Source organism: Aquabacterium sp. NJ1 (assembly GCF_000768065.1).
In the GTDB taxonomy this organism is placed as follows: Bacteria; Pseudomonadota; Gammaproteobacteria; order Burkholderiales; family Burkholderiaceae_C; genus Aquabacterium.
In genome coordinates, this window is record NZ_JRKM01000001.1 from 2,582,813 (window position 1) to 2,813,498 (window position 230,686).

General features: G+C 63.0%; 198 protein-coding genes and 1 pseudogene (2 of these 199 cut by a window edge). 109 read left to right on the forward strand and 90 right to left on the reverse strand.

Annotated features, from left to right (window positions below; genetic code table 11):
- Both JY96_RS11060 and mnmE read right to left on the reverse strand, forming a co-directional pair.
- On the reverse strand, positions 1-56 hold the start of the coding sequence (locus JY96_RS11060; protein ID WP_035037393.1) for a cyclic nucleotide-binding domain-containing protein. Its footprint begins 412 nt before the window's first position; the window shows 56 of its 468 coding nt (coding positions 1-56); it begins with the start codon at positions 54-56; the stop codon falls past the left edge of the window.
- 197 nt (positions 57-253) lie between these two features.
- Positions 254-1,684: a tRNA uridine-5-carboxymethylaminomethyl(34) synthesis GTPase MnmE gene (gene mnmE, locus JY96_RS11065; RefSeq protein ID WP_035037395.1), complete on the reverse strand. Its 1,431-nt coding sequence runs from the start codon at positions 1,682-1,684 to the stop codon at positions 254-256.
- 200 nt (positions 1,685-1,884) lie between these two features.
- Here mnmE and JY96_RS11070 point away from each other — a divergent pair, with 200 nt between their 5' ends.
- Together JY96_RS11070 and JY96_RS24125 are read left to right on the forward strand one after the other, a co-directional pair.
- Positions 1,885-2,883: a sterol desaturase family protein gene (locus JY96_RS11070; RefSeq protein ID WP_052162414.1), complete on the forward strand. Its 999-nt coding sequence runs from the start codon at positions 1,885-1,887 to the stop codon at positions 2,881-2,883.
- A gap of 186 nt (positions 2,884-3,069) precedes the next feature.
- Positions 3,070-3,201 (forward strand): hypothetical protein, encoded by a 132-nt coding sequence (locus JY96_RS24125; protein WP_255352682.1) that lies wholly within the window; start codon positions 3,070-3,072, stop codon positions 3,199-3,201.
- A 189-nt stretch (positions 3,202-3,390) separates the two neighbouring features.
- Here JY96_RS24125 and yidC read toward each other — a convergent pair whose 3' ends face one another.
- The 4 genes from yidC to rpmH form a co-directional block, all read right to left on the reverse strand.
- Positions 3,391-5,109, reverse strand: coding sequence for a membrane protein insertase YidC (yidC, locus tag JY96_RS11075; RefSeq protein WP_035037397.1), 1,719 nt, complete (start codon positions 5,107-5,109; stop codon positions 3,391-3,393).
- Positions 5,106-5,402, reverse strand: a complete 297-nt coding sequence (yidD, locus tag JY96_RS11080; protein WP_235333903.1) for a membrane protein insertion efficiency factor YidD — start codon at positions 5,400-5,402, stop codon at positions 5,106-5,108. Before yidD ends, yidC begins: the two co-directional genes overlap by 4 nt.
- Positions 5,399-5,992, reverse strand: a complete 594-nt coding sequence (locus tag JY96_RS22245) for a ribonuclease P protein component (RefSeq protein WP_052162415.1) — start codon at positions 5,990-5,992, stop codon at positions 5,399-5,401. The genes yidD and JY96_RS22245 overlap by 4 nt, the downstream gene beginning before the upstream one ends.
- 218 nt (positions 5,993-6,210) lie before the next feature.
- Positions 6,211-6,345 (reverse strand): 50S ribosomal protein L34, encoded by a 135-nt coding sequence (gene rpmH / locus JY96_RS11090; protein ID WP_035037398.1) that lies wholly within the window; start codon positions 6,343-6,345, stop codon positions 6,211-6,213.
- A 445-nt stretch (positions 6,346-6,790) separates the two neighbouring features.
- On the opposite strand from rpmH, the gene dnaA reads away from it, so the two are divergent.
- Entirely contained in the window at positions 6,791-8,257 is a 1,467-nt protein-coding gene (dnaA, locus tag JY96_RS11095; RefSeq protein ID WP_052162935.1) for a chromosomal replication initiator protein DnaA, read from the forward strand.
- A 60-nt stretch (positions 8,258-8,317) separates the two neighbouring features.
- Here the strand turns inward: dnaA and JY96_RS23590 are convergent, their stop codons facing one another.
- Entirely contained in the window at positions 8,318-8,455 is a 138-nt protein-coding gene (locus JY96_RS23590; RefSeq protein ID WP_161784308.1) for a hypothetical protein, read from the reverse strand.
- A gap of 419 nt (positions 8,456-8,874) precedes the next feature.
- Between JY96_RS23590 and dnaN the strand changes: the two genes are divergently transcribed.
- Complete coding sequence (dnaN, locus tag JY96_RS11100; protein WP_035037400.1) at positions 8,875-10,005, forward strand: DNA polymerase III subunit beta; 1,131 nt, start codon at positions 8,875-8,877, stop codon at positions 10,003-10,005.
- A gap of 26 nt (positions 10,006-10,031) precedes the next feature.
- The gene (locus JY96_RS11105) at positions 10,032-11,054 is read left to right on the forward strand and encodes a PEP-CTERM sorting domain-containing protein (protein ID WP_152606458.1); all 1,023 of its coding nucleotides are present in this window, start codon (positions 10,032-10,034) and stop codon (positions 11,052-11,054) included.
- Between the two features lie 26 nt (positions 11,055-11,080).
- On the opposite strand, the gene JY96_RS11110 is transcribed toward JY96_RS11105, so the two are convergent.
- The gene (locus JY96_RS11110) at positions 11,081-11,713 is read right to left on the reverse strand and encodes a GGDEF domain-containing protein (RefSeq protein WP_052162416.1); all 633 of its coding nucleotides are present in this window, start codon (positions 11,711-11,713) and stop codon (positions 11,081-11,083) included.
- A gap of 229 nt (positions 11,714-11,942) precedes the next feature.
- On the opposite strand from JY96_RS11110, the pseudogene JY96_RS11115 reads away from it, so the two are divergent.
- The 4 genes and pseudogenes from JY96_RS11115 to gyrB form a co-directional block, all read left to right on the forward strand.
- A pseudogene (locus JY96_RS11115) lies at positions 11,943-12,134 on the forward strand (hypothetical protein); the annotation flags it as partial.
- A gap of 87 nt (positions 12,135-12,221) precedes the next feature.
- Positions 12,222-12,485 (forward strand): hypothetical protein, encoded by a 264-nt coding sequence (locus JY96_RS11120; RefSeq protein ID WP_035037407.1) that lies wholly within the window; start codon positions 12,222-12,224, stop codon positions 12,483-12,485.
- Complete coding sequence (locus tag JY96_RS11125) at positions 12,482-13,435, forward strand: PEP-CTERM sorting domain-containing protein (RefSeq protein ID WP_035037409.1); 954 nt, start codon at positions 12,482-12,484, stop codon at positions 13,433-13,435. Before JY96_RS11120 ends, JY96_RS11125 begins: the two co-directional genes overlap by 4 nt.
- A gap of 89 nt (positions 13,436-13,524) precedes the next feature.
- Positions 13,525-16,056, forward strand: coding sequence for a DNA topoisomerase (ATP-hydrolyzing) subunit B (gene gyrB / locus JY96_RS11130; RefSeq protein ID WP_035037412.1), 2,532 nt, complete (start codon positions 13,525-13,527; stop codon positions 16,054-16,056).
- Here the strand turns inward: gyrB and JY96_RS11135 are convergent.
- Positions 16,053-17,264: a Fic family protein gene (locus JY96_RS11135; protein WP_035037414.1), complete on the reverse strand. Its 1,212-nt coding sequence runs from the start codon at positions 17,262-17,264 to the stop codon at positions 16,053-16,055. The two genes, gyrB and JY96_RS11135, sit on opposite strands and share 4 nt — an antisense overlap.
- A gap of 361 nt (positions 17,265-17,625) precedes the next feature.
- Between JY96_RS11135 and JY96_RS11140 the strand changes: the two genes are divergently transcribed.
- The 3 genes from JY96_RS11140 (at position 17,626) to JY96_RS11150 (ending at position 22,165) form a co-directional block, all read left to right on the forward strand.
- On the forward strand, positions 17,626-20,094 hold the full coding sequence (locus tag JY96_RS11140; RefSeq protein WP_035037417.1) for a DNA/RNA helicase domain-containing protein: 2,469 nt from the start codon (positions 17,626-17,628) through the stop codon (positions 20,092-20,094).
- Positions 20,095-20,100: 6 nt separating this feature from the next.
- The gene (locus JY96_RS11145; RefSeq protein ID WP_235333904.1) at positions 20,101-21,252 is read left to right on the forward strand and encodes a DUF3883 domain-containing protein; all 1,152 of its coding nucleotides are present in this window, start codon (positions 20,101-20,103) and stop codon (positions 21,250-21,252) included.
- Positions 21,253-21,334: 82 nt separating this feature from the next.
- A complete protein-coding gene (locus JY96_RS11150; RefSeq protein WP_052162417.1) occupies positions 21,335-22,165 on the forward strand; it encodes a restriction endonuclease in 831 nt (276 codons plus the stop codon).
- A 108-nt stretch (positions 22,166-22,273) separates the two neighbouring features.
- On the opposite strand, the gene JY96_RS23175 is transcribed toward JY96_RS11150, so the two are convergent.
- The gene (locus tag JY96_RS23175) at positions 22,274-22,456 is read right to left on the reverse strand and encodes a hypothetical protein (protein WP_152606459.1); all 183 of its coding nucleotides are present in this window, start codon (positions 22,454-22,456) and stop codon (positions 22,274-22,276) included.
- Positions 22,457-22,520: 64 nt separating this feature from the next.
- On the opposite strand from JY96_RS23175, the gene JY96_RS11155 reads away from it, so the two are divergent.
- Positions 22,521-24,041: a Fic family protein gene (locus JY96_RS11155; RefSeq protein WP_035037423.1), complete on the forward strand. Its 1,521-nt coding sequence runs from the start codon at positions 22,521-22,523 to the stop codon at positions 24,039-24,041.
- Positions 24,042-24,055: 14 nt separating this feature from the next.
- Here the strand turns inward: JY96_RS11155 and JY96_RS11160 are convergent, their stop codons facing one another.
- Positions 24,056-24,790 carry a hypothetical protein gene (locus tag JY96_RS11160; protein WP_035037425.1) on the reverse strand — a complete coding sequence of 245 codons (735 nt, stop codon included), beginning with the start codon at positions 24,788-24,790 and terminating at the stop codon, positions 24,056-24,058.
- A gap of 196 nt (positions 24,791-24,986) precedes the next feature.
- Here JY96_RS11160 and lldD point away from each other — a divergent pair, with 196 nt between their 5' ends.
- Entirely contained in the window at positions 24,987-26,141 is a 1,155-nt protein-coding gene (lldD, locus tag JY96_RS11165; RefSeq protein WP_035037426.1) for an FMN-dependent L-lactate dehydrogenase LldD, read from the forward strand.
- On the opposite strand, the gene map is transcribed toward lldD, so the two are convergent.
- The 3 genes from map to JY96_RS11180 are packed head-to-tail and all read right to left on the reverse strand — an operon-like array spanning position 26,138 to position 28,112.
- Positions 26,138-26,926, reverse strand: coding sequence for a type I methionyl aminopeptidase (gene map / locus JY96_RS11170; RefSeq protein WP_035037429.1), 789 nt, complete (start codon positions 26,924-26,926; stop codon positions 26,138-26,140). The genes lldD and map overlap by 4 nt on opposite strands.
- Positions 26,926-27,186: a ParD-like family protein gene (locus JY96_RS11175; RefSeq protein ID WP_035037432.1), complete on the reverse strand. Its 261-nt coding sequence runs from the start codon at positions 27,184-27,186 to the stop codon at positions 26,926-26,928. The genes map and JY96_RS11175 overlap by 1 nt, the downstream gene beginning before the upstream one ends.
- A 50-nt stretch (positions 27,187-27,236) precedes the next feature.
- The gene (locus JY96_RS11180) at positions 27,237-28,112 is read right to left on the reverse strand and encodes a Sir2 family NAD-dependent protein deacetylase (protein ID WP_052162418.1); all 876 of its coding nucleotides are present in this window, start codon (positions 28,110-28,112) and stop codon (positions 27,237-27,239) included.
- A 252-nt stretch (positions 28,113-28,364) separates the two neighbouring features.
- On the opposite strand from JY96_RS11180, the gene JY96_RS11185 reads away from it, so the two are divergent.
- Together JY96_RS11185 and JY96_RS11190 are read left to right on the forward strand one after the other, a co-directional pair.
- Positions 28,365-29,432: a PEP-CTERM sorting domain-containing protein gene (locus JY96_RS11185; protein ID WP_035037434.1), complete on the forward strand. Its 1,068-nt coding sequence runs from the start codon at positions 28,365-28,367 to the stop codon at positions 29,430-29,432.
- Positions 29,433-29,457: 25 nt separating this feature from the next.
- Complete coding sequence (locus tag JY96_RS11190) at positions 29,458-30,531, forward strand: PEP-CTERM sorting domain-containing protein (protein ID WP_035037436.1); 1,074 nt, start codon at positions 29,458-29,460, stop codon at positions 30,529-30,531.
- A 20-nt stretch (positions 30,532-30,551) separates the two neighbouring features.
- Here JY96_RS11190 and JY96_RS11195 read toward each other — a convergent pair whose 3' ends face one another.
- The 3 genes from JY96_RS11195 to JY96_RS24270 form a co-directional block, all read right to left on the reverse strand.
- Positions 30,552-31,445 carry an SPFH domain-containing protein gene (locus JY96_RS11195; RefSeq protein ID WP_035037439.1) on the reverse strand — a complete coding sequence of 298 codons (894 nt, stop codon included), beginning with the start codon at positions 31,443-31,445 and terminating at the stop codon, positions 30,552-30,554.
- 48 nt (positions 31,446-31,493) lie between these two features.
- Entirely contained in the window at positions 31,494-31,982 is a 489-nt protein-coding gene (locus tag JY96_RS11200; RefSeq protein WP_081961199.1) for an aminotransferase class I/II-fold pyridoxal phosphate-dependent enzyme, read from the reverse strand.
- A 270-nt stretch (positions 31,983-32,252) separates the two neighbouring features.
- Positions 32,253-32,564 carry a helix-turn-helix domain-containing protein gene (locus tag JY96_RS24270; RefSeq protein WP_369796141.1) on the reverse strand — a complete coding sequence of 104 codons (312 nt, stop codon included), beginning with the start codon at positions 32,562-32,564 and terminating at the stop codon, positions 32,253-32,255.
- A 48-nt stretch (positions 32,565-32,612) separates the two neighbouring features.
- Here JY96_RS24270 and JY96_RS11205 point away from each other — a divergent pair, with 48 nt between their 5' ends.
- Entirely contained in the window at positions 32,613-33,029 is a 417-nt protein-coding gene (locus JY96_RS11205; RefSeq protein WP_035037443.1) for a hypothetical protein, read from the forward strand.
- Between the two features lie 661 nt (positions 33,030-33,690).
- On the opposite strand, the gene JY96_RS11210 is transcribed toward JY96_RS11205, so the two are convergent.
- From JY96_RS11210 to JY96_RS11225, 4 genes are all read right to left on the reverse strand, one after another.
- Positions 33,691-34,431, reverse strand: a complete 741-nt coding sequence (locus JY96_RS11210; RefSeq protein ID WP_152606460.1) for a nitrilase-related carbon-nitrogen hydrolase — start codon at positions 34,429-34,431, stop codon at positions 33,691-33,693.
- A gap of 10 nt (positions 34,432-34,441) precedes the next feature.
- Positions 34,442-34,990: a hypothetical protein gene (locus JY96_RS11215; protein WP_035037448.1), complete on the reverse strand. Its 549-nt coding sequence runs from the start codon at positions 34,988-34,990 to the stop codon at positions 34,442-34,444.
- Between the two features lie 346 nt (positions 34,991-35,336).
- Positions 35,337-36,386, reverse strand: a complete 1,050-nt coding sequence (locus JY96_RS11220; protein WP_035037450.1) for a hypothetical protein — start codon at positions 36,384-36,386, stop codon at positions 35,337-35,339.
- Positions 36,387-36,532: 146 nt separating this feature from the next.
- Complete coding sequence (locus JY96_RS11225; protein ID WP_152606461.1) at positions 36,533-37,336, reverse strand: NYN domain-containing protein; 804 nt, start codon at positions 37,334-37,336, stop codon at positions 36,533-36,535.
- A gap of 484 nt (positions 37,337-37,820) precedes the next feature.
- On the opposite strand from JY96_RS11225, the gene JY96_RS11230 reads away from it, so the two are divergent.
- The 3 genes from JY96_RS11230 (at position 37,821) to JY96_RS11240 (ending at position 40,914) form a co-directional block, all read left to right on the forward strand.
- Positions 37,821-39,518: a hypothetical protein gene (locus tag JY96_RS11230; protein ID WP_035037454.1), complete on the forward strand. Its 1,698-nt coding sequence runs from the start codon at positions 37,821-37,823 to the stop codon at positions 39,516-39,518.
- Positions 39,519-39,706: 188 nt separating this feature from the next.
- Positions 39,707-40,429 carry a hypothetical protein gene (locus JY96_RS11235; RefSeq protein ID WP_035037457.1) on the forward strand — a complete coding sequence of 241 codons (723 nt, stop codon included), beginning with the start codon at positions 39,707-39,709 and terminating at the stop codon, positions 40,427-40,429.
- Positions 40,426-40,914, forward strand: a complete 489-nt coding sequence (locus JY96_RS11240) for a hypothetical protein (RefSeq protein ID WP_052162419.1) — start codon at positions 40,426-40,428, stop codon at positions 40,912-40,914. The genes JY96_RS11235 and JY96_RS11240 overlap by 4 nt, the downstream gene beginning before the upstream one ends.
- 1,370 nt (positions 40,915-42,284) lie before the next feature.
- Here the strand turns inward: JY96_RS11240 and JY96_RS11250 are convergent.
- Positions 42,285-42,980, reverse strand: a complete 696-nt coding sequence (locus JY96_RS11250) for an NUDIX domain-containing protein (protein ID WP_035037461.1) — start codon at positions 42,978-42,980, stop codon at positions 42,285-42,287.
- 161 nt (positions 42,981-43,141) lie between these two features.
- On the opposite strand from JY96_RS11250, the gene JY96_RS11255 reads away from it, so the two are divergent.
- The 5 genes from JY96_RS11255 to fusA all read left to right on the forward strand — a co-directional run bounded on the left by JY96_RS11255 (position 43,142) and on the right by fusA (position 50,448).
- A complete protein-coding gene (locus JY96_RS11255) occupies positions 43,142-44,005 on the forward strand; it encodes a cysteine hydrolase (RefSeq protein WP_035037463.1) in 864 nt (287 codons plus the stop codon).
- A 62-nt stretch (positions 44,006-44,067) separates the two neighbouring features.
- On the forward strand, positions 44,068-45,258 hold the full coding sequence (gene pncB, locus JY96_RS11260; protein ID WP_035037465.1) for a nicotinate phosphoribosyltransferase: 1,191 nt from the start codon (positions 44,068-44,070) through the stop codon (positions 45,256-45,258).
- Positions 45,258-46,958, forward strand: coding sequence for an NAD+ synthase (locus JY96_RS11265; protein WP_035042359.1), 1,701 nt, complete (start codon positions 45,258-45,260; stop codon positions 46,956-46,958). Before pncB ends, JY96_RS11265 begins: the two co-directional genes overlap by 1 nt.
- Before the next feature lie 14 nt (positions 46,959-46,972).
- The gene (locus JY96_RS11270; protein WP_035037466.1) at positions 46,973-48,034 is read left to right on the forward strand and encodes a bifunctional nicotinamide-nucleotide adenylyltransferase/Nudix hydroxylase; all 1,062 of its coding nucleotides are present in this window, start codon (positions 46,973-46,975) and stop codon (positions 48,032-48,034) included.
- A 383-nt stretch (positions 48,035-48,417) separates the two neighbouring features.
- Positions 48,418-50,448, forward strand: coding sequence for an elongation factor G (gene fusA, locus JY96_RS11275; RefSeq protein ID WP_035037467.1), 2,031 nt, complete (start codon positions 48,418-48,420; stop codon positions 50,446-50,448).
- A gap of 53 nt (positions 50,449-50,501) precedes the next feature.
- Here fusA and JY96_RS11280 read toward each other — a convergent pair whose 3' ends face one another.
- The 5 genes from JY96_RS11280 to JY96_RS11300 are packed head-to-tail and all read right to left on the reverse strand — an operon-like array spanning position 50,502 to position 54,040.
- A complete protein-coding gene (locus JY96_RS11280; protein WP_035037469.1) occupies positions 50,502-51,110 on the reverse strand; it encodes a DUF4291 domain-containing protein in 609 nt (202 codons plus the stop codon).
- The gene (locus JY96_RS11285) at positions 51,094-51,453 is read right to left on the reverse strand and encodes a hypothetical protein (RefSeq protein ID WP_035037471.1); all 360 of its coding nucleotides are present in this window, start codon (positions 51,451-51,453) and stop codon (positions 51,094-51,096) included. The genes JY96_RS11280 and JY96_RS11285 overlap by 17 nt, the downstream gene beginning before the upstream one ends.
- A gap of 13 nt (positions 51,454-51,466) precedes the next feature.
- Positions 51,467-52,024 carry an RNA 2'-phosphotransferase gene (locus tag JY96_RS11290; protein ID WP_035037473.1) on the reverse strand — a complete coding sequence of 186 codons (558 nt, stop codon included), beginning with the start codon at positions 52,022-52,024 and terminating at the stop codon, positions 51,467-51,469.
- A 44-nt stretch (positions 52,025-52,068) separates the two neighbouring features.
- A complete protein-coding gene (locus JY96_RS11295; RefSeq protein ID WP_035037475.1) occupies positions 52,069-53,004 on the reverse strand; it encodes a sugar kinase in 936 nt (311 codons plus the stop codon).
- On the reverse strand, positions 52,988-54,040 hold the full coding sequence (locus tag JY96_RS11300; RefSeq protein WP_035037478.1) for an SPFH domain-containing protein: 1,053 nt from the start codon (positions 54,038-54,040) through the stop codon (positions 52,988-52,990). The genes JY96_RS11295 and JY96_RS11300 overlap by 17 nt, the downstream gene beginning before the upstream one ends.
- 104 nt (positions 54,041-54,144) lie before the next feature.
- On the opposite strand from JY96_RS11300, the gene JY96_RS11305 reads away from it, so the two are divergent.
- The 11 genes from JY96_RS11305 (at position 54,145) to JY96_RS11360 (ending at position 69,952) form a co-directional block, all read left to right on the forward strand.
- A complete protein-coding gene (locus JY96_RS11305; RefSeq protein WP_035037481.1) occupies positions 54,145-54,642 on the forward strand; it encodes an O-acetyl-ADP-ribose deacetylase in 498 nt (165 codons plus the stop codon).
- Positions 54,643-54,664: 22 nt separating this feature from the next.
- Positions 54,665-55,225: an NADAR family protein gene (locus JY96_RS11310; RefSeq protein WP_035037485.1), complete on the forward strand. Its 561-nt coding sequence runs from the start codon at positions 54,665-54,667 to the stop codon at positions 55,223-55,225.
- A gap of 42 nt (positions 55,226-55,267) precedes the next feature.
- Entirely contained in the window at positions 55,268-56,185 is a 918-nt protein-coding gene (locus JY96_RS11315; RefSeq protein ID WP_035037488.1) for an ADP-ribosylglycohydrolase family protein, read from the forward strand.
- Between the two features lie 957 nt (positions 56,186-57,142).
- Positions 57,143-60,622 carry a type I restriction-modification system endonuclease gene (gene hsdR / locus JY96_RS11325; protein WP_035037490.1) on the forward strand — a complete coding sequence of 1,160 codons (3,480 nt, stop codon included), beginning with the start codon at positions 57,143-57,145 and terminating at the stop codon, positions 60,620-60,622.
- Between the two features lie 50 nt (positions 60,623-60,672).
- Positions 60,673-62,127, forward strand: a complete 1,455-nt coding sequence (locus JY96_RS11330; protein ID WP_035037492.1) for an N-6 DNA methylase — start codon at positions 60,673-60,675, stop codon at positions 62,125-62,127.
- Positions 62,124-63,455, forward strand: a complete 1,332-nt coding sequence (locus JY96_RS23595) for a restriction endonuclease subunit S (RefSeq protein ID WP_161784309.1) — start codon at positions 62,124-62,126, stop codon at positions 63,453-63,455. Before JY96_RS11330 ends, JY96_RS23595 begins: the two co-directional genes overlap by 4 nt.
- 21 nt (positions 63,456-63,476) lie before the next feature.
- Positions 63,477-64,430, forward strand: coding sequence for a DUF4268 domain-containing protein (locus JY96_RS11340; RefSeq protein ID WP_035037498.1), 954 nt, complete (start codon positions 63,477-63,479; stop codon positions 64,428-64,430).
- Between the two features lie 272 nt (positions 64,431-64,702).
- Positions 64,703-65,434: a DUF1837 domain-containing protein gene (locus JY96_RS11345; RefSeq protein WP_152606462.1), complete on the forward strand. Its 732-nt coding sequence runs from the start codon at positions 64,703-64,705 to the stop codon at positions 65,432-65,434.
- Complete coding sequence (locus JY96_RS11350; RefSeq protein WP_035037502.1) at positions 65,431-67,512, forward strand: DEAD/DEAH box helicase; 2,082 nt, start codon at positions 65,431-65,433, stop codon at positions 67,510-67,512. Before JY96_RS11345 ends, JY96_RS11350 begins: the two co-directional genes overlap by 4 nt.
- Before the next feature lie 611 nt (positions 67,513-68,123).
- On the forward strand, positions 68,124-68,702 hold the full coding sequence (locus JY96_RS11355; RefSeq protein ID WP_152606463.1) for a hypothetical protein: 579 nt from the start codon (positions 68,124-68,126) through the stop codon (positions 68,700-68,702).
- Between the two features lie 221 nt (positions 68,703-68,923).
- Positions 68,924-69,952 carry a hypothetical protein gene (locus JY96_RS11360; RefSeq protein WP_035037506.1) on the forward strand — a complete coding sequence of 343 codons (1,029 nt, stop codon included), beginning with the start codon at positions 68,924-68,926 and terminating at the stop codon, positions 69,950-69,952.
- A gap of 289 nt (positions 69,953-70,241) precedes the next feature.
- Here JY96_RS11360 and JY96_RS11365 read toward each other — a convergent pair.
- From JY96_RS11365 to JY96_RS22250, 7 genes are all read right to left on the reverse strand, one after another.
- Positions 70,242-71,329 (reverse strand): IS3 family transposase gene (locus JY96_RS11365; RefSeq protein WP_152606646.1). Its coding sequence is split into 2 segments (ribosomal slippage): positions 70,242-71,068 and positions 71,068-71,329, totalling 1,089 coding nucleotides; the frame shifts between segments, so codons are not numbered across the junction.
- Between the two features lie 241 nt (positions 71,330-71,570).
- Positions 71,571-71,945 carry a hypothetical protein gene (locus tag JY96_RS11375; RefSeq protein ID WP_035037513.1) on the reverse strand — a complete coding sequence of 125 codons (375 nt, stop codon included), beginning with the start codon at positions 71,943-71,945 and terminating at the stop codon, positions 71,571-71,573.
- Positions 71,942-73,891, reverse strand: coding sequence for a hypothetical protein (locus tag JY96_RS11380; RefSeq protein ID WP_235333905.1), 1,950 nt, complete (start codon positions 73,889-73,891; stop codon positions 71,942-71,944). Before JY96_RS11380 ends, JY96_RS11375 begins: the two co-directional genes overlap by 4 nt.
- 21 nt (positions 73,892-73,912) lie before the next feature.
- The gene (locus tag JY96_RS23185; protein WP_152606464.1) at positions 73,913-75,688 is read right to left on the reverse strand and encodes a hypothetical protein; all 1,776 of its coding nucleotides are present in this window, start codon (positions 75,686-75,688) and stop codon (positions 73,913-73,915) included.
- Between the two features lie 46 nt (positions 75,689-75,734).
- Entirely contained in the window at positions 75,735-77,153 is a 1,419-nt protein-coding gene (locus JY96_RS11385) for a site-specific integrase (protein ID WP_035037515.1), read from the reverse strand.
- Positions 77,154-77,252: 99 nt separating this feature from the next.
- Positions 77,253-77,981: an aminotransferase class I/II-fold pyridoxal phosphate-dependent enzyme gene (locus JY96_RS11390; RefSeq protein ID WP_081961201.1), complete on the reverse strand. Its 729-nt coding sequence runs from the start codon at positions 77,979-77,981 to the stop codon at positions 77,253-77,255.
- Between the two features lie 24 nt (positions 77,982-78,005).
- A complete protein-coding gene (locus tag JY96_RS22250; RefSeq protein WP_052162421.1) occupies positions 78,006-80,012 on the reverse strand; it encodes an ATP-binding protein in 2,007 nt (668 codons plus the stop codon).
- Positions 80,013-80,196: 184 nt separating this feature from the next.
- On the opposite strand from JY96_RS22250, the gene JY96_RS11400 reads away from it, so the two are divergent.
- On the forward strand, positions 80,197-82,182 hold the full coding sequence (locus tag JY96_RS11400; RefSeq protein WP_161784310.1) for an ATP-binding protein: 1,986 nt from the start codon (positions 80,197-80,199) through the stop codon (positions 82,180-82,182).
- Between the two features lie 7 nt (positions 82,183-82,189).
- Here JY96_RS11400 and JY96_RS11405 read toward each other — a convergent pair whose 3' ends face one another.
- Positions 82,190-83,431, reverse strand: coding sequence for an MFS transporter (locus JY96_RS11405; protein WP_035037517.1), 1,242 nt, complete (start codon positions 83,429-83,431; stop codon positions 82,190-82,192).
- Between the two features lie 97 nt (positions 83,432-83,528).
- On the opposite strand from JY96_RS11405, the gene JY96_RS11410 reads away from it, so the two are divergent.
- Entirely contained in the window at positions 83,529-84,464 is a 936-nt protein-coding gene (locus JY96_RS11410; RefSeq protein ID WP_052162423.1) for a LysR family transcriptional regulator, read from the forward strand.
- A gap of 28 nt (positions 84,465-84,492) precedes the next feature.
- On the opposite strand, the gene JY96_RS11415 is transcribed toward JY96_RS11410, so the two are convergent.
- Together JY96_RS11415 and JY96_RS11420 are read right to left on the reverse strand one after the other, a co-directional pair.
- A complete protein-coding gene (locus JY96_RS11415) occupies positions 84,493-87,183 on the reverse strand; it encodes a bifunctional acetate--CoA ligase family protein/GNAT family N-acetyltransferase (protein ID WP_035037520.1) in 2,691 nt (896 codons plus the stop codon).
- Positions 87,184-87,300: 117 nt separating this feature from the next.
- Positions 87,301-87,810 carry a hypothetical protein gene (locus tag JY96_RS11420; RefSeq protein WP_035037522.1) on the reverse strand — a complete coding sequence of 170 codons (510 nt, stop codon included), beginning with the start codon at positions 87,808-87,810 and terminating at the stop codon, positions 87,301-87,303.
- A 217-nt stretch (positions 87,811-88,027) separates the two neighbouring features.
- Here JY96_RS11420 and JY96_RS11425 point away from each other — a divergent pair, with 217 nt between their 5' ends.
- Positions 88,028-88,798: a DUF4239 domain-containing protein gene (locus JY96_RS11425; RefSeq protein ID WP_035037524.1), complete on the forward strand. Its 771-nt coding sequence runs from the start codon at positions 88,028-88,030 to the stop codon at positions 88,796-88,798.
- Positions 88,799-88,816: 18 nt separating this feature from the next.
- Here JY96_RS11425 and JY96_RS11430 read toward each other — a convergent pair whose 3' ends face one another.
- The gene (locus tag JY96_RS11430; protein WP_035037526.1) at positions 88,817-89,422 is read right to left on the reverse strand and encodes a DNA-3-methyladenine glycosylase I; all 606 of its coding nucleotides are present in this window, start codon (positions 89,420-89,422) and stop codon (positions 88,817-88,819) included.
- Positions 89,423-89,468: 46 nt separating this feature from the next.
- On the opposite strand from JY96_RS11430, the gene JY96_RS11435 reads away from it, so the two are divergent.
- The 4 genes from JY96_RS11435 to JY96_RS11450 all read left to right on the forward strand — a co-directional run bounded on the left by JY96_RS11435 (position 89,469) and on the right by JY96_RS11450 (position 91,786).
- A complete protein-coding gene (locus JY96_RS11435) occupies positions 89,469-89,708 on the forward strand; it encodes an ATP-binding protein (protein ID WP_035037529.1) in 240 nt (79 codons plus the stop codon).
- 78 nt (positions 89,709-89,786) lie between these two features.
- Entirely contained in the window at positions 89,787-90,290 is a 504-nt protein-coding gene (locus JY96_RS11440; RefSeq protein WP_035037531.1) for a hypothetical protein, read from the forward strand.
- The gene (locus tag JY96_RS11445; protein ID WP_152606465.1) at positions 90,251-91,276 is read left to right on the forward strand and encodes a DUF2145 domain-containing protein; all 1,026 of its coding nucleotides are present in this window, start codon (positions 90,251-90,253) and stop codon (positions 91,274-91,276) included. The genes JY96_RS11440 and JY96_RS11445 overlap by 40 nt, the downstream gene beginning before the upstream one ends.
- A gap of 63 nt (positions 91,277-91,339) precedes the next feature.
- Positions 91,340-91,786: a hypothetical protein gene (locus JY96_RS11450; protein ID WP_052162425.1), complete on the forward strand. Its 447-nt coding sequence runs from the start codon at positions 91,340-91,342 to the stop codon at positions 91,784-91,786.
- A 29-nt stretch (positions 91,787-91,815) separates the two neighbouring features.
- Here JY96_RS11450 and JY96_RS11455 read toward each other — a convergent pair whose 3' ends face one another.
- On the reverse strand, positions 91,816-92,094 hold the full coding sequence (locus JY96_RS11455) for a hypothetical protein (RefSeq protein ID WP_035037537.1): 279 nt from the start codon (positions 92,092-92,094) through the stop codon (positions 91,816-91,818).
- A 193-nt stretch (positions 92,095-92,287) separates the two neighbouring features.
- Between JY96_RS11455 and JY96_RS11460 the strand changes: the two genes are divergently transcribed.
- Positions 92,288-92,551, forward strand: coding sequence for a hypothetical protein (locus JY96_RS11460; RefSeq protein WP_152606466.1), 264 nt, complete (start codon positions 92,288-92,290; stop codon positions 92,549-92,551).
- Here JY96_RS11460 and JY96_RS11465 read toward each other — a convergent pair.
- A complete protein-coding gene (locus JY96_RS11465) occupies positions 92,517-93,164 on the reverse strand; it encodes a hypothetical protein (RefSeq protein WP_035037541.1) in 648 nt (215 codons plus the stop codon). The genes JY96_RS11460 and JY96_RS11465 overlap by 35 nt on opposite strands.
- A 64-nt stretch (positions 93,165-93,228) precedes the next feature.
- Here JY96_RS11465 and JY96_RS11470 point away from each other — a divergent pair, with 64 nt between their 5' ends.
- Together JY96_RS11470 and JY96_RS11475 are read left to right on the forward strand one after the other, a co-directional pair.
- Positions 93,229-93,585, forward strand: a complete 357-nt coding sequence (locus tag JY96_RS11470; protein ID WP_035042381.1) for a nucleotide pyrophosphohydrolase — start codon at positions 93,229-93,231, stop codon at positions 93,583-93,585.
- Positions 93,586-93,706: 121 nt separating this feature from the next.
- Positions 93,707-95,614: an ATP-binding protein gene (locus tag JY96_RS11475; RefSeq protein ID WP_035042384.1), complete on the forward strand. Its 1,908-nt coding sequence runs from the start codon at positions 93,707-93,709 to the stop codon at positions 95,612-95,614.
- Positions 95,615-95,678: 64 nt separating this feature from the next.
- On the opposite strand, the gene JY96_RS11480 is transcribed toward JY96_RS11475, so the two are convergent.
- Positions 95,679-96,344 carry a protein-L-isoaspartate(D-aspartate) O-methyltransferase gene (locus JY96_RS11480; RefSeq protein WP_052162426.1) on the reverse strand — a complete coding sequence of 222 codons (666 nt, stop codon included), beginning with the start codon at positions 96,342-96,344 and terminating at the stop codon, positions 95,679-95,681.
- An 86-nt stretch (positions 96,345-96,430) separates the two neighbouring features.
- Between JY96_RS11480 and JY96_RS11485 the strand changes: the two genes are divergently transcribed.
- A complete protein-coding gene (locus JY96_RS11485) occupies positions 96,431-96,766 on the forward strand; it encodes a hypothetical protein (RefSeq protein ID WP_035037542.1) in 336 nt (111 codons plus the stop codon).
- Between the two features lie 13 nt (positions 96,767-96,779).
- Here the strand turns inward: JY96_RS11485 and JY96_RS24130 are convergent, their stop codons facing one another.
- On the reverse strand, positions 96,780-96,914 hold the full coding sequence (locus tag JY96_RS24130) for a hypothetical protein (RefSeq protein ID WP_255352685.1): 135 nt from the start codon (positions 96,912-96,914) through the stop codon (positions 96,780-96,782).
- A 364-nt stretch (positions 96,915-97,278) separates the two neighbouring features.
- Between JY96_RS24130 and JY96_RS11490 the strand changes: the two genes are divergently transcribed.
- The 19 genes from JY96_RS11490 (at position 97,279) to JY96_RS11575 (ending at position 124,216) form a co-directional block, all read left to right on the forward strand.
- Entirely contained in the window at positions 97,279-97,851 is a 573-nt protein-coding gene (locus JY96_RS11490; RefSeq protein WP_035037544.1) for a DUF4255 domain-containing protein, read from the forward strand.
- Positions 97,848-98,855, forward strand: coding sequence for a hypothetical protein (locus tag JY96_RS11495; RefSeq protein WP_035037546.1), 1,008 nt, complete (start codon positions 97,848-97,850; stop codon positions 98,853-98,855). Before JY96_RS11490 ends, JY96_RS11495 begins: the two co-directional genes overlap by 4 nt.
- A gap of 15 nt (positions 98,856-98,870) precedes the next feature.
- The gene (locus JY96_RS11500) at positions 98,871-100,832 is read left to right on the forward strand and encodes a phage tail sheath C-terminal domain-containing protein (RefSeq protein WP_035037550.1); all 1,962 of its coding nucleotides are present in this window, start codon (positions 98,871-98,873) and stop codon (positions 100,830-100,832) included.
- A 32-nt stretch (positions 100,833-100,864) separates the two neighbouring features.
- Positions 100,865-101,299 (forward strand): phage tail protein, encoded by a 435-nt coding sequence (locus JY96_RS11505; RefSeq protein WP_035037552.1) that lies wholly within the window; start codon positions 100,865-100,867, stop codon positions 101,297-101,299.
- A 9-nt stretch (positions 101,300-101,308) separates the two neighbouring features.
- Complete coding sequence (locus JY96_RS11510) at positions 101,309-101,752, forward strand: phage tail protein (RefSeq protein ID WP_035037554.1); 444 nt, start codon at positions 101,309-101,311, stop codon at positions 101,750-101,752.
- Between the two features lie 31 nt (positions 101,753-101,783).
- Complete coding sequence (locus JY96_RS23740; RefSeq protein ID WP_200883493.1) at positions 101,784-101,945, forward strand: DUF5908 family protein; 162 nt, start codon at positions 101,784-101,786, stop codon at positions 101,943-101,945.
- Positions 101,945-102,616 (forward strand): hypothetical protein, encoded by a 672-nt coding sequence (locus tag JY96_RS11515; RefSeq protein ID WP_035037556.1) that lies wholly within the window; start codon positions 101,945-101,947, stop codon positions 102,614-102,616. Before JY96_RS23740 ends, JY96_RS11515 begins: the two co-directional genes overlap by 1 nt.
- Positions 102,613-104,382: a type VI secretion system tip protein VgrG gene (gene vgrG / locus JY96_RS11520; protein ID WP_035037559.1), complete on the forward strand. Its 1,770-nt coding sequence runs from the start codon at positions 102,613-102,615 to the stop codon at positions 104,380-104,382. The genes JY96_RS11515 and vgrG overlap by 4 nt, the downstream gene beginning before the upstream one ends.
- 58 nt (positions 104,383-104,440) lie before the next feature.
- Positions 104,441-104,716 carry a PAAR domain-containing protein gene (locus JY96_RS11525; RefSeq protein ID WP_035037561.1) on the forward strand — a complete coding sequence of 92 codons (276 nt, stop codon included), beginning with the start codon at positions 104,441-104,443 and terminating at the stop codon, positions 104,714-104,716.
- 67 nt (positions 104,717-104,783) lie between these two features.
- Positions 104,784-105,218, forward strand: coding sequence for a GPW/gp25 family protein (locus JY96_RS11530; protein ID WP_035042390.1), 435 nt, complete (start codon positions 104,784-104,786; stop codon positions 105,216-105,218).
- 5 nt (positions 105,219-105,223) lie between these two features.
- On the forward strand, positions 105,224-108,412 hold the full coding sequence (locus tag JY96_RS11535; protein WP_152606467.1) for a baseplate J/gp47 family protein: 3,189 nt from the start codon (positions 105,224-105,226) through the stop codon (positions 108,410-108,412).
- A complete protein-coding gene (locus JY96_RS11540) occupies positions 108,412-111,171 on the forward strand; it encodes a hypothetical protein (RefSeq protein ID WP_052162427.1) in 2,760 nt (919 codons plus the stop codon). The genes JY96_RS11535 and JY96_RS11540 overlap by 1 nt, the downstream gene beginning before the upstream one ends.
- Positions 111,164-113,953: a hypothetical protein gene (locus JY96_RS11545; protein ID WP_035037566.1), complete on the forward strand. Its 2,790-nt coding sequence runs from the start codon at positions 111,164-111,166 to the stop codon at positions 113,951-113,953. Before JY96_RS11540 ends, JY96_RS11545 begins: the two co-directional genes overlap by 8 nt.
- A gap of 29 nt (positions 113,954-113,982) precedes the next feature.
- Complete coding sequence (locus JY96_RS11550) at positions 113,983-116,046, forward strand: contractile injection system tape measure protein (RefSeq protein ID WP_035037569.1); 2,064 nt, start codon at positions 113,983-113,985, stop codon at positions 116,044-116,046.
- On the forward strand, positions 116,043-117,446 hold the full coding sequence (locus JY96_RS11555; protein ID WP_052162940.1) for an ATP-binding protein: 1,404 nt from the start codon (positions 116,043-116,045) through the stop codon (positions 117,444-117,446). Before JY96_RS11550 ends, JY96_RS11555 begins: the two co-directional genes overlap by 4 nt.
- 13 nt (positions 117,447-117,459) lie before the next feature.
- The gene (locus JY96_RS11560; RefSeq protein WP_052162428.1) at positions 117,460-121,032 is read left to right on the forward strand and encodes a DUF4157 domain-containing protein; all 3,573 of its coding nucleotides are present in this window, start codon (positions 117,460-117,462) and stop codon (positions 121,030-121,032) included.
- Positions 121,033-121,048: 16 nt separating this feature from the next.
- Positions 121,049-121,522, forward strand: a complete 474-nt coding sequence (locus JY96_RS11565) for a hypothetical protein (RefSeq protein ID WP_152606468.1) — start codon at positions 121,049-121,051, stop codon at positions 121,520-121,522.
- A gap of 123 nt (positions 121,523-121,645) precedes the next feature.
- On the forward strand, positions 121,646-123,655 hold the full coding sequence (locus JY96_RS11570; protein ID WP_052162429.1) for a tetratricopeptide repeat protein: 2,010 nt from the start codon (positions 121,646-121,648) through the stop codon (positions 123,653-123,655).
- 6 nt (positions 123,656-123,661) lie between these two features.
- A complete protein-coding gene (locus JY96_RS11575) occupies positions 123,662-124,216 on the forward strand; it encodes a DUF4442 domain-containing protein (RefSeq protein ID WP_052162430.1) in 555 nt (184 codons plus the stop codon).
- A gap of 818 nt (positions 124,217-125,034) precedes the next feature.
- On the opposite strand, the gene mmsB is transcribed toward JY96_RS11575, so the two are convergent.
- From mmsB to JY96_RS11595, 4 genes are read right to left on the reverse strand one after another with little or no spacing between them, the layout of a single operon-like run.
- Entirely contained in the window at positions 125,035-125,934 is a 900-nt protein-coding gene (mmsB, locus tag JY96_RS11580) for a 3-hydroxyisobutyrate dehydrogenase (RefSeq protein WP_035042408.1), read from the reverse strand.
- Positions 125,935-125,972: 38 nt separating this feature from the next.
- Positions 125,973-127,505 carry a CoA-acylating methylmalonate-semialdehyde dehydrogenase gene (locus tag JY96_RS11585; RefSeq protein ID WP_052162431.1) on the reverse strand — a complete coding sequence of 511 codons (1,533 nt, stop codon included), beginning with the start codon at positions 127,503-127,505 and terminating at the stop codon, positions 125,973-125,975.
- 15 nt (positions 127,506-127,520) lie between these two features.
- Complete coding sequence (locus JY96_RS11590) at positions 127,521-128,654, reverse strand: acyl-CoA dehydrogenase family protein (RefSeq protein WP_035042414.1); 1,134 nt, start codon at positions 128,652-128,654, stop codon at positions 127,521-127,523.
- A 13-nt stretch (positions 128,655-128,667) separates the two neighbouring features.
- A complete protein-coding gene (locus JY96_RS11595) occupies positions 128,668-129,444 on the reverse strand; it encodes an SDR family NAD(P)-dependent oxidoreductase (RefSeq protein ID WP_035037575.1) in 777 nt (258 codons plus the stop codon).
- 177 nt (positions 129,445-129,621) lie between these two features.
- On the opposite strand from JY96_RS11595, the gene JY96_RS11600 reads away from it, so the two are divergent.
- A complete protein-coding gene (locus JY96_RS11600; protein ID WP_035037578.1) occupies positions 129,622-130,650 on the forward strand; it encodes an AraC family transcriptional regulator in 1,029 nt (342 codons plus the stop codon).
- 5 nt (positions 130,651-130,655) lie between these two features.
- On the opposite strand, the gene JY96_RS11605 is transcribed toward JY96_RS11600, so the two are convergent.
- On the reverse strand, positions 130,656-131,750 hold the full coding sequence (locus tag JY96_RS11605; RefSeq protein WP_035037581.1) for an AraC family transcriptional regulator: 1,095 nt from the start codon (positions 131,748-131,750) through the stop codon (positions 130,656-130,658).
- Positions 131,751-132,206: 456 nt separating this feature from the next.
- On the opposite strand from JY96_RS11605, the gene JY96_RS11610 reads away from it, so the two are divergent.
- The 4 genes from JY96_RS11610 (at position 132,207) to JY96_RS11625 (ending at position 137,480) form a co-directional block, all read left to right on the forward strand.
- The gene (locus JY96_RS11610) at positions 132,207-132,386 is read left to right on the forward strand and encodes a hypothetical protein (protein ID WP_035037583.1); all 180 of its coding nucleotides are present in this window, start codon (positions 132,207-132,209) and stop codon (positions 132,384-132,386) included.
- 196 nt (positions 132,387-132,582) lie between these two features.
- A complete protein-coding gene (locus JY96_RS11615) occupies positions 132,583-134,085 on the forward strand; it encodes a TolC family protein (protein WP_161784311.1) in 1,503 nt (500 codons plus the stop codon).
- The gene (locus JY96_RS11620; RefSeq protein ID WP_035037588.1) at positions 134,082-135,335 is read left to right on the forward strand and encodes an HlyD family secretion protein; all 1,254 of its coding nucleotides are present in this window, start codon (positions 134,082-134,084) and stop codon (positions 135,333-135,335) included. The genes JY96_RS11615 and JY96_RS11620 overlap by 4 nt, the downstream gene beginning before the upstream one ends.
- Positions 135,336-135,341: 6 nt before the next feature.
- On the forward strand, positions 135,342-137,480 hold the full coding sequence (locus tag JY96_RS11625) for a peptidase domain-containing ABC transporter (RefSeq protein WP_035042418.1): 2,139 nt from the start codon (positions 135,342-135,344) through the stop codon (positions 137,478-137,480).
- Between the two features lie 24 nt (positions 137,481-137,504).
- Here JY96_RS11625 and JY96_RS11630 read toward each other — a convergent pair whose 3' ends face one another.
- Positions 137,505-139,652, reverse strand: a complete 2,148-nt coding sequence (locus JY96_RS11630) for a phosphocholine-specific phospholipase C (RefSeq protein ID WP_035037591.1) — start codon at positions 139,650-139,652, stop codon at positions 137,505-137,507.
- A gap of 140 nt (positions 139,653-139,792) precedes the next feature.
- On the opposite strand from JY96_RS11630, the gene JY96_RS11635 reads away from it, so the two are divergent.
- A complete protein-coding gene (locus tag JY96_RS11635) occupies positions 139,793-140,092 on the forward strand; it encodes a DUF1289 domain-containing protein (RefSeq protein ID WP_081961632.1) in 300 nt (99 codons plus the stop codon).
- 22 nt (positions 140,093-140,114) lie between these two features.
- Here JY96_RS11635 and JY96_RS11640 read toward each other — a convergent pair whose 3' ends face one another.
- From JY96_RS11640 to JY96_RS11655, 4 genes are all read right to left on the reverse strand, one after another.
- Positions 140,115-141,338, reverse strand: coding sequence for a lipocalin-like domain-containing protein (locus JY96_RS11640; protein ID WP_035037593.1), 1,224 nt, complete (start codon positions 141,336-141,338; stop codon positions 140,115-140,117).
- Positions 141,339-141,362: 24 nt separating this feature from the next.
- Positions 141,363-143,987, reverse strand: coding sequence for an ABC transporter permease (locus tag JY96_RS11645; protein WP_235333906.1), 2,625 nt, complete (start codon positions 143,985-143,987; stop codon positions 141,363-141,365).
- 7 nt (positions 143,988-143,994) lie between these two features.
- Positions 143,995-144,645, reverse strand: coding sequence for an ABC transporter ATP-binding protein (locus JY96_RS11650; RefSeq protein WP_035037595.1), 651 nt, complete (start codon positions 144,643-144,645; stop codon positions 143,995-143,997).
- Positions 144,646-145,355: 710 nt separating this feature from the next.
- Positions 145,356-146,705 (reverse strand): dicarboxylate/amino acid:cation symporter, encoded by a 1,350-nt coding sequence (locus JY96_RS11655; protein WP_081961206.1) that lies wholly within the window; start codon positions 146,703-146,705, stop codon positions 145,356-145,358.
- Between the two features lie 182 nt (positions 146,706-146,887).
- Between JY96_RS11655 and JY96_RS11660 the strand changes: the two genes are divergently transcribed.
- The gene (locus tag JY96_RS11660) at positions 146,888-147,871 is read left to right on the forward strand and encodes an MDR family oxidoreductase (RefSeq protein WP_035037597.1); all 984 of its coding nucleotides are present in this window, start codon (positions 146,888-146,890) and stop codon (positions 147,869-147,871) included.
- Positions 147,872-148,000: 129 nt separating this feature from the next.
- Positions 148,001-149,071: a hypothetical protein gene (locus tag JY96_RS23950; protein ID WP_052162435.1), complete on the forward strand. Its 1,071-nt coding sequence runs from the start codon at positions 148,001-148,003 to the stop codon at positions 149,069-149,071.
- A 26-nt stretch (positions 149,072-149,097) separates the two neighbouring features.
- Here JY96_RS23950 and JY96_RS11670 read toward each other — a convergent pair whose 3' ends face one another.
- Entirely contained in the window at positions 149,098-151,053 is a 1,956-nt protein-coding gene (locus JY96_RS11670) for an SPFH domain-containing protein (protein ID WP_081961207.1), read from the reverse strand.
- Between the two features lie 441 nt (positions 151,054-151,494).
- On the opposite strand from JY96_RS11670, the gene JY96_RS11675 reads away from it, so the two are divergent.
- On the forward strand, positions 151,495-151,749 hold the full coding sequence (locus JY96_RS11675) for a hypothetical protein (protein WP_035037598.1): 255 nt from the start codon (positions 151,495-151,497) through the stop codon (positions 151,747-151,749).
- Between the two features lie 20 nt (positions 151,750-151,769).
- Here JY96_RS11675 and JY96_RS11680 read toward each other — a convergent pair whose 3' ends face one another.
- The 3 genes from JY96_RS11680 to JY96_RS11690 form a co-directional block, all read right to left on the reverse strand.
- Positions 151,770-152,354 carry a chalcone isomerase family protein gene (locus JY96_RS11680; protein ID WP_035037600.1) on the reverse strand — a complete coding sequence of 195 codons (585 nt, stop codon included), beginning with the start codon at positions 152,352-152,354 and terminating at the stop codon, positions 151,770-151,772.
- Between the two features lie 57 nt (positions 152,355-152,411).
- Positions 152,412-153,968, reverse strand: a complete 1,557-nt coding sequence (locus JY96_RS24230) for a methyl-accepting chemotaxis protein (RefSeq protein WP_052162436.1) — start codon at positions 153,966-153,968, stop codon at positions 152,412-152,414.
- Positions 153,969-154,125: 157 nt separating this feature from the next.
- On the reverse strand, positions 154,126-154,389 hold the full coding sequence (locus tag JY96_RS11690) for a hypothetical protein (protein ID WP_035037602.1): 264 nt from the start codon (positions 154,387-154,389) through the stop codon (positions 154,126-154,128).
- A 295-nt stretch (positions 154,390-154,684) separates the two neighbouring features.
- Between JY96_RS11690 and JY96_RS11695 the strand changes: the two genes are divergently transcribed.
- Positions 154,685-155,047, forward strand: coding sequence for a PilZ domain-containing protein (locus tag JY96_RS11695; protein ID WP_081961208.1), 363 nt, complete (start codon positions 154,685-154,687; stop codon positions 155,045-155,047).
- A gap of 29 nt (positions 155,048-155,076) precedes the next feature.
- Here JY96_RS11695 and JY96_RS11700 read toward each other — a convergent pair whose 3' ends face one another.
- The 3 genes from JY96_RS11700 to flhD all read right to left on the reverse strand — a co-directional run bounded on the left by JY96_RS11700 (position 155,077) and on the right by flhD (position 157,343).
- Positions 155,077-156,210: a hypothetical protein gene (locus tag JY96_RS11700; RefSeq protein WP_035037607.1), complete on the reverse strand. Its 1,134-nt coding sequence runs from the start codon at positions 156,208-156,210 to the stop codon at positions 155,077-155,079.
- A 217-nt stretch (positions 156,211-156,427) separates the two neighbouring features.
- Positions 156,428-156,964, reverse strand: coding sequence for a flagellar transcriptional regulator FlhC (flhC, locus tag JY96_RS11705; protein ID WP_035037610.1), 537 nt, complete (start codon positions 156,962-156,964; stop codon positions 156,428-156,430).
- Between the two features lie 55 nt (positions 156,965-157,019).
- Positions 157,020-157,343, reverse strand: coding sequence for a flagellar transcriptional regulator FlhD (gene flhD, locus JY96_RS11710; RefSeq protein WP_035037613.1), 324 nt, complete (start codon positions 157,341-157,343; stop codon positions 157,020-157,022).
- A gap of 302 nt (positions 157,344-157,645) precedes the next feature.
- Between flhD and JY96_RS11715 the strand changes: the two genes are divergently transcribed.
- From JY96_RS11715 to ahpF, 3 genes are all read left to right on the forward strand, one after another.
- Positions 157,646-159,577 (forward strand): reprolysin-like metallopeptidase, encoded by a 1,932-nt coding sequence (locus JY96_RS11715; protein ID WP_035037616.1) that lies wholly within the window; start codon positions 157,646-157,648, stop codon positions 159,575-159,577.
- Positions 159,578-159,763: 186 nt separating this feature from the next.
- Positions 159,764-160,339 carry an alkyl hydroperoxide reductase subunit C gene (ahpC, locus tag JY96_RS11720; RefSeq protein ID WP_035037617.1) on the forward strand — a complete coding sequence of 192 codons (576 nt, stop codon included), beginning with the start codon at positions 159,764-159,766 and terminating at the stop codon, positions 160,337-160,339.
- A 225-nt stretch (positions 160,340-160,564) separates the two neighbouring features.
- Complete coding sequence (ahpF, locus tag JY96_RS11725) at positions 160,565-162,133, forward strand: alkyl hydroperoxide reductase subunit F (RefSeq protein ID WP_035042449.1); 1,569 nt, start codon at positions 160,565-160,567, stop codon at positions 162,131-162,133.
- 18 nt (positions 162,134-162,151) lie between these two features.
- Here the strand turns inward: ahpF and JY96_RS11730 are convergent, their stop codons facing one another.
- Together JY96_RS11730 and JY96_RS11735 are read right to left on the reverse strand one after the other, a co-directional pair.
- Positions 162,152-163,306, reverse strand: a complete 1,155-nt coding sequence (locus tag JY96_RS11730; protein WP_152606469.1) for a hypothetical protein — start codon at positions 163,304-163,306, stop codon at positions 162,152-162,154.
- Between the two features lie 110 nt (positions 163,307-163,416).
- A complete protein-coding gene (locus tag JY96_RS11735; RefSeq protein ID WP_035037621.1) occupies positions 163,417-164,421 on the reverse strand; it encodes a GlxA family transcriptional regulator in 1,005 nt (334 codons plus the stop codon).
- 120 nt (positions 164,422-164,541) lie between these two features.
- Here JY96_RS11735 and JY96_RS11740 point away from each other — a divergent pair, with 120 nt between their 5' ends.
- From JY96_RS11740 to JY96_RS11750, 3 genes are all read left to right on the forward strand, one after another.
- A complete protein-coding gene (locus JY96_RS11740) occupies positions 164,542-165,234 on the forward strand; it encodes a DJ-1/PfpI family protein (protein WP_035042451.1) in 693 nt (230 codons plus the stop codon).
- Between the two features lie 109 nt (positions 165,235-165,343).
- Positions 165,344-167,662 (forward strand): hypothetical protein, encoded by a 2,319-nt coding sequence (locus tag JY96_RS11745; RefSeq protein ID WP_035037625.1) that lies wholly within the window; start codon positions 165,344-165,346, stop codon positions 167,660-167,662.
- A 66-nt stretch (positions 167,663-167,728) separates the two neighbouring features.
- Positions 167,729-168,352 (forward strand): cytochrome c oxidase assembly factor Coa1 family protein, encoded by a 624-nt coding sequence (locus tag JY96_RS11750; RefSeq protein ID WP_035037628.1) that lies wholly within the window; start codon positions 167,729-167,731, stop codon positions 168,350-168,352.
- Positions 168,353-168,387: 35 nt separating this feature from the next.
- On the opposite strand, the gene JY96_RS11755 is transcribed toward JY96_RS11750, so the two are convergent.
- The 4 genes from JY96_RS11755 to JY96_RS11770 form a co-directional block, all read right to left on the reverse strand.
- A complete protein-coding gene (locus tag JY96_RS11755; protein ID WP_035042453.1) occupies positions 168,388-168,867 on the reverse strand; it encodes a VOC family protein in 480 nt (159 codons plus the stop codon).
- A gap of 64 nt (positions 168,868-168,931) precedes the next feature.
- Positions 168,932-169,642, reverse strand: a complete 711-nt coding sequence (locus JY96_RS11760) for a helix-turn-helix transcriptional regulator (RefSeq protein WP_035042457.1) — start codon at positions 169,640-169,642, stop codon at positions 168,932-168,934.
- A gap of 4 nt (positions 169,643-169,646) precedes the next feature.
- Positions 169,647-169,991, reverse strand: a complete 345-nt coding sequence (locus JY96_RS11765; RefSeq protein WP_035037630.1) for an antibiotic biosynthesis monooxygenase — start codon at positions 169,989-169,991, stop codon at positions 169,647-169,649.
- Entirely contained in the window at positions 169,988-170,326 is a 339-nt protein-coding gene (locus tag JY96_RS11770; protein WP_035037633.1) for an NIPSNAP family protein, read from the reverse strand. Before JY96_RS11770 ends, JY96_RS11765 begins: the two co-directional genes overlap by 4 nt.
- Positions 170,327-171,003: 677 nt before the next feature.
- On the opposite strand from JY96_RS11770, the gene JY96_RS11775 reads away from it, so the two are divergent.
- The 4 genes from JY96_RS11775 to JY96_RS11790 all read left to right on the forward strand — a co-directional run bounded on the left by JY96_RS11775 (position 171,004) and on the right by JY96_RS11790 (position 177,152).
- Positions 171,004-172,086, forward strand: a complete 1,083-nt coding sequence (locus JY96_RS11775; protein WP_035037644.1) for an SIR2 family protein — start codon at positions 171,004-171,006, stop codon at positions 172,084-172,086.
- 9 nt (positions 172,087-172,095) lie between these two features.
- Positions 172,096-173,883, forward strand: coding sequence for an ATP-binding protein (locus JY96_RS11780; RefSeq protein ID WP_035037647.1), 1,788 nt, complete (start codon positions 172,096-172,098; stop codon positions 173,881-173,883).
- 121 nt (positions 173,884-174,004) lie between these two features.
- Positions 174,005-175,249 carry a hypothetical protein gene (locus JY96_RS11785; RefSeq protein ID WP_052162437.1) on the forward strand — a complete coding sequence of 415 codons (1,245 nt, stop codon included), beginning with the start codon at positions 174,005-174,007 and terminating at the stop codon, positions 175,247-175,249.
- 313 nt (positions 175,250-175,562) lie between these two features.
- A complete protein-coding gene (locus tag JY96_RS11790) occupies positions 175,563-177,152 on the forward strand; it encodes a hypothetical protein (protein ID WP_035037650.1) in 1,590 nt (529 codons plus the stop codon).
- Positions 177,153-177,216: 64 nt separating this feature from the next.
- Here JY96_RS11790 and JY96_RS11795 read toward each other — a convergent pair whose 3' ends face one another.
- The gene (locus JY96_RS11795) at positions 177,217-177,450 is read right to left on the reverse strand and encodes a hypothetical protein (protein ID WP_035037653.1); all 234 of its coding nucleotides are present in this window, start codon (positions 177,448-177,450) and stop codon (positions 177,217-177,219) included.
- 126 nt (positions 177,451-177,576) lie between these two features.
- On the opposite strand from JY96_RS11795, the gene JY96_RS11800 reads away from it, so the two are divergent.
- Positions 177,577-178,626: a DMT family transporter gene (locus JY96_RS11800; RefSeq protein ID WP_035037655.1), complete on the forward strand. Its 1,050-nt coding sequence runs from the start codon at positions 177,577-177,579 to the stop codon at positions 178,624-178,626.
- A 147-nt stretch (positions 178,627-178,773) separates the two neighbouring features.
- The gene (locus JY96_RS11805; protein ID WP_035042463.1) at positions 178,774-178,968 is read left to right on the forward strand and encodes an oxidoreductase-like domain-containing protein; all 195 of its coding nucleotides are present in this window, start codon (positions 178,774-178,776) and stop codon (positions 178,966-178,968) included.
- Positions 178,969-179,134: 166 nt separating this feature from the next.
- On the opposite strand, the gene JY96_RS11810 is transcribed toward JY96_RS11805, so the two are convergent.
- From JY96_RS11810 to JY96_RS11835, 6 genes are all read right to left on the reverse strand, one after another.
- Positions 179,135-180,214, reverse strand: coding sequence for a sel1 repeat family protein (locus JY96_RS11810; protein ID WP_035037658.1), 1,080 nt, complete (start codon positions 180,212-180,214; stop codon positions 179,135-179,137).
- Between the two features lie 166 nt (positions 180,215-180,380).
- A complete protein-coding gene (locus JY96_RS11815) occupies positions 180,381-181,364 on the reverse strand; it encodes a sel1 repeat family protein (protein WP_161784312.1) in 984 nt (327 codons plus the stop codon).
- Positions 181,365-181,469: 105 nt separating this feature from the next.
- Complete coding sequence (locus JY96_RS11820) at positions 181,470-182,507, reverse strand: sel1 repeat family protein (RefSeq protein WP_161784313.1); 1,038 nt, start codon at positions 182,505-182,507, stop codon at positions 181,470-181,472.
- Positions 182,508-182,561: 54 nt separating this feature from the next.
- Positions 182,562-183,545, reverse strand: coding sequence for a sel1 repeat family protein (locus tag JY96_RS11825; RefSeq protein WP_052162440.1), 984 nt, complete (start codon positions 183,543-183,545; stop codon positions 182,562-182,564).
- A 138-nt stretch (positions 183,546-183,683) separates the two neighbouring features.
- The gene (locus tag JY96_RS11830) at positions 183,684-185,744 is read right to left on the reverse strand and encodes a phosphatidylserine/phosphatidylglycerophosphate/cardiolipin synthase family protein (RefSeq protein WP_081961211.1); all 2,061 of its coding nucleotides are present in this window, start codon (positions 185,742-185,744) and stop codon (positions 183,684-183,686) included.
- 18 nt (positions 185,745-185,762) lie between these two features.
- A complete protein-coding gene (locus JY96_RS11835) occupies positions 185,763-189,113 on the reverse strand; it encodes a type VI secretion system Vgr family protein (protein ID WP_052162442.1) in 3,351 nt (1,116 codons plus the stop codon).
- 263 nt (positions 189,114-189,376) lie between these two features.
- Between JY96_RS11835 and JY96_RS11840 the strand changes: the two genes are divergently transcribed.
- Complete coding sequence (locus JY96_RS11840; RefSeq protein WP_035037661.1) at positions 189,377-189,685, forward strand: hypothetical protein; 309 nt, start codon at positions 189,377-189,379, stop codon at positions 189,683-189,685.
- Between the two features lie 98 nt (positions 189,686-189,783).
- Complete coding sequence (locus tag JY96_RS11845) at positions 189,784-190,698, forward strand: MBL fold metallo-hydrolase (protein ID WP_035037662.1); 915 nt, start codon at positions 189,784-189,786, stop codon at positions 190,696-190,698.
- Positions 190,699-190,725: 27 nt separating this feature from the next.
- On the opposite strand, the gene JY96_RS11850 is transcribed toward JY96_RS11845, so the two are convergent.
- From JY96_RS11850 to JY96_RS11875, 6 genes are all read right to left on the reverse strand, one after another.
- The gene (locus tag JY96_RS11850) at positions 190,726-192,750 is read right to left on the reverse strand and encodes a neutral/alkaline ceramidase (RefSeq protein WP_035037665.1); all 2,025 of its coding nucleotides are present in this window, start codon (positions 192,748-192,750) and stop codon (positions 190,726-190,728) included.
- A gap of 41 nt (positions 192,751-192,791) precedes the next feature.
- A complete protein-coding gene (locus JY96_RS11855; protein ID WP_052162443.1) occupies positions 192,792-193,724 on the reverse strand; it encodes a hypothetical protein in 933 nt (310 codons plus the stop codon).
- A gap of 68 nt (positions 193,725-193,792) precedes the next feature.
- The gene (locus JY96_RS11860; RefSeq protein WP_035042485.1) at positions 193,793-194,233 is read right to left on the reverse strand and encodes a DUF2147 domain-containing protein; all 441 of its coding nucleotides are present in this window, start codon (positions 194,231-194,233) and stop codon (positions 193,793-193,795) included.
- Positions 194,234-194,312: 79 nt separating this feature from the next.
- Positions 194,313-195,593 (reverse strand): alanine racemase, encoded by a 1,281-nt coding sequence (locus tag JY96_RS11865; RefSeq protein WP_052162444.1) that lies wholly within the window; start codon positions 195,591-195,593, stop codon positions 194,313-194,315.
- A 15-nt stretch (positions 195,594-195,608) separates the two neighbouring features.
- Positions 195,609-197,027 (reverse strand): D-arabinono-1,4-lactone oxidase, encoded by a 1,419-nt coding sequence (locus tag JY96_RS11870; protein ID WP_052162445.1) that lies wholly within the window; start codon positions 197,025-197,027, stop codon positions 195,609-195,611.
- Positions 197,024-197,395 (reverse strand): cytochrome c5 family protein, encoded by a 372-nt coding sequence (locus JY96_RS11875; protein ID WP_052162446.1) that lies wholly within the window; start codon positions 197,393-197,395, stop codon positions 197,024-197,026. Before JY96_RS11875 ends, JY96_RS11870 begins: the two co-directional genes overlap by 4 nt.
- A 146-nt stretch (positions 197,396-197,541) precedes the next feature.
- Between JY96_RS11875 and JY96_RS11880 the strand changes: the two genes are divergently transcribed.
- The 5 genes from JY96_RS11880 to JY96_RS23195 all read left to right on the forward strand — a co-directional run bounded on the left by JY96_RS11880 (position 197,542) and on the right by JY96_RS23195 (position 203,036).
- Positions 197,542-198,231 (forward strand): TetR/AcrR family transcriptional regulator, encoded by a 690-nt coding sequence (locus tag JY96_RS11880; protein ID WP_235333908.1) that lies wholly within the window; start codon positions 197,542-197,544, stop codon positions 198,229-198,231.
- An 86-nt stretch (positions 198,232-198,317) separates the two neighbouring features.
- On the forward strand, positions 198,318-198,881 hold the full coding sequence (locus JY96_RS11885; protein ID WP_035037669.1) for an ECF-type sigma factor: 564 nt from the start codon (positions 198,318-198,320) through the stop codon (positions 198,879-198,881).
- A gap of 34 nt (positions 198,882-198,915) precedes the next feature.
- Positions 198,916-202,026, forward strand: coding sequence for a serine/threonine-protein kinase (locus JY96_RS11890; RefSeq protein ID WP_035037671.1), 3,111 nt, complete (start codon positions 198,916-198,918; stop codon positions 202,024-202,026).
- Positions 202,027-202,080: 54 nt separating this feature from the next.
- Positions 202,081-202,431: a hypothetical protein gene (locus tag JY96_RS23190; RefSeq protein WP_152606475.1), complete on the forward strand. Its 351-nt coding sequence runs from the start codon at positions 202,081-202,083 to the stop codon at positions 202,429-202,431.
- Between the two features lie 104 nt (positions 202,432-202,535).
- Entirely contained in the window at positions 202,536-203,036 is a 501-nt protein-coding gene (locus JY96_RS23195; protein WP_152606476.1) for a hypothetical protein, read from the forward strand.
- 210 nt (positions 203,037-203,246) lie between these two features.
- Here JY96_RS23195 and JY96_RS11895 read toward each other — a convergent pair whose 3' ends face one another.
- Positions 203,247-203,816: a TetR/AcrR family transcriptional regulator gene (locus JY96_RS11895; RefSeq protein WP_052162447.1), complete on the reverse strand. Its 570-nt coding sequence runs from the start codon at positions 203,814-203,816 to the stop codon at positions 203,247-203,249.
- An 89-nt stretch (positions 203,817-203,905) separates the two neighbouring features.
- On the opposite strand from JY96_RS11895, the gene JY96_RS11900 reads away from it, so the two are divergent.
- From JY96_RS11900 to JY96_RS11910, 3 genes are all read left to right on the forward strand, one after another.
- Entirely contained in the window at positions 203,906-204,373 is a 468-nt protein-coding gene (locus tag JY96_RS11900) for a nuclear transport factor 2 family protein (protein ID WP_035037674.1), read from the forward strand.
- Between the two features lie 75 nt (positions 204,374-204,448).
- Positions 204,449-205,159, forward strand: coding sequence for a YebC/PmpR family DNA-binding transcriptional regulator (locus JY96_RS11905; RefSeq protein WP_035037676.1), 711 nt, complete (start codon positions 204,449-204,451; stop codon positions 205,157-205,159).
- Between the two features lie 2 nt (positions 205,160-205,161).
- The gene (locus JY96_RS11910) at positions 205,162-205,671 is read left to right on the forward strand and encodes a hypothetical protein (RefSeq protein WP_035037678.1); all 510 of its coding nucleotides are present in this window, start codon (positions 205,162-205,164) and stop codon (positions 205,669-205,671) included.
- A gap of 34 nt (positions 205,672-205,705) precedes the next feature.
- On the opposite strand, the gene JY96_RS11915 is transcribed toward JY96_RS11910, so the two are convergent.
- The 4 genes from JY96_RS11915 to JY96_RS11930 form a co-directional block, all read right to left on the reverse strand.
- The gene (locus JY96_RS11915; RefSeq protein ID WP_035037680.1) at positions 205,706-206,971 is read right to left on the reverse strand and encodes a hypothetical protein; all 1,266 of its coding nucleotides are present in this window, start codon (positions 206,969-206,971) and stop codon (positions 205,706-205,708) included.
- 31 nt (positions 206,972-207,002) lie between these two features.
- Complete coding sequence (locus JY96_RS11920; RefSeq protein ID WP_035037682.1) at positions 207,003-207,746, reverse strand: hypothetical protein; 744 nt, start codon at positions 207,744-207,746, stop codon at positions 207,003-207,005.
- A 2-nt stretch (positions 207,747-207,748) separates the two neighbouring features.
- Entirely contained in the window at positions 207,749-208,285 is a 537-nt protein-coding gene (locus tag JY96_RS11925) for a hypothetical protein (protein ID WP_035037690.1), read from the reverse strand.
- A 79-nt stretch (positions 208,286-208,364) separates the two neighbouring features.
- Complete coding sequence (locus JY96_RS11930) at positions 208,365-208,640, reverse strand: DnaJ domain-containing protein (RefSeq protein ID WP_035037692.1); 276 nt, start codon at positions 208,638-208,640, stop codon at positions 208,365-208,367.
- Positions 208,641-208,768: 128 nt separating this feature from the next.
- Between JY96_RS11930 and JY96_RS11935 the strand changes: the two genes are divergently transcribed.
- Positions 208,769-209,242, forward strand: a complete 474-nt coding sequence (locus JY96_RS11935) for a hypothetical protein (protein ID WP_152606477.1) — start codon at positions 208,769-208,771, stop codon at positions 209,240-209,242.
- Between the two features lie 18 nt (positions 209,243-209,260).
- Here the strand turns inward: JY96_RS11935 and JY96_RS11940 are convergent, their stop codons facing one another.
- Positions 209,261-209,620, reverse strand: coding sequence for an HPF/RaiA family ribosome-associated protein (locus JY96_RS11940; protein ID WP_035037695.1), 360 nt, complete (start codon positions 209,618-209,620; stop codon positions 209,261-209,263).
- 241 nt (positions 209,621-209,861) lie between these two features.
- On the opposite strand from JY96_RS11940, the gene JY96_RS11945 reads away from it, so the two are divergent.
- Positions 209,862-213,038, forward strand: a complete 3,177-nt coding sequence (locus JY96_RS11945; protein ID WP_152606478.1) for a hypothetical protein — start codon at positions 209,862-209,864, stop codon at positions 213,036-213,038.
- Positions 213,039-213,236: 198 nt separating this feature from the next.
- Positions 213,237-215,027 (forward strand): S8 family peptidase, encoded by a 1,791-nt coding sequence (locus JY96_RS11950; RefSeq protein ID WP_200883495.1) that lies wholly within the window; start codon positions 213,237-213,239, stop codon positions 215,025-215,027.
- A gap of 11 nt (positions 215,028-215,038) precedes the next feature.
- On the opposite strand, the gene JY96_RS11955 is transcribed toward JY96_RS11950, so the two are convergent.
- Positions 215,039-215,287 (reverse strand): hypothetical protein, encoded by a 249-nt coding sequence (locus JY96_RS11955; RefSeq protein WP_035037697.1) that lies wholly within the window; start codon positions 215,285-215,287, stop codon positions 215,039-215,041.
- A 290-nt stretch (positions 215,288-215,577) separates the two neighbouring features.
- Between JY96_RS11955 and JY96_RS11960 the strand changes: the two genes are divergently transcribed.
- The 5 genes from JY96_RS11960 to JY96_RS11980 all read left to right on the forward strand — a co-directional run bounded on the left by JY96_RS11960 (position 215,578) and on the right by JY96_RS11980 (position 220,732).
- Positions 215,578-216,249: a hypothetical protein gene (locus JY96_RS11960; RefSeq protein WP_035037698.1), complete on the forward strand. Its 672-nt coding sequence runs from the start codon at positions 215,578-215,580 to the stop codon at positions 216,247-216,249.
- A gap of 23 nt (positions 216,250-216,272) precedes the next feature.
- The gene (locus JY96_RS11965; RefSeq protein WP_035037699.1) at positions 216,273-216,905 is read left to right on the forward strand and encodes a bifunctional 2-polyprenyl-6-hydroxyphenol methylase/3-demethylubiquinol 3-O-methyltransferase UbiG; all 633 of its coding nucleotides are present in this window, start codon (positions 216,273-216,275) and stop codon (positions 216,903-216,905) included.
- 9 nt (positions 216,906-216,914) lie between these two features.
- Complete coding sequence (locus tag JY96_RS11970) at positions 216,915-218,444, forward strand: bifunctional aminoglycoside phosphotransferase/ATP-binding protein (protein WP_035037700.1); 1,530 nt, start codon at positions 216,915-216,917, stop codon at positions 218,442-218,444.
- 18 nt (positions 218,445-218,462) lie between these two features.
- Positions 218,463-219,434: a hypothetical protein gene (locus tag JY96_RS11975; protein WP_035037703.1), complete on the forward strand. Its 972-nt coding sequence runs from the start codon at positions 218,463-218,465 to the stop codon at positions 219,432-219,434.
- A 119-nt stretch (positions 219,435-219,553) separates the two neighbouring features.
- Positions 219,554-220,732: an acyl-CoA dehydrogenase family protein gene (locus JY96_RS11980; RefSeq protein WP_052162448.1), complete on the forward strand. Its 1,179-nt coding sequence runs from the start codon at positions 219,554-219,556 to the stop codon at positions 220,730-220,732.
- On the opposite strand, the gene JY96_RS11985 is transcribed toward JY96_RS11980, so the two are convergent.
- Positions 220,711-221,949, reverse strand: coding sequence for an MFS transporter (locus JY96_RS11985; RefSeq protein WP_035037705.1), 1,239 nt, complete (start codon positions 221,947-221,949; stop codon positions 220,711-220,713). The genes JY96_RS11980 and JY96_RS11985 overlap by 22 nt on opposite strands.
- A gap of 44 nt (positions 221,950-221,993) precedes the next feature.
- Here JY96_RS11985 and JY96_RS11990 point away from each other — a divergent pair, with 44 nt between their 5' ends.
- Positions 221,994-222,212 carry a SlyX family protein gene (locus JY96_RS11990; protein ID WP_035037707.1) on the forward strand — a complete coding sequence of 73 codons (219 nt, stop codon included), beginning with the start codon at positions 221,994-221,996 and terminating at the stop codon, positions 222,210-222,212.
- 17 nt (positions 222,213-222,229) lie between these two features.
- On the opposite strand, the gene JY96_RS22255 is transcribed toward JY96_RS11990, so the two are convergent.
- The 4 genes from JY96_RS22255 to JY96_RS12010 form a co-directional block, all read right to left on the reverse strand.
- Entirely contained in the window at positions 222,230-224,467 is a 2,238-nt protein-coding gene (locus tag JY96_RS22255; RefSeq protein WP_081961213.1) for an ATP-binding protein, read from the reverse strand.
- Between the two features lie 199 nt (positions 224,468-224,666).
- Entirely contained in the window at positions 224,667-226,523 is a 1,857-nt protein-coding gene (locus JY96_RS22260) for a sensor histidine kinase (protein WP_052162450.1), read from the reverse strand.
- Positions 226,524-226,691: 168 nt separating this feature from the next.
- Complete coding sequence (locus JY96_RS12005; RefSeq protein WP_081961214.1) at positions 226,692-227,327, reverse strand: tRNA-uridine aminocarboxypropyltransferase; 636 nt, start codon at positions 227,325-227,327, stop codon at positions 226,692-226,694.
- Complete coding sequence (locus JY96_RS12010) at positions 227,324-228,796, reverse strand: aminoacyl-histidine dipeptidase (RefSeq protein ID WP_035042510.1); 1,473 nt, start codon at positions 228,794-228,796, stop codon at positions 227,324-227,326. The genes JY96_RS12005 and JY96_RS12010 overlap by 4 nt, the downstream gene beginning before the upstream one ends.
- A gap of 179 nt (positions 228,797-228,975) precedes the next feature.
- On the opposite strand from JY96_RS12010, the gene yegQ reads away from it, so the two are divergent.
- Both yegQ and JY96_RS24135 read left to right on the forward strand, forming a co-directional pair.
- On the forward strand, positions 228,976-230,358 hold the full coding sequence (gene yegQ / locus JY96_RS12015) for a tRNA 5-hydroxyuridine modification protein YegQ (RefSeq protein ID WP_035037709.1): 1,383 nt from the start codon (positions 228,976-228,978) through the stop codon (positions 230,356-230,358).
- Between the two features lie 138 nt (positions 230,359-230,496).
- Positions 230,497-230,686: the 5' portion of a TonB-dependent siderophore receptor gene (locus tag JY96_RS24135; RefSeq protein WP_035037712.1), read on the forward strand. Its footprint extends 2,660 nt past the window's final position; only the first 190 of its 2,850 coding nucleotides appear in the window; the start codon lies at positions 230,497-230,499; the stop codon falls past the right edge of the window.

The window sequence follows — 230,686 nt, forward strand, 5'->3', positions numbered from 1 at the left end:
AATGCATCTTCCGTATTGAGCGTCTGAATCGCCTGAATCAGTGCTGTGGAATCCATCGGTGCCTCAAGTTCGCTCGCTGTATCGGCGCCCTGCAGCGCGAGCTTATGAATTTAATCCATCACGGCCTGGCAGTGGGCGCCTTTTCAAACGAAGCGCCCTTTTTGTTGCCTGGCCATGACGCATCCGGCCGGTTCATGGCCCGAATATGGGCCCGCCAGTGATACCACGCCCTGTTTCTGCCAAGCGCTTAAACCTATTTGCCAATGCAGAAACGCGTGAATATTTCACCTAAAAGGTCGTCTGCCGAAAATGCCCCGGTGATGGTGCCCAGCGCGTTGTGCGCCAGGCGCAGCTCTTCGGCCAGCAAATCCAGCGCGCCATCGTTCAAGGCGGCGTGCGCCTGCGCACCTTGCAGATGCTCACGGGCCACGCGCAGCGCCTGCACATGGCGTTGACGGGCGATGAACACGCCCTCTTGCGCGGCCTGCCAGCCGGCGATCTCCAGCAGCTTGTGGCGCAAGGCCTGCAGCCCCTCGCCCGTGCGCGCTGACAGCGCCAGCACCGGCCCGACTGGCAGCACACCGGCCTGCACCGCGGGCGACAGGCTGCCCGCATCGGCCTTGTTGAACACGTGCACCACCGGCACGCCCTCGGGCAGGCGCGTGGCGATCTGGGCATCGGCCTGGGCATAAGCCAGGTTGTCCACCCGTGTCAGGTCGTGCAGAAAGAGCACGGCATCGGCTTGCCAGATGGCCTCCCAGCTGCGCGCCATGCCGATGCGCTCGACCTCGTCGGACGCTTCATGCTCGGCGCGCAAGCCGGCGGTGTCCACCACATGCAAGGGCACGCCTTCGATCTGGATGGTCTCGCTGACCTTGTCGCGCGTGGTGCCCGCAATGGGCGTGACGATGGCCAGCTCGGCACCGGCCAGCGCATTGAGCAGCGAACTCTTGCCCGCATTGGGCTGGCCGGCCAGCACCACCTGAAGGCCTTCGCGCAGCAGGGCGCCCTGACGCGCCTGGCCCAGGACCTTGTCCAGCGTGGCCGCCACCCGGTCGAGCTTGCCGCGGGCATCGGCCTTTTCCAGGAAGTCGATTTCTTCCTCGGGGAAGTCCAGCGTGGCCTCGACCAGCATGCGCAGGTTGATCAGCTGGTCACGCAGGGCCTCGATCTCCTTGGAGAAGGCCCCGCCCAGCGAGCGGCTGGCCGAACGCGCCGCGGCTTCGGTGCTGGCATCGATCAGGTCGGCAATGGCTTCGGCCTGGGCCAGGTCGATCTTGTCGTTGAGGAAGGCGCGTTGGGTGAACTCACCGGGCTCGGCCAGACGCAAGCCTGGCAAGCGGGCCCGGCCGGTGGTGGGGTCCAGTTCGGTGGCGGCCTCCAGGCAACGCGCGAGCAACAGCTGCATCACCACGGGGCCACCATGGCCCTGCAGCTCCAGCACATCCTCGCCGGTGTAGCTGTGCGGCCCCGGAAAATACAGCGCCAGGCCGTGGTCCAGCGCCTCGCCGTGGGCATCCTTGAACGGCCCGTACGTGGCCACACGCGGCTGCAGTTCGCGCCCGCACAGCGCCTGCGCCAGTGGCATCAAGCCCTTGCCCGACACCCGCACGATGCCCACCGCACCGCGGCCGGACGCCGTGGCCACCGCCACGATGGGGACATTGCGCTCACGCCATGACATGCAAACAACCCTTTTCCCGCTTCAAAAACCGATCAAACTGGACGCCAACGTCCAGGCACCTTGCCCGGACATTGCCTTGAATCAACAACTTGCCCCGATTGTCTCTTGCCAACACCCTCACCTGCGGGAGTTTGGGCACAAACCCCGTAGACGGGCTTGACGCGCGGCCATAACCTCGCTGCGCATTACGGGGTTCATTTATGTTGAAGCGTTTTTCAAGCTGGTCGTTTCTGTTTGGCTCGCTGGCACTGGGCATCTACACCGTGCTGCACTTCGGTTTCGACCCGAACAAGATCTTCACCTACTTCCTGGCGCCCTACTACATCATCGCCACGGTGATGCAGTACATCTGGCCGGAGCAGCCCAATGACTTCGAAAAGGGCGAGGTGCTCAACGACTGGCTGCACAACGGTGTGCTGATGGCCATCACCGCCTTCCAGAACTTCTTCGTGCACACCCTGGTCGCGCTGACGGGCTCGGGCCTGCTGTTCAAGTACGGCGTGTTGCCCGAGAGCGCCGCCGCCCACAACCTGCCCTTCTGGGGCCAGGTCGCCATCGCCTACCTGACGTTCGACTTCATGTTCTACGTCACCCACCGCATGGGCCACGAGATCGACTTCTTCTGGCGCCTGCACAGCGTGCACCACTGCGCCCACCGCCTGAGCGTGCTTAACGCCAGCCGCGCCCATCCCGCCGACCTGATCTGGCGCCGCCTGCTGCCCATCTTCGTGACCTTCCAGACCGGCGTCAGCCAGGAAGCTTTCATCCTCAGCGGCGTGATCGGCAGCGTGCTGGCCACCATCACCCACATGAACGTGGCCTTCAGCTTCGGCCCGCTCAACTACATCATCGGCACCAACGAGCAGCACCGCTGGCACCACTCCAACAAGATCGAAGAGGCCAAGAACTACAGCGTCTTCATGCTGTGGGACCACCTGTTCGGCACCTTTGTCTACCACCCACAAGGCCAGGTCCGGCCCGCGAAGATGGGCCTGTTCAACGAGCACTTCTACCCCGTGCACGCCTACCTGGGCCAGTTCTTCATCCCCTGGAAGTGGAAGCAGATGAAGGCCCGCCAGGCGGCACTCGAAGCCCAGCAAGCGGGCGGTGCCACACACACGCCCCATGCCGGCGTGGCCCAGGGGGGCACGGGCAACCAGCCGGCAGCCGCATCCAGCACCATCGCTCGCACGGCCTGAGCCTCAGCCTGTACCAAAGAAGCCACTCAGGCCATCGCGCTCACAACGGTGCCCCAAGTTGGCGCCCGGCGTGACATCACAAAACGGTGCATACCCGGTTTCACAGCCTTGTCACCGGGCAATCGGACACTGGCACCAATGTTGCATCGCACAATTGACCGATGACGACATTGGAAAGATTGCACCATGCTGGACCTGATCAACGATTACCTCCAACTCGGCGTCGACAACGCCGGGGGCACTTTGTCCGTCTGGCCGCTGGCCGTGGCCACCGCCTTGGTGGCGGCCATGATCCTCAAGCGTCAGTCTGACGACTGAGTGCCTGCAAGACAGGAGCGCTGGGTGAACAGCGCAGCGAAGTAAAGGAGGAGAGGCGGGCGCAGCCCGAACCGGGGGACATGAGCGGAGGTGATCACCCAGCGCTCCTGGCCCGCACCTCACAAGAACCCAAGAAAAAAGCCGCCTGGCGTACTGCGCAGGCGGCTTTTGTTTTGACTGAGGGCTTGTTTACTTCGCCACACCCAGCTGCTTGTTGATCATCCATTGCTGGGCGATCGACAGCAGGTTGTTGGTCAGCCAGTACAGCACCAGGCCAGCCGGGAAGAAGAAGAACATCACGCTGAACAGCAGCGGCATGATCCACATCATCTTGGCCTGGACAGGGTCCGGTGGCGTGGGGTTCAGCCAGGTCTGCAGCAGGGTCGAAGCCGTCATCAAGGCGGGCAACACGAAGAACGGGTCCTTGACCGACAGGTCGGTGATCCAGCCAATCCAAGGCGCGTTGCGGATCTCCACCGAGGACGACAGCACCGAGTACAGCGCGATGAACACCGGGATCTGGATCAGGATGGGCAGGCAACCACCAATCGGGTTGACCTTCTCTTCGCGGTAGATCTTCAGCATCTCCTGCTGCATCTTCTGCGGGTCGTCCTTGAGGTTCTCGCGCATGGTCTGGATGCGCGGGTTCAGCGCCTTCATCTTGGCCATCGAGCGGTAGGCACTGGCATTCAACCAGTAGAAGGCGGCCTTGAGCAGCACCACCAGCGCCACGATCGCCCAGCCCCAGTTGCCGATCAGGCCGTGGATCTTGTCGAGCAGCCAGAACAGGGGCGCGGCCATGATGTGGGTCCAGCCGTAGTCCTTGGTGTACTCCAGGCCAGGGGCCAGTGCCCTGAGCTTGTTTTCTTCCTGGGGGCCCACAAACAACTTGGCGTCGAGCGACTTGCTCTGGCCCGGCGCGATCTCGCCCAGCGGGAACAGCATGCCGGTGGCATACAGATTGGTGGCCACCTTCTGCACGAAGAACTCGCGCGTGATCTTGTCGTTTTGCAACCAGGCCGAGGCGAAGTGGTGCTGCACCATCGCCACCCAACCGTTGTCGTCCACCTTCTCCAGCTCCAGCTTGCCTTCTTCAATGTGCTTGAAATCGGCCTTCTGGTACTTGCCCTTCTGGTTGAAGATGGCCATGCCGGTATAAGCCTGCGGGCCGCCCATGAAGGCCGGGCCGGCCGGTGCCTTTGCAGGCGAGCCGTCACGCTCCAGCTGCACATACAGCTGGGGCTTGATCGTGGCGGCCGACGCATTGATCACGTCCTGCTTCACGTCGATGGCGTAGTCGCCCCGCTTGAAGGTGTAGGTCTTGACCAGCTTGACGCCGTTGACTGGCGCCGATTCCAGCTTGACCAGCAGCTCGTTGGCACCATCGGCCAGCTTGCGCTCGCTGCTCAGCAGCGTGAACGGTGTCTTGTGCGTGGGCAGCGTGCCATCAGCCGCACTCGAGCCGATCAGGCCGGACTGCGCCACATAGGTGTGCGTGGGCGACTGGTCCAGCAGCACCATGTGGTGATCAGGGTGGTCCTGGTCTTCATGCTTGAGCAGCTCGACCTTGACCAGGCTGCCGCCCAGCGTGTCGATGGTGGCCTTGACCACATCGGTGGTGATGGTGACCTGCTCGCTGGGTGCAGGCACCGCCGCCCCGGCCACACCACTGGCCGCAGGCTGGGCGGCCGCTGGTGCCCCGTTGCCCACGCCATTGCCGGACAACTGGGTGCTGGCTTGCGGCACGGTGCCATCAACAGCGGAAGCACCCGAAGCAGCTGCCACCGTGGTGGCAGGCGCAGGCGCGAACAGGGAGGGTTGGCCGGTATGACGCAGCCAGCCATCCCACAACATCAGCAGCGAGACGGCAAACACCGACCACAGCAGGGTGCGACGCAGATCATTCATGAGCGAGTTGAATCCGACGAAGGGTTGCAATAACGGGACAAAAGACCCGGCGCCACATCGGGCACCGGATCATGGCCACCCGGACAACCCGGGTGACAACGCAGCAGGCGCCTGGCCGCCAGGTAAGAACCGGCAGCCGGGCCATGACGCTCAAGCGCCTGCAGGGCATATTGGGAACAGGTGGGCGTGAACCGGCAGGCCGAACCCAGCCAGGGGCTCAGAAAGAAACGGTAGCCACGCACCAGGCCGATCAGCACCGCATTGACGGCACGGCACAGCACAGCGCGCATCATGCCGCACCTCCGGTGCTGTCTGCCACAGAGGGGGACGATTCCTTTGTAAAGCGCGCCCCCGCAGATGCGGGCACCGTCAGTCGCAGCCACAACTCGTCCAGCTCCTGGCGAACCAGGGCCTTCAGGGCGTCAGAAGCAGCACTGGGGAATCGGGTGCGGTCAAACGGCGCGCGCAGGCGCAGCACCCAGCCATCGACATCTTCACCATGGCGCCCCTGAGCCAGGACGGCAGGGGCGTGGCGACGCAAGGCCTCGCGGGCCTGATGGCGGATCAGGGAACGGGTCACCGAGCGCTTGGCCTGCTTTTTGGGCAGCACCAGACCCAGGCGCCAGGCCAGGCGGCCCGCCTCGGGGATCTCGGTGACAAAGTCATCCACAAGCACGTCTGCCTCGGCACCCTCGCCTGTTGACAACTTGACCAGACCGGTCAGTGAAGCGGGCTGCCCCAACGCCTTCAAAGGCGCCTCGGCATCAACACGCTCGGCGGCGCGTTCACCCGCGTGTTCGCCCGAGCGCGCAGGCGCCTGCACCTGACGGGGCAGCACATGCAGCACAAAATGGGCGGTACGCGAGACCGGGCGCGAGCCCAAAGCCCTCTGAAAATCAGCAGCTTTCAGACTCGGTGGACGCACGGTAGGAGGGGGGTCAAGTCGCAACAAAGCCGGGCACGCAAACGCTTCGCCCGGCTTCGTTCATGCCAGCACCGGATGGATCAAGCGGATGCACACCCGAAGCTGGACCACAGCCGGTTTTCATGCACACCAGGCCAGGGCCTTGGGCGCACGCAACCAGCTACAGCTGGCCTGGATTACAGGGCCAGACGCTTGCGGCCCTTGGCGCGGCGTGCGTTGATGACCTTGCGGCCACCCTTGGTCTTCATGCGCACCAGGAAACCATGGGTACGGGCGCGGCGGGTCTTGGAAGGTTGATAAGTGCGTTTCATGATGATCCTTCATGAGGCCCGCAACCCCAGTGCTGTGCACAAAGCTTGCCGCGGCTCATTCTTCTGTTTGTCTACCTGCTGATGCAATTGCCAGCAGGGCTCCGGTCTTTCAAAACCAGGCGAACATCCGGCACACAACCGGACGAACCCGCGATTACAACAGCTTTTGAGGCATCGGTCAATGCCCCTTGAATCAAGGGGCCCCGGCAAACCCACTCCAGGTGCTGGAACGGCGGCTTTCCTACACCAATTCACGCTGGGCAGAAATCTGTGGATAACCTGTCAATTCCTGGCCCCAACGCGCTTAGAATTCGCGTCCCAAGGAAGGACTTGTCCACACATGAGCGCCGCCGAATTGCCTGCATCCAGCCGTCCACTGGCCGCAGACGCCGCTTCCCCGCTTGACACCACCAGCCTGTGGCAACGCGCCTGCGAGCGCCTGGCCATGGAGCTGCCCGAACAGCAGTTCAACACCTGGATCCGCCCCCTGCCGCCGGCAGACGTCGGCCTGGCCGATGGCGTGACCTCGGTCTGCGTGCGTGTGCCCAACCGCTTCATGCTGGACTGGATCCGCACGCAGTACAGCACCCGCCTGGAAAGCATCCTCACCGAACTGCAAGGCGGCGAGGTGCGCATGGACATCGCCCTGGCCCCCCGCGCGGCCATGCCCGCACCGGCTCAAGCGCTGCGCCCGCCTGGCATGGTCATGCCCGGCCGCGCCCTGCCACCCAATGCCCAGGCAGCCCAGCCCCATCAGGCCGCACAAACTGCTGCACAGCCCATGTATGCCCCCAACGGTGGCCACAGCATCGTCACCGGTGGCCCCGGCGTGGTCAGCCTGCCGCAGCACCAGGCCAGCGAAGCGCCGCACCGCACCCGCAGCCAGCCTCAGGTCATGGGCCTGAACCCGGCGCTCACGTTCGACAACCTCGTGCCCGGCCGTGCCAACCAGATGGCCCGCACCGCCGCCCTGCACGTGGCCGGCGCCCCCGGCCAGATGTACAACCCGCTGTTCATCTACGGCGGCGTCGGCCTGGGTAAAACGCACTTGATGAACGCCGTGGGCAACGCCCTGCTGGCCGACAAGCCCGATGCGCGCATCCTCTACCTGCACGCCGAGCAGTTCATCTCCGACGTGGTCAAGAACTACCAGCGCAAGACCTTTGACGAGCTCAAGGCCAAGTACCACCAACTTGACCTGCTGCTGATCGACGACGTGCAGTTCTTCGCCGGCAAGGACCGCACGCAGGAAGAATTCTTCAACGCGTTCGAGGCCCTGCTGGCCAAGAAGGCGCACATCATCATGACCAGCGACACCTACCCCAAGGGCCTGGCCAACATCGATGAACGCCTGACCTCGCGTTTCGACTCCGGCCTCACGGTGGCCATCGAGCCGCCCGAGCTGGAAATGCGCGTGGCCATCCTGATCAAGAAGGCCGCCCTCGAAGCCATCGACATGCCCGAAGACGTCGCCTTCTTCGTGGCCAAGAACGTGCGCGCCAACGTGCGTGAACTCGAAGGTGCGCTGCGCAAGGTGCTGGCCTTTGCCAAGTTCAGCCACAAGGAGATCACCATCGCCCTGGCGCGCGAGGCCTTGAAGGACCTGCTGTCCATCCAGAACCGCCAGATCAGCGTCGAGAACATCCAGAAGACGGTGGCCGACTTCTACAAGATCAAGGTCGCCGACATGTACAGCAAGAAGCGCCCGGCCTCGATCGCCAAACCGCGCCAGATCGCCATGTACCTGGCCAAGGAACTGACCCAAAAGAGCCTGCCCGAGATCGGCGAGCTGTTTGGCGGGCGCGACCACACCACGGTGCTGCACGCGGTGCGCAAGATCATGGGCGAGCGCGGCAAGGACACCGAGCTCAACCAGCAGCTGCACGTGCTGGAACAGACGCTCAAGGGTTGAGTGGCGCGGATGCGGCATCCGCCGGCTCATCAACAGATCAATCAAACCAAAGAGGAGGCTTCAGGCCTCCTTTTTTTTCGCCTGTCCTTGCCCAGGCTGCGCCGGTTTCTCTTCACATACCTGTATTCCTTTTAAAAGGTCGTAGTCGTAGTAGAGGGCGCCTTTTGCTGTGGACAAGTGCTTTTCTTTCAATGCCATCAAGCATTTGCATCAAGGACAAGCCTGTGGATGGCGGGCCTGTTGCGCCTGGGGACAACCGACAACAACTTTCCCAAACCGGTCTGCCTTGTGGACAAGAGGCCGGTTGTTCTTTTTTTGTACACAGGCTTGTTCGAGGGCTTCTGAGCGCTTTCTGGTGCTTTGGCGGCCCTGTTGACCGGCCTGCCAGGGGCTCCCAGCCTTGTCAAGGAACAAGCTTGTGGACAAAAAAAGGACAAGTACTGGCTTGTCCACAGGCCCTCGGGACTTTCCAAAGTTGTTGTCTGTTGTCCCCATGGCGAACCGCGGTACGATCCACAGGCTTGTACGAGGGCTAAATCCTTGATGGATCAGGACAAAATAGCGTTGTTCACAGAAAAAGTCGTCCTCTACTACAACGACTAATTTGAAAGACTAAGATGATTGTGTTGAAAGCAGCCCAAGAAAAAGTTCTTGCCGCCCTGCAATCCGTGGCCGGTATCGTCGAGAGACGCCACACCTTGCCCATCTTGGCCAACGTGCTGTTGAAGAAGTCCGGCAGCCAGCTCGAGCTCATCACCAGCGACCTGGAAATCCAGATCCGCACCACTGCCCAACTGGACGGCGACGAAGGCGACTACGCCACCACCGTCGGCGCCAAAAAGCTCGGCGACATCCTCAAGAGCCTGCCTTCCGACCAGATCGTCTCGCTCACCGCCAACCAGAACAAGCTGACCCTGCAAGGTGGCAAGAGCCGCTTCACCCTGCAGACCCTGCCCGCTGAAGACTTCCCCCTGGTGCAGGAAGCCGCCGACTTCGGCCCGGCTTTCAGCGTGCCCCAGAAGACCTTGAAGATGCTGATCGGCCAGGTGCACTTCGCCATGGCCGTGCACGACATCCGCTACTACCTCAACGGCATCCTGTTCGTGGCCGAAGGCAACAGCCTGACCCTGGTGGCCACCGACGGCCACCGCCTGGCCCTGGCGCAGGCCACGCTGGACGTGGACATGCCCAAGCAGGAAGTCATCCTGCCGCGCAAGACCGTGCTGGAGCTGCAACGCCTGCTCAAGGACGACAGCAAGGGCAAGGAAGGTGAGCCCGAGCAGATGATCGAGATGCGCTTTGCCGGCAACCAGGCCAAGTTCACTTTCGGTGGTCTCGAGTTCGTGACCAAGCTGGTCGAGGGCAAGTTCCCCGACTACAACCGCGTCATCCCCAAGAACCACAAGAACCACATCACCCTGGGCCGCACCACCTTGCTGGCCTCGCTGCAACGCGCCGCCATCCTCACGTCCGAGAAGTTCAAGGGCGTGCGCATGAACTTCGCGCCCGGCGTGCTGGGCATTGCCTCGAGCAACGCCGAGCAGGAAGAGGCCAAGGAAGAGCTCGAAATCGACTACGGTGGCGACAGCTTCGAGATCGGTTTCAACGTGGGTTACCTGATGGACGTGCTGGCCAACATGAGCCAGGACATGGTGACCGTGTCCCTGCAGGACGCCAACAGCTCTGCGCTGATCACCAACCCCGAGTTCGAAGGCTTCAAGTACGTGGTGATGCCGATGCGTATCTGAGTTACGACTCGACGTCCAAACAGGGGGTGTCAAACACGGGATGTTTGACTATCCTCCGTGCTCATCACATAAACACGGAGGGGATCCCCATGATCCAGCGCTTTGTATTGCCTGTTCTTCTGGCATCGCTTGTAAGCACGGCTTCGGCCGCAGATGGCATCGTCGCATCGGGTGCCGCATCAGTCACCGGCCTGTCCTATCACCTGATCGACCTGGATCCCACAGACGGCATCGCACCGTCGATCACCTTCAACGACAGCTACGTGGGCATTGGCGTCGTGACCAGTACGTGGACCCCCCAGTCCCAGGCAACGGGTGAATCGACACGCACGCCGGGCGATCTGTTCACGGCGACCCCGGCCGATTTTGTTTCTTCGAGTGGCAACGTCACGGGCAGCTACAACACCAATAGCGCGACCATCAACTCGAGCTTGCGCGCATCTGATCTCAACGCCATGGCTTCAAGCTATGGCACAGATGGTTACACCGTCAGCGTGACCGCGGCATCGGGCATGTTCTTCGGCAGGGATGAGACTCCGGACGTTCCGGGCGTGTGGTTTCCCTTTAATCCCGGGCAGTCGGCATTCACCTTGTCGGCCAATACGGCCCTGGTCATCGATGGCCAGTGGCATGTCAACACAGGCCTGGATCTGACCCAGGTGCAGCCCGGCGCGTTCATCGACAGCATCCAGGCCAATGGTTGGAGCGCCAACTTCGACAGCCATTCGTCAGCAGTCGTTGCCTTGCAACTTGACGATGGCAACGAAGGGGGGGTGTTCGCCTGGAACTCACATGATTTGACGCAGAGCCTGGACGGCAATGGCCTGGGTGAGTTGTTCACCAACAATGTGAACGATCAGGCAGATTCGCCTTTCAGCGTTCAGATCAACAACACGGGTACAAGCTCGGTCAATGGCTTTCTGGCTCTTGGCGCTACGGCGGATTACAAAGTCACAGTGGCCGTGCCAGAACCTGGCACCTGGGCCTTGATGGGCCTGGGCCTGGTGGGTGTGCTGGTTACCGCTGGCAAGCGTCGCCGCGCTGCTTGAGCGGCAAGAGGCCTGATCAGTGGTGCTCAGGCCTCTTGAAGTGCGGGCTCGTCCACCAGGGGCAGTGAAGCGATCCGGTTTGCGCCTTCAGCCCGCGCCAGGACAAGTTCGATGGTGTCACCCTGGCAGAAGGTGGTGACCCCGATGGACGTGCGGACCTCGATGGGCTTTGCGTCCCTGCCTTTCGCTGCCAAATCCTTTTCCGCCAACTGCGCGATCTGTTCCTGCATGCGCCCAGCCTTGACCAGGGCGCCTTCCAGTGGCGTTTTGGGCATGATCAGCATGAAGGCCTCTTCGCCGTAACGCCCCAGCACGTCCATGGCGCGCAATCTGCCGCCGAACGCCGTGGCGATGGCACGCAAGACGGCGTCACCCGCCTCGTAGCCGTGTTGCCGGTTGATCTGCCTGAACTGGTCGATGTCCAGCAAGGCGAGGCTGAACACGCCCTTGGCTCGGGCCTGGCGGTCGATTTCCCGCGACAAGGTTTCGATCAACTGCGGCCGGCTGAACAAGCCCGTGAGTGGATCGCGGTTGACCACGCCGCTGCTGGCCAGGTAGGCCACGAAAGACAAGCCGATGCGTTGCTTGCGTAAGGCCATGGCCTGGCTGAGGGCTGGGTTGGGTGCGTCTTCACCAGCGGGGTTGCTCGCTTGGGCCATCGCAACGGGTCTGGTTGGTCTTGCTGCCGTTATAGGCCAGGCCCGGCGCGCCCGGCACGACGGCCCAGCCCAAAACGTGGATTGCTACGCAGGGTTGCCCCTAGCGTGGCCCTCCCAGGGCCCTCTTGTTGCGAGGGGTAGAACAAGGGTCCCGTATTGTCAAATGCCCGGGGTCTTTTCCATTTTTGGAACCACATCGCTGGTCCAACCTGACCAAGCGCTTGTACTCATGACCGACGCCACCTCTCGCGATCAGCAGCCCGACCAGCAGCCTGCCCCAGCCGCACCGCAAACCGAGGCCCAGATCGCGGCCGGTTACGGTGAAGGCTGCATCCAGATCCTCGAAGGCCAGGAAGCCGTGCGCAAGCGCCCGGGCATGTACATCGGCGACACGTCGGACGGCACCGTTCCGCACCACCTCGCTGACAAGCAAGTGACAGTTGAACCAGTAGTTCAGCTCGTCCTCGCCTAGCTGTTCTATTGCGCTTACGACGCCAGTGGTGTCCAGATGACTGAAGGCTCGGCCCACGCCGCGCTGGAGCAGGATGCCTGGCTCGGTGGCACGGGCCCGGTGTCGAGCGACATCGCCATGCCAGGCGCATTCAGCTTCGGCCTGACGAACGATGGCGCGACAACGCTGACGGCCAGTTCAGCTGGGGCGCCGCAAGGCCCGGGTTTGAAGGGATGCCGCCGCCGCGAGATTCGTCTAAGGTTCGTCCCACGGCTATTGCACGAGGCAAGCCGATTAATATTTAAAGGGATGAATCAATGAAGAAGATTGCGGTTTCCGCCATTTGTTTGTTTGTCGGTTCGTATGCGGCTGCGGCCGATCCAACCGTATCGTCAAGTTCCGCCAAGATTTCCAATCTGAGTTATTCACTCATCGACGAGAACGTGTCCGATGGCATCAAGGCCAGCGTCAGCTTTTTGCCCAGTGACAATGCCTTTCTGGTTTCAGATTCGGATATTTACTCGCCTGTCAATGTTAAGGTCACAGATCTGACCGGTGGGTTTCTGGGATCAAAGAATGACGGCGTGGTCAATGTGCCGATCAACGACATGGTCCTGAAAAAGGCCAATACGTCCGCGAGCGTTGATGCTTCATACAAAGCGAGCCGGATCACGAACGCTTTCACGAGTCTGTCGCCGGAACAGCTGAACAGCGCGATAACCACTTCGTACTTTACACGCGCGGACAGCCCCGGCGAGATGGTCTTCAACCTGGCGCCGCATACAACCATCGTCTTCAAGGGCAATGTCGATGTGAACGCGACGATGGATGCTTCGTCCATGAAATCGGCATTGCAGCCTTTGCTCGGAAGCACCGGCAAGCTGGAGATGTTCTCCGCAGCCTCGGTGGACGTGAGGGCGTCGATTCCTCCCGGCATGGTGGGTGGGCAGTATTACAACGGCTCTTATGCCGAATATGAAAACTATATTTTTGCTTTTCAAACCATGACGGCCAGCAGTCTGAGCGCAGTTTCTTTCATGAAGGCCGATACGGATCCACATGCATTTTCGATTTACGCGACCAACAATACGGATGTTTTTCAGGAAGGGCGGCTCGAAATCAATCTGGAGGGTAGTCACAACTTCTTGCTGAATCCCCAACTGGCCACACCCGAGCCTGGCACCTACGCGATGTTCGGCCTGGGGCTGCTGGGCGTCATCGGCGCGAAACGTCGCCAGCGACGCAAGCTTGCCACTGCCCTGGCTGCTTGAGGTCCGGGTCTGGAAAGGGGGCTCGGTCTGGTGTCATTCACAGGCTAAAATCAAGAACTTAATTTGTGCAAAGTGGGCCTTGATCCGCCATGACCGACATCAACCAGACCCCCGATCCGCAGCCTGAAAAAACCAGTGCGGCACCCAGTGATGCCGGCGGCTACGGTGAAGGCAGCATCCAGATCCTCGAAGGTCTGGAAGCCGTGCGCAAGCGCCCGGGCATGTACATCGGCGACACGTCGGACGGCACCGGCCTGCACCACCTCGTGTTCGAAGTGGTGGACAACTCCATCGACGAAGCCCTGGCGGGCCATTGCGATGACATCGTTGTCACCATCCACACCGACAACTCGATCTCGGTGACCGACAACGGCCGCGGCATCCCCACCGGCGTGAAGATGGACGACAAGCACGAGCCCAAGCGCTCGGCCGCTGAAATCGCCCTGACCGAACTGCACGCGGGCGGCAAGTTCAACCAGAACAGCTACAAGGTGTCCGGCGGCCTGCACGGCGTGGGCGTGTCCTGCGTGAACGGCCTGAGCAAGTGGCTGCGCCTGACGGTGCGCCGCGAAGGCAAGGTCCACCAGATCGACTTCAAGCAGGGCGTGCCGCAAGACCGCGTGATTGAGATGCGTGACGGTGTGGCAACCAGCCCGATGCGCATCACCGGTGACACCGACAAGCGCGGTACCGAAGTGCACTTCCTGCCCGATACCGAGATCTTCAAAGAGAACAACGAGTACCACTACGACATCCTGGCCAAGCGCCTGCGCGAGCTGAGCTTCCTGAACAACGGCGTCAAGATCCGCCTGATCGACGAGCGCAACAACAAGGAAGACAACTTCGCCTACGCCGGTGGTGTCAAGGGCTTCGTGGAGTTCATCAACAAGGGCAAGACGACCCTGAACCCCAACATCTTCCATGCGCAGGGTGACAAGGTGTCCGAACAGGGCACCAACGTCGGCGTGGAAGTGGCCATGCAGTGGAACGAGAGCTACAACGAAAACGTGCTCTGCTTCACCAACAACATCCCCCAGCGGGATGGCGGCACCCACCTGACCGGCCTGCGCGCCGCGATGACCCGCGTCATCAACAAGTACATCGAAGACAACGAGCTGGCCAAGAAGGCCAAGGTCGAAGTGGCCGGTGACGACATGCGCGAAGGCCTGGCCTGCGTGGTGAGCGTGAAGGTGCCCGAGCCCAAGTTCTCCAGCCAGACCAAGGACAAGCTGGTGTCCAGCGAAGTGCGTGCGCCGGTGGAAGACATCGTCTCCCGCCTGCTGACCGACTGGCTGCTGGAGAACCCGACCGACGCCAAGATCATCTGCGGCAAGATCGTGGAAGCCGCGCGTGCCCGTGAAGCCGCCCGCAAGGCCCGCGAAATGACGCGCCGCAAAGGCGTGCTCGACGGCCTGGGCCTGCCCGGCAAGCTGGCCGACTGCCAGGAAAAAGACCCCGCCCTGTGCGAGATCTACATCGTGGAGGGTGACTCCGCCGGTGGTTCAGCCAAGCAGGGCCGCGACCGCAAGTTCCAGGCGATCCTGCCCCTGCGCGGCAAGATCCTGAACGTTGAAAAAGCCCGCTACGAAAAGCTGCTGACCAGCAATGAAATCCTCACGCTGATCACGGCCCTGGGCACCGGCATCGGCCGTGGCGCCGGTGGTGACGACTTCAACCCGGACAAGCTGCGCTACCACCGCATCATCATCATGACCGACGCCGACGTGGACGGCGCGCACATCCGCACCCTGTTGCTGACCTTTTTCTTCCGCCAGATGCCCGAGCTGTGCGAGCGCGGCCACATCTACATCGCGCAGCCACCGCTGTACAAGGTCAAACACGGCAAGCACGAGCAATACCTCAAGGACTCGCACGCGCTGGACGAGTACCTGATGAAGGTGGCCCTGGACGGCGCCGTGGTTGAACCCGGCCAAGGCAAGCCTGCCATCAGCGGCGAAGCCCTGACCGAGCTGGCCCGTGCCTACGTGACCGCCAACAGCGTGGTCGAACGCCTGGGCAACTGGATGGACATCGAAGCTCTGCGCGCGATTGCCAACGGCCTGACCCTGAACCTCGACACCCTGGGCGACGCCGAAACCAGCGCTGCCGCATTGAAGGCCGCACTGCACAACGCCGAAGTCACCGCCGAGTTCGATGCCCGCACGGACAAGCACATCCTGCGCATCAGCCGCATCTTCCACGGCAACACCAAGTACAGCATCATCAATGCCGACTTCGTGCACGGTGCCGACTACGAAGCCCTGGCCAAGGCCGGCACCACCTTCAAGGGCCTGCTGACCGACGAAGCCGTGGTGCGCCGCGGTGAAGGCGACAAGGCCAAGGACTGCAAGGTGGCCGACTTCCGCGCCGCCATGGCCTGGTTGATCCAGCAAGCCGAAAACGCCGTGGGCCGCCAGCGCTACAAGGGGCTGGGCGAGATGAACCCCGAGCAGCTGTGGGAAACCACGATGGACCCCAATGTGCGCCGCCTGCTGCGTGTGCAGATTGAAGATGCGATCGAGGCGGACCGTGTGTTCACCATGCTGATGGGTGATGAGGTGGAACCGCGTCGTGACTTCATCGAGACGAATGCGCTCAGAGCGGCGAACATCGACGTCTAATAATCCAGCGTCGAGGACGCTGCCTCCGGGTACAGATTCGGAAACAACACCCCCAAGGTGTCCAGTGGAAAGCCAATTTTCACGGGGCCCTTGGGGGTGTTGCTTTGCAGGAGGCCATCGGCCAGCAACTGGGCCAGCACCTTGCGGCCCGTGCGTTCACCCAGGCCCGTCATCTGCACAAACTCGCCACGTGTGACCGGGCCCAGCGCCATCACGTGTTGCAGCGGCAAGATGGCTTCGCTGCGGTAATCCGTCTTGCCATGCTGATGCGCCCGGATCGTGATGAGCGCTGCCATGCGGGCCTTCAACTCATCCAGATCCAGCATGCGGGTCATGAAGTCGACCTGGTCCTTGCAGACGCTGATGAAGAACTCGCACCAGGCAATCAACATGCGCTCGCTGAGGTTGCCGCGCCCGTCGTAGTCCCCATGGCGTGGCATGTCGGCCTCTGACAAGTGTCGATAGTAGTCGTCACGCTGGCGGGCCAGACCTCGGTTGACTGACCAAAGGCTCGCCGTAAGGCCTCGCAACACAGCATGTGTATGCAGGCGGCAAGCACGCCCGTTGCCATCCAGGAAGGGGTGAACCCAGGCCAGGCGGTGATGGGCACAGGCTGCCACCACAAACAGCTGATCCAGGCCCCAGGGCTTGGCGTAGCGTTCATCCGCCCGCGCCAGAAACAGCGGCAAGCTGGCATGGCTGGGGGGCTGGTGCCTGTACACAGCCACATCCTGTGTGCGCAGTTGACCGGGCAGCACCTCTACACCCTGTTCGGTGCGGCGGTCTTCGGGTGAAAGCTGCTCGTACAAGGTCTGGTGGGCCAGCACCAGGCTGCTGCTGCGCAGGGCCTGCACTTCGTCGGTGATGCTGGCCTCCAGGGCCTGTTCAGCCTGGATGTGGGCAAGGGCCAGCCGCTGCCTTCTGGCGATATCGGGCTGCCCGGAGAAATCAGCCTTGAGCGCCCGCGCAATGTGAACCGGATGGGTGCTTTGGCCCTCGATGCGGTTCGAGTAGTAGGAGTTCATGGCCCGAACCAGATGACGCAACTCACTCAGCGCAGAGGCGTGCGCTGCAGATTGCAGCCGCAGCGAGGCTTCGATCACCGGCCTGGATTGACGGGCGAGTTCATCCAGTTGCCTGGCGGGCAACAAGGGCTCGAACTGGTGGGGCTGATCGTAGGCCGTGACAAGGGTGGGTTGAACAGACATTTTGCCGATTTATTTGCAGATCAATAATCGACAAAAAACCTTTTATTGTCAACAAGTTAATGTCATGAAAGAAGCTACAAATTGATTTGTATTGCCGATCAATTTGCCGGCCATCATGCCCATGACGCCTACCCGCTATCGTTTCGGGTAGCAAGCGCGGCTCCAAGGCTTGATGACGGCCACAACCGAAGCCGCCTGGCACTCATAAATCACCAGTGTCAGCATGTGCTGTCCGCCAACCTGTATCCAGGCGCCTGAAGACTTCCTGAAACGGATCATTTTGTCGATCGGCATCCAACTGATGTCGTGATGCCGCGCTACCCTATAAAAAAATTTGTACGGTAGCGGGGAGCATGGTCGGGTGATCATCTATCAGGCGACGAAGCGCGAGTTTCTGCATCACGCGTTGAGAGACGACATCGAGGATGTTGTCTCGCGTCATTACGTGCATGCCACTGGCCACCGTGTGGGCCCGGCCGAGGTGCGCGCCTGGACGTCTTCGCTCATGCACATGGCCAAGGTCTTGCATGACGACGAGATCCCCGACGATGCGGGCGTGGCCATCGAATACCAGGTGCCCCAAACGGCCAAGCGCATCGATTTCCTGATCACCGGCCTGGATGCCGAGCGCCAGCCCAAGGTGGTGATCGTCGAGCTCAAGCAATGGTCTGAAGCGCGTGTGAGCGAGAAGGACGGCATCATCTGGGCGCGCCGTGGTGGCCGTGCTGGCGAAACCGAAGGTGCGCACCCTTCTTACCAGGCCTGGTCTTACGCAGCCTTGCTGGCCGATTTCAACGCCACCGTGCAGGACGAAGCCCTGGCCCTGCAGCCTTGCGCCTACCTGCACAACTACCCGCGCCGCGATGGCGTGATCGACCACCCGAACTACGAACGCCATCTGGAGCGTGCCCCGCTGTTCGTCAAGTCTGAACGTTCGCGTCTGCAGGCCTTCATTCGCCAGCATGTGCGCCACGGTGATGAGCGCCAGCTGCTCTACCGCATCGAACATGGCCGCATCCGGCCTTCGAAGATGCTGGCTGATGCGGTGGTGGGCTTGCTGCAAGGGCAGAGCGAGTTCGTGCTGGTGGACGACCAGAAGCTGGTGTTCGAAAGCGTGCTGGCCGCCGAGGCGAGCACACCCGCAGGCCGCAAGCAGGTGGTGATCATTCAAGGTGGCCCGGGCACTGGCAAATCCGTGGTGGCCATCAACCTGCTTGCAGCGCTGCTGGGCAAGGAAAAGAACGTGCGTTATGTGTCCAAGAACGCGGCCCCGCGCGCCGTGTTCGAAGCCAAGCTCACGGGCACGTTCAAGAAGTCTCGCATCAGCAACCTGTTCAGTGGCTCGGGCGCCTTCACGGGCACGGAACGAGACAGCTTTGATGTGCTGATCGTGGACGAGGCGCACCGGCTCAACGAGAAGTCCGGCCTGTATGGCAACCTGGGTGCCAACCAGGTCAAGGAGCTGATCAACGCGGCCCGCTGCACCGTGTTTTTCGTGGACGACGACCAGCGCGTGACCCTGGCTGACATCGGCCACACAGGTGAGCTGCGCCGCTGGGCTGCCGAGCTGGGTGCCGATGTGATCGAGATGGAACTGGCCTCGCAGTTCCGGTGCAGCGGCAGCGATGGCTACCTCGCCTGGCTGGATGACACCCTGGCCATACGCCCTACGGCCAATACCGAGCTGGATGGCCTGGGGTATGACTTCCGCGTTGTCGACACACCATCGGAACTGCACAAGCTGATCGAAGCCCGTAATCAAGGCAACGACAAGCAGGCCAACAACAAGGCCCGTGTGGTGGCTGGCTACTGCTGGGGCTGGCCCAGCAAGGACGACCCACAGGCCGATGACATCGTCATCACGCAGCCAGATGGCCAACGCTACAGCCGCCAATGGAACCTCACCAAGGACGGCAGCCTGTGGATCATGGCGCCGGAGTCTGTGCAGCAAGTGGGCTGCATCCACACCTGCCAGGGCCTGGAGGTGGACTACGTGGGCGTGATCATCGGGCCGGACCTCATCTACCGCGATGGCCAGATCCAGACCAGGCCTGAAGCCCGCGCCCGATCAGACAAGAGCATCAAAGGCCTCAAGGCCATGATGAAGGCAGACAGGCAAGGTGCACAGGCCCTGGCCGACCGCATCATCAAGAACACCTACCGCACCTTGATGACGCGGGGCATGAAGGGCTGTTATGTGCATTGCTGTGACCCGGCCTTGGCCGAGTACCTGCGTTCACGGTTGGTGCAGCCTCAAGCCCATGCGGCGGATGAAGTCATTGCGGAAACAGTTGTACCCAAGGCCGAGCAGGCACCGAAGCCCACCGCCAAGGTGCTGCCATTGCGGCGCGTGAGCGAGCAGGAACGTGCGCAAGGCGTACCTGCGGTGCCGTTGATTGATTTGAAGTTTGCAGCCGGGCACTTCTCTGAATCACAGGCACTGGAAGAAGGCGCCAGCGAATGGCTTGAACTGCCAGACTGGATTGCGCCGCAGCCAGGTTTGTTTGTGGCCCAGGTGCTGGGTGAATCCATGAACAAGCGCATCCCCAATGGGGCGTGGTGCTTGTTCCGTGCCAACTCGCAAGGCACCCGCAACGGCAAGATCGTGGTGGTGCAGCACCGCAGCATCAGCGACCCGGAGACGGGGGGCAGTTACACCATCAAGCGGTATCGCAGCGAGAAGGTGGTGGATGCGGATGGTGGTTGGCAGCACACGCGCATTGAGTTGATGCCGGAGAGCGATCAGCCGCAGTTTGAATCGATCGCGATTGAAGACGGTGATGCCGATGACCTGGCCGTGGTGGCTGAGTGGTTGATGGTGCTGGAGTAAGCAAGCATGGCTGTCGCGCTGAACAAATTGAGCCGTTGGGCTGTTGAGGCCGCAATGGACGAGTTCGTTCGAGTTGGACGAGAAGCGTTCCTGCAGAAGTACCACTTTGGCCCCGCGAGAGAGTTCTTTGTCATTCACCCTAGCACCGGGCTGCCATGCGATTCAAAAGCGGTTGTGGGTGCGGCTTACGGCCTTCAATTTACCGAGCATGGCCCTTTGCGCCCTCAAGACTTTTCGGGTGGGCAGGCCACGGTGGTCAAAGTCTTGAAGGGCTTGGGGTTTGAGTTGTCGGACGCCGAAACCACCAACGCGTCCAACAAAGAGCGAGCCTGGACACGCCATGAAAACGAACTCATCGTGGCGGACTATCTGGAGATGTTGCTCAAGGAGCTCGCTGGCCAGAAGTACAACAAGGCTGACAGAGCGCGTGCCTTGATGCCCTTGCTCAATGATCGAAGCAAAGGCTCTATCGAGTTCAAGCGGGCCAACATCAGTGCGGTGATGATCGAGTTGGGCTTTCCCTCATTGCAAGGCTATAAGCCCAGAGCGAACTTTCAGCGAGATGGCCTGGTGAACGTGGTGGCTGAGCAAGTGGAACACCTGCCCATGCTGGACAAGGCCGCAGAGCTGGCTGTGGACCGGCCTGCTGACGTGCCTGAATCCGTGGCTTACCAGGGTGTTCGTTCAGAACCGCCAAGGCGTGAGCACCGCGCAGATGAGCCTCGACCAACGTATGTCAGACGCGGCATCAAGCGAGACTACTTTGAACGCGAGGCCCGCAATCGCTCGCTCGGCTCGGCAGGCGAACGGTTCATCGTCCAGTACGAGCAATGGCGATTGGCTCAGCTTGGTGTGGGGCAACTTGCCGACCGGGTGGAGCATGTTGCAGCAACTAAGGGCGATGGCTTGGGGTATGACGTGTTGTCTTTTGAGACTGATGGGCGTGAGCGTTTCATCGAGGTCAAGACCACCGCCCATGATGCAGCTACGCCCTTCTTTGTTTCTGTGAACGAAGTGGAGTTTGCTCGGGAACGTGCGGAACAGTTCCGGCTATGCAGGCTCTATCACTTCCGCACTGCCCCTAAGTTTTTTGAGTTGAGCGGGGCCATCGAACAACATTGCCATTTGGATCCATCGACCTTCAAAGCCAGTTTTTGAAGCCCTCACAGATGGGACGCAAAGGCAAGACGAAAGGACTGCAGCAATGGGACGCAAAAGACGCGGCACTGCATTGGACGACATGTTGGACATTGCGTCGCGTCTACCTTGGTGGTTGGGTGTCGTCTTGGCGCTTGTCAGCTACGCGGCCTTGAGTTGGGTCGCCGGGCAACCTGCTGCTGCGCAAGACGCCTCTCCTGGGCATGTGCACACGCTCGTTGTGGCGACGTTGGTCAAGACCTTCGCTCAAATTGGTCAGTATCTTTTGCCGGCCGTTTTCCTGATTGGCGCGTTTGTCTCGCTGATTCGCAGCAAGAAAAATGAGCACTTGATCACCACTGCGACGGGGCATGATGGGGCTCGGGCCATTGCGGGCATGAGCTGGCGAGAGTTTGAATTGCTGATCGCCGAGGCGTTTCGTCGCCGTGGCTTCAATGTGCAGGACCGGGGAGGACAAGGGCCGGACGGCGGCGTTGATCTTGTGCTGGCCAAAGGCTCTGAACGGCATCTGGTGCAATGCAAACAATGGCGTGCCACGAAAGTCGGTGTGGCGGTCGTGCGTGAGCTCTATGGCGTCATGTCAGCAGAAGGTGCAGCAGGTGGTTTTGTGGTGACCAGTGGCGCCTTCACACCAGACGCTGTTGAATTTGCGCGGGGGCGCAACATTCAACTGCTGGATGGCACTCAGCTTATCCAGTTGTTGGAAACGGGGAAACAAGCGCCTGCATCAACAAGACCAGCGCCAGCCCCGATCAAGCGAGATGAGCAAAACCGCCTCGTGCCCACCTGCCCCAAGTGTCACGCGGAGATGAAACTGAGACAAGCGCGCAAAGGGCCCCAAGCTGGCAATCAATTCTGGGGATGTACGCGCTTTCCAGATTGCCGTGGCACCTTGCCGTTTGAGCAGCATTAACGGCGTGTGCCTGGCCGCGTCTCCAGCCTCCCCTCACGGACTGCTGATCAACTCCGTGGTGTTGCGATTGTTCCCCTGCCCCCCAAACGCCAGGCAACAGGCGCGTGGTCATGCATGAAGTCCATCGACCAGACCTGATTTTTCTTTCGCCCATTCAGCTGAAGAAAAAATGGCCAACTTGTAGCCTTCTGAAGAAAAGGTGGCTCTGCTGAAGATTTTTCCGCTGAAGGCGGCTTGAATCGCTGTGACTGAAGGTCTTGTTTGCCCTGTTCTGAAGAAAAAGTCGTCCAAACAGGTAAAACTGAAGATAATTCCTGTTCGCTGAGGATTTTTCTGCCAAAAGGGCCTTTCTGAAATGAATGTGATTGGCTACGCCTGGATCCAGCATCACGTGGGCGCCCCCGACTTCCTGGGGCCCCAACAGGCGCGTCTGGCCCCAGTCAGCCGCATGGAGCGCCTGCCAGAAGGCGCGCTGCTGGTGCCACACAAGCTGGTACCAGCGCCAGACCTGCTGCAGCACGCCTTGTTTGCCATCAAGCACGAAGGCGTCCGCCTGAACCTGCTGACTGCTGCCTTGCGGCGCATCGCGCCTGCGCAGTTGGTCGAGGCCTTCAGGGCGGCGCCCAACGGCGTGTACGTGCGCAAGCTGTGCCACCTGTGGGAGGCTCTGCACCAGCAGCGTTTGCCTCAGTTGGGTGATCCGGGCGTCACGGCCCGCTATGTGCCCTTGTTCGACCCTGCCGATCACGTCGTGGGCGAGGGGCATCGTGATGCCCGATGGCGCGTGATCTTCAACGGCCTGGGCGACATGACTTTCTGCCCCGAGGTGCGCAGGACACCCGCGCTGATGGCGCTGATCGAGCGAGACATCCTGGGGCAGGCTCAGGCGTTTGCGGCTTCGGTGGGTGACGCCATGCTGGAGCGTGCCTTGAACTGGGCATACCTGAGCGAAACCGAAGGCTCGTTCGCCATCGAAGGCGAGGCGCCGACTCACGACAAGGCCACCTTGTTTGCTGCGCTGCTGCGCCGCGCCCATGAGCCGCGCCCGCTGACCGAAGAGCTGTTGGTGGAGCTGCAGAACGCGGCCATCTCCAACCCGTTTGACAAGGCCGTCCAGTTCCGCACCGAACAAAACCGATTGCAGCGGGACGTGCCTGGCCCGACGGGGGTGACCTACGTGCCCCCGGCACCTGAGCTGGCCGTTCAGCTGATGAACGGCCTCATGAGGCTGGCCAACCAGCGATCAGACCATGTGGATGCCCTGGTGCATGCCGCCGTGGTGTCGTTTGCGTTCGTGTTCATCCACCCTTTCATGGATGGCAACGGGCGCTTGTCGCGCTACCTGATCCACCATTGCCTGGGGCAATCGGGCCGCTTGCCGCCGCAGTTCTTGTTGCCCATCTCGGTGGCCATGAAGCGCCACGAGGCCGAGTACCTCAAGGCGCTGACGGCCTTCAGCAAACCCGCAAGGCAGCTGTGCCATGTGACCTGGGCTGGCGACGAGCACTACCGCTACGACTGGGCGGCAGAGGCCGACACCTGGTTCCGCCACATGGACCTGACCGAGGCGGCGACTTTCACCCTGGCCATGGCCCAAGCCTCACTGGACACGCACATGCGCCAGGAGGTCGCCTTCCTGGGTTTGTTCGACCGGGTCAAGCGCCACATCAACGAGCGCCATGATTTGCGCGGCAGTGACCTTGCCAACCTGATCGTGACCATTTTCCAGAACGGCGGCACGTTGTCCAACAACCGGCGCAAGCGCTATGCCGACCGCGTGCAGGCGCATGTGCTGGATGCGATTGAAGAGGCCGTCAGCCGGGCCATGCAAGGCCAGCCGCTGGACGACGCGAACGACGAACCCGAAGAACATTGAGCGATCAGTGCCCCTCACTGATCCGTGATCAACTCCGTCACGTTCCGATAGTTCCCCTGCCCCCCAAACGCCAGCCCGCTGACCTTGGTCTTGCCAAACAACCTGGCCAGCAGGCTGCCTGGTGCAAAGGTCGCGGTGCCAATCGAGAAGCCGCCTTCTGTGGAGCCATCGATCACGTTGACCGTGTGCACGGTGCCTGCTGGCGTCTCGACGTATTGGTCGGTCACTTTCTTGCCAATGTTGATCTTGAGCGTGAGGTCGTCGCCACTCATGCTGTAGCCGCCGTCATAGTCCACTTGCGCGCGTTGCTTGCGGATGAGGCCGGTGGTGGGCGGGTCGAACGCGATGTTCACCACGCCACCGGGGTAGCCTGCCGCGACCTTGGGGGCAGACTGCTGGGCGTCGTTGTCCAGCAGCCAGAGCATGTACAGGTTGGGGCCGCCCAGCGGGAAGGCGGCTTTGCCTTTGGCCGTGGGCAGCATGATCCCCACTTCGGCGATCTTGAAGGCGCCGGTGCTCACCTCGCCAACCGTGCCGCTTTCGCACGTGGCCAGCTCCACCAGACCGTAGACGGTCTTGGGCAGCGTGTACTTGGCTGGCACCAGGCTGCGCGCCACTGCGGCGTCCACCGGTGCGACCACGGCGAAGTCACGGCAGTTGGTGCCCGTGCTTTCAAACAAGGTGGTGGTGCCGGCCATGGCACCCATGTGCGCCGCAGCCAGCAGGCCAAGGCCGATCGTGTTCTTCATCAGGGTTCTCCAATCAAAACGCAGCGTCTTTAAAAAACACTGTTATTTGATGAGGAATGAACGCCCTGCGGTTTGGGCACTTACCCTGGTGCACCCGCGCTTGTGGGGGGATGACGTGGGTGGGCGCTGCCATGTCGATCAGTGCTATCGTCAAACGCCATTCAGGCGCCACGAGCGCAGACGCGATGGGAGCATCATGATCATTTCATCCTCGGCCGATTACCGGGAAGCCGCACGCAGGCGTCTGCCGCCTTTCCTGTTCCATTACATCGATGGCGGTGCCTACGCCGAGCAGACGCTGCGTCGCAATGTCGAGGACTTGGCCGGTGTGGCGCTGCGCCAGCGCGTGCTCAAGGACATGAGCCAGCTGGACACCAGCATCGAGTTGTTCGGCGAGAAGCTGGCCCTGCCCGTGGCCTTGTCGCCTGTCGGGCTCACCGGCATGTACGCGCGCCGTGGCGAGGTGCAGGCCGCACGTGCCGCTGACGCGCGGGGCATCCCATTCACGATGTCGAGCGTGTCGGTCTGCCCCATTGAGGAAGTGGCGCCCAAGCTGAGCCGCCCGATGTGGTTCCAGCTGTATGTGCTCAAGGACCGTGGCTTCATGCAGAACGCGCTGGAGCGCGCGCAGGCGGCCTGTTGTTCCACGCTGGTCTTCACGGTGGACATGCCGGTGCCGGGTGCACGCTACCGTGATGCGCACTCGGGCATGAGCGGCCCTTATGCCGAGCTGCGCCGCTACGCGCAGGCCGTGACGCACCCGCGCTGGGCCTGGGATGTGGGCCTGTGGGGGCGCCCGCATGACCTGGGCAATGTCTCGACCTATCTGGGCAAGGCCACCGGCCTGGCGGACTACATGGGCTACCTCGGGGCCAACTTCGACCCGTCCATTTCCTGGAAGGACCTGGAGTGGATCCGGGCCTTCTGGAAGGGGCCGATGGTCATCAAGGGCATCCTGGATCCGGAGGACGCAAAGGACGCCGTGCGCTTTGGTGCCGATGGCATCGTGGTGTCCAACCATGGTGGTCGCCAGCTCGATGGCGTGCTGTCGTCGGCCCGTGCGCTGCCGCCGATCGCCGATGCTGTGAAGGGCCAGATCAAGATTCTGGTCGACTCGGGCATCCGCAATGGGCTGGATGTGGTGCGTGCCATCGCACTGGGCGCCGACGCGGCCATGATCGGCCGAGCCTACATCTATGCCCTGGCCGCCGCCGGTGAGGCCGGTGTGTCGCACCTGCTGGAGCTGCTGGAAAAGGAGATGCGCGTGGCCATGACCTTGACCAGCGTGGCCCGTGTGGCGGACATCACGGGTGACTTGCTGGTGCGTGAACGGGGCAACGGGGCCGATTAAGCGCGGCTCGCCGCAGGCCCCTCAGGCCAGGCCGTCAACACCTCACAGCCTTGCGCCGTCACCGCGACCATGTGCTCCCATTGCGCTGACAGCGAGTTGTCCTTCGTCACCACGGTCCAGCCGTCGGCCAGTTGCCGGGTCTCAGGCCGGCCCGCATTGAGCATGGGCTCGATGGTGAAGACCATGCCCTCTTCCAGCCTGAGCCCTTGTCCGCGCCGGCCGTAGTGCAGCACCTGCGGCTCGTCGTGGTAGACCTGCCCGATGCCGTGGCCGCAGTATTCACGCACGACACTGAACTGCGCGCGCTGTGCAACCGACTGGATGGCATGGCCCACGTCGCCCAGCGTGGCGCCCGGCCGGACTTGCGCGATGCCGGCCATCAGCGCTTCGTAGGTGGTCTCCACCAGGCGCCGCGCCAGGGGCTTGGGCTCGCCGACAAAGTACATGCGGCTGGTGTCGCCATACCAGCCATCCTTGATGACGGCCACGTCGATGTTGACGATGTCGCCGTGCTTCAAGATCGTGCTGCGTGAAGGGATGCCGTGGCACACCACCTGGTTGACCGAGGTGAGGATGGTCTTGGGGTAGCCGAGGTAGCCCACATTGGCCGGCGTGGCGCCCTGGATGTGGACGATGTGCTCGTGGCAAAGCTGGTCCAGCGTGTCGGTGCTGACGCTGGGCACCACATGGGGCGCGATCATGCGCAGCACCTCGGCGGCCAGCTGGCCGGCCTGGCGCGCCATGGCGAGGCCTTCGGCGCCATGGATGGGCACACCGTGCGCCATCAGTGTTTGCCTTTGGGCGCAGACGCTGCGCGTGGCTTGCCTTGCGGGGCGTTGATTGCACCCACAAGATCCAGGCCGCCGGCCAGCTCGGCCTGGACCAGCAACCGGCAGATCTCCCGGTGATCCAGATCCGGGTGCATCTCGGCCAGCATGCCGACTTTCATCCAGTGTTCTGCTTGCGCGTTGATGGAGCGGCCCAGCGCGTTGCCCGCCACGCGGAGGTTCTCGTGCATGGACTCTGAGATTTTGACGATGCCCATCGGCTGGCTCCAGTTGAATATATGAAGTATATACACTTCATATATCCCCATCAAACCAGGGTCTGCAGCGCCGCGTCGATGCGTTGCAAGGCCTGCAATCCGCCCAAGGCCAATCCCACGTCATCGCGGCTCGGCACCTGTGCCTCATCCACATTGATGCGCACCAGCCTGGCGCCCGCATAGATCAGCATCTGGTGGCTGAAGTTGCGCACCGAAGGCACGGCCGTGCCCGCGCCGATTTCGATCACCACGGGCTTGCGCACCAGGGCCAGCCAGCGCTCCAGCTTGAGGGATTGCGCCTCGCTGCGCGCGGGCAGCCACAAGGGGTCACCGAACATGAGGATGTTGGGCCGCGCCAGGCCGCCGCAATGCGGGCAGGTCGGCATGGCATTGCGCAGCACGCCTTGGGCCTCATCCACATCGGGCACGAAGTCGTCTGCCGGCCAGATGTCCTGCGTGCAGGTGTTGAAGCATTGCAGGTGTTGGATGGAGCCGTGGCATTCGTACACGCGCTCGGGATCGAAGCCGGCTTTCTGGAACTGGCCGTCCACATTGCTGGTGAACACGGTGGCGCCGGCGTTCATGCCTTTGGCCCAGCGTTGCAGGATGCCGAAACCGGCATGCGGCTGGGTGGCGCGGTAGAGCGCCATGCGGTGGCCGTAGAAGCCCCAGGCCAGCTCGGGCGTGCGGCCGAAGGCGCGTGGGTTGGCCACGTCCATGAAGCCCAGGCCGGCACGGCCTAGCGCGGGGTAGGCCTGCCAGAAGCCCTCCGGGCCGCGGAAATCGGGCAGGCCGGAATCGACGCCCATGCCGGCACCCGCGGCGACGATCAGGCCATCGGCCTGGTCGATGATCTCGGCGGCGTGGTGCAGTTGGGCGCGCAGCGTGTCAGGCAGGCTTTCTGGCGTGTCGTTGTGGGAGGGCATGTCAGCGTGGGCAGCAAACCGGATGTCGAAAGTCTGACACGGGCGTGCCAAAAATACTCGGCATCCTTGTTTCCGGGCTTGATGCGTTCCGCGCCTGACCGGATATCTCTGTCACACAGAGGCGACATCCACCCTGTTTGAGTGAAAGCGAGGTGGGCGCCGTTGACTTCAAGCGCGGTTTTGGGGAGCATCGAGCCCTCGTTTTTACCAATAAACCCGATCTGTTCGGGGCAACTATTCAAGGGAGTCGTCATGGCATTCGCCCGTCGCGCCACTGCGCTTGTTTTTCTGATCGGCATTGGCCAGGCTCAGGCCAGCGTCATCAACCTGAACCCTTATTACGCGAACGACAACAGCATCAGTGCGCCCAGTGGCGTGTCGCAGCTGATCTCTGCGTCGAATGGCAGCAACCTGATTGCCATGACGAGCAACAACATCAGCGTCACGAATGTCGCTGGTGGCTCGGTGTTGGACGAAGCGGCTTTCAAGCGTTTCACGAGCATGTCCCTGTCGCCCAGCGGCAACTACCTGTACGCAGCGGATTTTGGTGGCGAGGTCATCGGCTATGGCTCGCCTTCGTCGCAAAGCTATGTGCATCAGTACAACCTCACCACGGGTCAATGGAACGCGGAGTTGTCACCCATTGCCTATCAGATTCAGGCGACCGGCGACAGCAACTTCATCCTGAGCACATCTGATCAATGGATCACCTTGTCCACCAATACGTGGACGAATGCACTGGGCACGTCCCAGCAAGGCAGCGTGTCCTGGAGCGTGTACGCGGGCAACATCGTCTATGACGCCAACACCCAGCGGCTGATTCATGGCAACTCGGGCATCTCTTCCCAGGAGTTGACGGCCTTCCACCTGGTCAATGGCAAGCTGGTGCAACAGGAGACCTCGGGCACTTACGGCACCGCACAGGGCTATGGCGGCACCTTGGCCTTGTCCAACGATGGCAGCAGCATCTATTACGGCAACCTGAAGGTGGATGCGCTGGATGTGTCGCACAACCTGATGGTGTTCCCTGAGCAGATCTACGCTGCGAACGCCAAGTATGCGTTTGGCAATGGCTCGTATTACGACGCCAAGACGGGGGTGCTGCTGGGCAAGCTGGGCTTCAACTCCACCGTGTACGCCATGGATGGCAGCGGCGACAGCTTCTGGGCTTACGACGGTACAGCGGGCTTGTTTCGCCACTTCGTCTCCAGCGTGCCGGAGACATCGACCTACGCCATGATGGGCCTGGGTTTGATCGCCATGGGGCTGGTGCGTCGCAAGGCCTCACGGCCTCAGCAGGCTGACAGCACGAGCGTCTGAATCAAGTAATACCAGGGAGATATCCATGCGTCCATTCATCCATGTGGCGACCGCCACGGCATGGGCTTGCGCCGCCGTGGCCGGTTCGGCTCAAGCCTCGACCATCAACCTGAACCCGTTCTATGTGAACGATCAGGCGATCGATGCGCCGACCAAGGCCGTGCAACTGATCTATGCGCCCAATACCAACACGCTCATCGAGCGCAACAGCGGCAGCGCCATTGCGACCATCGATGTGGGGTCGGGGCAGGTCACCAAGACCTTTTCCACGACGAGGTACACGGACATCTCGTTGAGCCCCAGCGGCAACTACGTGTTCGCGTCGGACTACGGCGGTGAAAACATCGGCTATGGCACGGCCTCGACGCAGAGCTACGTGACCAGGCTGGACCTGCAGGCCCGCACGGCCGCGACAGAGGCCACGCCCATTGCAGGCAATGTGGAGGCCATCTCCGACAGCACTTTTGCCTTGAAGTCATCCGATCAATGGGTGACCTTCACGCTCAATGCGTGGTCGGGTACGCAGCAGTCCACCCAGCTCAATGTTTCGAATGGCTATTTCAGCGGCTATTACGCGTCGGTTTATTACGGCGACTTTGTCTACGACGCCAGGACGCAGCGCCTGATCCATGGCAACTCGGGCCTGTCGTCGCAAGAGTTGCAGGCCTTCTCGGTCCAGAACAATAACTTTGTGAGGCAAGAGGGCTCGGGCATGTACGGCTCGGCTTCAGGTTATGGCGGCACCGTGGCGCTGGCAACCGATGGGCAGACGCTCTACTACGGCAGCCTGCAAGTCGATGCCTTGAACGTGTCGCACAACCTGTTGGTGTTTCCCGAACTGATCTATGCCGCCAACAGCAAGTACGCGTTCGGCAACGGCGCCTACTACGATGCCAAGACCGGTGTGCTGTTGGGCAAATTGGGGTTCGATACGACCGTCTATGCCCTGGATCCCAATAGCGACAGCTTCTGGGCTTACGACGGGTCGAGCAACCAGTTTCTGCACTTCAGTTCGGCGGTGCCCGAGGCCTCGACCTTCAGCTTGATGGCGCTGGGGCTGTTTGGCCTGGTGTGGGCGCATCGCCGTCGTCAACAGTGAGATCGAGCGGGCGCTGAATCTCACTTGCCCAGCGGCAGCACCGGCTGGGTTTCCGATTCAGACACCAGCACCGTCAGCAGGTTGGTCACCAGGGTCACGCGGGCTTCGTCCTTGAAGGGGCCGATGCCCGCGTGCTCGATCTCGTCCAGCGCGTCCTTGACCATGCCCACGGCGCCCGCGACGATGAGCTTGCGGGCCGCGACCACCGCGGCGGCTTGTTGCTTGCGCAGCATGGCCATGGCGATCTCGGGCGCGTAGGCCAGGTGCGTGATCTTGGCGGAGTGGATGTCGATGCCGGCCACGGCCACGTGTTCTTCCACCTTGAGCATCAGCTCCTGCGCCACGCCTTCGAGGTCACCCCGCAGCGTCTTGGCGCTGTCGCCATCGTCGGTGGAGTGGTCGTACACGCGGCCGGACACCACTTCGCGGATGGCGGATTCGCAGGCCATCTGGATGAAGGTGGCGTAGTCATTGACCGAGAACACGGCCTTGGCGGTGTCCCGGATGAGCCAGGAGATCACCGCCCCCACTTCAACCGGGTTGCCGTTCTTGTCGTTGACCTTGATGGTCTCGGTGGTGAAGTTGTTGATGCGCAGGGACACTTCGCGGCGCGAGGCCAGCGGGTTGCACCAGTAGAAGCCATCGTCGGTGATGCTGCCGGCGTACTTGCCGAAGAAGGTGAGCACCGTGGCCATGTTGGGCGCGATGATCACGAAGCCTTTGGTCACGAGCAGCAGCGCCCCGATCACGAAGAAGCTGGTCAAGGGCGGGTGACCCTCGTGCAGCCCGTCCAGCACCTGTGAGCCGGTGAAGGCCGCCACGGCCAGCCAGATCAGCAAGGCCAGCCAGCCGTTGAGTTGAAAGGCAGAAAACTGCTCGAGCGGGTTGCTCTCGCGTGGTGTGGGCTTGGCCATGGTGCGGCTCCCTTCAGGGGTGATGCACCATTCTCGCTCGACAGCGGGTCAAAGGCGTGTGACAAAGGCTTTGAGCCGCTGCAGGCCTTCTTCCAGATCCGCCTTGGAGGCCGCGTACGACAACCTCACATGGGTCGTGGCGCTGCACACGCCGAAGTCATGCCCTGGTGTCAAGGCCACATGGGCTTCTTGCAAGGCCCGCTCGCAAAAGCGCATCGCATCCAGCCCGGTGGTGCTGACGTCGATGTAGACGTAGAAGGCGCCGTCGGGCGGCACCGGCACGCGCAGGCCGATGTCGGCCAGGCCTTGCAGCACGAGCGCGCGACGCTCGGCAAACTCTTGCTTGCGGGCTTCACACACGGCGATGGATTCGGGCGTGAAGCAGGCCAGCGCGGCCATCTGTGCCGGGGTAGAGGCGCAGATGTAGTAGTTCTGCGCGAGGCGCTCCATCACGGGCACCAGGTCTTGCGGCACCACGGCCCAGCCCAGGCGCCAGCCGGTGATCGGTATTGGCGGGTTGCCTATGTATGGACACATGTTTACCTGGGAGCGGCATCGTACGGACAACGTTCATTTGTCCAGGCCACTCCTACCCAAACTGGACAGTTCATCGTGCTTGTGTCCAGTCATCTAAAAGGCGGATCTGATCTGCCGCGGACATCGTTGGTGGCACATGGTGGTGCTATTGCGCCTTCACGATCAAAAGTTCTCAACATGTTTCAGCAACAGCGAACCTCTATGTAGATGCATTAAGACGATGTCAATGAACGCATAACAAGTGGACAGTTGGGGCGGTGGAGTTGAGCGCTACTTAACCCGTTTCTGCATTCGCCGATTGCGTTCAGCATCCGCATCAAATGCCGCTTCAAGCTTAAGCAGGAACTCAACGGGGGAGACACCCAGGCCTTTAAGCCAAGCGCGAAGTTCCAATAGGTCCAACCGACGGACCCCACGCTCAACCTTGCTTATGTCGCTTTGAGGCAAGCCAATTCGTTCCGATAGTTCCACTTGGGTGACTTGTTGGTCCCTGCGTGTCTGTCGCAACAAGGTTAGAAAGCGCGCAAATTGTTCTGGAGTGTGGAGAGACTTTTGCATAGAGCACCAAAGTGCTCGCAGCATTAATTCGAACTTAGAATATGCGAAATTGAACTATTTTTGAGTTGTTGCATGTTCATGACGTACCCCGAGATGGAGCATCCCATACCGCTGTCACTGCTTCCGCCTGGAGCCAAGGTTTGGAGGGCTGTAGAGCTCTCACTGAGGTTGCCCTGGTTTCTTGCTGTTGTAGAAGACCCTGTGGAAGAGGTGTTTCGAGACCTGCTGCTATCAAGCGAGATGGACGTGGCTCAGTTGATTGAAGAGAGCCCCGAAGCAATCAAACAACTCGAGGTTGTTTCGCCAGAGTACGCGGACTCCCGATGGAGCATGCGCAGGGTGAAGAGCATCTGGAAAATTGTGGAGCCATCAGGCTTCACGCAATGGATCTATGGTCATGACGATGGCACAAAGAGCTATTGCCCGCCGTGCTCGGAAGAGTTCAAGCAGTCCTTCGGCTCAGCGAAGCACGTGCTTGATCTTGAATAGGTGCATCCCATGGCAGTTGCTGGGCACCGATATAGTCGTGACAACAACAACAGAACAGAGCGCGCATCCGTAAGCGTTCGGGATGCGTCTCGTGTGGATTGCCGTATTTCAAGCGGTCGAAGTTGCGGCTGCGTGTGGACAGGCGTGAATGTAGATTCACGTTAGCAGATCACACTATGAGCATCGTCTGGGAAAAAGCCATACGGCACATTGATCGCGCTGTAAGGCCAACACTGCTACGTCGGATACGGTCGGTGTTGCTGAAAGCTGAGGTGAAACGAAAGCGCAACAAGCCAAGTGGGAGTCTGCCGGCCAGCTTGGTCTTTTCTAAGCTACGACTTCGGATTCAATCACGATCAGGACAGAACGTAGATCCGCTCGCAATACAACGGCTTGATATGCAGCAGCGCCGCTATCGGCTCAATGAGTGCAAGCGAGAGCGACAAGCCTCCGCTTCTCGTCGCCCCAGATCGGCAAGAGCTAAAGCCAAGATTTACCTGTGGCGCACTCGCCAACAATGGCTTGAGAGATCTCCGGATTGGCCAATCCGTTCCGAATGCACAGTCTGCATTGACTCGTGCATCACTCGACAAAAACGAACGGCCGCATACAAGGCGAGTCAGTATCTCTACGTCTTTGAATTAAACCAAACATGCGATAGCTAGGGCAATTTCTGAAAGGCAAGCGTAGCCGATACGGTGTCGACAACACAGATGCCTCGGTGAACTCGTTGTAACGGCTTGGTGTTCAAGCCAGGCCTGAATAAGCCGCTGCCGCCTCCCCCAAAGTGGCCCAAGCTTTCGTCATCGTCCGTGTACTCATTTCCTTTGCCGGAAACAGCACAGACCAACACGTTGGCATCGCATCCTGTGGCCCATGTCTGCAGGGGTAACTGCCAATACTCTTCGAAGAAGCGGGCCCCATACGTGCAAACAACGATGGGAACATCTGGACCCGCCCCAGCCTTAATCGCCTCGTACATCATCCTGGTCCCCGTTGGAGACGGATTGTCAGATGCATCAGCGCAGATAAGCGGCACGCAGCGGCCCCGGCTCCATACGAACAGTTTGGTCTGGGTGCCTGGGACATACTCCTCCTCGTGCCAGAGAATCCTCTTGTAATAGTGATCAACGACTTTGCCCTGCTCACATAAGAACACGGCGTTCCTGAGCTTGCCATCTACAACTACCGAGCCGCCAGCGATGAAAGGTACATCGGGGCACGATGCACTGATCATCTCCAGTTCGCGTACTGCTAACTTGTTTGGCGTCTTCTCATCGAAAGGCAAATATTCGGGGAAGACGACCAGATCAATGTCGGACGCACTCATTAGTACTTTCTGGATCCCCGATAGAGACCACAATGGATCGTGTACGTTGAGTTGAACCAGAGCTACTCGCATGGAGAAATTCTCACTTCCTAGGGACTACACCGCTCACTAGCGAACGATGCAGGCGGAACACCGTTCGTCGATAGACAGCAAGGTCTTCAATCGCAACCTTGTGATTGCTTGGGCGCTTCCACCGAGGTGAGTTGAATTCTCGATAGTCGGCCCCGCACTCCAGCAAACGGGCGGAGCACGCGACCCATGCGTGCTTCTCGTCCGCTTCGACGATCGCAAACCAATGCTCCGGATTGCACATCGCCAAGACAGTGTCACCGTCCGCAATCTGGGACAGTCTCCGGCGGTCTACGCCCGAAACGATCTCTACGCTCACGTCTCGGCAAATGGCCGAGACAAACGATTCCGCAACGGGAAGCAGTGTGCTGAAATCATCCTCGAATGCCGCGGTGCCAACATCGAATCGCAGAAAGACCTCTGGCTTGGGCACCTGTTGAATAGCACCGGGCCAGCGGTCCTTGAGGTTGGCTCCTGTCAAAGCGACAACCGCATTCGCCAAGGTGTAAAGAAAGCAGGCTCCGTCAAGGTCTCCTTGGCTGAACAACTTACGCTGAGTCATATCTCATTGGTTAATTTGGATTTGATGCACCATCACCTGAAGCGCTTCAAGTGCATTTTCCAGTCACTCGTGACCAGCCGGAATCGACCCACAGCAGTCGGTAGCAGCACCGAATAGGTTGAGCGAAACCTGACATTCGATGCACGCACTTGCAGACAGTTGCTCAAGGAAGCAGGCCGTCATGGAGCGACATTGGATTCGAATCCTGGGCATTAGCCGCGTGTAGGGCCGGGTCCTAGAACGACGCATCAGTCAAAAAGCGCCGAAACAGCTTGCGCCACCTTCGCATAGAGCCCCCGCCCACGCGACCAGAGGTTGAAGCTCCCATTCGTCTTGGGGTACGGCCTTATGAAGCGGGCATTTCGATATTGAAGACTAGTCGGTCAGCTCGGGGCTCGCCGCTTTCTGCATCAAAGGAGATTTTAAAGATCAGCTGACTTTTTTGATCTGATAAAAGGTGCAGAACAACAGGTTCGAACTTCGAGTGTGTCCATTGAAGCGGTTTTCCGACTTCATATTGAAGATCGGCAAGTGCACCGCAGAGCAAGTCCGGTACGCGCAAAGCGTCGTCGTACCAGAGGCTACCGCTCTCCTCAGGAACCGCAAAATCGAGGCGAGACGCACTAGAATCCAGCCCCCCTTGCACGCACAGCACATGATGGAGGGTGTGCGCAAAATGATGAAATAGAGAGCCTGAAGACTTCCCTGTAAGAAATCCAAGCATTGAGTCTCGATCGGTTGCCCAGACCAGTGACGACCCAGTAAGCTGTCGATGAAAAGAGTATGCTAGGTACGCCACGAGGTTCGAGACAATGACAAGATCTCGCACCACTCGCATGTTCGCGCGACGCTCTTTCAAAGCTTCCAGGAGGACTTTAAAGTCTTGTGAAAGGGCAGCGTAATCTTGTTCGCCGTCGCGCGGTTGCCACCTATCCACCATCTGATGGATCATCCCAAGATCCGACACGAGACCTCCGCGCTCGGACGCTGATAGCCGCCTGTTGCGCCCGAGGAGTACCGATACGCTAAACGTTGGGTAGCTCTTTATCAAGTCAATAAATTCGGGCCGAACCTGCTTGACTTTCTTGATGTCCTTTGGGGCGACAGATTTGAATCTCTCAAACAATTTCTGGATGTCTTCTTTAACGGGAATGAACGAAAAACTCGCGACGTCGGAGTTTTTCGTTCGATCGTTGAAGGCATAGTCAGATAACAGAAGCCAATTTCTCGCTTGCGTGTTGCTCTTCAAGAACTGCTCAAAAATGGATGCGCCGCTTTGAGCAAATGAGGCATCAAAGTGCCGAAGGAACGGGTGCAGAGCGATACCACCAGTACATTCCGTCCCTGGTTGAAATGTATCCGACTGGAAGTGGAACCCTAGTGTTTGTGTTTGCATACGCAATGATCAGCTTTGCGAGCCCCGTTTTCGACGGTTTCACGCAATGAATAGTCGCTAAAACGAAGAGCGCTAAGCAACTAAGCCAGCTACTTAGATGTGGCAGATCGATACGTCAAAGCGGTCGAGCGAACATAGTGGCTGTATTACTCGCCGCCAGCTGGCCTCCACTCGATGTCGCCGAACTCATACGCGTACACCTTCTTTGCGAATTCAAGGTTGCCCTGGACGCGGTAGTTGCTGTGATAGACACCGGAAAAAACGACAGCGGAGTTGATGTGGTCAAAGGTAGCGTCTCGCCGAATCCTGGCAACTAACTGATCGCCTCTAAAGCCGTTTTCTATCAGTCGTCCATGCGGTTGAAACTCACCCATTGATCCACTACGCTGAGGCATTGGACATGACTTCTGCGTATCGCCGTCAAGGAAGTGGTGCAGGGAAAAGACGTCCATGCACATTGATGAGTCCGCAGTGTTTTTCAGGTCCTCTGAAACGGAGCCACTGCCATACCAAAGGTTGACGTTCATGCCCTCTCTAACGACTGCATCAATGAGCGGTCTGAAATCCTGATCGCCAGCAATGAAGGTCAACTCCTCCATGTTCTTGCGATGAGTGTGCGTAAGCATGTCCACAGCAATCAAAACGTCTACCTCTTTTTGCCTAGCAATGCCCCCTCTGGCTCGCTTTGATATTCCTTCGTAGACATGCCACCGGCTTAGGCCGCGCAGGTAATTGAAGAAGTCATGCTTGGCTTTAAGTCGTGCCCCAAATTCCTCATCTGACTCGTTGTCTTTCTTCGATGGCAATGCGTCGTAATAGAAGATTTTCTTGTGATGAGCCGAAAGCTGAGGATAGGAAAAACGACCTTTGCCGTCAAACCAAAAGCTGTTGAATTTCTCCCAAGCTTGTTGAAAGTAGTTGCCATCGATGAAGAGGTAGCTGCCAGACATAGTGCTCACTAGATTTCTACTGTGGCAACTATTCTGCACCTACATCAAGGGCCGGTAGATCTGGTCCTTATCGTTGTACTTGGGGGATCGTCGCCTTACTGTTGGCGGCACATGATTCGGTCTGGGGGTGGGCTTGCCACGAATCTCTTATGGCCGCGTACATACAATACAAAGCAGATCAGCTACGCAGCAGCGAGCGGTTGGGCAAATACGCAAGGCTTGCAGTGATGGCGCTTGTACTAACGGAAAGCTGCCACTGGCGACCGGCTGCTCTTGGCAGGGTGCGGGTGCCCCTTCGCCCAACTTCGTCGCCCGAAAGCAGTCTCTTAGGGGGCACGTCCTGACTGGCCGGTTGTGGGCGGGCAATTCCGAAAGCTGGCGGGCTCGAGTCGGCCAGGAAGCGACACCGAGGCGCGACCGCTTCTCGACCTGGTCAGCGAGGACCGATAATGAACTCTTGCATCAGTCTGCAAAGAGGGGCCAGATGAAGCTAGAAGAACTGCTGGGGGACAAGAACCGTAGCGAGGAAAAAGACGCCGTCCGCGAGTTCAGCACGTATTTGACGCATGACCTTGGTTACCCGGCAAGTTCCATAAGAGCTGAAGTTTTTGTCGCGCCGGGTGCGGTTGTGGACCTTGCGGTTCTAGACCCACAGAGTTCTGCAATTCGGGCTTTGATCGAGTTCAAGCGGGACAATGGGCCAAACAGACAAAGCCTACAGCAAGGCATTAGGACGGTTGAGCGGTACCTAAAGTCCCTTCCACCAATCAAGCAAGTACGCGCTTTTGTTGTCCTCTACGGCAGAGACCGGCGGAGAATTTACGAAATTAAAGCGACTGCGACAGATCTCGATGCGGACGAAATTGCCAGCTTTCCGCGATGGAAACGGCTGCGCGTCGAGGGAGGGAGTTCCTCCGAGTCGTTAGCCAAGTTTGTGAAGTTCACCGGGGCGCTGGCCGAGGAGAGACAGCTTCTCGACCGCAGTCTCACCGAGTCTCGTAAGCACCTAATCTCGTTGCTCGACGCATCTACCGATGAGTTGGCAGAGTCAGTTCTCTCAGAGGTCATTTCGCAGATCGATCTCCGCTTCTCAGACATTGCGTCAGTCGACGATCCGAAGCAGGAGACTGAAGTATTCCAGTCCGTTCTAACGTTTTCCGACTTTCTTGACAGCTCACGCATTCGGCTCGGTGCCTTCGGTGAAACGAAAGAAACTATCGGAGCCGAGTTGCAGCTCGCGCTTAACAACTTGGGGCAGGAGCTTCGCGGTGTATTAAACCGGCAGGGAGTTCAGAGACTTCTTCCGTCACACGAACATAGCGCAGAGGGGAGCAGCCCACCTGCTGAACCACGAACGCGGCTCGACATCCTGATTGTCACCGCGATGGACGATCCGGAGTATCGCGAAGTGCTCAAGATCCTCCAGGATCCAAAGAACGTAACGCCCTTTGTGAACGCTAACCACGCCGTTTGCTTTGAAGGGACGCTTGTCGGCGGCACCGCATCGGTCGTGGCTGCAACGCAAAATGACATGGGTATGGCCAATGCCGCTGTGCTCACCACGAAGCTCGTGAACCACTACCGTCCCCGTCTGGTTGTGATGCTCGGGATCGCGGCTGGAGTCGATCCGAAAAACCAGGCGGTAGGTGACGTCATTGTGCCGACTCACACCTACGATCTTGCACTTGGGAAGTTAGAACGAGAAGGTAGCTGGTCAGTTTTTAAGCCGAAGATCTACCAGAAAGACGCTCGGGATCACTTCACCTTCTTCCCGTATCTCCTGGAGGCCAAGGAGGATCTGGCTCTCCGGGAAGCCATCCAAGAGAGCTGGAACGTGAACAACCCGGCAAACAAACTGAAGTCACCACCCAGCATTCGACTCGGGTCCTTTGGGTCAGGAGGAACAGTCATTGCCGATCCAGAAGAGGTGAAGGTTTACAAGTCCACCAACACAGCGATCATTGGCTTCGATATGGAGGCGCACGCCGTTGTCGTTGGGGCCGTTGAGTCGGGTGTCAGTGAGCGCGTGCAGGTACTTGTTGCAAAAAGCATCTGCGACTTCGCCGGCAAGGACAAGAAGGTAAAGAAAGGCGTGAAGCAACAGCTTGCCGCTTTCACAAGCGCGCAGTTCTTCAGGTCGTTCTATCTCAAATACATCTCAGAGAGGCTTGCGCGAGTCTAACTACGCCTCTGTGAAGTTCAGCCGAATGGCAGGGGCTGTTGTCGGCCAGGACCAGCCCGTCGCGACGGTCAGCTTTAAGACGGTCCGCTTTAAGATAGGCTGGCTCGCTGAATAGGAAGTGCGATTCGGCTCGTGCTGGCTGCCGGGCTGGCCAAGCTGCAATACGGCGTGCGGAGGCAAGCATAGGAATGAAGCCCATCTACCCCGATATCCCTTGGTACGTGAAGGTCAGCGACCGCAAAAAGGTGACCAACCGCTGCCCGTTTACCTCGGTACAGCACTGCCCGCGACATTTCGAGACGACGGCACTACTATCCGACGCGGGAACGACCACCAGGATGCCCGTCGAGCTACACGACCGGCTCATGGCCAAGTGGCAGGCGCATCATGCCTGGCCTGCGACGGCCGAGACAGCGACCGCCATCAGCGGCGCCGACGGAGCCGCTCACAGCTACTCGAATTTCTGCCCGGAGGTGGCTTACGACACGTTCCGGCTCTTCGCGACAACGCTGATTCGATTCAGCGACGAGATCGACCGGGCGCAAGCGGAACGGGTCATTGCAGCAGATGGCCCCGGCGAAGGCAACGACTGGCGCTGGAACTGGCAGCATGTCGAGCCGATGCACTACACCGAATGTCCGATCTACGCAAAGCTCTATGAGGAGAAGCCTATGGCCCAGATCAATTTCAACGCACCGATCAGCGGTCAGGTGAACGTCGCCGGTACATCGATCAGTAACTCGGTCATGCAGCTGTCGGTCGGCGACCTGCTGGCGAGGATCGATGCTTCAGATGCACCGCCGGAGGAGAAGGAGGCCGCGAGGTCCAAGCTGGTTGGATTTCTTTCACATCCGCTGGTCACTTCGATCGTCGGTGGCATCGCCGGCGGAGCTGTTGGCCTCGTCAAGTGACGTCGGCCGAAGTTCTTGCCGGCGTGCGGGATGCGTTGCAGAGCATCACCGCACCGCGCCTGTTCGAGACCGAGCGCGGCTACCAGGGCGCCTTGCTCGGCCAGCTCGACCGGCGCCTGCAGCTTCCGGCGCGCGTTATCGTGGAGCAGGAGTACCAAAAGCAAGCCGGGCGACATGGCTTGACCATTCGCCCGGACATAATCATTCACGAGCCGTTCGACCCGGAACGCTTTGCCGACCGAACGCAGGGCAATGTCGCTGTGATCGAGCTGAAACTGCGATCCACAGCTGCAGAAGCCGCGGACGATTTCATGAGCCTCGGCCTGATGCTTGATGTGCTTCGCTATCCGCTTGGCATCTTCATCAATATCGGAGCCGAGCGCACGTGGGCAGAGTTGCTGCCACAGGCGCTGCACGGGCGAGTAGCCTGCTTTGCCGTGCGTCTGCAAGACACAGCCGTCACCGTCGTAGAGGCCTATCGTTGAGGCTGTTCGTTAACCACAGATGGTGTGGCGAGAATGTCCGATCTAGAGCACCTCAGCCGCTCGTAGCTACTTCCGCCATGGGTCGATCTCGGGCCCTGGTGAATGACCGCTGATGGGCATCCGGCCTAGCGCTTGTCTCGCGAGGAGGTCGACGAGTGGTAACCGGCTGCTCCCAGCCTAAGGCCGACTTAGGTCTCCAGAAGCTCAATAGAACAAATGGGGCCGCAAGTGGCTAGAACAAATCAAACAGCAGGGGACTCACTTTGCGAAGCGCTTGATTTGTTAGACGCGTCAGGAGGGACTTGTCGGATCTCTGCACACTAATTAGGCGTAAGGCGCCTTTGTAGGACAAATCTACCTCTCTCAGCTACGCGTGGTGAACTATCCGACGCCAATCGGCGCGCCAGCGACGTAGCCGCGCCACCGAGCGCATCCATCTCTCTAACGAGCGCTTCCGCGGCGACCGCTCTGACAATGCAAGATCGGTCCGATGCTGCCAGATCCATCGTTTCGAGGAGTGGGGGGGCTTCCTGGAGTGGTCTTTCGCCAAGAACGTTCTGGAGTTTGCCTTTACAGGTTCGCACATCTGTCCACTGCCACTTCCGGCACTGCACCCAAGCAAAACGCCCAGTCAACTGCGCACGAAAGGCCGTTGCACGCACAGCCGGTTGAACTGCATACTTTGCAATGTCAGCAAGATCACTGTCCAGTACCGCCGTTCGCGCAGCCTGAGACAAGACCACCGACATTGGCCCCACAGCCATCGTGATTAGCCTCAGCTTCAAGGCTTCGATCACACCCCTGATAGCGAGCAACTCCGCGACGACCTGCTGGTCCACCTCTTCCATCCGCCCCCACGACGCCCAGCTTGGAAGCATTGCGCACAAAGCATCAACAACATGTTCTGGGTTTGATTGCTTAGCAAGCAAGGGTAGCTTTTCCCTTGCAGCCAGTCTCACCTCTGGTACCCAGTCATTGATGCGGCGAGCAGCTAGCGAGAAAAAGAAGCTATTCGGAGCCGGACCGGAGAGCGTTCGCAATGTGCGCTCCCGGACATATCCGTCCCAACTACAGAGGTCAACCCAGGTCAAGAATCGATTAGGCTTTGCCCATGCGATGATCCAAGGCGTAGCTGATGAGCGCAGAGCAAGAGAAAACTCGCCTCGGATGAGTCGTTCCCAATGCGCCAGGCTCGATAGTGGCAGAGACGACGTCACATCGATGATGGACGACATGTCGGTCGAACGTCTGAACGTCGAGTTGATCGAAATGGCAAATTCGCGGACGGCTGTCCTTAGCTCTTCCTCACTGCGCCCTTTGGCTTGTGACTTGCCCAATGCACTCCCCTTTTTGTCGCACCATCTTAGCCATCAAGAATTGATGCCCCGCGTGACAAGCGAGAGCTCTCGCTTGAACTCTTTTCGTAGCCGGTACACCTGAGCCGGGCGATGGGCTGCTCCAGACTCCATTTCACCCTCGATGGGTTCGAGTATTCCCATCTCGTCCATCTTGCGGCGGAAACTCACCTTGTTGATGGGCTCACCCAGCACGGCCTCGTAGACGGCCTGCAAACGCGGCAAGGTCACATGCTCTCCGCACAAATAGACAGGCAACGAGGAGTATTGGCTCTTGGATCTCACCCGGGAAACTGCAAGTTCAATGATCCCCTTGTGATCAAACGGCAGCTTGGGGAGCCGAGCAACGGGCGCCAGAACCAGCCCGTCATGGTCAACCTCCAGCAACTCAGTTGGCACCAGCGCGTAGTAGACGATCGACACCGACCAACCCCGTGGATCCCGATCCACCCCTGAATACGTCGCCAGTTGCTCCAGGTAGGGGCTGACGATACCTGTCTTGTCCTTCAAGACCCTGGCTGCGGCATCCCAGGCGGTCTTATCCTCCTGCGAGTGGATGTAACCACCAGGCAGCGCAGGCATCCCCGCAAATGGCTCGTTCTTGCGCTTGAGCAGAACCACATGCAGCGCTTCATCCTTGAGCGTCAGCAACACCACGTCTACGGTGCAAATGACGGGTGGATAGTCGGATTCGATTGCACTTTTAGCCATAGGTTTGCCCACTCGCTTGTCTTTGTTCAATCCAGCAACGAAGTAGCTTACCAATTCGGTCCCCCCTAAACAGGGATACCCGACAAATTTTCACATTTAGTTAGTTGCACTAGTAATCTAAGTGATGTACAGTGCAACCACTGACTCAAGTGGAGGCTCAAATGAAACAACAGATTCAACTGCTGATCATCGACCCGCAGAACGACTTCTGCGATCTGCCAGAGAACTGGCAGGGTTCTGATCCACTTACCGGGCGGCGTGTCGGGCCAGCTTTGCCAGTTGCCGGCGCCCACGCCGACATGCAAAGGCTGGCCAGCTTGATCCGCGCAGGAAAAAACGGCATCTCGGACATTATCGTGACGCTGGACTCTCACCACAGGGTTGATGTGGCGCACCCCCCGTTTTGGGTGAAAGCGGACGGTTCAGACGTCAGCCCTTTCACCACGATCTCGGCCCAACAGGTTCGCGAAGGCGTGTACCGCCCCCGTAATGAAGGTGCACTGACCCGAGTCCTGAGCTACCTGGATGAACTGGAGGCTCAAGCAAGGTATACGTTGATGGTCTGGCCTATTCACTGTGAGATTGGTACCTGGGGCCACAACGTCCACGCCGATGTGCAAGCCGCGTGCAACACCTGGGAAGAAGAGCGACTCAGTACCGTCAAGCAGGTCTACAAAGGTGCCAATCCCTGGACCGAGCACTACAGTGCCATGCAGGCAGAGGTACCCGATGCAGAAGATCCAGACACCTTGCTGAACAAGAAGCTGATTGCGCAGTTGGACCAAGCCGACGTGCTCTTGATTGCTGGTGAAGCGAGCAGCCACTGTGTGAAGGCCACCACCGAGCACATCGTGGACAACTTGCCCAGCAAGCAGTTGGGCAAGATCATCCTGCTCACTGACTGCATGAGTCCCGTAGGCGGCTTCGAGCAACAGGCTGAAGGCTTCCTGTCTGCCATGCGCGCAAGAGGCGTGCAGCTGGCAACCAGCCAGGATGTCCTGCCCAGTTTGCTGGCCAACGCCTGAAGCTGCAGAGAGAACTTGAACTGGGAGGCCGATTCAACCGGCCTCCCTTCAGAAAGACCAACATGAACGCTGTCATCACCAGTCTCCTGGAAACCGATCTCTACAAGTTCACCATGTGGCAGGCTATGCTGCACAGGCACCCGGAAACCCAGGCCGAGTACACCTTCGTATGCCGCAATGAGAGCGCCTTCCCGCTGGCAGAGTTGGCTGACGAAGTCAGCCGCGAGCTCGACCACCTTTGCACCCTCAGCTTCAAGGCAGATGAGCTCACCTACCTGAGAAGCCTGCGGTACATGAAGTCGGACTTCGTGGATTTCCTGCGCATCTTCCGCTTCCAGCGCGACTTCATCGAGGTCAGGACCAACGGCCCCAAGCTGGAGATCGTAGCCCGGGGCCCGCAAGTCCACGTCATGGGTTTCGAGATCTACGTGCTGGCCATCGTCAACGAGTTGTACTTCCGCCGGTTCGATGCCAGTGCGGCTCAAGCCGAAGGACGCCGCCGACTGGCCGACAAGATTGCCTTGCTCAAACAATTTGGCTCGGAGCCAGCACGCGCCAATCCTTTTGAGTTCTTTGACTTCGGCGTGCGACGTCGTTTCAGTGGCGACTGGCAGCGCGAAGTGGTCACCACATTAAAGGAAAGCGTGCCCGAGTACTTCAAAGGCACGTCCAATGTGTTGCTGGCCAAGGAGTTGGGGCTTGTTGCCATCGGGACCATGGCGCACGAGTACCTGCAGACCTATCAGGCCCTGGGCGTGCGCCTGCGCGACTTCCAACGTGCTGCTCTGGAAGACTGGGTGCAGGAATATCGCGGCGATCTGGGTGTAGCACTGACCGACGTCGTGGGCATGGATGCCTTCCTGGCTGACTTCGATCTTTACTTCACCAAGCTCTTTGATGGCCTGCGTCACGACTCAGGGGACCCCATTGAGTGGGGAGAAAAGGCCCTGGCTCACTATGCCAAGCTGCGCATCGATCCGCGCTCCAAGCGCCTGGTCTTCTCTGATGGCCTGGATGTACCCACGGCCTTGTCCATCTACCGGCACTTCGCTGACCGCACCCAGTTAGGCTTCGGCATCGGCACCAACCTCAGCAACGATGTGGGCATCAAGCCCTTGAACATCGTGATGAAGCTGACCGAGGCCAACGGCCAGTCCGTGGCCAAGCTGTCAGATACACCGGGCAAGACCTTGTGCCATAACGAGACCTTCCTCGCCTACCTGCGACAGGTCTTTCAGATCAAGGAGGCATGATGCTGAAGATCACTGCCGCACAGTTGAACTACACCGTGGGTGACATCGAGGGCAATGTTGCCAAGATGGTTCAAGCGGCTCAGAAGGCCTGGGCAGACGGCTCCGAAATCATCGTGTTTTCGGAGTTATCCCTCACTGGCTACTACCCTGGTGATCTGCTGGACGATCCAGCCTTTCTTGAGCGCGTGGCACATGGCCTGGATGCGCTGCGCCAGGCATCGCGGCAGCTGCGCCAATTGGTCTGGGTCGTGGGGGCGCCCATTGCCCACGAAGGCCCGGGTAAGCGCCTCAGCAATGCCCTGCTCGCCATCAAGGGTGGCGAGGTGCTGCTGACCTACGCCAAACAATTGCTCCCGACCTACAACATCTTCGACGAACGCCGCCACTTTGAGCCGGGGCCCGACGTGGCGCCTGTGCTGCGTGTAGGCGACACGCGCATCGGCTTCATGGTGTGCGAAGACGGCTGGAACGATGCGGGCCAGGACTACGAGGTCAACCCCTTCCAGCGCATGCGCGATGCCGCACCGGATCTGATCGTCTCGATCAACGCAAGCCCATCCGACATCGGCAAGCGGGACTTGCGCCAACGCGTATTCGCTCAAGCCAGCAAGCGCCATGGCTTGCCGCTGTTGTACGTGAATCAGGTTGGTGGCCAGGACCAGATCGTGTTCGATGGCGCCTCGTTCGCCGTCGAGCCTCAAGCCGGTGTCGTGTATGAAGCCCAACGCTTCACGGAAGACATCACCACCTTGTGTTTCGACAATGGCCGCTTCCTGACCTTACAAGGGCAACTGCCTGCCAAGGTACCGGCTGATGGCTTGTCCACCATGGCGTTCTACAAGGCGCAGATCCTTCTGGGCTTGCGTGACTACGCCAGGCGCTGTGGATTCAAGCAGGCTGTGGTGGGATCGTCCGGTGGCATTGACAGTGCACTCACGCTCGCACTGGCAGCTGAAGCACTCGGCGCAGACAACGTGGCTGGCGTGACGATGCCCTCGCGCTACTCGTCCGCGGGATCGGTCGACGACTCCGTCACCTTGTGCAGCAACCTCGGCATCGAGCTGTTCACCTATCCGATCTCGGATACGGTGCAGGCCTACAGCAAACAATTCGACGGCACCTATGGTCAGCCCTTGCAAGGCCTCGCCCTGGAAAACCTGCAGGCGCGCATTCGAGGTACTGTGCTGATGGCGCACTCCAATACCTTCGGCCACCTCTTGCTGACCACAGGCAACAAGTCCGAGATAGCTGTGGGCTACTGCACCCTGTACGGCGATACCAATGGCGGCCTGGGCCTCATTGGCGATCTGTACAAGACAGAAGTGTTCGCGCTGTCACGCTACGTCAATGAAGCGGCCGGCAAGGAGTTGATCCCGATGGCCATCATCGACAAGGAGCCCTCCGCCGAACTGGCCCCTGATCAAAAGGATACCGACAGCCTGCCGCCTTATCCCGTACTGGACGAGATCCTCAAGTACGTGGTCGAGGGTGGGCGGCTATCGAGGCACGAATACGAACAAGCAAAAGCTTTCGTCGAATCGCTGAGGCTTCAACCTGAGGGTCAGGCCTTGATTGAGCGTGTGCGCCAGATGGTGGCACGCAATGAGTACAAGCGCCGGCAAGCACCCCCCATCATCCGAGTGAGATCACGCGCATTCGGCTCTGGTCGCCAGATGCCCATCGCCGCCAAACACCTTTGAACGGACACATCGCCATGCCAACTTATGACAAGCCGGAACTGGCGGTCCTGATCGGCCGATTCCAGCCGTTCCACAAAGGCCATGCGGCACTGCTTCAACAGGCCTTGGACGCCGCGCCGCACGTGGTTGTGGTCATCGGTTCTGCGTTTCAGGCGAGCACGCCAAAGAACCCGTTTACGTGGCAAGAGCGTGCTGACGTGATTCGACAGACACTTTCGGCCGCAGATCAGGCGCGCACCACCTTCCTGCCCATTCGGGACTACTACGACGAAGAGAAGTGGCTGCAAGCTGTGCGCAGTGGTGTCGAGAGGCTCGCTGCGCAGCGTACAAGTGTCTGTGTGATCGGCCACTTCAAAGATGCCACCAGCGAGTACCTGGCGCACTTCGACGGATGGCAGCTGATTTCGGTCGATCGGAACAGCCCGTTTGACGCAACCCATATTCGGGATGCCTATCTGGGCAGTCAACCCGAAGAACTGGCAGCCAATCTCGCTGCGCTGGCAGAGTCCGTTCCCCCAGCTACGCTGGACTTCCTGCGAACTTGGGCAAAGTCTCCCCTCTACCCAGCACTGTGTCAGGAGTGGCGCATGCTGAGGAAGTACAAGGAAGCTTGGTCGGCAGCGCCCTATCCACCTGTATTCGTGACCGTGGACGCCGTAGTGCGGTGCGCAGACAAGGTCCTGCTCATCAAGCGCGGTCAGCCGCCAGGCGTCGGGCTGCATGCCGTACCTGGTGGCTTCATCGAGCAAAGAGAAACGGCTTACCAGTCTGCGATTCGGGAGTTGCGGGAAGAAACGCGACTGGATCTGCCGCTTGCTACCTTGAAGGCTGCACTCAAAGGAAGCGCCGTTTTCGACCATCCAGACAGAAGCCAAAGAGGGCGCACCATCACGCATGCGTTCTACTTTGATCTCGGGGATGGCCCTCCGCCAAACGTGCAAGCTGATGACGACGCACAGTCAGCTGATTGGATCGACATCGACTTGATCCCCACGATGGAAGATCAATTTCACGACGATCACTTTCACATGCTCGATCATTTCCTTGGCCTCACAAAGGGCTTGCCTTCCGTTTGAGAAGCGCAGCATAATTACGCAATCGGCGCACATGTGTGCGTACTTCCTACTTTCCAAAACCATGACTTCCAAAGTGTTCATTGCCAACGACATGCGTGATCTCGCGATCACCGCTGCATTGCTATAGCCTTTCGAATCTGGTTCGGAGGGCTGTGGGCCTTCCGGAAACAAACCCCGGTCGGTTCACACCACCGGGGTTTTTTCTTGCCTGAGATTTTCATCATGCGCACCTACGACAAGCTCATCGCCACGATTTGGTCTGCCAAAGCATGCAGTTGCTTGCGCGCGTGCTTTGGTCCGTCCATGCAAGTTCGGCGCTAGCCTTTCAATGCGGATCTCTCGCTTGAAGGCTGGCCTCAGTCTTCAAGATTCGAAAGATCCATATGAACAACAAACAAACACCCCGTAGAAACATCGGCATCATTGCGCACGTCGATGCGGGCAAGACCACCACGACTGAACGCGTTCTCTTTTACACGGGAGCGAGCCATCGCATGGGTGAAGTGCATGAAGGCACCACCACCATGGACTTTGACCCGCAAGAGCGTCAGCGTGGCATCACGATCAACAGCGCCGCCACCACCGTCTTCTGGCGTGGCGTGCAGATCAACCTGATCGACACACCGGGTCACATCGACTTCAACATCGAAGTCAATCGATCACTGCGCGTGCTGGACGGCGCCGTCGTGGTCTTTGACGGCGTTGCTGGCGTCGAGCCGCAGACGGAAACCAACTGGCGACTGGCTGACAAGTACCAGGTGCCTCGGCTGTGCTTCATCAACAAGCTCGACCGGGTTGGTGCCGACTTCGCTCGTGTGCACAACATGATCGAAGAACGCCTGGGTGTGCGCACGGTTGTGCTGCAGCTGCCGATCGGCATCGAAGCAGGCTTCAAAGGGATCATTGACCTGATCGACATGAAGGCCCTGATCTGGACGAGTGACCAGGCAGGCCATCCATTCGAAACAGGCCCGATCCCGGCGGACATGCTGGATGACGCCCAGGCCTGGCGGGCACGCCTGATCGAGACTGTCGTGGAGCGGGACGAGCACGCTATGGAATCCTACGTGCAAGGGCTGCCCATAGATGCAGATGTGCTGCGAGCCTGTATCCGCACCGGCACGATCGCAGGCGACTTTGTGCCCGTACTGGCTGGGTCTGCGTTCAAGAACAAGGGCGTGGAGCCTTTGCTCGACGCGGTCGTGGCCTACCTGCCTTCTCCGGAAGACAGGCTTGCCGCTGTGGCCGGTGAACAGCCTGTCAGCGAACAGCCCTTGTCGGCCCTGGCCTTCAAGCTGGTCGCCGACGAGCACGGTTCGATGGTGTTCGTGCGTGTCTACAGTGGACGCATACGCGTGGGCGATACAGTTCTCAATGCCAACACCGGCAAGAAGGAACGGATCGCTCGCATCTATGAGGTCCATGCAGACCAACGGCAAGAGCGTCAGGAGATCGTGGCAGGTGACATCGCTGCGATCGTAGGCCTCAAGGACACCTTGACGGGCAACACCTTGTGCGCCCCAACACACCCAGTGGTGTTGGAGCACATTGTGGTGCCTGAGCCGGTGATCGATGTGGCGATTGAACCCAAGAGCCGAGTTGATCAGCAAAGTCTGGGTAAGGCGCTGCATCTCCTCTCCAGGGAGGATCCCAGCCTGCGTGTGCAACAGGACGCCGAGTCTGGTCAGATCATTCTGTCAGGCATGGGTGAGCTGCAACTGGAGGTCTCACTGGAGAAGCTGCGTAGCCGATTTGGCGTCGAGGTCTCGGTAGGACAACCAGAGGTTGCTTATCGGGAAACCATTTCACAGGAAGCGAAGGTGCAATATGTACATAAGAAACAATCCGGCGGTCCCGGTCAGTTCGCCGACATCACCTTGAAGGTATCGCTGCTTCCCCGCGGCGAAGGCATGCAGTTCGAAAGCCAGATCACGGGCGGCGCCATCCCGCGCGAGTTCATACCTGCCGTTGAGGCGGGTGTGAAACGTGCGGCGGCGTCCGGCGTCCTGGGTGGCTATCCCTGCGTGGATTTCAAGGCGACCTTGGTGGATGGCAGCTTCCATGAGCGCGACTCTTCGGCCATGGCCTTTGAGCACGCGGCAGGAGCGGCCTTCCGAGAGGCCGCACGGAAAGCTGGGCCGGTTGTACTGGAGCCCGTGATGTGTGTCGAAGTCATCACCCCGGCAGAACATCTGGGTGACTGTCTGGGCGACCTGCTACGCCGACGGGGACAGGTGCGTTCTCAGGACGTTCGCGGCAATGCCACGGTCGTCACTGCGGATGTACCCCTCAAGGCGATGTTTGGCTACATCGGTCATCTGCGTGCGTTAACGTCAGGACGTGCGCAGTATTCGATGCAGTTCGACCACTATGAACAGGTACCGGCACACCTACAAGCCGGTCTCATCGCGTAAGCGATCACTAAGATGCCAGGCCTCGTGCCTGGCATTTTCTCTTCCTGATCAGATCAGGCGAACATGGGCGTGTAAACCGCCTCGGTCGGCGTGCGCAACATGCGGTCACCAGCCAACGCCAACGAACGCTGCGCCCCCACAAATGGGCTCATGTCGATCACCTCCATGAGTTCGCGGCCAGCAAACGCTTCCAGCGTCTTCCCGCGCAATCCAAGCTGAACCGCACGACGTGCGAGCTTGCCACCTTGTGGGTCATGATCGGGATCCCACTGCAAGCGAACTTCCGATGCATCAACGGCAGCCTTCCAAGCCTCTCGACTTGCATATCGTTCTGGCTGATAGGTGGATGCCACGGCTTGGGCCAGCACGCCATCGAAGAAGGCCCGGCGAACTCGCAGCCCCAGGATCACCTCTTGCCCCTCCTTGGCTCCCCATCCGGATCGATACATCATCCATAGGAAGTTGGGTTTGATCCAACTCATTCGGTTCAAGCTGAAGTCTGGGCCGCCAAATCGGCCGTGCTTGATGGCGTAGTGCCCGATAGAAGGCCGATACGCTTGATAAACGACGATGCTCTCATCGTCATAGTGGGCCAGGATATGTTCACCGGCACTTGGCCAGCGAGCACATTGGCTTGAATAGAGTTCAGTTGGTAGCTTCATTTCCAAATTGACGGATGACTTCGATCACACCCACGATGTGATCATTCAATGTTTCGAGCTCCTCGGCGGGCACCCACCACTCTGTGTGGTGCGCTGCGCCAACTTGCTGCACGGGGTAGCGGCTCATGAAGTCAGCATCGACTTCAAAGCGGGTTACGAAGCCCGCGCCGCTGGCGGGCACGTTCCAATCCCGAGCGATCTCAACAGCGTATTGCTCGTTGGTGACCGGATAGAAGATGGGCTGCTCAGGCAACCTTGGAGGCCAGCGCTTGAAGTTGCTGGCTGCAACGAGTTCCAGTTCTTGCGGCCCAGTTGGCCTGTAGAGCGTGATGGTGTTTGTCATGACTGGTCCCTGACTATTCCTGAGGCAAAAGCCGCATGTAGTGGACAGCGACTGCACCTACAAGCCAAACGCCGTTGTCTGACTGGAAGAACTTGTGCCCATCCAGATGCATCTGCAATGAATCGACTTCGAGGATGACGGGTTGACCATGCCGTTGACCCACAGACATCGCGACATCCAACTTTGCCGTCAGATGAACATGGTGCCGCTCTCGCCTCGTCAGGCCTTCTACCCAGATGGCATCGAGAAAACGCGACGCCGTGCCGTGATACAGCTTGTCCGGCGGCGTAGTGGGACTGAGCCCCAAATCCACTGCGACTGAATGCCCCTGGTTGGCGCGTATGAGTGCACCGTCTTCACTCAATGCGAATCGCTTCTTGTCGCTGGTCTCCACCACTTCCTTGAGCAACTCATACGAGATTGGCTTGTTCGCTTGCGCGCAGCGAGTCAACAGTTCGTCTACCCGAACCCATCCGCCATCACCCAATGTCAGCCCGACAAGCTGCGGCTCATGTCGCAAGATCAGGCTCAAGAACTTGCTGGTGGACTCCACCTTTTTATTCGTTCCCATTTTTCTCTTTCAATTGTTCGTTTTCTTATTGATTTGACGGTTGATCACATGATCAACTGCCCCTTGTTAGCCGAGACATTCACCGTTGCCTCGATACCTGCCGTGAACGACAGAAAATCGGCCTCAATACCATCCGAGAAGATCACACCGTTCTCAGGCATACGAGACCGCACCTTCAGCGATCGGCCGGGCGCAACATCGCCATAGACCAAGCTTGCCTGCGAAGAGCGACTTGGGAAGGGCTCCCGCACAGCAAAGCTAAGCTTGTCCGCATCCCAAGCCATTGGCGTGTAGTTGCGCTGCCCACTTGCCATGCCACTGGCCTTTGCCAATGCCATAGAGCCAGTCATCACGCTTTTCATCCAGGCCGTCGAGCCCAGCCCAGTCGAAATGATCAACCCAGAAGACGACTGAAACTCCTTCGTCTTGCCCTGCTCAAGTTCATACAAGGCCGAGGTATGTGTGCGTGGCCCGATGAATAGATCGTTAACGGCTCTCAGACGCTGCCCGTCCGACAACACCACCTCAGCCATGGTGATCTGCTTGGTCGACCTGCTGTCCTGCGACACAGAAGGAAGCAATCCCCGGAGTTGCTCTGGCTCGAAGGGCAGCAGCACACCATCCCAGCGCTGAGGCTCCGGGTTCAGCCCGATCAATGGCTGCCCCTCTAGATACTTCATGGTGTTGGCCACCAAGCCATCTTGTCCAAGCGCCACGACGATGTCGTCAGGCGCAAAGACAAAGTTGGGCAAGTAGCTGCGATCAATGATCTGATAGCGCCCCCAGGCTTGCAAGACCTCTATGGTGACCCGCAGGCTCCTCGCATAGGCTTCGTTCTCCCGCAGGTAGTCCGACAGGTCTGCTCCCAAGTGCTCGATGTAAAACCGCGCTTGAGCCAGCGTGTGATAGCGGGTAACCAGATCCTCCAGCCGGGTTCGTCTGGTCACCAGCACCACTTTTCGCTCAGTTGGCGCGACCACGATTGGCTCCTTGCGACCCGCCTCCGTTATCTCGGATCAAGGACTGCAGCAATTCCGGCGACATATTGAGTTGCCCGATGTGTTGCGCCTTCTCGGCGATGCCGCCAAAGGCCTGCGCAATCAGTTGGCCCGGCTGCATGCCGGAAGCCGCCAGAGCCTGAACGATCCGGGGATCGGACTTTTCCATGGTCTGCATGATGGCGCCCAATCTGTAAGCCTCCGCGTCAGCCATGGTTCGACTGTTCTCTGCCTGGAGATCGACAAACGATTTGCGCCGGTCTTCCAGGGCAACGTCTGACTCCATCTGCTCGGTACGCAGTTCGTTCTCACGGCGCGCGACAGCAGCCTTGGCATCCATTTGAGCTTCACCAATCTGACGCTTCTTTTGCTCCACTGCCACCTCGGTATCGAGTTCGGTCTCTCGAACAGCACGCTCGTTTTCAACGGCAGACATCCTTCGACCAAAGACGGCATCGTCCGCTGCCTTGAGATTGGACTCTCTGGCTTCCGCCTCCAGTGCGCGCGACATCTCGGGCGTAGGTTTGATGGCCAATACCGACACACCCAGAACCTCAAGCCCGAGCGCCGCGATCTCTGTCTGTGAGGCGAGGCGCTTGTGAGTTTCCTGCGCGATCGTGGCTGAGGCTCGCAATGCCTGCTTCAAGTCCATTTGCTGGACGGCTTGGCGCACGATGACCTCGGCTTGCATGGCCACCCGCTCACCAAGGCGTTTCGGGTCCTCTGATGCGTGAGCCTTTCCATCTGCCGACAAGGAGAAGTCCATCAGCCCGGCAATGCGCCCGGGCTCGGCAACGCGATAGGTCACCTGTCCTTGCACAGTGATGCTTTGAAAGTCGGACGTCACCAGTTCCAGAATGAATGGCCGGTCCTGGCTGCCAATCGGTACAGCCACCAGGGTGGATGTTGGCCCATAGTAGAAGAATGACAGACCTGCGCCTTCACGCACGACACGCCCCCGCCGAAACTGCATGAGATGTGTTGTCGGTTGCGACTTGATGAAGCGAATTCCCAGCATACGATTTCCCCTTTCAGTCTTGCGTGGTTGACTTCGTGTTGTTGTGCAACTATCATAAGTTCATCTTTTAAACTAAGTCAACAAGAATTTCAGGAGCACGTCACATGGCGACCTTCCAGGCGATCAAAGGCGACATCACGAAGTTGGCGGTAGACGCCATCGTCAATGCAGCCAACAGCTCTCTACTTGGTGGTGGAGGGGTTGATGGCGCGATTCATCGCGCGGCGGGCCCTGAGTTGCTGGAAACTTGTCGCAAGCTGAATGGCTGCAAGGTGGGGCAGGCCAAATTGACAAAGGGCTTCAAGCTGCCTGCCAGCTATGTGATTCATACCGTCGGACCTGTCTGGCAAGGCGGCACCAAAGACGAGGCAAAGTTGCTTGCTGCTTGCTATCGCGAGTGCATTGCACTGGCCGTCCAGCAAGGCATCCAATCCTTGGCGTTTTCCTGCATCAGTACTGGCTCATACAACTTCCCAGCTCAAGAGGCAGCGGAGATCGCAGTGGCTACAGCCAAGGAGCATGCCGGACACACCAATCTCGACATCACATTCTGTTGCTTCAGCGAACGCGATCTTGCGCTCTACACGACGCTGTTGAGGTGATATCTACAACACAGGAGGATTCATGCAGACCGAAGATCTAATCGAACAGTTGATTCAGAGGACCCACCAAGACGAAAGACTGAAGTACGTCTTCTTCTGGGGACATCAACCGAAGAAGGACGGCTCTATCGGCAAGACTTGTTTCAGCCAATGGTTCGAGGCCTCGTTTTCCTTGAATGGGATCAGCTACTTGACAGCTGAGCACTACATGATGGCGGAGAAGGCCCGACTCTTTGACGATCAGGACGTGTTGAACCAGATCATCGCCTCGAAGACCCCCGCTCTCGCCAAGAAGTTGGGGCGCGAAATTCGAGGATTCGATGAAGCGCGCTGGAACGAACGGCGCTTTGACGCTGTTGTGGAAGGCAATCTGGCACAGTTCTCGCAGCATGCGCCTCTGAAAGCCTTCTTGCTGAGTACCGGTGACCGCATCCTGGTTGAGGCCAGTCCTGTAGACAAAATTTGGGGAGTCGGCATGGCCGAAGACCATCCCGACATCGAGAATCCTGCGAAGTGGCAGGGGCTCAATCTTCTTGGCTTTGCGCTGATGGACGTGCGCCGACAGTTACTAGCCACTCAGTAAACGCCAGTTCGCCTCAAGTCACTACAGGGATGCAGCACGCTCATGGATCTAGAGAGTCGTTATAGAGGATGTTTGCTTGGCCTGGCCTGTGGCGACGCTGTCGGTACCACCGTGGAGTTCTGTCCGCGAGGAAGTTTTGATCCCATCACCGACATGGTGGGCGGTGGCCCGTTCAACTTGAAGCCCGGGCAATGGACCGACGACACTGCCATGGCCATTTGCCTTGCTCAAAGCCTGCTGCATCGCAGCGGCTTTGACGCAACGGATCAGATGAACCGGTACCTGAACTGGTGGCGCTGGGGCTACCCAAGCCCCACGGGTGAATGCTTCGACATCGGTATGACGGTTCAAGATGCGCTGCTGAGATTCACGGCGACGGGCGAACCGATTGCGGGATCAACGAGTCCCAATACAGCAGGAAATGGCTCACTGATGCGACTCGCGCCAGTGGTGCTGAGGTTCTACCCAGACCTTTCGGATGTATTGCAGTACGCAAGGCTCAGCTCCCAAACTACGCACGGCGCAGCGGAAGCTGTCGAGTGCTGCTCAGTGTTGGCTGAAGTCATTGCCAATGCGCTTAGTGGGATGGATTCGAAGTCCAACGTGCTCAGCGTAGCTCAGGGCGGCTTGACAAGCTCTGCGGTCATATCCATTGCTCAAGCCGACTACCTGAGCAAGTCTCGTGATCAGATACAAGGAAGCGGCTATTGCGTCGCCTCTCTGGAAGCCGCCCTTTGGAGCTTTGCAACGACTGAGTCATTTGAAGCTGCCATCTTGGCCGCGGCAAACTTGGGAGACGATGCCGACACCACAGCGGCCATAGCGGGGCAAATTGCCGGTGCGTTTTATGGCGTTGACAATATTCCGCTTCACTGGCGCGGGCAGTTGTACATGAGCGAGGACATTGACGCCATGGCTAGAGGACTCCTACATCGAGATGGAAGGCCAGTACCGTTCTGACAGGCCCTAAGCCAAAAGGAATTGTCGGCTTGGCGTACTATCAAAGCGCCAATAGACGGAGAGCAAGATCATGAGCGAGTCATCGGCTTTGAAGCGTGGGAAAGTTGGCACTGTGCCAACTGAGTACGCTGTGCAGATCGGAACTGACTGGCTGCTTGTCAGGCAAGCTGGAGCGAAGACGCGCAAGTCCGTGCCAAAAAAGGACCGCGCATCGGAGTTGCTACCCAAGGCGGGCAGGGCGTTGAATAAGCCGGGAATTGCTCGTTCGAAGGTGTTTGGTGAGTCAGGCAACGCCGGGGTCTACGCATACTCGGCGTGCGTTGATGAGCCGGGGAAGATCGTGCGAGAGTCTGCAGACGGCACAAAAACGGTTGGGACATTGGTTGGGGGCAAATTCAAGGCCCTGACTCGCGGCGATTAGGTTCAATTATTCATAGCGAATAATTGTCTGCATCAAATAATTCGATGCGCCGCAAAGGTGGCGTAGCGTGCAACCGCCAGTTGGCACCATGACCAAGACGCGTCCGCATACCTCGCAGATGAGGCCTTGGCAGCGGGTACGCCGCCCAAATGGTTGTAGCAAACGTTTGCATGGACGCTCGAGATCTCTCCCCGCATGTGGTCATATCAATTCGTCCAGGCTTATTGGCGACAAGGTGGCCCGAAAGATCGGGCAGCCTTGTGGCAAGCCATCCGCGTGGCTGGATGACGAGAGGGAAATTGACCACTACGGCCTGCGTGATTTGCTCAAGCCGCTAACAGGCAACCGCTGCTGATGCAGATGGGACCAAAAATACAGATTCGCTTCAGGAATTCTTAAGCCCCGCTCATTTGTGCTCGCCAAGCTCGGCCCTGTGTCCGACTTTCCGCTGTGCCCCCGAAATACGGCATGCCCAGCCGCATTCGGTCGTAGACACTGCCCTATAAAATTCCCCCAATACAAACGGGGCCTTGGGGATGAGCAATTTCAGCTTTCTTGCCGAACACTCGCCACTGCTAGCGGACTTGGGCGCTACTGCAGAGAAGCTCTACCCGTTTGATCCTTCCAGCGCTGTCTTGAAACTGCGCCTGCTGGCAGAGGCTCTCACGCAAGACGTGGCAGCGCGTGTTGGCGTTCGGTTGGTCCAACCTACTCAGGCCGAGTTGATTCGCGCGGTCGATCAACGCCTTGGCCTTGATCCACAGGTCCGCCAGATGTTTCATCTGCTTCGCCAGCGAGGCAACGAAGCGGCTCACCAAGTGCATCACAGCATCGGCTATCGCGAAGGCCTTGAGGCGTTGAAGGTCGCCAGGGAAGTCGCGCTTTGGTTTCATCGCACCTTTGGCTCCAACCCGAACTTCAAGCCCGGACCATTTCTTCTGCCGGATGATCCGAGCCAAAAGCTCGCCGGCCTCCAACAACAAATCGCCAAGCTGCAGGGCACCCTGCAGGAAGCACAAACAGCTCAGGCTGCGCACGCCGAGCTGGCCTCCCTGCAAGCAGCGCAACTCGCTCAAGAGCGTGAGCTGAGCGAGCGCGCCCAACAAGAGCGAAGCATCTACGAAAGCCTTGCAGCGGAAGCCAGTGCGCGCTACGCAGACCTCAAGGCTGAGTTCGATGCCAAACTGAAGCAGGCCAATGCTGAAGCGGACACAGCCAGCGCCAAGGACATCAAGGCCTTCGCCGAGCGTGCATCCGTAGCCGCACAGAAGGTCGCCTTAGATGAAGCTGCCACAAGGCTCATCATTGACCAGATGCTTGAAGACGCCGGCTGGGAAGCTCATACGACTGAACTCACCTACGCCAAGGGTGCAAGACCGGAGCGCCACAAAAGCAAGGCCATTGCGGAATGGCCAGCACAAGGCAAGCAAAGTGCTGATTACGTGCTGTTCGCGGGCCTGACGCCGATCGCCACCGTTGAAGCCAAACGCCAAAATGTCAACGTCCCGGGCAAGATCCCGCAAGCTGAGCGCTATGCGGCTGGTATCAAGCTTGAGGCAGACCACGAAGCCGCCTGGGAAGTAGAGGGCCGCCACGGACCTTGGCCGGATGGCAAAGGGGGCGTCTTTCACGTGCCGTTTGTTTACTCATGCAATGGCCGCCCCTTCATCAAGCAGAACGCGGAAGCAAGCGGCACCTGGCATCGTGATGTGCGCCATCCTTCCAACCTGGCCAAACCGCTTCAAGGCTTCCATTCGCCAGAAGGCCTGCTCGATCAACTCAAGCGAAGCAAAGCCGAAGCTGAAGCCAAGCTCCAGCAAGAGGGTTTTGGCTATCTGCGCGTTCGGGACTACCAGCAAAAAGCGATCACGTCCGTAGAGGCCGCGCTCGCATCAGGCCAGCGCAACTGCTTGCTGGCGATGGCCACGGGTACAGGCAAGACACGCACAATCATCGGCCTGATGTACCGCTTCCTCAAGGCCGAACGCTTCCGCCGCATCCTCTTCCTGGTGGATCGAACGGCATTGGGCGATCAAGCCATGGAAGCCTTCCACGAGGCCCCGCTGGAACAGAACCAGCCGCTGAGCAAGATCTACAACATCGCAGATCTGGGTGACATGGCGGCTGAGGCTGAGACCCGTGTGCAAGTGGCTACTGTGCAGGCCATGGTCAAGCGCATATTTGGCAGTGACAACCCACCGCCGCTAGATGCCTTCGATTGCATCATCGTCGACGAAGCACACCGGGGCTATACGCTCGATCAGGACATGACCGAGGGCGAGATGGCCCTGCGTGATCAGGCGCAATACCTGTCGACCTACCGGCGCGTGTTGGACTACTTTGATGCCGTCAAGATTGGTCTGACGGCGACACCGGCTCGGCACACCACCGACATTTTCGGCAAGCCCGTTTACACCTACTCCTACCGCGAGGCTGTGGCGGACGACTGGCTGATCGACCACGAACCGCCTATTCGCTATCAGACGCTGCTGAGCCAGAAGGGTATCCACTTCGACAAGGGTGAGAAGGTCGATGCCATCAACATGGGCACCGGCGAGATCGAAACAGCTGAGCTCGAAGATGAGCTGAACTTCGAGCTGGAGAGCTTCAACAAGCGGGTCATCAACGAAGACTTCAACCGCGTCATCTGCGAAGAGCTGGCCAAGGAGCTCGACCCGATGGGGGAAGAGAAGACCATGATCTTTTGCGCCACCGACGCGCATGCCGACATGGTCAAGCGCTTGCTCAATAACGCGTTCAAAGACATCTATGGCGATGCCTACAACCAGGCTGCTGTTGAGAAAATCACGGGTGCGTCGGACAAGGTTGATCAGCTCATCCGTCGCTACAAAAACGAGCCTATGCCTAATATCGCCATCACGGTCGATTTGCTGACCACAGGTATCGACGTACCCAAGATCTGCAACCTGGTGTTCATGCGGCGGGTTCGCTCTCGCATCCTGTACGAGCAGATGATCGGCCGAGCCACCCGGCGCTGCGACGAGATCGGCAAGACGGTATTCCGTATATATGACCCGGTGGATTTATATGCCTCGCTGCTGGCCGTCAACACCATGCAGCCACTGGTGAAAGACCCGAAGGTCACCATCGAGCAATTGATTGACGAGCTCAACAACCCCAAGAGCTACGAATCGCCCGGCAGCCGTGCTGGCCAGAGCCACGCACATGATGTACTCGATCAGCTCAACCAGAAGCTGATGCGCGTGCTGCGTGATGCACAGCATAAGGCCGAGAAGCGCCCGGCACTGAAAGCGCGCCTGGCTGAGCTGGAGCAGCAGTGGGGCGTGCCGCCCCACGAACTACATCGCCACCTGCACAAGATCGGGCAGGAACAAGGCCCCAAGGCGGCAGCCGAATACCTGCACCACCACACCCGCTTGCTCGTACAACTGGCTGAGGTTCAGCAGCTTCTGGGCACGGCGTACATGCCCGTCATTTCGAACCATACCGACGCTCTGGTGGCGCGCGAGCAAAGCTGGGGGCAATACGCCAAGCCGGAAGACTATCTGGACAGCTTCACCCAGTTTGTGCGCCAGCAAGTCAACCAGTCTGCGGCCATGGCCGTGGTAGTCAAGCGTCCGAAAGACCTGACCCGCGCCCAGCTCAAAGAGGTCCGCATGCTGCTCGATGAAGCTGGCTACACCGAAGCCCGCCTCAAAGCCGCGTGGCGCAGCAAGAGTAACCAGGACATCGCCGCAGGCATCATCGCCTACATTCGCCAGGCTGCTTTAGGCGAAGCCTTGCTGCCCTTCGAGCAGCGCGTGGCCCAGGCCATGCAGAAGATCTACGCCCAGCACCGGTGGACGCCTGCCCAGCGCAAATGGCTGGAGCGCCTGGCCAAGCAACTGAAGCACGAGATGGTACTGGATGAGACCTTCGTGAACGACAACTTCACGGACACGGGAGGCGCCAAAGGCCTGGACAAGATCCTGGGAGGAGAATTGGCGCCCGTCATCACCAACCTGGCTGCCGCACTTTGGCCAGATGCCGCTTGATACCTACCCGTAGCCCGACAGACGAACATACCGCATAGCAGTACCCCTAAATGAGCACTTCCGACATCGTCCAGAAACTCTGGAACCTTTGCGACGTCCTGCGCGACGACGGCATCAACTACAGCGACTATGTGACCGAGCTGGTGCTGCTGCTCTTCATCAAGATGGAGCACGAGAGCACTCAGTCAGGGTTGCTGCAAAAGCACAAGCTGCCCGACTACGCCCGCTGGCAAGAGTTCACCAGCCGCAGTGGCCTGAACCTGCTCACTCACTACAAGAGCTCGTTGCTGCAACTTTCACAGAGCGATGACCCGCTGATTGCTGCCATCTATGCTGATGCGCAGACCAGCCTGAAAGAGCCACGCCACCTGGAGCAGCTCATCAAGAGCCTGGACGGCATCGATTGGTTCAGTGCCGAGCAAGATGGCCTGGGCGACCTGTACGAAGGTCTGCTTGAGAAGAACGCCAACGAGACCAAGAGTGGCGCGGGCCAGTACTTCACGCCGCGCCCACTGATCGACGCCATCATCGACGTGGTTCAACCCAAAGCGGGCGAAACCATCCAGGATCCGGCAGCGGGCACAGCCGGCTTCCTCATCGCCGCCGACCGCTACATCAAGCAGAAGACAGATGAGCTGTATGACCTGAGCGAAAAAGAGCGCAAGTTCCAGCGCAACAAAGCCTTCTTGGGCATGGAGCTGGTGACCAGCACGCGCCGCCTGGCCTTGATGAACTGCCTGCTACACGGCATGGAAGGCGACGACGAAGGCGTAGTTCACCTGGGCAACACGCTGGGTAGCGCGGGCAGCGCCTTGCCAAAAAGCGACATCATCCTGAGCAACCCGCCATTTGGCACGGCCAAGGGCGGCGGCGGCCCAACCCGTGATGACCTAACCTTTTCGACCAGCAACAAGCAACTGGCTTTCATGCAGCACATCGTGCGGCACCTGAAGGATGGGGGACGTGCTGCCGTTGTACTTCCCGACAACGTGCTGTTTGAAGCGGGCGTGGGCGCCGATATTCGCCGCAGCCTGATGGACAAGTGCCGCCTGCACACCATCCTGCGTTTGCCCACAGGCATCTTCTACGCCCAGGGTGTGAAGACCAATGTGCTGTTCTTTCAGAAGATCAGAGAAACGGCCACGGGCAGCACCGACGCCGTGTGGGTATACGACATGCGTGCCAATGCACCAAAGTTTGGCAAACGCACGCCCCTTCTGCACAAGCACTTTGACGAATTCAAAGCTGCGTTTGGCAAGGACGTCAATGGCTTGAGCGCGCGTGCGGACCAGGGTGAGCAAGGGCGCTGGCGTTGCTTTAGCCGAGATTGGATCGCGAAGGAAAAGGGCGACAGCCTGGACATTGCATGGCTAAAGGACGAAGGCGCCGAAGATTCAGCTGATTTGCCCGAGCCCGCGGTACTGGCACGGGAGATCGTGGATGAGCTGAATGGTGCAATTGAGGAGCTGGAAGGCATTCTGGCTGAATTGGGAGAAGCTGCATGAGCGGCTGGCAAAAAGCTCCGCTTAGTAGCGTCTGCAGTTTGGTAACCGATGGCACACACCATTCACCGCCAAATCACAGCATCGGTGCCTATCGCTACGTCACTGCCAAAAACATCCGCCCATGGGGGTTGGATTTGTCAGACATGTCGTTTGTGGACGAAGCGACACATCGAGACATATACAGTCGCTGCCCGGTTGAGTTCGGGGATGTTCTCTACATAAAGGATGGCGTGACAACGGGTCTAGCGGCTATCAACACGCTCCATGAACCGTTTTCGCTGTTATCAAGTGTCGCACTTCTCAAACCCATTCGAGAAGTTCTTCACCCGAGTTATTTGAAACACTGGCTCAACAGCCCAGAAACCAAGCGCGAGATGACCAGCGGCATGACGGGCACAGCCATTAAGCGTCTAGTGCTCAAACAGATTCGGGCGGCAGAGATCCCAATCGCGCCTCTATCCGAGCAACAACGCATCGCCGACAAACTCGACACCGTGCTGGCCCGGGTCGATGCGGTAAATGACCGCCTGGCCCGTGTCGCTCCCATGCTCAAGCGCTTCCGTCAGTCTGTGCTGGCTGCAGCTACGTCGGGACGCTTGACCGCTGATTGGCGAGCTGCGCAAACGCAAGCCTCTTGGCAGTCTACCGAAGTTCAAAACATCGCCTCAGTCGGCACAGGATCAACGCCTCTGCGCTCTAACCCGAGCTACTTTTGCAAAAATGGCACACCGTGGGTGACCAGTGCTGCCACATGCGAGGACGTTGTTCGCCATGCTGTAGAGCATGTGACCGATGCAGCAATTGCAGCACATCGCTTGAAGATCTACCCAAGTGGAACATTGCTTGTAGCAATGTACGGCGAAGGCAAAACACGGGGCCAGGTAACCGAGCTGGGCATCCCCGCCGCCATCAATCAGGCATGTGCCGCCGTGGTTGTCGACGAGACGAAGATGGTACGGTCGTTCGTGAAGCTCGCGTTGCAAGCCAATTACCTTGAAATGCGTGTGCTGGCTGAGGGGGGCAATCAACCTAACCTGAATCTGGCGAAGGTTAAAGGCTTTTCTCTACCAATGCCACCCCTAGATGAGCAAACCGAAATTGTCCGCCGAGTCGACCTGCTCTTTGCCTTCGCCGACCGCCTGGAGGCTCGCCTGCAGGCCGCGCAAGCTGCTGCGTCACGCCACACGCCAGCGCTGCTTGCAAAGGCCTTCCGAGGCGAGTTGGTGCCACAAGATCCCAACGACGAACCCGCCTCGGAGCTATTGCGGCGGCTAACGCAGGCCAAATCTGCCACACCAACCAAGGGCCGGAAACGACAGGCCGCCTAAATACAAACCGAAGGAGCCCTCATGAACGCTACCCGTCCGATCGGCAAGTTGGAGCGAGTACCCCTACGTCAGGTCTGGGAACATGAAGCCTACGATTTCACGCAATGGTTGCAAGACCACATCGAGGTGCTCAACGAGGCTTTGGGACTGAATCTGGTCAACGTCGATCGCGAGCAAGCAGCCGGCTCCTTCAGCATCGACCTGGTCGCCGAGGACGAGGGTGGCGGCAAGGTCATCATCGAGAACCAGCTGGAGAAGAGCAACCACGACCATTTAGGTAAGGTCATCACCTACCTGGTTTCCATGGGTGCTAAGGCTGCCATCTGGATCGTGTCCGAACCTCGCCCGGAGCACGTCGCCGCCATCACTTGGCTCAATGAAAACAATAGTGCCCAGTTCTACATGCTCAAGGTCGAGGCGGTGCGCATTGGCGAGTCCTTGCCTGCGCCCCTGTTCACTTTGATCGTTGGGCCATCGGAAGAATCAACCAGCGTCGGCAAGGCCAAGAAGGAGTTTGCCGAGCGCTACGAGATTCGCCATCGCTGGTGGACGCAACTAATCGAGCGATCAACCCAGTTCACCAAGCTGCATGCACACATCACGCCAGGCGAGTACACCTGGATAGGCACAAGCGCAGGCGTCCGGGGCCTCAATCTCAACTATGTGGTCACGCAAGACGATTGCGCGGTTGAGTTGTACATCGATCGGGGCAAGGACGCGCAAGCTGAGAACGAGTCCATCTTTGATCAGCTAGAAGCGCATACAGCTCAAATCGAGCAAGCCTTTGGCTCGGAGCTGAGCTGGCAGCGTCTGGATGGCAAGCGTGCCTGTCGGATCCGGTTCACACAAGCCGGTGGATATCGATCGCCGGAGGAGGAATGGCCCTCTCTGCATGATCGTGCGGCACAGGCCATGGACCGTCTGGACAAGGCTCTCAAGCCATTCATCAAGCACCTGAAGCTGGGCAACAACTGACGAATTCACGCAAACGCTGCTTGGTCAACAGCAGGAAACCAATTCAATTCTTGGTGTTTGAGCTTCGATGCTGCAAGTTCGCCAGCCAACACTAGTGAGCGAACGATGACGATAAATTTGATCATTAGACAGGGAAGGTCGGAAATACTGTGACTGCGTACGCAAGCGTTCCGGAGCGGCTACTTACATGTCTATACGACTCGAAAAATGACCAAGAGAGTCAAGCGCTGTACTGCGCGGGGTTCGAGTTGCAGCAGTGGCGATGCGATGCTATGGCCGACCACATCATGGAGTGGTTGGCTGACTATGCGCTTGCCGAGGAAGAACTGAACGTCAAGCACACAAACATGTATGTGCGGCTTCGAGAGGCAGCCTCGCGCATCTATACAAGCGACAAATACAAGAGACGTGGAGAGCTTGGTGAAATCGTCCTGCATGCGATTTGCCGCGACTTCTTTAAGACGATACCGCTTGCTCCTCGCGTCTTCTATCTGACGGCCTCGAACGACGTTGTTAAGTCATTCGACATGGCACACGTCAGATACTTGGGCGAGGGGGCCTTTGAACTTTGGCTGGGAGAAGCGAAGTTCTTTCAAGACGCCGGAGAAGCTATGGCTTCGGCTATCGAATCCGTCAATGCGCACATTGATGCGGGCTTTCTAAAGAACGAAAAGCTACTTCTTGGACCACAGATCTCAAGGAACATTCCCAACTACGAAGGCATACGGGCGCTGTTTTCTCCCAACGCCCCCATCGACAAGCTGTTTCAGACCGCGGCTTTTCCCATTCTCATTGCATCAGATAGCAAGGCAGTCGCGAACGGGAAGTCCCATGATGATTCCTATATCGCCGACGCACGTGCCGAGTTGACCAAGCTGGAGACGAAGCTCAAAGCATCAGGTCTGCGCGAGAAAATTCGAATTCTGCTGATCTACCTGCCCGTTAAATCAAAGAATGACTTGGCGGCAGCCTTCGATAAGAGATTGAAGGGGATCCAAGGATGAACATCTCTCAAAGTGAATGGCAGAGTCTGCCAAGTCTTGGATCATTGGAACTTAAAAAGCAGGTATTCCTTATCCTCCAAAAGGCCGCGACCGCTGTCCAGGAAGGTGGCTCAGACGACCCGCATCTGCTCGAGGTCGTACCTAGACTTGCTGGTCTACTCGAGTCGAGGCCTGAGCTTGATGGTTTCGCAGAGGCGCTCAGCGCCCTCGCCCGTGCTTCTGGGCTTTGGAATTACATCGACAAGGAAAGAGCGGCCCCTTCTGACCTTCTTCTTGCCGAGTCAGTCACAGTTCCGGAGTTAGGCGGCATCACTCTGCACCGAGAACAGGTGGCTGCGCTCAACGATCTGCTTGCTGGCCGCAACCTGATCCTGAGCGCCCCGACCAGCTTCGGCAAAAGCTTGCTCATCGATGCCCTATTGGCCTCCGGAAAATACACCCGAGTCGCGATCGTCTTGCCGACAATCGCACTCCTTGACGAGTTCCGCAGGCGCATTAAACGCAGGTTTGGCGACCGCTTCGACCTCATCATGCATCCAAGTGACGAGACTAAAGATGGTCGCCCAACCATCTTCCTCGGCACCCAAGAGCGCTTGATCAACAGAACAGACCTTGGAAAAGTGGATCTGACCGTGGTCGACGAGTTCTATAAGCTCGACCCCAACCGAAAGGATGAACGAAGCATCACACTGAACGCTGCCGTGTCAAAGCTGTTGAACCGTTCAAATCAGTTCTTCTTTCTCGGCCCGAACATTGACGACGTTAGGTTCTCCGGAGATGGTCGCTGGAAGTTCGAGTTCCTGCGGACCCGTTTCTCCACCGTGGCAGTCGATACCTACGACCTGGGTGCCGTGCAGGACAAAGAGGCCAGGCTCCTTGACGAAGTCGGTAATGATGAGCATTGGCCAGCCCTTGTGTTCGTCTCTTCGCCAGACAAGGCAAACAAACTTGCTGCCAAAGCCGCTGAAGCGATGGCCGTTTCTGACTCCAGCGCAGCCTTCGCAGAATGGTTGTCAGACAACGTTGGTCCCGGTTGGGCGCTCGTCGAAACTGTACGGTTTGGCTTCGGTGTACACCATGGCAGGCTGCCACGGGCCATCGCATCACAAATGGTGCGAATGTTCAATCAATCTGACTTGCCTGTCCTCTTCTGTACGTCCACCCTAATCGAGGGCGTCAACACCGCTGCAAAAACCGTCTTGATCTTCGATAAAACGATCAACCGCGCTGATTACGACTTCTTCACCTACGCCAACATCCGAGGTCGTGCTGGACGGCTCGGAGAGCACCACATTGGACAGGTCTATCTTTTCAATCAACCGCCGGACGTCGAGGAGATGGAGGTTGCGCCAACGTTGTTCGCAGATCCAGACGATGCTCCTGACGACTACGTTGTGCACCTTGATGAGCAGGACTCCACGAAGAATACGGATCAGAGAGTAGCCACGCTCAAGATGAACTTGGGGTTGGACGCTGCGGGCTTACGGCTGGCGGCATCGATCGGCCTCGAGGACGCGCTTGCAATAAAGCACGAGATATTGAAAGAGATACGGGCTGGCTCTCGGCTCGTTTGGAGTGGGATGCCTCGCTATCCTGACATTCAAGCTGTCGTGAATGTGATCTGCACAGTCCGGAGCGCAACCAAGTTCGGTGCGTTGACGACGCGCCACCTGCCATTCCTTATCAACTCGCTGCGTATGGCGCCGACGATTCGGCAGTTTCTTCTCGATTACGATAAAGAGTACCGCGGCAAGCCCGAGGCGCATGACAACGTGTTCAAGTTCCTGCGGGCTTGCGAGTATGGTCTGCCTCAACACTTCGCTGTTGCGGAGCTGTTCGTCAAACAACATGACCCAAGTGCGGACTACAGTCTGTTTATCAGCTCTCTGAGTCGCTGGTTCAAGGCAGAAGAGCTCAAGAACTTGGATGAGGAGGGGATCCCTATCCAGATATCGGAGCGCTTCTTCGAAGGTGAAAGCAGAGAAGCGCTATCCCAAAAGCTGCTTGACCTCGCACAACAGAAATCGGATCAGCTTACCCCTTTTGAGCAATCCTGGGTCCTCGCAGCTCTCACCTAGCACCGTAGCCCATTGCACGCGAATGTAGGCGGCCAACACTGCATCTAGATAGACGGCTGGCCCAAAGGCCTCCCACTCACTTGGTCATGGGGCCACCGAGCTCCCAAACCAAGTGCTTGGTGACATTGAACTCATAGTCGGGATCTTGAACCAAATTTCCCCATCTGGGATGGCCATAGAGGCAGCTCGTTGCAACGGCGGTCGGCACAGCCAATATCGGCAGAGGAGGGCGCGTGCCGTTTAGCTTCAATTATTCAAAGCGAATAATTATCTGAATCAAATAATTCTGGCAGCCCAAGTTGGCATTGCCATCGAGTGCGTCCTGGCCGGTGGCCAGGGACCCATGTTCGACACTTAGTTGCCTTAGGAGCCGGCGCTCACCAAACTAGAGCCAATTCCTTCGACGCTTTGCAGCGCCTCGTCCGACCGGGTGCCATAGCTAAGTGATTGAGTCACCGCTACACCGACACCAACCGCAAATCTCAGGCTGATCTACTCGATTTGTTTGGCCGCACTCGACCGTGGTATCCGATCATGAGGTCACAGCATGATCGTCATTCATGCTGCCAGCTCACGCAGACAAAAGGACGTCGCTGCAGTGCAATTGCGCCGTGATCAACAACGCCGCACTCAACGCCATGCTGCAGCACTACATTACCTTTGCCTGTGAGTCGAACGCGCAACTCGCTTACGCAGCCACCTATGTGGTTGCGACCGTGACAATCATGTTTCTCCGCCACATGATGGATGGTCACCATCACCCGGCTGATAGGACTCCATTCAGCGATAACACCTTCTGGACCTACTTGCGGCGGCATCGCCATACGCTCTATCGTCTTGGTGCCGCTGTCGTCATCTTGTACGCTTCCCATGAAATCGCACGGGTGAACTTTGACCTCGCCTATCGCGTATTCGTTGTGATGCACGCTCATGGTGCTGGGCGCCATTCCAAGCCATTCTCCTCGCGACGCCACGCTTGCCTGTCAGTGCTTTTGCCGCAAATCTTCGCGGTCCTTTACGGCCCAATGCAAGTTCACAGTCATCTGTCTCAGATGACTTGGGTGGTCGACTTCCTGAACGACCTTTGCCTGACACTGCTTTCCATTCAAGATCGCATCGATCCCCGGGTGCCGCACAGTTTGTTTCGCTCTAGCAAAGGTATCCCCAAGAATTGCAAGCAGCGCAAATGAGCGAGACCGCTGAACGGATTACGGATTGCATTTGAGGTCAAGCTTTTCCTGATCAAGCCATCCATGCAACATGCATAGATTTCATGTTGACCTTGCGCAGGGCGACTCCTACGATCCGAGCTTGAGATATCGCAACGGTTTTGCTGATGACCGAGTCACGTCCATGGAAGTGGGTCAAGCAAACCATAGGGATCACTTACTAACCCATCTAGGGCAGTGATATGGATGAAACTTTTATCCCGGTCTGTACGGTTGCCAGGCACATGTGGGAGACAAATAAGCCCACATCTTGGTTTGCCCCGAAACTTGGCAAGGGTGAGCGCTACCTGCGTCAGTTGTTGGAGCAAGCAAAGCCAGTGCCCATACAGATGGCAAACCAGGTGTCGTCCTTTTCTGACACGTTCTCGGCGCCTATCACCTCAGATCAGCCCCCCGTGATCGTCTTTTCGCGTCAGATCATCCGTAGCGCTGAGTCTCTCGAAGATGTTGATGGACTGGTCGCTCAACTCAAGAAGGAGTTGCGAAATGCCAAGGAGCGTGATGACGTCAACCTGCAGGCCCTTTTGAACTGGCAGATGCTCTTTGCATGCCACAAGGCGTGCTCGTTCTTGGGCCATGATGATGCGGGCAAGGCATTGAAGCTTGCGCGACTGGAGTCCGCTGCGGAATACGGTCATCTCATGAGGGAGTTGCTGCCGAGGACAACCTTCTTTGATGGTGCATTGTTCCGTTTTATCGAGCGTCGCAATTGGGCCACAACAGCGTTCCTTCTTAGCGCTGCTCAGGGCGGCCCCTCGAAGGGTGAAATCTTGCAATACATCGCTGCTTACGATGATGCCTGGGCAGCGGTTAACCAAACGATCCTCGACGTTTCTCCCAATCAGCAGAACAGGGATGTCGTCCTTGATGTTGCACGGCTTCCGATGCGTCGCGCCTTGAGCTTGGATCGCGTTGAACTTGCTGCTTACGTATTGGATGAGGCTGACCTTGTTCAGCGTTGCATATCCGATCTACTCAGCGTGTCCACGTATACAGGCCCTCGCGTACTTCAGCTTGCCTTGGAGTCCATCCCCAAGCCAGCACGAGATGCCCTGAATGGCGTATCGGCTTGGGTCGCCTTCACTAAGGAAGTTAACGCAAAGGTCTTTGAGCGCGCGAGTTCCCGTGTGAAACGGGGCAGCAATGTTGGTGCACGCAACGAGCCTCAGCCTATGGACTTGTGTGACCGTCTCTTTTTTGGCAAGGAGTAAGAATGAAGCTGATTCGTATGGGAATGCTGTTCGTTGCCAGTTGGGCGTTCTTGGCAATGAGCGTCTGTATGGCTGCGCCTGGTGTGTCTTAAAGACTTCCTCACTCGTGGCGATAGGATGCCGGCTTTAACGAGCCCAGGACTATCAAGTTAGGTACCCGCAGCGGCAATTTCTGCCCACGTCGGGGTGTAGCTTGGTCTGTGCTTCATTACGCGCAATCCCACTCTCGAATGGGCTCATGTCTGGACCATGGTAATCCCCCCATAAACCATTGCTCAGAGAAGTAGAGCTATGCGGCCATGGCCAACCGCTGCTTGGGGGTGATGCCGCCCAAGGCCATGTTTGGGCGTTCATGGTTATACATCCACATCCATTGGGTGGCATGTAGCCGGACCTCATCAAGGTCAGTCCAATGGTACTGCGACAGCCATTCGTAGCGCACAGTCCGGTTGAATCGTTCCACGTAGGCGTTCTGTTGGGGCTTGCCAGGTTCAATGTGTTCGAAGCGGATGCCCCATGACTTGGCCCAGGCTTCGATAGCTGCGCTGATGTACTCCGGGCCGTTGTCACAACGGATCATCTGCGGCTTGCCGCGCCAGGCAATGATTTGCGTGAGTGCGCGGATCACGCGCAGCGTCGGCAAAGAGAAGTCGATCTCAATGCCAAGCGCTTCGCGATTGAAGTCGTCGATCACGTTGAACAAGCGGAAGCTTCGGCCATCTTCAAGCTGGTCGTGCATGAAGTCCATCGACCAGACCTGATTGATGGCCTCTGGCACCGATAGCGGCTGAGGTTTCTCTCGCACCAAGCGCTTGCGCGGTTTGATACGCAGGTTCAGCTCCAGCTCCCGGTAGATGCGGTACACGCGCTTGTGGTTCCAGGCAAAGCGCCTGACGTTACGCAGGTACAGGAAACACAGACCGAAGCCCCAGTTGCGGTTGTTGTCCGTCAGGCGCACAAGCCAGTCGGCTATCACATCGTTCTCGGCCTGGTGCTTGGCTTGGTACCGATAGCACGCCTGGCTGATTCGAAACGCCTGGCAGGCCACCTGGATCGATGCGCCAAACTCCTTGACCGCACGCTGAGCCATCTCGCGGCGACGAGATGGCTTCACCACTTTTTTGCGAGCGCCTCCGTGACGATCTCGGCCTTGAGCTTCTCTTCGACGTACATCTTGCGCAACCGGCGGTTCTCTTCCTCCAGCTCCTTCATGCGGGCCATCAGAGAGGCATCCATGCCCCCGAACTTGGCGCGCCACTTGTAGAACGTGGCATTGCTGATGCCCAGCTCTCGGCACAGCTCAGGCACGGCCAAGCCAGTCTCCGCGCGCTTGAGCGCCTCAATGATCTGGCTGTCGGTGAATCGAGACTTCTTCATGGTAGAAATTTTCCTTCGAAAATCTCTACTTCCCACAACGCTGGTTTTTCGGGGGGATTACCCCATCACACGACATTGGGCTTTGACATCGGAGTCTTACAGGTCCAACTCGTCTTGAATGGCTGAGTGCGCCTTGAACATCCATGAGCCATGGTTTTTATTCAGGATATTGAGCGGTTTGTTCTTCGCTAATGCTGCTCATGGCTCTGATGTTGGTCCGTCAACATCGATTCAGTTTGTATTAGCTCGACTTCGGTATGGAGCGCATCACCGTGACCTTCTTCTTCTCGGGCTGACGGGTTTTTTCACGCAAGGTATAGACCTCATGCAGCAGACACAACTCTCGTTCCAGCGCCTCGTTGAGCCGTTGAACTAGATCCCTTTTTTCCTGTTTCAGCATCTGTACGGGATCCACTGCAACGTGGGCTTTCTGCTGCAACTTCGCTGCCTCATCTATCTTGTCAATCAGCTGTCCATAAGCTGGCCTTGACGGTTTGATGCACCCCGGTTTACTACCGGCTTCAATGGCGACGGAGGCTTTTGAGATTGGCTCTCCGCGGTCGATGAGGCGCTGCAACGCGTCGTAGTACTTGCCTACTTGAACTTTGGCACTCATACCGCTATTCCTGATAAACGTTTCTGGGCTCTCAGTAAGGATTGCAGGTGATCGGCTTCCAATCTGTGTTCTACGCTGTTGGCTGAGTTTTGGCCCAGACTATTGACGATGCCTCTCTGCGTGAAAACGATGTGATCAAGGCGTTTTCGCTTGACGATGAGGTTCGCACATTGGGAGTCGATGCAATCGAACTCAATGGGGTCAAGCGGCCGAACTTTGCATTCATCGGTACTAACACATCCGCCGAGAACGGTCTCTCGGTAAGCCAGCTTGCCCTCACGGAACAGCTTCAATGTTGCCTGACGCGTGTGCCCGCTCACGGTCTTGGCCATGCGTTCTGCGCCACGCCCAAGTAGCTCGTCGTCTTCAAAGAGCAAAGCCAGCGCATATCCGAAGTAGCTGGATTCCGTCTTGGCCGCATTCCACTCATGACTGAAGTGATCTTCATCAAACACAAGGTTCTGGGCACGCGAGAAGCCGGAGCTGTAATACAACACCATCTCGTCAGTCAAATGTTGTAACTGTCCTTTGAGGGCCGGAAGAGACACCATGCCGGAGCGGTGCGCGTAAACGGCCAAGCTGCGCCGTAACTGGTGCGGAGCAAGCGGCCATCGGCGCCCCACTTCTATGCCCTTCCGGCGCCAATCTCGATCAAGCTGCAAGTTATCTAACTCATCAATGTCTGCTTGTGTTACTACGGGAGAGATTTCCTCGACCAATTCAGTTCGACCGTTATCAAAGGCAAGACCGTTGATCATGCGAAAGGGACTTTTGGCTCCGGGAAACAGTTGAGCTTGTTGACCAGGCTCGGGTGTTCCATCAAATTCATCCCCAATTGCCTTGGCAATTTTCTGCGCAGCCAACACGGCACGGGCGCCGTACTCATTCGTAATCCAAGACGCAGGCTTTTTATTCCCATTGTTGAGTTTGCTCGAGTATCCGTGGATCCAGTAATGATAGCGATCACGATCCTCTACGCGCTCCAGTACCCCTTCAAGCGGCAAGCTGATAGCTTCCATTCTTCGCATGCCGGTGAATGCAATGATTGCATGCAACAGCCAAACTTGATAGGTCCGCATTCGGCCAACGATAAAGAGATCTATCGCGTGTCCCCGGCCTGGTACGAAACCATGGACTGCTTTTAGATATTCGACGGTTCCCTTGAGTATCTCGCTGCGTTTTTCAACGTTCTGTTCTTGCTTGGCCGTGTTGATAGTTCGATGGGATTCTCTTTCTAGCCGGTATGCATCAATCAAGCAACTCAAATCTTTCTCAATCGACTCGATTTTAGCTATCAGACCTCCAAGGATCTCGCAGTACACACGAGATGGAATGAGTGGTGTTTGCCGCTCGTGTTTCTTGCCGCGGGGCTGTTTCCCAATAACTTCTTTTAAACGCTGAAGTGGTAAATGGGCATTGAAATCAAGTTTTTCGCGATGCCGCCAAAGCGTTTGAATTAGTGTGGGGGTCTTGGTTTGAGCCTGCGTGCCCATTGAAGCGATCTCAGTTTCAATCCACTCAGGATTTGAAAGAACATCGAAGAGACTTACTTCGCGATTGAGCGCAATCTTGCACCAAGCCATCGCAACGTAGTTAGCCACTCGTAGAGAATTAAAAGACTGAGTCTTGCCAGCATCGTCAATGAGCCAAATCAGCGCTTTCTGCTGTTCTCGAATTAGCGCGGCTAGCTTTGGGTCGTGACCGGGATCTTTGGCCTCAAAGAAGTAGAGTCTGGCCGCACTCATGCTGTCTGGGGTTCGGGCTTGATGGTTCCAAGACGAATCCTTGTATCTGGACGCGACCCTATTTAATGTGTCCCGACTCACAACAGTCTCTGGATCGAAGTACGAGTACGTCGCTATAGCAGATTCTGCGTCGACATCACGTTGTTTTAAAGTTGGCGAAGGATTGATGCGACCGTCTTTTTGGTGTGAACGCTTAGCCATGATTCAGACCTCCAGTTTGCTTCATGACGACATTGTCAGCATGCCTAGCAAGTGCAGTTGCTGAAGCTTGATAGCCCAATAGGCAGTGAGGTTGCCGTCGACCTTTACGTCCTGTTCTACCGCTGAATAGAGGTTTGGTATTCGTCTTCGTATTTCACTAAGCAAGGTATCAATTCTATTTAGTATTGCGTGATATGTTCGGTCAGCGCTTTTGGAGTCGCCTTGCAATGGCGACAGATGCTGCAATACATACTTGCAAGAAAAAAGCTTTCTCATGTCAGTTTCGTCTGCGTGGACACAAAACTGGTTGCAGAAGAAGCAGCCTTCCGGTTTCTTACAATCAGGCTTAAGTGGTGGGGTGCCTTCTTCTGTTTGGTACCTGCCGTGCTCAAGGCATGACCCAGCAGGAATAGCGGTGGTTTCTTGGCCGCTCGATCCATCAATTACTTTCTTGCTCAGTTGATCAAGAAAACTACTCATCTCATTACGTTGTACGCTAGGCTCACTTTTGCTATAGTGGCGAACCGCCGTAGCTACTGTTGTGCCCATCACCTTTGCTGCTATCTCAGGGCCACTCCTTCTGGTGACATATTGCTGCTTATGCAGGCGCAGTTGTCGCAATGTGATCTTTGGTAATTCACCTTGCACTGAGCGAACCTTGTTTCGCAACTTATCGAGAAAGCCGCGTTGTATTGGCTGTACAGACAATGGGTTTTGTTTGTGATTACGTGCTGTTTCCCATTTGCCCTGGATAAATAGCGGTTGCACGTCTTCGGTGTTCAGAAAGCTGATGAAGCGATCCCTCACAGCCAGATAAGTGCGCAAGCGAGTGACGGTTGTTGCTGTAAGGTGTACGGGAACAATCTTGCCACCTGCACGAAACTTGATGGCTTTGTGCGTTAGGTTAATGCGTTCCGGTGCTCCAAGTTGTTCCAGCAGGTCATCTGGTTCCTCGTAGCTAGTTATCACCCCTTGATTTGCGCCAGAATCAGCAATTACGAGACCTGTAAATGTTACACAGGCCAAATCCATAAGCCGTCCTATCGGGAAGTCGTCAGGTAAGGTGGTGATCTTGTTGTCATTAGAAGCAGATAACCGGATTGTCCTTGTATGATTGGGCTTGGAGTTTTTGCGCGCAGGCTTGTCGAGTACTATGGCTGCGGCCGAGTCGAAGATGGCTTGGAGCGTAGATGTAAACTCCGCCACGTCCTTTTCTAAAGGTGCTGCCGTACTTTCCAGTGCGGGAGTTTGTAGCGGTTCAATTTTGTCGAGATAAACATAGTCATGCAGCTCCGAAAGCAAGGCAATGGCGGATTTATCTAGTGTTCCACCGCTAGTAGCGCCGAGTTGGTTGGTTTGTACTCGATGGCGCAAGTAGGTGTGGTACGCTTTCAAAGCGGCTAACCCGATCTCCTTATCGCTTAGTACCTTCTCAAACTTTCCTCCCTGTTCTGGGGAGTCAACCCAGAGAAGGAACGCCGAAAATTGTTCAAATTTTGAATGGATCGTGCGTGGTCGCCATCCATTATTTCTGGCCAAATTTGAAAGTCGCGTTATGACAGCAGGCATTGCTGCGGTTCGAGACTTTGACAGTGAAGATGGATCATATTCCGTCTTTCTAGCGATGGTGGTTCTTCTACGCAGATAGCACCACATGTAGGGAAACAATCGACTTCTGTCGGGCAGTGTAAAAATAGTTCGTTCAGGTAAGTAGAGGTCAGGCAATGATTCAAATGGAAAATCAAGTCTTGGAAGTGCCTCAGTGAACGATGGGTTGTTGCTGAACCAAGTGGACACCTATCTCCTCCTGATGGTTTATCTATCTGCCTGTGACGATCCCGCTTCATGCCAGGTTGATCGCTTCAATCAAATGTTTGCCCCAGTCAGCTTGGGCCGCTTTTAGATGGTGCATGTTGACCCTGTATTCGAGATAGTGATCAGTTGTACTGGGGTGGCTATGCCACATGAGCTTGCGCAACTGTTCTCGCGCCCAGAGATACTTTTGTTTCTCCTCACCGTCCCGCATGACGTGGTCTACCCAATTCATGCCAAAGGTGGCTCGTAGGTCGTGGAACTTATATTTAAACCCTGGAAGGGTTTCATTCATTAGAGGAATTACTTGCTCAGAAATGAACTCTCGCAAGTTCTGGCCAGTACGTTTTGATACGGTACGAAGTTGTCCTGAGTGCAATTTGGCGTGAAGCTCAGCCTTGGACTCGTAATATGCCTGCCCCTGGTTAGTGAGGAACAAATAATTTGCTTCACTCTCTCCAAGATATGACTTTGCTCTTCGATTTTGAGCACGTTCGGAGCATGCATACACATGCAGCATTTCGTATAGGGGTCTAGGAATGCAAAGGTAGACATTGGCAACGTCCCACTTTGTATCGATTGCGGATCCGGGGCCACATTGCAACTTGAGTGGCCACTGTGGCACGCTATCCATTGGCTTGGTGAATGCACCAAAACGCAAGGTGAGTACTGTTTGCACCCTTGCCCCGGTCAGCAGAGCGACGTAGTGCATAAGGGCGTACTCTGTATTTCCTAACATTTTGAGTGTGCGAATCAGGCACTGTTGCTCCGGTACGGTCAACGGACGCAATTTGCCACCATCATCAATGGACTCATCCCATGCATAGTCTCGCTTCGAGGTGCGGATAGCCAAGTCTGTCGAGATAGTCTCTTGCAGTTGGGTAAACCCCTTGTAGTCTTTGAACAGTCGACCAACCCGGCTTTCCAACCATGGTGCGTTGACAGGAGCGAAGTTCATGCGCTCATTGCTCAGTAGGAATCGATACAGGCCTATGACGCTCAGCATGCGTCTGCATGCTGTGGTGTCTTTGAGCGCTCCAGAGTGAATTTGCCCTTGCAAATGGGTCCGATAGAGGTATGTAGGACGGTTGTACCTGTCAGGCGCTGAGAAATCCGCCCAGTCCAAATCCATGTCATCAAGCCATTGCTTGTACGCCCTGAGATCTTCCGCAATAGGCTTTAAAGATGAACTAGCGAGAGGTCGCGCTTCCGCTTTATCCAAAAGCCACAAGCAGGCAGGTTCCCAAAGGCTGCCATCCGCATTTAGCACCAGGGGGAAGCGCGCGAAAGTCTTCCACAGGGCCTTGCGATCCAATTCCGGTTGTCGCCAGTAGCTAACCTTCTGCGCTCCATGAGCAATCTCGACAGCTTGGCACTCAGGTCCTGGCGAGGCGCTGGCCTTGGTCAGCCTAACGATCGGAAGAACATGGATCTGACATCGCTGAGCCATATGACCTGTTCCCTACCAACTGCTGAGCTGCCAGGGATTCCGTTGCTATGTGTCCATGCTAGCAAAACCAGTCAATAAAGCAAATTTGGCGTAAACCTGCTAATACATGCCGAAGTACTTCGAGAAGCTGTTGATGACGCAGGCGCCGGGGTCGGCCGCGAGGATGGTGGGGGCGGTGTGGCCCGTGGCAGGGTCGGTGTCGCTGAGGTTGAGGTAGATCTCGTCGACGATGCGCCAGGCGCCGTGCTTGCGGGCCCAGTCGCAGATGGCGGCCAGCTCGGCTGGGGGCACCGAGGTGCCGGTGGGGTTCGACGGCGTGGCGATCATCAGGCCACGGGTGCGGGTGCTCCAGTGGCGTTGCACGGCGGCCAGGTCGAGCTGGAAGCGCGCGTGCGCATCGGTGGGCACCAGGCGCACGTCGGCGCCAAAGCCGCTGAGGAACTGGCGGTTGCAAGGGTAGGAGGGGTCGCCCACCAGCACCTCGTCACCCGGGTCCACCAGGGCGGCGGTGAGCAGCAGCAAAGCGGCAGACGCGCCAGCGGTGACCACCACGCGTTCGGGGTCCAGGCGCAAGCCATGCGCCTGTTGGTAGAAGCCGGAAATGGCCTCGCGCAAGGCGGGCAGGCCCAAGGCGCCGGTGTAGGGCATGGCGGTGTCAGGCGCGATGCGTTGCAGCTCGGCGCGCACGGCCGGTGGGGCGCCGAAGTCCGGCTCGCCCAGGTTGAGCCGGATCACGCGGTGCCCGGCGGCTTCGAGCTCGGCGGCGTGTTTGCCGAACTCCATGGCGAGGAAGGGGCGGATGGCCTGGGCGCGCTGGGAGATCTTCATGTCGAGGGTGACCCGGGTGTGCGCTCAGCGCCCACGCAGGCGTTCAATGTGTTCGTCGATGCAGGCCAGCAGCGCGCGGATGTCCAGCGGCTTGGTCAGGTAGCCGCTGAAGCCCTTGTCCCTGGCGCGGTGGATCTGGTCGGGCATGGCGTCGGCCGAGAAGGCCACGCGGGGCACTTCGGCCAGTTGCGGGTCTTGCGCCAATTGGTGGGCCAGCTCGAAGCCGGTCATGTCGCCCAGGTGCATGTCCAGCAGGAACAGGTCGGGCGCGTGGGCGTGGGCCATGCGCAGGGCTTCGGCGCCGTTGCCGGCCACCAGCAGCTGGCAGCCCGGGCGCAGCTTGAGCACCTCGCGCACCAGCTCGATGTTGATGTCGTTGTCTTCGGCGTACAGCACCACGAGTTCGGTATCGGCCGCGGGCCGTGCCTGCGGGCTGGCCGTCGGGGCGGGTGTGGCAGGCAAGGCCGCCGCATCGGCCAGGGGCACCCAGGCGATGAAGCTGGAGCCCTGCCCCAGCTGGCTGCGCACTTCCAGCCGCCCGTGCATGGCTTCCAGCAGCTTGCGCACGATCACCAGGCCGATGCCGGTGCCTTCCACATTGGTGCTTTCGGCACCCAGGCGGTTGAAGGGTTCGAACAGGTGAGCTTGCTGCTCGGCGCTCAGGCCCAGGCCGGTGTCGTCGATGGCGATGGCCACCTGCTCGCCTTCACGCCAGATGCGCGGGCTCACCTGGCCTTGCGGGCGGTTGTACTTGACGGCGTTGCTCAGCAGGTTGACCAGCACCTGCCGCAGGCGGATGGGGTCGACGCACACGACCGGGTCTTCGTTGACCTGCACCGGGCGGATGGCGATGTTGCGCTCGCTGGCCAGCGGGCCCACCAGGTGGCAGGCTTCGGACAGCAGCATGGAGGGCCGGCAAGGCTCGGCGGCCAGCGGCAGGTTGCCCGCTTCGATGCGCGACAGGTCCAGCACGTCGCTGATGATGCCCAGCAGGTGCGAGCCGGCGTTTTCGATGTGCGCGACCTGCTGGCGCTGGTCGGCATTGAGTTGCCCGGCCGAGCTCAGGCGCAGCAGCTGGGCAAAGCCGATCACGGCGTTCAGCGGGGTGCGCAGCTCGTGGCTCACACGCGAGAGGAACTCGTTCTTGGCGCGGTTGGCGTCCTGCGCCACCTGGGCGGCCACGCGGGCGTCCAGCAAGGCCTTCTTGTCGGTCAGGTCCGCCGTGTGGCCGTACCAGACGATGCGGCCGTCTTCTTCGGTCACAGGGATGGCGTGGCCACCGTACACACGCAGCCCCTTGCTGGGCAGGATCACGCGGTATTCGAAATCCACCGGCTTGAGCCGCGCGCCAGGCTTGGGCGCCATGGCCAGGCGCCGCACATAGGCCAGGTCATCGGGGTGCACGCGGATGTGGTGGGCGTAGTAGTCACGCTCCATCAGCTCGTGCGGCAGCTCGAACATCTCCATGGCCCGGTCGCTGATGTAGAGAAAGCACGCGCGGCCATTGGCATCAAACCCGATCTTGTGGATGAGGCCGGGCACGAACTTGCCCATGCTGCTGAGCAGCGCTTCACGTTCGCGCAGGGCCAGCTCGGAGGCCTTGCGCTCGGTGATGTCCTCGGTCACCGATACGAAGTACAGCGGCTGGCCCTGCTCGTCGCGCGCCAGCTGCGAAGTCACCTGGGCCCAGATCGTCTTGCCGTCAGGGCGCAGGTAGCGCTTCTCCTGGCGGAATTCATCCGATCGGCCGGCGATCAGGTCGGCCGCGGCCTGGGCATCACGGGCGACGTCATCGGGGTGGGTGACGTCCTGGAAGCGCCGCGCCAGCAGGGCCTGCGCCGGGTAGCCCAGGATGCGGCACAGGCTGTTGTTGACTTCGAGGAAGCGGCCATTGAGGGCCACGATGGCCTGCCCCGGCGTCGACAGCTCGAACGAGGCGCGGTAACGGGCCACCTGGGCGCGCAGTGCTGCCAACTCGGAGGATGTGGCCGAGGCCGAGGGCTGATCGGGAGACTGCGTGGGCTGCTGCATACAGGGCGAATCTTACGTGCAGGGCGCCCCGGCGTGCACCGTTCTGGTGGTGCGGTCAGGTCCTGATCGACATATTTCACGGCAGGTATAGACTGATCCGCTCCAGCAAAAAACACAGCGAATGAGGCGCATGAACAACCAGGATGCCGGCACTGACCTGAATCACCTTCATGTTGAGGAAAGGATGCGCCGCATCCAGATGATGATGGAGCGCACGGAGCGGATCGCGCAAACCGGCAGCTGGGAGTGGGATGCGGTCAACGACATCGTGACCTGGTCCAGGGAGACCTACCGCTTTTTCGGGCGGGACCCGGCGCTGGGCGTGCCCAACCTGGAGGGGCAAAAAGAGATCTACACGCCCGAAGACACCGCGCGCCTGCACGCCGCGGTGGCCAAGGCCATGGCCGACGGCCAGCCCTATGACATCGAGTTGTGCGGCGTGCGCCCGAATGGCGAAAAGCGCCATTGCCATATCCGGGGCTTTCCGGAGCGCGATGCCAGCGGCCGGATCGTGCGCCTGGCCGGTTCGCTGCAAGACATCACCGACCGCAAGAAGGCCGAGCAAGACCTGCGACGCAGCGAGGCGCGCTACCGCTTCCTGGTGGACAGCCTGCCCGGTGCGGCGGTGCTGCTGTTCGATCACGATTTGCGCTTCCAGGTCGCAGGCGGCGAGGAGCTGTTTCGAAGCGGGTTTGACAAGAGCCAGGTGGAGGGCCGTACCCTGGCCGAGGCCTTTCCGCCTGATGTGGTGGCCTTGTTTGCGCCGGCCTACGCCAAAGCCCTGCAGGGCGAAAAAACCGAATTCGAGCACCGCTACCACGACGCTTACTACCGGCAGCAGATTGTGCCGGTGCGGGATGACCAGGGGGCCATCGTGGCCGGCATGGTCATCACCAGCAACATCACCGAACGCCGGCGCGCCGAGGAGGCCTTGAGCGAGGCCAATGAGAGCCTGGAGCGGCGCGTGGCCGAGCGCACGCGCGAAGTGGAGGTGGCCCGCCAGCTGGCTGAAGCCGCCAATGTGGCCAAGAGCGCTTTTCTGGCCAATATGAGCCACGAGATCCGCACGCCACTCAACGCCATCAACGGGATGTGCTTCCTGGTGCGGCGCGGGGGCGTCACACCCGAGCAGGCGCAGTATCTGGACCACGTGGACGCGGCCAGTGCCCACCTGCTGGACATCCTCAACGACATCCTGGATCTGTCGCGGATCGAATCGGGCAAGTTCGGGTTTGATGAAGCCGAGGTGGACATGGGCAAGCTCGCCGGCGAGGTCGTGGCCATGGTCGCCGAGCGTGCGCAGGAAAAGGCGCTCCCGCTCCTCCAGGAGATCCAGGCCATGCCGCCGCGCCTGCTGGGCGACGTCACCCGGCTCAAGCAGGCCTTGCTGAACTACCTCACCAATGCCATCAAGTTCTCGGATCAGGGCAGCATTACGCTGCGTTGCCGCGTCGAACGGGACGAGCCCGACCATGTGCTGCTGCGCTTCGAGGTGCAGGACCACGGCATCGGCATCCCGGCCGAGACCGTTCCCAGGTTGTTCACGCCCTTCGAGCAGGCCGACAACTCCATGACCCGCCGCTACGGTGGCACCGGCCTGGGGCTGGCCATCACCCGGCGTCTGGCTGAACTCATGGGTGGCAGCGCGGGGGTGGAGAGCGTGCTGGGCCAGGGCAGCACCTTCTGGTTCACGGCGCGGCTCAAAAAGGGCGCGGCCCTGGCGCCGGCGCCGGCCTTGAAGCTGCCTGGCGTCCAGGCCGAGCAGGTGCTCAAAGCGGCGTTCCTGGGCCAGCGTGTGCTGGTGGTGGAAGACGACCGCTTGAACCAGGAAGTGCTGCGCCTGTCGCTGGATGGCGCCGGGCTGGCCTATGACCTGGCAGAAACCGGTGATGTGGCGGTGGAGATGGTGGCCCGCCAGGCCTACGCATTGATCCTGATGGACATGCAGATGCCCAGGATGGGGGGCATCGAGGCCACCCGTCGCATCCGCGCCTTGAGCACGGGTGCGCAGGTGCCCATCATCGCGATGACGGCGAACGCGTTTTCCGAAGACCGTGAACGCTGCCTGGCCGTGGGCATGAACGACTTCATCGCCAAGCCCTTCAAGCTGGACAAGCTGTTCGAGACGATCTTGAAATGGCTGTCGGGCGGCGGCGGGACCTTGGCCTGAGCCCGGTCTACAAAGACCCGGCCGCGTGGCATGTGCTGCCCTGGGCCCCACCCTGTGGCCACAGGCGCACCGCCAGGGCGCCCAGCGCCGTCAGGGCGGCCATCACCATGACACCCGGCCAGCCCCACTGCGCCAGCAACTGGCTGCCGATGGCGGCACCGGCGGCCATGCCGATGAACATGGTGACAAACAGCACGGCATTGAGGCGGCTGCGGGCCTGCGGCGCGATGCCGTAGACGATGGTCTGGTGGGCGATCAAGGTCGCCTGCACGCCCAGGTCAAAGACCACGGCCCCGAAGGCCAGGATGGCCAGTTGCACGGCGGGCGCGGCGGGCAGGGCCAGCGGGGCGAGGGCCATCACGCTGAAGGCGCTCAAGCTCAGGACCGCACCCAGGCGGGTCACCCGTTCCGGGCCACGGCGATCCGCCAGCCGACCAGCCAGAGGGGCCGCCAGGGCACCGGCCGCGCCAGCCAGACCGAAGGACCCTGCCACGGCACTGCCCAGGTGGAAGGGCGCGCCATGCAGCATCACGGCCAGGGTCGACCAGAAGGCGCTGAAGCCCATGGAGAGCAGACCTTGCGCCATCGCTGCGCGGCGCAAGGCCACATGTTGCGACCACAAGGTGGCCAGCGAGCGCAACAAGGCCGTGTACGACAGCGTGGTGGCCGGCTGGAACCGGGGCAGGCCGCGCCAGGAGGCCAGGCCGATCAGGGCCACGCTGCCGGCAGCCGCGAAGAACACCGCCCGCCAGCCCCATTGCGCGGCCACGAAGCCGCTGGCCACGCGTGACAAGAGGATGCCCAGCAGCAGCCCGGTCATCACCTTGCCGACGATCTTGCCGCGATGGGCTTCCGGGGCCAGCGTGGCGGCCGCGGGCACGATGTCCTGGGCCATGGTCGCGCTCAGGCCGATGGCGAGGCTGGCGACCATCAGCATGCCGATGCCGGGTGCCGTGGCCGCCAGCAGCAGCGCCACGACGAGCGCCATGGCCTTGCCCAGGATGATGCGGCGGCGGTCGTAACGGTCGCCCAGCGGTGCCAGCAGGAGGATGCCCAGCGCATAGCCGAGCTGGGTGAGCGTGGGCAGCCAGCCGACCTCGCGCTGCGTGGCGCCCATGTCCGTGCCCAGCACGCCCAGGATGGGCTGGCTGTAGTACAGCGAGGCCACCGCCAGGCCGGCACCGCTGGCCAGCAACACGACCAGGGCGCCGGATAGCGGGGTGTCATCCGTCTTTTGCATGTCGCTCATGGTCGATCACCGTGTTCAGAAGGGATGAAGCAAGTGTGCGTGAGGGCGATACCGGGTGGTAGTGGCCCGGCTCGTACATTTGATATACGCTGCACGTATGCAAGAGCAGCAGCATCCCGGTGCCCCAGGTGACCGGCTTCAGTTGATGGAGACCTTCGTGCGCATCGTCGAGGCGGGCAGCCTGTCTGCCGCGGCGGCGCAACTGCACACCACCCAGCCCACGGTCAGCCGCCGTTTGCTGGCGCTGGAGCGTTCACTGGGCGTGCGGCTCCTGCAGCGCTCGACCCACGTCATGCGGCTCACGGATGACGGGGCGCGCTGTTTCGAGCGGGCCAAGGAGCTGCTGGCCAGCTGGGCGGCCTTCGAGGCCGACGCGCGTGGCGCGCTGGAAGAGCCCGAGGGCATGCTGCGCGTGGTGGTGCCGCATGCCTTCGGGCAGGAAAAATTCGTGCTGCCGATGGCGGATTTCCTGCGCGCGCACCCGCGGGTGTCGATCGAATGGCGGCTGCAGGACGATGTGCGTGACCTCATCGCCGCCGGGGTGGACTGCGCCATCGTGGTGGGGGAGCCGGCCGACCCCGCGGTCGTGGCCATCAAGTTGTCCGAGGTGCCTCGCATCGTGGTGGCCGCGCCTTCCCTGCTGCGTGAGCACCCGGTATCCGATGATGGCGAGGACCAGCTGGCCTCGCTGCCCTGGCTGGCCCTGAAGACCTACTACCGCAATGAGGTGCTGCTCAAGCACATCGAGCGTGGCGAGCAGCGGCGCATCGCGATCCGCCCGCGTGTCAGCACGGACAGCCTGTATGCCTTGCGCAGTGCCGCCTTGCAGGGCCTGGGTGCCTGCGTGGGCTCCACCTGGTTGTTGGCCGATGACATCCAGCAAGGGCGCCTGGTGCGCCTGGCGCCCCAGTGGTGTGCCTCGCCGTTACCGGTCTACATCACCTACCCGTACGCCCGCTTTTATCCATCGCGCCTGCTGCGCTTCGTGGCCAAGATGCGTGAGGTGGTGCCCGGTGCCATCAGCGCGCCTTGAGTGGCGTCGAGCGGCATCGCATGGTGCTTCACAAGGCGTGCGTCACCAATCTGAAGTCCGGGTCATCCGGGTAGGCCTTGACGGTGAAGCCCAGGCTGCGCATCAGCCGCAGCATGCCGTCGTTGTTGGTCAGCACCAGGCCGACGATCTCGCTCAGGCCCCGTTCGCGGGCCACGTCCATGATGCTTTCCATCAGACGCGAACCCAGGCCCTTGCCGCTGAAATCGTCGGCCACCACCAGCGAGAACTCGCAGCTGCTCTGGTCCGGGTTGGTGATGTAGCGAGAGACACCGATGATGCGTTCGCGCTCGACGATCTCGCCATTTTCCTGGGCCTGGCGTTCCTTGTAGACGGCCACCAGCGCCATCTCGCGGTCGTAGTCGATCAGGGTCAGCTTGGCCAGCATGGTGGGCGGCAGCGCCGTCATGCTGGACACAAAGCGGAAGTAGCGGCTTTCGGGCGACAGGCTTTGCACCAGTTCCTGCAGCATCTGCGCATCGTCGGTGTGGATGGGGCGCACGGTGTACTCGCCGCCACCGCGCAGGGGCCAGACCAGCTCGAAGCGCGCCGGGTAAGGCAGGATGGGCAGGTGGCTGTAGGCACCGGCACGCCCGCCAATCACATGCGGGCCGCTGTCGATGACGATGCGCGCGTCCACCGACACGGCGCCGTCTTCGTCGATGATGATGGGGTTGATGTCCATCTCGCGCAGCTGGGGCAGCTCGCACACCATCTCGGAGACACGCAACAGCACCCGCTCCAGCGCGTCCATGTCGACCGCGTTGAGGCCGCGCCAGTCGCCCAGCGTATCGGCCACGCGCGAGCGCTCGATCAGTCGGTGCGCCAGGTACTGGTTGAGCGGCGGCAGCTCCATGGCCCGGTCGTTGATGAGCTCGATCATGGTGCCGCCCGCACCAAAGGCGATCACCGGGCCGAAGGCATCGTCGGTGACCACGCCGATGCAGATCTCGCGGCCCGAGCGGGTGCGCGCCATCTGCTGCACGGTCACGCCATTGATGCGCGCCTCCGGGCGCAGGCGCTTGATGCGCTCCATCATGTCGTTGAAGGTGTCGCGCACGCCGGTGCCGTTCATGATGTTGAGCGCCACGCCCTGCACATCGGACTTGTGCGAGATGTCGGGCGAGTCGATCTTGAGCGCCACGGGGAAGCCCAGCTGCGTGGCGATCATCATGGCCTCGTGCGCACTGCGCGCCAGGATGGTCTCGGTGACGGGGATGTGGAAGGCCGACAGCAGGCTCTTGGATTCCATCTCCGTGAGCACCTTGCGGCGCTCGGCCAGCACGCTTTCGATCACCAGGCGCGCGCCCTCGATGTCGGGCTTGGCCAGGGCCGACAGCGGCGGTGGCGTCTGCTGCAGCAACTGCTGGTTCTGGTAGAACGAGCTGAGGTAGCCAAAGGCCCCGACGGCGGACTCGGGCGTGCGGTAGGTGGGGATGTTGGCGTCGTTGAGCAGCACGCGTGCCTCCACCACGGTGGAGTCACCCATCCAGCAGGTCAGCAAGGGCTTGGACATGCCGGGCTTGCAGGCCACCACGGTTTGCGCAAAGGCATCCGGGTCGGCGCCGGGCTTGGGCGAGTAGATCACCAGCAGACCGTCGATGTGGTGGTCGCGGTTGGCGGCCTCCAGCGCGGCCTTGAAGTGCTCGGGCGTCGCGTCTTCGGACAGGTCGATCAGGTCGATCAAGGAGGCGGTGGTTGGCAGCACCGCCTTGAGCGCCCTGGCCGTGTCAGCGGACAACTGCCCCAGGGCCAGGTCGATGTCGTTGACCCGGTCGGCGGCGAGCACACCTGGGCCGCCCCCGTTGGTGACGATGGCCAGGCGCTTGCCCGAGGGCCGGAAACGCGAAGCCAGGCACTTGGCGGCCGAAAACATCTCGTCGAAGGATTTCACGCGCACGGCACCGGCACGGCGCAAGGCGGCATCGAACACCTCGTCATTGCCCACCATGGCGGAGCTGTGCGTGCGCGCAGCGGCCTGCCCGGCCGAATGGCGACCGGCCTTGAGCACGATCACCGGCTTGGCATTGGCGGCCGAGCGCAGCGTGCTCATGAAGCGGCGCGCATCCCAGATGCCTTCCATGTAGACCAGGATGCTTTGCGTCTGCGGGTCATTGGCCAGGAAGTCCAGCGCCTCGGCCATGCTGACATTGCCATGCGGGCCCAGCGTCACCACGGACGAAAACGACACGCCGTTGCGGGTGGCCCAGTCCAGCATGGAGGCGGTCAGGGAGCCCGACTGCGAGATCAGCGCCAGGGGGCCGGCTTCGGCCAACTGCCCCAAGGTGCTGGCGTTCAACCCCAGGGCGGGCCGCTGGAAACCCAGACAGTTGGGGCCCAGCAGGTACAGGCCTTCGCGGCGGGCCTGCTTGTGCCAGGCGGCGGCCTGGTCGCTGTCCACCCCGCTGGAGAGCACCATCACGGCCTGGCAGGCCATGCGGGCGGCCAGCTCGATGGCGGCGGGTACCTCCTTGGGTGGCAAGGCGATGAGGGCCAGATCGGCCTTGATCTCCATGAGGTCAGCCAGGGTGCCGCTGGTCTGGGTGCTGACGAACTGCAGGCTGCCGCTGAAGCGCTGGGCCTTGAGCGCCTGCAGCAAGGTGGCGGCGTGGGGGCTGGCAGCCTCCTCGGGGTTCGAGGAGCCCGCAAAGACCACGATGGCCCTCGGTGCGAACAGGGGGGCCAGGTAGTGGGCGTCCATGGGAGGGCTTTCTCGGGCTCGGCTAAATCGGCAATGGCAGGTCGCCGGCCAGTGTAGGAAGCCGGCCGGCGAAATGCAATGCGCGCCCCGCCCTCAGACGCACGCGCTTGATGCGAATCAGTTGACCAGCATGCGGCTGCTCTTGCGTGGGGCCTTGCCCTGCTGAGGCTGGCGCACGGCGCGGTAGATGTCCAGGTCGGTCAGGCCGATGCTTTTGAGGAATTCGTCACGCAATTTCAGCACCGAATCGAAGGTGTCTTCGGAAGCCTCGATCAGGTAACCCTCGATGCGCTCCAGTTCTTCGATCTGGCGTTCGCTGAAGGTGGGGCGTGCCCAGTTGGGCAGCATGGTGCATTCGGTGAAGCCCCAGGCCGAGGGGTGGTGGTGCACTTCCTGGTCCAGCAGGGTCTGGGTCAGCTCTTCGAGGACGCTGGCCCCCAGATCCCGGGCGATACCGTTTTCGATCACCTGGGCGGCGACCACACGCGGCTCGGCCACATCGACCACCACGCGGCACAGCGCCGGTTCGGCGTAGGCATGCAGCCTGTGTCGCCAGTGGCCCTGCATCAGGCGGGCCGGGGCGATCGGCTGATCGCAGTCCGAAGAAACGTTGTCGAACCAATTCATCGCCATCCTCCGGTGAAGCACTTGCCGTTTCAGAGAAGGTGACCTGCAGCGGTACTGCCAGGGCCACTGTGTGACCATCATGCAGAAACCGTGCGCGTTTGGTGGGCCAAATTGATACCGAATTACCGGTTCGGCGCATTCATGCAACGGTGCCCTGAAAGAGCCTATATCGCCTGTATTCTGGAGGGCTGGGCTTACCCCCCTGGGGCCATTCGCCATGCCGCTCGCGACCCTCAACCCTTACGATCACTACGGCTACGCCCTGGTGGCGGTGGTGGGCACCTTTCTGGCGGTGCTGGCCATCGCGTGGCTGATCGGGGCCTCGCCCTGGCAGGACCGGATTCGCGCCTGGCGCGGGGTGGCGCCGCCCTTCATCAACATCCTGGGTGTGTTGTTCGGCCTGACGCTGGCTTTCATCGCCAACGACACCTGGAGCGCGCACGACAAGGCCACCGCGGCGGTCTACCACGAGGCGGACGCCTTGCGCAGCCTCATGGTGCTGGGTGGGCAGCTCCAGGAGCCCCTGCGTTCGCCGTTTCTGCAGGCCGTCAAGCGCTACGCCCAGACCAGTGCCGGTGAGTGGGATAGCCTGGCGCTGCGCCGTGCCAGCCCCGATGCCGACCAGCAAGCCAGCGCCCTGCTGCGGGCCAGTCTGGACCCGAAGGTGGAAGCGGCACTGGGGCACAACGCCCACGCCCTGCTGCTGGCCAAGGTGTCGGACATCCGGCACGACCGTGATCAGCGCATCAGCCTGAGCCAGATGCACATCAATCCGCTCAAGTGGGTGGGCATGGCGTTTCTGGGGCTCCTGACCCTGCTCTCGATCGCGGTGGTGCACGTCGAGAACCCGAAGGCCGTGTATGTGTCGATCACCTTGTTCGCCCTGGCCGCAGCGCCTACTGCCGCCATCGTGCTGGTGCAGGGCAACCCCTTTCAGCAGCCCACCTTCGTGTCGCCGGCGCCCATCCTGGCCTCGGTGGCCACATGAGGGTTGGCCGGGGCCGCATCAAGGCCTCTTGAAGCGCTGGCGGGCCTGCTCGGCCTTGGCGCGCATGGCACACCCCTCGGCGTGGTCATTGATCAGCCCCATGGCCTGCATGAAGGCGTACACCGTGGTGGGCCCGACAAACTTCCAGCCGCGCTTTTTCAGCTCTTTGGACAAGGCCACGGATGCCGCCGAGGTGGACGCGGTTTGAGGTGTGGCCAGATCCGCCGCATCGGGCTCGTATCGCCAGATGAAAGCGGCCAGCGAGCCTTCCTGTTTCACCAGTTCCTGGGCACGCTGCGCGTTGTTGATGGTGGCTTCGATCTTGCCGCGGTGGCGCACGATGCCTTCGTTTTGCAGCAGCTTGTCCACATCGGCGGGCTTGAAGCGCGCAACGCGGTCGAAATCGAAACCGTGAAAGGCCGCGCGGAAGTGCTCACGCTTGGCCAGGATGGTGCGCCAGCTCAAGCCTGACTGGAAGCCCTCCAGGCAGAGCTTTTCGAACAGGCGGTGTTCGTCGCTGACGGGGAAGCCCCATTCCTTGTCGTGGTAGGCCAGGAACTCGGGCGCACTGCCACACCAGCGGCAGCGTGATTGCCCATCCGGGCCCACAAACAGATCGTTCATCGTTATCCTCCTGAAAAGCCTTCGTTTGAATGGACAACCAAGCCTCATGCCCAGCGCCCTGCCCGTCATCGACCCCGATCGTTGTACCGGGTGTGGCCGTTGTGTCAGCGCCTGTGGCCCGCACGTGCTGTGGCTGCAAGCCGATGGCCCGAATGGCTGGGGGCCCAAGCGCTCGGTCTTGCACGATGAGGCCGGCTGCACGGGTTGCGCACGCTGCGCCGTGGTCTGCCCCTTCGATGCCATTGAGATGGTAAAGGTAAGCAAGGCACGCTGCCCGACCGCGTGAGGCGGCACAGAGCGTGCGCTTTTGAAAGAGAATCGGGCACATCGCACCTTGAGGTGCTCCCCGTCAGGATCTGAAACCATGCGCCCTGTTCAACACACTTTGCTGGCCGCTGCCCTGTTGTGCGGCGTGCTCAGCCAGCCGGCCCTGGCCGACACCACTTTGTCGGGCTCGGTGTCCGACAGCATCAGCACGGCGGTGGGCAGCGTGTCCACCTCGCTGAAGAAATCCAGCCAGAGCTCCACCAAGGATGACAAGGTGGCCGAGGGCGACTACAAGGTCGTCGCCTTGACCGCCGAGGCCGACCAGCCCGGCATGGTGCGTTTGAAGCTGCAGCCCCTGGCCCCAGCCGGCCGCGAACCGGGTGCCGAGATGGGCACCGAGACGGCCGCGGATGACAGCTTCGAGTTGATCCTGCCGCAAAAGACGGTGGCCTTGAACCAGGTGGCCACCGGCACCGTCGTCACGGCGCGCAACCGGCCTTACGGCCTGGCCTTTGCCACGGGTGAAGCCCACCAGGACTTCTTCCTGGTGCTGCAAGACGAATGGTTCCGCGAGCTGGCGACCAGGCCCGTGGTGCTTTGAGCGCGCGGCACAGGGTGGCCCCCCGGGCCATCCTGAAGAGGCTGGCCACCTGGGTGGGCCTCGCCGGGCTGACCCTGGCCGGCAGCGGCACAGCCCACGCCGAATGGCTCAACCTGTGCGACCGGCAGGCCAAGGTCAGCGCCAGCCAGCAAGACAAGCTGTTTCGCTTTGGCGCCATCATCAAGGCCGAGCTGGCGCAGTCCGGCCACAAGGCGGCCCTGATGGCCCGCTCGGGCCTGGACCTGCAGCGCTTTGGCATCCGCTACTCGCACGCGGGCGTCAGCCTGCAGGCCAGCGACAACACGCCCTGGTCGGTGCGCCAGCTGTACTACGCTTGCGACGAGCGCCAACCCCGGGTGTACGACCAGGGCATATCGGGTTTCCTGCTGGGCACGGACAACCCCAATGTGGGCTACATCTCGGTGGTGTTCCTGCCGGAGGACAAGGCCGATGAACTGGCCCGCGCCGCGCTGGACAAACGCCAGGCCCTGAGCGTGCTGGGTGCCACCTACAGTGCCAATGCCTACCCCTTCAGCACGCGCTACCAGAACTGCAACCAGTGGCTGATCGAGCTGCTGGCCATGGCCTGGGGGCCAGCGCAGACGCGGTCTGACGCCGGTGAGCCCGATGCGCCCCTCGCCACCTTGGGCGCGCCTGTCGATGTGCGCAGCCAGGCCCAGTCATGGCTGAAGGCCCAGGCTTACGAGCCCACCGACATCGACGTGGGCCACCGCTGGCTGATGTGGGCGGGCGCCTTCATTCCCTTTGTGCACACCGACGACCACCCGCAGGCGGATGTGGACGCGCTGCACTTGCGCGTCAGCATGCCAGCGGCCATCGAAGCCTTCGTGCACCAGAGGGTGCCGCAGGCCACCCGCGTGGAGTTCTGCCACACCGAAGATCATGTGGTGATCCACCGCGGCTGGAGCGATCTGAGCGATGGCTGTGTGCCGTCTGGCGAGGATGAGGTGATCCGTCTGGACTAGGGTGGTGTTGACCTGGTCGTCATATTTGGTATAAATCGTTTATACGATTTACCAGGTCCAACCATGAACGCCACTGCCGTGAAAAAAGCCGCCGTCAAAAAAGTTGCCGCCAAGAAGGTGGTTGCCAAGAAGCCTGCGGTCAAGCGGGCCCCTGCCGCCAAGCCGGCCAAAGCGCCCGCCCCCGCCCCTGTGAAAGCCCCAGTGAAAGCGCCCGTGCCAGCACCCGTGAAAGTGCAAGCCCAAGCCCCCAAGGTCGAGAAGATCAAGATCAAGCTGGTGCGCGACAGCTTCACCATGCCCGCCGACGACTGGGCCCTGATCGCGCAACTCAAGGAGCGCGCCGTGGCCTTCAAGCGGCCCGCCAAGAAGAGCGAGTTGCTGCGTGCAGGCCTGCAGGCCCTGGCGGCCTTGCCTGACGCCAAGCTCAAGGCAGCGCTCGACAGCCTGCTGCCACTCAAGCCCGGTCGCCCCAAGGGTGAGAAAGGCAGCGACAAGGCCGACAAGAAATAAGCCTGGCCGCTGGCTTTACCAGCGGCACATCACCAGGCCACATCGGCCATGTCGTCTTTCCAGGCCATGCTGCTCTGGAGCCTGATGAGCAGGCCGATGAGGATCAGGTCATAGTCCGCGTAAGCCAGAAAGTGCGCGGGCTGGCGGCCATTGAGGTCATCAAAGGGCGTGGACAACCACTGGGCCAGCCAGGCCCCGGGGCTTTGCCCTGGCCCGTGCCCTTGCACGTGAAGCTGCCGTGCTTCGACCTGTTCCAGCAGCCGGTGCAGCTTGGGGTAGGTGTCCAGATAGTCGGCGGGCAGCCCCATCGTTGTCTCCATCATGTGTGCCCCACAGACTAGGCGCCTTGCTTGACAGGTGCGTGACCAAGGGCTGGCTTGTTGCGTCAGGCGTGCGCCAAAGCATGAACCGAACGCCTCATGCCGATCGGCGTGGCCCGTCTGCCATGCGTCACAGACCCGGCTTACGCTGTCCGGGCCCGCAGTGACCGAGACGCCCACCATGCCGTACCCCCAGGACGAGACCATTTTCAAGCGCACCCACAAGGGCCAGGTGGTGGCCACGGCACGCAGGGGCTTGATGGACGAGCCCCAGCTCGCCCTGTTGCGCATGGTCAATGGCTACACGGCGGCGTGGGTGCTGGCGGGGTTGTCAGGCCTGGCCCTGGGTGCCGTGCTGGAGACGCTGCACGTGCTGGAAGGCAAGGGCCTGATCGAGCGCGTGCCCGGCGTCAGCGGCCCTCGTCCTGCTGCTCCAGCTGGCTGAGCGTTTGCTCCAGCGGGCGCAACTGGTCGAGCGCGGCCGCCACATTGAGCGCGGTGAACATGGCCTTGGCCTGGTCCACATGCTGGCGGGCGCACTTGGGGTTGCCGCCAAACAGGCAGGCAAAGGCGATGAACAGGTGCCCGTCGGCCACGTACTCGGGCACCTGGGCTTCGGCCACCAGCGCTTCACCGGCCATCTTCAGCGCCGCCATGTCATGCGTGCGCAAGGCGATCAGCGCCTTGATGCGCGAGGCAATCGTGCGGTTGAAGGGGCGGCCTTCGCTGCTGGCCAGCAACTCGCAACGCAGGGCGATGCTGGCGGCCGCGCCCATGTCGTCCTGCTCGTAGATCAGGGACACGGCTTCCTTGACGCGGTCACTGTCGCATGTGCCCTCGCCCGCGGCAAAGGCCTGTACATGGCGCGACGCGGTGGGGACGGGGTCAGGCTCCTTGACGGGCGCCGCCAGGCTGGGGCCCACACAAGCGACAGCCAGCAGCACAGCCAGCGTGCCTTTGAGGATGGGAGACGAAGCTTGCAACATGGTGCCTCCTGCGAGTGCTTGCACGTTGAGCGGGATATCGGCCGATATGGCCCATTCTTGAACGGGGGGCATGCAAGGTCAATGCCACCAGCGCGTTTTGCCTTCTAATCGAGGCTGAACAACCAGGGTGCCCACCGTGCCGCCAGACGATTCCATCCAGCAGCTTGCCCTGCGCCTGCAACAGTTCGCCGACGCGCGCGACTGGGGCCCCTTCCACTCGCCCAAGAACCTGGCCTCGGCCCTGATCGTCGAGGCCGGTGAACTGCTGGAGCACTTCCAGTGGATGACGGAAGCCCAGAGCCGCGAGCTGGACGCCGACAAGAAGCAACTGGTGGCCCACGAAATGGCCGACGTGTTGCTCTACCTGGTGCAGCTGTCGTCTGCGCTGGGGGTGGACCTGATGGCGGCCGCCCGCGAGAAGATGGCGATCAACGAAAGCCGCTACCCGGTTGACCGCGCAAAGGGCAGCAGCCGCAAACACGATGAGCTGTAGCTTGCACAATAAGCAAGCATGTTGAATTTTGGGAGCGCTCTCCAAGTGGCATTGATCAAAGAACGAGCCTGTCTGCTGATGTTGAATGCATCCGTCAATCGGCATATGCCGGGTACTTTCGATGCGTGAAGCACTCGACCTCTTGAACGAGCTCAACGAGCTGGACGAGTCCGTTCGCATTGAGGCCAAGCGCGCAAGTGAACTTGGCAAGTCGGTGCTGCAGACGGTGGTGGCTTTCGCCAATGAACCTGGCCTTGGGGGTGGATACCTGTTGTTGGGTGTCGATTGGAAGACCGATGAAAAGGGGGATGTGGTGTATTGGGCCGCAGGCCTGCCTGATCCAGACAAGACCCAGAAGGACCTGGCCACGCAGTGCGCCAGCAGTCTGAACACGGTGCTTCGACCAGAGATGCAGGTCGAACAGGTCAACGGCAAGCCTGTGCTGGTGGTTTTTGTTCCTGAGGTCGAGCCCTCTCAGAAGCCGGTCTATTTGAAGGCGACTGGGTTACCTCGCGGCGCCTATCGCCGTATCGGGTCTACCGATCAACACTGTGTTGACGAAGACCTTTGGGTGCTGCGCGGTGAGACTCAGCCGCAGATGGGCCCGGACATGATGATGGTCGCGGATGCCACTCGTGAAGACATTGATTCGCAGGCTGTGGCCGAGTACCGGCGCTTGCGCGTGGATGTCAACCCAGGCGCAGAGGAGTTGGCCTACGGTGATGATGACCTATTGGAGGGTATCTGCGCGCTGCGCCGTGTAGATGGCGTTTTGCGTCCGACCGTTGCCGGCATTGTGTTGTTTGGCAAGACCTTGGCCTTGCGCCGCTTGATGCCCGCTTTGCGTATCGACTATGTGAGAGTGGCAGGCACCCAATGGGTCCAAGATGCTGATGAGCGCTTTACCACCACGCTGGATGTACGCAAGCCATTGCTGTTGGCGCTGAAGCAGATACAAAACACGATCTTGGACGATTTGCCCAAGGGGTTTCGCCTCCATGCAGGCGAGTTGCAAAGTCGACAAGAGCCCGTGTTGCCCAGTAAGGTGATCCGCGAGGCATTGGCTAACGCAACCATGCACCGCAGCTACCAGGTTCACAGCCCGGTGCAAATCATTCGTTACAGCAACCGCATCGAGATACTGAATCCGGGTTTTTCGCTCAAACACGTGGCCGACCTGGGGAGCCCCGGATCTCGCGTGCGCAACCCGGCCATCGCGGCAGTGCTCCACGACCTGCATTGGGCGGAGACCAAGGGCTCTGGGGTGCGAGCCATGCGCAGACTGTCATCCGAAGCGGGCTTGCCTCTGCCTGAGTTCCAGTCGGATCGCCAGCGCAATGAGTTCAAAGTCACGCTTTTTTTGCATCACTTGTTGACCGAGGACGATTATCAGTGGCTCAGGAGCCTGAGTTCGGAACCGCCTTCGGCCGACGAAGCCAAGGTCTTGATCTATGCCCGGGAGACTGGGGCGGTCGACAATACGGCGTGTCGCGATGTATGCGGCCTGGATACGCTGACCGCCAGCCGGGTTCTGCGCCGTTTGCGTGATCGACGTTTGCTGGTTAAACAGGATTCGGGTAGCCGAACCTATTACGTGCTGGCGACCGAATCTGGCGTACCAGCCCTGAGCGCCAATCCCCACCAGTTGCACCTGGACATGTCGGCAGACGCCTTGACGCAGGACGCGCCAGCATGGGGGGATTATCCGAATCCCCCCATGCTCGCGCCCAAATCCCCCCATGTAGAGGGCGAGATTCCCCCCGAGCTACTGGCGCGCATCGCCGAGGCGGGTGGCAAGCCGCGTCAGGCTCAGGTCCGAGAATTGGTGCTGGCGCTGTGCGAGCTGAGGCCATTCACGGTGGTTGAGCTCTGCCGGGTGTTAGGTCGCAGCGACCCCAAAGAGCTTCGACGTACCTACCTGCGACCATTGCGTGAAGCGGGTTTGCTGACCTTGCTTTATCCCGAGACAGAAAAACATCCACATCAGGCATATGTGGTGACAGATGCCCATTCGACAGACCTGGAGTGAGCAGCCTCACCAGTATCTTGAATTGGCTTGGCGCATGACATTGGCCATCTCGATCGCAAGTCGTTCACCCCGTCAAGGGCACGAACGCCACCGGCAACAAGCTCGCCTGTGTCACTTGCCCCTGGTCGTCCTTGCAGACCCGCACCAGCGCTTGCCGCCCATGCTGCGGCCCCACGGGGACCACCAGGCGGCCGCCGGGTTTGAGCTGATCCAGCAGGGCCGGCGGGATCACGGGTGAAGCCGCCGTCACGAGGATGGCGTCATACGGCGCCCCAGCCGGCCAGCCACGGTGCCCATCACTGTGGTGCACCTGCACGTTGTGGATGCCCATGCCTTGCAGGCGTTGCGCCGCCGTACGGGCCAGGGGCCCGATCACCTCGACCGATTGCACCTGCCGCACCAGGCCTGCCAGCACCGCCGCCTGGTAGCCCGAGCCGGTGCCGACTTCCAGCACCACGTCATCGGCCTGGGGCTCGATCAGGTCCGTCATCAAGGCCACGATGAAGGGTTGCGAGATGGTCTGCTGGTGGCCGATGGGCAAGGGCGCGTCCAGCCAGGCTTCGTCTTGCAGATCGGGGTCGACAAAGACGTCGCGGGGCACGGTCGCCATGGCCTGCATGACCCGGTCGGACAGCTCGGGGCGGCCGGTCTCGGGGCCGCACAGGCGTGCCTCGGCGCGGATGTGATCCAGCAAAGCGTGGATGGCCTGGTCGCGGTGAAGAGGGCTCATGCCAGCCTACCCTTGTCAGCCTGTCATGGGTGCCAGCATAGGACCAGGCGGCGTTCGTTTCAATGCGGGGTGCGCATAATGCCCGCATGACTTCGCCTTCCCCCAAGCCCTTGTCCTTCAAGGTGGCCCTGGGCGGCGCCATCTGGCTGGGGCTGACCTGGCTGGCCTACGCGCTGTTCCTGGTCAACACGCCCCTCACCTTGCAAAGCGTGCAGGCCGGCCCCATCACCATGGCCGGTGGCGCCGTCATGGCCTGCACCGCCATGGCCTTGCTGCTGATGGGCGCGGCCTTGATCAAGCTGGCCTTGCTGAAGCGCCGTGACGCTTCCCTGGTCATGGCCGTCATCTGGTCGATGGGTGCCCTCTCGCTGGCGTTTTCGATCTACATGCTGACCAGGCCCTTGCTGGCCTCGGCCATCTGAAGCCTGCAGCGCCTCAGCGGGGCACGAGCTGGCAGGCCCTGGTGTCGGGGTTGCACACGCGGACCAGCTTGCTTTTCACATGCGTGGCAAACAGCCCTTGTGCAATCACCACGGCGGTGATCACTGCGATAGACAGACGGATGCTCATGACGACCTCCTGCCCATGACGTGATGGGCCTTGCATCAAGGCTAGAACTTGTCGCGCCTTCTGACCATAGGGGCCCTACCTGAAAAATTGGCAAAGCGTGCAGAAGTGAGAAAGCGTGCCCAGCTTGTTCAGGGGGGTGATGACGCCATCTGAAAAGCCCGTGCCTTGGTCCTGCTTGCGCGAACGTGTCGCTGTTTGCCCTTCCTGCCTCATGACCATTGACTTGAGTCAACTGCACACCCCCCTAGAACATAGTCTTTAACGGTTTTGAAACCTCTGTTCTCATAGACTGAAATCCAGTTTCATCTCTGAGGAATGAGGCAAAAATGCAGTGGGGTGGATGCGGCTTCAAGGGCGGCCGTTCATGATCGAACTCGCCTTGAAGTTCCTCAGCGACGAGGCCAATGGCTTCATGGCGCGCCGGCTTGGCCTGGACCTGGGCAAGCTGGACGTTGGCCCCTTTGTGGACTACACCACCGGTGCCCTGGCCATCGGCATGGACACCACGCGCATGACGCTGTTCCAGATCGAGGAAGAGCGCGTGATGCGCGAGCAGTTGCCCGTGCGTCAGATCGTGGGCGGTCGTGAACTGACCCTGCCCCCACCCCTGAAGGTCAACCTCATCGTCGTCGTCAGCGGGCGCTTTCAGAAGTACGACCAGTGCCTGCGCCAGTTGTCGCTGCTGCTGACCTTCTTCCAGTCACACCCCGTCTTCACACCGGCTGATTACCCCGGCATGCCGGCGGGCATCGAGCGCCTGTCGGTCGAGCTGTTGAACTACGGCCCCGAGCAGCTCAACCAGTTGTGGACGTGCATCGGCAGCAAGCACCTGCCGTCCATGGTCTACCGCGTGCGTTTGCTGTGGCTGCAGGATGTCGAGCCGCAGGGCACGGGCCAGCCCGTCACCGGCATCCAGACGCGCATGGAGATGCGATGAACACGGGCTTTCGCACGCTGTGGACCATCGCCGTGTCGCACGCCTTTCATGGCGGCGTGTGTGATGCGCTCGCGTTCGTCGTGCCGCCCGCCACGCAGGACGCGCTCAAGGCCATGCGGGCCATGGCGCGCGAGATCGATGGCCGCCTGCATGTGCTGATCGAAGAAGACGCCGATGGCCACGCCCTGATCGACAGCACGGGCCGCACCCTGGTGTTTGGCCTGGCGCCACGCAGCGCCACCTTCGTGCAGTACACCGCTGACATGGGGCTGGCCAAGGGCCAGCAGGCCTTGTTTGCCAATGCCGCTTCGGTGGATGCCATCGATGCCCAGCCCACGGGTGTGCGCATCACGGGCGGCCGCATGGGCATCACGCCGCTGCGTGAGGAGCGCCCCCTGACCTTGCGTGCCATCAATCATGAAGGCCTGCCCAAAGCCAGCATCACCCTGTCGCCTACCGATGCCACTTGGCAATGGGATGCCGGCGCGCTGCAAGGCGAGGTGCTGGTTACCGAAGAAGCCCAGCCCGGTGTGGTGTTGGCGCAGCAGCGCCTGTTCATCGCGCCTGGCCTCAATGATTGCTGGGGTGCGCTGTCATTGACCGTGTCGGCTGATCACATCGCGCATGGCCATGACTTCACCTTGACGCTGCCCGCCCGCGAAGACGTGCTGCGCTACTACGTGCTGGTCAAGCCCGCCAACCAGGCGGACTTCGACAGCATTCAGATCCAGGACCAGGGCGCGGCCACCGACAGCCGCCCCCCCCTTACCTTCACGCGCCATGTGCCGCCTTTCGGCCAGGGCCATCTCTCACCTGACCTGCTGGACCCGGGGCACACCCGCCAGCTCGTGCTGTTCGAAGCCAACGCGCCCATGGCCCGCCAGGCCCGGGGCCCGCATGGCATCGCCTTGCAGCGCCAGGGTGAAGTGCTCATCGGTGATCTGCCCCAGCCCGGGGCCGATCGCAGCGATGCCCAGTTTGTTGTCCACCTCAGTAAACCGTAGAGGAGCGAATCCGCCATGCCAACCTACCGCACGCCTGACGTGTATGTCGAAGAGATCTCGGTGTTCCCGCCCTCGGTGGCCGAGGTGGCCACTGCCGTGCCCGCCTTCATTGGCTACACCGCCAAGGCCACCCGTGATGTCGAGGGTGACCTCAAGAACGTGCCCACGCGCGTGACCTCGCTGCTGGAGTTCGAGCAGCTCTTCGGCGGTGTGCCCACGCTGGACGTGAGCAAGGTGCTGCTGGATGACGCGGGCAACTTCCTGCGCGCCGAGCTCGGTACCGGCAACACCAAGCACCTGTACGACAGCATCCGCCTGTTCTTCGACAACGGGGGCGGGCCTTGCTACATCGTGTCCGTGGGCAAGCACACCGACAGCATCGACAAGGACCAGCTCATTGCCGGCCTGGCCAAGGTGGCCACGGTGGACGAGCCAACCATCCTGCTGTCACCCGACGCCGCCTCGCTGGACGCCGACGGCCTGGCCGCCTTCCAGCAAGCCGCGCTGGCCCAGGCTGGCAAGCTGGGTGACCGCGTGGCTCTGATGGACACAAACTACTACGACAACAAGACCGCGCATGGCACGGCCATCGACAACTTCCGCAGTAAGGTCGGCATCAACAGCCTGAAGTACGGCACGGCCTACGCGCCCTGGCTCAAGATCAACTACCCCAAGCAAGTGGGTTATGCCGACCTGACCAAGCCGGCCACCAAGCTGTACAAGGGCTCGCAGCCGATCGACCTGGCCACGCTGACGTCCGAGCAGGCCATCAAGGACAAGCTTGCGCGCCTCGACAAGGTGCTGGCCGACCTGCCCTTGATCGCCACGACCAAGTCCAACCTGTTCGACCCGCAAACCAGCTTCTCGGCCAAGCAGGATGCGCTGCTGATGGCCTACAAGGGCGGCAAGACCGTGGGCACGGCGCAGGCGGTGTTCGGCTTCCTGATGGACGCCGCCCGCGCGGTGGACGGCTTCGTCACAGCCGTGGTCAAGCTGACCTGTGCTGAGCTGACCACCGTGGTCAACAGCCAGATCACCGATGTGCTGGTGCCGGTCTACAAGCCGCTGCTGGCCATCGAGAAGGAACTGGCGCTGGCCGCACCGGCCTACACCGTGCAGCAGGACCAGGGCACTGCGCCATCGGCCACCGCCTGGGGCACGACCTGGACGGCCGTGGCCGCCAGCACGGGCAAGGTGCCCACGGCAGCCGGCACACTGCTGGCCGCCCAGCTGGATGCGACCATGCCCACGGTGCTGGCCGCGCTGGCTGCCATCGGCACGGCCCTGGCTGCCATCAGCACGGCCGCGGCCACCTACCGCAGCAACGACGAAGCCTATCTGGGCGAGAACTTCAGCCTTTACCGGGCCATCCTCAAGGGCGTGAACAACGCCGTCACCGTGTGCCCGCCCTCAGGTGCCATCGCCGGCATCTATGCCCTGGTGGACAACCAGCGTGGCGTGTGGAAGGCCCCGGCCAACGTCAGCCTCAACGGCGTGCTGGCGCCCACCTACCTGTTCGACAGCGACGACACCGACAACCTCAACATCGACGCCAACTCGGGCAAGTCGGTCAACGCCATCCGCGCCTTTGCGGGCAAGGGCACGCTGGTCTGGGGTGCCCGCACCCTGGCCGGCAACGACAACGAATGGCGCTACATCTCGGTGCGCCGCTTCTACAACATGGTCGAAGAGTCGGTGAAGAAGTCGACCTACTGGGCCGTGTTCGAGCCCAATGACGCCAACACCTGGGTCAAGGTGCGCGGCATGATCGAGAACTACCTCACGCAGAAGTGGCGTGAAGGCGCGCTGGCCGGTGCCAGCACCAAGGACGCCTTCTTCGTGCGCTGCGGCCTGGGCACCACGATGAGCAGCCAGGACATCCTGGAGGGCCGCCTGATCGTCGAGATCGGCATGGCCGTGGTCCGCCCTGCGGAATTCATCATCCTGAAGTTCTCGCACAAGCTGCAGACCTCCTGATCCCACACTGAACCTTATTCAAAGGAATCGACATGCCCGGTCAATATCCCTTGCCCGTCTTCCACTTCTCCGTTCAGTGGGGCGGCAACCGCCTTGGCTTCTCCGAGGTCACCGGCCTCACGCAGGAAAACCAGGTCATCGAATACCGCGACGGCTCCTTCCCGGAGTACTCGTCCATCAAGATGCCCGGCCTGCGCAAGTTCAGCAACATCACGCTCAAGCGCGGCGTGGTCAAGTCGGACAACGACTTCTACAAATGGCTCACGACCATCAAGCTCAACACCGTGGAGCGGCGTGACCTGACCATCAGCCTGCTCAATGAGGCGCACGAGCCCGTGATGGTCTGGAAGATCCACAACGCCTTCCCCGTCAAGGTGGAAGGGCCGCAGTTGAAGGCCGCGGCCAACGAGGTGGCGATCGAGTCCATCGAGATCGCGCACGAAGGCATGGAAGTGCAGAACGAGTAAGCGCGGCCCATGTACACACCGCCCGTAGGCTTTCACTTCAAGGTCGAGGTGCAGGGGCTGTCGCCTTCGGAGGATGGGGATACCCGCTTCACCGATGTCGGCGGCCTGAGCGTGGACATCGCCACCGAAGAAGTGCCCGAAGGTGGCGAGAACCGCTTCGTGCAGCGCTACCCCGTGCGCGCCAAGTTCCCGGACCTGGTGCTCAAGCGGGGGCTGATGAAGCAGTCCGCCATCTGGGACTGGGTGCGCCAGTGCATCGAGAACCTCGACATCCAGCCGCACAACCTCATCGTCACCTTGCTCAACGAGCAGCGTGAGCCTTTGATGAGCTGGCGCATCGTGGGGGCCTACCCGGTGAAGTGGTCGGTGAGCGACTTCAATGCCTCGGCCAATGCCTATGTGGTGGAGTCCCTGCAACTGGCCTACCAGTACTTCACGCTGGACAAGGGCTGAGCAGCGCGGTCAACGTGAAAGGGAGCAGCACATGCCCATCGTCATTGATGAAGTCGTGATCTCGGTGGAGGTCGGCAACCAGGAATCGGGTGGCGGCGCCACGCCGGTGCCGGCCCTGCAGGACAAGCAGGCGCTGGTGAGCGAGTGCGTGGAGCGCGTGCTCGAGATCCTGCGCGAGCGGAAGGAAGCGTGATGAGCGGTGCGTCCGGCCAGCTTGAGAAGCTCTTGATCCAGGCCTTCACCAAGGCCGACTACAGCGGCTCGGCCATTGGCACCTTCGAGGCCTATGTGAACCCGGCCGAGCTGACCTTGTCTTATGAGATGGAGTACGACAGCGCCCAGGGTGCCGGCACCACGGGCAGCCGCATGGACTTCAAGAAGATCAAGCCGGGTGACCTCAGCCTGGCCTTCTTTCTGGATGGCACCGGGGCCAATGGCGTGGCCCTGGATGTGCAGCAGAAGATCAGCTCCTTCCAGACCGTGACCGGCTACAACGGCGACATCCACCGCCCCAACTACCTCAAGGTGGCCTGGGGCAAGATCGCCGTCAAGCGCTGCGTGCTCAAGAGCGCGTCCATCGTCTACAAGCTGTTCAAGCCCACGGGTGAGCCGCTGCGGGCCGTGATCACGGCGGTGTTCTCGGATGCGTCGGACGACCAGACCCGCGTGGCGCTGGCGCAGGACTCCTCACCCGACCTCACCCACGTGCGCGTCCTCAAGGCTGGCGACACGCTCTACAGCCTGTGCACGGCCATCTATGGTGACCCGTGTTATGCCCCGCGCGTGGCCCGCGCCAACGGCCTGAGCGGCTTTCGGCAACTGGCCCCCGGCACGCGCCTGGTGTTCCCCCCGCTGGAGAAATGACCATTCCCGCCGACCGCACCCTCCCCACGCCGATCGCGCAGCGCGAGTTCACCGTCAAGGTGAACGGCACGGCCGTGCCCCGCACGCACCAGCTGCTGGCGGCCAGCGTGGTCAACACGGCCAACCACATCGCCTCGGCGCGCCTGGTCTACCGCGATGGTGCGGCCGACACGAGCGACTTCACGCTCAGCAACGACAGCCTCTTCGTGCCGGGTGCCGAGGTGGAAGTGCAGGCCGGTGCCGGCTCGCAGATGGACACCCTGTTCAAGGGCATCGTGGTGCGCCAGCGTTTGAAGGTGCGTGACCAGAGCGCCTCGCAACTCATCGTGGAGTGCCGCCACAAGGCCACTAGACTCAGCCTCAAGCGCCACAGCGCCAACCACCTGGACAAGACCGACAGCGACGTCATCACCGCCTTGCTGGGCTCTGAAGGCGGGCAGGCCAAGGTCGAGTCCACCAGCTACCAGCACAAGCACCTGGTGCAGTACGACACCACCGACTGGGACTTCCTGGTCACACGCGCCCAGGCCAATGGGCACCTGGTGCTGACACGCGGCGCCGACATCGAAACGCGCAAGCTGGCCTTGCAGGGCTCGCCCGTGATCACGCTGCAATACGGCTCGACCCTGATCGAGCTGGATGCCGAGATCGATGCACGCGAGCAGACCAAGGCCGTCAAGACCCTGACCTGGAATGCCGCCGACCAGGCCGTGCACACGCTGGACGGCACGGCGCCTTCTTTCACCGGCCCGGGCAACCTCGCGCCCGATGACCTGGCCGATGCCGTGGCCGTGGACGCGCTGGAGTTGCGCCACGCCATGCTCAGCGACGACGAGGCCACCACGGCGGCGGACGCCCGCTTTGCCACCGCCCGCCTGTGCAAGGCCACGGGCCGCGCCAAGTGCGAAGGCCTGGGCCAGGTGTTGCCGGGTGATGTGGTCGAGCTGGCCGGCGTGGGCGACCGTTTCAATGGCCAGATCCTGGTCACCGGCGTGCGCCACGAGATGGACCTGGTGCAAGGCTGGAAGACCCACATCCAGTTTGGCGGTGTGCCCGAAGACCCGGAGCGCCTGGCCCGCCTGGCCGCCGCGCGCACCCCCAGCCTGCTGGCGCCGGTACATGGCCTGCAGATCGGTGTGGTCACCGACAACGAAGACCCGGACAGCGAGTTCCGCATCCGCGTGCAACTGCCCCTGGTGGACAGCAGCGACGGCGTCTGGGCCCGCCTGGCCAGCCTGGACGCGGGCAAGGACCGTGGCTTCGTGGTGCGCCCCGAGATCGGTGATGAGGTCGTGGTCGGCTTCCTGGACGACGACCCGCGCACGCCCGTGGTGCTGGGCATGCTGCACAGCAGCGCCAAGCCCGCACCCATTGCCGGCAGCAACGACAACCACGAGAAGGGCTATACCAGCCGCAGCGGCATGAAGCTGCACTTCAACGATGACAAGGTGGTGCTGACCATCTCCACGCCCGGTGGCCACACCTTCGTGCTGGACGACGACCAGGGCTCGGTGTCGCTCAAGGACAGCAATGGCAACAGCCTGCTCCTGGACGACAAGGGCATCACCATCGAAAGCTGCAAGGACCTGAAAGTGAAAACCGCAGGCGACACCAAGTACGACATCGGCGGCGCCGGCGAGCTCAAGACCAGCACTGATTGCAAGGTCGAGGCCGGTGCCCAGCTCAAGCTCAGTGGCAGCGCCGGGGCGGAGTTGCAAAGCTCGGCCACGGTCAAGGTGGCCGGCTCGCTGGTCAACATCAACTGAGCGCGGCCACGCAGCGGTCATCACCACCCAACACACACCACAACAAGGGACCACCACCATGCCAGCCGCCGCCCGCGTCGCCGATGCCAGCACCCACGGGGGCACCGTGATCGGCCCCGGTGTGCCCACCGTGATGATCGGGGGCATGCCCGCCGCCGTGCTGGGCGACATGCACAGCTGCGTGATCCCGCCGCCGCACCCCCCGGTCACACCCTTTGTGGCGGGCAGCGCCACGGTGATGATCGGCGGCAAGCCCGCCCTGCGGGTGGGCGACAGCAGCGCCTGCGGCGCCTCGCCCATGGTGGGCGCGCCGACCGTGCTGATTGGGGGCTGATGGTGATGACAAGCACCACATCATCAACCCGCAACGCACACCGTGCCGGCCAGGCCAGGAGCCAGCCATGAGCGACGCCCCCAACTTCCTCGGCCGCGGCTGGGCCTTCCCGCCCGCCTTCGGTGCCGCTGGCGCCCGCATGACGCAGGACGAGGCCGACATCGACGCCAGCTTGCGCATCCTGTTTGGCACCAAGCCCGGCGAGCGCCCGCTGTTCCCCACCTATGGGCTGGACTTGAGCGAGCTGATGTTCGAGCCCTTGAGCACCACCTTGCGCAGCCTGCTGCTCGACCGCATCCACACGGGCGTGCTGATCCACGAGCCGCGCATCCGTGTGCTCAACCTCGTGATCGACGACAGCGAAGCGCTGGCCGGTGTGCTGCAGGTGCGCCTGGACTACGAGGTGCGCAGCACCAACTCGCGCTTCAACCTGGTCTACCCCTTCTACTTTGGCGATGCCAATGAGCAACGCCTGGCCGCGCCCACGCGCCGCACCGGATGAACCCCATGGCCACCTCGTTTGACCTCCATGCCGCGCAGATGGCGGACCCGGGCACACGCCAGGCCGACCGGCTCAACCCGCATCTGGACGCGGGCCAGGCCCCGCTGGATGACCGCCAGGATGTGGACCTGGTGCTGGCCGCCCACGCCCTGGCCGCCCAGCTCAATTTCTACGAAGACACGCCCGAGCACGTCGCCGGCAACTGGCAGGCCATCTTGCAAGGCAGCGTGCTGCGCCCCCAAGCCGGTGACACGCCAGACAGCCTGCGCGCCCGCGTGGCCGCGCTGATGCAAAGCCCCGATGGCAGCTTGCCGCCGCACCTGGCCTTGTTGATGGCTTTTGCACGCCTGGCCCGTCACCCGCGCGCCCTGCTCAATGACTTCACGCGCCAGCACCTCAACTTCCAGATGCAGACGGTGCTGGGCTTCAGCCCCAAGCCCGCGCAGCCCGACCACGCCCATGTGCTGGTGGACCTGAAAAAAGGCGCGCCACCTGTGGAGTTCAAACCCGGCCAGTGGCTGTCCGGCGGCAAGGACGCGCAACAGCAGGAGCTGATCTACCAGCCCGTGCGCCCCGCCGTGCTCAACCACGCCAAGGTGATGCAGCTGCGCGCCATCAGCCATGCCGATGGCCGCCTGGTCTGCGCGCCGATGGCCGATTCCATCGATGGCCTGGGTGGCAAGCTGCCCGTCGACAACCCGGCGTGGTCCCCCTTTGCGCAGGCCCTGCCGGATCGGCCGGCGTTGCCTTTGGCCACCACCGGCTTTGCGGCGGCTTCGTCGCTGCTGCGCCTGAGCGAAGGCACGCGCACCGTCACGCTCACGCTGTACCTGGACGGCCTGCGCGAACGGCTGAGCGCCGAGGCCCTGGCCGCCTCGTTCGAGGTGCTGCTCAGCGGCCCCAAGGGCTGGATCGGGCCGTATGCGCTCAAGGCCGTGTCGTCGAGCGATGCCAAGCTGCGCGTCTTGCAGTTCACGCTGGAGGCCGACCAGCCCGCCGTGGTGGACGTCGGCGAGGTCCATGTCCAGCCTTTTGAGCCCGGCCTGCCCGTGGCCCAGCTGCTGCTCAAGGCCGATGGCTTGCTGGGCCACGATGCCCTGGCGGGCTTGAGCCTGCAGCAAGTCAAGCTGGCCGTGGCCGTCAAGGACATGCGCAAGCTGGTGCTGGAGAGCGAGCTGGGTGTGCTGGATGCGAAAAAGCCCTTCCTGCCTTTTGGCCCGCAACCGGCCGAGGGATCACGCTTCTTCATTGGCTGCGCCGAGGCCCTGGCCAAGCCACTGAGCGCGCTGTCGCTCAATCTGGTCTGGCAAGGCGCGCCCACCTCGCAGGCCGACCTCACCACCCGGTATGCCAGCTACACCAAGCAGTCCAGCCTGGCCCATGGTGTGTCCGTTCAGGCCGATTGGGCCGATGCCCGCGCCCAGCACAAGACGGCCATGGGCACCGTCCTGCCTGCGGCGGCCACTGGCATCCAACTGACGTTGGAGCAGGCCAACTACAAGGCCAACAAGGCCCAGAAGCTCGGCAAGGGGCGCGAGCAGGAGGCCTATGCCTTGCACACCTCCGGCAGCGCCATGGCCCGCAAACAAGCCGATGTCCGGGACTGGCTGCGCCAACACGAAGCGCAGCACGAAGCCCTGCGTGAAGGCCCCCACCAGCGTCGCCAGCCGGAACCGCCCGAGCCACCCGTGCCCGCCACCGTGCGCCCCGGTTTCATCACCCTGAGCTTGAACACCGACCTGCTGCACGGCGACTACCGCAACGACGCGATCCGCATGCTGCTGCTCACGGCAGACCTCAAGCCGCCCACCGTCATCCAGGAGCCCTACACCCCCAAGCTCAAGGAGCTGACCCTGAGCTACGAGGCCGAAACCGGCCGCACGGCCATCCACGATGCCTCGCTGAGCGCGTTCACCGAGGGCGAGGTGGCCTTCTACCATGTGGATGTGTTTGGCGTGGCGCGCGAGCACCTGTGGCTGAGCCGCCAGCGGCCCTGGATGAAACAGGCTTCGGTGTCGCTGCTGCCTCGCCACACGGCCGCCGGCGAGCTGTTCATCGGCGTGGCCGGCGTGCAGGCGGGCGAGCCGGTGAGCCTGTTGCTGCAAACGCAGGAGGGCAGCGCCGACCCGCTGGCGCACGCGCAGACGGTGCATTGGGCCGTGCTGGCCGACAACGCCTGGCAAGCCTTGAACCCCGGGCCCGATCTGCCGCTGGACACCACCAGTGGCCTGCGCCGCAGTGGCTTGGTCAGCGTGGTCCTGCCAGACACCGTGAACACCGACAACACCCGACTGCCCGCCGGCCTGGTGTGGTTGCGTGCCACCATCGCGCAGGAGCCGCGAGCGGCCTGCCAGCTAGTGGGCGTGCACGCCAATGCCGTGGAGGTGGCCTGGGTGGATCAGGGCCTGGGTGCGCGCCACCTGGCCAACGCCCTGCCTGCCGGGCGCATCACGCGCCTCAAGAGCCCGCTGGCCGAGATCAAGGCCTTGAGCCAGCCCTACCCCTCCTTCGGCGGCGCCTTGATGGAAGACGATGCCGCGCTGTCTCGCCGTGCCGCCGAACGCCTGCGCCACCGTGGCCGCGCCATCACCCCTTGGGACCACGAGCGCCTGGTGCTCGAAGCCTTCCCCACGCTGGACCGCGTCAAGTGCATCCCGTATGCCAACAGCCAGTCGTGGCGTGCACCGGGGTGCGTCATGCTGGTGGTCGTGCCCAACCTGCGCCTGCAGCCTCAACTGGGCGTGCTGACGCCGCGTGTGGACCTGGACACCTTGCAACGCATCGAGGCCTTCGTGTTGCAGCGCTCGGCCATGTGCCTGCAGGCCACTCCGGCGGGGCAGACCTCGGCGGTGACCGTGCGCAACCCCCGCTACCAGTCCGTCAAGCTGAGCTTCAAGGTGCACATGCGCGACGGCTTCGCGTTCAGCTTCTACAAGGCGCAACTCAATCAAGCGGTGGTGCAGACCTTGTCGCCCTGGGCCTTTGATGTCAGCCGGCCCTTGAACTTCGGCGGGCGCGTGGTGCGCGCGGCCCTGGTGGACGCCATCGAGGCGCTCGACTATGTGGACTACATCACCGACGTCAAGCTGGCCCGCGAGGACCACCCCGGCGAGGACCAGCCCGAACTCGCACCCCAAGAGCCCGATGTGATCCTCGTGTCCGCGGCCGAACACGATATCCAGGAGGTCCAGTGATGGCTCAGGCGCCCCTTCCAGCCTCATCACCAGCCGGACAGCAAGCCACCACGCTGCCTTCCCTCAAGCGTGCGCCCCTGGCCACGGGTGAAGACCCGCGCGCCCTGTTCAACGAAGGCCTGGCCCACCTGCGCGAGCTGGCCGGCCTGAGCTGGACGGACCACAACCTCCACGACCCCGGCATCACCACGCTGGAGATGCTCAGCCTGGCCCTGGCCGAGCTGGGCTTCAAGGCTGGCACCCCGATCGTCGACTGGCTGGCCGAACCGCGTGACCCGCTCACGGGCATCACCCCTGATCTGGCACAGCAGTTCTTCCAGGCCCGCGAGGTGCTGCCCAACCGGCCCTTCACCCGGCTGGACTGGCGCAAGCTGCTGATCGACCTGGACGGCGTGAAGAACGCCTGGGTGTATCCCGAGCCCGCCATGCTTCTGTACGCCGACCTGGTGGCCCGCGAGCTGGCCTATGTGCCGCCTGCACACGGTCACAGCCAGCCCGTGGCGCTGCAAGGCCTGTACCGCGTGAAGGTGGACTTCATGGACCACATCACCACCCAGGCCGATCGCGACACGGTGCTCCGGCGCGTGCACGAGGCGCTGCAGGCCAAGCGCAACCTGTGCGAAGACTTCGTGGCCATCGAGCCCGTGCCGGTGCAGTACTTCGCCCTGTGCGCCGAGGTGGACCTGGACGTGCACGCCGATGTGACCGAGGCCGCCGCGCAATGGCTGTTCGTGGCCGAGCAGGCCCTGGCGCCCATGGTGCCCAGCTACAGCCTGGCGCAGATGCGCCAGCGTGTGTCCGCCAGCGGTGAGCCTTATCGCATCGACGAGATCTTCGACGGCCCTCTGCTGCAAAACGGTTTCATCGACGAACGTGACCTGCTGGCCTCCGAGCTGCCCGAGGTGCTGCGCCTGTCCGACCTCATCGGCCGCCTGATGGACGTGCCCGGTCTGCGTGCCATCACCGACATCACGCTCAACCCGCTGGATGCCGATGGCTTTCCGCAGTCCGTGCCCAACCCCTGGCAGGTGCCGGTCTTGCCTGGCCACATGCCCCGCCTGGCCCTGTATGCCCGCCAGCCTGTGGGCCGCCTGGTGATGCGCAAGCGCGGCACACCCGTGTCCACCTGGAACATGGACGCCGTGCCCGTCGCCGTGCAAGCCCGCCTGAACGCCCTGCGCGAAGCCGCCCGCCAGTCGGTGGAGACCGACCAGCAAGACACCCCCGCCGTGCCCCAAGGCCAATGGCGGGACCTGGCCGCCTGCCGCAGCATCCAGCGCGACTTCCCCGAGCTGTATGGCCTGGGCCCCATCGGCCTGCCCCGCACGGCCGATGAGCGCCTCAAGGCCCAGCAACTGCAGTGGCGCGCCTACCTGATGCTGTTCGACCAGCAACTCGCCAATGACGCCGCCCAGATGGCGCAAGCGCCCGCGCTGCTGTCGGTCCAGCCGGATGCCTTGCGTGCGCAAGCCGAGCGCCTGCGCGATGCCGGCACCCCGGTGCACGCGCTGCAGGCCCAGCCCGTGCAGGACGACTTCATCAACCGCAGCCAGCTGTTCGCGCAAGACCTGTCCGCTCAGCAACTGGCCGATGTGATCGAAGCGCCCGATCAAGCCCTGGCCCGCCGCGACAGCCTGTACAACCACCTGCTGGCCCGCATCGGCGAGGACTTCTCGACCTACGCCTCCATCATGGCCTCGGTGTTTGGTGACGAAAGCCGCGAGGTGCTCGCCGACAAGGCCGACTTCCTGGCCCAGGCGCCTGCGCTGAGTGCCAACCGCGCCGGCGCCTACCACCAGCAAGCCGACGCCTTGCACGGCGCCTGGAACAGCGACAACGTCAGCGGCCTGGAGCGCCGCATCGCGGCCCTGCTGGGCATCAACGATTTCAGCCGCCGCAACCTGGCGACCGTGTCGTACGACGCCTATGCCGAGATCGACAAGACGCCCAACGACGAGTTCCGTTACCGCGTGGTGCATGGCGTCACCGACAAGATCCTGCTGTCGTCCACCACGCACTACCAGACCCCGCAGGAAGCCCAAGCCCAGATGATCCGCGCCATCACCGCCGCGCAGGACCTGGGGCACTACCGCTGGCACCAGGGCAAGGATGGGCAGTACTACTTCCGCGTCGTGGCCCCGGGTGACGAGACCACCGTGCTGGGCCGCCGCAACCAGGGCTTTGACAACGAAGAGGATCTGCAGGCCGCCATGCGCGAGCTGCGTGATTACCTGATCGCGCGCTACAGCGGCGAGGGCCTGTACGTGCTCGAAGGCCTCTTGCTGCGGCCCATGGCGGCGGGCGACCCGCTCATGCCCATCTGCCTGGACAACGACTGCAGCGATTGCGCGGATGCCGACCCCTACTCCTGGCGCCTGTTCATCGTGATGCCCGCTTACGCCGGTCGCTTCCAGCACATGCCGTTTCGCGAGTTCGCCGAGCGGGTCATCCGCGCCGAGGTGCCCGCCCACATCATGCCCCGCATCTGCTGGGTTGGCAGCGACGACATGGCCCGCTTCGAAGGCGCCTACCGCGACTGGATCAATGTGCAGGCCGGTGTGACACGCGCCGAGCGGGCCGCCAAGCTGGCTGCGCTCATCGCCGTCTTGCGCACCATCAAGAGCATCTACCCCCAACGCACCCTGTACGACTGCGCGGCAGAAGTCACCCCGAAGGCCCCCTTCGTCCTGGGCAGCACCGCGCTGGGCAGCGTTCAACAAATCCACACGTCAGACCCCAAGGAGACGGACCATGGCTGATCCGATCAAGGTCCTGCAACTGCTGGGCAGCGCCCCGGTGAACACCTACACCGTCTTCGAGCGCGACCAGGTGCTCACCCACAGCCAGCTCAACGAGCTGGGCCTCTACCTCAACCAGCAAGAGCGCCTGACCCGCACCAACCTCATCGGCGTGGGCCTGGTCAGTGGCCTGAACGTGGTGCCGGATGACAGCGGCATCAGCATCACACCCGGCCTGGGCGTCACCACCGATGGCGACCTGGTCGTGTGGCCCCAGGCCGTGCGCTTCACGCACAGCAAGCCGTACGACAACAAGCAGCCCCTGTACGCGCCCTTCTACCCCGATGGCAAGACCCTCATCAAACTGCTGGAGCTGACCGACGACCAGGACCCGCTGGGCACCGCCTTGCCCACGCCCGCCAACGCGCAGGACTGGGCCGTGATCCTGCTGGCCGAGACCACCGAGGTGGACCCGGACCTGTGCATCGGCGACAACTGCGACAACCTCGGCCGCCGCGCCACGGCCAAGCTGCGCGTGCTGCTGGCCCAGCCCGAAGACGCCAAGGCCCTGCGCGACACCTTCAAGCCCGTGAGCGAGCGGGCGCGCGCCCTGCCGGACCTGCTGGCCACGCGGCCCAAGCTGAGCGCCAGCATGGTCAACACGGCCTTGTTCATGGCCAGCTACCGCGACGCCTGCACCGAGGTGCTCAACAGCCTCAACGATGCGCTCAAGCAGTTCGGCACCGATTTCGCCCCCGAGCTGCAAACCCTGTTCGGCCTCAACCCGGTGGACGCCTGGCAGCTGCGCCTCAAGGACATCCACGGCCAGATCCGCATCGGCAACGCCCAGCTCACCTACGGCTTCTTCAAGGACATGGTGGACACCTGGAACGCCATGGTGGACGCCTTGCTGGACACCACGGCCATCCTGCTGCCCGGTGCGTCGGCCTTCCCCAAACACCTGCTGCTGGGCCGCGTGCGTGACCCGGCCGACCTTCGCACCGCCTTCTTCCCCTCCGTGGCCGACACCGGTGCGCGCGAGGCCGCGGCCCGCGCTGGTTTCCTGGTGCGCAAGCTGCAAGCGCAGATGGACCACTTCATCGTGCCCGATGACAGCACCGTGCGCGTCACACCCAGCATGGGTGAAGAGGTGGCGCTGGAGGAGCGCGCCATCCCCTGGTATTACAAGCCTGACATCAGCACACAGTGGAACTTCCGCCTCAGCCAGCGCCAGCAGGCCGATGCCAACCTGGGTTACCGCGCCACCGACTACGGCGGCACCGCCCGCGCCCGCAACCCCCTGGGCAGCAGCATTGCGGGCTACGAGATGTTCCGCGTCGAAGGCCACCTGGGCCGCGAGGTGGGCCAGGTGCGCGAGGAGTTGAAGACGCTGGTGGCCGACAACAACCTGCCCTTCAAGGTGCACGCGGTGCTGGCCCACAACCTGCGCAAGTTCATCCGCATCCGCCCGCAGATCCGCTACACCGACCTGCACCGCTTCCACTACCTGCTGCGCCAGGACGTGGCCGTGCGGCTGGACGAAAGCAAGACCTTCACGGCGCGCTTTTCCGACAACGTGCAGGAGGCCGTGCAGAAGAAGACCATCCCCGATCAGGTGAGTGAGCTCAGCTCGGTCACGCAGGCGGTCGAGACCGTGCGCAGCGACATCGGCAGCCTCACGGCCCGCGCGCTGCCTGCGCTCAACCAGACCCGTTACACCGGCTACCAGCAAGAGACGCAAACCAGCGCCTGGAACGAGAACCTGGGCAGCAAGCTGCAGACCCTGGGTGACGTGCGCAGCAAGCTCGGTGAGGTGGCGCGCAACGACATCGTCTCGCCCATCGACTCGCTGATCCAGACCACGCACCCGCTGTGGCTCAACTGGCTGGACGACCTCATCGCCGCCCGCGACGAACGCGAGGACGACAAGCTGCTGCTGTCGCGCTTCGTGAGCGACCACCCCGCGCTGGACCACCTGGGCGGCACCTGGCGCGGTGGCACCCTGGTGCTGCTGTACGACGACGCCGGCACGGTGGTGGGGGACTTTGCCTTGCCTTATCCGTATGAAGAGGTGGACGAGCCCGAGCCCGAAGAACCGCCGCTGCGCCGCCCGCCGTTGCTGCGCCCACCCATCGCGGACATCCGCCCCATCGGCATCGTGCGCCCCATCAAGCTGGACCTCGACACCATGGTCACCGCCCAGATCGGCTCGCAGTTCGCCATCACCAGCAAGGCCTTGAGCGACAGGATCGAGGCGTCCACCAAACAGTTCGACGAGAAGATCCAGGCGGTCAATGTGGATGTGGACAACCGCCTCAAGCTGCAGTCGTCCAGCGTGGAAGGCCTGGTCAAGGGCGCCTTCAGCACCAAGGAGGCCACGGCCGCCGGCGTGGTGGGTTCGGGCAAGCTGATCGCCACAGGCGACACCCTGCTCGACCAGCTCGCGCAGGACGTGGACTACAAGCGCCAGCGCGTGCAAGGCCTGATCGACCTGGCCAGCCGCACCGACATCAGCACCGAAGAACGCAGCAAGGCGCAAAGCATGCTGAGCAAGGCACAAGGCGAACTGGGCACGGCCGTGGGTGATGCCGCCGAGCACGTGGTGCTGAGCAAGACCAACACCGCATCGGGCGCGGGGGCGGGCGTGGCGGCCATCCTGGCGCAAAGCACCATGCTGGTGTCGGATGCCGCCGCCTCCAGGACCTTGACGACCAAGCTGGGCAGCCTGCAGACCAGCGCGGGTGACACCTCGCAAAAGGTGTTGATCGGCACACTGCAGAACCTGGGCAGCCTGCGGGGTTGAGGCCAAGGACCCAGACAAAAGGCTGAGCCATGCAGGACCCCATCCCTCACCGCATCCGTCGCTTGCGCTGGCAGGTTCGCACCCCGAGCGCGGACACGGCGCTGGCTGTGCGCAGCAGCTTGCGCGAATGGCTGCCCGACATCGAGGCTGCGCTGGATGCGGCCCTCGGCCAGCACGGTGGCGGCGGCGAGGTGCGCCACCTCGCGTCCCTGAACCTGAATCTGCAATTGCCGACCACGTTTTCGCAGCAGGACTTGATGCGCGAGCTGGGCACGGCCCTGGGCCAGGCCTTGCACGATGCGGCCGGTGACATGACCGAGCCGGATCTGAGTCCGGTCAACAGGGGCGATCAGGGGGATCCAGCAAGACAAGGCCGAGCAGGGGCGGGCAGCGGCCACCGCGCGCCCTTGTTGTGCGCCTTGCAACTGGCCCGTCTGCAAGCGCCACTGGCCTTGCGCGAGGCCTTGATGGCCGCGGGTCAAGCGCCACGCCAGGATGGCTGGTGCGAGCTGAACTGGCTGGGCCAGACCTGGCCCGTGCGTGCAGCCGATGTGGTCCATTGGCTGGTGTGGCTGGCTGGTGGCGATACCCACACGACCTGGCCCACCGACGGCGCATCGGGCATGGGCCGCGCCGGCCCCGGGCTGGCGACCCATGCCCACGAGGGCCCGGCCGCGCCTTCATCCACGGTGCCACGTGATGCGGGCCAGGCGCCGCTGCGGAGCGCCAACACGGCGCAGCCAACGGCCACAACATCCACCAAGGTATCCACCAACGCAGCCAGCCAGGCCGACGGTCCGCCCGTCGCATCACCGCTCACCCCATCAGGCTTCCAGCAAGGCCAGGCCCAGCTGCTGCACTACCTGCGCACGGGCCAATTCGACTGGGTGCTGGCCGGCCTGCCCACCGATCAGGCGCTGGCCGCCTTGCGGGATGCCGCCAGCCTGTGGGTCGACTGGGGCCTGGTCCCTGACGCTTTGCCGGCGGGCGCTGCCCTGGCCGCACGCCTGGGCGCCTTGAGTCGCTGGCTGGCCCTGTTGTCCGCCGATCAACGGCGCGCCGTGCAACAGCACCAGGCCCGCACCCCAGCCCAGATCGGCCCGGGCCCTGACACGGCCGCACCCCGGCACAGCCTGGCCCAGTTGTGGCCAGGCCTGCTGCAGGTGCTGGCAGACGGTGGCCCCACCGTTCGCGCAGACAGCCTGCACGCCCAGGCCCTGTGGCTGGACTGGCTGGCCGCTGGCGGCACGGCGATGGACGCTACGCACACCCGGCAGTGGCTGAACCAGGCCTTGCCTTGGGTCGATGCGCTGCGCCAGCAAGGTCCCTCCAGCGATGTCTGGCAAGCCTTGCTGGCCCTGGACGGCGCCTCGGCGTTTGCACAAGGCGACGCGGGGCCTGGGCCTCATGTGGGCATCGTCATCCAGGCTGATGCGCAGCGGGGGGCGGTACCTGCTGCCTCCGCCTCCACCCATGCTCCCGCTGCGCGTGGCCCCCTTGCCCATGACAGCCAGGCCAGGCCCCTCACCGCGCCCATGCTGCCCGCCCGCGAGCCGACCACCAGCACCGGCCAGATCGTGTCGCAAGCCGGCCTGGTGCTGCTGCATGCCTACCTGCCTCGCTGCCTGGATGTGCTGGGCCTGTATCCCAGCGGCCAGCGTGGCCCCCTGGCCGACCACCTCTGGCCACGTGCCGCCGCCGTGTTGCACTGGCTGGCCACGGGCCAGGACGGCGCACTCGAATGCGAGCTGGGCCTGATCAAGCCCCTGCTGGGCCGCCGTGATCAGCATGATGAACACGACGCGCTGAGCCACGGCCTGCCCACCTTGCTGCCGCACGAACGCGAAGAGGCCGATGCCCTGCTGCGCGCCGTGCTGGGCCACTGGCGCGCACTCAAAGGCACCAGCGTGGCCGGCCTGCGCGAGAGCTTCCTGCAACGCCGCGGCTGGCTTGAAGCCCGGGGCGGCGCCAGCTTGCTGCGCGTCGAGCCTGCGCCTTACGATGTGCTGCTGGGCAGCCTGCCCTGGGGCATGAGCCTGGTGCGCCTGCCCTGGATGACCGCCCCCCTGCATGTGGAATGGAGCGCCCCATGAAGCGTGACCTGTCCCGAACCTTGGCCGGTGCCGCCGCCCGCACCATCGAGGCCGAGCTGGAGTGGTTGGCCAGCTGCCTGCAGGCGCGCCTGAGCAGCTACTTCGGCCAGCCGCCCTCCTCGCCGGCCTTGCCACAGGCCGGGTCGGCGCCCGCCCTGAACGGGCCCGACCGCGACCCCAACGGTGACCCCGATTGCCCCTACAGCGCCACCCTGCGCCACCTGGAGCTGGACGAGACCGAGCGCCTGCTGGTGGCGCTGGCACTGGCCCACCACCTGCGCCCGCAGCTGCTGGACGTGCTCAGCAGCCGCAACGAAGTGACCCAGCGCCCCTACACCGAGTTCGGCCTGGGCCAAGGCGCAGTCAGCGGCCAAGCCAACGCACCCACCGGCGAGACGGCCTGCTTCCTGCTCGCGGGTGACGACATGCCTGCGCGCCTGCAAGCCATCGCCCGCCTGGCACCCGAGGGCCGGCTGGCGCAACTGGGTGGCTCGGGCGTGTTGCGCCTGGCTGCACCCGCACCCGGCGAGCGCCCTTTGTCCGGTGCCTTGACCTTGTCACCCGGCTTCCTGGCCCAGGCCCTGCCCGGCTTGAGCCTGCTGACCCGGCCGGATCAGGACTTGCCAGCGCAACGCGTGCAGACCACCCTGGCCTGGTCCGACCTGGTGCTGCCGGCGCCCACGCTGGAACAGCTTGATGACATCGGCCTGTGGCTCAACCATGGCCAGGCCCTGCTGCACGAATGGGGCATGGCCCGCCGCATCGCGCCCGGTTATGTCTGCCTGTTCCATGGCCCCCCCGGTACCGGCAAGACCTTGTCGGCGGGGCTGTTGGGGCAACGCTGCGGGCGTGAAGTCTGGCGGGTCGACCTGTCGCAGGTGGTGTCCAAGTACATCGGCGAAACCGAGAAGAACCTGGGCCGCGTATTCGAGGCCGCCGAGCAGCACCAGTGGATCTTGTTCTTCGACGAGGCCGATGCCTTGTTCGGCAAACGCACCAGCGTGGCCGACGCGCACGATCGCTACGCCAACCAGGAGATCAGCTACCTGCTGCAACGCATCGAAGACTACGCCGGCGTGGTGATCCTGGCCTCCAACCTGCGGCACAACATCGACGATGCCTTCCTGCGGCGCTTCCAGTCGGTGCTGCACTTTGCGCTGCCGCGTGCGCCCGAACGCCTGCGCCTGTGGCGCGAAGCCTTCCCGCCCGTGGCCAAACTGGCACCCGATCTGGACCTGCCGCGCCTGGCCCAGCAGCACGAGATCTCGGGCGGCACCATCATGAACGTGGTGCGCTACGCCTGCCTGCGCGCCCTGGCCCGCGGCGACCAGACCGTGCGTGCGCAAGAGGTGGAAGAAGGCCTGCGCCGTGAACTGCTCAAGGAGGGCCGGTCGAGCTGACCGGGCATCCACCATGAGCAGCCTGGCCCGCCCGCTGATCCAACGTGCCCCCGATGTGCGCAGCGCGGCTGCGGCGCCGGTGCGCGTGCCCACCCCGGCGCCTGCACCAGCTCCGCAAGCCCAGCGGCCGGTGGTGCCGGCAGGCGTGAGCGTGTCGCAGCCGGGTGATGCGGGCGAGCGCGAGGCGGCGCGGGTCGCCAGCAAGGTGGTGAGCATGCCGGCGGCACCCCTGTCGGCCACGGCCGCGCGTTTCGCCGGGGCGGTGCCAGCGAGCAGGGGCGGGACGCTGGCGCAAGCAGGGGTGGCCGCGGTGGCGGGCCAGGGCCAGGTGGGCCCCCCCACGCCGTATCCGTCGATGGGCGTCAGCGGGGGGCAAGCGCTGCCCGTGTCGGTGCGCCTCGACATGGAGCCGCGCCTCCATGCGGATTTTTCTGGCGTGCGTGTCCACGCAGACGAGGCTGCCGCCCTCAAGTGCCGTGAACTCAATGCCAAGGCCTTCACCACCGGCAACCAGATTTTCTTTGCGCGGGGTGCCTACCAGCCCGAGAGCAGCGAAGGCCGTGAGCTGCTGGCGCACGAGCTGGTCCACACCATCCAGCAAGGCGCCGCGCCGCAACAGCCCGAACCCGCGCTGGGTGGCGCACCCGGTGCGGACGCGCGGCCTGCCCCCGCGCAAATCCAGCGCAGCCTGGACACCCGCGTGAACGAGCGCACCGGCTCCGGCATCCAGCGCCTGGGCATCGGCGACGCCATCGCCTACTTCGCGGACAAGGCCAACTTCATCCCCGGCTTTCGCATGCTGACCCTGATCCTGGGCTTCAACCCGATCACCGGGCAGGGCGTGGACCGCAATGCCGGCAACATCCTGCGCGCCGTGATCGAGCTGCTGCCCGGTGGCGCGCTGATCACGCAGGCGCTGGACAACCACGGCATCGTCGACCGCGTGGCCAACTGGGCGCAGCAGCAACTCGCCTCATTGGCCAGCATCGGCCAAAGCATCCGCCAGGCCGTGCGCAACTTCGTCGATGGCCTGAGCTGGCGCGACATCTTCAGCCTCGGCAGCCTGTGGGACCGCGCCGTGCGCCTGGTCACCGAGCCGGTCAACCAGGTGCTGGGTTTCGTGCGCGGGCTGGTGGGCGGCATCATCACCCTGATCAAGGACGCCATCTTGCGGCCCATCGCGCGCCTGGCGCAGGGCACACGCGGCTACGACCTGCTGTGCGCCGTGCTGGGCTTCGACCCGGTCACGGGTGACGCGGTACCGCGCACGGCGGCCACCCTGATCGGTGGCTTCATGAAGCTCATCGGCCGCGAAGACATCTGGGAGAACATCCAGAAGGGCAACGCCGTGGCCCGCGCCTATGCCTGGTTCCAGGGCGCCGTGGCCGGCCTCATGGGCTTCGTGCAGCGCATCCCGCAGCTGTTCGTGCAGGCCTTCACCTCACTGGAGCTGGCCGACATCGTGCTGCTGCCGCGTGCCTTCATGCGCATCGCGGGTGTGTTCGGCAGCTTCATCGGGCAGTTCATTGGCTGGGCCGGTGAAACGGTGTGGAACCTGCTGGAGATCATCTTCTCGGTGGTGGCGCCGGGTGTGCTGGTCTACCTCAAGCGGGCGGCTGGGGCCTTGCGCACCATCCTCAACAACCCCATCGGCTTCATCGGCAACCTGGTGCGCGCCGGCGTCACGGGCCTGCGCCAGTTCGCCACGCGTTTCATGACCCACCTGCGCGGTGCCATCATCGGCTGGCTGACGGGGGCACTGGCCGGCGCGGGCATCTACATCCCGCAGGCACTGAGCTTTGTCGAGATCCTCAAGTTCGTGACCAGCGTGCTGGGCCTGACCTGGCAGACCATCCGCGAAAAACTCGTGAAGGCCACCAGCGAGACCGCCGTGCGCGCCATGGAAATGGGCGTGGACATTGTGGTGGCCCTGGTGACCGGCGGGCCAGCCGCCGCCTGGGGCCAGTTGATGGAGACCCTGGGCAACCTGCGCGAGATGGTGATGGAGCAGATCATCAGCTTCGTGTCGCGCCACATCGTGGAGGCCGCCATCGTCAAGCTGGTGAGCATGCTCAACCCGGCGGGTGCCTTCATCCAGGCCATCATCGCGATCTACAACACCATCATGTTCTTCATCGAGCGCATGAAGCAGATCGCGCAGGTCGCGGCGGCTGTCATCGACTCGATCGCCGCCATCGCCTCGGGCGCCATTGGTGCAGCCGCCAACAAGGTGGAGAGCACCCTGGCCGGCTTGCTCTCCCTGGCCATCAGCTTCCTGGCCCGGCTCATGGGCCTGGGCCGCATCAGCGATGCCATCCGCGATGTGGTCGAGCGCATCCGCGCACCGATCAACCGGGCGCTGGACCGCGTGGTGTTGTGGATCGTGAACCTGGCGCGCCGGGTGGTGGGGGCGGTCAAGGGCGCGGCGCAAAGCGTGCTCAACTGGATGGGCATCCGCAAGCCCTTCAAGGGCGGCAACGCCACCCACCATGTCTACATCGAAGGCGAGGGGGCACAGCGCCGCGTGATGATGGCCTCCGACCCGGGCGAGTACAAGAAGACCATCTCGGCCATCGACATCAAGCCCACGGACCCCAAGGTCAAGGAGAAGCAAAAGGCCAAGGCCGATGCGCTCAAGACACTTGACAAGATCGACGACGCCATGAGCAAGGCCAGCAAGGGCGGGGCGGATGGCGCCAAGGCGGCCGAGCGCATTGACCCCTTGATGGGCGAGCTGGCCTTGCTGACCCCGCAGTTCATGACGGCGGCCCAGCAACAGGGGCAGGCCGACACACCCTTGTATGGCGGCACCGGCCCGGGCGGTTTTGGCGTGTCGGTGACGGTGGAGCGCGTCACCAAGGTCACGGCTTACCAGAAGCCCAACCCGCCCGCCAACCAGGACTGGGATGCATTGGCCAAACGCAAGGACGGCGGCACCACCTACTACGTGCAGGGCCACCTGCTCAACGGCAAGCTGGGCGGCAGTGGCACCGATTGGCGCAACCTGGCTGCGCTGACCCAGGCCACCAACAACCGCAGTGCCTTGTCCATGATGCGGGCCTTCGAGAACGACACGCGCCAGGCCGTGGAAAAAGGCCAGACCTTGAGCATCTCGGTGACCATGAGTTACGGCCACCCCTTGCGCCAGGCCGCCATCGACAAGGTCAAGAAGGGCTGGACACCGAAGAGCGAGGCCCAGGACATCGCCGACATCATCAAGGCCGAGGCCCATGCCGCCAAGAACGTGAGCTGTGTGGCGCAGGTGATCGCAGACGATGGTTCACGCACGGCCTTCAAGAGCGCTTCGGTGAGCAACGTCATTGACACCAATCTGGACCACTACTCCCTGGGTGGCGACCCGCGCAAGCCGCTGGACCTCAACAGCGCCTCTGCCACCGCCTTGCGCACCTTGGTGGGCGTGACGGCACCCATGGCCGCGGTGATCGAGAAACTGCGCAAGCAAGCGCCCTTCAAGGACCGCGATGACGTGCAGGCCCGCCTGTGTACCGAACTGGGCGACGACAAGGGCAAGAAGCTGTGGCACGCCATGGTGAGCACGGCGGGCATCAGCATCCGTTGCGAGTGAACAAGGCAGGTCGATGATGAGCGAACAGCACGACGCACAACACGAAGCGGTACCCACCGACGAGCGCGGCCAGGGCTTTCCGCAGATCCTGCACGACCGCGCCCGTGTCTCGACCGAAGAGCTGGTCAGGCTGCTGTTGACCTTGTCCACCGCCGGTGTGGGCGTCTTCTTCATGGCCTTGACCGGCAAGAGCGACCCACCCTTGACACCACGCCAGGAAGTGGCGGTGCTCGTGGCGCTGGTGGCCATGTGTGCGGCAACCCTGTGCGGCATGCTCAGCTGGTTTGCCGATGGCCGCCGCAACTACCTGTGGGCCACCGCGCTGCAGACCAAGAAGAACCTCAAGGGTGACCCTCGCGATCAGTTGTTCGTGCGGCGGGACTTCTGGCTGGATCTGGCCCGGCGCGCGTATCAACTGCTGATGATCCTGTTTGCGGTGGGCATCGTGGCCTCGCTGATCTACCTGGTGTGCCGTGTGCTCAACTGGTGAGGGCGGGCATCCAGGGGCATGTCAGGGGGGCGATCGCGAGGGGCATCTGATAGAGTCCGGCGCATCCTGACGCCTGGCGCGCATGGCCTGCATGGGCCGCCGGCGTTGCCCGTCTGGTTCGCCATGAAAAAGCACAAGCCCTCCGTCCCTGCCAGCTTGCCGCGCGAAGAAGCGCAGCAACTGGTCAACCTGTTCAATGCCGGTCGCTACGCAGACGTCGAGTTGCGCGCCCGCTTGCTGGTGGACCTGTACCCCACCGCGCCCTTTGCCTGGAAGATCCTGGGCACCGTGCTGCTGGTGCAAGGCAAGGACGGCTTGAAGGCGTTGCAAAAGACGGTGGCCTTGCTGCCCACCGACCCGGAAGCCCACAGCAACCTGGGCAATATGTACAAGGCCCTGGGCCGCTTTGAAGAGGCCGCAGCCAGCCACCAGCAGGCGATCCAGCTCAAGCCGGATCATGCGCTGGCGCATTACAACCTCGGTATCGTTTTGCGTGATCTGGGGCGTCCGGCCGATGCCGTGGTGAGCTTTCGCCAGGCGATCAAGCTCAAGCCCGATTTCACGGACGCGTACTTCAACCTCGGTATTGCCCTGACGGACCTGGATCGCTTCGAGGAAGCCGCAGCCAGCTACCGTCAGGCCCTGGCTTTGCAACCCAAGTTTCTGGGCGCGCATTGCAACCTGGGCATCGTGCTCAAGGACATGGGCCGGTATGACGAGGCCGTGGCCGCCTTCCAGCGCCTGCTCGAACTCAAGCCCGATGACGCCGCCGCGCACAACAACCTGGGCAACCTGCTCAAGGACCTGGGGCGGCTGGATGAGGCTGCTGCGCACTGCCGCGAAGCGCTCAAGCTCAAGCCCGACTACAACGAAGCGACCAGCAACCTGCTGTTTGCACTCAACTACGTGGCCGGCCAGCAGCCCGATGTCTTGCTGAACGAAGCCAAGGCGTATGGCGAGCGCGTTGCCCGCGGCGTCCAGCCCTACACCAGCTGGCCCAACACGCGGGATGCCGCGCGCCCGCTGCGCGTCGGCCTGGTGTCTGGCGACCTCAACCAGCACCCGGTGGGCTTCTTCATGGAAGGCGTGTTGAAGGCCCTGTCTGCGCAGGATGGGGCCCGAGCAGCCGGCCGCTTGAGCCTGCACGCTTATGCCACACAGGCCCGCCGTGATGCGCTGACCGAGCGCCTGCAAGCCTGTTGCGACAGCTGGTGCGTCGCCGCCGGCTTGTCTGACCAGGCGCTGGCCGAGCGCATCCGCGCCGACGGCATCGACATCCTGGTCGATCTGTCAGGCCACACGGCTTACAACCGCCTGCCCATGTTCGCGCTCAAGCCCGCACCGGTGCAGGTGAGCTGGCTGGGCTACTTCGCGACCACGGGCGTGGCCGCCATCGACTACCTGCTGGCCGACCCATGGACGGTGCCGCACGCGCACGAGGCGCATTTCACCGAGCAGATCTGGCGCCTGCCCGAGACGCGCATGTGCTTCACGCCGCCCGATGCGGATGTGCCCGTGGCGCCGCTGCCGGCTTTGAACCAAGGCCACATCACCTTTGGCTGCTTCAACAACATCACCAAGCTCAATGACGAGGTGGTGGCTTTGTGGGCCCGCGTGCTCAAGGCGGTGGAGGGCAGCCGCCTGATGCTCAAGGCCAAGCAGCTGGACGAGGCCTCGGTGAAACAAGGCTTGCTGAGCCGCTTCGAGGCCCAGGGCATCGACCCGCAGCGGCTGACGCTGGCGGGACGATCGCCGCGTGCCGAGTACCTGGCAGCCTATGGCGAGGTCGACATCGGCCTGGACCCTTTCCCCTTCACGGGCGGCACGACCAGCGCCGAGAGCCTGTGGATGGGCGTGCCGGTGCTCACGCTGGATGGCGACCGGCTGGTGTCGCGGCAAGGCGTGGGTTTGATGATGAACGCGAGTCTGGCTGATTGGGTGGCCCGTGACGCGGACGATTACGTGGCCAAGGCCGTGGCGCATGCGGCCGATGTACCGGCCTTGGCGGCGCTGCGAGCCGGCCTGCGCCAGCAGGTGTTGGCGTCACCGGTGTTTGATGGTGAGCGCTTTGCGCGCCACCTGGAGTCGGCGTTGCGCGGCATGTGGCTCAAGTGGTGTGAGAACAAGGTTTGACGACAGATGACTGACGATGCCGTGCCTGTAGTGCCTCCCGCTTCGACGGTGGCCCCCAATCGCTTTGCGCGGTTGTTGAGCAAACTGGAGCGCTTGCCGCCCGCCTGGCGTTTGAAGCTGGTGGGTTTCGGGTTTGGGCTGAACACGCCTTACTTCCGCACCAACCGCTGCCGCATCCTGAAGCTGGAGCCGCATCGGGTGACGGTGGGCATCAAGCTGGCGCGGCGGGTGCGCAACCATGTGGGGGGCATCCACGCGGTGGCGGCCACGCTGGCGGCGGAGTACGCCAGTGGGCTGCTGGTGGGGCAGCATGTGCCGGACGATGCCATCGTGGTGGTGAAGACGATTCATGTGGAGTTGCGCAAGCCCAATCGGGGGCATGTGCGGGCCACGGCGAGTTTGACGCCGCCTGAGACGCAGCTCATGGGGATGGAGCCCAAGGGGAGCTTGAAGGTGCCGATCACGATTGAGGATGCGAAGGGGCAGACGCCGATCACGGGCTATATGGAGATGGCCTGGTTGCCCAAGAAGCGTAAGCCTGAGGCTGAGGCGAGCAAGTAGCGTTGGGTGCTGTTGCTGTTGCTGTATGCGTGCGGGATGGGGGGGCGATTTGGCGGGGGAGCGCGGGGCGCGGCTGAGGTGGCATGCGGCTGGGCTTCATTGTTGACGGTCCTGCCGCAGGCAGGACTGCCCTGCGATGCTCGTGACAAGGTGGGGCCCTCTAACTCGCTACGCGGCTGCGCCGCTGCGCTCAAACATATCGGGCCAGTTAGATGACGAAGCACGCTGCGCGTGCCCACCTCGCCACTGCGCTTCTCGGCGCCAACAAGGCGCCCCGCCACATGCCACCTCAGCCTGTTTCGCCCCGCTTGTGTGTCGCTAAGGTTGGCCATGCACGCGACGAACCGCGTGCATGAACAATGATCGTGGCAATGGCAATGGCAATGGCAATGGCAATGGCAATGGCAATGGCAATGGCAACGGCAACCCAAGCCTTGTGCCGTGACGCTTGATTCGTGCTGACGCCAGGACGACGGCCTTGGCGTGTCACGAGCAAGGTGGAAAAGGGTTGAGCCGGTAGTGGGCTGGGCGCCTTGGTGACGCCGAGCACCGCAGCAATGGGTTTGGCGCGCGTGAGCGCGCTTCGTCATCTGACTGGCCCGATATGTTTGAACGGAGCGGCGTAGCCGCGTAGTGAGTTGGAGGGCCCAAACCCATTGCGAGGCGCGCAGGGGAGTCCTGCCTGTGGCAGGACCGTCAACAATGAAGCCTGGCCCACTACCGGCTCAGCCCCCACCTTGCGCCGCCCCGACAAAGCGCCCCAACCGCAGCATGCAACCAAGCAGCACACGCAACTGGGCATCCTATGCAACCAGCCATCAACCACCCGAAGTACCCTGCCCCTGGTACATCCGGATGATCGAAGAAAAGTCCAGCTTGCCCTGTCCCTGCTGGCTCCACGCCTGGTACAGCTGCTGCGCCAGCGCCCCCAGCATCAAAGGCTGATGCGCCCCCTTGGCCGCATCCGTCGCCAGCCCCAGATCCTTGAGCATCAAGTCCACCCCGAAGCCACCGCTGTAGCCGCGTGACGCCGGCACCCCCTCCATCACCCCCGGGAACGGGTTGTAGGTGTCCGCACTCCAGCAACGCCCTGAAGACGTGTTGATGATCCCCGCCAGCACCTTCGCATCAATGGCCAGCGACGCACCCAGCGTCATCGCCTCCGACACCCCGATCATCGAAATCGCCAGCAGCAGGTTGTTGCAGATCTTGGCCACCTGCCCCGTGCCCGTGCCACCGCAATGCACGATGTTCTTGCCCATGGCCTGCAACACCGGCTGCGCCTGCGCAAACAAGGCGTCACTGGCGCCCACCATGAAAGTCAGCGTGCCAGCCGCCGCCCCACCCGTGCCGCCCGATACCGGCGCATCCGCAAATGGGTTGCCCTGCGCAGTACAACGCTCGGCCAGGCGGCGTGCGGTGGCCGGGTCAATGGTGCTGCAGTCCACGATGGGCACGCCCTTCTGGGCGCCCGACAACACACCTTGCAGCCCCGTCAACACGGCTTCCACATGCGCAGACGCCGGCAGCATCGTCAGCACGAATGCGGCCTCACGAGCCGCCTCGGCAGGCGAAGCCGCAGACAAGGCCCCCTCGCCCACCAGCCCCGCCACCGCCTCCTTGTTGAGGTCGAACACGGTGACCGCGTGGCCGGCCTTGAGAAGGTTGCGGGCCATGGGCCCACCCATGTTGCCCAGGCCGATGAAGGCGATGTTCATGCTGCTCGTTTCCTTGTCTGACTTGCGGGCCAAGCGCTTCAGCGCAGGCTGATCGTCGTGTTCACACCCGTGTTGACGCTGCTGTCATCGAACCAGCGCGCCGTCACCGTCTTGGTCTGCGTGTAGAACTGCACGACCTGCTTGCCATACGGCCCCAGGTCGCCCAGCTTGGAGCCGCGCGAGCCCGTGAAGCTGAAGAAGGGCACGGGCACGGGGATGGGCACGTTGATGCCCACCTGGCCCACGTCGATCTCGCTCTGGAACTTGCGTGCCGCCGCACCGCTTTGCGTGAACAGGCCCACGCCATTGCCGAAGGGGTTGGCGTTGACCAGGGCGATGGCCTCGTCCAAGGTGTCCACGCACAGCGTCACCAGCACCGGGCCGAAGATCTCTTGCGTGTAGACGCGCATGTGGGTCTTCACGCCAGCGAGCACGGTGGGGCCCACGAAGTTGCCGCGTTCATAACCCGGCACGCTGATGCCGCGGCCATCGAGCAGCAGCTCGGCGCCCTCTTCCACACCACTGGCGATCAACGCTTCGATGCGGGCCTTGGCGCGCGGCGAGATCACGGGGCCCACATCGGTACCGGGTTGCACGCCGGCGTTGACCTTGAGCAGCTTTGCACGGGCCACCACATCGGGCAACCAGTCCTTGGCGGCGCCCACGAACACGGCCACCGAGGTGGCCATGCAGCGCTGACCGGCCGCGCCGAAACCCGCGCCCACCAGGGCGTTGAGCGATTGCTCCTTGTTGGCGTCCGGCAGGATCACGGCGTGGTTCTTGGCGCCCATCATGGACTGCGCGCGCTTGCCGTGCTGGCTGGCCAGGTTGTAGACGTGCGTGCCCACCTCGGTCGAGCCCACGAAGGACACGGCCACGATGTCGGGGTGCGTGCACAGCGCGTCCACCACGTCCTTGCCACCGTGCACGACGTTGAGCACGCCGGCCGGCACACCCGCCTGCAAGGCCAGCGCCACGATCTCCATGGTGGACATCGGGTCCTGCTCGGAGGGCTTGAGCACGAAGGTGTTGCCGCACACGATGGCCATGGGGAACATCCACAGCGGGATCATCGCGGGGAAGTTGAACGGCGTGATGCCCGCGCACACGCCGATGGGCTGGCGCAGGGTGTAGGTGTCCACGCCATTGGCCACGTTCTCGGCGAACTCGCCCAGCTGCAGCGTGCCCACCGAGCAGGCGTGCTCCACCACTTCCAGGCCCCGGATGATGTCGCCCTCGGCGTCGGCCAGGGTCTTGCCTTGTTCGTTGGTCAGCACGCCGGCGATGCGGCTCAGGTGCTCGCGCAGCAGGGCCTGAAAGCGCAGCATGATGCGCATGCGCGCGGCCAGGGGCGTGGTCTTCCAGGTCTTGAATGCGGCCTTGGCCGAGGCGATGGCGGCGTTGACCTCATCGGGCGTGGCGAAGGGCACCTGGGCCAGCACCTCTTGCGTGGCCGGGTTGATGATGGGGCGGCGCTCTGTGGAGGTGGAGTCCACGAATTCGCCATTGATCAGCAGGCGCACGGTGTGTGTGCCATCGGTGTTGCCATACAGGCTGGGGGTGAGGCTCATGGTGGGCTTTCTATGTCAGATGTGGCGGGCGATCACGATCTTCTGGATCTCGCTGGTGCCTTCGTAGATCTGGGTGATGCGGGCGTCGCGGTAGTGGCGGGCCACGGGGTAGTCTTCCAGGAAGCCGTAACCACCGTGGATCTGCACGGCCTTGGAGCACACCCACTCGGCGGTTTCGGATGCGAACAGCTTGGCCTGCGAGGCCTCCGAGATGCAGGGCACCCCGGCCGTGCGCAGTCGGGCGGCGTGGTGCACCAGCAGGCGCGCGGCGTTCAGGCGGGTGTGCATGTCCGCCAGCATGTGGGCGATGGCCTGGTGCTGCTCGATGGGCTTGCCGAACTGCACACGCTCGGCGGCATAGGCCTTGGCGGCATCGAGCGCCGCACGCGCGATGCCCACGGCCTGCGCCGCGATGCCGATGCGCCCGCCCTCCAGGTTGGACAAGGCGATCTTCAGGCCTTCACCGCGCTGGCCTAGCAGGTTGGCGGCGGGCACGCGGCAGTTCTCCAGCGTGATGGCGCAGGTGTCCGAGGCACGGATGCCCATCTTGTTCTCTTTGCGCGCCACCGTGAAGCCAGGCGTGGCCGTGTCCACGATGAAGGCCGACAGGCCCTTCTTGCCCAGCGCCGGGTCGGTCACGGCGAACACGATGGCCATGCCGGCGCGCTCGCCATTGGTGGTGAACTGCTTGCTGCCCTTGAGCACCCAGCTGTCATCCTCGAACACGGCGCGGGTCTTCAGGGCATCGGCCTCGGAGCCAGCATGCGGCTCGGTCAGGCAGAAGGCGCCGATCACCTCGCCGCTGGCCAGCCGGGGCAGCCATTGTTGCTGCTGGGCGGGCGTGCCGAACTTCAGGATGGGCACGCAGCCCACCGAGTTGTGCACGCTCATCAAGGTGGAGCACGAAGCGCAACCAGCAGCCACCTCTTCGATGGCCATGGCGTAACTCAGGTCGTCGGTGCGCGAGCCACCCAGCTCGGGCGGCACCAGCATGCCCAGCAGGCCGAGCTCGCCCATCTGGCGCACCACGGCGTCGGGCAGCTTGCCTTCCTGGTCCCATTGGGCGGCGTGGGGGGCCAGTTCGGCTTGGGCAAAAGCGCGTGCGGCATCGCGCACCAGGCGCTGGTCTTCGGTCAACAGGGCGTCCATGTGGCTCATGTGCTTATTTGGCGGCCATGCGGATGCCGCCGTCAATGCGGATCACCTCGCCATTGAGGTATTCGTTGTCCACGATGCTGCGCACCATGGCGGCGAACTCGGCGGGCTTGCCCAGGCGCGAGGGGTGGGGCACCGAGCGGCCCAGCGAGTCCTGCACCTCTTGTGGCAGGCCCAGCAGCATGGGGGTTTCGAAGATGCCGGGGGCGATCGTCATGACGCGCACACGGTCGCGTGCCAGTTCGCGTGCGGCGGGCAGGGTCATGGCCACCACGCCACCCTTGGAGGCCGAATACGCCGCCTGCCCGATCTGCCCGTCAAAGGCGGCCACGGAGGCGGTGTTGATGATCACGCCCTGCGAGGCCGTGGGTTCGGCGCTGCCACCCGGCACGCCCGAGTTGATCATCGCCGGCACGGCCAGGCGCATCATGTTGAAGGTGCCGATCAGGTTGACCTGGATGGTGCGCGTGAAGGAGTCCAGCCGGTGGGGGCCGTTCTTGCCGTGGATCTTTTCAGCCGGGCCGATGCCGGCGGCGTTGACCAGCACGTCCAGGCGGCCAAAGCGTTGCAGCGCGGTCTGCACGGCGGCCTGGCCGCTGTCTTCATCACACACATTGGTCTTCACATAGACCAGGCGTTCGGAGGGCGCAAACGTGCCTTCCCGTGGCTCGGCCAGGTCGGCAATGACCACGCGGGCGCCGGCCTGCAAGGCCATCTGCGCGGTGGCAGCCCCCAGGCCCGAGGCCCCGCCGGTGATCAGGAAGACGCTGTCGGATACTTGCATGGTTTGTCTCTCTCGGTCGCTGAGGTGTGGTGCATGATGGGCGCGCGGCCCCTCGGCGAGATCCTAGGCAGACGCCGCCCTGTTTTCGATGCCCAAAACCGTCAATATCGCTGCACGTTCCAGCCAGTCACTCGGTGCAATCCCGGGTGGCGCGGCCGCCTTGCCCGGGGGGCCGGCATGAAGCCCGAGCGCGGCACCATTTCCATCCATTTCGTGCAGGAGGCCTTGCGTTGTGTGCGCGAGCGTGGCCTGGGCGTGGACGGCTTCCTGCAACGGGCCGGTATCCCGGCGGCCTTCGTGGACGAGCCGCTGGCGCGCGTGTCGCCCGCCCAGTTCGGTGCCCTGTGGCGTGACATCGCCCGCGCGCTGGACGACGAGTTTTTCGGTCTGGACAGCCACCCCGCCCGGCAAGGCACCTACGTGTTGATGTGCCACAGCGTGCTGGATTGCGACAACCTGGGCCACGCGCTCAAACGCATCCTGCGCTTCATGCGCCTGGTGCTCGACGACATGCACGGCAGCCTGGAAGTGGAAGGCGATCAGGCCGTATTGCGCCTGCATGACCGGCAAGGCCCCCAGCGCCTGTTCGCCTATGCAACCTTCCTGATCATGGTTTATGGCCTGGCCTGCTGGCTCACCGGGCGGCGCCTGCAGCTGATCGAAGGCGCCTTTCGCTGCCCCGAGTCGGACGCGTCGGGCGCGTCCGCCGAGTACCGCGTGCTGTTTTGCGAGGCCCTGCAGTTCGACGCGCCCCAGACGCGCCTGTGCCTGCCGGCGTCCGACCTGCAACTGCCCATCGTGCAGAACGCCGGCACGCTCCAGGCCTTCTTCAAGGGCGTGCCCGACAACTTCCTGGTCAAGTACCGCAACCCAAAGAGCCTGGCCGCGCGCATCCGCCGCCGTTTGCGCGAGCAGCCGCCGGCGCAATGGCCGGATCTGGCCGTGCTGTGTGGCGAGCTGCACCTGACCGAAGCCACCCTGCGCCGCCGCCTGCGCGAGGAGGGGCACAGCTACCAGTCGCTCAAGGACGACCTGCGGCGCGACATGGCCATCACGCGCCTGCAGGACAGCCGCCGCCCCATCGAAGCGATTGCGACCGAGCTGGGCTTTGCCGAGCCGGCCGCGTTCTACCGGGCGTTCAGGAAGTGGACGGGCGCACGGCCTTCGGACTACCGCGACGCCTTGCCATCGGTTGCTTCACGCTGACCGGGTCAGGCCTCTGTCGGGTCCTGCACGTTGGCATGCGCATCGACCTCGTCAGGCCGGCAAGGCGTGCGTTTGAGCCCGCTGCGGAACTCACCCGGTGAGCGGCCCGTCCAGCGCTTGAACGCGCGATGGAAGGTGCCGGGGTTGGCAAAACCCAGTGCCGTGGCGATCTGGGCCAGGGGCATGCGGGTGTCTTGCAGGTAGGTCACGGCCTGCATCTTGCGCACCCGCTCCACCAGCTTGCGAAAGCTCATGTTGAGCCCATCGAGGCGGCGCTGCAAGGTGCGCGGCGGCATGTGCAGATCGGCAGCCAGCATCTCCAGCGTCACCTCGCCATTGCTCAGGCGCTTGCGCAGCAGTCCCTCGATCTTGGCAATGAAGCGGCTGGTGCCTTGCGCCACCACCGCCAGCTGTTCGCGCGCCTGGTCATGCAGCAGGCTGTGCGCGCTGGCGTCTTGGGGGATCAGGGGCAGGTCGATGTAAGGCAAGGGCCCCCACATCGAATTCTCGGTTTGATCAAAGCGCACCTCGCCACCAAATGCGCGCTTGTAGGGCCCGATGTCCTGAGGGGCTGGCCCGGTGAAGCGGCCATCGAACACCAGATCGTGCCGCCCAGTCAACGCGCGCAGGATCTGCACCCAACCCGTGAGCGACAAGCGGGCGACTTCGGCCGAGACATGCGGCGTGATCGGCTCCAGCCGCAGGCAGAAGCGCTCGCCTTCGATGCCGATCTCGACACGGTAGATGTCATTGAGCAGGTAATGAAAGCGCGCCAGCTCCTGGCCCAGGTGCAAGATGGTGCGGCTGGTCATGATCGTCAGGCCGATCACGCCGGCGTGCCAGGGCTGGAAGTGCTGCGCGATGGCCGGGATCAGGTCGGCCTGGCCGGTGCAGGTTTGCGCGCGCCGCAGTGCCGCGCACCATTCGGCCAGGTCATAGCGCGATGTGGCTTCGGCCCGGTCGATGCGGGCCAGGGCGGCTTCATCGTAGATGCACGCCGGGTCCACACCGGTGCTGCGCAGGTAGCTGAGCAAGACCCGCACATACGCCACGCTGACGGTTCGGTGGTGATGCGGTGTGGCGGGGGCGGTGTGCAGCATGTCGGGGTATCAGGGCGCGGGGATGGCGCGGCTGCCGTGACGCCGACCATCCATCAAGGGTTGCTTGTTAAACGAGGCCGCATTGTTTCTGATCGATGTTCCTGTCACTGGGCTAGATTGACCAATTCGTTATCCGAACGTGCCAAATCTCGGGAATATCCTGTAAGTGATTTCGCGGGTTTCGTCTCGTTTTAGTCCGTCGTTTAACGGGGCTTGTGCTAACGATTGTTGGCTACCCGACAGTCTCGGGATATCCCCAGGCAGCCGAGCCTGCGGCCTTATCCCTTTGCGCCAGGCTGCTGCCGCTCATGCCATTTCGGATCAGGGTGCGGCGCATGCCAGGGGTTTGCCCGCCATGAGGTCAAAGCGCGCTTTTTTACGATGAACCGGTGGGCGCGTGACGTTGACCGTGGCGCACCGCAGACCTCCTATTCAACCTCTGTACTGGATTGAGACATGCGTACTTTGACTGCAAACGAACTGAATGCCGTGAGCGGCGCCGCCCTGACCCTGCCGACCGTGGGTGCCACCAATGATGGCCTGACCTTCACCACCAACGGCAAGACCACCACGGTGAGCTGGAAGCAGGTCATCACCATTGCTTCCATCATCTACAAGCTGGCTTCCGGCCTGTGATCAAGGCCCGTCGGCCCGCCGCCTAGGTGGGGCCTGACGGGGCCAGGGCCTGCGCCGGCGCATTGGCTTGCACGGCGTGAGGCATGGGCTTTTGTGTTTGCCGGGTTGTGCGTTTGTGTTTGATGTGAAGTCTGTGTGTGTGGCGGGCCGCTCGCCTCATGGTGGGCGGCGCATGGTGCGTGCCATGAGGCCAGGCGTGCCCTGTTTGCTGGCTTGTGCGGCAGCCCTGTGCGGGATGGCCACCGGCACGGTGCATGCCGGCACCATCGAGGGTGAAGACGGGCGGGCGCTGGCTTCCATGAACGGCCTGAGCCTGCGCCTGAGCCCGATGGCCAGCACGCGAACGGATGTGCAGACCATCGCGCTGGCAGGCCAGGCCGGTGAGCCGCTGGTGTTGACCTGGCCTGAGGCCCTGTCTGTGGCGGTACAACATGTGGGCACGGTGCGCGCTGCATTGGCCCAGGCCGACGCGCAGGCCGGTGTGGCCCGCCAGGCCTGGGCGCAGGCCTACATGCCCCGGCTGGACCTGAGCGCCGTGGCGCAGCAAGACCGCGTGCAAACGCCGTATGACAGCAGCAACAAGCCCAGCGCCACTGTGGGGCTTCAGGCCAGCATGCCGCTGTGGCATGGCGCCGATCGTGCGTCCGAGCGCGCGCAGCAGGCCCTGGCCCAGCGCAGCCAATGGCAGGCCCGGCTGGTGCGCATGGAGGCGGCCAGAGAGGTCAGCCGCGCCTATCTGATGGCCGTGGAAGCGGCCACCCAGCTGGAGCTGCTGGAAGTGCAGCGTGGCCTGCTGGCCGCCCAGTTGCAGATCAACGAACAGCGCTTGCGCGGCGGGGTGGGCACCTCGCTGGAGCGCCTGGAAACCGCCACCCGGCTGGACCAGCTGCGCGTGGAGCGCCAGGCGCGCCGCACGCGTTACGAGACACAACGCCTGATCCTCGCGCGGCTCCTGTCGTGCGAGGTGGCGGCGGTGGGCCGCCTTGGGGCCCAGGCCTTGCTCGATGACAACGGCGCGCCCTGGGTGGTGCCGCCGGTGAACGAGGCCCTGGCCAGCCTGCGCGAGCACAGCCTGGCGGTGCAGGATGCGCAGGCCCAGGTGCGTGCGGCCCAGGCCGAGCTGCAGGCGCGTGATGCCGAAGCCTGGCACCCGTCGTTGGACGCGGTGGCCAGCGTCAACCGCGCCCGCCAGATCACCAAGACCACCTCCGGCAACGAATCGCTGAGCTACACCGAAAGCACGCTGGGGTTGCAGCTCAACATGCCCTTGTACAGCGGCGGCCGCCAGCCTGCGCGCCAGGCCACGTCCACTGCCTTGTTGACCAAGGCGCAGGCCGAGTACGACGACGCCTGGGCACGCGCGCAAGGCGGCCTGCTGGAGGCCTACCAGGGCCTGGCCCATGCACGCAACCAGGTCCGCGCCCTGCGGGACATGGAGGCCTCTGCCCAGGCCACGCTGGATGCGCTGCAACGCGCCTTCGTGGCGGGCTACCGCTCCAACCTGGACCTGCTCAATGCGCAGCAGCAATTGATCGGCACGCGCTCGCAAGGCGTGAGCGCGCGCGTCAACGTGATGCTGGCCCAGGTGGACATCCTGGCACTGACCGAGCAGCTCGATGCCGCCACGATTGCCCCGCTGTCCGAGCTGCTGGTGCAGCCCGCGCTCGACAGCCTTCCACCCATGAAAGACGAGCGATGAGCAGTGAGCTGTTTCGCCAGGAGGCCCTGGCCGCCAAACAGGATCAGCACGGCATGGCGCTGGGCATCCGCCCCGTGTCGGCACCCCGCTTGACGGCCTTCTTCGCGGCCTTGGCCGCGGCGGTGCTGCTCTTGCTGGTGCTCGGGTCGTACACCAAGAAGGAGCGCGTGGGCGGCGTGGTGCAGGCCCAGCAGGGCGTGGCCCTGATCGTGTTGCCGCCCGGCCAGCAAGGCGGCGTGATCAAGCGTGTGCTGGTCACCGAAGGGCAGCGCGTCCAGGCGGGCGATGTGATCGCCGAGGTCTCGCAAGAGCGCTTCAGCGACGAAGGCAGCACCGACGCCCTGCTGGAGCAGAACCTGCAAGCCCAGCACCGTCGCCTGCAAAGCCAGGCCGAGGGCCAGCTGCAGATGGGCGCGGCCTCCCGCAGTGTCCTGGAAGAACGCATCCGCCATGCGCGCCACGATCTGGAGACGCTCAACGAGGAAATCCGCCTGCAGGAGCAGCAGATTGCGACCTCGCGGCGCATGGTCGATCAGCTGCAGCCCTTGCTGGCCGACCGCGTGATCTCCGAGCTGCAGTTCGAGCAGCAGCGCGCCCAGTTGCTGGATCAGCAGGCCCGCCTGCAAACGCTCAAGCGCCAGCGCACGGCCGCCGAGACCGATGCCGCGCAGGCCGGGGAAGAGATGCGCCGCATGGCCGGCCAGGCCCAGGTCGACCGTGCGGGCCTGGACCGCGACCTGCTGAGCCTGCAGCAAGAGCAGGTGCAGCGGCGTGCGCAACGCGTCACCCTGATCAAATCGCCCACCGCGGGCGTGATCTCGGGCCTGACGGCCACCCCCGGCCAGGCCTTGGGTGCCAATGCGTTGCTGGCCTCCGTCGTGCCGGAGCACTCGCCGCTGGAGGCCACGCTGTATGTGCCCAGCACGGCCGTGGGCTTCATCAAGCCGGGCCAGGGCGTGCGCATCAGCTACGACGCCTTCCCCTACCAGCGCTTCGGGCAGCACCACGGCACCGTGCGCAGCGTGTCGCAGACGGATGTGCCCCTGCCCGCCGCCAGCGGCGACGGCAACAAGGACCGCCGCGCCGTGTTCCTTGTCAAGGTGGCGCTGGACAAGGACAGCGTGTCCGCCTATGGCCGCGAGATCCGCCTGCACCCGGGCCTGACCCTGAGCGCCGACATCGAGCTGGACCGTCGCCGCCTGATCCGCTGGATGCTGGACCCGCTGTTCGCCTTCAGTGGCCAGCTTTGATTGAACATGATGACGCCCAATCTCTTGACCCTTTGGCCGCGCCGCCGCGCCCAGCTGATCCTGCAATCGGAGGCCGCCGAATGTGGCCTGGCCTGCCTGGCCATGGTCGCCACCTTCCATGGCCACGAGACCGACCTGCTGAGCCTGCGCCACCGCTTCGAGCTGTCCGCGCGTGGCGCCACGCTGGTGCGCATGATGCAGATCGCCGATGCGCTGGGCTTCAATCAGCGCGCCGTTCGCCTGGAGTTGCAAGAGCTGGTGCAACTGAGCACGCCCTGCATCCTGCACTGGGACCTGAACCACTTCGTGGTGCTGACCCGGGCCGATAGCAGCGGCATCACCATCCTGGACCCGGCCATGGGCGAACGCCGCCTGAGCCTGAAGGAGGCCAGCCCCCATTTCACCGGGGTGGCGCTGGAGCTGCAGCCCAATGCCAAGTTCGAGCGAAAGGCCGAGAAGACGCCGTTTGACCTGCGCATGCTGTTTGCCGGGCAGAGCGGCCTGGGCAAGGCCTTTGCGCAGATGGCCGTGCTGTCCGTGGTGCTGGAGGTGTTCGCCATCCTCATGCCCATGCTCAGCCAGTGGATCATCGATGACGTGGTGGTCACGCGCGACACGCCCTTGCTGGCGGTGCTGGCCATCGCCATCACGCTGCTGGCCCTGATGAGCCTGGGCACGCGCCTGCTGCGCAGCTGGATCGTGCTGGCCGCCAGCCTGTCGTGGCGGGTCACCTCGAGCGCCAACGTGTTCCGCTACATGCTCAAGCTGCCGCTGGCTTACTTCGACAAGCGCCACACGGGTGATGTGCTGTCGCGTTTCTCGTCGGTCTCGCACATCCAGGACACGCTCACCACCAACCTGGTGGAGGCCGTGCTCGACGGCGTGGTCAGCATCGTGACCCTGGCGATGATGTTCATCTACGCGCCCAGGCTGGCGGTGATCGGCCTGGTGGTGGCGCTGCTGTACGCGGTTGCCCGCTTTGCGGTCTACAAGCCCTTTCGGCAGGCGGCAGAAGAGCGCATCGTGCGCGAGGCCAATGCACAGAACTACCTGTTGGAGACCCTGCGTGGCGTGGCCGCCATCAAGTTCTTTGCCCAGCCCGGCTGGCGTGTGGCCGGCTGGATGAACCAGCAGGTGGGTGTGGTCAATGCCGATGTGCGCCAGCAGCGCATCTCGATGGGCTACCAGGCCGTCAACGGCGTGATCGGGGCCATCGAGCAGGGCCTGGTCCTGTACCTGGCGGCGCACATGATCATCCAGGAGCAGTTCTCCATCGGCATGCTGGTGGCCTTCCTGTCGTACAAGGAGCAGTTCCTGCACCGCACGCTGGAGTTGCTGGAGCGCCTCATCAACCTGCGCCTGCTCAAGCTGCAGGGCGAACGCCTGGCCGACATCGTGATGACCGACCCCGAGACGCCTTCACCGCCCCATGCGCTGGACGGCCTCAAGCACGACGCCCCCATGACGCTGGAGCTGCGCAACGTGACCTTCCGCTATGCGGCGGGCGAAGAGCCGGTGCTCAAGGATGTGAACCTGAGCCTGCACACCGGCCGCGCACTGGCCGTACTGGGCCCCTCGGGTTGCGGCAAGTCCACCTTGCTCAAGGTGCTGTCAGGCCAGGTGCTGCCCGAGCAGGGTGAGGTGCTGCTCAATGGCACGCCGGTAGCGCGCCTGGGCGCGCAGGCGCTGCGCAGCGTGATGGGCACGGTCTTCCAGGAAGACCAGCTGTTTTCGTGTTCGCTGTACGACAACATCGCGATGAACGATGTGGAGGCCACGCCGCAGAAGGTCGAGGCCGCCGCACGCGCCGCCTGCATCCACGACGACATCATGCGCATGCCCATGGCCTACCAGACCCTGGTCAGCGGCATGGGGGCGAGCTTGTCGGGCGGGCAGAAGCAGCGCCTGTTGCTGGCGCGGGCGCTGTACAAACAGCCCCGCTTCCTGCTGCTGGACGAATACACCTCGATGCTCGACTTCGAGACCGAGCGTCGTGTGCAGGCCTCCATCAATGCGCTGGGCTGCGGGCGTTTCATCATCACGCACCGCGAGCACAGCCTGCAGCCAGAAGACGAGGTGTTCGTGCTGCAAGCGGGCCAGTTGCACAAGCCGGGCTCGGCCGAGCCCGACCTGGCGTGCGCCTGACGGCGATTCAGGCCTTCAAGGGCTTCAGGCGCCCAGTGCCGGGTCGCTCACGCTGTGGCGGCCGGTTTCCAGGCGGCCGGCCAGGCGGCGGCTGAAGCTGGTGTCTTCCTTGACCGTGACGGTGAGGTCATACCAGCCCGCCGTGCCCATCAGGTTGGTGTCCCACTCCATGTCGCGGCCGGCAGGCACACGCACGGTGTGCGGCACCTGGCGGTGGTAGGCGTTGAAGCGGATCACGAAAGTGCGGGCCTCGTTGCTGTCGTTGTGCAGGTTTAGGCGCAGCATGTGGCGTGAGGCCACGGTGCGCACATCCAGGTCGGTGGCGGCCTTGCCATCGCCCTTGAAGTGGCGGTGGAAGCCGTTGGGGCCCAGCACCCACAGGTCGTAGCGGCCGGCATCCAACGAGCTGTCCCAGCTGTCTTGCAGCTGCTTGCCGGCCTCGACCGTGTAGCGGCGGGGCAGGCGATCCAGGTGCAGCTTGTCGTACACGTGGAAGACGGCGCCGGCGCGGCCCGTGTTGACGAAGCGCAGCTGGACGCGCTGGGTGCGCGGGTCGACATCGCTGTCCACACGCAGGTCATAAGGCAGGGCGCGCGAGGGGCGGATGCCGCGTGCCTGGCCCGGCAGGCTCTGCGCCGATTCGGCGGGCACGGCCACCTGCGCCAGGGCCTCTTGCTGCGCGCGCAGGGCATCGGCTTCTTCACGTGTCAGCGTGGGCAGCGTGGGCAGGGTCTCGTCATTGGGGTTGACGAAGTTCAGTGTGGAGGTGAGGTCACCGGCCACGGCACGGCGCCAGGCGCTGATATTGGGCTCCATCACACCAAAGCGCGCTTCCAGGAAGCGGATGATGGAGGTGTGGTCGAACACCTGCGAGTTGACCCAGCCACCACGGCTCCAGGGCGAGACGATGAAGGCGGGCACGCGCGGGCCCATGCCGTAGGGGCGGCCGTCCGGGGCGGGCTGGCCGGTGGTGCCAGCGGGCTTGGGGTGCGTGAAGTACTCGGCGGCCACATCGGTGGTGGACTGGCCGGCGGCCTGACCGTTGGCGTCGAGGGCCGGGGCGGCCGGGGGCGGCATGTGGTCGAAGAAGCCGTCGTTCTCGTCGAAGTTGACGATCAGCACCGTCTTGCTCCAGACCTCGGGGTTGGCGGTCAGGGCATTGAGCACTTCCTGCACATACCAGGCGCCCTGCACGGGGCTGGAGGGGCCGGGGTGCTCGCTGTAGGCCTCGGGGGCCACGATCCACGACACCTGGGGCAGGTGCCCGTCCAGCACATCCTGCTTGAAGCTGCCCAGGAAGCCACCATCGGGCATGGTGTTGGTCACGCCCTTGAGCAGCGGGCTGATGGCGTCCATGCTGGGGTCATACGGCATCAGCGGCGAGGCATTGGGGATCGTGGCCAGCGCCTTGTAGGCGGCCTCGCGGTACTGCTTGAAGCCCACCAGCGAGTTGTCGGTGAAGTTGTCCGGCAGGTTCTGGTAGACCTTCCAGCTCACGCCGGCGGCCTGCAGGCGCTCGGGGTAGGTCGTCCAGGTGTAGCCCTCGTTGGCCGGGCCGAAGTCATCCCATTCATTGACGACGGAGGCCACACCGGCACCGGTCGGGCCATTGGTGCCCGTCCACATGAACAGGCGGTTGGGGTTGGTGCCGCCTTGCAGCGCGCAGTGGTAAGCGTCGCACACGGTGAAGGCATTGGCCAGCGCGTACTGGAAGCCGACTTCGGCCTCGGTGTAGTAGCCCATGGCGTTGTCGTGCTTGTACTTGGGCCACTGGCTCATGCGGCCGTTGTCCCATGCGGCCTGGGCGTTGCCCCAGGCGTGCGGCGTGCCGTTGACGCGTTGGGCGTTGCCTTGCGTGCTGTCGAGGTGGTAGGGCAGCACGGTGCGGGTGCCATTGCCTTGTTCCCACACGCTCTTGCCCTCGGGCAGCGGGATGGTCAGGTGGTCACCAAAGCCACGCACACCGCGCAGCTTGCCGAAGTAGTGATCGAAGGAGCGGTTTTCCTGCGTGAGGATCACCACGTGCTGCACGTCCTTGATGCTGCCCGTCTTGTGGTGGGCGGGGATCTCCAGTGCGCGCGCGATGGCGGCGGGCATGGCCGAGGCAGCCGATGCGGCGGCGGCGGCTTGGGCGGTGGCGGTCAGGAACTGGCGGCGGTCGATGGGCGTCATGGGCGAAACCTCTGCAAGCGGTGGATGAAGCCCTGGCATCGTGACGGCGTGATGTGAAAAACCGCACAGAACGGGATGGCCCGAACGGTTCTGGGTTTGCCGGATGGCGCGGCCCTTGGGCAAGCGCTAAGCTGTTGGGCATGCCCACACCTGATGTCTTGCCTGGCACGGCCTTGCCCCTGGCCCCTTCCACAGAGGTCGCCGAGGTGGCCGGGCCTTCTCGTCCATCGAGCCCGCCCAGCCCCTGTGTGCGCCTGTGCACGCTGGACGAGCAGGACGTCTGCGTGGGCTGTGGCCGCACGATCGCGGACATCACGAGCTGGAGCAAGATGCCCGATGCCGACAAGGCGGCCTGTGTGGCCCGCGCCCGCGAGCGCTTGTTGGCTCTGGGGCGGCCACTGCCGCCTTATCCCCCGCCGGCTGTGTTGCCCAGGCGTTGAGGTGAATGGGCCTCACAGGGCCTCACAGCGACATCGGCGAAACGTAGCCCGTCATCTCCAGATAACCCTGGCCGATAACGCGGCCTTGTGCGTCCAGCAGGTCGCTCAGGCCCTCCCAGTAGACGCCGCCGGTGCTCTGGCGGCTGTCGAGCTCCTGTTGGTCCAGCCGAGGCCTGACCTGGTAGCGGGTGCCGGCCACGTCGATTTGCCATTGCACCGGGTAGCGCGCGCCGGTGGCGGGGCTGGCCCAGATGCGCTGCGGCGTGAAGCGCACCTCGTCAGGTTGGAAGGCGCGCGTGGCCTGGCCAGGGCGCCGCAGGCTGCCACCCGCCCACAGCGTGCTGCCGTCCTGGCGGCGCAAGCGGAAGGCGGTCAGCGCGCTGCCATCGTGCAGGTTCATGCCGATCCAGTCCCAGCCCACGGCGGCGGGATCCAGCAAGGTCTCGCCCCATTCGTGGTCCAGCCAGGCCTGGCCCTGGACGGCCTGCGTGTGGCCGTGGTGTTGCAGTTGGCCCTGCACCGCCAGGTGCGGTTGCGAGTAGTAGTGGCTGGCGTTGATGGGATTGGGCCCTTTGCGTGAGAAGCCGGCCTCGCCTTGCAGCAGCACCGGCTGCGTCTGCGTGAAGGCCAGGTCGAGCGTGAAGTCCCGCGCGGCCACGTGGCTGGTGTAGCGGCTTTGCGCGGCCGGGCCGCTGCGCTGCAGTTGCCAGTCGCGCAGCTTGACCCGGGTGTCGCCCACGGCGGCATCGGCCAGATCGAAGCCCGCCCGTGCGATGCGCTGGTCATGCAGCAGGCGGCCTTGCTGCAGGTCGGTCAGGGCCGCGTGCGCGAACACCAGCTGGTGTGTGGCGAAGGCACTGTGGCTGGTGCGGGCCGCGTCCACACGGGTGCGAAAGAAGGTGATCTGGAAGCCGTAGCCTGGCGGTGATGCGGGTGTGTTTGATGAGGCGGTCTGAGTCTGCGCCTGGGGCTGCAATTGGCCCGTGATGTACCACCACTCGGTGCGGTAGGCCGGGTGGGCACCGAAGTCCTGTGGGAAGCGCAAGGGCGTGCCGGCCCGGATGAGCGGGGCGGCGGACGCCGGTGGTGCGTTGCGGCTGGGCCGGTCAGGCGTGGCTGCATCGTCAGCCCTGCCCGCTTGGTGGGCCTCACCGGCGTGCGCCTGGCGTGGCAGCCACAGCGCAGCCCCCCAGGCCGAGGCCAGGGCCAGCAGCTCGCGACGGCGTGGCGCGTGCGGCGGGGGCATGTGAGGGGGCGTGTTCTCAGGCACTTACCAATCCTCCTTGACGGCCATGACCGCATCGCGGCTGACCGCGGCCCGCCCGGCGCTCAAGGCGGTGAGGGTGCCGGCGGCCACCACGCTGGCACACAGCGCGGCCAGGCGCGGCCAGGGCAGCATCATGTCCATGGTCCAGTGAAAGCTTTGCGGGTTGACCACGTGCACCAGCACCACGCTGACCGCCAGCCCCAGCGCCAGGCCCAGCAGCGCGCCCACGGTGCTGAGCGCCGCACCCTCGCCGGCCACGGTAGCCAGGATCTGCGCGCGCGTGAAGCCCAGGTGGGCCAGCAGGCCGAACTCCTTGCGCCGCGCCAGCACCTGCGCCGAGAAGCTCGCCGCCGTGCCGAACAGGCCGATGCCGATGGCCACGGCCTGCAGCCAGTAGGTCACGGCAAAGCTGCGATCGAAGATGCGCAGCGTGGTCTGGCGGATCTCGCGCGGCTCGGCGAACTCGATGAGTTCGCCGCCCAGGCCCTGCGCACGGGCGCGTTCACGGATGGCCTGCTGCACATCGGGCGTGCGGGTGGCCGGCGCCAGCCACAAGGCCAGGTCGTTGATGTCGGTGTCGCCGCTCAGGCGCTGGTAGTCGGCCTGATCGATGACGATGGCGCCCTGCTGGCGGGCGTAATCGCGCCACACGCCGCGTACATAGGCTGGCACCGGCGCCTGACCGGCGAGCAGGGGCAAGGCCAGCATCGTGCCGGGGCGGGTGCCGTACAGGTCCACCATGGCTTCGCTGACGAAGATGTTGATGGCGTCCAGGCGTGGCGGCAGCAGCTCGCCAGTCAGCGGCAGGCTGCGTTGCGCGGCGTCCGTGGCCTGCCCGATCGGCCGGGCGATCAAGGCCACCGGCGCCAGGTCAGGGCGCAAGCTCAGGCTGCTGAGGCGGATGCCCACCACCCGCTGCACACCGGGGATGCGTGCGATGTCGGCCAGCAAGGCGGGCGTGAGGTGCTGGGTGTCGTTGCCGCTGCTGGTCTTGGCCGTGCGGGCGTACAGGTCGGCCGGCAGCACCACGTCCAGCCAGGAGGTGACCGAGCTTCTGAAGCTGGCCACCATCACCGTCAAGGCCACGGACAGGCTCAGGCTGGCGACCACGCCGGCCATCACCACGGTGGCCGTGTGGCGCATGCGGCGTGCGCGCTCCAGCGACAGCATCAGCGTGGCATGGCGGGCCAGGGCGTGGCGCGGCCACAGGCGCAACAAGGCGCCCACCGTGGCGGGCACGCAGGCGATGCCGCCCACCAGCAGGCAGGCCACCGCCAGATAGGCCGCCAGCGGCACACCGGCCACGGGTGGCAGGCGCGTGAGGCCCACGCCCAGGAGCAGGAGTGCCGGCCCCAGCCACCAGCCCCGGGTGTGGCGCGTCACGTCACCCAGGCCTTTGAGTGCTTGCGCCGGTGCCAGGCGCTGGGCCATGCGCGCCGGCACCAGGCCGCCCACCATGGCGGCCAGCACGCCCAGCGCGCCATACACCAGTGCCGCCTGCAGCGACCACTGCAGGTGGGGCGTGATGCCAGGGAAGTAGCCCCCACCCAGGTCACCCGCCAGCAGGCGCAACGCGGCCGCGGCCAGGCCCGTGCCCAAGGCGATGCCGAGGGCCGCGCCCATCAGGCCGATGAAGGCCGACTCCCACAGCACCAGCTGCAGACGTTCACGCGCGCCCAGGCCCAGCACGCCCAGCAGCGCGAACTGCTGCTGGCGCTTGGCCACCGACAGCGACAGGATCGAGAACACCAGGAAGGCGCCCGTGAACAGCGCCACCAGGGCCAGCACGGTGAGGTTCACGCGGTAGGCGCGCGACATGTTGGACACGCGCTGGGTCGCATCCTCGGCCGAATCGCTGAGCACGCCCGCTGGCAGCTTCAAGGCGTCGAGCACCTCGCTGGCTTGAGCGCCACCGGCCAGCTTGATGTCCAGGCGCGTGATCTGGCCCGGGGTGCCAAAGGTGTCCTGGGCCCCGGCGATGTCCATCACGCCCAAGGGCTCGCCTTGCGCGGCCACGGTGCCGATCACACGCAGCGTGAGCAGCTTCAGCCCGGTCTGTACCTGCAGCGTGTCGCCGGGGTGGGCGCCCAGGCTGCGCTGGGCCGCGAGGTTGAGCGAGATGGTGTCGGTGGCCAGCAAGGCAAGCCGGTCATGGGCCTGGATGGCCGCGTCGAGCTGCGGCCACAGGCCGGGCGAGAGCGGCGCGGCCACCAGCGGGTCCAGGCCGATGACGCGCAGGCTGGTGGTGGTCGGGTTCGCACGGGCGGGGCTGGCTTGGTCAATGGTTTGGGTGCTGCTTTGGCGGGGGCCACGCGCCTGCGTCACCACCTCGATGACCGGGCTGGCCAGGGCCACTTGCGGGTGGCTGGCCACACGCGTGTACAGGGTCTCGTCCAGCCCGCCGTGGGCGGCGCGCAGGCTCAGGTCTGCCTGGCCATTGACGGCGCGCACCGCCGCGCTGAACTCGCTGAGTGCCGAGGCATTGATCAGGTGCACGGAAAACGCCAGCGCCACGCCCAGCAAGACGGCCAGCACCGCCGTGGCGTGGCGCACGCCATGGTGGCGCAGCTCCTGCCATGAAAAGTGGCGCAGCAGGCGCCAGACGGGTGAGCCGAGTCGCGAGTCCAATAGCGCGTCAGGTGGCATCGTGCAGCCCATGCTGCGTGAGACGCATGACGCGGTCGGCCAGCTTGGCCGCGGCCTGCGAGTGCGTGACCATGATGCAGGCGGCGCCGTGTTCCCGGGTCTGGGCCACCAGGGCGGTCATGATCTTGTCGGCGGTGTCGGGGTCCAGGTTGCCGGTGGGCTCGTCGGCCAGGATCAGGGCGGGGCGGTGGATGAGGGCACGGGCAATGGCCACGCGCTGCAACTGGCCACCGGAGAGCTCCTGCGGCAAGCGCGCACCCAGGCCATCGAGGCCGACCGCTTTGAGCGTATCTTGCACGCGGGCGTCATCGGGCTGGCCCAGCAGCATCAGGGGCAGGGCCACGTTCTGGGCCACGTCCAGATGGGGCAGCACGTGGAAGGCCTGGAAGACGAAGCCCAGGTGCTGGCGCCGGAACAGCGCCTGGGCCTGGTCGTCGAGCTGCGTGATGTTGGTGTCCAGCACCTTGACGTGGCCTTCGGAGACCGTGTCCAGGCCGGCCAGGCAATTGAGCAGGGTCGATTTGCCGACGCCGGATTCACCCACGATGGCGACGAACTCGCCGGGGGCGACGTCGAGGTCGACATGCGAGAAAACCGGCTCCGAGCCGTAGCGTTTACACAGGTTTCGGACTTGCAGCATGGGTGCAAGCATATCGGGTGTGGTGGGGATGCGTTGTGGGCGTTTTCCGGGAGCATGTCTGGTGAGGCCGTGCATTCGGGTGATGAAGCGCTTTTGCGTTGCAAACGCAGGTCGGGGGATGAGGCGGCACCCGTCAGGGCTTCAATGTTGACGGTCCTGCCGCTGGCAGGACTCCCCTGCGCTGCGCGTGCCAAGGTGGCGCCGTGGAACTCGCTACGCAGACTTTGTCTGCTGCGCTCGAACAACCACGGCAAGTCAGTTGATGGATGCGCGCTGCGCGCGCCCACCTTGTCACTGCGCTGCTCGGCGTCAACAAGGCGCCCTGCCGGGTACCGCCTCATCCCTTGTTCCGACCTGCTGGTGGCGTGCCACGGCCTTTCTTCGCATGCCACGAGCGGGGCGCAAAAAGGACTGAGCCGGCGTTTGGCTGGGCGCCTTGTTGACGCCGAGCACCACAGCAATGGGTTTGGCGCGCGTGAGCGCGCTTCGTCATCTGACTGGCCCGATATGTTTGAACGCAGCGGCGCAGCCGCGTAGTGAGTTGGAGGGCCCAAACCCATTGCGAGGCGCGCAGGGCAGTCCCGCTTGCAAAGCGGGACCGTCAACATGAAGCCCGGCCAAATGTCGGCTCAGTCCGCGCCCCGCGCTGCAACGACAAAGCGCCCCACGAAGGAGGCGCTCAAGTTGTCAGCAAGTGATCGGGTAGCAGATCAGACGCGAACCTGCGCGGCACCCTCGTCCACATTCAAGTGCTTGTCCGCACCACGCCCGTCATCGCTGGCCACCGCCACAACGTCATCAACCCGATAGCCATCCCGCAACTCGCGCACCAGCATCCCCTGGTCCAGTTCGCCTTCCCACTTCGCCACCACGATGGTCGCCACGCTGTTGCCGATGAAGTTGGTCAAGGCACGCGCCTCGGACATGAAGCGGTCCACACCCAGGATCAGCGCCAGCCCCGCCACCGGCACATCCGGCACCACCGCCAGCGTTGCAGCCAGCGTGATGAAGCCTGCGCCCGTCACGCCCGAAGCGCCCTTGGACGTCAGCATCGCCACACCCAGGATGCTCAACTGCTGCGTCAGCGACAGGTCAATGTTCAAGGCCTGTGCCACGAACAGCGCCGCCATCGTCAGGTAGATGTTGGTGCCATCCAGGTTGAAGGAATAACCCGCCGGCACCACCAGCCCCACCACCGACTTCGCGCAACCCAGGCGCTCCAGCTTGGCCATCAAAGGCACCAGCGCCGACTCCGACGAAGACGTGCCCAGCACCGTCAACAACTCTTCCTTGATGTAGGCAATGAAGCGCAGGATGTTGAAGCCCGTCAGCGCTGCGATCGTGCCCAGCACCACCAGCACGAACAGGCCGCAGGTCAGGTAGAAGCTGCCCATCAAGGCGGCCAGGGGCTTGAGCGCCGCAAAGCCGTACTTGCCCAACGTGAACGCCATCGCGCCGCCTGCACCGATCGGGGCCAGCTTCATGATCGCGTTCATCATCGCGAAGAAGATGTGCGAGCACTCTTCAATGAAGGCATGCACCGCGCGGCCCTTGGTGCCCATGTGCTGCATGGCATAACCAAACAGCAGCGCCAGCAACAGCACCTGCAGCAGGTCACCCGAGCCCGTGAACGCATCCGTGAAGGTCTTGGGGATGATGTGCAGCACAAAGTCCACCGAGCTTTGCTCGCCCGCCTTCTTGGCATACGTCGACACGGCCGCCGCATCCAGCGTGTGCGGATCGGCATTGAAGCCATGACCCGGCTTGAGCACATTGACCACCACCAGGCCAATGGCCAGTGCCAGTGTGGACACCAGCTCGAAGTACACGATGGCCTTCACGCCCACGCGCCCGACCTTCTTCATGTCACCGCCATTGACGATGCCCAGCACCACCGTGCAGAAGATGATGGGGCTGATCAGCATCTTCACCAGCGCGATGAAACCATCGCCCAGCGGCTTGAGCTTGACGCCGATCTGCGGCTCGACGATGCCGATGCAGCCGCCCGCGATGATGGCCAGCACGACCCAGAAATACAAGTGTGAGGTGAGACGCTTCATGGTGGCTCCAATCGTGACGGCCCATACCTGGCCGAAGCATGGGGAGCAAGATTAGCGATTTCAGGTGTGCTTAAACATGTGGCATCCCACATGCGTGATGGTGGCGGGCCAGCGCGCGCGCAGGCGCCCGGTTATGCTGCGGCCCTGCCCCGGTTTCACGATGGGCCACAGGAGACACCAGCATGTTCAAAGGCATCCTCATTGAAAAAGACGAGCAGGGTTACCGCGCCGCGCTCAAGGACATCGACGACGCAGCCCTGCCTGAAGGCAACGTGACCGTGCGCGTGTCGCACTCCACGCTCAACTACAAGGACGGCCTGGCCATCACCGGCAAGTCCCCCGTGGTGCGCAAGTTCCCCATGGTGCCCGGCATTGACCTGGCCGGCGTGGTCGAGGCCAGTAGCCATGCCGATTACAAGGTGGGTGACGCGGTGGTGCTCAATGGCTGGGGCGTGGGCGAAACGCACTGGGGCGGCCTGGCGCAGCGCGCGCGCCTCAATGGCGACTGGCTGGTGCCCCTGCCCACCGCCTTCACACCTGCGCAGGCCATGGCCATTGGCACGGCCGGCTACACCGCCATGCTGTGCGTGATGGCCCTGGAAGACCATGGCGTCACGCCGGACAAGGGCGAGGTGCTGGTCACGGGTGCCGCCGGCGGTGTGGGCAGCGTGGCCGTGTCCATCCTGGCCAGGCTGGGCTACCAGGTCGCGGCCGTGACGGGCCGCCCGCAAGAAGCCGATTACCTCAAGAGCCTGGGCGCCACCACCGTGCTGGACCGCGCCGAATTTTCATCAGCTGGCAAGCCCCTGGCCAAAGAGCGCTGGGCCGGCGCCGTCGACACCGTGGGCAGCCACACGCTGGCCAATGTCTGCGCTTCAACCAAGTACCGCGGCACCGTGGCCGCCTGCGGCCTGGCCGGTGGCATGGACTTCCCCTCCACCGTCGCGCCCTTCATCCTGCGCGGCGTGACCCTGGCCGGCGTGGACAGCGTGATGTGCCCGCGCGCCATCCGCCTGAAAGCCTGGCAGCGTCTGGCCACCGACCTGGACGTCAGCAAGCTCGCGCTGATCACGCAGGAGATCGGTCTGAGCGATGCGATCTCGATTGCACACAAGCTCATCGAAGGGCAGGTGCGCGGCCGCGTGGTGGTCAAGGTGGATGCCTGATGGATGCCTGGCCTTGTGCGAATCGGTAGCAAACGAGACACCTCGTAACGCTCGCACCGTGGCCCACTCGTGAAATTACAAGGGAGATCAGCCGTGAATCGTGTGTATCAAACAATCTTGTTGACTTGGATGCTGTCCGGGCTCGTAGCCTGTGGCGGGGGTGGCGGCGGCGGCGGCAACGCGCTGCCCTCGGCGGAAACCGGCACGGCGCCTGCGCCCTTGACCGGCGGGCGCACCGCCAGCTCGACCTGCGGCACATCGTCCACGGCGTCAGGCGTGTACTACGCCCAGATGAACCGCGCGAACCTGGGCGCAGGCGCCTCGCTCAACGGGGCCTTGCCCTTCCCGGCCGACAACGCCTGGAACCAGGACATCAGCAACTGCCCGGCGGACCCGGATTCAGACCAGCTGATCGCCAAGATCGGTGCGGCCACGGGCTTGCACCCGGACTTTGGTGCCGGCCTGTACAACGGTGCGCCCATCGGCTTTCCTTACGTGGTGGTGTCGGGCACACAAGCCAAGGTGCCCATGCACTGGACGGCCTACGGTGCTGAAAGCGACCCCGGGCCCTACCCGGTGCCCGCCAACGCGCCCATCGAGGGCGGCGCCACGTCCTCGGGGGACCGCCATGTGCTGGTGATCGACCGCGACAACCTGCGCCTGTACGAAATCGGCGGGGCCTACCCGCAAATCGATGGCAGCTGGAACGCCCTGGTGGGCGCCATCTTCCACCTGGACAGCAACAATGTGCGCCCCACCGCACAGCCCGGCTGGACCAGCGCCGACGCCGCCGGCTTGCCCCTGTTCCCGGGCCTGGCCCGTTATGAGGAAGCGGCCCGCGGCCCGGGTGGCATCCGCCATGCCCTGCGCTTCACCGTGTCCTCATCGCGTGCGGCCTATGTGCCACCCGCTTCGCACTGGGCACCTGCCAGCCCGTCCACCTACTCGGCGCCCATGGGCATGCGCGTGCGCCTGAAGGCCAGCTACGTGATCCCCGCCAGCTTCAGCACCGAAACCCGCGCCCTGCTCACCGCCATGAAGACCTACGGCATGATCGTGGCCGACAACGGCTCGAACTGGTATGTCAGCGGTGCGCCGGATGACCGCTGGAACAACGACAATCTGGTGTCCGAGCTGGCCCAGGTCAAGGGCAGCAACTTCGAGGTGGTGCGCATGGACGGCCTGGTGGTGGGCCCCTGAGCGGGCACGCACCACCGGCGGGCCGATCAGGCCTTGGGCGTGGCGAGCTGGCCGGCCGCCAGCTCCTGCGCCTTGAGCGATGACATCAGGCTCAGCAGGGTCGAGAAGGCATTGCCGTCCTGCGCGCCGCCCAGCTGGATCTGCGGCACCAGCGGCACCTTGGCCGTCTCGAAAGCCTCGGCCAGGCGCAGCATCACGGTCTGCATCAGCTGCTTGTCCGAGCCCTCGCCTTCCAGGGCCTCCGACTTGGCCTTGATGGCAGAAGCCTCGGCCTCACCCACCGCGCGGATGGCCGAGGCGCGCCCCGAGCCCTCCATCTCCTGGCGGAACTTGTCGGCCTGCGCCAGGGCCTCGATCTCCTGGCGGCGCTTCTCGGCGGCCTTCACCAGGGCCGCACCGTGGTTCTCCTTGATGGAGATGTCCACCAGCGAGGCGGTCAGCTCGCTTTGCTTCTCGGCGCGGCGCTCGGCCTCGTTGAGCTCACGCTGCTTGTCGGCCGCGATCTGCTTTTGCGCATAGGTCTCGACCTGCTCGCGCGCGATCTGGCGATCCCGCAACTGCGACATGATGTTCTCGATCTTGGTGTCGCCGTTTTGCGGCCTGGGCGTGCCGATCAGCACCTCCTGGAACTCCAGCGAATACGCCAGGAAGCGCTCGCGCATGTCCACCGAGGCATTGGTCTGCAACTCGCTGCGCGACTGGATCAGCTCGATGAAAGTCCGTGTCTGCGACACGTTCTTGAAGTAGCTCGACACCATCGGGTCCAGCGTCTGCTCGACCAGCTGCTTCACATTGCCAAAGCGCTGCACCACCATCGGTGCCTTGCGGTAGTCGATGTGCACCACCACGCTCAAAGGCAGTTGCGGCTCGAACGCGTCCTTGGTGATCAGCGTGATCTCGCGCAGATTGCCGTCGAAGCTGGAGCCGCTCTCGCCCGATTGCCACATCAGCACGAAGTTGGTCGTGGGCACCAGCTCGATCTTGCCGGCATAGGTGTTGAAGGCGTACTTGCCCGGCATCAGCGCCTCGCGCCACACGCCGCGGCAACCGGTCTCCACCAACTCGCCGTGGCTGTACTCGCTGCCCGAGGTGTCCGCGCCCTTGCGGCCCGTGTACGACACCACCACGCCCACATAACCCACGGGGATCACCGTCTTCTGGATGAACTCCACCGTGGCAAACAGGCGGTTGATGTAGTAGGTGCCTTCCACCAGCACGCGCTCCTGGCGACCGCGTTTGCCGCCCGCGGCCAGGAACAGCTCGGGCTCCTGGAAGGAGTTGTGCGCATCACCCACATCGGGCGCCAGCAGCTCGTCCTTGGGCAGGGCCGGGCCGTCCATCACGGTGACCACGGCCAGCTGGTCGGACTCATGCTGGCCGGAGACCTCCTTGATCACCACGGGCGTGAAGGCACTGCGCTGGTCCAGCACGTCACGCATCTTGTCGTAGTAGGCACGCTCGGTCGCGTCCAGCGTGAGCGAGTAGGTGGCCTCCTCCGTCATCACCACGAACAGCGCCGGGTTGATGATGTGCGTGCCTTCGCGCAGCACCTTGCGCTGCGGGCCCTTCTGGCCGCCACCCTGCAGGAAGCCGCGCACGTCCAGGAAGTTGCTCACGCGGGCGTTGTCGGCCAGGGTCTGGCCGGCGGGCAGGTCCACCCCGTCACGCGCGAACACATAACCCAGCTTGCCCTGCGTCACCGACACCATGGGGTGGATGTGCACCTTGTACTGAAACGGCGGGAAGAAGTGAAAGCCGCCGCGCAGCAACTCAGGCTGGAAGCCCGCCTCGCCTGCCAGCGCCAGCAGCCCCAGTTGCACCGAGCCCTTGGGGCTCCAGAGCTTTTCGACGACACCGATGCGGTCATTGGGGATGTAGCGCACCATGCCCGACGCAAAGGCGAACGCGGCCAGCGCGCCCAGCACGGCGAGCGTGATGATCAGATAGAACAAGAGGCCTTGGCCAAACAGTTCAGCAAACATGAGGGTCCTTCCTTTCCTTGCGGGATGTGTGACGCCTGGTGGTGTGTAAGCGTGCGAGCGCATGCCTGAACCGGGCTCGGTTCATGACCAGGGTCTTATGGGAACGGGGGTGTGCCAGAGGCTAAGGTCGACGCAGCCGGTGCGCGCCTCGGCCAGTGCCGTTGCGACGGGCAGGCGAGCGAAGACCGCAGGCGGGGCTCGGCCAGATCGACAGGGCGATCCAGGTGAGCGCCTGGGCGCCAGAGGGCAGGGGCAGCAAACGGGCGTTGGCTGCGAAAACAGGATGGTTCAACAAGGTGTGTTGAGGAGGCGGGCACCAAGGCTCGACGACAGCCATGCTGCGCCGCAGTAGCGCGCGTGACAACGATAGCCATGTAAAGCGCAGGGTCCTTGACAAGCGCTTTGTTATCCTTCGCTACCCGCACTTTGTCAGGCGTTTTGATGGACACCGTCTCCCAACTGCAGTCGATGGGTCTGACCCTGCCCTCACCGGCCTACCTGGCTGGCATGTTCCTGTTCAGCCTGCTGGGCATGGTGGCCTGGATGGCCGGCAAGCGCATGCAAAAGGCCACGACCAAATGGCTGGGCGTGGCCTTGATGTTCTACTCGTATGCCGTGTCAAGCACCTGGGTGCTCTACCTCATCGGGGTCGCCCTGTGTGTCGCGGCCGTCTGGGCCTGGCGCACACAGGACTGAGCTGACGCGATCAGATCCGATCAGGTCGGCTCGCCCAGCAGGGCGTGCTTGAGCGCCACCTCGGCAGGTTTGTCGCCGTACCAGATGCGCAGGATGGCGTTGAAGAAGCCCGGATCAGGCAGCGGGTCGATGATCTGCTTGCCGTTGATGGTGATGACCGTGCCGGTACCGGGCACCCAGTCGGCCATCACGATGTCACCGGGCTTGAGCGGTGGCAGGGTCTCGAACAGCTCGCCGAACTTCAGCAGCTGGTTCACGTACTTGGACTTCTCTTCCTTGTCCAGGTTCTTGTTGATGCCCGCCAGGAAGGCGCCACCGAACTCTTCGCCGGTCAGCTCACGCAGCACATGGATCTTGGCGCGCTTGGGGCCAGGCGCAGCCAGCACACCCGCCGTGGTCGTTTCCTTCTTGTTCAGGTAGATGCCCAGCACGTAGATCTTGAAGATGGTCTTGGTGCGCAGGCCGGCGCCGCTGAGCACCAGGTCCTTGCCGCCCACCTTGGCGGCTTCGTCCACTTTCACGCCCGAGATTTCAACGGCCTGGGCCAGGCTCATGGCCATGCCCAGAACAGCGGCGGCCAGGGTGGTTTTGGAGAACAGTTTCATGAAGGCCCTCTTGCAGTTGGCGGTTAGGGGTTGCTCGGGTGATGGCGGGCGTGGCCTTCAGGAGGCCATGCCTTCCAGCTTGAAAACGCTGACGACCTTGGCCAGTTGCTCGGCCTGGTTCTGCATGGATTCGGCGGACGCGGCGGCCTCTTCAACCAGCGCGGCGTTCTGCTGCGTGACGCCATCCATCTGGTGGATGGAGCGGTAGATGGCCTCGATGCCCTGGCTCTGCGACTGGCTTGCTGCCGTGATCTCGGTGATGATGTTGGTCACGCGCTGCACGCTGGCCACCACCTCGCTCATGGTGCTGCCGGCCTCGTTGACCAGCTGGCCGCCCTGGGCCACCTTCTCGACCGATTCGCTGATCAGCGTCTTGATCTCCTTGGCGGCCGTGGCCGAGCGCTGCGCCAGGCTGCGCACCTCGCCGGCCACCACGGCAAAACCGCGGCCCTGCTCGCCGGCTCGCGCGGCTTCCACCGCGGCATTCAGCGCCAGGATATTGGTCTGGAAGGCGATGCCATCGATCACGCCGATGATGTCCACGATCTTGCGTGACGAGGCATCGATGGCACCCATGGTGTCCACCACACGGGACACCACCGAGCCACCATCGGCCGCCACATTGGAGGCCGACTGCGCCAGCTCACTGGCCATGCGCGCGTTGTCGGCGTTCTGCTTGACGATGTTGGTCAGCTCGCTCATGGAGGCCGAGGTCTCCTGCAGCGACGCCGCTTGCTGCTCGGTGCGGTGCGACAAGTCCAGGTTGCCCGAGGCGATCTGCGTGGAGGCCGAGGCGATCTGCTCGGTGCTCAGGCGCACATTGCCCACGATGGCCTGCAGGCTGGTGTTCATCTCGGCCAGCGCCTGCATCAGCAGGCCCGTCTCGTCCTGGCTCCTGGTAGTGATGGTGCTGGTCAGGTCACCACGCGCCACGCGCTGGGCCACGTCCACCGCGCGGTTGAGCGGGATGGTGATGCTGCGGGTCGACAGCAGGGCCACGACCACGCTGATGCCGGTGGCGGCCAGGGCCAGTACCAGGATGAACAGCGCCGTGCTGCGGGCCTGCTGTGCCGAATTGGCGCCGGCCGCTTCCATGTGCTGGTTCTGCAAGGCAATGAGCTTGTCCAGCGCGGCGAAGTACTTGGTCTGCAGCGAGCGGATCGAGAACAGGTACTTGGTCATCGCGTTGTCTTTCTCATCGGTGTTGATGAGGTTGATGAACGCGACCTGGTGTTTGAGCGAGCGCTCGCGCAACTCGACGATGGTCTTGATGAGCGCCAGCCCATCGGGGTCGCTCACGCTTTTCTTCAGCAGCGCCAGGTTCTCGTCATTGCGCTTGGTGACCTTCTCGATGTTGGCCACTTCGCCCGACATCTGGTCGGCACTGGACATCACGAGGATGCTGAGCATGCTGCGCGAGATGTCGTTGAGGTCCGCCTTCATGTTGTTGGCGATGACCGTGCGCGGGTAGGTCTGGTTGACCATGGACCCGATTTCGCTATTAAGGCTGTTGATGCGCAGGATGGCCAGGCCGGCCAGCAACATCAACAAGGCGATGACCAGGCCGAAGCCCAGCATCAATCGTTGCCCGATACGGATATTTCGAAGGTTCATGGTCCACTGCAATCCACGGTCGAAACAAGGGCGCTGCCGGGCGACCTTTGACGTCACGCGTCAAAGGGCACAAAAGACGACGGCTTCCCGCGTTTTCGGCAGGCTTGTCAGGGACTGAAGTGAAAAAAGCCGGCACAGGCCGGCCAGGCGCCAGTGCTCAGGCGGCCTTGCGCCAGCGTCGCGTGGCGGGCACGCCTTCGGCCGTCAGCAAGCCGGCATCCAGCGGTTGCCGCTTGTGGCGCCGGCCCCAGATGCTGCCCGGCACCAGCACCAGGCCAGCCAGCATCAGCAGCGCGCCGTGGGCCACGTGGCCGCTCAGCAAGGCCAGCAAACCGGCGGCACACGCCAGCACGCAAGCCAGCGTGGTCAGGTGGCGAATGCGCTTTCTGACCGATGTCGTACGGGGCAGGGAACCGGGCATCGCTTCTCCTTTTCGGGGCGTAGGCCGTGACGTATTTGACGCTGGTCAATTTCTAAAGCCTGCCACCCAGGCGCGCAAGAGCGTGTATTCCCTCGGGGAGATGAGCAGTCATGCAAAATGCTGCGGTGCAGCATGCGTAATGCTTTGATAAAAGTGGCAAAAACGAGAGAAAGTTCAGTGACATTACTCGGCACTTCAGGTTTGATCACAACTGCCGATTAGTGCTTATAAATTCGTTGTCTGGTGAGGCGCCCGAGCATGTGTTCTCACCGCGTTCACTCCGCAAGAGGTAGCCGTGACCGTATCTGATTTGACGTCGCCACAAGCGACAGATGCTCGCCAGGGCCCCCGGGCCCATGTCTCCTGGGCCGCCAGGGTGGTGCTGAGCCCTCAGTCCTTCCTGGAGGCCCGCGTGGTCAACATCTCGGCCGATGGGCTGGGGCTGGTCTGCGAGCGGGCCTTCCCGGACGGGGCGGTGCTGCACCTCCTGATCGCCCTGCCGGACCCGGCTGACCGCAGCAAGTACCACTACCCCGATCTGCACACCAAGGTGATGTTCCACGTGGCCAAGGGCGGCAAGTTCCGCATGGGCACGCGCTTTGCCCGGGTCGACCCGGCCATGAAGGCCTTGATCGAAACCTGGGTGCAACGAGGGTAAAGCAGGGCGGGGATGGGGCCGGGCCGGCCTCACATCCGGCTGGCGCGGAACTCGGCTTCTTTTTCCAGCATGTCGGTCATGACCGAGACGGCCTGCACGCGGCGCGCCTCGAACGCGCGCTCGATGTTGCCCGGGTCGCCCGGCTCGCGGTGCACCTGCCGCTGACGGCTCAGCGCGCGAATCAAGGGGTGCAGGACTTCCAGCGCACTGAGGTCAGCCAGGGCGTGCAGACAGCGGCCGATGAAGTGCAGCACCTCTTCGCGCGCATCCTCGGTCAGCAGCGCCAGCGGCGGGGCGATGCTGGGGTCAGGCAGGCCTCGTGGGTTGCTCAAGGCCAGGGTGGGCGGGGTGTCGCCGCAGCAGACGCTGCGCATCAGCTTGGCTGGGGCATGCGGGTCGTTCACGAAGGATTCGACCCGGCCATCGTGGCCACGCGCCACCAGGCCGCGGATGCGCGCTTCCTGCAGTCCCACACGCGGGCCGGCGCCGTTGTTGGCCATGTCGATGCAGCGCTGCCCGGTGGCCGACAGGGTGAAGCGTTCGGCGTCGAACACCACCCTGGGCAGCTCCCGCAGCGGGGCGGGCAGCAAGTCGGCCAGGTTGATCCACAAGAGCCGGCGCGGCTGGCTGTAGAGCGCGTCCACGCCAAAGGGGCGATCCGGGTTGGCCCAGAAGGCGGCGCCGTCCACCGTCAGCACATCACCCGCGCGTGACAGGAACTGCTTGCCCGTCAGGGCTTCGGCCTGCTGGTACATGGCCGTGGCGATGCCGCGGCGCTGGTGCTCGTAAGCCACCTGCACGTCTTCGTCCTGCAGGTAGGCACCCAGCGCCGTGAAGGTCAGCTCGCCCACCGGCTCGGCCTGGGGGTTGGAGCCCATGTAGGCCAGGATGCGGTCCGGCTCATCGGGGCTGATGGCGGCTTCGTACTTGAACAGGTAGCCCATGGACTGGGCCTTGGTATTGGGCTGGACTTCGGCCACGAGGTTGATCACCTCGGTTTCGCCGCAGTAGACGGCGGCTTTCAGCCGCACCGGGAAACTCGCGCCCGTGCGACCGGGGTTGCCCACGTAATAGGTGTGATGGCTGACGTCGAGCTGGAAGTCACTGGCCCCATAGGGGATCTTCTGTCCCAGCTCCAAGGTCCGATTCAGGTAAACGTCCATGCCCACTCCCACTTGAACACACAAAGCCCACGCTGACAGCACGTGGGCCGCCCCATTGTCTCGGGCCTGGGCCGAGGTGGAAACCCGGATCAAGGGGGGCTAAGGGGTGGATCTGTCAAAAAAAGCGGGGTCCCGAAGGACCCCGACAAAGCACTCGGTACAGCAGTGCTGCTAGGAGGAGACAAGCAATGAAAACACTCTGACAAAAAACACGGGATCAGTGCATCTGGATGGCGCCAGCGGCCTTGCCCTTGCCGGCGCGGGCTGGCGGGTTGCACAGGCCACACACGAAGTGGCGCGAAATTTCATGAGGGTGGCTGACAAAGTGGCCGCCGCACTTGGAGCACTTGGTCATGGTCAGCATGCCGTTGTCGATGAACTTGACCAGGCGCCAGGCGCGGGTCACGGACAGCAGGGGCTCCAGGCCTTGGGATTCGGTCTGCTCCAGGTACAGCTGGTAGGCCTTGATGACGACGTCGATCTCGTCCATCTCGGCGGCCTTGTTCAGGTACTCGTGGATGTTCAGGAACAGGGAAGCGTGGATATTGGGCTGCCAGGTCATGAACCAGTCGGTCGAGAAGGGCAGCTGACCCTTGGACGGCGACTTGCCGGAGACTTCCTTATAGAGGCGCAGCAGGCGTTCGTACGACATGTCGGTTTCCGACTCCAGCACTTGCAGGCGGGCACCCAGGTTGATCAGGGTCACGGCGCGGTCGATTTGCTTGGCTTCGGTCAACAGGCTCTTGCTACGCATGGTGGATTCTCCGGCTTGTCTGTGAATAGGGTGTGCGGTTCGGGCGGTGTCTGGATCAGGCGGCTTCTTGATGCTTGCCAGCCAGCAGGATCGAGGCATGCAGGCGGGAGGCGCCATCGCTGCCAGCACCCTTGCCGTGATTGGTCAGCAGGGTCCAGACCATGTCGTCGTCAACACGCATGCGGCACACCAGGGTGTTGCTCGAAGCCACCTTCATCAGCTGGGCGGGGCTCAGCGAAGCCAGGCGGTCGGCGGCGGCTTCGGACAGGCCCAGGCGGAACAGCGCCTGTTCGCGGTCATTGCGGATCAGGGTCTGAGCCAGCATCAGGTAGGACAGGTTGGTTTCGCGGATTTCCATCAGGATTTGGTCGGCGTTCATGGCTGTGTTCCTTTGTTTGACTCAGTGCGGTTTCGCGTTGTCGATGGAGTCATTGTGCAAACGGATGCCAAATTCCTTGATAGGTGAGCGGCTGTAAGACGGGTCGGTTTCCGGCTACACGCTTTGTAGGAATTTGCCTGACAAAACGCCCGAACTGGGCAGGCAAGGCGGTTCAGACAAAAGCTTTGTAAACGGCCTGTAATTGCCCGCAAGCCGTCAGAAATTCACTTGGTTCCCCTGGGGCGGCGGCTTACTCTGGCGTTTCGAATGACGACGCGCCCGCAGGGCAAAGGACCCGGAAGATGCAGTTCAGCCGCACGATGTTTTCAGCGCTGGCCCTGGTGGCCATGGGCACCTGGAATGGCCAGGCCCTGGCGGCCGTGAACCCCAGCACCCTCTCCGACAGAGGCCTGGAGATCCACAACCCGCTCAAGCTGGACGCACGCGCCCTGATGGCCATGCGCAGCGGCCAGACCGTGGCCATCACCTTCCCGGTAATCGGCCGCAAGACCGTGGTGTTCGAGACCACCACCAAGGGGCTCGATGGCCTGAGCTACTGGCATGGCAGCCTGCAGGGCAACCCACGCGACCGCGTCTACCTCAAGCAGACCAAGGACGGTTTTGTGGGTGCGGTGCGTTTTGGTGGGCGCCAGGTGCCCTTCAGGCAGCAGCCCAACGGGGTGCTGGTGCCCGTGGCCGATGCGGGCCCCATCCAGGGCCAGGCCTACACCCTGGGGGCCCAGGTGAGCCCGGGTGTGCGCGCACTGGCGGGCAACCTGGCCGGCCTGGCGCAAGCCGACGAGGGCGCGGAAATCGCCTTGCCTTTGCCGAACGGGCAGACCGAAGTGGCCATCGTCACCCACCGCGAGCTGGACCAGGACGGTTTCGTGCAGATCCAGGGCATCAGCCGCATGGACGGTGCCGCTGCCCCCACGGTCATCACCGTGGGCACGGACGCGGTCTTTGGCACGGTGCTGAGCAATGGCAACGAGTACCAGATCGTCACCCGTCAGGGGCGCACCCAGATCGTCGACCCGAATGCGGCCGGCTGGGCCAAGCTGCGCGGGCCGGATCAGGCCGACCCGGACGAGGCGTCCCAGGCTTTGGCGATCACCGTGGGCGGGCGCACGCAAAAGGCGACCACGACCACCACCCCCAGCGGCGGCACCCTGGTCCCCCTGGCCGCCGGCAAGATCGACACCACCATCACCCTGTTCATGACCTACGGGCCCAGCTATGTGGCGCAGTGGGGCACGGAGGCGGTGGCGCGCACCCGCTTGTCCAACATCGTGCAGCTGGCCAACTCGGCCTACTCGAACAGCGGCACGGGTGTGGCCTTCAAGATCGTCGGCTGGGCCAAGGTGGCGCAGGCGGACGCCACGCCGCAGGTCATCCTGCCGGCCATGCGGGCCGATTCGGGTGCGTTCAAAGGCGTGGCGGCGCTCAAGCGGACGGCGGGCGGCGCCATCACGGTGTTCTTTGCGCCTTTCAACCCCACCACCTCCCGCTCATCCACCTGTGGTCTGGCTTATGTGCCGGGCGGCGGGGCCGGGGGCATGAGCCTGTTCAACGCCCAGGTGGGCAGCTCGATGTTCGCCTCGCTCAACGACGGGCAGTCCAACGGCTACTACTGCGAAATGCTCAGCCTGGCGCACGAGCTGGGGCACAACCTGGGCAACGCGCATGACAAGGCCAATTCCTCCTTCCCCGGCGTGTTTGCCTACAGCTACGGCAAGGGCCTCAGCGGGCAGTTCGGCACGGTCATGTCCTACATCTCGCCGCGCGTGGCGCTGTTCTCGTCGCCCCAGCTGACCTGCACGGCCACCAAACAGCCGTGCGGCACCAGCACCGAAAACGTGGTGGCGACCATGCTGCAGACCAAGGCCACGGTGGCCGCCCAGGGCAACGCCAGCAAGGCTTCCGTTTCCACCGATGGCAGCACGGTGGTGGCGGGCTGGTTGCTCAACGCCAACGGTTCGCCCTACACCGGTGCGGCCACCCTCAAGCCCACCGACAGCCGGGTCCGCTGCAGCGCTGGGACCACCGGTTTGTACGTGTGCACGGTGCCCAGCGCGGTGAGCGCGGTGTCGCTCAGCGTGACGGCCGCGGGCAAGGTGGTGGCGCCTTCGGTCGGCTCTTTCACCGTGGACCGCAGCAGCAACCAGCCGGTGATCGGCACCCGCTTCTACCTGAGCGCCGCGCCCACGACGGCGGCAAGCACTGCAAAGAAGTAAGCGCTCGCTATCCATGAATCCCGCCAGGTTACACAGCCTGGCGGGATTTTTCATTTCAATCTCATTTGACGAGGCGATAGCCCTTACCAATCAATCGTATTTGATCAATCAATTCGCTATATGGCATGACCTGGCCTAAGATTCACCCCGTTGTCTCTCAACCCCAAACCTAAACAGGAACAAGCCATGTCTCTGATCAACACCCAGGTTCAGCCCTTCAAGACCCAAGCTTTCGTCAACCGCGGCGGCAAGGGCGAGTTCATTGAAGTCTCCGACGAGAGCCTGAAGGGCAAGTGGTCCGTCCTGATCTTCATGCCGGCCGCCTTCACCTTCAACTGCCCTACCGAAATCGAAGACGCCGCCAACAGCTACGCCGAGTTCCAGAAGGCTGGCGCCGAGATCTACATCGTCACCACCGACACCCACTTCTCGCACAAGGTGTGGCACGAAACCTCGCCCGCCGTGGGCAAGGCCAAGTTCCCCCTGGTTGGCGACCCCACGCACCAACTGACCAACGCTTTCGGCGTGCACATCCCTGAAGAAGGCCTGGCGCTGCGCGGCACCTTCATCATCAACCCCGAAGGCCAGATCAAGACCGCTGAAATCCACAGCAACGAGATCGCCCGTGACGTGTCGGAAACCCTGCGCAAGCTCAAGGCTGCCCAGTTCACCGCCGCTCACCCCAACCAGGTCTGCCCGGCCAAGTGGAAGGAAGGCGCTGCCGCCCTGACCCCTTCGCTGGACCTGGTCGGCAAGATCTGAGGCTGATCCGGACGGATTGCCGTGGGTGGCACATCCCGGCCTCAGGCGCACGCCTGCGTTGCAAATCCTCGCCATAGCACGGGCTATGGCTGTGGTTTGCGCCTTGCCCTGCGCCTGACGCCAGGCGTGCCCCCTCACGTCACCCCGCCCGAATCAACCTTTGGCCTCCTTTGCAAAGACAGGAGGCCGGTTCCCGAAGTCGCTTGATTAAAAAGGATGCACATCATGTTGGACGATTCCCTCAAGGCACAACTCGGCGCTTACCTGGAGCGCGTACAGCAACCCTTCGAGATCGTCGCATCCCTGAGCGACTCCGAGAACTCGCGCGAGATGCTGGACCTGCTGCAGACCATCACCGGCCTGCGCAGCGACAAGATCACGCTCAAGACCGATGGCCAGGATGCGCGCAAGCCCTCCTTCACGCTGCAGCGCGTGGGCAGCGATACATCGCTGCGCTTCGCCGGTTTGCCGCTGGGCCACGAGTTCACCTCGCTGGTGCTGGCGCTGCTCTGGACGGGTGGCCACCCGCCCAAGGTCGAGCCCGATGTGATCGAGCAGATCACGGCCCTGGATGGTGACTTCCATTTCGAGGTCTACATGTCCCTGAGCTGCCACAACTGCCCGGACGTGGTGCAGGCGCTCAGCCTGATGGCCATCCTCAACCCCAAGATCAAGACGACCATCATCGAAGGCGGCGCCTTCCAGGAAGAGGTGGAGACGCGCGAGATCATGGCCGTGCCCATGGTCTTCCTCAACGGCAGCATGTTCGCCTCGGGCAAGATGACCGTGGAAGAGATCGTGGCCAAGCTGGACACGGGTGCCGCCGCGCGGGATGCCGCCAAGCTGTCGGCCAAGGAAGCGTATGACGTGCTGATCGTCGGCGGTGGCCCGGCTGGCGCTGCTGCTGCCGTGTACGCGGCCCGCAAGGGCATCCGCACCGGCGTGGTGGCCGAGCGCTTTGGTGGCCAGGTCAATGACACGCTGGCCATCGAGAACTACATCTCGGTGCTGGAAACCGATGGCCCCAAGTTCGCCGCCGCGCTGGAGGCGCACACCCGCGCTTATGACGTCGACATCATGAACCTGCAGCGCGCCGACAAGCTGATCCCGGCGGCGCAGCCCGGTGGCCTGATCGAAGTGCAGCTGGCCAATGGTGGCGTGCTCAAGAGCAAGAGCGTGATCATCTCGACGGGGGCGCGCTGGCGCAACGTCAACGTGCCCGGCGAGGCCGAGTACCGCAACAAGGGCGTGGCCTACTGCCCGCACTGCGACGGCCCCTTGTTCAAGGGCAAGCGCGTGGCCGTGATCGGCGGCGGCAACTCGGGCGTGGAGGCCGCGATCGACCTCGCGGGTGTCGTGGCCCACGTCACGCTGATCGAGTTTGCCGAACAGCTCAAGGCGGACGCCGTGCTGGTCAACAAGCTCAAGAGCCTGCCCAATGTCGAGATCCACACCAACGCGCAGACCACCGAGATCACCGGGGTCGAAGGCAAGGTCAATGGCTTGAGCTACAAGGACCGCGCCACCGGGGCGGACCACCACGTCGCGCTGGAAGGCGTCTTCGTGCAGATCGGCCTGGTGCCCAACACCGAGTGGCTCAAGGGCACGCTGGAGCTGTCGCGCTTTGGCGAAATCATGGTGGACGCCAAGGGCGCGACCAATGTGCCGGGCGTGTTCGCTGCCGGTGACTGCACGACCGTGCCTTACAAGCAGATCGTGATTGCTGCCGGTGACGGCGCCAAGGCGGCACTGGGTGCCTTTGACCACCTCATCCGCTCGTCGGTGCCCGCTTGATGAGCCGGTGAGCGCGGGTCAGGGCTGGAGCGTCAGCACAAAGCCCCGATAGGCATTGGCTGCATTGACCATCCAGCCGGTGATCTCGTCCTGGTCGTTGATGGCTTTGGCCTGCACGAAGGTGAAGCCGGCTGGCGGCGTGGCGAGCACATTGAGATCCTGCCGCACGCCATTGCGCCAGATCACGGCGCGGCAGCCGTGGATGTCCTGATCGGTGCGGCAGTGGCTGCCGACAACCGTGCCGGCGGCGTTCACGCCATAAGCCACGCTGCTGTAGCCGTTGTCGGTGGGCAAGGCCTGCGCACGGCCCTCGTACCAGATGTAGGCGCGGTTGCCTTGTTTGCTGGCGGGCGCCCAGTAAAAGCCGGCCACGTGACCGGCCGAGCTGATGGCTTCGGCGTGCACATCGTTTTCGCTGCCGTCCACCGTGCGCAGCGTGCTGGTGGGCCCGTCCAGCGTCCACACGATCACGCCGGACTGGCCGCCGCCTTCGTACTGGCCATCACCCACGGCTATGGTGGCATTGATGGCGCGCGCCTTGACGGACAGCGCGCCCGCCGATGGCAGCAGGGTGGCCAGGCCATCTCGCAGCAGGAAGGCGTATTCGTTCAAGTGCTTGTCGATCTGTGCGCGCCCCAGGATCCAGCCCTGTTCATTGATGCCCACGGCACGGGCAGACAGGTAGGCGGGCAGGCCTTGCATCTGGGCGCTGAGGTCGACCGGCGCGCTGCCAGGGCTCAGCCACAGCACCGGGTGCACGCCGACGTCAAAGGTGCTTTTGGACACATAGCTGCGGCCCACCATCACACCACGGCTGTTGATGGCCAGGGCTTCGCAAGGCTTGTCCCAGCTGGTGGCGGTGCTGGCCGCCTTGTTCAGGCAGGGCAGCACGGCGGGGGCGCCCCCTTGAACGGGCCACCACACCGACCGAGGCTGATGCTTGCTGTAGCCTTCAACCAGGCAGTCGACCCACTGGCTGATGGGGCAGTCCTGCTTGACGTAGGACTCGCCCAGCACGATGCCGCTGGCACCGATCACCTCGCCATAGCTGTTTTGATCCGGCGCGGTCGGTGCCAGCAGGCTCACGCCATCAGCCGCCACAGCAGACGGGGACGACAACGCCAGCAGCGCGCTGCCGAGCAGCACTGCAAACGATGTGGTCCGGGTCTTCATGTAGTGGCTCCTGATGTGCAGGCCAGACATTAAGGGCAGTGTCATGACTTGGCCCGTAATCATTCGTAAATGGCGGACCAGGGCGCAACAAGGGCACCATCACGTGGAGTTCAGCTACGGGTTCGCCCTGAACTGAAGCGGGCGGCGTAGTCTCCAGGCGACACCCCCAGCCGCTGTTGGAAGCAGCGCCGCAGTTTGTCTTCGCTGCCAAAGCCGCTGTCGCGCACAACGCGTTTGAGCGAGGTGGGCCCGGCTTCCAGCAACCGGCAGGCGCGCTCCAGCCGCAGGCTGGCCAGGAAGCGGGCCGGGGTCTGGCCGGTTTGCGCCAGCACCTGCCGATGCAGGGTGCGCTCGGACAGGGCCATCGCATGGGCCATGTCGGCCACCTTGATGGCCTGCTTCAGGCGGGGCTGGAGCCATTGCAGCAACTGCCCGGTGACGCCTTCGTGTTCGGCTTCTTGCGCCAGCAGATCGGCGCTGAACTGCCGCTGGCCACCGGCGCGGCGCAGCGGCACCACCAGGCGCTTGGCCACACGCAGGGATAGCGCGCGGTTGTGGTCGGCCTCGACCAGGCTCAGGCAGAGGTCGATACCGGCCGTCACGCCGGCAGAGGTGTGCACATGGCCATCACGCACATGGATGGCGTCATCCAGCAGGCGGACTTGGGGGAACAGCTGGCGCAGCAAGGGCAGGTCCTGCCAGTGGGTCACGGCGCGCCGCCCATCGAGCAGGCCGGCCTGGGCCAGCACGAAGGCGCCGGTGCAGACCGAGCAGCATCGCGTCACCTGCTGTGATGCGGCTTGCAGCCAGCGGATCAGGCGCTTGTCTCGCATGGCCGCTTCGGTGCCATCGCCACCGGCCACGATGAGCGTGGCGTGCTTCAGGCTGGCCGGGCGAGGCAGGGCTTCGGTTTGAATGGCCAGGCCACAGGATGAGGTGATCAGCCCGCCTGTGCTGGACACGGTGCGCAAGCGGTAGCGAGGGGCGCTGTGCGCTTGGGCGGCTTCCTGATCGGCCATGGCGAAGACCTGCAGCGGCCCGGCAGCATCCAGCAGCAGGAAGCCGGGGAAGACGACCATGAGGATGGTGTGAGGGGCGGGGGGCTTGGTGGGCATGAGAGGGGACTATAGGTTTGTTCAAAGCGGAAAAATCGGCATGGCAGTTTTTCAAAGCAATTTGGCAAACCTGCCAATCAACCATCTCGAACAATGTTGACAAACCAGGAGACCTACACCATGACCCACATCGGCTTGCTGCTTTTTCCCCAACTGACCGTGCTGGACCTCATCGGCCCCTATGAGGTTTTCTGCCGCCTGCCTGACACGCGTGTGGACCTGATCTGGCACACGCTGGACCCCGTCATCACCGAACACGGCCTGCCCCTGCAACCCACCCAACGCTGCACCGACATCCAGCATCTGGACGTGCTGTGCGTCCCAGGTGGCTTTGGCGTGACCCCGCTCCTGAACGACGCCCCCATCATCGACTTCATCCACCGCGTGGGCAGCCAGGCGGGCTTTGTCACCTCCGTGTGTTCCGGTGCGCTGCTGCTGGGCGCCGCCGGTTTGCTGCAAGGCCGCCGCGCGGCCACGCACTGGGCCTCCATGGACATGCTGGCCGACTTCGGCGCGATCCCAACCGACGAACGGTTCGTGCACGATGGCCCCGTGATCACCGGTGGTGGCGTGACCGCCGGCATCGACTTCGCCTTGTACCTCGCCGCCCAACTGCAAGGCCAGGAGGTGGCCGAAGCCATCCAGCTGAGCATCGAATACAACCCCGCCCCACCCTTTGATGCAGGCCACCCTTCACGCGCCCGCCCGCCACTCGTGGCTGCTGCACGCGAACGCATGCGCGAGCCACAAGCCCATCGCCGCGCCCTCGTCCAACAGGCGGCCCAGGCCATGCGGCTCGCCCCCCTAGGCTGACCCCATCGATCCCCCCAAGGTTTGGGAAGCGCTTTAACAGCGATCCTCCTACAGTGGTCTGGCACCGTCGGCACAAGGGTGCCGGCAACCATCACACCAGGAGTTCGCCATGAACACGAAAGACAGCGCATCGCCCGTGGCGATCACCATCCAGGCCCAGTTGCTGGACGCCGCCAAGAGCGATCAGAAGGTCGAGGCGATGGCCTACGCCTTCAGCTCTGAGGCCGTGTTCCTGGGCAGCGCCCCCTTGAACGACAAGGGCGAAGCCAAACTCGCCTTGCAAACCAAGGCCCCAGCCGACACGGTGCGTGTGCTGGTCGGCCCCAGGCTGGATGACAAAACCCCCGACTTCGCCGAGCTGATGCGCCGTGGTGCGCTGGAGCAGCACCTGGCCTACAACCCGCGCCAGCGTGAGCTCAAAGCCGAGTTCACCGTCTTCTCTCCGATCTGGCTGTGCTGGTTGCGCAGCGCCGTGTTCGTGCAAGGGCAGTTGCTCAAGAAGGTCACCATTGGTGGCTCAGTGGTGGACTTCCCCGTGTGCAACGCCACAGTCGAGATCTACGAGGTCGACCCGCTCTACATCATCATCCCCAAGCTGCCCCTGCTGGTGATTGACCGCCTGCGCGACATCATCGCCAGCGGGCGCATCAAGGAGCCCGTGCTCACCTTGCCGCCGCACGGCCCGGGCCCCATCCCCGAGCCGGGGCCTGACCCCTTGCCGCTGCCGGTGACGGGCGCACAACTGCGCCGCCTCAACACCACCACGCTGGCCGCGCAAAGCCACGCGCCCACGGCCGACAGCATGGCCTCGCTCACCGCCCTCAGCGAGTCCACCGAGTTGCGCTACCTGGCGCAAACCGGCAGCACCTTGCAGTTCCAGCAAGCGCTCATCCAGAACCCCGTGTTGATCAGGCCTTTGCTGTGCTGGTTGTACCCGCGCTTCGTCACCATGCAGCGCGTGGGCACCGCGCTCACCGACAGCTGCGGGCACTTCCGCACCGTGTTCTTCCAGGGCTGCCACAACCATGACATCCCCGATCTGTACTTCAAGGCCACGCAGCCCATCTTCGGGCCCATCAAGGCCACCATCTATGCGCCCACCCCCGTGGCCTGCCACACCTGGTGGGACTACGTCTCGGGCACCGAGGTCAAGCTCTACACGACGAGCCCCTTTGCCCATACCTGCGCGCCTTGCCCGCCCGTGGTGGGCCCCAATGGCGTGGGGCGCTGGGTAGCCTTCCTGGCCGTGGGTGGCATCCCCTTGAGCCAGATCTACGGCACCAGCAAAGCCTTGAAAGACAGCACCTTGCCGGCCGTGCTGGCAGCCAAGCGGGGCCTGACGGCCGATGGCCGCCCATGGGGTGGCCTGCTGCGCCCGCGCCTGCTGTTTGCCAACGAGCTGGAGGCGCTGGGTGTGCAGCACTACCAGGTCTCATGGCGGCGCGGCTTCAGCGGCAACTTCCAGCCTTTGAAGGACGGCATCCAGCACTACTACCGGCATGACGTGAACACCCCCAGCGGCGTCTTCCCGGCCTGGACACCCTTTACCCTGGGCCCCAAGCCCGTGCCCACCGGTGGCGGCACCTCGGTGCCCGATCTCACACAGATCCCTTATGCCTCGGTGGCCCCTGAAGGCGTGTGGGACACCCCGCCCAGCGCGGGCGAGATCATCGAGCACCTGAGCAGCGCCAAGTTCCCCACCCACCTGTTTGCACCGGGCCTGAGCTACAACGGCAATGGCACGCCCGTTTCCGGCACCAGCGACGACAGCGGCCAGTACCAGCTCAAGGTGGACCTGTTCGATGCGCACGGCCAGCCCATCGACATCCACGCGCTGGGCATCAAGTTCGTGGTGCCCGATGTGCCCGACCTCACCGGCACCATCTACACAACGGATGCCGACCCGCTGGGCCTGGTCGTGGGCAACAGCATGATCATCACCCTGCATGTGGACAACAACCACTGTTATGCGCAGATCCCCGCGCCCTCGATCGGCACGGCCTTTGCCGATGACTGCTGCGGCGTGCTGCAGGCACAGGACAGCGACGTGGTCAGCCTGCCCTACCAGGCCTGGCACCCGCATGGCTTTGCCAACTACAGCTTCGTGACGGTGCGTGGCGTGAGCACCGTGCTCAACCGCTCGCAAGACCCCTTCAACCCCGGCCAGCCTTTGCGCGTGGACGACCCCGGCACCCCGCTGGTCAACGAAGACCCGACCGGCGGTTCACCGGCTGCCATGACCGTGCACGACCTGATGACGATCAACCTGCCCGCGAGCTGCAACCCGGCAGGCTGCGTGGTGGCCGGCTTCAGCGAGAACCTGTATGTGGACTCGACCGCCACCGACGGTTGGAACTACGAGCTCGGTTATGACGCCAGCGCGGTGCGGGCGTTTGTGTTGTCCAAGGTGGCGCTGCCGTCCAGCTGATCCCGGTGTGCCTGCCGTTTCCATTCAGAATGAACAGACGGCTTCAACGACAACAGGCAGGCACACATGGACCACAACACATCAGGGCAAGGCAAAAGCGCCACCGTTCCAGCCGAGATCGACCGCTGGAACTGGGGCGCCTTCCTGCTCAACTGGATCTGGGGCATCGGCAACAACACCTTCATCGCCTTGCTGATGTTCGTCCCCTTCGCGAACATCATCGTCCTCTTCCTGCTCGGCGCCAAAGGCAGCACCTGGGCCTGGCGCAACAAACGCTGGGACAGCATCGAGCACTTCCAGCGCGTGCAGCGCCAATGGGCCAAATGGGGCCTCATCGTGCTCGTGGGGGGGGCGGTCGCGATGGCCGGGTTGATGTTCACGATCGTCTCGACGCTGAAAACCAGCGAGCCCTACAAGATGGCGGTGAACCGCCTGCAAGGCAACCCGCAGGTGCTGGTGCTGGTGGGCTCACCCATGGTGACCGGCGCGCCCTCGGGTAACTTCGAAGTGTCTGGCCCGAATGGCCGCGCTAGCCTGGCTTTCTCGGTAGAAGGCCCCAAGGGCAAAGGCCAGGCCTATGTCGAGGCCTCCAAGGATCTCGGCAAGTGGCAGATCGACCGCATGGCTTTTGAAGACGAGGTGACAGGACAGCGGGTGGATTTGAGCGCGGAGATGGGCAGGGGGATTTGATGAGGGCTCGGTGATGAGCCGCGCGCCATCAACACTCAGCCCCGGCGCGCCGCTTCAATCGCCGCGATGTCGATCTTGCCCATCGTCATCATGGCCTCGAAGACACGCTTGGCCGCTGCACGGTCGGGGTCGGCCATCGCGGTGGTGAGCGCACGCGGCGTGATCTGCCACGACAGGCCCCACTTGTCCTTGCACCAGCCGCATTCGCTCGCTTGCCCGCCGTGCTGGATGATGGCGTGCCACAAGCGGTCGGTTTCTTCCTGGGTGTCGGTGGCCACCTGGAACGAGAAAGCCTCGCTGTGCTTGAAGATCGGGCCGCCATTCAAACCCAGGCAAGGAATGCCCATCACGGTGAACTCGACCGTCAGCACGTCGCCCTGCTTGCCAGAGGGATAGTCTGCAGGCGCGCGGAAGATGGCGCCCACGGCGCTGTCAGGGAAGGTCTCGGCGTAAAAGCGTGCGGCTTCTTCGGCGGTGCCGTCAAACCATAGGCAGATCGTATTTTTGCTTTGCATGGCTTGCTCCATCCAACCACCCATCAGGGCCAGGCTGGCCAGTTTATCGGTGTGGGGCGAACATTCAAGCGTTGTTGATCGCCGGCTTGACGAGCATTGGCAACAGCACCTGAACGCCCAGTGGCGTCAAGTCGAGAGCCCGACCATCCACGCGTCTGACCCAGGCCTTCTGGATGAAGTGTTGAAGCAATTCATCCGCCAGCTGGCCAGCAAGATGATCCTTTCGCTCGGACCAATCCAGGCAGGGATAGGCAAAGCGTCGCGCGGATAAAGGCACCTTCGGCTGCAGGTCCATTTTGGCCAACCATGCCAGGCCTGCAGGCGTGAGTTCATATCCTTCCCCTTCCTGATTGATCTTCAGGCCCGCTTGCTCATGCAAGGTGGTCAACACGCTGACACCCAACGCCCCCGCCAGATGCCCATAACAGCACCGGGCAAACCGCAGGCGCTTGCGTGCCGGGTGCTCCCACATGCGCTCATGGGTCGAGCGCTCGGCCACCACGGCCAACGACTCCAGTGCATGGGCCACATCGTTGTCTGCCAGCTTGTAATAGCGGTGCCTGCCTCGGGCTTCGCAAACAAGCAAGCCGGCCTCCAGCAGCTTGGCCAGATGCCCGCTTGCGGTTGCAGGCGTGATGGATGCGGCCGATGCCAGCTCGCCCGCGCTGGCCAACTCACCAGACAGCAGGTACGCCAGCATCAGCGAGCGCGCCGGGTCGGCGACCATGGCGGCCACGCGGGCAATGCGGGGTTCATGCGTGGCGGTGTGTTTCATGGCCTCAGCGTAATGCATCTAGCGCGTCGGCCGGTGCCTGATCGCGGCTTGACAAGCCATAGTCCCTGATCACCGTGGCAACACGCAAGCGGTATTGCGCGAACAGCTGCGATCGCCCTTCGCTTTGGGCCAGGCGGTGCGCCGGCAGATTGCGCCAGTGCTGCACCGACTGCTCGTCACGCCAGAAGCTCAAGGACACATAGCGACCAGGCTGCGTGAGGCTCTCGAAGCGCTCGATGGAGATGAAGCCGTCCAGGTTCACCAGAGCGCGCTTCAAGTCTTCCGCCAGTTCGAAATAGCGTGGTGCAAGCCCTGGGCGCGGCTCAAGCTCGAAGATGACGGCGATCATGGCAACACCTCCCGGGCTCGGTTCAAGGTGGATGCAAACGGCTCCAGCCAGGTGCGTTCCTCGCGAAGAATGAACCGCAGGGATTGCGCCATCTCGAAATTGCGCCGCCCTTCCTCATCGGCTTTGAGGGCCGTGCGGTAACGCTCGTACGCGGCCATGCTGTCAAAGCTGATCAAGCCCCAAGCCACGTCGTTGCTGCCTTCGTGCGGCAGGAAGTAGCCCAGCAGGTTGCCGCCGCAGCGAGGGATGATGCGGCCCCAAGCCTCTGCGTAGCGGGCGAAGGCGGCTCGTTGGAATGGGTCGATCTGATACCGGATGAAGCAGGTGATGGTCATGGGCGCAAAAAGCGTGAAGCAAGGCACATGACTGTCTTTCAATGACAGTGCCTTTTGTTTTGATGCGCACCGAAACGACGGGGCAAGTACTGGTGGCTTGCATTGCCCCTTCCCTCGGGGCAATCGCTTCAGAGTCAATGACGGTGCCAGGGTGGTACGTGAAATCAACGTGTACTAACCAGCATGTTGTTGAGGCGATTTGGGGTTGCCGTTTACGCGCCAAGTTGGATGTGCCCTGCGATGAGGACAATGGCAGTTCTGCAGCGATAGCGGTCAGTCGGTGTTGTTTGTGGTACGACCGGTCCTGAGCGTATTTTGGTCATCCAGGCGCTGGCCTGGTCAGGCTCCGCTCGACCAGTCTGGTGGCTAGTGCGACCATTCGCTCATGACATCCAAGGGGAGAATTCGAGGTCCCGAGATCAACTCTGAGCAGTCGATCGCCGCCAATAGCTCGACTACGGCCAAGATGCCCAGCTATTCTTGCGCCGGCTATCGTCTTTGCGATAGCTGGGACTTGGTGTAGAAGTTCCTAAGAGCCCTGACCTCTATGCTGGGGTGGTGTAACCTTCCGCAATAAGGGCGGCGTGTGTCGCCGCAAAGGGAGGTTAGGTCATGCCGTTAGGCCGTCACTACTGTTTGCGTTGTGGTAGCAATTCCATGCGCTCGGGGAGCCTGCCGTGACGGCTCCGGTAGCAGCCCTTCCGGACGACCTTTTCAAGGAAGTCCAGCACATCTTTCGTCAGACGCCGGCGCTTCTTGTGGGATCCGGATTTTCTTGTGGATACGGTCTGCCCGGTATGTGGGCACTAGGCGCCCACCTGGAGGCCAAGGTTGGTCCTGGCTTGGTATCAGCGGAGGCGCAGGCTCTTTGGGCCAAGGCACTGCCGGCGGTGCACGACAACCTCGAGGCTGGGCTGAACACGATCCCTCAAGGAGTGGCTGGGCGCGAAGAGATTGTTGCGGCCATACGGGACGAGACGGCCAAGCTCATTCTTGCGGCCACCGAGAAGGCTGAGCGCGAGATCCTGGCACTGAATCCGGCCGAGCTCGCACCAGTTCGGTTGTTGAAGATGCTCTTTTCGGGTGCGCCGCAGAACTCTGAGTGCCTTCCCGTCATCACAACCAACTACGACACCCTCATCGAACTATTCTGCGATCTCGCTGAGCTCCCCCTGGATACGGGTTTCGTTGGGCATCGTCGACGCAAGCCGAGGGCTGGATCACTCTTCCAAACGCAGTACAGCCGGAGCTGGGCGCCTGAGAAGCGGGGCGGCATGCAGATCGACCACAGGCCTTGCAAGACTGTCCGCTTGCACAAGCCGCACGGCTCTATCAGCTGGTTGGCCACCGAGCACGGGCCTGTCGAGGTGCTGAACGCAGATTCAGATGCTGCGCGTGCAATTGTGGTTCCGGGACCGTCGAAGTATCAGGACGCGCTGGTGAACGTCCTGTTCGACTCGATGCGGACAGAAATGAACGGTGTCATCACCAACGCCTCGGCGTTGCTCTGCCTGGGCTTTGGCTTCAACGACGACCACCTGCAGGGAGTTATCCGTGGTCGGCTGAATGCCGGTATGCCAATGATTCTATTGACCCGTGGCAAGACTCCCAGCATCGAAGAGGTGCTGAAAACCTACCCACATGTCATTGGCGTCTTCAGCGATGGCTCCGGCGCCGAGATTCACTGGCGCGGGACGACCATGCGTGGCGCCTCACCGCTGTGGCAGCTCGACGACTTTCTGAAGACATTCTTGGAGTGACACAACACCATGAGCATTTTCTCGTTCACAGAAGAGCAAGGCATCGGCGAGGTTCGCAGCGTCGAGACTGCACGCATCACGGTTCGAGTGACTGATGGCCAGCGCCTTCAGAAGGCACGCGTTGGGCGTCTCGTGGCTATTCAATCCATGGGCGATGAATGGCTCATCGGCATCATCGAGCGGGTCTGGCGGCATCCTGTTGAGCTGCCGACTCTTGCCGAGGCTGAGATGCCTGAGGACCAGGCGGTCATCCAGCAGGAGGAGAACGGCGTGGCTATCAGCCTCGTCGGCACCTATCGTGCTCGTGACGGGCAGAGACGGGACACTTTCTCGCGCGCAGTCTTCGCGTTGCCTGAGATCAATCGCCCGGTCTTCCCAATCGAGGAGAAGTCTCTCGAAGACTTCATGGGCATCCTTAGCGCCTCGTCGAAGGCCGAGGCTGCTGCTCCGCTGAAGGTTGGCACGTACACCCTTGATGGCAAAGCCACCGCCTACATCGACGGCGACAAGCTCTTCCAACGCCACGCGGCGTTGCTGGGCAGCACCGGCTCTGGCAAGTCGTTCACGGTGGCATCAATCCTAGAGCAGTCGGCTCAACTGCCTCACACGAACATGATTGTTCTGGATCTGCACGGCGAGTACTCAAGCATGAAGTTCGCCTCGCACTACAGGATTGCTGGCATCGGCGATCTCAAGGACGCGCGCGAGGGGGCCATCTTCTTGCCGTTCTGGTTGCTCACGTACGACGAGATGCAGTCCGTTTTCGTGGATCGCTCCGGCGACAACGCACCCAACCAGGCGCTCGCGTTGATGGATTCGGTAATTGAGATGAAGCGCGGCGCTATCGAGACGCTGAAAAGGGTGGACCTGCTGGATGGCTTCACGGTCGACACGCCCGTTCCCTACCGTCTGTCCGAACTGGTGCAGTCTCTCGACTCGAAGAACGAGGAAGTGATTCCTACGGGCGAGGAGTATGTTAGCGGTGCCAAGAAGGGCCAGCCGAAGACCGAAAAGGGGCCCCTCAATGGCAAGCTGTCGCGGTTCCTCATCCGACTGAAGACGAAGATGAACGACAGGCGGTACGCGTTCATGTACCAGGCTCCGGCGGAGTACGAAACCTACGACGCACTGCATGCCCTAGCGAAGAAGTTACTGGGGACCGGCAATGCCAAGGATGGTGTCAACCCGGGCATCAAGATCATCGACTTCTCGGAGGTCCCGTCAGACATTCTTCCTGTGGTCGTTGGTCTGGTGGCCCGCCTCGTGTATCAAATTCAGTTTTGGAGCGACCCGGGGCTAGCCGGGGATGAGCGACATCCGGTGGTCATCGTCTGCGATGAAGCGCACCTCTACCTGCCAAGCTCGGCCGCATCCACCGGGCCGCTCGAGAGGCGGGCGCTGGAGAATTTTGAGCGCATCGCTAAGGAAGGTCGCAAGTACGGTGTCGGCTTGCTGGTGGTGAGTCAGCGTCCCTCGGACGTGAGCACAACCATCCTCAGCCAGTGCAGCAACATCATCAGCCTGCGCTTGTCGAACAAGACTGACCAGGGCGTGGTGAAGCAGCTTCTACCGGAGAGCTTGGAGGGGCTGATGGAGGTGTTGCCGACGTTGGATGTGGGCGAGGCGGTCGTGGTCGGTGACGCGACGCTCCTACCAACGCGAATCCGGATGAACAAGCCAGTCCACGAGCCTCGCAGCGCGACGATCGCCTTTTGGTCGCGATGGGCGAAGCCGAAGAAAGAAGTGGACTTGGTAGCCGCTGTCGAAAACATGCGTAGGCAATCGCGAACTGCTTGACGGTCCACAAGGGCCTCATCGTCCTGCAAGTCAGGCGCCTGCTGCCGACCAATGATGACGGCGTGCCGCGCTGAACTCACAACACAACCTAGATCATCTGATTAGAGAACGTGAGAAGAACATGTTCGGCACCGTCGACAAGAGCAAGGGACTTTTGTTCGTCACCCACGATCTCGACTACTCCATACGGGCGACCATGCAGAAGATGCTGCAGGAGGTCGAGGGTTTGGACGAGAACCGGTTGCTCGGTACCCCGCCTGAAGACCTGAAGCGTTACCTGGTTGAGAGGCACGGCATCACGCCGATAACCCTGCTGCGCGACCAGTGGTATGCCGATTATCAGGATGCGCCGGTCGATGTACGGCACGACCCCATGCGATGGATTGATGACCGGAGCTGCCCGGTCATGGTGGCGGGCGAGCGTGTCGAAGTTCGCATCCCCTTCGAGGGCGAGAGCGAGCTGTTCTACGCGAAGGCCAACACCTTTTCGCTCAACCCGCCTCGCGCCGTCATAGAGAAGAACGAGATCGTCCTGCGCTACGATTCCCCCGCCGACCAGCCCCGAGACATCCGCGTGCTGGTCGACCAGACCCTTCAGGAGATCGAGCAGCATCTGGGATGGCAGCGCCCGATGATCGACGCGCACAACCAGAGTCTGCCGCAGGCTGCGGAGCAAGCGATCCACCAGCGGCGCGAGCGCCTGCTGGCACAGTCAAAGCGCGCGGAGGCCCTCGGCATCCCAATCCGGCGGCGCGCCGACGCACCGACGACCTACGCGCTCCCTACGGTGAAGCGCAAGGCGGTTCCGACCTTGCCACTGGTGACGACGGCGCAATTCAAGCCCGAACCGGCGCTCACCATGGAGCTGTACGAGCACATCCTGAAAGTGGTGCAAGACATGGCGCTGGTCATGGAGCGCAGCCCCGATGCCTTCAAGGCGATGAACGAGGAAGCTCTGCGCCAGCACTTCCTCGTGCAGCTCAACGGCCAGTTCGAGGGCAAGGCGACGGGCGAGACCTTCAACATGGCGGGCAAAACCGACATTCTCCTGCGCGAGGGCGACCGCAACGCCTTCATCGCCGAGTGCAAATTTTGGAGGGGGCCGAAGGCCTTCGGCGAGGCCATCGACCAGCTACTCGGCTACACCACATGGCGCGACAGCAAGACAGCTATTCTTGTTTTCAATCGTGGCACCGAGACCTCAACGGTTCTTAGCGGCATCGACGCTGCTGCCAAGGCACACGGCAACCTCAAGCGTGTCGTGACGTGGCCGCACGAGAGCGGCTTCCGGTACGTTCTACACAGCAGCGGCGACAAGAGCCGCGAGTTGGTCCTAACCGTGCTCGTTTTTCACGTGCCGACATAGCGGAACGGTGACGTCGCACGGCCGGGCGTATGGCATTGGCGAATGGCTGGTTCTGGCGTCAGCTGCCGTTCGATGACTAATACTTGCCGGCAGCAATCAGCCTGTATCGGACATCTCCCCGGACAAAAGAGGGCGCGCTCCGGGCCGACACCAGCCAACATCAGTTGGCACCTTCAACCCAAGCCAGCGTCCATCGCCGATGCGACGAACATCGGCGCCCCCTCACTTGAGGTCCCACCATCATCTGGTTACCGCGTCAAAATGCGGCGCTGATTCAAACAAACTCGACGACAAAGTCAATCAAGGGGGCGAAATGATGGCGACCAAGTGGCCGATGCGGAGGCTTTTTCTTGCCGCGATGGTGTGCACCTTGCAGGCGTGTGGCGGAGGCGGTTCCACATCCAACCCGGACACGCAGGCCTTGCCATCCAACGCCCAGGCTTCGGCATTTGATGGCTCGCACCAATGGGTGGTGAACACAGTCGACACCGATGTCTCGACGGTTGATCTGCCTTACCCGTCAACCTTCCTCACAGGTGGGGCGGGCTCTGCCATTTACTGGGTCAAACCGTCTGGCGGCCAGATGGAACTCAATGTGGTCGAACCCTCGTCCACCAACGGGTGGCAGCCCGTCAAGACGCTCATGTCCGGCCTGCCCATGTCCTTGCAACAGGCGCAGAGGCAAGTGGTGCGAGCCGGCGCCTGGACCCTGCTGGTCTGGAATCCGTATGCGTTCGGTTCCACATCTAATTCGATCTATGCGCGCCTCGTGGGGCCTGGCGTCGACAGTGGGGCCGTGGAGATCGCACACGACTTGTTCATGGTGTTCGATCTTTGGCCAACCGTGTCAGCTGATGGGCATGCGCGCATTTATTGGGCAGATCCTGATGACCACACCTCGACCGGATGGCATCTTGGGGGGCATTTTGAAGGCCCGAACTGGGTGGCTGACCCGCCCATTGCCATCAACAGCACCAGTGATCGATTGCTCGTGGATGCTGATGGACAAGGGTGGCTACAAGAGTACGGTCTGCGCCGACTGGATGCAGCAACCGGCATCGGTCCACGAATACTGTCCGACGCGAATTTCGAAGGCGGCACCAACGTCACCGCTGGCCGGTTTGCCCTGCCCCTGCCCGGTAGCCACATCCTTTTTGCGTCTTCGACCACATCCAGCTCAACAGGCACAGGATGCGTGCAGGCTGTAGAGGTCGATGCGAACCTGAAAGCCCCGGCCGAACGGCCCTGTCTCAATTTGCTCGGCCCGAACACGTCGGCTGTCGGGAACGCCCTGGGCGCGTCCACCGACGACAGCGGGCGTGCCTTGCTGGTATGGTCAGACACAAACGACCATCAACTGTATGCGGCGGCCCGGTCTGCACAAGGTCAGTGGACACCTCTGGGCATGGCTGCGGACCATATCTACAACCGGGTGGCCTGGCCGTTTTCACCCCAGGCGGTCCTCGGCCCAAATGGGCGTATGGCGATTGTGTTCAGCTCCGAGCAAGGTGATCCTGCTTATCACCCGGAAGCCATGACGTACACCTTGTTCGCCGTGCAGTGGGATGGCACAAAGTGGGGGACTGTCAGCCAACTGACCAGCATGGGTGCGAGCACCGAAGCAGTCAAAGCCGCTTTCGACAAAGCAGGCAATTTGGGTGTGCTGTCCATCGAAGCAAAGGACGGAGCCGAATCTGTCAGATTCTGGACGAGCAAGGATGGCATGCAGTGGAGCGACCAAGTCTTGCAAGCCGGGCTGAACTTCACCCACCTGACCTTCATCGGGCGAAGCTACATCCGTTCCGATCTGCGGCTCAACGCGGCATCGGATGGCAGCTGGATGGCTTCGTGGGTTAGCACCAGCACCAGCGGTTTCCGCATCAACGGCGCGACGCTGCGCTGATCACGATTCGGCGCAAAGGGCTCTGCCCAAGCGCCTGATCGTGTCTTGAGGCCAGGGCGCCGCGTCAAGCGCCCTTGCCCTCCTGACCAAACTCACCCCCAATATGCCCACGCCAAAGCATCCAGGCAGAAACATAAGCCCAGATGCCAAAGATGCGTTCGACCAGGGTCACGAACCCCGTGTCCGTGATCGGGCCACCTTGCGTTGCGGCAAGCAGTGAACCCACACCGATGGCCGCCCCGATGCCCACAGCCAGGTGCCCCACCACGATGGCCCACATCAGAAAGGCGGCGTACAAGAGCAGGTGTCATCTCGTCAGAGGTTCGTCCCCGTTGGTGATTGGAGCGGGTTACCTGGCATGGCCGCCTCGGCCGATCAAGGCGCAGGGCTTCTGTGCGGTCAGCAGACGTAGAACAATACGAGCATGCGCACATTCAACGTTCCCGCATTGCGAGGTGGCTTGCTGGCCGTTCTGGCCGCGACGCTGTTTGGCATCAGCACCCCCTTGGTCCAGCGCATTGGCAAAGGCGCTGGGGCATTTGCCACCGCGGCCTTGCTGTACATCGGCGCGGCGTTGATCGGGGCGCTGTTGCGGCAACCGCCTCAGCGCGAAGCAGCCGTCAGCCGGCATGATCTGCCGCGCTTGGGCTGGATGGCATTCTTTGGGGCAGGCGTCGGCCCGGTGGCTCTGGCCTGGGGGCTGCAGCACACCAGCGGCGCCAGTGCATCGCTCATGCTGACGCTGGAGGCGGTCTTCACGGCGCTGTTGGCCAGATGGCTGTATGGCGAGGTGATGGGCACGCGCGTCTGGTCTGCCATGGGGCTGTTGTTGGCGGGTGGCGTGGCGCTGATCCTGGACCGTGGCGGCAGCGGCCAGAGCGAGCTGCTGGGGGCGATGGTCGTCCTGCTTGCGACGATGGCTTGGGGTGTGGACAACACCCTGTCACGGGGTGTGGCCGAGCGCGACCCGGGTCAGGTCGTGCTGCTCAAGTCCACCTTGGGCGCGGTGCTCACTGCAGCGATCGCGGTGGTGGTGCATGAGCCTTTGCCAGGCTGGCAGGCTGCGGTGGGCTTGCTGCTGGTGGGTGCCTCAGGTTATGGCTTGAGCCTGAGGCTGTATCTGCTGGCGCAGCGGACGTTCGGGGCAGCTCGCACGGGCTCTGTCTTTGCATTCGCGCCATTCATCGGGGCCATCCTGGCTGTTGTACTGGGGGAGCGCGCCATGAGCTGGGGCGTGGCGCTGGGCGGCATGTTGATGCTGCTGGGCGTGGTCCTGCATCTGGCCGAATCACACGCGCACGAACATCAACATGAAGCGCTGGAGCACGAGCACGCGCATGCCCATGACGACGGGCATCACGATCACGTCCATCACCCCATGCCGGTCGGGCCGCACAGCCATGTCCACCGGCACGAGCCCGTGCGGCACGCTCACCCGCACACCCCTGATGTCCACCATGCGCACAGGCATTGACGAGTCCGTCATGAAGAGACAGAGCGGCTTGATGCGCCAACGAGTTTCCACGGGCGGCTGCATTTTGCGGGGCAGATGTCGCGGATGTGTTCTCCAGGTGGGTGACTCGCCATGATGGTGATGGGCCGAGTGCGAGAAAATAGCGCCATGACCTCCCTGGCTATTCCCCCTTCAGACGACCCCAAGCCCCAGCCACCCGAGCCGCCAGACATCGACGAATGCTGCGGCAACGGCTGCGACCCCTGCATCTTTGATCGCCATGACATGGCGATGGATGAGTATCGGCAGGCGTTGAGGGCGTGGGAGGCGAGGCAGGGCGGCGCGGCAGATCAGGAGGGCTGAGTGGTCTGACCGCGCTTACTGTTGCGGCGAGCCCGCATGAGCGGCGTCCGGTGCGCACGGGATGCGCAAAGAGTTCGGTTCAACAGGAGTCGCTTCATTGGCGCGCACACCGAATTTGCTTTGGCTGCGCGTTTAGCCACGCGTTCTGTAGCCTCAACGGGGCGGCCTATTTGTTCACGGGCAGGCCGGTGCGAGCGTCGAGCCCCTTTTCCCTACTGAGTCGCGTCATCAGGGCCTCTGATGGCTTGGTGGGGGCAGCCTGATGCACTTTGCTCCATGCGAAGGACCCGTTCCATGGGGGCAGGGATGCTGGAGGCAAGGGCACGATCTGATCGATATCCTTCAGCACAATGTCTTCCTTTTGCTTCTCGATCAGAAACACGCGGATTTGCTCATAGCGCTGAACGCGCTCGGGGTCGTTCTTCGAGGGTTTCTTCAAGAACTGCCTGATCGTATAGCGCTGCCCGGAAAAGATGTCCATCAATGTGGACGCGGCGCTGGCACTGCCGTGCATTGCCGCCTTTTGGAGCATGGGAAGGGCCTCCTTTATCTTGTTTTGACGCAGGAGTTTGTTACCAAGCTCATAACTGGATTCCCCATGGCCTTGTTCCGCCGCACATTGATACAGGGCTATTGCCAAGCCCTTGGTCTCGGGCGACGAAACGTTGACGACATGGGACATGATGGAACGCCCATCCAACCAATCAGCGATGTTGTATTGCGCCTGCGGGCTTCCCAATTCAGCGGCTTTGCGATAGTTGTCCAATGCTTTTTGCATGTCCCAAGCTTGACGGGCATGGCCCGCGATCAGCAAGTACCCATAGGGGTTGCTGTCCGCAACAAGCCTCTGGATGATCTGGTCCACCTCGGCTTCGCGACTCATCCTGGATGGCGTGGCCGTATTGTCGTAGTCCGTATCGATTTGCTGGTACAGCAAATCATTCAGTAGCCAACCCGCCTGAGGATGGTCATGTGCTGCCGCTAGCCGGAGGTATCTTGCGATCTCGGTGAACGCTTGAACCTGAGCTTTGTCCTGGTTGTAGGAGGATCGGTCGCTGTTCAATTGGCGATAGCGACCGTATTGGAATACCTGGTCCACTTCCGCGCTAGGTTGATGGATGTGGACGCTCTCATGCGTGCACTTGAAATTCCATGGTGCCAGGTTCACAGGGCGCTCTGCCGCGACAGCGTGAGACGCCAGAACAGAGAGTGACAGGAGCAAGGACATGATGGTCCGTTGCAGCATGTTAGCGGCGTCTCCGAACCTGCCGCAGTGCGGCGTTGAAGGACGAAAATGAGTGTTGCCCATACCTGTTATGGATGTTAGGTGGATGTCTTTGCGATGCATCCGTTGAGCACCATCAGGCGCCCCACCATGACTAGACAGGGCGCGTGCGCATGAACGCGTTGAATCACTTGCCAGCAGTCAGCGGCCGGCCGGTCTTGGGATCCAGTCCTTTGGCGCGGGCCATTTCAGCGATGCGATTCTCGGTAGGCAAGGGTGGTGGGACATTGGCATTGAACTCTTCTAGCCATTTGATCTTGCCGTCCCAGGGAGGGAGCTTCGCTGGTGGCAGGGGAACGATCTCGTCGATTTCTGGCACCTTGGGATCGAGGTAGTCGTAGTCGGATAGAAAGTCGCCAATGACTTTATATCGACGTGACCGCTCAGGATCGGCCTGAGTGTGGCCCAAATAGCCTAGTTCATTTGAGTTGGAAATTTTGAAACCCAACTCCAACCGACTTGCGGACTGAGCATTTCCCGCCTTAACTCCAAACTGGTATGCCTGAAGGGCTTCCAGTGGCTTCTTTTCGTAAACGTAGACCCCCAGGTTCAGTGCCGCCTCAGCATGCCCCTGCTCTGCGGCACAGCGGTACATCTGCAAGCCGATCTCAACGATATCGGGGGCATGGCTGCGAGCGTCGGTGAGCTTGTCGCCAATCAGATATTGAGCATCGGGACTACCCATATCAGCAGCCTTGCGGTAATAGCGCTTGGCGAGATCCAGATCGCTGACTACGCCATAGCCCTGCATGAGGTAGTTGCCCATATCGTAGTAGCCACCGGGGATGCCACGGCAGATGAGGTCTTCGACCAGATCGACACTTTCCTTGATGGGGTTCGGGCTTTGGGCTTGCCCCTTTTTGAGCATGCCGCGCAAGGCCAGGTTGGCTTTGTCGTGGCCGTAAGCTGTAGCGATGCGCACCAAGCGCTCAATGGCGGGGTAAGCCGCTGCATCGTCCTTGAGCAGGTTATTGCGGCGCAGCCAGCGAGCGTGTTGATAAAGCTGCTCAGCCTCGGGATTACGTGGGGGAATGTGCTCAGCTTCATGCGTGCAAGTGAAGGCCATGTCTGGCCTCAGTCCGGCCATGTCTGGCGTGGCGGAGACGGTCATGCGGGTGTCCTTGGCGTGACATCCAGCGAGCACCAACAGGGCGCTTGTCACAGCGACTGCAAGCACAAGAGAAGAAACGGAACACCGGCGCATGAATGCGGCGAATCACTTGCCAGTGTTCAGCGGCCGGCCGGTCTTGGGATCCAGTCCTTTGGCGCGGGCCATTTCCGCAATGCGCTTTTCGGAAGGCAAAGGCGGAGGCACGTTGGAGTTGAACTCTTCTAACCATTTGAACTTGCCGTCCCAGGGGGGCAGTTTGGCTGGAGGCAAAGGCACGATCTCGTCGATCTCTGGCACCTTGGGATCGAGGTAGTCGTAGTCGGATAGAAAGTCGCCAATGACTTTGTAGCGGCGCGCACGCTCGGAATCGGATGTGGTTTGACCCAGGAAACTTTGGCTTTTGGGATTGGAATCCTTTGAGCCGATTTCTAACCAACTGGCTGATAGAGCATCCCCAGCTTTGACACCTAGCTGAAAGTATTTAAAGGCGTCCACATATTGTGCGGTTGAACCATAGTGGACACCCATGTAATTTGCAGCTTTGGTGTTCCCTTGTTCTGCTGCGCAGCGATGCATTTGCAAGCCGATGTTCACTACGTCAGGAGTGTGACTGCGAGCGTCAACAAGCTTCGATCCAATCAGGTACTGAGCATCGGGGCTGCCCAGGTCAGCGGCTTTGCGGTAGTAGCGTTTGGCCAGGTCCAGATCGCCGACTACGCCATAGCCTTGCATGAGGTAGTTGCCCATGTCGTAGTACCCCCCTGGGATGCCTCGGCGAATGAGGTCTTCGACCAGATCAACGCATTCTTTGATGGGATTGGCACTTTGAGCTTGACCCTTGGTGAGCATGCCGCGCAAGGCCAGGTTTGCTTTCTCGTGACCATAAGCGGTGGCAATGCGTATCAGGCGCTCGATGGTTGGGTATACGGATGGATCGTCCTTGAGTAAATTATTGCGGCGCAGCCAGCGTGCGTGCTGGTAAAGCTGCTCTGCCTCGGCGTCATGTGGGGGAATGTGCTCTGCCTCTTGTGTGCAAGTAAAGGCCATGTCGGGCCTCAGTCCGGCCATGTCTGGCGTGGCGGAGACGGTGATGCGGGTGTCCTTGGCGTGACATCCAGCGAGCACCAACAGGGCGCTTGTCACAGCGACTGCAAGCACAAGAGAAGAAACGGAACACCGGCGCATGAATGCGGCGAATCACTTGCCAGTGTTCAGCGGCCGGCCGGTCTTGGGATCCAGTCCTTTGGCGCGGGCCATTTCCGCAATGCGCTTTTCGGAAGGCAAAGGCGGAGGCACGTTGGAGTTGAACTCTTCTAACCATTTGAACTTGCCGTCCCAGGGGGGCAGTTTGGCTGGAGGCAAAGGCACGATCTCGTCGATCTCAGGCACCTTGGGGTCGAGGTAGTCGTAATCGGCCAAAAAATCGAAAATCAATTTATAGCGTCGACTACGCTCCAGATCTGCGTGTGCCTGTCCGAGATACAACCCAACGTTCGGATCTGTGATCGAGAACCCTTTGGCCATTCGGCTTGCGGACTGAGCATTACCCGCTTTGATGCCAAGCCGGTATGCCTGCATGGCTTCTTGTGGGTTCTTCTCGTAGATGTAGATTCCAAGATTCAAGGCAGCCTCAGCATGCCCCTGCTCGGCTGCGCAACGGTACATCTGCAAGCCGATATCAACGATATCGGGGGAATGACTTCGGGCATCAGTTAGCTTGTCACCAATGAGGTATTGTGCATCCGGACTACCTAGATCGGCAGCTTTGCGGTAATAGCGTTTGGCGAGTTCCAGATCGCTGACTACGCCATAGCCCTGCATGAGGTAGTTGCCCATATCGTAGTAGCCACCGGGGATGCCACGGCAGATGAGGTCTTCGACCAGATCGACACTTTCCTTGATGGGGTTCGGGCTTTGGGCTTGCCCCTTTTTGAGCATGCCGCGCAATGCCAAGTTGGCTTTGTCGTGACCGTAGGCTGAGGCAATACGCACGAGGCGCTCAATCGGAGGATAAGCAGTAATGTCGTCCTTGAGCAGGTTGTTGCGGCGCAGCCATCGCGCGTGCTGGTAAAGCTGCTCGGCCTCGGTATCACGCATTGGAATGTGTTCAGCCTCATGTGTGCAGGTAAAGGCCATGTCGGGCCTCAGTCCTGCCATGTCTGGCGTGGCGGAGACAGTCATACGGGTGTCCTTGGGGAAGAAATGGCGTTGTATACCTAGACCAGCTGCGCCAAAGCCCGTCAAGCTCAGAGCGATTGCGCCAGTTCTCAGCGCCTTATTAATGTGCGATTTAGGAGATGAAAGCATGACGCAGCGGTACTAGTCCCAGTCTTTGCGACTAGGGTCCAAACGTAAAAAGGCGTCTAATGGAGCGACAGGTGCGCGGGCGTTCTTTCGCCGATTTATGTTCTCTTGGACAATAGTTTCCCAAGCATCGTAAGCATCTTTTAAAGGCAAATCTGCTATCCGCTGTCCACCAAAGTTTTTTGTATGCAAATCCCACAACGTTTGCCGCGCCGGTTTCGATACCTCGGGCCGGTCATGGATGATGTTGAGTTCGCTGTCGGTTTCCATGCTGCGCGTGTTGATGTTGGCGCTGCCTAGCGTCATGAAGGTATCGTCAATGATCATGAGCTTGGCATGGACATAGGTTTCCACCCATGATTGCCCTGGCGCGGTATCCGGAGACACGATACGGCAGACCAGCGTCTTGAGGCCGGGGGTGGCCATTTCCGAGGCCGAAATGGTTTGAACGGTCCAGTCGTCGAGGTCTTTTTGAGCCTGCGCCTTACGTTGCTCTGCGGCGCTCAGGCGGGTGTTGACGCTTTCGTAGCGCTGGGTGATGTAATCAGCTGAACCTGGCGTGCCGTCGATGATTCGCACGTCGTTGTCGATGGCATTCCGTTCTCGGTGCAGTTTGTTGATCTCTGCTTGTGCGGCATCCACGTCAGCCTGTCGCTTCTTGTATTCGGCGGCTTGCGATTTGGGTAACTCACCTCGATCAATGCGCGCATCGCGCGTTGCGGCTGGAATGTCGGCCCCGCGCCCGAGGCCTTCCAGCATGCGTTGGGTGTTGTTGGCACCGTCCCCCATGCCCTCATCAGAGGTGTTGGTGATGACGAAGAGGTACAGGCTGCCATGCTTCTCTGGGCGCCTGCCATGCTCAGCCATCGCTTTGGCATGTTGCTTGATCTGGTCTGCCAGGACGGGCCAACGAAAGTATTGGTTTTCGATATAGATGAGCTGCGTCGCGTTGCTCACGGCCTGCAAATACATCTTGGCGATGTGCTTGACCGGCTTACCGTCGGCGCCACCTTGATGCTGGGTTCTCAGGATTTGCGCCGTCAGCGGAACATCAGCACCCTTGGGTTTTTGCTGGTACTTGACCGAAGTCGTCGTCGGCAGCGGATCAGGTTTGGCGTGACCGGGCGCATCCGTGATCGCCTTGTTCCATGCCGCCTGAAAGTTATCGTAAAGGTCGGCAAGAATGGGGCCCGTCACCCTGGATGAAAAATCTTGGCGTGGAAACTGGGCGTTGGCGCCCTTGTTGGGCGCATGAGGGCGGCCTTTGACGCTGTGCTCGTTGGTGTCCCAATACCAGTCCAGCATGTTGTGTCCCATGACAAAACCAACAGCCAGATCTGCAGATTCATGGTCAACGAGCACCATTTTCTGGTGATGCGTTGTGAAGCTGGCCAGCATGCCGCGCGTCTGGGCGGAAATGCCTTTGTCCATGAACCTGTCTGTCGAGATGGACGCTCGGTCTGGTGCGCTGAACCCTCGGCTGCGGAACACGAGATTGTCCATGGACCGGTCGTCGTTGAGGGCGCGGTATTTCTGACGCATTGCGCGGACGACTTCGTGATCTGTATGGGCGTCGTAGACCGCGAACCAATGCTTGCTGTAGTCATGCTGCCAGTCGGATGTGCCGGCCAGACGATCCTTGATGGCCAGGTCTCGCCGGCCAGGCGTGTTGGGTTCACCATTGAAGCCAGTCACACCAATGGTGGCCACTTGCTCTTTGGTGATGCCATTGCTGTACCCCAGATCAATTTCTTGGGACCAGCTCAGCACCCGGATTTTCTTGCCTTCGCGGGCCTTTTGCTCAAGCAATTTGCCAATACAGGGGTGCTTTTCATCACGTATGAAAAACATACTGGGCTGAAAACCCCAGCAGATAATGCAAACGCTTTTGGTTGCTGCCGCGATGGCCTTGTGTATTTCGCGAAAGGCTTCTTCACCGTTAATAAGGAGCCCGAACGTTGCAGGTTTGCGTGAGTACTCTACATCTGAGACGAACCATCGGGGCGTCATCTGAACGGCCATGTTGCTTGAGCGCTCTACAGCAACTGTGGCGGGTTTGGGTTGGGTATCTTGCATCACATCGTCCTGTCGCGTTCAGCTCTGGGCTGACTGTTCGCTTGGCGAGCTATTGACGAGTGCGTTTAAAGCACTCTGGTATTCGGAGCGCGAGGCGCTACTGCTTTGTTTGTCTTCGCCCTTGAAGACGCCCATGGCGGCCAGGGGCCCTTCCGCAGTATTTCGATATCGTTCAACAACGGGGATGTCGTATGTCATTCCGTTGGCCAAAACGACCTTGTATCGTTCAATGGCGGGAGCGTGCTTCAGTTCGATAGAGCCTGATGCATCAAGTACGTCTTGCTTGATCATTGCGCCGTTGGCGAACACTTTGTATGGCATGCCTGCCCATCCGGACATCTGACCGAAGGGAGCACTGTCAAACGTCAACGTCAAAGGTGTTGTCAACGTACTGGTAGGGAAGCCGGGCATATCCTGATTCAGGATCTGAGGCCCCACCATCGACTTCTGCCCTGCCTGCACCGTGATCTTCCCGGGACACTGGGCAGTAAAGCTGCCACCCTCAATCGTGATGCTCGCCCCACCGCTCACAGCCAGCGTCACCTTCTTGGCCGCCGCGATGTTGACCACCCCACTGGCCGTCTTCAACTGCAGCTCCTGCTTGGCTGCAATCTGCGCCGGGCCCGCCTGAGCCTGCATCTCGATCGGCCCTTGCGCCGCGATCATCGTCAGGCCCTTGCCTGCGGCTTCCGCGCCTGGCTGAATCGCTCCTGCCAGCACACCAATAGCCTGCCCCGTGTGCACGCGTGCCTGCCCACCCACCGCAAAGTGCGTGTCTTGCCCGCTGGCGATCTGGGTGGTGTCTTGCGCACTCAGGTGCAGGTCTTGGCCCGCAGTCAGGCCAATGCCGGCTTTACCGACCAAGGCGATATTGGGATCCGCCATGTGCGGCACCTTGCTCTGGCCGGTGCCGGTGGCTTTGGCTGCCGCGTCTGCCTGGGCGTTGGGCAGGCTGCTGGTGCTGACCATGCCGCTGAGGCTCTTGGTCAGCGCAGCGGCGGGGGCGGCCCGGTCGTCCAGGTTGCTCTTGTTGCCGCCCACGCTGCCGGCTGTGGTGGCCAGGCCCACGGTCTGGTGGGTGCTGGCGGCCTGGTGGAAGGTGCTGGCCAGTTGTTGGGCTTGTTTGGCGAGCGCCATGCCGGGGGCGTTGTCGCCGGCTGGTGTGCCGGTCTGGCCCAAGCCATTGCCCAGGCCGAAGGTGCTGAGCATCACGCCGCGTGCGGCGCGCAGGCCGCCCCAGGCGTCGGTGCGCAGCTCGAAGCCCAGGCCGCGGAAAGAGCCACGGTGGTTATCGGCCTGGTGCAGCAGGTGGCCCATTTGCAGCCAGGTCTGGCTTTGGGTGCTGTGCAGCTGGGCGCGCAGCTGGCCGGGGGTGTCGTCGAACACGAGCTGGTTGTAGCCGCTGCCGCCGAATTCCTTGCTCTTGACGCCGCTGAGCGCCGCGGCGTTGGCCTGGCCTTCTGAGTCTTCGGTGGCGGCCCCCGGTGCGGCGCCGTGCCAGGCGGGGCTGTTGCCGCCGCTGCCTGAGCCCACGAGGTTCATCTGGCTGCTGGGGCTGTGGTCGGTGGATTCGGCCAGGGCGGCGGTGTCGGCTTCGGCGGGCTGGCCGCCCGGGGTGCGGGGCACGCCCGATTCGCCACGGCCGTTGTACAGGCTGGCCATGACGAAGGGGCGGTCGATGTCGTTGCCCAGGAAGCCAACCAGCACCTCCTGCCCGATGCGGGGGATGAACTGGTGGCCCATGCCAGGGCCGGTCAGGCGTTGCATGACGCGCAGCCAGCAGCTGTGGTCGCTGTTGGCGCGCTGAGGGGCGAAGGCGTTGGCCTGCCAGTGGAACTGGACCTTGATGCGGCCAAGCTGGTCGGTGTAGAGCTCGTCGGCGCCGCTGGCGTTCACGTTGCCATCGGGGCCAACGACGATGGCGGTTTGCGGGCCCAGCGCGGTGGGGCGCGGGCGGGGGCGCAGGCCGGTGTCGTCCATCAGCACGGCGCGCCAGGGCACGTTGCGGCGCAGGGCCTGGAACTGGCAGGCGTAGCCGGTCTGGGCGGCGCGCTGGTACAGGGCGGTGCTGTCCACGGCGAAGGTGTCCGGGCCGGTGGCGGCGAGTGCGGGCAGGTCGGCGGCGCCCAGGGTCTTGGCGATCTTGTCGCTCAGTTCCTTGGGCAGGTTGTTGATGCCGATGACGTCGCAGCCGGTGACGAAGAACTGTTTGTCCTCGTCGGCCAGGCCAAAGGCGGAGAGCGGGTCCAGCGTGGACTGGGTGACGGCGAACCAGGTGCCGGCGCGCAGGGTGCGCACGGTGCCGCGGCCCAGCCAGGTCTTGTAGCGGGCCTCGTGGGCTTCCTGCAGGCGGGTGGCGGCGAACTGCGCTTCGGCCTGGTTGCCAAAAACGAAATCACCCGTTGGGTCGTAGCTGGTGAGCCAGCTTTGCAGGCTGGTGGCCTCGTCGCCACCCCATTCGTGCGCGGTGGGCACCTCGGCGGTGATGGCGGCGTGGGCCTTGTAGTCCCAGCCTTGCAGCACGGTGCCGGTGGGGCCGATCTGGCGCACGCTGCCCAGGGCCTGGATGCTGTCTTGCACTTCCTGGCTGCTGCTGCCGTGGAAGCGGATGCCGGCGCCCCCCAGGCTGCTGGCGCTGATGGCGTCTTGCGGTTGCTGCGCGCTGCTGACGAAGAAGACCACGGTGTGGCCGCCCGGGGCGGATTCGTCTTCCTCGACGCGCCAGCAGATGCCTTCTTCGGCCAGCAGGCGCTGCACGAAGGCCAGGTCGGTTTCGCGGTATTGCACGCAGTAGGCGCGCTGGCCGCCGTTGCGGGCGAACAGGCCTTCGGCCACGTAGGTGGCGACGTCGTCGTCCCACTTCCAGGCGGCGATGCTGCTGTGGTCGGCGAACACGTCTTCGACGATCTCGATGACCGACTTTTCTTGCCAGACGCGGCTGTTGAGCGTGTGGCCCAGCAGCGCCATCCAGGGCTGGATCAGCAGGCCTTTGCGGGCGAAGCCGCCATCGGCTTCCAGGGCGCTGGCTTCCACGACGTAGCCGCTGCGGCGGGCCTTGCCGCCATCGGCCAGGGTGGTTTCCAGGGTGATGGGGCGGGCGTAGAGCTGCTTGAGCTCGACCTGGGCGTGGAGCACCAGGGCGTTGACGTACAGCGAAAACGGTTCGGACACGGCCTCGTGCATGACGAAGCTCTCGACCATCAGGTCGGCCGGCAGGCTGCGCTCGCTGCTGGGCGCGCTCAGGGTGTAGAGGCGGGTGTCGCTGCCCCATTGGGCGAGGAGGCCGCCCAGGGTCGAGTCAACGGCCGACCTGGTGGCCGAAAGGGCGGCATCCAGCCCACCCTTCAGAAATGAAGAATCCAGCCCCATTGCGGGTTCCCTGATTTGTGATGTCGTGTTTGATCGGATCGAGGGGGAATTCTCCCGTTGAACCGACGGCGGGCGGGCCACCCCCTTGGGGTGTATGTGCAACCTGCTGTAACCAATCTGGGGCACGCCGTAACCGTTCGTGAACTGGCGCACGCTCCGCCCTTTGTTTCACCCTTCAAAGCGCGTCAGGGGGATCAAGCTCTCGACCAGTCGGCCGAAAACGAAAGACGATCTAGCCGCCTCATCCACCGGAGAGTCTGACCATGGGTCAAAAAACCACCGCCCAAGCCCTGCGCGAACAATTGATGGCCCCTCATGCCATCGAGCGCGTCCATGCCATGCACGCCCTGGAGCTGGAGCTGGAAGAAGCCCGCGCCAACCCGGTGGCCGATGAACTGGAGGCGTTTACCGCCCGCGGCATCCCCTATTACGCGCCGGAAGACCCGGATTACCGCGAGTGGGTGGCCAAGGCCGTGGCCTACTGGGAAAAGCTGCATGCCGAGCCGCATGCCCCCGTGCCCCGCATGAGCGCTGCCAAGGTGCGCGGCGGCCGCGCCAAGCACCTGGCCTGAACCTGCGCCTGCTCTGCTTGTCCCGCTGACCGGCAGGGCTGCCCCGGCTGCCCTATGATCGCCCCGCGCACCGCTGTCGAGGTGCGGGGTGAGCCTGCATGACATTGCCTGAGCAGATCCGCGTGCTGGAGCGCGGCTGGCTATCGTCCAACAACATCGTGTTCCTGGACGACGATGGCGCCACGGTGGTGGACACCGGTTATGTCACGCACCTGGATGACACCATCCGCCTGATCGACGAGGCCCGTGAGGGCCGGCCACTGCGCCGCATCGTCAACACCCACATCCATTCCGATCACGCCGGTGGCAATGCCGGCTTGAAGGCCTTGCATGGCTGCGAGGTGTGGATCCCGCCCGGCGAGGCCGAGTTGGTGGACGTGTGGGACGAAGACCGCCTGAGTTACCGCCGCACCAGCCAGTTGTGCCCGCCCTTCCGCTATGACGCCCTGATCCACCCGAACGACACCTTGCGGCTGGGTGGCGAGGATTGGCGTGTGCTGCCTGCTGCGGGGCACGACCACGCCATGGTGATGTTGTGGTGTGAGCGCCTGGGCATCCTCTTGTCAGCCGATGCCTTGTGGCAAAAGGGCTTTGGCGTGATCTTCCCGGAGCTGGCCGGCATCCCCGGTTTTGCCGAGCAGAAGGCGACGCTGGATTTGATCGGGCAATTGCAGCCGCGTTGGGTGATCCCCGGGCATGGGGCGCCTTTCAGTGGTGAGGCGGTGGATGCGGCTTTGATGGCCGCGCATTCACGCATCGATTGGCTGATGGAGGAGCCGCGCCGCAACTCGGACAACGCGCTGAAGGTGCTGCTGGCCTTCAAGCTGCTGGAGGCCAGGCGCTTGACCTTGCCCGAGCTCGCCGACATGGTGCGCACGAGCGTGCAAGGCAACGTGGCCATGCAGGCGCATTACCCGCATGAGCCCGAGGTGATGGCGGCATTCATGGCCGAGCAATTGGTCAGGGCCGGTGCGGCCACGCGTGAAGGCGACACCCTGATCGCCCCACGCTGAGCCTGGTTCGGTGCCGTTGCGCCTGACTCAGTTGGCGCGCACCTGGAACACGCTGGAGGTGCCGGTGAACGGCGTGATGGTGCCGATCAGGTTCTTGGCGTCGCCATAGTGGACGATGCGGTAGCTGCCGGGCGGCGTGCCAGCTGGGATCGTCCAGCTGATGTCGGCGGCGGATTCGGCACCGAAGGTGCGCACCCAACGGTAGCGTGTCGCCCAGTCGCCATCATCGGCCACCGCTTGCCAGCTGCTGCCCACCAGGCGCTGCACTTCGAGGAAGGTGCCGTTGCGGTGCAGGTTGTTCTTGGGGTGCCCGGTCTGGAAGCGCACGCTCACCGTGTCGCCCGGCGCGTAGCTGCTGGCCACGTCCGTCAGCACCTGGCCGAAGCGTTTGCCCAAGGCGGGCAGGTCCATCACCACGCCGGTCTGGAAGTTGAGCTGGCTGTTGCTCAGGTCGCGCGGTTGCAGGGTGTTGATGGTCGGCTGGTTGTTGGCCATGTCGTACGCCAGCTTGTTGAGCTCCTGCTGGTAGGCCGGCTGCGTGTAGGGCCCAAACAGGGTGCTGCCACCTTCGTAGTCCTGGATGCTGTATTCCTCGGGCGTGGTGATGTACTCGGTGTAGGCATTGGTGTAGCCCACCACCAGCACCTGCCTGATGTCGACGCCCAGCGTGCGGGCCAGTTGCCGGCGGATGCGGTAGCCCGACATGATGGTGGGCTCGCCCGGCAGCGTGGCCAGGTAGAGCGAACCCAGGCGGACCAGTTGCAGCGGCAGCACTTCGGGCGCCCAGGGGTAGGGCTTCATGTCACCCACGGGGATCACGACTTCCTTGACACCCTGACATTGCTTGAGCGTTTCGGAGGGCCAGAACACCAGGCCGCCAATCGCCGCGAGGAAGGGGTTGGACTGACCCTCCTTGGCGATGCCCGGGCCGGGGCCGTCTTCTTCACTGCCGGCGGCGAAGCTGGTGCCCAGGGCCGCCGGGCAGGTGCTGTGCGGCTGGCCATCGGGTGTGTACGCGCCGGAGACGGCCACCTGGCTCATGTTCACGTAGCGCATGCGGTAGTCCACCGCGCCTTGCAAGGTGGTGCTCGATTGCGCTGACAGCTGCAAGGCCTTGTCGGCCTGACGCTGGCCGATGATGCGGGTGTTCTCGAACTCGTCGTCGGTGGGGCCGCTGCCAGGCTTAAGGTTCAGGTTGGGCGACATGTCGCCGGGGTTGGTCTGCCCGAATGCGGCCACGAAGGGCGCCTTGTCGCTGCGGTAGCGCACGCCGGCCTGGTCATGCTCCCAGTGGTAGGCGGCGTAGCCCTTGTTGTCCCCGCTGATCAGCGTGTTGCTGTTGGTCATGCTCGTGCCATGGGTGGGGAACAGGCTGAGCGCGCCCACCGGCCTGCCGCTTTGGCGGAAGGTCAGCACGCTCATGAGCGGGTCGATCTCCAGCGGGAAGGCGGCGCGGTCGCTGGCGGGGTTGAGGCGGAAGGCTGGTGCCGAGCGGTTGCGGCTGGCGTTGGTGAGCTCGCCCTGGTTGAGCAGGATGTCGCCCGGGGCCTTGCTCAGGTGGGCTTTGTCGATGGCCTCGACGATGCCGTCCACGATGGCGTTGAAGGTCTTTTGCTGGAAGCCCAGGATGGTGATGTTGTAGAGCGCGTAGTGCGAGTAACCACCGGGCCCGGCGTGCGTGTGCGTGGCGCTGATGAGCACGTTCTGCTCGTTGTACAGCGCGCCGTACTTGGCGGCCAGGCGCTTGAGCACGGCCTGGTGGATGGCTTGGGTGACCAGGCCCGTGTCGGCGATGACGATGACAGCGGATTTTTGGGTGGCGGCATCCTGCACGATGAAGGCGCGTGCGCGCAATCGCTGGTGGATGCCCGATGTTTTCTGCGTGAGCTCGGCGTAGCCCATCATGCCGACCTCGGCGGCCTCGCCGGTGATGTCGCTCATGCCGACGCCCACTTGGTAAGGCGGCGTGGCGGCCCGCGCCGTGCCGGCATGAGCGAGGGCGCCCATGGCCAGGGCCAGAGCGAGCTTGGAGAGGCGATGCAGCGGGCGCATGGGGGCTCCTTTCTGGTGACGACGTGGGCGTGGTAGCGCGGTCAGAAGCGCTTGGCGATGCTGGCCATCAGCGCGGGCTTGTCGATGCGCTTGACCGACGTGCCATCGGTGGTTGCCGTGTTGCCGTAATAGCTGTTGCGCATGCTGCCACCAACGATGTCGGCTTCAAAGTCAAAACCCCAGCGCGTGTGGCTGACGCCCAGCTTGTAGTCCAGCGTGTTGAGGAAGGAGAAGTTGTGCACGGCGGTGTAGCCCAGGTGCGTGACCAGTTTGGTGCTGCCATTGAGCGGGATCCTGGCTTCAACCTGCAGCAGCTGCGAGCCACGGCTGTTGTGGTAGCCGCGGTCATAGCAGCTCATGGCCTCGGACAGGTCGGCCCCGCCGTTCTGGATCATGCCGATCTGGGCGGCGCTGCCACACACCACCGAGGTGTTGTTGCCACGGAAGTCCTTGCTCAGCACCAGCATGTAGCGGGCTTCGATGATGCCGTAGCCGAACTCGAACAGGCCGAAGCTGGTGTCGAAGTTGGTCTTGATCAGCTCGGCGGGTGCGCCCATGGCGTAGGCGATTTCGTTGTCATGCACCTCCACCGACGAGCCGGGGAACATCTCATGCGCCGCGCCCACGCCGAAGTGCCAGGCTTCCGGTTTGCCCCAGCGGTAACCGAGCGCGGCCACGGCGGTGGTCTTGTTGCCATCGGGGAAGCTCTCCTTGGCCACCGTGCCCAGTTGCAGGTAGCCCAGGAAGCCGGACTCGTGCGCGGCCGTGACGGTGAACTCGGCGCCGGGGCGGCGGTAGGTGTCCGACAGGCCGTTGGTGCGGCGATCGGTCAGCACCTTGGCTTCCATGTCGAGCGAGTAGGTCTGGATCTCGGGCTCACCCGGGGCGGCGGCTTGGGCCGATGCGGCGGCGGCCAGCATGAGGGCGGTCAGTGCGGCGGACGTGATGGCAGAGAGGGACAGGGTGGACTTCATGGCTTGTCTCCGGAAAGGGGCCGCTCGTGTCGGCTTGGGTTTGAATCGATTGCGGACGATGGGTCGGGCTAATGCGCCTTGCAGCCTGCGGGCAGCGTGGCCACGCGGCTCATCTCTTCGGTCTCGCCGAGGATCTCGGCCCCGATGTAGGCGCGCAGGGACAAGGTGTCCTTGTTGACGCGCACGGTGGCCTTGTAGTTCTTCTTGGTGCGCGGGTCGTGAACCCAACCGTCGCGCCAGGCCTCGTCGTCGTACTTCTTGAGCTTGGCGATCATCAGGCCGCAGGTGTCCAGCGGGGTGCCGGCGTCCTTGTCCCACACGATGGTGGCGCACAGGGCGCCGGCCGGGTCGGTGCAGTCCTTGAACTCGATCACCGCGCCTTTGTCGGCGCTGAGCCAGAGGCCTTTGGCGTCGTTGGGGCCGGGGGGCGTCTGGGCGGCGCAAGCGGCCGAGCCGGTGAGCAGGGCAGTGACGGCCGTGACAAGGCCGACGATGGGCAAACGCTTCATCATCATCTTCTCCAATACGACAGAGACGGTGCCCTCAACCGCGCCTTCACGGGCGCAGGCCAAGCGCAATCAACAACAATCAGGCCTGGGCCGGGAACACGGGCCACATCTCGGTGATGCGGCCGTTCTCGTACACGGCGATGTCACCGAACTGCTGCAACACGGCCTCGCTTTGCGTGGGCCTCAGGAACACGAAGTCATCGGGGTGCAGGGCCTGCTTGCCCGAGCCCAGCAGGATCTGCTGGTTGGACGAGGGGCCGATCAGCCCGCTGGGGCTCAGGCCCGCAGGCGCCACCGGGTTGGCCAGCCAGTGGCCGCCATAGATGAACAGGGACGCGCGCTGGTTGGGGTCCCACCAGCCAGCAGCGGTGCTGAGCGGCTCCACGCCATCGGGGGCGACGAAGCGCCCCGTCTTGAGCACGGGGGTGGCGATGAAGGCGGCGGGCTGCATGTCCGTCAGCAAGGGCGTGTCGAAGTCGGAGGGCTTGACCATGGCCGAGCCCACCGACACCTCGTTGGCCGCGCCGCTGCCGTCGTGCAGCTTGAAGCTGGGCGAGCCGGCGGTGTTGAGCGTGAGCTGGTCGCGTGCGGCCTTCAGCGGGCTGGCCTGCACGAAGTCCAGCATGCGCTGATAGGCCTGCTTGGAATGCGCGCGCGACTGCTCGCGCAGGCCACCGATCTCGGGGATCTTTTCGGTGTGGGCTTCGTAACCCATCAGGCCGGCCCAATGCAGCAAGGGCTCTTCGGCGATGAGCTGCACCATGGTCTTCATCATGTCCAGATCGGGCACGCCGCCACGGTGCAGGCCCACGTCGATCTCGATGTTGACCCGCATGGATTGCTTTTGCGCGCGGGCCAGATCGCGGTATTGCCGCAGGCGCTCGGGCGTGTCGACCAACCATTGCAGCTGGCGGCTGGCGTCGAAGCCGGATGCGGGGGGCTGCGCGTAGAAGCGCGCCGCGGCGACCACCGGCAGGGGTTTGCCCATCAGCACATCACTTTGCGGGCGTTGCTGCGTGAGCAGTTGCAGGTAGGGCAGGTTGAACACCATCTGCCGCTGTGTGCCGGTGAGCTTGCTCAGTTCGTCCAGCAAGGGCATGCAGGCCAGGGACTTGTTGACCAGGCGCAGGTGCAGCCTGTTTTGCACATGGGCCTGCACGTGTTCGGCATTGGCATGCAGGCGCGCACGGTCGATCACCAGGGTGGGCGTGCCGATGCCCGCGGCCTTCAAGGCCTGGTTGAGCGAAGCAAAGTAGGGCTCGTACGGTGCGCCTTGGTCAGTGGGGCGCAGGGCCACCACACCAGCGGCTGCGGCCACCGTGGCGGTGCCGATGAACTGGCGTCGGGTCAGGAGTGGCATGGTGTCTTTCTTCCCTTATGCCTGGACAAACAGCTTGCGCAGGTGTGCATTGAGCATGTGGCCCTGCGGGTCGAACTGTTTGCGCATGGTCTGGAAGTCCGCCCAGCGTGGGTACATGGCCGACAGCTCCTTGAAGCCCATCTCGTGCAGCTTGCCCCAGTGAGGGCGGCCACTGTGGGCGCGGTAGATGGGGGCACAGTCCTTCACTAGGTAGTCCCAGGGCTCGTCGGCGGCGGCGTGCACGGCGATCGAGCAGCTGTCGCGGCCGTGGAAGGGGCTGAGCCAGGCGTAGTCGCTTTTGATGAAACGGAACTCGATGGGGAAGAAGGCCTCGTTGTGCTTCTCGATGGCGGCGATGATCTGGCGCAGGCAGGCGATGCCTTGCTCGCGCGGCACATGCCACTCGGATTCGTTGAACTTGATGGGCCGCACGGACGACAGCAGGCGGTAGGCGCGGTGCCGTGCCTCGTCGGTCATATTGGGGTCGATGAACTTCTGCGCGGCCCACTGGCGCAGTTGCGGGAAGCGACCCAGCCAGTCGCGCAGCTTGCGCAGGTCGTCCATGACGGCGTCGTCACTGGGCTTGGGCAGCATCAGGTCTGTGCCGGTGTAGAGGTCGTGCGAGATGGCCGCGCCATAGCCTGTGAAGGGCAGGTAGTACATCTCGAAGTTGCGATGCTGCTGGGCCAGTTGGGGCGCTTGTTGCAGCAGTTGCTCGATGGGGCGCAGCCAGACCTTGCGGTGCAGGTTGTAGGCGGGCAGCACACGCATGGTCACCTGCGAGATCACGCCAAAGCTGCCCAGCGACACACGCGCTGCGGCGAGCATGGCGCGGTTCTGGTCCTCGTGCAGCTCGATCACCTTGCCGCCGGGCGTGACGATGCGCATGCCCACGATGTCGGCGTGCAGCGCGGGCAGGTCGATGCCGGTGCCGTGCGTGCCGGTGGAGATGGCGCCTGCGATGGTCTGCACGTCCACATCGGGCAGGTTGCGCAGGGCCAGGCCCTGGGCGTCCAGTGCGCGCGACAGCACGCCCAGACGGGTGCCGCCGTGGATGGTGGCGGTCATCGCCTGTTTGTCGACCGAGATCAGGCCCGAGAGCTTGTCCAGCGAGACGATGGTGCCCGAGGTGGGCACCAGTGCGGTGAAGGAGTGGCCCGAGCCGAAGGCCCGGACTTCACCCTGCGCCGATGCCATCAGGGCCTGCAGTTCAGCCTCGTTGGCAGGGGTGGGCAAGGCCGCCGGCGTGGCGCGTTGCACGCCCGACCAGTTGTGCCATTGCAGGCTGCCTGCGGCGGGTGCGGTGGCCGGCGTGGCGGCTTGTGCCTCGTCCAGCAGGCCGTGGCTCAGTAAGAGCCCGCCCAGCGTGGCGGCTGCACCTTGCGCGATGAACTGGCGGCGGGGCACCAGGGTCTGGAAGTCGGGTTGGGTCATGGGGTGGGGCCACTCATGAAAGCGATCAGGCCGCGCAGGTCGTCGTCCGTGCAGTCGCTGCACAGGCCTTTGGCGGGCATGCCGTTGAAGCCTTCGCGGGCATGCGTCAGCAGCACCTCGGCACCTTGAGCCAGGCGCGGCTTCCAGGCCGGGGCGAAGCCGGTCAAGGGGGCGGCGCTGCGCACGCCGTGGCAGCTCAGGCAGGCGCGTTCGTACTTGGCCGCGAGCTGGGCATCGGCCGGACGCAGGGTTTCAGCGCGGGCAACGTCCAGGTCACCGGGAGGGGGCGGCGGCGCATCGTGGCAGGCGGCCAGCAGGAGCATGGGCAGCCAGCTCAGCGAGAGCAGCGCGTGTTTGATCGGGGTCATGAAAAAAGAAACGGCGCGAGAAAAAAATACAGTGTTATCAGAATATGCTGTGTCCAATCAGACAGTTATCCAGACAAACCCTGTCCACTTCCTGCCGTAAAACGCGAGGTAATAGGGCCGTGAGATCACCCGAGGAGCGCCGCTTCGTGGCCACCACTTCTGCCAAAGAGTCCACCAAAGATTCAGCCAAAGATGCCGCCAAGGAAACGCGCAAGCTGCGCGAGGCCGAGCAGCGCCGCAAGGCCATCATCAAGATCGTGCGCAAGCTGATCAAGAAGGGGGGCCTGGCCGATGTCTCGCTGCGCAAGGTGGCCGAGCTGGCGGGCTACTCCACCACGGTGGTGTACTCGCTGTTCGAGGACAAGGCCATGCTGATCACGCAGGCCATGGACGAAGACCTGCTCGAGCTCACCCGCGTGATGTCGGCCGCGGCCAACGCACACAAGACCCCGGCTGACCGCATCCGTGGCATGGCGCGGGCTTACATCGCGTTCGGCATCGCGCACCCGGCCGAGTACGCCTTCGTGTTCATGCAGCAGCGCCCGCATGCGCCCAACGAGTCGGCGCGTGTGCAGCATGGTGATCCGTCTGAAGACCCGTATGCCTTTGGCCGCAGCCTGTGGGCCGATCTCGCGCAAACGGGGGCGGTCAGCAACAAGGATGTCGACATCGACCTGATGACCCAGATCTTCTGGGAGGGCATCCACGGCCTGACGGCGCGCCACCTGGTGATGGGCCCCGATGACGTCTGGTTCCCCGAGGTGCCCAGTGAGCGCCACATCGAGCTGATGATCGAGGTGCTGCTGGGCGGCATCGTGCAGCAGTTCAAGTCTTGACCGGGGCCTGAACAAGCCCTGAAGCTCCCTACAATGCCACTGCGCCATCCGGTGCGGTGGCGGTTTGTCTTGGATGGAGTGGGCTCATGGGCAAGGTCGGGGAAGTCACGCAGCTGCTGGCTGCAGCGCAGCAAGGGCAGTCTGAGGCGCTCAACCGCCTGTTCGACCTGCTCTACCCGCAGCTGCGCCAGATCGCCTCGGCGCGCATGCGCAAGACCGACGAGCGCGTGATGCTCGACACCACCTCGCTGGTGCACGAGTGCTACCTGCGCCTGCTCAAGCTCGAAGAGCTTTCGCTCAATGACCGCGGCCACTTCCTGGCCTACGCCGCCAAGGTGATGCGCTCGGTGGTGGTGGACATCGCCCGCGAGCAACAGGCCCAGCGCCGTGGTGGCGACATGGCCTTTGTCACGCTGGACACTGCCGTGGCCAGCGGCCTGCCCAGCGGCGAAGACGAGGTGCTGCACATCCACGAAGCGCTCGAAGCGCTGGGCGCCATCGACCCGCGCCTGGTCAAGGTGGTGGAGATGCGCTACTTCATCGGCCTGGATAACAGCGAAATCGCCGAAGTGCTGGACGTGAGCACTCGCACGGTCGAACGTGACTGGGAGCGCGCCCGCAGCTTCCTGTTTGCGGCCCTCAAGGCCTGAGCGGCTGTGCGCCTGTGCGTATGAGGCCCCAGCCATGAAGATCCCCATGGCCTTGTGGCCCCGCCTCATGCCCTTGCTGGACGAGGCCCTGGCGCAGCCCCGTGAGCAGCGCGAGGCCTGGCTGCGCGACTTGACGCTGGACGATGAAACGCGTGCCGCGCTCAAGCAACTGCTGGCCGACCGCGAAGAACTGGATGGCGGTGCCTTCATGGCCGAGCTGCCCAAGCTGGCGCCGCTGGCATCAGCGCCCTCGCCCTCGCCCTTCCCTTCGCCAGATGGCCCCCACGAACCCGATGAAGCCGACGCCCGCTCGAACCGCGTCAGCCAGTCCGGCCTGTTCGCTGGTGACATGCTGGGCCCCTACCGCCTGATCAAGCCTTTGGGCCAGGGCGGCATGAGCGTGGTCTGGCTGGCCGAGCGCGATGACGGCCAGATCCGTCGCCAGGTAGCCCTGAAGATGCCGCATGCCGGCCCCGGCCAGGCCCTGCTGGCCGAACGCCTGCGCCGTGAACGCGACATCCTCGCCAGCCTGGAACACCGCCACATCGCCCGCCTGTACGACGTGGGCACCGCGCCCACCGGCCTGCCCTTCATGGTGCTGGAGTACATCGAAGGCCTGCCCTTGCCGGCCTATTGCGATGAACACCGTCTCAACCTGTACGAGCGCCTCAAGCTCTTCCTGCAGGTGCTCAGCGCCGTGCAGTACGCGCACACCAAGCTCGTGCTGCACCGCGACCTCAAGCCCAGCAACATCCTGGTCAACCGCGAAGGCGAGGTCAAGCTGCTGGACTTCGGCATCGCCAAGCTCATCCGCGACAGCGAGACCGGGCTGGTGGCGCCCTCCACCGAACTGACCCAGCACAACGGCCATGTCCTCACGCCGGACTACGCCGCGCCCGAGCAGATCGCCGGTCAACCCTTGACCACTGCCAGCGACGTGTACGCACTCGGCGTGATCCTGTTCGAGCTGCTGACCGGCCAGCGTCCTTACCGCCTGCCCAGAGGCACACGCGGTGCGCTCGAAGAGGCCATCCTGGTCGCCGATGCGCGCCGGCCCAGCCAGGTCTGGCTCGATGCCGATGTGCAGACCCACCACCCCACCGCGGTCACGGTCAGCGATCTGGCCGAACACTTCAGGGCCAGCCCCCGCCGCCTGAGCCAGTTGCTGCGTGGCGACCTCGACGTGATCGTGGCCACCGCCCTGCAAAAGCAGGCCACGCGCCGCTACCCCACCGCCGAAGCCTTTGCGCAGGACATCCAGCACCACCTGGCCAAGGAGCCTATAGCGGCCCAGCCGGACAGCCGCTGGTACCGCACACGCAAGTACATCCAGCGCCATGCCTGGGCCCTGAGCGCTGTGGGGGCCGTCGTCGCCGCCTTGAGCGTGGGCCTGGGCCTGGCCCTGTGGCAAGCCAAGGAGGCCCGGCAGGAAGCGGCCAAGGCCAACGCCATCAAGGACTTCCTGGTCGGCCTGTTCGAGAACGGCGACGTGGAACAACCCGATGCCCTGCGCAAGCGCCAGCAGACGGTTGAGCAGTTGCTCATCAACAGCGCCAATGCACTGGGCACCCAGCTCAAGGACCAGCCCGAAGTGCGCGTGGAGCTGCAAGGCGTGGTGGGCGGCTTGCTGCACAGCCTCGCGATCACCGACGAGGCCATCAAGCTGCGCAAGCAGCGGTTGGCGCAGCTTGAAGCCATGAGGGCGTCAGTGGCAGAGCGCGCGCAGGCCTTGAGGGAGTTGGCGGATAGTCAGGATGCGAGGGGGGATACGCAAGGCGCAAGGGCAACCTTGGACAGGGGCTTGGCTTTATGCAGGGCCGCGCAGATGCAGCCTGCGACAGTTTGTTATGGTTTGCAGGTTGCCCGAGGGCAGATGGAAGCGCTCGCACGCAACATTGAGGTCGCTGAACGCGAGATCGCACCAGCGTTGAAGGTACTGGAGCGTCAACGCATGCCCAGCACGCAATACGCCGAGGCGCTAGTGGGGATGGGCGACATACTGAGTCTGAAGGGGCAGGCCGATACTTCTTACGCGCTGTACAAGGAGGCCATGCGGGTCCGCACCATGTTATGGGGTGCAAACTCAATACGGCTGGCAAAGGAGCGATTTCAGTTGGCCATGAGCCTAGGCATGGTGCGCAGACTTAGTCAGGCAGATGAGGAGCTGCATGCAGCCTTGACGGTGATGACCAACGCGCTCGGCCGAGAGCACTTGAGCACGGCTACGGTGGAGTTGCAATTGGGCCGGCTTCATGCGCTTTTGGGGACTGAACAGGACGCTCACGCCTTGATAGAGCATGCTGGTTCGGTGATTTTGAAGCACCGGGGCGAGGCAGATGCCAGAACGGTTGTTGACGCGCTGTGGGCGCAAGGAGAAAGCGCGCTGTTCGAGGGGCGCATGTCTGACGCAAGCGCCAGCCTGAATGCTGCAATGACCTTGCATCGCTCAGCGGACAGAGGCATACCTCGAGACGGCTTATTAGAAATAACGATGGCTTGGTATCTGATCGATATGGGGCAATACCAAGCCGCGCGGCAACTGTTGTTGCATACGCGTGACGCCCTGTTTGGCGCGACGCGGGATGCCTCCTCCATGGTCCATGCTGTAGAAGAAGCGATTGCGTCTAGCTATCTTGCTGAGCAACGCTTTGATGACGCCAAGCTTTGGTTGATGCGGGCATCAAGGCTGGATACGTCAGTTTCGAACCCATCGCCACTGCCACAGGTCGACTACAAGGCCAGTTGGGCTGCGCTGTATCTGGAGCAAGGCAAGTTGAGCGATGCTGAGCCGTTTGTGCGTGCCTACATGGACGCGATCACCGGGCAAGCACGCGGTGACACTTTTGTGCTGGACATCTATGCGTCCAATGACCTAGCTGCTCGCATGGCCCTGGCTCAGGGGCATCCGCGTGACGCGAAGAAGTATTTCGAGCGAGCTATCGAAGCATTGGCTAAGTTGGGTCCTGGAAATCCCTATCTGGCGGTAACACGTAGTCGATACGCAGAAGTCCTGCATCTGCTGGGCGACCAGTCGGCATCCCTGCATCAATTGAGTTTGGCCCAAATCGCGTTGAAGCGTTGCGGCACAACCGCAGCTCATTTTTGGCGTGTATATCAGCGTGTCGAGAAACGTGTTGCAAGTTGATTTCGAGTTGTCGGTTTAGGGATGGTGTTTTCGTTTATTCAATGAGAAGCTCTCATGCTTCAAGCTTTGAAGGACTTTCCGATGATTGATGCATACACTTGCGCCCGTTCGGCTCTTTTGGCTTCTTTGCTGGCGATCTCTGCTTACCCGACTCATGCAGAAAATGCGCCTGCGCCCAAAGCGGCTGTCATGACGGCGTCTGCTGCAACCGGCGCAGCATCACGCGTGGTCGCTACGCCGGGCAAGGTCACCCCTGTTGTACCCAAAGGAAGCACAGCGGGTGGTGTGGTCATGAAGAATGGGGAAAATCAATATCCAACGGGGCAACTACCCATTCCCCCCAAGCCCAAAAAGGAAGGCCTCGAAGCCGCTGGTGCGGTCAAGGCCAAAGCCGCTCAGCCATAACTTCTGACAAGAAGTCGTCCCTCTTCGGGCGCACACCGAAGAGGGAATGCAAGGAACTCATGCGGCACTAATCTGTCCCCTTCAACTCACTGAAGGGAATCAGCATGCGTCGCACTTTGTTGTCTTGGCCTGCCAAGGTCATGGTCATCGCCGTTTCGGCAATCGGGGCTTCCGGGTCGACCTGGGCGCAGCCCTCCAATGTACTGGTGCAGCAATCGGCCGGTAAGGCCACCGCAGAGCAGGATTGGATCCCCTCTGGTAGCGTTCCCATTCCGCCAAAGCCCAAAGCCCGTGATGCTGGCGAAGCAGGAGCGGATGAGTATCCAACAGGCGGGATCCTCATTCCCCCTAAACCAAAGGCGAAGGTAGGTTCAGGCGACGACGATTCGTTTGGCTTGACGGCCTATCCCGGAGGAACAATCCCGCTTCCTCCTAAGCCGAAGGCCCAAGAGGACGCCGATGCTGGAGTTGATGCTTACCCGAGCGGCACTATTCCCATTCCTCCGAAACCCAAGGCTCGCGAAGATGGGGAGACAGGGCTGGATTCCTTTCCCACTGGGACGATTCCCGTTCCCCCCAAACCCAAATCAACCATCCAATACTGACCTGATCATGGTGTAGCCGAGCCATGGTTCGCTCTATTTGCAGATTTATTGCGATCTTTTGGCCGCTTTGTATCAACAGCACAAAGCATTGAAGACGAACACTTGTCTACACGCCTGAAATTTATTGGCGTCATGGATCTATTGCGTCCGATGCCCTGCTGTCGCTTTTCTTGCAGCCGCTTGCTTGAGTAGCGCAACCTCCCTCCGGCCTCAAAGGTGGCTCGTCAACGCCCGGCACAGCCGTTCAAACGCGCGCAGTGCCTCATGGGCATCGTCCGACATCTGCGCATGCACGATGGCGCCGTCCACGGCCACGGCCAGTGCCCGGGCTGTGGCTTTGCGTTGCCGGGACGGTGGCAGCAGGTCGGCAATGGCCTGGGCCATGTCCTCTTTGTGCCGGTATGAGATGTCTTTGACGGCCGGCAGTTCTGGCGCCATCTCGTTGACGGCGTTGATGAACGCGCAGCCGCGAAAGCCCTTGTCTTCGAACCAGGCCTTCAGGGTGGGCGTCAGGGCCGCCACGGTGTGACCATGTTCGGCCAGTGTCGCGGTGAACCAGTCCATCCAGATGGCATGGCGCAAGGCCAGGTAGGCCAGGATCAGCTCGTTCTTGCTGGGGAAGTGCCTGTAGAAGGTGACCTTGGTGACACCTGCCTCGGCGATGACCTTGTCGATGCCGGTCGCGCGGATGCCGTGCGCGTAAAAGAGCCGGTGCGCAGTGTGCAGGATGCGGTCTCGAGCGTGAGGCGCGACGCCTTCGGGTGCGGTCAGCATGTTCATGGGTACATTGTAGACAGACTTGTCTACTTGCGGTAGATTTCGTCCGATGTAGACAAATCTGTCTACATGAGCCACAAGGATGCCGCATCATGGATACCCGCCCACCTCTGCCCCCTTTCACCTTGGAAACCGCCACCCAGAAGGTCCGCCTGGCCGAAGACGCCTGGAACAGCCGCGACCCGGATCGGGTGGCGATGGTCTACACCGAGGACACGCAGTGGCGCAACCGCGCCGAGTTCCCAGTGGGGCGCGAACAGGTGCGCGTCTTCCTGCAGCGCAAATGGGCGCGTGAGCTGGATTACCGTCTGATCAAGGAGCTGTGGGCGTTTTCGGATGAGCGCATTGCCGTGCGCTTTGCCTACGAGTGGCATGACGATGCGGGCCAGTGGTACCGCTCATACGGCAACGAGAACTGGCAGTTCAACGCCCTGGGCCTGATGGTGCGCCGCTACGCCAGCATCAATGACCTGCCGATATCGGCCAGCGAGCGCCTGTTCAACTGGCCGCTGGGGCGCCGGCCGGATGATCACCCGGGGCTGAGCGATCTGGGCCTGTGAACCTGCCCCTTGTACCGACCATCAACCCGCGTCCACTAAACTGGCGGCCTTCTCAGCCATTCAAAGGACCCCGCCATGGGCGCGCAGTGGAAAGCAAAACACAAGGATCTGGCCGCCAACATCAAGGGCCGGGTCTTCGGCAAGCTGGCCAAGGAAATCATGATCGCCGCGCGCAACGGCGCTGACCCGGCGGCCAACGCACGCTTGCGCCTGGTGGTTGAACAGGCCCGCAAGGCCTCGATACCCAAGGACACGCTGGAGCGCGCCATCAAGAAGGGCGCGGGCCTGACGGGTGAGGCGGTGCACTTTGATCACGTGATCTATGAAGGCTTTGCACCGCACCGTGTACCGGTGATGGTCGAGTGCCTGACCGACAACGTCAACCGCACGGCCTCCGACATGCGCGTGCTGTTCCGCAAGGGCCAGCAAGGCACCTCGGGCTCGGTGTCCTGGGACTTTGACCACGTCGGCATGATCGAGGCCGAAGCCAGCACCGCCGGCGCTGACCCCGAGATGGCGGCCATCGAAGCCGGCGCGCAGGACCTGGAAGTGGGTGAAGACGGCGTCACCCTGTTCTGGACGGACCCGACCGATCTGGATGCGGTCAGCCGTGCCCTGCCCGCGCAAGGCTTCACGGTGCTGTCGGCCAAGCTGGGCTACAAGCCCAAGAACCCGGTGGACCCGGCCAGCCTGAGCCCCGAAGCGCTGGAGGAGGTCGAGACCTTCCTGGCAGCCATGGACGCCAACGACGACGTGCAGAACGTGTTTGCCGGATTGGCAGGTTGAGTTTGAACGACACCCACAAGGACAGCGACGCACAAGCTGCTGCGGCCGAGCCCATCCACGAAGCACGCCTGTGGCACGACAACGGCTGGACGGCCAAGGTCGTCAAGAACGAGGACGACGATGGCTGGGCGGTCGAGATGATCAGGGACGGGGAGCCCGAGCCCGCCCTGGTCGGCCCCTGGACCATGGGCCGCGACAAGAAGAACCCCAAGCCGCTGGACACCGGCGCGTTCAACACCCTCGTGAAGACGGCTTCGGAGGTGATCCGCCGCCATGAGCAGCAACTGCACGCCTTGCTGCACAAGAGCGTGGTGGTGAGTGCGGCATCGGGGCGCCTCACGGTCAACCTCGACATCGTGCCCGACGAGGATGACCCGTACGCGCTTTTGTCAGCGCTCGATGAAGGTGGAGATCAGCTCGCCCAGGTGCGGGTGGCGGCCAGCTTCAAGCTGAGCCAGGCCAGTGCCGAAGCCTGGGTGGCGTCCGACTTCGTCAAGCCTGGCCGGGGCTGAGGCCGCGTCGACCCACGCCTGCTGATCTGCTCGCTCAGGCCGCTGCGGCCACCACCACGCACTCGCGGCGCAGCAGCGCCAGTGCATCGTTGTGCGAGGTCACCGCGTCGCTCAACAGCAGGGGCTGGGCCTCCTGCAGGAACAGGCGCCACAACTCGGCATAACTCTCGCGCAAGGCGGCGGGCGCATGGGCGGCAATGAAGTCGCTGGCCAGCTTGGGGTGCAGGCCTGATTTGCGGATCTTGCGGATCAGCGTGGCCGCGCTTTTGTCGCTCATGCTGGTCTTGGGCTTGCTGCCGGCCGCGATGTGCAGGAACACGGTCAGCAGCGCATCTTCATCCGTCTGGCCCAGCGTGGCCTTGCGCCATTCGGCCGAGGCCGTGCGCTCGTGGTGGTCCACTTCGGCCAGGGCGTCTTCCGTCCAGAAGTAGCGGCCCATGAAAGCGGCGGTCTGGGTGAACAGCTTGCGCGGCGACAGCGCCGCGTCGAGGATGCGGGGCATGTCGGCCAGCAGCGAGCGGCGCACGCGCTCGACCGCCTCGTGCAGGTGCGCAGGCAGCTCGGCGGGCACGGTGAGGCCCTCTTCGCTGGCCAGCATGGGCTGGCGGCGCAGCACGCCGATGGTCTTTTCGAAGCCGATCCAGTCGGGCAGGGCTTCGCGGCCCACGGCATCGATCAGCAAGGCGGTGCGGATCACGGCTTCGGCATCGGCGCCGTGTTCTTCCAGCTCGTCGGCGTCCACACCGAGGGATTGCGCCAGCCAGGTGGCGGCCTCGATCAGGTCGGCGGCGTGGCGGCGTGAGGCCAGCTCGGCGCGGTAGTCGGCCAGGCTGCGCAGCGTCCACTTCGCCAGCTGCGGGATGTGGTCGTTGGTGAAGCCGCGGCGCTCGCTCATGCCGAAATGGCTGCTTTGCGGCATGCCGATCAGCTTTTTGAGCATGTCCGAGCCACCCTTGGAGCGCGACAGCAGGGAGTTGTCGCGCAGGGCTTCAGCCGCCTTGCGCAGGTCACCGCCGCACGAGTCTTCCAGGTACAGGCTGATGAGGTTGACCATGCGCTCGCGGGCCTTTTCCAGCTCGGGGCGCAGGAACTCGCTGCCGAAGTAGGCGGCGATCTGCACCATGCCCTTGGGCGCTTCCACGCACATGGCGTCCAGGCGGTTCTGGTCGATCAGGCCGTGCTGCACGCCGTATTGCAGCGCCTTCTCGAAGAAGGGGCGCGCGTCGTACAGCGAGACGGCAGAGGGCCCGGAAGAGGGTTCTGCCGATTCGGCCGGGGGCGGGGTGAAGGTGGCGGACATGGTGTGGGAACCTCGAATCAGATGGCCGAACTCAAATGGCCGACTCTTCGTCCGGGTCGATCGCGGCCTGCGTGATGCGGCCACGGTCGGTCTCCGTGGTCTCCACGCGGTGATCGGTCTCTTCTTCCTCTTCCTCCTCGGGCGCGTCTTCGCCACGGCGGGCCTTGGCGCGCAGCACCAGCAGCATCTCGCCGAACAGGTCGGGGCATTGGTAGCGCAGCAACCAGGCCAGCTCCATCCAGTCGTGGTCGGCCACTTCCTCGTGCTGCAGCACGGGGCGCACGTGGGCCGAGGCCAGCAGCGCCTCTTCCGACAGCATCTGGCCGTCGTCTTCCACGGTGTCGAAAGTGCCGGTGCGGGCGAAGCTTTCGACGCGGCTCCACTTGTCGGTGAAGTAATCGGCCAGGGCTTCGGCGCCGCCTTCCAGGTCACCCAGGGCGTTGAGGAACTCGATGGGGTCGGCGTCCTCGCGGAAGATGATCGAGTTGACCATGCCGCGCAGGTGGGTGCGGGTCAGGTCCTTGTAGCGCTTTTCGATCACCACGGCGCGGGCGAACTGCTCGGGCGTGATCAGCAGGTTGATGACCGAGTCCTTGGACGGGTCGTACTCGCGGATCACGGCCAGGATGTCCTTGGGCGGCAACTGCTCCAGCACGACCATCAGCGCGCCGTCGCCTTCGCGGTCGGCCAGGTCCACCAGGATGGCCTCGGCGCCCACGATGTCGCCGGCGGCAATCAGGCTCTGCGTTTGTTGGATGAGGGCAATTTCGTTCATGGTCAGTCTTTGCGGTCAAAGCCTTGTTCGGCCAGCCAGTCGGCACCGGCTTCGTCACGGGCGCGGGCGTCTTCGTCGTCGTCGCGCTCTTCGGGCGGCAGGTCCTCGTCACCGTCTTCATCCTCGCTGGATGCGAGCTGCGCACGGCCATCCGGGCGGTCGTACAGGTAGGCCAGGGCGGCGGCCACGGTCATGAAGCGCTGGCCGTCGGCCTGCTGCAGGAAGGTGTCGGCCATGGCCTGGGCCCAGGGCGCGATCTGCACGCTGGCGCGGATCTCGTCCCAGTCGGGGCATTCGTCCAGCTCGCCGCTGACGACCTGGTTCATCACGCCCGGCTCCGTGAAGCGGAAGGCCTGGTGGAAGACCACGGCCACCATCTCGGGCGCCAGCTCGGTCATCTGCAGCAGGAAATCGAGGGACTTGCGCTTGTCGGCCAGGCGCTGGCGCAGCACGTCCTTGCCCTCGGAGTCAAAACTCAGGTCGTCCATCTCGGCCTGGTAGGCGGCGCGCAAATGGTGGAAGGCGGGGGACAGGTTCATGGAAATGCAGGCAAATGAAGGCAAAAAACGGGAAAACGCGGTGCTGAGGGGGTCAAAAAGCCAAAAATGGCCTTTCGGCTCAGATCAGCGCGCTGAAGTAGTTCAGCCAGATGTCGCGGGCCGTGTCGATCGGGCTGTCCAGCAGGTTGCGGCGGCGGTTGTCGTCGTAGGCCTGGCGTTTGTCGGGGTCGGACAGCACATCGTAGGCCTCCTGCACGGCCCGAAAGCGGGCAGGGGCATCCGGGGCGCTGTTGCGGTCCGGGTGGTACTGCGAGGCCTTCTGGCGAAAGGCTTTCTTGATGTCGGCCAGGGTGGCGGCACTGCCCAGGCCAAGCGCGGCGTAGTGGTCGGTCATGAGGCCTCCGTGGGACACGAGGGGGGCAAAAACGGGGATGGCCGCAAAACGTGGCCGGGCGTGAACTGTAATGGATGCGCGGCGGCGCGTGTACCGGGGGGCGAAGCGGCTCGGCCACAATGGCGCCCATGAACGCTTCTTCCAACGCGGCCGCAGCCCCGATGCTGGCCTGGCACTACACCCTGGGCGTGCACCTGCTGCGCATCCTGGAAAACGGCTACATCCTGCCGCAAGACACGCCTGACACCCCTGCCGTGGAGTGCCCGGTGGCCTGGTTCTCCCTGAACCAGCAGCATGACCCTTCCGCGCTCAAAAGCATCCTGGTCAATGGCAAGCCGCAAGCACCCACGCTGGAGGTGATGAAGCAACTGGGCAACGGCGTGTACCGGCTGGGCATCAGCCCGCGGCGTTTGTTGGGTGGGGAGCCGCTGCGGCGCGAGGCGCGCATCAGCAAGGCGCGCTGGGCCGAGTTGTTGAAGCAGGCCAAGGCCCAGGGTGCCAACGCGGCCGAATGGTTCGGGTCCATCGACCCGGTGGCCGCGTCGGACTGTGTGATCGAGGTGTTGGCAGACGACGGCCGCTGGCAGCGCGTCGCCTCCTGAGACCTCGCTCAGGCCGGATCAGGCCTCGTCGGTGTCCGAGGGCAACTCGGGGGCCGGGCTGCGGCGCGTGTCGTGCTTCTCGATGGCGGTGGCCACGGCACGCTTGAGCTTGGCCACGGCGCCTTGAATGGCCTGGTGCGCGTTGGGCGCGTGGTCTTTCACCACCACCGGCTCGAACTTGCTCAGGCGGGCTTCCAGCGTGCACACGATGTCGTCCGGGTTGGGTTTGGCGTGGCTGACGGTGTCGGTCACATGGGCTTCCACACGCGTGACGTGCTCGCCGAAGCGGTGCATCGCTTCCTTGACGACGGTCTCGAGGTGTTCAGCCATGCCTTTGCGGCCGTCAATGTGGGTGTCGGTGTTCAGCAGGACTTGCATAAGGGGCTTCTTTTTCAAAAGGGACAAGACCAGTGTAGATGCCATTTTCAGCCTGTGCACTTGATCTGGATCGGGTTGGTGTTGTTCGGGAAAGACCGGTGGTGTCTGGCGGTCTTGTTCTGCGGTCTTTGGGATACTGTGCAGCCAGCGGCGCCCAAGGCGTCGGTTCAACACCAATCAGGGAGTCAGGATGCATACAGGCGTCTGGAAGCGGTGCGCGCGTGGGATGGGGGCTGTGCTCATGTGCACGTGGGCTTTGGCGGTGCAAGCGCAGTCGGCCGCGGTGTTTCCACCTTCTGTGATGCCTGGTACGCCTGAATGGCGTGCCAGCCTGCCGCCAATGCCGCACGAGCAGCATCCGGGCAACTGGCCTCAACCCGACTATTTCACCAAGGCGTTGGCGCTGACAAGCTTCAAGTCGTCGGCAAGGGTGCAGGGCGTAGCGGTGCCGAGCGCCGTGCCAGCGGGAACTGCATACATGGCGCTGCCGGTTCAAACCCAGGCTTTTGGCTTTTCTCGCGTGTTTGCCGCGCAGATAGGGGCTGAACTGGATTGGCTGGTGGCGGCGTCCGGTGTGCCTGCAACCGGGCAGACCGAGGTGGTTGATGCCTATGGCCCTTTCGCGCGTCGGCTGGATGAGGGTGCCATCGAACGTCTGGCAAGGCAGTACCCGAAGCAGAAATTGCTGGCGCTGTATCTGGGCCACGATGGTGTGAACCATGCGTTTGTGAGCTTGGTCGCGCAAGGCGCTGACGGCAAGCGCGTGGCGCACAAGACCGTTGATTTGCCCTCCGAGCAGGACAAGGCCTTGGAGAGCCTCGTGGCAGCGTTGCCCGAGTTGTTGCGCCAGGTCGGGGTGGTGGGTCGCGCCCCTCAGGCTGCCAGGGCACGAGGAGCATGTGAGGCGCGAGTCTGGGCGCTGGCGAATCTGCCGGCGGATGCGTCTGTGGTTCAGCAAGCTTGCCATGCCTTGGCGATCGGGACTTTGTTGCCGATCTATGGCGCCGAACTGGCCGGGGTGGACCAGCAGCAATCGCCTGCGAAGCTGGCCTGGCTGGCCAAGGCACTGGTCTGGAGCCGTCGCGGGCTGGAGCCGGTCGGTTCCGGTGCGGCCATTCGCGATCTGGCTTTGAGGCAATTGGCGCCGGGCAGCACCACGCCAACGATCACGCCTTATGTGAGTCTGGCTGACCCCGTGGTGTCTGCGCTGGCCCGTTTGTTGTCCTTGTCCGAGCGAACGAGCAAGGCGCCGGTTCGCTCGCAGGACGATGCGAGGGACCAGGAGGCGTTGCGTTTGCAGGCCGCCTTGCCTGCCTTCGCCAGCGCGGTGATGCGCGCGCGTACGGATGTCGAGGAGCCCTTCAGCACCGTTGATTTTTGTGTGATTGAGCGGCGCTTCCCTGGCGGCATGCCTTCCGCCAAATGCCGCGCTGAACAGGAGCCTGGTGAGGTGGCGCCAGCCAGATCGTCCACACAAGCTGAAAAACAGCTCTACCAGGATTGGCGCATCGCTGCGAGCTACAAGGAGTTCGATTACTACGCTTCAGTTCAGGGGCGCCAGGACGCGGCGCGTGAGGTGTGGAAGCGCTTGCCGCTGGATGTGGCCGAGCACCCCTTCCTGCAGCGGGCCAAGTACCTGTTTGAGCAAGGCAACAAGCCGCAAGGCAGCTACGACGTGTTGCTCAAGCATGAGCGCGCCATGGTGCATGACTTTGTGCAAACCACGGTGAATTACCAGCATAACGAGCGCTGGTACGACGGCTACTCGCTCACCGAACACGGCTGGACGGACAACTTCAACATCATGAACGACCAGGCCGTGGCCGCAACCACTTCGGCAGAGAGGCGATTGCTGGTGGTCATGAGGTTTGATCGCTTTGTTCCAGGGCAGCAGGCCGGGATGCGAATCCGCAAGCCGGGGGATCCCGCCTTTTTCCTGGCGCCGTCTATGAACGATGTCATGTTGGGCGCTGAGCCTGGGGGCTTGGAGGTGACACCGGTGCCCCCGACCACGGTCAAGGCCAGCGCAAGCTCGCCGCCGATGGCGGTGCTGGCGACACCGCCTCTGTTTTCGCCTCATATGCCGTTCATGGAAGAAGTTTCCAAGGCAGAGTTGCAAAAGCGTGTGGCTGCTGATCCCCAGAGTCTGGAATGGCGAACGGAGTTGGCGCTGTCCATGCTGAAGGATGGGGCGAGTCTGGCTGACGCGCTCAAGGTGGTCGACGAGCGCCCGCTGAGCCAGCGCGTTGACGATCGTGTCGGTGAGTCACACGCGTGGGCTTATCCCGCGCATGCTTTCTACTTCATTGGCGAGCCCGATGTTGCCAAGAAGTATTACGAACGCGTTCGGCGCATTGGATCGGGGAGCGACTCCGATTTGCTGGCGCGCGTGAGGGTGCCCCAGATCGAAGGGCGCATTCCCGACGCCTTGGTGGCATCACAGACACGTCTGCGGCGCTACGACGGTGAGTTCGCGTGGTTTGACACCGTCAGCTTCTTGTTGCTCACCGGGCAGGCAGACCAGGCCTGGTCCTTGTTCACCGAGCGAGCGGCCTCAGCGAAGTACTGGCCAGTCTGGACTGCGCCCATGGCGGGACACCGCTTGCAAGGCCTGGACCTGAAGGGCATTCAGGATTGGCTGAATCGCAAGCAACTCGACAAGGTCCAGATCGACCGACAGGATGTGACCCGTCGGTACCTGCACATGCAGGCTGTGATCGACCGGTTGCCCAGTGATGCGGATATCGCGCTGTTGCGCGAGCGCCAGGGCCAATACAGCTATGTGCCCTCGCAATGGGGCTCTTCGGCACGGCTGCGGCAGGCGGCGCTGCGGCGCGAGGGCTTCAAGGCGGCGTACGACGAGGTGGTGGCCAAGGCGCAATGGGGCGAACAGTCTCGCAACGACTTCATGTTGCCGATCTACACCTGGGTGGCTTGGCAAGCCACGGGCGGCAAGGATCGCAACCTCGACCAGGTTCGGCAGGCGACCACCGGCTGGGGCTTTGACAACATTCTCGCGAAATCGATGCTGCTGGCGCTGGAGGGCCAGACCGAGGCGTCCTTGCATTTCTTCAGGGCGGCACGCATCGAGCAGGCTCAGCTGGGCCTGGGTGATGACGGCCTTATTCAGCGCCCCATTGCTGCCAGTTATGACTACGCCCTGGCGGGCTACCTGATGTACAAAAAGACAGGCGTGCCGGCCTACCGCGATGAAACCCTTCGTTTTGTGCGTGCTTATCAGCGGTCCTGGCCGCAGTCAGCCTGGTTGTTCGCCATGCAAGCGGTGCTGGAGACCGACAAGCAGCAAAAATGGGCGGCGGCATGCCGGGCTCGGGCGCTGGACGCCAGGTCGTACTTCCTGAGCCAAGCCGGTGTTGATCTGAAAGAGGGCCGAGCCTGCCCAGCCCGTCTATGGTGACGGGTGATGACGGCGCAGCAGGGCGCCCACCCGAGCAGGGGGACACAAGGGTTAGCACGCAGTGGGGTGATTTGACGTGGCTCATAAAGTCGGTCACGCTCGCCCATCCCTTTTGATGGGCTGGGCAACAATCCCCCGGCGGTGGGCTCACGCCGCAGCAGATCGTCGTAGCAGTAGAAGAAGCAGTAGAGGCCCCTCATGCGCAGCATCCGTCTTTCGCATCTGGCACAGTGCGTCGCCCTGGTGGGCCTGGTGTCGGTGACCGTGGCCCATGCCATGCCCCCCTTCCAGCCGTGGCAACAGCCGCATGGGCCGCTCAATACCCTGGCGCCCGAGCAGTTCACGGATCGCCTGGTCGTCAAATACCGTGACGCGTCCTCCACCAAAGCACCCAGCGCGGCCCAGATGGACAGCACCCGCGTGGCCGCAAACCGGCAAGGGGTGAAGCTCAGCCACCTGCGCCGCATGGGGCTGGGTGCCGACGTGATCAAGCTGGATCGGCACCTGCCGCTGGCGCGCGTGCGGCAACTGGCCGACGAGCTGAAGGCGGGGGATGCCAGCGTCGAGTATGCCGAGCCTGATCGCATCGTCTACCCGATGATGACGCCCTCGGACACGTATTACGGCTATCAGTGGGATCTGTACGAGGCCAGTGGCGGCATCAACGCACCTGCGGCCTGGGACAAGGCCACGGGGGCCGGTGTGGTGGTGGCCGTGGTGGACACGGGTGTGCGCCCGCATGCCGACCTGGCCGCCAACCTGCTGCCGGGTTATGACTTCATCAACGACACCAAGGTGTCCAACGACGGCAATGGTCGCGATGCCGATGCCAGCGACCCGGGCGACGCCACCGACGCCGGCTTTTGCGCCAGTGGCTCGGCGGCCACCAACAGTTCCTGGCACGGCACGCACGTGGCCGGCACCATTGCCGCGGTGACCAACAACGCCGACGGCGTGGCCGGTGTGGCTTTCGGCGCCAAGGTGCTGCCCGTGCGTGCGCTGGGCCGTTGTGGTGGTTACATGTCCGACGTGGCCGATGGCATGTACTGGGCGGCGGGGGGCGCGATCAGCGGTGTGCCTGCCAACACGACGCCCGCGCGGGTCATCAATGTGTCCATGGGTGCCACGGGTGCCTGTGACAGCACCTTCCAGAGCAGCATCAATGCCGTGCGCGCGCGTGGCGCGGTGGTGGTGGCCGCCGCCGGCAACAACAATGGGGATGCCGGCCAATTCACACCCGCCAGCTGCGCGGGCGTGATTGCGGTGGCGGCGGTGGGGCGCGATGGGGGCAAGGCCTCGTACTCGAACTATGGCGCGGTGGTGTCGATTGCGGCGCCCGGTGGCGATGGCGGCGACGGCATCACCTCGACGATCAACGCCGGGCTGACTTCACCCACCACCGATTCGTATGGCACTTACCTGGGCACCTCGATGGCCACGCCGCACGTCAGCGGTGTGGCGGCCCTGATGTTGTCGAAGAACCCCAGCCTGACGCCGGACGATGTGCAGACACGCCTGCAGGCCAGCGCGCGGCCCTTCCCGGCTCCCTGTGCGCAGTGCGGGGCGGGCATCGTGGATGCCAGCGCGGCCGTGGATGCGGCGGGTGCCCCTTCCATGCTGGCAACCACGATCGTGGAGGTCGAGCCCAACAACAGCATCTCCACGGCGCAGGTGATCCCGTCCGCGCCCATGCAGGTCAACGGGTTCCTGGCCAGCTCCAGCGACGTGGATTACTACAAGTTCTCCCTGCCGGGTGGCAAGCGCCTGAGCATCACGCTCATGCCCAACTCGACGGCCAACGCCAATCTGTATGTCTATAACCTCGCCGGGCGTTTGCTGGCTTCGAGCATCAAGGGCACGGGCAAGGTCGAGAACGTGACGATCACCAACGCGACAGGCGGCAGCAACACGCTGTCGATACGGGTGGTGTACGGCGGCGGGACAACCGGCGCGGTGGCGGGCAGCTACGTGATGCTGCTCAACTACTGAGTTGCGGCCAGCTATTGCGTGTTGAGCGTCTGATCGCGCTTGGCTCGCCTTTGCGCCCACTCCTGCTTCGGGGTGAGCGTGGGCGCCTCGGGCGGCTGGCGGTGCTTGAAGCGCCACACAGCAGTCAGCGCGCCAGCGCCCATCAACAAGGCGGCACTGAGCACACTGGGCCCGTTGAGGCCGAAGGCGGGGATCAAGGCGGCGCCAGCGGCTGCGTAAATCACGGGCAGCTTGCGGTAGAGGGCGTCAGGGATCCACATGGTCTGAGTTGAGGGTGGGTGTCCTGAGGGATATCGTCTCAAACACCGCCAACCTTGAGGGCCGAGCATCCCCCCGGTGCAACGGACATGGCCGCACAAAGATGAGGTCGCCGTGAACTCTTCCCGTTTCACGTGGTGGGTTGATTGCGAACAAACCCGTGCCGAGAGGGCCGAGTGGGCTGCAGGGTCACTCGATTGGCTCCTTGGGTCATCCCTTTCTGCAGGGGCGCGGGCCGCCAGGCGGGCTTGAAGGCGCTACCTTCCTTGTTTGCGCCCTGAAGGATTGCCCCATGAACCCGAACCGCAGACTCATCGTGGCCTGGAGCCTGTTGCAGGTCACCCTGGCTGGCACCGGTTGCAGCAGCACGCCCAAGGTCACCCGCCAGACCTACACCGAGAAGGTGTCCACGGTGATGATCACGCAGGACAAGAAGCAGTTCGTCATCCTGGGCGAGCGCCATCACTACATCTTCACGGCCCCCGAAGACCTGGTCGCCCTGCTGGGCTCGCCGCTCAAGGGCAAGGCCACCGCGCGCTTCCAGCCCTTCCTGGTCACCGTGGACGGCGTCACCACCGGCGACTTCCACCTCACGCTGCCTGCCGGCCTGAGCGAAGAAGAAGCGGCCCAGGCCAAGGCGATGGATTTCGTGCAGCAGGCCGATGGCAGCTGGTGGCATGACGGCACACTCGAAGGCAAGCGCTACATCCAGGGGCACACGCTGCGCACAGGCCGTATCCACGCCAACCTGTCGCACACCTATGACGTCACCGTGGAGGCCGAGGAAACCGCCGGCGAAAAGGCCGCCCAGGATCTGGCCTCGCCCATCGCGTCCACGGCCGATGGCATGCTGATGGTCTATTTCGCGGTGCTGGTGCCCATCCTGATCCCGCTGATCTTCCTCACGCGTGAGAAAAAGCCGACCGCTGCCGCGGTGGCGCCGACGCCGGCCTCTGCACCCTGATGCTGGCTGTGTCAACATGAGGCATGGACCTCAGCAAGCAAGACCTGCAGCACATTGCCGACGATACCCTGGCGCACTATGAAGCGCGGGCCGAGCCCTTCTGGCAGGCCACGCGCGACCACGATGTGAGCCAGAACATCGCGGCCCTGCTGCGCTTCATGGAAGCGCCTGCGCCGTTCGACATCCTGGATTTCGGCTGCGGGCCGGGGCGGGATCTCAAGACCTTCACCGAGATGGGGCACCGCGCCGTTGGCCTGGAAGGCTCGCCGAGCTTCGCCGCCATGGCGCGCCAGCACAGCGGCTGCGAAGTGCTGGAACAAAGTTTCCTGGCACTGGACTTGCCCCCTGCGCGCTTCGATGGCGTGTTCGCCAATGCCTCCCTGTTCCATGTGCCCAGCCAGGCGCTGCCGCGTGTGCTGCGTGCCTTGTCTGACACGCTCAGGCCCGGCGGCGTGCTGTTTTGCTCCAACCCGCGCGGCCAGGGGCAGGAGGGCTGGCAAGGCGGGCGCTATGGCGTCTACCATGAGCTGGAGGGCTGGCGTGCCTACATGCAGGCCGCCGGCTTTGTCGAGCTGATGCACTACTACCGGCCGGAGGGCCTGCCGCGCGCGCAGCAGCCCTGGCTGGCCAGTGTGTGGCGCAAACCCATGGCGTGAGGGGCTTCCATGTCGAGCGAGCTGGTTCAACATCTGCAACGGGAATGGCAGGCGCGCTTGATCGAAACCCACATCTCCTGGGTGCTGCTGGATGGCACCCATGCCTGGAAGATCAAGAAGCCGGTGAAGCTGTTCTTCCTGGATTTCAGCGAGCTGGCCGTGCGGCGCGAGCTTTGCATGCAGGAACTGTGGCTCAACCGCCGCCTGGCGCCCGATCTGTACCTGGACGTCCGACCGGTGGTGGGTAGCGCCCAGGCACCCCGCCTGGGCAAGGCCTTGCGCCCCGGCCTGCCCGATGAGGAACCCGCCATCGAGTACGTGCTGCAGATGAAGCAGTTCGAGCCAGGCGCCCTGCTCAGTGAGCGTCTGGCCGCGGGGCGTCTGGAGGGTGCGCAGCTGGAGCGCCTGGCCCGCCGCCTGGCCGTGTTCCACCAGACCGCTGACATGGCCGAGCCTGACAGCGACTGGGGCAGCCCGGCGCAGATCACCCAGCCCGTCGAGAACCTGCTCGATGGCCTGGCGGCGCATGGCTGTGACAGCGCCTGTGCGCGCCTGCGCCCCTGGTTGCACGCGCAGGCCGTGCAGTTGCATGGCACCTGGCTGCTGCGCAAGACGCAAGGCCGCATCGTCGAAGGCCATGGTGACCTGCACCTGGCCAACGCGGTCGTGCTGGGCGAGGAGGTGACAGCCTTTGATTGCATCGAGTTCGACCCCGCCTTGCGCTGGATCGACGGCCTCAATGACATCGCCTTCATGGTGATGGATCTGCTGGCCCATGCGCGTGCCGACCTGGCCTGGCGTTTCCTGAACAGCTACCTTGATGAACGCGGTGACCACGCGGGCCTGCCCGTGCTGCGCTACTACCTGGTCTACCGGGCCATGGTGAGGGCCCTGGTGGCCCGCCTGCGCGCCGATCAGGGGGCGCAGGATCAGGGCCCGGATTACCTGGCGCTGGCGCTGCGCCTGATCGAGCCGCCTGCACCGCGCCTGCTGATCACGCACGGCGTATCGGGCTCGGGCAAAAGCTTCGTGTCCGGCCAGTTGCTGGAGCAGGCCGATGCCATCCGCTTGCGTGCGGACGTGGTGCGCAAGCGCCTGTTCGGGCTGGGGCCGGGCGCGGTGTCTTCCGGCCAGGTGGCCGGTGGTATCTACGACGCGCAGACCACCGAGGCCACCTATGCGCGTTTGCGCAAGCTGGCGCAAGGGGCCCTGGCCGCCGGCTGGCCCGTCATCGTGGACGCCACCTTCCTGCACGAGGCCGACCGCGCCCGCTTTCACGCGCTGGCGCAAGAGTTGGGCGTGCCCTTTCACATCCTGCATTGCCAGGCGCCGCACGCGGTGCTGTGCGAGCGCATCGTGGCCCGGCGCACCCAGGGGCATGACGCGTCCGAGGCGGACCTGGCCGTGCTGCAGGCCCAACTGGCGCAAGCCCTGCCCTTGCTGGACAGCGAGCGCGCCCACACCCTCGTCGTGGACGCGACCCAGCCCTGGTCGGCCCAGGCGCTGGCCGCTCAATGGCTGGCCGCGACGGCGTCTTGACGGAGGGGGACCGAGCCCATGCAACGCTTCGATGTCTGCAACGGTGATGCCGATGGCCTGTGTGCCACCGTGCAATGGCGCTGGCATGAGCCGGGCCCGGCCACGCTGATCACGGGCCTCAAGCGCGACATTGCCTTGCTGGCCCAGGTGCCTGCGCAGGCTCGGCCAGGCGACGAGGTCAATGTGTTCGACCTGTCCATGCAGCGCAACCAGCCTGCGTTGCAGCAGTTGCTGGATGCCGGTGTGCGCGTGCGTTACGTGGATCACCATGCCACGGGTGCCGTGCCCGAGCACTCCTTGCTGCAGGCGCATGTGGACCTGGGCAGCGAGGTGTGCACCAGCCTGCTGGTGGACCGTTTGCTCAACGGGGCTTGCCGCCACTGGGCCTTGGTGGGTGCCTATGGCGACAACCTCACCGCCGTGGCCGACCGGCTCGCCATCGCTTCAGGGCTGGACGCAGCGCAGCGCACGGCCTTGCGCCGCCTGGGCGAAGGCATCAACTACAACGCCTATGGCAACACCGAGGCCGATGTGCACCTGCCGCCCGCCCGCCTGTACGCCCTGCTGGCCCGCTACCAAGACCCATTGGACCTGCTGGCGCACGAAGCGTTGGCCGACGAGCTGGATGCGCTGCGCCAATCCGACCTGGCCCAGGCGCAGCAAATCAAGCCCCTGTGGCAAGGCCCGCAGGGCCGGGTGCTGTGCCTGCCCGATGCAGCCTGGGCCCGCCGCGTGCAGGGCGTGCTGGCCAACGAGCTGGCCAATGCGCAACCCGAGCAGGCCCACGCCGTGCTGTGCTGGCGAGCCGAGGGCGGCTACAGCGTGAGCCTGCGCGCGCCCTTGTTGCAGCCCGGTGGTGCGGCCACGGTGTGCCAGGCCTTCGGCGGCAACGGCCGCGCGCGTGCGGCCGGCATCGACGTCCTGCCCGAGGCGGCGCTGCCACGCTTCATCGCCGCGTTTGCGGCTGCGCACTGGAGCGCCCCCGCCTGAATCGGGTGGTGCGCACACGCCGTATGCCGCGCTGGATTTGTGCTGCGTCAACGCCGCGGCGCTTTGGGCTCAGTAAGGTGGGGGCATCCGTCTTTCAAACGCCAGCGAGCTCACCCATCATGACCATCAGCCCTGCCGCCCTTGACCGCATCGAAGCCGTTCGCCGCATCGCCCGCGAGGTGGCCGGCCCTGCGGCTGTGTCCGTGGACAAAGAGGGGCGCTTCCCCCGCGAGGCCATCGACGCGCTCAAGGCCGAGAAACTGCTGGCGGCCTATGTGCCCGAGGCGCTGGGTGGCAAGGGCTCGTCCATCGTCGAACTGGGCCTGATGTGCGAAGCGCTGGGCCAGCGCTGTGCCTCGGCCGCCATGGTGTTTGCCATGCACCAGGTGCAGGTGGGTTGCCTCGTGCGCCACGGCCACACGCCCTACTTCCAGAACTACCTCAACGAGCTGGTGCGCAACCAGCGCCTGATCGCCTCCGTCACGTCTGAAGCGGGCGTGGGCGGTTCGGTACGCACCAGCATCTGCAACATCGAGCAAGACGGCGACACCTGCACCGTGCGCAAGGACGGCACCGTGGTGTCCTACGGTGAAGACGGTGAAGACCTCTTGATGACCGTGCGCCGCACCAACACCTCGGCCGCGAGCGACCAGGCCCTGGTGCTGGTCAGCAAGAGCCAGTGCGAGATGCAGCAGACCAGCACCTGGGATGCCATGGGCATGCGCGGCACCTGCAGCCCGGGTTATGTCATCACCGCCCGCTTCCAGCCCGACCAGATCGTGCCTGACCCGTTTGCCGACATCAACGCGCACACCATGGTGCCGTGGGCCCACATCCTGTGGGCATCGGCCTGGCTGGGCATCGCCACCGACGCCGTGACCCGCGCCCGCGCCTTTGTGCGCGAGACGGCCAAGCGCATGGGCGGCAGCACGCCACCCACCGCACCGCGCCTGAGCGAAGTGGGCGCGCGCCTGCAGCTGATGCGCGCCCAGGTGCGCGAACGCGCCGCCTACTACGACATGCTCATCAACCAGCCCGATGGTGGCAAGGACATGCTGTCATCCGTGGGCTTTGCCGTCGAGCTCAACCACCTCAAGATCAATGCGTCCGAGCTGGTGGCCGAGATCTGCACCAAGGCCTTGCGCATCACCGGCACCACGGGTTACCGCAATGATTCGCCCTACAGCGTCACGCGCCACCTGCGTGATGCGCACTCGGCCGCGCTGATGATCGGCAACGAGCGCATTCACGCGGCCAATGGCGCGCTGCACCTGGTCTACAAGGACGACGTGCTCTGAAGCTCGGCGCGTCGCCAGGCGCGGCCATTGGCCAGCTGCGCGCCGATGGCCAGCAGGCCGTTGAGCAGCAAGGCCTGGCGCACGCCCAGCGCGCTCACGGTCAAACCCGTGAGCAGCCCGCCCAAGGCCAGGCCGCCGCGCATGGCCAGCATGAACAGGCTCACGGTCTGGCCGCGGATGCGGACTGGCGCCGTGGCTTGCAGCAGCGCGTTGGCCGAGGCATTGCTGGTGGTCATCACGATGCCGGCCAGCACGAACAAGGCCGGCAAGGCCCAGGCCCAGCGGTTGAGCGCCGCCAGCACCACGATCACGCCATAGGTCACGGCCGCCCATGAGCTCAGCGGGCGGCGGTCGCGGGTCGGGTCAATGGCCAGCAGCGCCGTGGCGCCCAGCAGGCCGCCCACGCCAAACGCGCCCACCGTCAAGCTGAAGCGCGCGGCGTCACCCTGGAAGGCGGCCTTGATCAGCACAGGGCAGAAGGTGATCAGCGGGGCGCACAGCACGCTGGTGGTGAACACCGTCAGCAAGGCGCCGCGCAAGGGCGCTTGATGCCAGACCTCCTGCACGCCCTGCACCAGCTGCTGGCGCGAGGGCCAGCGTGTCGAGTCGGCGCTGGGTGTGTAACGCGGCAGCACCCACAGCGCCACCAGGATGAAGGGCAAGTAGGACGCCGCACTGACCGCGAAGGCCCCGGCCATGCCCACACTGGTCATCAGCACGCCGGCGATGGCCGGCCCCAGGATGCGCGAGAGGTTGAACTGCGTGGTGTTGAGCGCAATGCCCGAGGGGATCTGCTCACGCTCGACGATCGAGGGCACGATGGACTGGAATGAAGGCATGGACAGCGCATCCGTGATGCCCACGATCAGCGACATCAGGATCACGACCCAGGGCTGCACGGTGCCGGTCAGGATCAGAACCACCAGCAGCACCGGGCACAGCATCTGGATGGACTGGAACACGGTGATGATGCGGCGGCGGTCGGCGCGGTCGGCCAGCGCGCCGCCCACCAGGGTCAGCAGCAGTACTGGCGCGCCCGAGGCGAAGGTGTCCAGCCCCAGCAGGAAGGGCGAGGCCCCCAGGCTGAGCATCAACCAGGGTTGGGCCACTTGCTGGGCCCAGGTGCCGATGTTGGCCAGCAGGCTGGCAAACCAGAAGGTGCCGAAGCGGCGGGTGGTCAGCAGCCGCAGTGATCGGCGAAAGGGGGTGTCTTGCATGGGCGGGGGTGTTGCCCCCTGGCCTTTTCAGGTCCAATACGGGCATGGAACACACCGATCTTATCGACAAGCGGCTCACCGATCTGGAAATCAAGGCCGGGTTCACCGAAGACCTGCTGGACCACCTCAACCAGCTGGTGGTGCGCCAGCAGCAGCAGATCGACTTGCTGATCAATGAGGTCATCCAGTTGCGCCAGCAGGCATCGGACGCCTCTGCAGGCGGTTTCCGCAGCCTGCGCGACGAATTGCCGCCGCACTACTGAGCCCGGCCGGGCCGGCATCAGCCGTGCTGCGCAGGCCGCTCGCTCACCCAGCGGGCAATGCGCTCCAGCAGCAGCGAGGGCGCGATGGGCTTGCTGATGTGGTCGTTCATGCCGGCGGCCAGGCATTCCTGGCGGTCCTCTTCAAAGGCATTGGCCGTCATGGCGACGATGGGCAGCGTGGCGCAACCCGGCAGCTGGCGGATCAGTTGCGTGGCCTCCAGGCCGTTCATCAGCGGCATCTGCACATCCATGAGGATGAGGTCGTAGTGATGGCGGCTAGCCTTGATGACCGCCTCCTCGCCGTTGAGCGCCACGTCGAACTCGATGCCCGAGCCGGCCAGACCCTCGATGGTGACCAGGCGGTTGACAGCGTTGTCCTCGGCCAGCAGGACGCGCACGCCCTTGAGCTGGTCCGGGCGCACAGCCGGTTGGCGTGGCGCCTGGGCGGTGCCGCTGCTGGGCGCGTGGTGGGCTGGCTTGAAGGGCAAATCGACCCAGAAGGTGCTGCCCTGGCCGGGTGCGCTGAGCGCGCCGATGCGCCCGCCCATCAACTCCGCCAGGCGTTTGCTGATGGCCAGGCCCAGGCCGGTGCCGCCAAAGCGGCGCGTGTTGGAGCGGTCGCCTTGCTCGAAGGCCTTGAACAAGGTCTCAAGCTTGTCTTCGGCAATGCCGATGCCGGTGTCCTGCATGGCCATGTGCAGCCAGACCCGGCCGTTGGGCTCGCACCCGGGCGGTGGCGGGATCAGCCGGATCGACAGCGACACGCGCCCGCGCTCGGTGAATTTCACGGCATTGCTGGCGAAGTTCAGCAGCACCTGCTGCAGGCGCATGTCGTCGCCATGCAGGTATTTGGGCAAGGCCGTGTCCAGGTCCTGCACCAGGTCCACCCTGGCCTGTGAGGCGCGCCCGCGTACCAGGTCGAACACATGGGCGACCACCTCACGCAGGTCGAAGTCCCGTTCGGCCAGCGTGAGGCGGCCCGCCTCGATCTTGGAGATGTCCAGGATGTCGTTGATGACCTGCAGCAGGTGGGCCGAGGCGGCATCGGCCTGATCGAGTTTCTGGATCTGGTTGGGCTCGTGCAGATCACGCCGCAACAAGGCCAGCAGGCCGATGATGGCGTTCATCGGCGTGCGGATCTCGTGGCTCATGTTGGCCAGGAAGGTGCTCTTGGCCCGGTTGGCCAGCACCGCGTCGTTGCGGGCTTGTTCCAGCTCCTGGGTGCGTTGGCCGACCAGTTGCTCCAGGTGGCTGCGGTGCTCCTCCAGCTCCTGCTGGGCCTGGTCACGGCTGTGGCGAGCCCTGATCGCACTCAAGCCGTAGCTCAGGGTCGCGGTCAGCTTGGTGAGCAGGTCGACTTCTTCTTGCTGGAAGGCGTCGGGCTCTGGAGCGTATAGCGTGAGCACCCCAACCGTGTGCTCGTCCAGCAGGAAAGGCAAGGCGGCGGACGACTGGAAGCCGTGCCGAATGGCCTTGTCACGCCAGGGGGCCATGACCGGGTTGGTTAGCACGTTCTGGTTGCACACCGGCGCCATGGTGCGCACGGCCGTGCCACTCGGGCCTTGCCCATTGGCGTCATCGGCCCATGAAATGTGCAGGTCTTGCAGGTAATCGCCTGCCGAGCCCGCCCAGGCGGTGGCACGCACCGGTTTGCCTGGGGTGTCTTCGGCCACGCCCACCCAGGCCATCAGGTAGCCGGCCTCGTTGACGGCCAGCTCGCACACCCGGTGCAGCAATGCGGCTTCGTCTTGCGCCTGGATCAGCATGCTGCTGCACTCGCCCAGCAAGCGGGCGGCGCGGTTGATCTTGCGCAACTCCAACTGCGCCTGGCGCAGGGCGGTGATGTCGCGCGCAACGCCGGCCACCGCGTAGATGCGGCCATGGGCGTCAAACAATGGGGTCTTGAGCGATTGCACCAGCACCTGGTGCCCGTCGCTGGCATAGGTCAGCTGCGATTCGGAGGTGAAGGAGCGCCCGGTGGCCACCACGGCCTCGTCGCTCAGCCGGAAGTGCTCGGCCTGAGCCTGGCCGACAAAATCTTCATCGCGCTTGCCCACGATGTCGGCTTGTCGCGCACCGAAGAAGCGTTCGAATTCGGGGTTGCAGGCCAGGTAGACGCCTTGGAGGTCCTTGACCCAGACCAGGTCGGGCATAGCGGCCATCAGCGCGCCGAGGTCGACGTGCTCGTTCTGCCACGCACCAAGCGCATCGCTCCAGGCGCCATGCAACGCCGGATCGTGCTGTGAAAGACCCATGCTGCCTCCCCGGACGGACGGTCATCAACTGCTGGATATGCAGCAGCCAGGTACGCCGGGCATCTGCATCGGATTAGACAGGATAGCGAAAGGGCTATTTCGGCGGAACAATAAATGAGCGCCTGCCCCCCCATGGAGGCAATATGCAACAGGGCGCGCACGGAAGCAACAGGAAATCGGACAAGTCTCGGCGGGTGGCTCAGGGCGTGATCGAGGGCAACTCGAACACGAACTCACTGCCTTGCTGAGGCGCGCTGTGCACGTGCAAGGTGCTGCCCATCAGCTCCAGCAGCTGCTTGCAGATCACCAGGCCGATGCCGGCACCGGGGATGGCGCTGCTGCCCCGCCCGAGCCGGTTGAAGGGCTCGAACAGGTGCTGGAGCTGCTCCGGCCCCATCCCCAGCCCGGTGTCGCTGACGGCAAACCGCACGTTTGGGCCATGGCGTGTGGCGCTGAGCGTGATGCTGCCGTCGGGGCGGTTGTACTTGATGGCGTTGCTCAGCAGGTTGAGCAGCACCTGCTTGAGGCGCGTGGGGTCGGCCCGCACCAACCCGGTCTCGCCCTGCATGGAAACGTTGAAGTGCAAGCCGGCGGCCTGGGCCTGGGGCGCCATCATCTCGTGGCAGGACTGGACCAGCGTGGCCACGTCCAGCTCGGTGGCGTGGATGTGCATCTGCCCGGACTCGATGCGCGAGACGTCCAGCACGTCGCCGATCATGTCCAGCAGGTGGCGCCCGGCGTGGTCGATGTGCTGGACCATCTCGCGCTGTTGCGGGCTGAGCGGCTCCCGCTGGTTGAGCATCAGCACCTGGGTGAAGCCCAGCACGGCGTTGAGCGGCGTGCGCAGTTCATGGCTCATGCGCGACAGGAAGCTGGTCTTGGCGCGGTTGGCGGCTTCGGCGGCCAGTTTGGCTTCGCGTTCGCGCTCACGTTCGCGCAGGCGCTCGCCCATGTCGGCAAAGCCTTGTTCCAGCAGCGCAAACTCATGCGGGACGCGTTCACCATCGGCCATGTCGGGGGTCTCGCCTTGCGCGATGGCCCGCATGCGCTGCAGCAGGCGTTGCGTGGGCTGGATGACGCGGTTCATGGCCAGCCACCAGGCCATCCACAGGGCCAGGGCAAAGGTCAGGGTGCTGATGACCAGCAAGGTGATCAGCGATCGCTTGAGCTCATCCGTGATCTGTGCCTGGGGAATGCCGACCGCGACACACCAGTCAGAGACCCGCGAGCGGCTGAAGGCGGTGATCACGGGGATGCCTTCCAGCGTCACGGTTTCCAGCACGCCATCGGGCACTTGCCGGGACATGCGGATCAGGTCGGGCACGGCGGGGTGGCCCACAAAGCGGTCCATCTCGTGGGTGCGCGCGACGATATTGCCCTGGCTGTCCAGCACCGAGCTGATCCAGTCCTTGGGCAGGTTTTGCGCGGTGAGCACACTGGCAAAACGGTCGGGGAAGATACCGGCACTGAGGCTGTAGCGCACCCGCCCGTCACGCCGGACGGGCACGCCCAGCGCCAGGATGGGCTTGCCGGTCACCGGGCCGACAAACACATCGGTCAGCACCGGCTCGCCCTGCTCGAAGATGCGCTTGAGCTGGGGTGGGCCGCCCACCAGTGGCAGCGGGGCGCCCCAGGCCACGAGGGTGTTGACCTGCTGGCGGCCAGCCTCGTCAATCAGCACATAGCTGGAAATGTTCTGAAAGGGCAGTGCGCTTTGGGCCTGGGTGTAGAAATCGGCCAGGTCATCGGCCTGGAGCGAACTGGTGGTGGCCAGCACACGCAGGCCCGCCGTCACGCTGACGATTTCCCGGTCCAGGCCGGCCGCGGCCGCGCGTGCCACCGAGATGGCACGCTCGATGGCCTGCGCCTTGTGCTGCCGGTAGTCGGACACAATGAACCAGGCCGACAGCAGGATGCCGGGCAGCAGGCACGCAAGGATCAGCAACGCCAGGTTCGTGCGGATTCGCCAGATGGCGCCTGGAGCGACACTGGTCTGAACGGTGGGCCCTGATTTCTTTGCGATGTCACCGTTGCTCCAGGTGAGCAGGTCGGACATGGCGTGTTGGATGCTTGGTTATCTGGCACCCGGCGATGCGGAACGCAGCCAGGTGGGCGGTACAACATGCAAGACGACGAACAGCAAGGTCGGCAGCCCTCAGTAGACCACAAGCGCCTGGTGCATGAACCGCTTTCTTGACCTCGACCGGTGCAGGGGTAAGGCCCGTCACGGCCTGGGGTTGAAGCGCGCCTGATCGGCCACGAAGGCATCAAAGGCGGCCAGCAGCGGCGCATAGCGCGCAGGTGCCTGCTCCAGTTCGGCCAGCGCCATGCAGCAGGCCTCCAGTGTCGACAGCTGATCGGGGCGGTGGGCCTTGCGAATCAGGTAGCGCGAAGGTGCATCCGGCTGCAGCGCGAGCCGGGGCAGGGCTTGCAGCAAGGGGTTGAGGTGCAGCATGCGCAGGCTTTTGCGCCAGGTGCCGTCCAGCACGACCAGGCGGGTGCGGGCGGGGTCCAGCTCGCTGGCGGACGCCGATGGCGCCGGCAGGCCTGCTTGCGCGGGGTAGAGCAGCACCGCTTGCCGGGCCTCGCCTGGCGCGGGGGCCAGCCAGGTTTGCAGGGCGGCCGGTTCGAAGCACTCGCCCACCTGGGTCTGGCCACGCTGCAGGCTGAGTTGCAGCAGGCGCGCGCTGCCCTTGGCCTGGTGCACCTCCAGCGGGTGTTGCAGGATCAACAGCGGGGTTTCGTTCGCGGTGGGGGTGATCCAGCTGCACAGGCAGGTCTTGAGCGGCCGCTCGCAGCGTGGGCACCGCGCGCGTTGGGGCGCGCTGCCGGTGTCCGCCATGCCGACGGGTTCGTTCATGTGCCGATGGCCGACACGATGGCCGTGAACAGCTGCCAGGTGCGCGCCACCGAGGCCACTTCCACCTGCTCGCCGGGTGCATGAGCGCCCCGGATGGTGGGGCCGAAGGAGACGATGTCCATGCCCGGGTACTTGGCCGCGATGATGCCGCACTCCAGCCCGGCGTGGATGACCTGCGTGGCCGATGCCTGCTGGAACTCGCGCTGGTAGACGCGCTGGCACAGCGTCAGCAAGGGTGAGTCGGGGTTGGGCGTCCAGCCCGGGTAGGCGCCGCTCTGTTCGGCCTGGGTGCCCGACAGCGCCCACAGGCTCACGATCTCGTCAGCCAGGGCCTGGCTGCCGCTGTCGCGCAGCGAGCGCACCATGAAGTTGCAGCTGCCACCGGTGGGTGTGAGCTCGACCATGCCCAGGTTGTTGGAGGTCTCCACCACGCCGGGCACGCGCTGGCTCATGCGGCGCACGCCATGCGGTGCGGCGTGCAGGCTCTGCAGCCAGATGTCCTGCTCGGCTGCGGCCATCACCTGCGTGGCTTGCACGGCCTCGGCGCGCAGTGCCAGGCGGGGCTCGACCCCTTCAAGCTCCTGCTGCAACAGGGCCTGCCACGACAGCAGGACCTGGGCGAGATCAGCGGCCAGCGCCTCGGGCACCGCGACCACCGCAAAGGCCTCGCGTGGCAAGGCGTTGCGGGCCGTGCCGCCTTGCAGGCTCACCAGGCGCACATCACCCAGGGCCTCCAGGCCACGCAGCACACGCACCAACAGCTTGATGGCATTGCCCCGCTCTTCGTGGATGTTGACGCCGGAGTGCCCGCCACGCAGCCCGGTCAGGCTGATGCGCCAGGCATCGTGCTCGGGCGGCATGGGCTCGGCCAGGCCGGTGCGTGCCACGTTGACGTCCATGCCGCCGGCACAACCGAGGTAGAACTCGCCCCACGCCTCGGTATCCAGGTTGAGCATGAGGCGGCCTTGCAGCAGGCCCGGTTGCAGCCCTTGCGCACCGCCCATGCCGGCTTCTTCGTCCACGGTGAACAAGGCCTCGATGGGGCCGTGCGGCAGGCTCTGGTCGGCCAGCAAGGCCAGGATCATGGCCACGCCCATGCCGTTGTCCGCGCCCAGGGTGGTGCCTTCGGCCTTCACCCAGCCGTCTTGCAGCACGGGCTGGATCGGGTCGCGGCTGAAGTCGTGCTTCGAATCGCTGTTTTTCTGGCAGACCATGTCCAGATGGCCTTGCAGCACCAGGCCGGGCAGGTGTTCGCGGCCGGGCGTGGCGGGTTTGCGCACGATCAGGTTGCCAGCCTGGTCCACCAGCGTCGCCAGGCCCAGGCCCTCGGCCCACTGGCGCAGGTGTTCACGCAGCGGGCCCTCCTGCTTGGAGGGGCGCGGGATGCGGCACAGGGTGGCGAAGTGGGCCCACACGGCGGTGGGTTCAAGGTGGCTCAAGGCTTCAGGCGTGGCGGCGGTGGTCGACATTTCAGCAGGCGCAACAGCAGGCAGGTTGATCACAGGTGAAGGCCAGGGCGCTGGCCATGGCTGTGACAGACGTGGAGCCAGCTTGCAGTCGGCCGGCCACCCGGGGATGCTAAGCCCGAAGCGCCCCGCGTGTTCGAATGCCATCCCAAGCCACCGAGAACGCGCGAAAATACGCGGCTATGACCCGCCCCGCCCCCGAACTGCTTTTGCCCGCCGGCTCGCTCGACAAGATGCGCGCCGCTTACGACTTTGGCGCCGATGCCGTGTATGCCGGCCAGCCGCGTTACTCCCTGCGCGCGCGCAACAACGAGTTCAAGCTGGAGCAGCTGCAGCAAGGCATCAACGAGGCCCGGCAACGTGGCAAGAAGTTCTACGTCACCAGCAACCTGATTGCGCACAACGACAAGGTGCGCACCTACCTGCGCGACATCGAACCCGTGGTGGCCATGAAGCCCGACGGCATCATCATGGCGGACCCCGGCCTGATCATGATGGTGCGCGAGAAGTGGCCCGAGGTGGCCGTGCACCTGTCCGTGCAGGCCAACACGACCAACTACGCCACCGTCAAGTTCTGGGAGAAGGTGGGCGTCAAGCGCATCATCCTGTCGCGCGAGCTGAGCCTCGACGAGATCGAGAAGATCCGCCAGGAATGCCCGGACATGGAACTGGAAGTGTTCGTGCACGGTGCCCTGTGCATCGCGTACTCGGGCCGTTGCCTGCTGTCGGGTTACTTCAACCGGCGCGACCCCAACCAGGGCACCTGCACCAACGCCTGCCGCTGGGACTACAAGACCCATACCGGCTCGGAGTTGTCGGACACGGGCGAGGTCATCCCCATCAAGCTGGAAGGCGACTTCAACTTCGCGCACGAGCAGACCGAGGCCGAGCAGGCTTTCTCTGCTTGTGGTGATGGCAAACGCCATCCGGCTGCCGACCAGGTCTACCTGCTGGAAGAAGCCGAGCGCCCGGGCGAGCTCATGCCCATCATGGAAGACGAGCACGGCACCTACATCATGAACTCCAAGGACCTGCGCGCCGTGGAGCACGTGGCACGCCTGGCCGCCATCGGGGTGGATTCGCTCAAGGTCGAAGGCCGCACCAAGTCGCTGTACTACGTGGCCCGCGTGGCCCAGGTCTACCGCCAGGCCATTGACGACGCGGTGGCGGGCAAGCCCTTCAACCCCGATCTGCTGCTGCAGCTCGAAGGCATGGCCAACCGCGGCTACACCGGCGGCTTCCTGCAACGCCACCCGGCGCAGGCGTACCAGAACTACATCACCGGTCACTCCGAGTTCCAGCGCAGCAAGTTCGTGGCCGAGGTGCGTGGCATCGAAGACGGCTGGGCCGAGGTAGAGGTCAAGAACAAGTTCGCCGTGGGCGACACCATCGAGGTGATCCACCCCAGCGGCAACCAGATCGTCAAGCTGGAGGCCATGCGCAACCTGGAGGGCGCACCCATCGAGGTCGCGCCCGGCAGCCCGCTGCGCGTGCGCATCCCGCTGGCCGAGCAGTACAAGGGTGCGCTGCTGGCGCGTTTGCTGGAGCCCGCCACCGCGGCGTGACCTGCAGCGGGGCAGCGGGCTTGACACGCCGTTGCGTGCCGGCTGGATCCCCCTAAGCTGAAGGGCGGGCAGGCTATCGGCCAGGGCCGGGCTGCGCCTACACTGCGGCGCAGCTTGACCCCCTGGAATTGCTCGCCCATGAACCGCTCCTGCCCTTTGACGGCGGTGGCTTGGGCCCTTGCCGTGCTGTGCGCCACCCTGGCCACGGGCGCATCCGCCCAGACTGCCCCGATCCCTGCTTCCATCCCTGTGCCCGCTGACCAGGCTGGCCATCAGCCTGCGGACCACCTGCCCGCCATCCAGATCACCGGCACGGCCTTGCGTGGTA

Coding starts and splice junctions, on each gene's coding strand:
- JY96_RS11350 (WP_035037502.1), top strand. CDS start 65,431: ATGAACATCTCTCAAAGTGAATGGCAGAGTCTGCCAAGTCTTGGATCA.
- JY96_RS11310 (WP_035037485.1), top strand. CDS start 54,665: ATGCAGACCGAAGATCTAATCGAACAGTTGATTCAGAGGACCCACCAA.
- JY96_RS11890 (WP_035037671.1), top strand. CDS start 198,916: ATGAAGATCCCCATGGCCTTGTGGCCCCGCCTCATGCCCTTGCTGGAC.
- ahpC (WP_035037617.1), top strand. CDS start 159,764: ATGTCTCTGATCAACACCCAGGTTCAGCCCTTCAAGACCCAAGCTTTC.
- JY96_RS11785 (WP_052162437.1), top strand. CDS start 174,005: ATGTTCGGCACCGTCGACAAGAGCAAGGGACTTTTGTTCGTCACCCAC.
- JY96_RS11965 (WP_035037699.1), top strand. CDS start 216,273: ATGGACCTCAGCAAGCAAGACCTGCAGCACATTGCCGACGATACCCTG.
- JY96_RS11600 (WP_035037578.1), top strand. CDS start 129,622: ATGAAGCCCGAGCGCGGCACCATTTCCATCCATTTCGTGCAGGAGGCC.
- JY96_RS11960 (WP_035037698.1), top strand. CDS start 215,578: ATGAACCCGAACCGCAGACTCATCGTGGCCTGGAGCCTGTTGCAGGTC.
- JY96_RS23190 (WP_152606475.1), top strand. CDS start 202,081: ATGCTTCAAGCTTTGAAGGACTTTCCGATGATTGATGCATACACTTGC.
- JY96_RS11420 (WP_035037522.1), bottom strand. CDS start 87,810: ATGAATTGGTTCGACAACGTTTCTTCGGACTGCGATCAGCCGATCGCC.
- JY96_RS11870 (WP_052162445.1), bottom strand. CDS start 197,027: ATGACCCAACCCGACTTCCAGACCCTGGTGCCCCGCCGCCAGTTCATC.
- yidD (WP_235333903.1), bottom strand. CDS start 5,402: ATGATGCGCGCTGTGCTGTGCCGTGCCGTCAATGCGGTGCTGATCGGC.
- JY96_RS11860 (WP_035042485.1), bottom strand. CDS start 194,233: ATGAAGCGTTTGCCCATCGTCGGCCTTGTCACGGCCGTCACTGCCCTG.
- JY96_RS11225 (WP_152606461.1), bottom strand. CDS start 37,336: ATGTCTGGCAGCTACCTCTTCATCGATGGCAACTACTTTCAACAAGCT.
- JY96_RS11195 (WP_035037439.1), bottom strand. CDS start 31,445: ATGGCCAAGCCCACACCACGCGAGAGCAACCCGCTCGAGCAGTTTTCT.
- fusA (WP_035037467.1), top strand. CDS start 48,418: ATGAACAACAAACAAACACCCCGTAGAAACATCGGCATCATTGCGCAC.
- JY96_RS11435 (WP_035037529.1), top strand. CDS start 89,469: ATGCCCAGCGCCCTGCCCGTCATCGACCCCGATCGTTGTACCGGGTGT.
- ahpF (WP_035042449.1), top strand. CDS start 160,565: ATGTTGGACGATTCCCTCAAGGCACAACTCGGCGCTTACCTGGAGCGC.
- JY96_RS12005 (WP_081961214.1), bottom strand. CDS start 227,327: ATGAACGAACCCGTCGGCATGGCGGACACCGGCAGCGCGCCCCAACGC.
- JY96_RS11405 (WP_035037517.1), bottom strand. CDS start 83,431: ATGAGCGACATGCAAAAGACGGATGACACCCCGCTATCCGGCGCCCTG.
- JY96_RS24130 (WP_255352685.1), bottom strand. CDS start 96,914: ATGAGCATCCGTCTGTCTATCGCAGTGATCACCGCCGTGGTGATTGCA.
- JY96_RS11760 (WP_035042457.1), bottom strand. CDS start 169,642: ATGAAACACACCGCCACGCATGAACCCCGCATTGCCCGCGTGGCCGCC.
- JY96_RS11895 (WP_052162447.1), bottom strand. CDS start 203,816: ATGAACATGCTGACCGCACCCGAAGGCGTCGCGCCTCACGCTCGAGAC.
- JY96_RS11390 (WP_081961201.1), bottom strand. CDS start 77,981: ATGAAGATCTCCCAGCGCGCCCAGGCCATCCGCCCCTTCCTCGCCATG.
- JY96_RS11765 (WP_035037630.1), bottom strand. CDS start 169,991: ATGATCGCCGTCATCTTCGAGCTTGAGCCGCGCCCAGGGCTTGCACCA.
- JY96_RS11135 (WP_035037414.1), bottom strand. CDS start 17,264: ATGTCTGTTCAACCCACCCTTGTCACGGCCTACGATCAGCCCCACCAG.
- JY96_RS11505 (WP_035037552.1), top strand. CDS start 100,865: ATGCCCGGTCAATATCCCTTGCCCGTCTTCCACTTCTCCGTTCAGTGG.
- JY96_RS11635 (WP_081961632.1), top strand. CDS start 139,793: ATGCCCACACCTGATGTCTTGCCTGGCACGGCCTTGCCCCTGGCCCCT.
- JY96_RS11885 (WP_035037669.1), top strand. CDS start 198,318: ATGGGCAAGGTCGGGGAAGTCACGCAGCTGCTGGCTGCAGCGCAGCAA.
- flhD (WP_035037613.1), bottom strand. CDS start 157,343: ATGAACGCCGACCAAATCCTGATGGAAATCCGCGAAACCAACCTGTCC.
- flhC (WP_035037610.1), bottom strand. CDS start 156,964: ATGCGTAGCAAGAGCCTGTTGACCGAAGCCAAGCAAATCGACCGCGCC.
- JY96_RS11590 (WP_035042414.1), bottom strand. CDS start 128,654: ATGGACGCCCTGTTGACCGAAGACCAGCGCCTGGTGCGCGATGCCGCA.
- JY96_RS11305 (WP_035037481.1), top strand. CDS start 54,145: ATGGCGACCTTCCAGGCGATCAAAGGCGACATCACGAAGTTGGCGGTA.
- JY96_RS11340 (WP_035037498.1), top strand. CDS start 63,477: ATGAACGCTACCCGTCCGATCGGCAAGTTGGAGCGAGTACCCCTACGT.
- JY96_RS11655 (WP_081961206.1), bottom strand. CDS start 146,705: ATGAAGCGTCTCACCTCACACTTGTATTTCTGGGTCGTGCTGGCCATC.
- JY96_RS11750 (WP_035037628.1), top strand. CDS start 167,729: ATGGACCACAACACATCAGGGCAAGGCAAAAGCGCCACCGTTCCAGCC.
- JY96_RS11550 (WP_035037569.1), top strand. CDS start 113,983: ATGCAGGACCCCATCCCTCACCGCATCCGTCGCTTGCGCTGGCAGGTT.
- JY96_RS11380 (WP_235333905.1), bottom strand. CDS start 73,891: ATGGCTAAGCGTTCACACCAAAAAGACGGTCGCATCAATCCTTCGCCA.
- JY96_RS11715 (WP_035037616.1), top strand. CDS start 157,646: ATGCAGTTCAGCCGCACGATGTTTTCAGCGCTGGCCCTGGTGGCCATG.
- JY96_RS11640 (WP_035037593.1), bottom strand. CDS start 141,338: ATGCCCCCGCCGCACGCGCCACGCCGTCGCGAGCTGCTGGCCCTGGCC.
- JY96_RS11120 (WP_035037407.1), top strand. CDS start 12,222: ATGACTGAAGGCTCGGCCCACGCCGCGCTGGAGCAGGATGCCTGGCTC.
- JY96_RS11850 (WP_035037665.1), bottom strand. CDS start 192,750: ATGCGCCCGCTGCATCGCCTCTCCAAGCTCGCTCTGGCCCTGGCCATG.
- JY96_RS11145 (WP_235333904.1), top strand. CDS start 20,101: ATGGCTGTCGCGCTGAACAAATTGAGCCGTTGGGCTGTTGAGGCCGCA.
- JY96_RS11630 (WP_035037591.1), bottom strand. CDS start 139,652: ATGACGCCCATCGACCGCCGCCAGTTCCTGACCGCCACCGCCCAAGCC.
- JY96_RS11790 (WP_035037650.1), top strand. CDS start 175,563: ATGATGGCGACCAAGTGGCCGATGCGGAGGCTTTTTCTTGCCGCGATG.
- JY96_RS11900 (WP_035037674.1), top strand. CDS start 203,906: ATGGATACCCGCCCACCTCTGCCCCCTTTCACCTTGGAAACCGCCACC.
- JY96_RS11985 (WP_035037705.1), bottom strand. CDS start 221,949: ATGCAAGACACCCCCTTTCGCCGATCACTGCGGCTGCTGACCACCCGC.
- yidC (WP_035037397.1), bottom strand. CDS start 5,109: ATGAATGATCTGCGTCGCACCCTGCTGTGGTCGGTGTTTGCCGTCTCG.
- lldD (WP_035037426.1), top strand. CDS start 24,987: ATGATCATTTCATCCTCGGCCGATTACCGGGAAGCCGCACGCAGGCGT.
- JY96_RS11540 (WP_052162427.1), top strand. CDS start 108,412: ATGGCTCAGGCGCCCCTTCCAGCCTCATCACCAGCCGGACAGCAAGCC.
- JY96_RS11400 (WP_161784310.1), top strand. CDS start 80,197: ATGCGCCGCATCCAGATGATGATGGAGCGCACGGAGCGGATCGCGCAA.
- JY96_RS11515 (WP_035037556.1), top strand. CDS start 101,945: ATGAGCGGTGCGTCCGGCCAGCTTGAGAAGCTCTTGATCCAGGCCTTC.
- JY96_RS11845 (WP_035037662.1), top strand. CDS start 189,784: ATGACATTGCCTGAGCAGATCCGCGTGCTGGAGCGCGGCTGGCTATCG.
- JY96_RS11770 (WP_035037633.1), bottom strand. CDS start 170,326: ATGACCATCACCTGCTTCATCCGGTATCAGATCGACCCATTCCAACGA.
- JY96_RS11190 (WP_035037436.1), top strand. CDS start 29,458: ATGCGTCCATTCATCCATGTGGCGACCGCCACGGCATGGGCTTGCGCC.
- JY96_RS11950 (WP_200883495.1), top strand. CDS start 213,237: ATGCGCAGCATCCGTCTTTCGCATCTGGCACAGTGCGTCGCCCTGGTG.
- JY96_RS11455 (WP_035037537.1), bottom strand. CDS start 92,094: ATGGGGCTGCCCGCCGACTATCTGGACACCTACCCCAAGCTGCACCGG.
- JY96_RS11530 (WP_035042390.1), top strand. CDS start 104,784: ATGAGCGACGCCCCCAACTTCCTCGGCCGCGGCTGGGCCTTCCCGCCC.
- JY96_RS11480 (WP_052162426.1), bottom strand. CDS start 96,344: ATGAGCCCTCTTCACCGCGACCAGGCCATCCACGCTTTGCTGGATCAC.
- JY96_RS11525 (WP_035037561.1), top strand. CDS start 104,441: ATGCCAGCCGCCGCCCGCGTCGCCGATGCCAGCACCCACGGGGGCACC.
- rpmH (WP_035037398.1), bottom strand. CDS start 6,345: ATGAAACGCACTTATCAACCTTCCAAGACCCGCCGCGCCCGTACCCAT.
- mmsB (WP_035042408.1), bottom strand. CDS start 125,934: ATGAACATCGCCTTCATCGGCCTGGGCAACATGGGTGGGCCCATGGCC.
- JY96_RS11700 (WP_035037607.1), bottom strand. CDS start 156,210: ATGGACGTTTACCTGAATCGGACCTTGGAGCTGGGACAGAAGATCCCC.
- JY96_RS11450 (WP_052162425.1), top strand. CDS start 91,340: ATGAACGCCACTGCCGTGAAAAAAGCCGCCGTCAAAAAAGTTGCCGCC.
- JY96_RS11230 (WP_035037454.1), top strand. CDS start 37,821: ATGAAGCTAGAAGAACTGCTGGGGGACAAGAACCGTAGCGAGGAAAAA.
- JY96_RS11315 (WP_035037488.1), top strand. CDS start 55,268: ATGGATCTAGAGAGTCGTTATAGAGGATGTTTGCTTGGCCTGGCCTGT.
- JY96_RS11620 (WP_035037588.1), top strand. CDS start 134,082: ATGAGCAGTGAGCTGTTTCGCCAGGAGGCCCTGGCCGCCAAACAGGAT.
- JY96_RS11955 (WP_035037697.1), bottom strand. CDS start 215,287: ATGTGGATCCCTGACGCCCTCTACCGCAAGCTGCCCGTGATTTACGCA.
- JY96_RS11945 (WP_152606478.1), top strand. CDS start 209,862: ATGTGCACGTGGGCTTTGGCGGTGCAAGCGCAGTCGGCCGCGGTGTTT.
- JY96_RS11970 (WP_035037700.1), top strand. CDS start 216,915: ATGTCGAGCGAGCTGGTTCAACATCTGCAACGGGAATGGCAGGCGCGC.
- yegQ (WP_035037709.1), top strand. CDS start 228,976: ATGACCCGCCCCGCCCCCGAACTGCTTTTGCCCGCCGGCTCGCTCGAC.
- JY96_RS11495 (WP_035037546.1), top strand. CDS start 97,848: ATGAACACGGGCTTTCGCACGCTGTGGACCATCGCCGTGTCGCACGCC.
- JY96_RS11510 (WP_035037554.1), top strand. CDS start 101,309: ATGTACACACCGCCCGTAGGCTTTCACTTCAAGGTCGAGGTGCAGGGG.
- JY96_RS11205 (WP_035037443.1), top strand. CDS start 32,613: ATGTTCATGACGTACCCCGAGATGGAGCATCCCATACCGCTGTCACTG.
- JY96_RS11800 (WP_035037655.1), top strand. CDS start 177,577: ATGCGCACATTCAACGTTCCCGCATTGCGAGGTGGCTTGCTGGCCGTT.
- JY96_RS11235 (WP_035037457.1), top strand. CDS start 39,707: ATGAAGCCCATCTACCCCGATATCCCTTGGTACGTGAAGGTCAGCGAC.
- JY96_RS11660 (WP_035037597.1), top strand. CDS start 146,888: ATGTTCAAAGGCATCCTCATTGAAAAAGACGAGCAGGGTTACCGCGCC.
- JY96_RS11990 (WP_035037707.1), top strand. CDS start 221,994: ATGGAACACACCGATCTTATCGACAAGCGGCTCACCGATCTGGAAATC.
- JY96_RS11595 (WP_035037575.1), bottom strand. CDS start 129,444: ATGCAAGTATCCGACAGCGTCTTCCTGATCACCGGCGGGGCCTCGGGC.
- JY96_RS23195 (WP_152606476.1), top strand. CDS start 202,536: ATGCGTCGCACTTTGTTGTCTTGGCCTGCCAAGGTCATGGTCATCGCC.
- JY96_RS11545 (WP_035037566.1), top strand. CDS start 111,164: ATGGCTGATCCGATCAAGGTCCTGCAACTGCTGGGCAGCGCCCCGGTG.
- JY96_RS11385 (WP_035037515.1), bottom strand. CDS start 77,153: ATGGCTCAGCGATGTCAGATCCATGTTCTTCCGATCGTTAGGCTGACC.
- JY96_RS24270 (WP_369796141.1), bottom strand. CDS start 32,564: ATGCTGCGAGCACTTTGGTGCTCTATGCAAAAGTCTCTCCACACTCCA.
- JY96_RS11980 (WP_052162448.1), top strand. CDS start 219,554: ATGACCATCAGCCCTGCCGCCCTTGACCGCATCGAAGCCGTTCGCCGC.
- JY96_RS11360 (WP_035037506.1), top strand. CDS start 68,924: ATGGATGAAACTTTTATCCCGGTCTGTACGGTTGCCAGGCACATGTGG.
- JY96_RS11150 (WP_052162417.1), top strand. CDS start 21,335: ATGTTGGACATTGCGTCGCGTCTACCTTGGTGGTTGGGTGTCGTCTTG.
- JY96_RS11690 (WP_035037602.1), bottom strand. CDS start 154,389: ATGCCCGGTTCCCTGCCCCGTACGACATCGGTCAGAAAGCGCATTCGC.
- JY96_RS11740 (WP_035042451.1), top strand. CDS start 164,542: ATGACCCACATCGGCTTGCTGCTTTTTCCCCAACTGACCGTGCTGGAC.
- JY96_RS22250 (WP_052162421.1), bottom strand. CDS start 80,012: ATGCAGCAGCCCACGCAGTCTCCCGATCAGCCCTCGGCCTCGGCCACA.
- JY96_RS11255 (WP_035037463.1), top strand. CDS start 43,142: ATGAAACAACAGATTCAACTGCTGATCATCGACCCGCAGAACGACTTC.
- JY96_RS11675 (WP_035037598.1), top strand. CDS start 151,495: ATGGACACCGTCTCCCAACTGCAGTCGATGGGTCTGACCCTGCCCTCA.
- JY96_RS11475 (WP_035042384.1), top strand. CDS start 93,707: ATGCGTGAAGCACTCGACCTCTTGAACGAGCTCAACGAGCTGGACGAG.
- JY96_RS11215 (WP_035037448.1), bottom strand. CDS start 34,990: ATGACTCAGCGTAAGTTGTTCAGCCAAGGAGACCTTGACGGAGCCTGC.
- JY96_RS11625 (WP_035042418.1), top strand. CDS start 135,342: ATGATGACGCCCAATCTCTTGACCCTTTGGCCGCGCCGCCGCGCCCAG.
- JY96_RS11125 (WP_035037409.1), top strand. CDS start 12,482: ATGAAGAAGATTGCGGTTTCCGCCATTTGTTTGTTTGTCGGTTCGTAT.
- JY96_RS11485 (WP_035037542.1), top strand. CDS start 96,431: ATGACTTCGCCTTCCCCCAAGCCCTTGTCCTTCAAGGTGGCCCTGGGC.
- JY96_RS11610 (WP_035037583.1), top strand. CDS start 132,207: ATGCGTACTTTGACTGCAAACGAACTGAATGCCGTGAGCGGCGCCGCC.
- JY96_RS11570 (WP_052162429.1), top strand. CDS start 121,646: ATGAAAAAGCACAAGCCCTCCGTCCCTGCCAGCTTGCCGCGCGAAGAA.
- JY96_RS11830 (WP_081961211.1), bottom strand. CDS start 185,744: ATGCAAGATACCCAACCCAAACCCGCCACAGTTGCTGTAGAGCGCTCA.
- JY96_RS11210 (WP_152606460.1), bottom strand. CDS start 34,431: ATGCGAGTAGCTCTGGTTCAACTCAACGTACACGATCCATTGTGGTCT.
- JY96_RS11855 (WP_052162443.1), bottom strand. CDS start 193,724: ATGAAGTCCACCCTGTCCCTCTCTGCCATCACGTCCGCCGCACTGACC.
- vgrG (WP_035037559.1), top strand. CDS start 102,613: ATGACCATTCCCGCCGACCGCACCCTCCCCACGCCGATCGCGCAGCGC.
- JY96_RS11410 (WP_052162423.1), top strand. CDS start 83,529: ATGCAAGAGCAGCAGCATCCCGGTGCCCCAGGTGACCGGCTTCAGTTG.
- JY96_RS11155 (WP_035037423.1), top strand. CDS start 22,521: ATGAATGTGATTGGCTACGCCTGGATCCAGCATCACGTGGGCGCCCCC.
- JY96_RS11650 (WP_035037595.1), bottom strand. CDS start 144,645: ATGCTGCAAGTCCGAAACCTGTGTAAACGCTACGGCTCGGAGCCGGTT.
- JY96_RS11975 (WP_035037703.1), top strand. CDS start 218,463: ATGCAACGCTTCGATGTCTGCAACGGTGATGCCGATGGCCTGTGTGCC.
- JY96_RS11465 (WP_035037541.1), bottom strand. CDS start 93,164: ATGCCCCCCGTTCAAGAATGGGCCATATCGGCCGATATCCCGCTCAAC.
- JY96_RS11500 (WP_035037550.1), top strand. CDS start 98,871: ATGCCAACCTACCGCACGCCTGACGTGTATGTCGAAGAGATCTCGGTG.
- JY96_RS11585 (WP_052162431.1), bottom strand. CDS start 127,505: ATGAGCCTCACCCCCAGCCTGTATGGCAACACCGATGGCACACACACC.
- pncB (WP_035037465.1), top strand. CDS start 44,068: ATGAACGCTGTCATCACCAGTCTCCTGGAAACCGATCTCTACAAGTTC.
- JY96_RS11425 (WP_035037524.1), top strand. CDS start 88,028: ATGCCGCTCGCGACCCTCAACCCTTACGATCACTACGGCTACGCCCTG.
- JY96_RS11925 (WP_035037690.1), bottom strand. CDS start 208,285: ATGAACCTGTCCCCCGCCTTCCACCATTTGCGCGCCGCCTACCAGGCC.
- JY96_RS11535 (WP_152606467.1), top strand. CDS start 105,224: ATGGCCACCTCGTTTGACCTCCATGCCGCGCAGATGGCGGACCCGGGC.
- JY96_RS11180 (WP_052162418.1), bottom strand. CDS start 28,112: ATGCCCTCCCACAACGACACGCCAGAAAGCCTGCCTGACACGCTGCGC.
- JY96_RS11805 (WP_035042463.1), top strand. CDS start 178,774: ATGACCTCCCTGGCTATTCCCCCTTCAGACGACCCCAAGCCCCAGCCA.
- JY96_RS11490 (WP_035037544.1), top strand. CDS start 97,279: ATGATCGAACTCGCCTTGAAGTTCCTCAGCGACGAGGCCAATGGCTTC.
- hsdR (WP_035037490.1), top strand. CDS start 57,143: ATGAGCAATTTCAGCTTTCTTGCCGAACACTCGCCACTGCTAGCGGAC.
- JY96_RS11780 (WP_035037647.1), top strand. CDS start 172,096: ATGAGCATTTTCTCGTTCACAGAAGAGCAAGGCATCGGCGAGGTTCGC.
- JY96_RS11250 (WP_035037461.1), bottom strand. CDS start 42,980: ATGGCTAAAAGTGCAATCGAATCCGACTATCCACCCGTCATTTGCACC.
- JY96_RS11575 (WP_052162430.1), top strand. CDS start 123,662: ATGACTGACGATGCCGTGCCTGTAGTGCCTCCCGCTTCGACGGTGGCC.
- JY96_RS11825 (WP_052162440.1), bottom strand. CDS start 183,545: ATGACTGTCTCCGCCACGCCAGACATGGCAGGACTGAGGCCCGACATG.
- JY96_RS11755 (WP_035042453.1), bottom strand. CDS start 168,867: ATGCAAAGCAAAAATACGATCTGCCTATGGTTTGACGGCACCGCCGAA.
- JY96_RS11110 (WP_052162416.1), bottom strand. CDS start 11,713: ATGGCCCAAGCGAGCAACCCCGCTGGTGAAGACGCACCCAACCCAGCC.
- JY96_RS11220 (WP_035037450.1), bottom strand. CDS start 36,386: ATGCAAACACAAACACTAGGGTTCCACTTCCAGTCGGATACATTTCAA.
- JY96_RS11565 (WP_152606468.1), top strand. CDS start 121,049: ATGAGCGAACAGCACGACGCACAACACGAAGCGGTACCCACCGACGAG.
- JY96_RS11460 (WP_152606466.1), top strand. CDS start 92,288: ATGCCGTACCCCCAGGACGAGACCATTTTCAAGCGCACCCACAAGGGC.
- JY96_RS11935 (WP_152606477.1), top strand. CDS start 208,769: ATGAACGCTTCTTCCAACGCGGCCGCAGCCCCGATGCTGGCCTGGCAC.
- JY96_RS11160 (WP_035037425.1), bottom strand. CDS start 24,790: ATGAAGAACACGATCGGCCTTGGCCTGCTGGCTGCGGCGCACATGGGT.
- JY96_RS11815 (WP_161784312.1), bottom strand. CDS start 181,364: ATGACCGTCTCCGCCACGCCAGACATGGCCGGACTGAGGCCAGACATG.
- JY96_RS11920 (WP_035037682.1), bottom strand. CDS start 207,746: ATGAACGAAATTGCCCTCATCCAACAAACGCAGAGCCTGATTGCCGCC.
- JY96_RS11415 (WP_035037520.1), bottom strand. CDS start 87,183: ATGGACGCCCACTACCTGGCCCCCCTGTTCGCACCGAGGGCCATCGTG.
- JY96_RS11940 (WP_035037695.1), bottom strand. CDS start 209,620: ATGCAAGTCCTGCTGAACACCGACACCCACATTGACGGCCGCAAAGGC.
- JY96_RS11185 (WP_035037434.1), top strand. CDS start 28,365: ATGGCATTCGCCCGTCGCGCCACTGCGCTTGTTTTTCTGATCGGCATT.
- JY96_RS11560 (WP_052162428.1), top strand. CDS start 117,460: ATGAGCAGCCTGGCCCGCCCGCTGATCCAACGTGCCCCCGATGTGCGC.
- JY96_RS22255 (WP_081961213.1), bottom strand. CDS start 224,467: ATGGGTCTTTCACAGCACGATCCGGCGTTGCATGGCGCCTGGAGCGAT.
- gyrB (WP_035037412.1), top strand. CDS start 13,525: ATGACCGACATCAACCAGACCCCCGATCCGCAGCCTGAAAAAACCAGT.
- JY96_RS11440 (WP_035037531.1), top strand. CDS start 89,787: ATGCGCCCTGTTCAACACACTTTGCTGGCCGCTGCCCTGTTGTGCGGC.
- JY96_RS11905 (WP_035037676.1), top strand. CDS start 204,449: ATGGGCGCGCAGTGGAAAGCAAAACACAAGGATCTGGCCGCCAACATC.
- JY96_RS12010 (WP_035042510.1), bottom strand. CDS start 228,796: ATGTCGACCACCGCCGCCACGCCTGAAGCCTTGAGCCACCTTGAACCC.
- JY96_RS11730 (WP_152606469.1), bottom strand. CDS start 163,306: ATGAAGACCCGGACCACATCGTTTGCAGTGCTGCTCGGCAGCGCGCTG.
- JY96_RS22260 (WP_052162450.1), bottom strand. CDS start 226,523: ATGTCCGACCTGCTCACCTGGAGCAACGGTGACATCGCAAAGAAATCA.
- JY96_RS11330 (WP_035037492.1), top strand. CDS start 60,673: ATGAGCACTTCCGACATCGTCCAGAAACTCTGGAACCTTTGCGACGTC.
- JY96_RS11300 (WP_035037478.1), bottom strand. CDS start 54,040: ATGCTGGGAATTCGCTTCATCAAGTCGCAACCGACAACACATCTCATG.
- JY96_RS11865 (WP_052162444.1), bottom strand. CDS start 195,593: ATGCCACTCCTGACCCGACGCCAGTTCATCGGCACCGCCACGGTGGCC.
- JY96_RS11915 (WP_035037680.1), bottom strand. CDS start 206,971: ATGTCCGCCACCTTCACCCCGCCCCCGGCCGAATCGGCAGAACCCTCT.
- JY96_RS23590 (WP_161784308.1), bottom strand. CDS start 8,455: ATGGCATTGAAAGAAAAGCACTTGTCCACAGCAAAAGGCGCCCTCTAC.
- JY96_RS11270 (WP_035037466.1), top strand. CDS start 46,973: ATGCCAACTTATGACAAGCCGGAACTGGCGGTCCTGATCGGCCGATTC.
- JY96_RS11445 (WP_152606465.1), top strand. CDS start 90,251: ATGGTTCCGCGAGCTGGCGACCAGGCCCGTGGTGCTTTGAGCGCGCGG.
- JY96_RS11345 (WP_152606462.1), top strand. CDS start 64,703: ATGGCCGACCACATCATGGAGTGGTTGGCTGACTATGCGCTTGCCGAG.
- JY96_RS11070 (WP_052162414.1), top strand. CDS start 1,885: ATGTTGAAGCGTTTTTCAAGCTGGTCGTTTCTGTTTGGCTCGCTGGCA.
- map (WP_035037429.1), bottom strand. CDS start 26,926: ATGGCGCACGGTGTGCCCATCCATGGCGCCGAAGGCCTCGCCATGGCG.
- JY96_RS11605 (WP_035037581.1), bottom strand. CDS start 131,750: ATGCTGCACACCGCCCCCGCCACACCGCATCACCACCGAACCGTCAGC.
- JY96_RS11280 (WP_035037469.1), bottom strand. CDS start 51,110: ATGAAGCTACCAACTGAACTCTATTCAAGCCAATGTGCTCGCTGGCCA.
- JY96_RS11835 (WP_052162442.1), bottom strand. CDS start 189,113: ATGGGGCTGGATTCTTCATTTCTGAAGGGTGGGCTGGATGCCGCCCTT.
- dnaN (WP_035037400.1), top strand. CDS start 8,875: ATGATTGTGTTGAAAGCAGCCCAAGAAAAAGTTCTTGCCGCCCTGCAA.
- JY96_RS11735 (WP_035037621.1), bottom strand. CDS start 164,421: ATGCCCACCAAGCCCCCCGCCCCTCACACCATCCTCATGGTCGTCTTC.
- JY96_RS11840 (WP_035037661.1), top strand. CDS start 189,377: ATGGGTCAAAAAACCACCGCCCAAGCCCTGCGCGAACAATTGATGGCC.
- JY96_RS24125 (WP_255352682.1), top strand. CDS start 3,070: ATGCTGGACCTGATCAACGATTACCTCCAACTCGGCGTCGACAACGCC.
- JY96_RS11200 (WP_081961199.1), bottom strand. CDS start 31,982: ATGTGTCCATACATAGGCAACCCGCCAATACCGATCACCGGCTGGCGC.
- JY96_RS11680 (WP_035037600.1), bottom strand. CDS start 152,354: ATGAAACTGTTCTCCAAAACCACCCTGGCCGCCGCTGTTCTGGGCATG.
- JY96_RS23950 (WP_052162435.1), top strand. CDS start 148,001: ATGCTGTCCGGGCTCGTAGCCTGTGGCGGGGGTGGCGGCGGCGGCGGC.
- mnmE (WP_035037395.1), bottom strand. CDS start 1,684: ATGTCATGGCGTGAGCGCAATGTCCCCATCGTGGCGGTGGCCACGGCG.
- JY96_RS11175 (WP_035037432.1), bottom strand. CDS start 27,186: ATGGGCATCGTCAAAATCTCAGAGTCCATGCACGAGAACCTCCGCGTG.
- JY96_RS11555 (WP_052162940.1), top strand. CDS start 116,043: ATGAAGCGTGACCTGTCCCGAACCTTGGCCGGTGCCGCCGCCCGCACC.
- JY96_RS11290 (WP_035037473.1), bottom strand. CDS start 52,024: ATGGGAACGAATAAAAAGGTGGAGTCCACCAGCAAGTTCTTGAGCCTG.
- JY96_RS11265 (WP_035042359.1), top strand. CDS start 45,258: ATGCTGAAGATCACTGCCGCACAGTTGAACTACACCGTGGGTGACATC.
- JY96_RS11875 (WP_052162446.1), bottom strand. CDS start 197,395: ATGACCCCGATCAAACACGCGCTGCTCTCGCTGAGCTGGCTGCCCATG.
- JY96_RS11930 (WP_035037692.1), bottom strand. CDS start 208,640: ATGACCGACCACTACGCCGCGCTTGGCCTGGGCAGTGCCGCCACCCTG.
- JY96_RS11430 (WP_035037526.1), bottom strand. CDS start 89,422: ATGAACGATCTGTTTGTGGGCCCGGATGGGCAATCACGCTGCCGCTGG.
- JY96_RS23740 (WP_200883493.1), top strand. CDS start 101,784: ATGCCCATCGTCATTGATGAAGTCGTGATCTCGGTGGAGGTCGGCAAC.
- JY96_RS24230 (WP_052162436.1), bottom strand. CDS start 153,968: ATGAACCTTCGAAATATCCGTATCGGGCAACGATTGATGCTGGGCTTC.
- JY96_RS23595 (WP_161784309.1), top strand. CDS start 62,124: ATGAGCGGCTGGCAAAAAGCTCCGCTTAGTAGCGTCTGCAGTTTGGTA.
- JY96_RS11285 (WP_035037471.1), bottom strand. CDS start 51,453: ATGACAAACACCATCACGCTCTACAGGCCAACTGGGCCGCAAGAACTG.
- JY96_RS11745 (WP_035037625.1), top strand. CDS start 165,344: ATGAACACGAAAGACAGCGCATCGCCCGTGGCGATCACCATCCAGGCC.
- JY96_RS11670 (WP_081961207.1), bottom strand. CDS start 151,053: ATGTTTGCTGAACTGTTTGGCCAAGGCCTCTTGTTCTATCTGATCATC.
- dnaA (WP_052162935.1), top strand. CDS start 6,791: ATGGAGCTGCCCGAACAGCAGTTCAACACCTGGATCCGCCCCCTGCCG.
- JY96_RS11810 (WP_035037658.1), bottom strand. CDS start 180,214: ATGCTGCAACGGACCATCATGTCCTTGCTCCTGTCACTCTCTGTTCTG.
- JY96_RS11375 (WP_035037513.1), bottom strand. CDS start 71,945: ATGAGTGCCAAAGTTCAAGTAGGCAAGTACTACGACGCGTTGCAGCGC.